This is a genomic window from Streptomyces smyrnaeus, assembly GCF_017676345.1.
Classification (GTDB): Bacteria; Actinomycetota; Actinomycetes; order Streptomycetales; family Streptomycetaceae; genus Streptomyces; species Streptomyces smyrnaeus.
On sequence record NZ_JAFFZM010000007.1, the window covers coordinates 170065 to 347805 of the forward strand.

At 70.3% G+C, this 177741-nt stretch carries 142 protein-coding genes, 7 pseudogenes and 1 riboswitch (1 of these 150 only partly in view); of the genes and pseudogenes, 85 read left to right on the forward strand and 64 right to left on the reverse strand.

All coding sequences use genetic code 11. The annotated features are described in order from the left end of the window. The 7 genes from JW613_RS13800 to JW613_RS13830 all read right to left on the reverse strand — a co-directional run. A protein-coding gene (locus tag JW613_RS13800) for a GTP-binding protein (RefSeq protein WP_209211096.1) crosses the window boundary here: on the reverse strand, positions 1-272 show its beginning. The gene continues 319 nt to the left of window position 1, outside the view; the window shows 272 of its 591 coding nt (coding positions 1-272); it begins with the start codon at positions 270-272; the stop codon falls past the left edge of the window. After that, complete coding sequence (locus tag JW613_RS13805) at positions 259-630, reverse strand: DUF742 domain-containing protein (protein WP_209211097.1); 372 nt, start codon at positions 628-630, stop codon at positions 259-261. The genes JW613_RS13800 and JW613_RS13805 overlap by 14 nt, the downstream gene beginning before the upstream one ends. After that, the gene (locus JW613_RS13810) at positions 630-1031 is read right to left on the reverse strand and encodes a roadblock/LC7 domain-containing protein (protein WP_209211098.1); all 402 of its coding nucleotides are present in this window, start codon (positions 1029-1031) and stop codon (positions 630-632) included. Before JW613_RS13810 ends, JW613_RS13805 begins: the two co-directional genes overlap by 1 nt. Continuing rightward, positions 1028-3271, reverse strand: coding sequence for a sensor histidine kinase (locus JW613_RS13815; protein ID WP_245225584.1), 2244 nt, complete (start codon positions 3269-3271; stop codon positions 1028-1030). Before JW613_RS13815 ends, JW613_RS13810 begins: the two co-directional genes overlap by 4 nt. A 782-nt stretch (positions 3272-4053) precedes the next feature. Next, on the reverse strand, positions 4054-4998 hold the full coding sequence (locus tag JW613_RS13820; protein WP_209211100.1) for an MIP/aquaporin family protein: 945 nt from the start codon (positions 4996-4998) through the stop codon (positions 4054-4056). A gap of 307 nt (positions 4999-5305) precedes the next feature. Continuing rightward, a complete protein-coding gene (locus JW613_RS13825; protein ID WP_209211101.1) occupies positions 5306-5662 on the reverse strand; it encodes a FluC/FEX family fluoride channel in 357 nt (118 codons plus the stop codon). A gap of 515 nt (positions 5663-6177) precedes the next feature. Then, positions 6178-7461, reverse strand: a complete 1284-nt coding sequence (locus tag JW613_RS13830; RefSeq protein WP_209211102.1) for an MFS transporter — start codon at positions 7459-7461, stop codon at positions 6178-6180. Positions 7462-7919: 458 nt separating this feature from the next. On the opposite strand from JW613_RS13830, the gene JW613_RS36580 reads away from it, so the two are divergent. Beyond that, the gene (locus JW613_RS36580; RefSeq protein ID WP_307865887.1) at positions 7920-8360 is read left to right on the forward strand and encodes a helix-turn-helix transcriptional regulator; all 441 of its coding nucleotides are present in this window, start codon (positions 7920-7922) and stop codon (positions 8358-8360) included. Here the strand turns inward: JW613_RS36580 and JW613_RS13840 are convergent. Next, entirely contained in the window at positions 8333-9121 is a 789-nt protein-coding gene (locus JW613_RS13840) for a metallophosphoesterase family protein (protein ID WP_209211104.1), read from the reverse strand. The genes JW613_RS36580 and JW613_RS13840 overlap by 28 nt on opposite strands. Positions 9122-9477: 356 nt before the next feature. Here JW613_RS13840 and JW613_RS13845 point away from each other — a divergent pair, with 356 nt between their 5' ends. The 9 genes from JW613_RS13845 (at position 9478) to JW613_RS13885 (ending at position 19371) form a co-directional block, all read left to right on the forward strand. Next, a complete protein-coding gene (locus tag JW613_RS13845; RefSeq protein ID WP_209211105.1) occupies positions 9478-9810 on the forward strand; it encodes a trypco2 family protein in 333 nt (110 codons plus the stop codon). A 7-nt stretch (positions 9811-9817) separates the two neighbouring features. After that, complete coding sequence (locus JW613_RS13850; RefSeq protein WP_209211106.1) at positions 9818-10402, forward strand: trypsin-like peptidase domain-containing protein; 585 nt, start codon at positions 9818-9820, stop codon at positions 10400-10402. 46 nt (positions 10403-10448) lie between these two features. Beyond that, positions 10449-13733, forward strand: a complete 3285-nt coding sequence (locus JW613_RS13855) for a P-loop domain-containing protein (RefSeq protein WP_209211107.1) — start codon at positions 10449-10451, stop codon at positions 13731-13733. A 139-nt stretch (positions 13734-13872) separates the two neighbouring features. Beyond that, positions 13873-14406 carry a type II toxin-antitoxin system prevent-host-death family antitoxin gene (locus JW613_RS13860; RefSeq protein ID WP_209211108.1) on the forward strand — a complete coding sequence of 178 codons (534 nt, stop codon included), beginning with the start codon at positions 13873-13875 and terminating at the stop codon, positions 14404-14406. A gap of 150 nt (positions 14407-14556) precedes the next feature. Then, the gene (locus tag JW613_RS13865; RefSeq protein ID WP_245225585.1) at positions 14557-15609 is read left to right on the forward strand and encodes a hypothetical protein; all 1053 of its coding nucleotides are present in this window, start codon (positions 14557-14559) and stop codon (positions 15607-15609) included. A 150-nt stretch (positions 15610-15759) separates the two neighbouring features. Continuing rightward, the gene (locus JW613_RS13870; protein WP_209211109.1) at positions 15760-16668 is read left to right on the forward strand and encodes a zinc-binding dehydrogenase; all 909 of its coding nucleotides are present in this window, start codon (positions 15760-15762) and stop codon (positions 16666-16668) included. 31 nt (positions 16669-16699) lie between these two features. Continuing rightward, positions 16700-17677, forward strand: coding sequence for an AraC family transcriptional regulator (locus JW613_RS13875; protein ID WP_209211110.1), 978 nt, complete (start codon positions 16700-16702; stop codon positions 17675-17677). A gap of 123 nt (positions 17678-17800) precedes the next feature. Next, entirely contained in the window at positions 17801-18535 is a 735-nt protein-coding gene (locus tag JW613_RS13880) for a MerR family transcriptional regulator (RefSeq protein ID WP_209211111.1), read from the forward strand. Next, positions 18532-19371 (forward strand): hypothetical protein, encoded by an 840-nt coding sequence (locus tag JW613_RS13885; protein WP_209211112.1) that lies wholly within the window; start codon positions 18532-18534, stop codon positions 19369-19371. Before JW613_RS13880 ends, JW613_RS13885 begins: the two co-directional genes overlap by 4 nt. A gap of 231 nt (positions 19372-19602) precedes the next feature. Here JW613_RS13885 and JW613_RS13890 read toward each other — a convergent pair whose 3' ends face one another. Then, positions 19603-20481: a polysaccharide deacetylase family protein gene (locus JW613_RS13890; RefSeq protein ID WP_209211113.1), complete on the reverse strand. Its 879-nt coding sequence runs from the start codon at positions 20479-20481 to the stop codon at positions 19603-19605. A 70-nt stretch (positions 20482-20551) separates the two neighbouring features. Here JW613_RS13890 and JW613_RS13895 point away from each other — a divergent pair, with 70 nt between their 5' ends. Then, positions 20552-20917 carry a MerR family transcriptional regulator gene (locus JW613_RS13895; RefSeq protein WP_209211239.1) on the forward strand — a complete coding sequence of 122 codons (366 nt, stop codon included), beginning with the start codon at positions 20552-20554 and terminating at the stop codon, positions 20915-20917. A 214-nt stretch (positions 20918-21131) separates the two neighbouring features. Further along, on the forward strand, positions 21132-21527 hold the full coding sequence (locus tag JW613_RS13900) for a GNAT family N-acetyltransferase (RefSeq protein ID WP_209211114.1): 396 nt from the start codon (positions 21132-21134) through the stop codon (positions 21525-21527). Between the two features lie 92 nt (positions 21528-21619). On the opposite strand, the gene JW613_RS13905 is transcribed toward JW613_RS13900, so the two are convergent. Then, positions 21620-22069, reverse strand: coding sequence for a carboxymuconolactone decarboxylase family protein (locus tag JW613_RS13905; protein WP_209211115.1), 450 nt, complete (start codon positions 22067-22069; stop codon positions 21620-21622). 83 nt (positions 22070-22152) lie between these two features. Here JW613_RS13905 and JW613_RS13910 point away from each other — a divergent pair. The 4 genes and pseudogenes from JW613_RS13910 (at position 22153) to JW613_RS13925 (ending at position 25945) form a co-directional block, all read left to right on the forward strand. After that, a pseudogene (locus JW613_RS13910) lies at positions 22153-23034 on the forward strand (sigma-70 family RNA polymerase sigma factor). 348 nt (positions 23035-23382) lie between these two features. Further along, the gene (locus tag JW613_RS13915) at positions 23383-23661 is read left to right on the forward strand and encodes a polyprenyl synthetase (protein ID WP_209211116.1); all 279 of its coding nucleotides are present in this window, start codon (positions 23383-23385) and stop codon (positions 23659-23661) included. Then, the gene (locus JW613_RS13920) at positions 23654-24706 is read left to right on the forward strand and encodes a polyprenyl synthetase family protein (RefSeq protein WP_209211117.1); all 1053 of its coding nucleotides are present in this window, start codon (positions 23654-23656) and stop codon (positions 24704-24706) included. Before JW613_RS13915 ends, JW613_RS13920 begins: the two co-directional genes overlap by 8 nt. Before the next feature lie 78 nt (positions 24707-24784). Then, positions 24785-25945: an oxygenase MpaB family protein gene (locus JW613_RS13925; protein WP_209211118.1), complete on the forward strand. Its 1161-nt coding sequence runs from the start codon at positions 24785-24787 to the stop codon at positions 25943-25945. A 193-nt stretch (positions 25946-26138) separates the two neighbouring features. Here JW613_RS13925 and JW613_RS13930 read toward each other — a convergent pair whose 3' ends face one another. Further along, positions 26139-26741, reverse strand: coding sequence for a TetR/AcrR family transcriptional regulator (locus tag JW613_RS13930; protein WP_209211119.1), 603 nt, complete (start codon positions 26739-26741; stop codon positions 26139-26141). 108 nt (positions 26742-26849) lie between these two features. Between JW613_RS13930 and JW613_RS13935 the strand changes: the two genes are divergently transcribed. The 5 genes and pseudogenes from JW613_RS13935 (at position 26850) to JW613_RS13950 (ending at position 29142) form a co-directional block, all read left to right on the forward strand. Further along, positions 26850-27194, forward strand: a complete 345-nt coding sequence (locus tag JW613_RS13935) for a hypothetical protein (protein ID WP_209211120.1) — start codon at positions 26850-26852, stop codon at positions 27192-27194. Beyond that, complete coding sequence (locus JW613_RS13940) at positions 27191-27514, forward strand: hypothetical protein (RefSeq protein ID WP_209211121.1); 324 nt, start codon at positions 27191-27193, stop codon at positions 27512-27514. The genes JW613_RS13935 and JW613_RS13940 overlap by 4 nt, the downstream gene beginning before the upstream one ends. 202 nt (positions 27515-27716) lie before the next feature. Beyond that, positions 27717-28049, forward strand: coding sequence for a glyoxalase superfamily protein (locus JW613_RS13945; protein WP_209211122.1), 333 nt, complete (start codon positions 27717-27719; stop codon positions 28047-28049). 36 nt (positions 28050-28085) lie between these two features. Then, positions 28086-28430, forward strand: a pseudogene (locus JW613_RS35765) (hypothetical protein); the annotation flags it as partial. 313 nt (positions 28431-28743) lie between these two features. Further along, positions 28744-29142 (forward strand): hypothetical protein, encoded by a 399-nt coding sequence (locus tag JW613_RS13950; protein ID WP_209211123.1) that lies wholly within the window; start codon positions 28744-28746, stop codon positions 29140-29142. Here JW613_RS13950 and JW613_RS37110 read toward each other — a convergent pair. Beyond that, positions 29139-29888, reverse strand: a complete 750-nt coding sequence (locus tag JW613_RS37110; RefSeq protein WP_504739756.1) for a hypothetical protein — start codon at positions 29886-29888, stop codon at positions 29139-29141. The genes JW613_RS13950 and JW613_RS37110 overlap by 4 nt on opposite strands. 69 nt (positions 29889-29957) lie before the next feature. Beyond that, on the reverse strand, positions 29958-30356 hold the full coding sequence (locus JW613_RS13955) for a winged helix-turn-helix transcriptional regulator (protein ID WP_209211124.1): 399 nt from the start codon (positions 30354-30356) through the stop codon (positions 29958-29960). Positions 30357-30538: 182 nt separating this feature from the next. Between JW613_RS13955 and JW613_RS13960 the strand changes: the two genes are divergently transcribed. Next, entirely contained in the window at positions 30539-31264 is a 726-nt protein-coding gene (locus JW613_RS13960) for an alpha/beta fold hydrolase (protein WP_209211125.1), read from the forward strand. A 261-nt stretch (positions 31265-31525) separates the two neighbouring features. Here JW613_RS13960 and JW613_RS13965 read toward each other — a convergent pair whose 3' ends face one another. Next, a complete protein-coding gene (locus tag JW613_RS13965; protein WP_307865888.1) occupies positions 31526-32518 on the reverse strand; it encodes a phosphotransferase family protein in 993 nt (330 codons plus the stop codon). Positions 32519-32780: 262 nt separating this feature from the next. On the opposite strand from JW613_RS13965, the gene JW613_RS13970 reads away from it, so the two are divergent. After that, positions 32781-33854: a hypothetical protein gene (locus JW613_RS13970; RefSeq protein ID WP_209211126.1), complete on the forward strand. Its 1074-nt coding sequence runs from the start codon at positions 32781-32783 to the stop codon at positions 33852-33854. Positions 33855-34150: 296 nt separating this feature from the next. Then, entirely contained in the window at positions 34151-34714 is a 564-nt protein-coding gene (locus JW613_RS13975) for a hypothetical protein (RefSeq protein ID WP_209211127.1), read from the forward strand. A gap of 632 nt (positions 34715-35346) precedes the next feature. Here the strand turns inward: JW613_RS13975 and JW613_RS13980 are convergent. Continuing rightward, complete coding sequence (locus JW613_RS13980) at positions 35347-35922, reverse strand: CGNR zinc finger domain-containing protein (protein WP_209211128.1); 576 nt, start codon at positions 35920-35922, stop codon at positions 35347-35349. Between the two features lie 104 nt (positions 35923-36026). Here JW613_RS13980 and JW613_RS13985 point away from each other — a divergent pair, with 104 nt between their 5' ends. The 9 genes from JW613_RS13985 to JW613_RS14025 all read left to right on the forward strand — a co-directional run bounded on the left by JW613_RS13985 (position 36027) and on the right by JW613_RS14025 (position 45695). Then, on the forward strand, positions 36027-37199 hold the full coding sequence (locus JW613_RS13985; protein WP_209211129.1) for an epoxide hydrolase family protein: 1173 nt from the start codon (positions 36027-36029) through the stop codon (positions 37197-37199). A gap of 365 nt (positions 37200-37564) precedes the next feature. Continuing rightward, positions 37565-37729 carry a winged helix-turn-helix domain-containing protein gene (locus tag JW613_RS36585; RefSeq protein WP_307865889.1) on the forward strand — a complete coding sequence of 55 codons (165 nt, stop codon included), beginning with the start codon at positions 37565-37567 and terminating at the stop codon, positions 37727-37729. Positions 37730-37965: 236 nt separating this feature from the next. After that, positions 37966-39261 (forward strand): flavin-containing monooxygenase, encoded by a 1296-nt coding sequence (locus JW613_RS13995; RefSeq protein WP_209211130.1) that lies wholly within the window; start codon positions 37966-37968, stop codon positions 39259-39261. A gap of 10 nt (positions 39262-39271) precedes the next feature. Continuing rightward, complete coding sequence (locus tag JW613_RS14000) at positions 39272-39742, forward strand: RidA family protein (protein WP_209211131.1); 471 nt, start codon at positions 39272-39274, stop codon at positions 39740-39742. Next, complete coding sequence (locus JW613_RS14005) at positions 39739-40413, forward strand: DUF1028 domain-containing protein (protein ID WP_209211132.1); 675 nt, start codon at positions 39739-39741, stop codon at positions 40411-40413. The genes JW613_RS14000 and JW613_RS14005 overlap by 4 nt, the downstream gene beginning before the upstream one ends. Then, positions 40413-41558, forward strand: coding sequence for a M20 family metallopeptidase (locus JW613_RS14010; RefSeq protein WP_209211133.1), 1146 nt, complete (start codon positions 40413-40415; stop codon positions 41556-41558). The genes JW613_RS14005 and JW613_RS14010 overlap by 1 nt, the downstream gene beginning before the upstream one ends. A gap of 311 nt (positions 41559-41869) precedes the next feature. Continuing rightward, positions 41870-43312: an aspartate ammonia-lyase gene (locus JW613_RS14015; RefSeq protein ID WP_209211134.1), complete on the forward strand. Its 1443-nt coding sequence runs from the start codon at positions 41870-41872 to the stop codon at positions 43310-43312. 62 nt (positions 43313-43374) lie between these two features. Further along, the gene (locus JW613_RS14020) at positions 43375-44742 is read left to right on the forward strand and encodes an MFS transporter (protein ID WP_209211135.1); all 1368 of its coding nucleotides are present in this window, start codon (positions 43375-43377) and stop codon (positions 44740-44742) included. Positions 44743-44780: 38 nt separating this feature from the next. After that, positions 44781-45695, forward strand: a complete 915-nt coding sequence (locus JW613_RS14025; RefSeq protein WP_209211136.1) for a LysR family transcriptional regulator — start codon at positions 44781-44783, stop codon at positions 45693-45695. 139 nt (positions 45696-45834) lie between these two features. On the opposite strand, the gene JW613_RS14030 is transcribed toward JW613_RS14025, so the two are convergent. Continuing rightward, the gene (locus JW613_RS14030; RefSeq protein ID WP_209211137.1) at positions 45835-46437 is read right to left on the reverse strand and encodes a TetR/AcrR family transcriptional regulator; all 603 of its coding nucleotides are present in this window, start codon (positions 46435-46437) and stop codon (positions 45835-45837) included. Positions 46438-46705: 268 nt separating this feature from the next. Between JW613_RS14030 and JW613_RS14035 the strand changes: the two genes are divergently transcribed. Genes JW613_RS14035 through JW613_RS14055 form a run of 5 tightly spaced genes read left to right on the forward strand, consistent with a single transcriptional unit; the run spans position 46706 to position 53988 of the window. After that, positions 46706-48142 (forward strand): purine-cytosine permease family protein, encoded by a 1437-nt coding sequence (locus JW613_RS14035; protein WP_209211138.1) that lies wholly within the window; start codon positions 46706-46708, stop codon positions 48140-48142. Further along, on the forward strand, positions 48139-49644 hold the full coding sequence (locus JW613_RS14040; RefSeq protein WP_209211139.1) for an aldehyde dehydrogenase: 1506 nt from the start codon (positions 48139-48141) through the stop codon (positions 49642-49644). The genes JW613_RS14035 and JW613_RS14040 overlap by 4 nt, the downstream gene beginning before the upstream one ends. A 53-nt stretch (positions 49645-49697) precedes the next feature. After that, entirely contained in the window at positions 49698-51065 is a 1368-nt protein-coding gene (locus JW613_RS14045; protein WP_209211140.1) for a M20 family metallopeptidase, read from the forward strand. After that, positions 51062-52444 (forward strand): aminotransferase family protein, encoded by a 1383-nt coding sequence (locus JW613_RS14050; RefSeq protein WP_209211141.1) that lies wholly within the window; start codon positions 51062-51064, stop codon positions 52442-52444. Before JW613_RS14045 ends, JW613_RS14050 begins: the two co-directional genes overlap by 4 nt. Next, on the forward strand, positions 52441-53988 hold the full coding sequence (locus tag JW613_RS14055; protein WP_307865890.1) for an APC family permease: 1548 nt from the start codon (positions 52441-52443) through the stop codon (positions 53986-53988). The genes JW613_RS14050 and JW613_RS14055 overlap by 4 nt, the downstream gene beginning before the upstream one ends. A gap of 362 nt (positions 53989-54350) precedes the next feature. Here JW613_RS14055 and JW613_RS14060 read toward each other — a convergent pair whose 3' ends face one another. Then, positions 54351-56045: a tetratricopeptide repeat protein gene (locus JW613_RS14060; protein WP_209211142.1), complete on the reverse strand. Its 1695-nt coding sequence runs from the start codon at positions 56043-56045 to the stop codon at positions 54351-54353. A gap of 567 nt (positions 56046-56612) precedes the next feature. On the opposite strand from JW613_RS14060, the gene JW613_RS14065 reads away from it, so the two are divergent. Further along, a complete protein-coding gene (locus tag JW613_RS14065) occupies positions 56613-57215 on the forward strand; it encodes a hypothetical protein (protein WP_209211143.1) in 603 nt (200 codons plus the stop codon). A 571-nt stretch (positions 57216-57786) separates the two neighbouring features. Here the strand turns inward: JW613_RS14065 and JW613_RS14070 are convergent. After that, the gene (locus JW613_RS14070; RefSeq protein WP_209211144.1) at positions 57787-58482 is read right to left on the reverse strand and encodes a GntR family transcriptional regulator; all 696 of its coding nucleotides are present in this window, start codon (positions 58480-58482) and stop codon (positions 57787-57789) included. Between the two features lie 161 nt (positions 58483-58643). Between JW613_RS14070 and JW613_RS14075 the strand changes: the two genes are divergently transcribed. The 3 genes from JW613_RS14075 to JW613_RS14085 all read left to right on the forward strand — a co-directional run bounded on the left by JW613_RS14075 (position 58644) and on the right by JW613_RS14085 (position 60685). Further along, positions 58644-59177, forward strand: a complete 534-nt coding sequence (locus tag JW613_RS14075) for a YbhB/YbcL family Raf kinase inhibitor-like protein (protein WP_209211145.1) — start codon at positions 58644-58646, stop codon at positions 59175-59177. Continuing rightward, positions 59174-59878 carry an iron-dependent transcriptional repressor DtxR gene (locus JW613_RS14080; protein WP_209211146.1) on the forward strand — a complete coding sequence of 235 codons (705 nt, stop codon included), beginning with the start codon at positions 59174-59176 and terminating at the stop codon, positions 59876-59878. Before JW613_RS14075 ends, JW613_RS14080 begins: the two co-directional genes overlap by 4 nt. Positions 59879-60286: 408 nt before the next feature. Further along, on the forward strand, positions 60287-60685 hold the full coding sequence (locus JW613_RS14085; protein WP_209211147.1) for an SSI family serine proteinase inhibitor: 399 nt from the start codon (positions 60287-60289) through the stop codon (positions 60683-60685). A 114-nt stretch (positions 60686-60799) separates the two neighbouring features. Here JW613_RS14085 and JW613_RS14090 read toward each other — a convergent pair whose 3' ends face one another. After that, entirely contained in the window at positions 60800-61177 is a 378-nt protein-coding gene (locus JW613_RS14090; RefSeq protein ID WP_209211148.1) for a winged helix-turn-helix transcriptional regulator, read from the reverse strand. A 119-nt stretch (positions 61178-61296) separates the two neighbouring features. On the opposite strand from JW613_RS14090, the gene JW613_RS14095 reads away from it, so the two are divergent. Then, a complete protein-coding gene (locus JW613_RS14095) occupies positions 61297-62172 on the forward strand; it encodes an NAD(P)-dependent oxidoreductase (RefSeq protein ID WP_209211149.1) in 876 nt (291 codons plus the stop codon). Between the two features lie 84 nt (positions 62173-62256). Beyond that, on the forward strand, positions 62257-62535 hold the full coding sequence (locus JW613_RS14100) for a hypothetical protein (RefSeq protein ID WP_245225592.1): 279 nt from the start codon (positions 62257-62259) through the stop codon (positions 62533-62535). 148 nt (positions 62536-62683) lie between these two features. On the opposite strand, the gene uriT is transcribed toward JW613_RS14100, so the two are convergent. Next, positions 62684-64126 carry a uridine transporter UriT gene (uriT, locus tag JW613_RS14105; RefSeq protein ID WP_209211150.1) on the reverse strand — a complete coding sequence of 481 codons (1443 nt, stop codon included), beginning with the start codon at positions 64124-64126 and terminating at the stop codon, positions 62684-62686. Continuing rightward, positions 64123-65193 carry a uridine-preferring nucleoside hydrolase UriH gene (gene uriH, locus JW613_RS14110; protein ID WP_307865891.1) on the reverse strand — a complete coding sequence of 357 codons (1071 nt, stop codon included), beginning with the start codon at positions 65191-65193 and terminating at the stop codon, positions 64123-64125. Before uriH ends, uriT begins: the two co-directional genes overlap by 4 nt. 318 nt (positions 65194-65511) lie before the next feature. On the opposite strand from uriH, the gene JW613_RS14115 reads away from it, so the two are divergent. Both JW613_RS14115 and rbsK read left to right on the forward strand, forming a co-directional pair. Then, positions 65512-66843, forward strand: coding sequence for a LacI family DNA-binding transcriptional regulator (locus JW613_RS14115; protein ID WP_307865892.1), 1332 nt, complete (start codon positions 65512-65514; stop codon positions 66841-66843). Further along, a complete protein-coding gene (gene rbsK, locus JW613_RS14120) occupies positions 66840-67778 on the forward strand; it encodes a ribokinase (protein WP_209211152.1) in 939 nt (312 codons plus the stop codon). Before JW613_RS14115 ends, rbsK begins: the two co-directional genes overlap by 4 nt. Positions 67779-67889: 111 nt before the next feature. Here rbsK and JW613_RS14125 read toward each other — a convergent pair whose 3' ends face one another. Together JW613_RS14125 and JW613_RS14130 are read right to left on the reverse strand one after the other, a co-directional pair. Then, entirely contained in the window at positions 67890-68273 is a 384-nt protein-coding gene (locus tag JW613_RS14125; RefSeq protein WP_209211153.1) for a hypothetical protein, read from the reverse strand. Between the two features lie 310 nt (positions 68274-68583). After that, a pseudogene (locus JW613_RS14130) lies at positions 68584-68976 on the reverse strand (SDR family NAD(P)-dependent oxidoreductase); the annotation flags it as partial. A gap of 196 nt (positions 68977-69172) precedes the next feature. Here JW613_RS14130 and JW613_RS14135 point away from each other — a divergent pair. Beyond that, on the forward strand, positions 69173-69895 hold the full coding sequence (locus JW613_RS14135) for a hypothetical protein (RefSeq protein ID WP_245225594.1): 723 nt from the start codon (positions 69173-69175) through the stop codon (positions 69893-69895). A 144-nt stretch (positions 69896-70039) separates the two neighbouring features. Here JW613_RS14135 and JW613_RS14140 read toward each other — a convergent pair whose 3' ends face one another. After that, entirely contained in the window at positions 70040-70588 is a 549-nt protein-coding gene (locus JW613_RS14140) for a GNAT family N-acetyltransferase (protein WP_209211155.1), read from the reverse strand. Positions 70589-70723: 135 nt separating this feature from the next. Continuing rightward, positions 70724-71040, reverse strand: a pseudogene (locus JW613_RS14145) (YciI family protein); the annotation flags it as partial. A 53-nt stretch (positions 71041-71093) separates the two neighbouring features. Here JW613_RS14145 and JW613_RS14150 point away from each other — a divergent pair. Together JW613_RS14150 and JW613_RS14155 are read left to right on the forward strand one after the other, a co-directional pair. Next, positions 71094-71840: a VOC family protein gene (locus tag JW613_RS14150; protein WP_209211156.1), complete on the forward strand. Its 747-nt coding sequence runs from the start codon at positions 71094-71096 to the stop codon at positions 71838-71840. 125 nt (positions 71841-71965) lie between these two features. Next, positions 71966-72799: an alpha/beta fold hydrolase gene (locus tag JW613_RS14155; protein ID WP_307865893.1), complete on the forward strand. Its 834-nt coding sequence runs from the start codon at positions 71966-71968 to the stop codon at positions 72797-72799. A gap of 111 nt (positions 72800-72910) precedes the next feature. Here JW613_RS14155 and JW613_RS14160 read toward each other — a convergent pair whose 3' ends face one another. Continuing rightward, positions 72911-73837, reverse strand: coding sequence for a LysR family transcriptional regulator (locus JW613_RS14160; protein ID WP_209211158.1), 927 nt, complete (start codon positions 73835-73837; stop codon positions 72911-72913). A gap of 101 nt (positions 73838-73938) precedes the next feature. Here JW613_RS14160 and JW613_RS14165 point away from each other — a divergent pair, with 101 nt between their 5' ends. After that, positions 73939-75288 carry an MFS transporter gene (locus JW613_RS14165; RefSeq protein ID WP_245225595.1) on the forward strand — a complete coding sequence of 450 codons (1350 nt, stop codon included), beginning with the start codon at positions 73939-73941 and terminating at the stop codon, positions 75286-75288. Positions 75289-75311: 23 nt separating this feature from the next. Further along, positions 75312-76280, forward strand: a complete 969-nt coding sequence (locus JW613_RS14170; RefSeq protein ID WP_209211159.1) for an LLM class flavin-dependent oxidoreductase — start codon at positions 75312-75314, stop codon at positions 76278-76280. A gap of 196 nt (positions 76281-76476) precedes the next feature. On the opposite strand, the gene JW613_RS14175 is transcribed toward JW613_RS14170, so the two are convergent. The 5 genes from JW613_RS14175 to JW613_RS14195 all read right to left on the reverse strand — a co-directional run bounded on the left by JW613_RS14175 (position 76477) and on the right by JW613_RS14195 (position 82011). Continuing rightward, on the reverse strand, positions 76477-77292 hold the full coding sequence (locus JW613_RS14175) for a DeoR/GlpR family DNA-binding transcription regulator (protein ID WP_245225597.1): 816 nt from the start codon (positions 77290-77292) through the stop codon (positions 76477-76479). A gap of 83 nt (positions 77293-77375) precedes the next feature. Further along, a complete protein-coding gene (locus JW613_RS14180; protein ID WP_209211161.1) occupies positions 77376-78431 on the reverse strand; it encodes an NAD(P)-dependent alcohol dehydrogenase in 1056 nt (351 codons plus the stop codon). Between the two features lie 1207 nt (positions 78432-79638). Further along, the gene (locus JW613_RS14185; RefSeq protein ID WP_209211162.1) at positions 79639-80448 is read right to left on the reverse strand and encodes a class I SAM-dependent methyltransferase; all 810 of its coding nucleotides are present in this window, start codon (positions 80446-80448) and stop codon (positions 79639-79641) included. 336 nt (positions 80449-80784) lie between these two features. Next, positions 80785-81000, reverse strand: a complete 216-nt coding sequence (locus JW613_RS14190; protein ID WP_209211163.1) for a hypothetical protein — start codon at positions 80998-81000, stop codon at positions 80785-80787. A 327-nt stretch (positions 81001-81327) separates the two neighbouring features. After that, complete coding sequence (locus tag JW613_RS14195) at positions 81328-82011, reverse strand: ribonuclease H family protein (protein ID WP_209211244.1); 684 nt, start codon at positions 82009-82011, stop codon at positions 81328-81330. Positions 82012-82260: 249 nt separating this feature from the next. On the opposite strand from JW613_RS14195, the gene JW613_RS14200 reads away from it, so the two are divergent. Further along, positions 82261-82839 carry a GNAT family N-acetyltransferase gene (locus JW613_RS14200; protein ID WP_307865894.1) on the forward strand — a complete coding sequence of 193 codons (579 nt, stop codon included), beginning with the start codon at positions 82261-82263 and terminating at the stop codon, positions 82837-82839. A 15-nt stretch (positions 82840-82854) separates the two neighbouring features. On the opposite strand, the gene JW613_RS36785 is transcribed toward JW613_RS14200, so the two are convergent. Both JW613_RS36785 and JW613_RS36790 read right to left on the reverse strand, forming a co-directional pair. After that, complete coding sequence (locus JW613_RS36785) at positions 82855-83082, reverse strand: DUF6192 family protein (protein ID WP_372447944.1); 228 nt, start codon at positions 83080-83082, stop codon at positions 82855-82857. An 18-nt stretch (positions 83083-83100) separates the two neighbouring features. Beyond that, positions 83101-83232 (reverse strand): annotated as a pseudogene (locus tag JW613_RS36790) (Lrp/AsnC family transcriptional regulator); the annotation flags it as partial. A gap of 115 nt (positions 83233-83347) precedes the next feature. Here JW613_RS36790 and JW613_RS14210 point away from each other — a divergent pair. Continuing rightward, a pseudogene (locus tag JW613_RS14210) lies at positions 83348-83617 on the forward strand (rhodanese-like domain-containing protein); the annotation flags it as partial. 130 nt (positions 83618-83747) lie between these two features. On the opposite strand, the gene JW613_RS14215 reads toward JW613_RS14210, so the two are convergent. The 4 genes from JW613_RS14215 to JW613_RS14230 form a co-directional block, all read right to left on the reverse strand. Then, on the reverse strand, positions 83748-84131 hold the full coding sequence (locus JW613_RS14215; protein WP_209211166.1) for a VOC family protein: 384 nt from the start codon (positions 84129-84131) through the stop codon (positions 83748-83750). Further along, positions 84128-84451, reverse strand: a complete 324-nt coding sequence (locus tag JW613_RS14220; RefSeq protein WP_307865895.1) for an ArsR/SmtB family transcription factor — start codon at positions 84449-84451, stop codon at positions 84128-84130. The genes JW613_RS14215 and JW613_RS14220 overlap by 4 nt, the downstream gene beginning before the upstream one ends. 22 nt (positions 84452-84473) lie before the next feature. Then, a complete protein-coding gene (locus tag JW613_RS14225) occupies positions 84474-84908 on the reverse strand; it encodes an SRPBCC domain-containing protein (protein WP_245225599.1) in 435 nt (144 codons plus the stop codon). A gap of 266 nt (positions 84909-85174) precedes the next feature. Then, positions 85175-85450 carry a transposase gene (locus JW613_RS14230; protein WP_209211169.1) on the reverse strand — a complete coding sequence of 92 codons (276 nt, stop codon included), beginning with the start codon at positions 85448-85450 and terminating at the stop codon, positions 85175-85177. 125 nt (positions 85451-85575) lie between these two features. On the opposite strand from JW613_RS14230, the gene JW613_RS14235 reads away from it, so the two are divergent. After that, a complete protein-coding gene (locus tag JW613_RS14235; protein WP_209211170.1) occupies positions 85576-85977 on the forward strand; it encodes a hypothetical protein in 402 nt (133 codons plus the stop codon). A 238-nt stretch (positions 85978-86215) separates the two neighbouring features. Here the strand turns inward: JW613_RS14235 and JW613_RS14240 are convergent, their stop codons facing one another. Continuing rightward, on the reverse strand, positions 86216-86776 hold the full coding sequence (locus tag JW613_RS14240) for a DinB family protein (RefSeq protein WP_209211171.1): 561 nt from the start codon (positions 86774-86776) through the stop codon (positions 86216-86218). A 342-nt stretch (positions 86777-87118) separates the two neighbouring features. Here JW613_RS14240 and JW613_RS14245 point away from each other — a divergent pair, with 342 nt between their 5' ends. Further along, a complete protein-coding gene (locus JW613_RS14245) occupies positions 87119-88342 on the forward strand; it encodes a hypothetical protein (RefSeq protein ID WP_209211172.1) in 1224 nt (407 codons plus the stop codon). A 217-nt stretch (positions 88343-88559) separates the two neighbouring features. Here the strand turns inward: JW613_RS14245 and JW613_RS14250 are convergent, their stop codons facing one another. Together JW613_RS14250 and JW613_RS14255 are read right to left on the reverse strand one after the other, a co-directional pair. Then, positions 88560-89396: an MBL fold metallo-hydrolase gene (locus tag JW613_RS14250; RefSeq protein ID WP_209211173.1), complete on the reverse strand. Its 837-nt coding sequence runs from the start codon at positions 89394-89396 to the stop codon at positions 88560-88562. Between the two features lie 596 nt (positions 89397-89992). After that, positions 89993-90796 carry an SDR family NAD(P)-dependent oxidoreductase gene (locus JW613_RS14255; RefSeq protein ID WP_209211245.1) on the reverse strand — a complete coding sequence of 268 codons (804 nt, stop codon included), beginning with the start codon at positions 90794-90796 and terminating at the stop codon, positions 89993-89995. An 82-nt stretch (positions 90797-90878) separates the two neighbouring features. On the opposite strand from JW613_RS14255, the gene JW613_RS14260 reads away from it, so the two are divergent. After that, positions 90879-91466 carry a TetR/AcrR family transcriptional regulator gene (locus JW613_RS14260; protein ID WP_209211174.1) on the forward strand — a complete coding sequence of 196 codons (588 nt, stop codon included), beginning with the start codon at positions 90879-90881 and terminating at the stop codon, positions 91464-91466. 225 nt (positions 91467-91691) lie between these two features. Here JW613_RS14260 and JW613_RS14265 read toward each other — a convergent pair whose 3' ends face one another. Next, positions 91692-92468 carry an SDR family NAD(P)-dependent oxidoreductase gene (locus tag JW613_RS14265; RefSeq protein WP_209211175.1) on the reverse strand — a complete coding sequence of 259 codons (777 nt, stop codon included), beginning with the start codon at positions 92466-92468 and terminating at the stop codon, positions 91692-91694. Between the two features lies 1 nt (position 92469). Further along, the gene (locus tag JW613_RS14270; protein ID WP_307865896.1) at positions 92470-93369 is read right to left on the reverse strand and encodes an SDR family oxidoreductase; all 900 of its coding nucleotides are present in this window, start codon (positions 93367-93369) and stop codon (positions 92470-92472) included. A 69-nt stretch (positions 93370-93438) separates the two neighbouring features. On the opposite strand from JW613_RS14270, the gene JW613_RS14275 reads away from it, so the two are divergent. Continuing rightward, positions 93439-94014 carry a TetR/AcrR family transcriptional regulator gene (locus tag JW613_RS14275; protein WP_307865897.1) on the forward strand — a complete coding sequence of 192 codons (576 nt, stop codon included), beginning with the start codon at positions 93439-93441 and terminating at the stop codon, positions 94012-94014. An 858-nt stretch (positions 94015-94872) separates the two neighbouring features. Here JW613_RS14275 and JW613_RS14280 read toward each other — a convergent pair. Next, positions 94873-95211, reverse strand: coding sequence for a transposase family protein (locus tag JW613_RS14280; RefSeq protein ID WP_245225601.1), 339 nt, complete (start codon positions 95209-95211; stop codon positions 94873-94875). Positions 95212-95760: 549 nt separating this feature from the next. Further along, positions 95761-95883: a hypothetical protein gene (locus JW613_RS36370; RefSeq protein ID WP_280635159.1), complete on the reverse strand. Its 123-nt coding sequence runs from the start codon at positions 95881-95883 to the stop codon at positions 95761-95763. Positions 95884-96173: 290 nt separating this feature from the next. Between JW613_RS36370 and JW613_RS14290 the strand changes: the two genes are divergently transcribed. Next, positions 96174-96695, forward strand: a complete 522-nt coding sequence (locus tag JW613_RS14290) for a hypothetical protein (protein ID WP_307865898.1) — start codon at positions 96174-96176, stop codon at positions 96693-96695. Between the two features lie 171 nt (positions 96696-96866). Here the strand turns inward: JW613_RS14290 and JW613_RS14295 are convergent, their stop codons facing one another. Next, entirely contained in the window at positions 96867-97559 is a 693-nt protein-coding gene (locus tag JW613_RS14295; RefSeq protein WP_209211178.1) for a haloacid dehalogenase type II, read from the reverse strand. Positions 97560-97639: 80 nt separating this feature from the next. Between JW613_RS14295 and JW613_RS36590 the strand changes: the two genes are divergently transcribed. The 3 genes from JW613_RS36590 (at position 97640) to JW613_RS14310 (ending at position 99507) form a co-directional block, all read left to right on the forward strand. Continuing rightward, positions 97640-98212 carry a CGNR zinc finger domain-containing protein gene (locus JW613_RS36590; RefSeq protein WP_209211179.1) on the forward strand — a complete coding sequence of 191 codons (573 nt, stop codon included), beginning with the start codon at positions 97640-97642 and terminating at the stop codon, positions 98210-98212. A gap of 67 nt (positions 98213-98279) precedes the next feature. Continuing rightward, a riboswitch (guanidine-III (ykkC-III) riboswitch) is annotated at positions 98280-98341 on the forward strand. 11 nt (positions 98342-98352) lie between these two features. After that, on the forward strand, positions 98353-98667 hold the full coding sequence (locus tag JW613_RS14305; protein WP_209211181.1) for a DMT family transporter: 315 nt from the start codon (positions 98353-98355) through the stop codon (positions 98665-98667). 75 nt (positions 98668-98742) lie between these two features. After that, the gene (locus JW613_RS14310) at positions 98743-99507 is read left to right on the forward strand and encodes an aminoglycoside adenylyltransferase family protein (RefSeq protein ID WP_209211182.1); all 765 of its coding nucleotides are present in this window, start codon (positions 98743-98745) and stop codon (positions 99505-99507) included. Between the two features lie 99 nt (positions 99508-99606). On the opposite strand, the gene JW613_RS14315 is transcribed toward JW613_RS14310, so the two are convergent. The 6 genes from JW613_RS14315 to JW613_RS35775 all read right to left on the reverse strand — a co-directional run bounded on the left by JW613_RS14315 (position 99607) and on the right by JW613_RS35775 (position 107526). Next, positions 99607-100251 (reverse strand): response regulator, encoded by a 645-nt coding sequence (locus JW613_RS14315; protein ID WP_209211183.1) that lies wholly within the window; start codon positions 100249-100251, stop codon positions 99607-99609. Positions 100252-100255: 4 nt separating this feature from the next. Beyond that, complete coding sequence (locus JW613_RS14320; RefSeq protein ID WP_245225603.1) at positions 100256-101641, reverse strand: histidine kinase; 1386 nt, start codon at positions 101639-101641, stop codon at positions 100256-100258. 69 nt (positions 101642-101710) lie between these two features. Continuing rightward, on the reverse strand, positions 101711-102940 hold the full coding sequence (locus JW613_RS14325) for a Clp protease N-terminal domain-containing protein (protein WP_209211184.1): 1230 nt from the start codon (positions 102938-102940) through the stop codon (positions 101711-101713). A 277-nt stretch (positions 102941-103217) separates the two neighbouring features. Beyond that, a complete protein-coding gene (gene madM / locus JW613_RS14330; protein ID WP_209211185.1) occupies positions 103218-103982 on the reverse strand; it encodes a malonate transporter subunit MadM in 765 nt (254 codons plus the stop codon). 1 nt (position 103983) lies between these two features. Beyond that, complete coding sequence (madL, locus tag JW613_RS14335) at positions 103984-104385, reverse strand: malonate transporter subunit MadL (RefSeq protein ID WP_209211186.1); 402 nt, start codon at positions 104383-104385, stop codon at positions 103984-103986. Positions 104386-104541: 156 nt separating this feature from the next. Beyond that, entirely contained in the window at positions 104542-107526 is a 2985-nt protein-coding gene (locus JW613_RS35775; RefSeq protein ID WP_245225605.1) for an AMP-binding protein, read from the reverse strand. Positions 107527-107671: 145 nt separating this feature from the next. Between JW613_RS35775 and JW613_RS14350 the strand changes: the two genes are divergently transcribed. The 3 genes from JW613_RS14350 to JW613_RS14360 all read left to right on the forward strand — a co-directional run bounded on the left by JW613_RS14350 (position 107672) and on the right by JW613_RS14360 (position 110517). Beyond that, on the forward strand, positions 107672-108349 hold the full coding sequence (locus tag JW613_RS14350; RefSeq protein ID WP_209211187.1) for a GntR family transcriptional regulator: 678 nt from the start codon (positions 107672-107674) through the stop codon (positions 108347-108349). Positions 108350-108486: 137 nt separating this feature from the next. Further along, entirely contained in the window at positions 108487-109131 is a 645-nt protein-coding gene (locus tag JW613_RS14355; RefSeq protein WP_209211188.1) for a dihydrofolate reductase family protein, read from the forward strand. A gap of 84 nt (positions 109132-109215) precedes the next feature. Then, on the forward strand, positions 109216-110517 hold the full coding sequence (locus JW613_RS14360) for a TerD family protein (protein ID WP_209211189.1): 1302 nt from the start codon (positions 109216-109218) through the stop codon (positions 110515-110517). 21 nt (positions 110518-110538) lie between these two features. Here the strand turns inward: JW613_RS14360 and JW613_RS14365 are convergent, their stop codons facing one another. From JW613_RS14365 to JW613_RS14380, 4 genes are all read right to left on the reverse strand, one after another. Then, positions 110539-111078: a hypothetical protein gene (locus tag JW613_RS14365; protein WP_209211190.1), complete on the reverse strand. Its 540-nt coding sequence runs from the start codon at positions 111076-111078 to the stop codon at positions 110539-110541. A gap of 197 nt (positions 111079-111275) precedes the next feature. Beyond that, on the reverse strand, positions 111276-112871 hold the full coding sequence (locus JW613_RS14370) for an ABC transporter permease (protein WP_209211191.1): 1596 nt from the start codon (positions 112869-112871) through the stop codon (positions 111276-111278). Then, positions 112868-113812 carry an ABC transporter ATP-binding protein gene (locus JW613_RS14375; protein WP_209211192.1) on the reverse strand — a complete coding sequence of 315 codons (945 nt, stop codon included), beginning with the start codon at positions 113810-113812 and terminating at the stop codon, positions 112868-112870. The genes JW613_RS14370 and JW613_RS14375 overlap by 4 nt, the downstream gene beginning before the upstream one ends. Next, positions 113805-114500: a TetR/AcrR family transcriptional regulator gene (locus JW613_RS14380; protein WP_209211193.1), complete on the reverse strand. Its 696-nt coding sequence runs from the start codon at positions 114498-114500 to the stop codon at positions 113805-113807. The genes JW613_RS14375 and JW613_RS14380 overlap by 8 nt, the downstream gene beginning before the upstream one ends. 279 nt (positions 114501-114779) lie before the next feature. Between JW613_RS14380 and JW613_RS14385 the strand changes: the two genes are divergently transcribed. From JW613_RS14385 to JW613_RS14400, 4 genes are all read left to right on the forward strand, one after another. Further along, positions 114780-115655, forward strand: coding sequence for an SAM-dependent methyltransferase (locus JW613_RS14385; protein WP_209211194.1), 876 nt, complete (start codon positions 114780-114782; stop codon positions 115653-115655). Positions 115656-115749: 94 nt separating this feature from the next. Then, a complete protein-coding gene (gene rfbA / locus JW613_RS14390; RefSeq protein ID WP_209211195.1) occupies positions 115750-116658 on the forward strand; it encodes a glucose-1-phosphate thymidylyltransferase RfbA in 909 nt (302 codons plus the stop codon). Next, complete coding sequence (gene rfbB / locus JW613_RS14395; RefSeq protein WP_209211196.1) at positions 116655-117635, forward strand: dTDP-glucose 4,6-dehydratase; 981 nt, start codon at positions 116655-116657, stop codon at positions 117633-117635. The genes rfbA and rfbB overlap by 4 nt, the downstream gene beginning before the upstream one ends. Before the next feature lie 77 nt (positions 117636-117712). Beyond that, positions 117713-118720, forward strand: coding sequence for a Gfo/Idh/MocA family protein (locus tag JW613_RS14400; protein ID WP_209211197.1), 1008 nt, complete (start codon positions 117713-117715; stop codon positions 118718-118720). 24 nt (positions 118721-118744) lie between these two features. Here JW613_RS14400 and JW613_RS14405 read toward each other — a convergent pair whose 3' ends face one another. Genes JW613_RS14405 through JW613_RS14420 form a run of 4 tightly spaced genes read right to left on the reverse strand, consistent with a single transcriptional unit; the run spans position 118745 to position 123406 of the window. Further along, positions 118745-120172 (reverse strand): NDP-hexose 2,3-dehydratase family protein, encoded by a 1428-nt coding sequence (locus JW613_RS14405; protein ID WP_209211198.1) that lies wholly within the window; start codon positions 120170-120172, stop codon positions 118745-118747. Further along, positions 120169-121473 (reverse strand): lipopolysaccharide biosynthesis protein RfbH, encoded by a 1305-nt coding sequence (rfbH, locus tag JW613_RS14410; RefSeq protein WP_209211199.1) that lies wholly within the window; start codon positions 121471-121473, stop codon positions 120169-120171. The genes JW613_RS14405 and rfbH overlap by 4 nt, the downstream gene beginning before the upstream one ends. Continuing rightward, positions 121470-122420, reverse strand: a complete 951-nt coding sequence (locus JW613_RS14415; RefSeq protein WP_209211200.1) for an NAD-dependent epimerase/dehydratase family protein — start codon at positions 122418-122420, stop codon at positions 121470-121472. The genes rfbH and JW613_RS14415 overlap by 4 nt, the downstream gene beginning before the upstream one ends. Then, positions 122417-123406, reverse strand: coding sequence for a putative sugar O-methyltransferase (locus JW613_RS14420; protein WP_209211201.1), 990 nt, complete (start codon positions 123404-123406; stop codon positions 122417-122419). The genes JW613_RS14415 and JW613_RS14420 overlap by 4 nt, the downstream gene beginning before the upstream one ends. Before the next feature lie 224 nt (positions 123407-123630). Between JW613_RS14420 and JW613_RS14425 the strand changes: the two genes are divergently transcribed. The 10 genes and pseudogenes from JW613_RS14425 (at position 123631) to JW613_RS14470 (ending at position 157704) form a co-directional block, all read left to right on the forward strand. Further along, on the forward strand, positions 123631-138072 hold the full coding sequence (locus tag JW613_RS14425) for a type I polyketide synthase (RefSeq protein WP_209211202.1): 14442 nt from the start codon (positions 123631-123633) through the stop codon (positions 138070-138072). Between the two features lie 53 nt (positions 138073-138125). Beyond that, positions 138126-144320, forward strand: a pseudogene (locus JW613_RS14430) (type I polyketide synthase); the annotation flags it as partial. Between the two features lie 5 nt (positions 144321-144325). Then, a complete protein-coding gene (locus JW613_RS37025) occupies positions 144326-148834 on the forward strand; it encodes a type I polyketide synthase (protein WP_209211204.1) in 4509 nt (1502 codons plus the stop codon). Positions 148835-148897: 63 nt separating this feature from the next. Next, entirely contained in the window at positions 148898-150394 is a 1497-nt protein-coding gene (locus JW613_RS14440; protein ID WP_209211205.1) for an NAD(P)/FAD-dependent oxidoreductase, read from the forward strand. After that, positions 150391-151488 (forward strand): MupA/Atu3671 family FMN-dependent luciferase-like monooxygenase, encoded by a 1098-nt coding sequence (locus JW613_RS14445; RefSeq protein WP_209211206.1) that lies wholly within the window; start codon positions 150391-150393, stop codon positions 151486-151488. The genes JW613_RS14440 and JW613_RS14445 overlap by 4 nt, the downstream gene beginning before the upstream one ends. Beyond that, positions 151481-151918, forward strand: coding sequence for a nuclear transport factor 2 family protein (locus tag JW613_RS36390; protein ID WP_209211207.1), 438 nt, complete (start codon positions 151481-151483; stop codon positions 151916-151918). Before JW613_RS14445 ends, JW613_RS36390 begins: the two co-directional genes overlap by 8 nt. Before the next feature lie 30 nt (positions 151919-151948). Next, positions 151949-152419: a nuclear transport factor 2 family protein gene (locus tag JW613_RS14455; RefSeq protein ID WP_185016029.1), complete on the forward strand. Its 471-nt coding sequence runs from the start codon at positions 151949-151951 to the stop codon at positions 152417-152419. A 46-nt stretch (positions 152420-152465) separates the two neighbouring features. Further along, on the forward strand, positions 152466-153902 hold the full coding sequence (locus tag JW613_RS14460) for an NAD(P)/FAD-dependent oxidoreductase (RefSeq protein ID WP_307865899.1): 1437 nt from the start codon (positions 152466-152468) through the stop codon (positions 153900-153902). 17 nt (positions 153903-153919) lie between these two features. After that, positions 153920-156445, forward strand: coding sequence for a type I polyketide synthase (locus tag JW613_RS14465; RefSeq protein ID WP_209211209.1), 2526 nt, complete (start codon positions 153920-153922; stop codon positions 156443-156445). Beyond that, a complete protein-coding gene (locus tag JW613_RS14470; protein WP_209211210.1) occupies positions 156442-157704 on the forward strand; it encodes a cytochrome P450 family protein in 1263 nt (420 codons plus the stop codon). The genes JW613_RS14465 and JW613_RS14470 overlap by 4 nt, the downstream gene beginning before the upstream one ends. Before the next feature lie 161 nt (positions 157705-157865). Here the strand turns inward: JW613_RS14470 and JW613_RS14475 are convergent, their stop codons facing one another. Beyond that, the gene (locus JW613_RS14475) at positions 157866-158714 is read right to left on the reverse strand and encodes an SAM-dependent methyltransferase (protein WP_209211211.1); all 849 of its coding nucleotides are present in this window, start codon (positions 158712-158714) and stop codon (positions 157866-157868) included. Between the two features lie 188 nt (positions 158715-158902). Between JW613_RS14475 and JW613_RS14480 the strand changes: the two genes are divergently transcribed. From JW613_RS14480 to JW613_RS14490, 3 genes are all read left to right on the forward strand, one after another. Then, positions 158903-159238, forward strand: a complete 336-nt coding sequence (locus tag JW613_RS14480; RefSeq protein ID WP_245225608.1) for an acyl carrier protein — start codon at positions 158903-158905, stop codon at positions 159236-159238. 95 nt (positions 159239-159333) lie between these two features. Continuing rightward, on the forward strand, positions 159334-160548 hold the full coding sequence (locus JW613_RS14485) for a cytochrome P450 family protein (protein WP_209211213.1): 1215 nt from the start codon (positions 159334-159336) through the stop codon (positions 160546-160548). 40 nt (positions 160549-160588) lie between these two features. Beyond that, on the forward strand, positions 160589-161278 hold the full coding sequence (locus tag JW613_RS14490) for a hypothetical protein (protein ID WP_209211214.1): 690 nt from the start codon (positions 160589-160591) through the stop codon (positions 161276-161278). Between the two features lie 81 nt (positions 161279-161359). Here the strand turns inward: JW613_RS14490 and JW613_RS14495 are convergent, their stop codons facing one another. Together JW613_RS14495 and JW613_RS14500 are read right to left on the reverse strand one after the other, a co-directional pair. Beyond that, complete coding sequence (locus tag JW613_RS14495) at positions 161360-162664, reverse strand: activator-dependent family glycosyltransferase (RefSeq protein ID WP_307865901.1); 1305 nt, start codon at positions 162662-162664, stop codon at positions 161360-161362. 51 nt (positions 162665-162715) lie between these two features. Beyond that, positions 162716-163558: an SAM-dependent methyltransferase gene (locus tag JW613_RS14500; protein WP_209211216.1), complete on the reverse strand. Its 843-nt coding sequence runs from the start codon at positions 163556-163558 to the stop codon at positions 162716-162718. A gap of 324 nt (positions 163559-163882) precedes the next feature. On the opposite strand from JW613_RS14500, the gene JW613_RS14505 reads away from it, so the two are divergent. Genes JW613_RS14505 through JW613_RS14520 form a run of 4 tightly spaced genes read left to right on the forward strand, consistent with a single transcriptional unit; the run spans position 163883 to position 167669 of the window. Continuing rightward, entirely contained in the window at positions 163883-165136 is a 1254-nt protein-coding gene (locus JW613_RS14505; protein ID WP_209211217.1) for a cytochrome P450 family protein, read from the forward strand. Between the two features lie 10 nt (positions 165137-165146). Further along, a complete protein-coding gene (locus tag JW613_RS14510; RefSeq protein ID WP_209211218.1) occupies positions 165147-166097 on the forward strand; it encodes an SAM-dependent methyltransferase in 951 nt (316 codons plus the stop codon). Positions 166098-166140: 43 nt separating this feature from the next. Further along, positions 166141-167088: an alpha/beta fold hydrolase gene (locus JW613_RS14515; RefSeq protein ID WP_209211219.1), complete on the forward strand. Its 948-nt coding sequence runs from the start codon at positions 166141-166143 to the stop codon at positions 167086-167088. Positions 167089-167138: 50 nt separating this feature from the next. Beyond that, positions 167139-167669 (forward strand): flavin reductase family protein, encoded by a 531-nt coding sequence (locus tag JW613_RS14520; protein WP_209211220.1) that lies wholly within the window; start codon positions 167139-167141, stop codon positions 167667-167669. Between the two features lie 74 nt (positions 167670-167743). On the opposite strand, the gene JW613_RS36395 is transcribed toward JW613_RS14520, so the two are convergent. Then, positions 167744-172759, reverse strand: a complete 5016-nt coding sequence (locus JW613_RS36395; protein ID WP_372447941.1) for a type I polyketide synthase — start codon at positions 172757-172759, stop codon at positions 167744-167746. A 20-nt stretch (positions 172760-172779) separates the two neighbouring features. Continuing rightward, the coding region (locus tag JW613_RS14530; RefSeq protein ID WP_209211222.1) for an SDR family NAD(P)-dependent oxidoreductase at positions 172780-177741 on the reverse strand (4962 nt) is incomplete at its 5' end.

A 177741-nucleotide genomic window follows, 5' to 3' on the forward strand; every position in this document is an offset into this window, starting at 1 on the left:
TCCTGGCCCGGTGTGCCGAACAGGTAGAGGACGACCTGTGCGTCGGGGAGGGTGATGCGGCCGAAGTCCATCGCGACGGTGGTGACCGCCTTGGACTCGATGCCGTCGAGGTCGTCGATGCCGACGCCCGCGCTCGTCAGCCGCTCCTCGGTGCGCAGCGGCTCGATCTCGGAGACCGTCTCGACCAGGGTCGTCTTGCCGACTCCGAATCCCCCGGCGATGAGGATCTTGACGGGGTTGGCTTCCTGGGCAGGGGCGTCATATCCGGGCAAGGTTGTCCCTGATTCTCATGAGCAGGTGGACATTGCTGGTCTCGGTTGCCTCCAGGGGCGACCGGTGTTCGATCAGCCCCCGGTCCGCGAGCTCACCGAGAAGAAGCGTCGTCGGAGTGAGACGCATATGCATGCGCGCCGCGATCTCGGCGACTGCCAGGCCGCCCGGCGGCGGACACATGGCGAGGACGGCCTGCCACTCGGTGGGCAGACCGGCGTGACCGTCCGCGACGGGCACCGCCGTGACGGTGGTCTCCATGGTGAGGACGGTGTGGGTAGCCGCCGTACGTCCATCGGTCAGCGCGTACAACCGCGTCCGGCGGCGGCCACCCTGTCGCGGCTCGAGCTCGTCCGCCATTACGACGGCTGCGTCCCGCTGCGCTCAGGCGTGCTCAGCCACTCACCGAGCGCCTGGGCAGTCCGCACGGCTTCACCGCCCAGCTCCCCGAGCCGCGCCTTGCGGGAGGTCACCACGATGAGTGTGCTGCCCTCCCCGCACCCGACGATGCAGAGATAGCTGTCATCCATCTCGACCAGCTGGCGAATCACCCGGCCGCCGTCGACCTCTCTGGACAGCGCCTTCATGGTGGCCGCGATACCGGAGGCGGCGGCGGCTACGCGCTCCGCCCGGTCCCGTTCCATCTCGTACGAGCTGAGCCTGATCCCGTCGTTGGACAGGAGTACGGCTCCCTGGACGCCGGCAATCCTGCTCAGGTTGTTGTCCAGGACGCTGTAGATCATGTCATTCGTTGTCGTCATGGCTGATCCTGTCGGAGCTCTTGTTCCACCATCTGGGTGCCGTGTTCGTAATCCGCCCAGGCGTCGGCCACCTCTTCGGGCGTCGCCGCGTCCTGACGGGCGTCGGTCTCTGCTGCACTCGGCGTGCGGAGCTGCTCGGCGATGTGGGCCTGCGGGACCCGCTCGGGGAGGGCGGGCTTCTTCGTGTCTCCGTCCCGTGTCACGGGCAGGGCCGGAGGCTCGCTCTCCACCGGCCGGTCGGGCGAGCGCGCCGGCGTCCCACGGCTGGGCAGTCCGGTCTCGGTGTGCAGGACCAACCCGGACTTGCGCTCGTCCTTGCGCTCGTCGGGAAGGACCGGTGCCGGAGCGGACGGCGCCGACGCGCGCCGCTCTTCTGTGCCCGCCCGGGCTTCTGCCCCGACCGATTCGGTCGGCACCAGCAGTCGCTCGGGAAGGACCACCACGGCCGACGTCCCCCCGTACACCGAGCGGCGCAGCGTCACCGTGGCGCCGAGCTGTTCGGCGAGATGGCCGACCACGAAGAGTCCGAGCCGGTGCGCGTTCTCCGCCAGGACGGAGTACGGCGGAGCCGAGTGCAGACGCCCGTTCATTTCCTCGTAGGTCGCGGCGGTCACCCGGGGTCCGCGGTCCTCGATCTCCACCGACAGACCGTCCGTCACCAGTTCGGCACGTACGACCACCTTCGACCTGGGCGGGGAGAACCGGGTGGCGTTGTCCAGGAGTTCCGCCAGGAGGTGGCTGATCTCGCTGATCACCCGCGGTGTCACGCTGATCTCGTCCAGGGACTGGCGCTCGATCCGCCGGAAGTCCTCGACTTCCGCGGCGGCCTCACGCAGCAGGTCGGCGACGCGCATGGGCTCGGTGTGCGGGTCGGGGATCTCGCCGCCCGCCAGGATGAGCAGGTTCTCGATCTGCCGCCGCATACCCACCGTCAACTGGTCGGATCGCATCAACCGGGCGAGCAGCTCCTCGTCATGGCCGAAGGTGTCCTGCAGTTCGTCGGTGAGGGCCAGCTGGCGGCTGACCAGGTTTCCGGTCCGCGAGGCGATGCCCGCGGCGAACATACCGAAGCCCCGCCGCTCGGCCGCGAGTTGTGCGTGTCCGTCCACGGATACGGAGACGACCCGGGCGAACGCGTCGCTGATACGTCCCACCTCGTCCTGGTCTCCACTCACCGCGGGCAGCGCGTCGTCGTCGACGGGCTGTCCGCGCTGAAGCCGGGCCACGACACCCGGCAGCGTGTCCTCGGCGATGGCCACCGTACGCCGGTGCAGAGCGCGCAGACGGTGGAGCACGGAGCGGGTGGTGAGCACGATGACGGCCACCACGGCGAGCACGGCTCCGCCGTTTCCGACGATCAGCCAGATGGCCTCGTTCTCCAGGTCCGCAGCCTTCGCGTCGGCGCGTGCGATCACGGCGCGCGCCTGCTTCACATTGAGCGCGTCAAGGCGCCCCACGAACTGTTCGTGCGCGGCCTGCCAGTCGTCGATCTCCCTGGGCAGCTTGATGCCGGACGCGACGTTCCGGTGGTCGGAGATGACCGCGTTCTCGATGCGGACCTTCGTCTTCCAGGCGTCCGAGCCGAGGATCTGGTTGTAGTCCGCTCTGTCCTCGGCCGTCAGATACGGCTCGACCCACTCGGAGTACTGGTACCGCTGGGAGCCGACCGAGTCGACGAATTCGGTGAACGCGGAGGGGCTTATCTGCCTGGACGGCCCGGCCAACAAGAGGACGGCGGTCTCGCGCGACACCATCTCGGACACCGAGAACATCGTGACGACCAGGCCGCTCTCCTGGATGAACTCGGCATCCTGCGCGTGGCTGAAATCGTCCTGATACAGGTGAATGATGTGGTCGATCAGGCCGGAATAGTAGCCGATCGTCCGTTCCGCGCCTCCGCTGCGGGCGTCCGCGCGCTCGCGGTACGCGGCCAGGTTCGCGAGATCGCGTTTCAGCTTCGCGAGGAGACTCTGGTCCTCGCGCCGCTCGGCCGGGACCCCGTCCGCCGATCGGATCAGTTCGTCCACGGCCCGGTCCGTGGCCGCGCGTTGGTCGCGCAGCTCGTCCTTGGAAACGGAGCCGCCCGCCCACCGTGCGGCGGTCGCGGTCCGCTCGGCCTGCACTTCGACCATCAGCCTGGACAGGGGTACGCCGACCCGCTCACCGACCGCCACGTCGGTGCGCAGATGGTCCGACTCCTCCAGCAACGGCTGTGCGGTCAGGAAGACTTGGGCGCTCATGGCCAGGATGGGGACGATTGCCAGCCAAATGAGCAGTGTGCGCAGGCGCACGGTACGGCGCCGACGAGTCGTCGACTGCCCTCGCGGGCCTTCGGGTTCTATGGGAGCCATCAGTCCTCGGGAGCGGTGAAACAGCGGGTACGGCTCAACGGCCGAGACCGGACGCGGTCCTGGGGTGCGGACCGGGGGAAGTCCGGTTTCGGCTTCGGCACGGCGTGGGGGATGACGATGATAACCAGCCATCCCGAAGAAACGGAGAGATGACTTCCGTCGACAGCATGTGGTACGGCGACGGAGAAGTTGCACGCCGGAGCCCGATTCGAAACCCAACCGAGATGTCCAGCCATCCCGGCCGCCCCGCACGGCGAGACCCCCCTGTTCTGCCGTGGCCATCCCATTGACCCACGGCTCGAACCAGCCCGCCTCCGCAGTAAAGCAGCTGCGCAGGCAGCGCGCCGCCAGCAGCGCCACGCCCTCGCTCGGCGGGTGGCTCCAGAAGAGGCTCGGCGGTAACTCCAGCCGTGCGGTGCGTGGGGGGGGGTGTCGTGCAACGGCACCACGTCGGTGCAGTCCGGCACCCGCGTGCAGGAGCACAGCAGCAGTGCCGAGGCAATCGTGCGGCAGGCGCTACAGTCCGCCGGCTGCTCCGGCAGACCTTCGGCCTCGGCGAAACGCCGGCCGTGACCGCTACCGAGGTCACCCTGCTCGAAATGTCTTTCGATCAGCAGCGCCACTGCCCCGCTCATCACCCCCGGCGAACCATGCCGGTCACAGCACCAGGGCTACCCTTCGTCGGAGGTGGTGGGGCGTGTCCGGCCGGGCTCGGGCGGCTCGGCCCGTTGGGCGCGAAGGTGCAAGACGTCCCCGATGAGCAGGTCGTACACCAGTACCCCGATTACTCCTCCGACCAGCGGCCCGACGATCGGAATCCACCAGTAGCCGCTGAACGAACCGGGCATGCTGCCCGGAAATGCCAGGTCCTTCCAACCCGCCATCCAGGTGAACAAGCGCGGGCCGAAGTCGCGGGCCGGGTTGATGGCGTATCCCGCGTTGGCCCCGAAGGACATGCCGATGGCAGCCACCACGAACCCGATCATCAGCGGGCCGAGATTCGCCTTCACGGCCGTGTTGCGCAGGTCGATGATCGCCACCACCAACATGACCAGGAAGGCGGTGCCGACGACCTGGTCGACCAGAGGCCCCCAGATCCCGCCATGGAAGTACGGCGCCGGGAACGTGCCGAAGATGGAGAACGACGCGAGTGTGTGCCCGCCCGTCTTGGGGCCCTTCATGGCGGCATCGAAGGTGTCGATGGCGTCGTGGTACACCGCGTAGACCAGCGCCGCCCCGGCCAAGGCACCGAGCACCTGCGACGCCCAGTAGGGGACGACCTTCGCCCAGGGGAATTTACGCCGAACAGCGAAACCCAGCGTCACTGCCGGGTTGATGTGGGCCCCGCTGACGCCGCCGGCCACGTAGATACCCAGCGCCACGGCCATTCCCCAGCCCCACGTGATCAGCAGCCAGTCCCCGGCGCCGAGAAAGAACGTCGTGGGCCCTGAAGTGCGCCCTGATCCCGGCAGCGCCGCGACCGCCATCGCCACCACGCCGCAGCCGAAGGAGACGAGGACAAACGTTCCCAGGAACTCCGCCAGACATTCACCCCACAGGCCTCCGCGGCGCTTCAGCCGAGAGGACTTCAGCAGGGGCTGGATTTCGACGGCCATGTGATCCTCCCACACTCGTCCGGTCGCGTCCTGGCACAGCTGCCCGCGCCGTGATGCGGCGGATACGGGAGGCACGGGCCTGCTTTCCCGCCACCCTTCTCGCGTCAACCGCGTCGCCACAGTAAATCCGCGCCGCGGCGACCGCGACTCGACATGTGCGGGCAGAAACAGCGCAACAGCCCGCGTGAGGCTGCCGGTCAGGAGTCCGGCGATGGCGGGCGCAATCCGTGGCGGCGGGTCTTTCCCGGACTCGCCGCAGGCCGGTGCTGCTCCAGAAGGCTCCGCAAGCTGATCGGGCAGGGGCGGCCTAAGCTCCGTGCATTCCCACGAACACCCCCACGACGGCTGCCCCTGCACCGACCACCCAGCCGGTGAACACTCGCAGCCCGGTCCCGTACAGCCCGCCCTGCGTCAATTTCAGGAGCTCGTGCCCGAAGATGCTGAACGTTGTAATGGCTCCACCCAAGAGCACCAACATCGGACTGGGCAGGTCGTTGGCGACCACCTTCCCCAGAAAGACGCCCAGCGCGATACAGCCGCTGAAATTGACCGCAAAGGCGGCCCACGGAACAGGTTCGCCGGGCCACACCTTGAAGAGCCCCTTTTCGAGGCCGAAACGCAATGCGGCTCCGCCCACCGCCCCCAAGAGCATCATCAGTGGCATCACGGGGCGCATTCCTCTCAGCATGGTTCCGGAGGGGGTGGGGAAATCTGCGGAACGGGCGGCCTACCGACATGGAGTGTGGCCGACTGATGGGCTCCGGGCGGAGCTGCGATGGCGATCGGATCGAACATTCACCTGAAAGGTCGACCGCCAGGGAAGCCGAGTCGGGTGGCGCCGGTCTTGTTGCGCAGCCGGCCGGTCTCCTCGCTGTTCAGCGTGAAGTGGTGGAAGACCTTGCCCAGGCCCCAGATCCCGCGCCCTCCCAGCGGCCTCCTGCATGGACCTCAACCCGTCGCCGGGGCCTTTCGCGTTCACTCGTTCAGCTCAACGACCGCGTAAGCCACGGCCACGGCCGGGTCCGGGTGGCACCGGCCAGGGGACGGACCGTGCCTGCTCCGCGGATGAGCACCACGCGAGAAGAAGCACGAGGCGCTGCTCGACACCTGCGATGTCAAGCCTCGGCTGCACGACCACGTTGCGCTGGAACCCCAGGACAGGTGGATCAGGGATGAGCGTCACGAGTCTTCGTTGCTGGTAGCGGCTCGGTCTGTGGGCAGGGAGCAGTCGGTGGGCACGGGGCGAGGGAGGGCTCTTGCCGTTCGATGTCCCCCAGCGCCGCGTTGTTCCCCAGGGCTGCGTTCGCTGCTCGCCCGGGCTGCTCCGGGAGTTTCGGGTTCAGGGAGGCCTCGAAGGGCCAGCCATGCCAACAGCGGCATCGCGGCGAGCGGCAGAAGTGCCGTGTGCAGCGTTGTGTGGTCGGCGAGCAGGCCCAGCAGCGGTGTGAAGACGCCACCGACGGATATGGCGAGTCCGAGGGTGACGCCGCTGGCCGTACCGGCGTTCCTGGGCAGATAGTCCTGAGCCAGAGTGACCTGCAGGGAGAACGGGACGTAGAGCCCGACGGCGGTCAGCACGATGAAGGGGTAGATCAGCCCACCGGGAGCCAGGAGGAGCAGGCCGACCGACGCTGCGGCACCGATGTAGGACCATCTGCTCACAACGATGCGGTCCCAGCGTCCGGCAAGCCTCCCTCCGAGGAGGGTCCCGACCGCGCCACCGGCGTAGAGCGCGAAGACGGCCGCCGAACCGGCAACACTTCCGGTGACCTTCTGCTGCGCGTAGAGGGCGACGAACGTGCTCAGACCGACGAAGACGATGGAGCGGCAGGCCACCGCCACCGTCAGTCGTCCGAAGGAGCGCCAGTCCTGGCGGCGCGTGCGGGGTGCTGTCTCGCTCCGGGAAGCCGGCCGAGAAGTCCGGCCGAGGTGGCGGATCACGGGCACGCATGTCAGCACGCCGATGGCTGCCGGTGCGAGCAGCAGGGGTGTGAACCGTAGCCCGCCCGACGCCGCCACTGCTGCGACCATCAGTGGGGCCGCCGCGAAGCCCAGGTTCCCGCCCAGCGAGAACCAGCTCATCGCACGGTGGCTTCCAGCACTCGCCGTCCGGGCCAACTGCGTGGAGACGGGGTGGTAGGCGGCGATCGCGATCCCGGCGAGAGCGATGAAGACCAGGGTCGGACCGTACTCGCCCACGATCCCGCTGACGGCGATCCCGACCCCGCTGATCGCGGTGCTCACCGGCAGCAGCCACGGCATCCGCCTCCGATCGCTCAGCGCGCCGAAGGCCGGCTGAGTCACTGAGGACAGGAGCGAGGCGGCGGTGACGATGCCTGACGCGGCCGCGTATTCGTAGTGCCGCTCGGCGATGAACAGGGGAACCAGGGCCGCAACTGAGCCCTGGTAGACGTCGACGCAGGCGTGCCCGATGCACAGCAGGATGATGATGTTCCGTTGCATGCGGATCATCCTTGAGGCTGTCACCTCGCGGCGGGTATCGATAATCTGCCGGGTAATGCCTCCAACCGGCCACTCCTGGTCGAGTCGGTCCGGACCCCCGGGCAGTGGTCCGGGGCGGAGGTCCGGACCGAGCAGCGCGGCGGTGTCTCATGACAGCGGTGATTCATCAACGAGTTGCACCCACCAGGTCACAAGTCCTGAGCCCAGGGTCGTGCATCGCTGCACATCGGCATGAGGAAGACCAGGTGGTCTACTCGAGCCGAGGCATCCTGGCGATCCGAACCCCGTCGGGCTCGTGGATCGCTCCCCCGGATCGTGCGATCTGGGTGCCTGCCGGAGTTGCACACGAGCACACTGCTTACGGGTCGGTCGAACTCCGTCTGGTCGGGATGCGCGGGACGCGTATCTGCACCGGTGCGCTCGGTACGGGTCGGCCGGAAGTCCTTCGAGTGACACCTTTGCTGCGGGAACTGATCAAGGAATGCGCCGGTGACGAGAACGCCGAGCAGCCGGAGCGCCGAAGGATGCGTGCGGTCCTGCGGGACCAGCTGGCCGTCGCGGAGCCGTTGCCCGGTTTCCTGCCCGCGCCAACGGCACCGGTACTCCGCGACGTCGCCGGCCTCTTCCTCGCCGACCCGGCGGAGCCCCGCACACTCGCGGAGTTGGGCCGGGCCGTAGGGGCGAGTGAACGCACGCTCTCGCGTCTGTTCAAGGCCGATGTCGGGATGAGCTTTTCGCAGTGGCGAGTGCGACTGCGCTTGCACCACGCGCTGACGTTGCTGGCTGACGGGCTTCCCGTCACAACGGTTGCGCACCGGTGTGGCTGGTCGTCGGCCAGCGCGTTCATCACTGCGTTCAAGACTGCGTTCGGCTACACGCCGGGGAGCCGTGTCCGTTGAGCCGGAGGCCGGCCATCGCGCGGTCCGAACGTCATCAGTGCCTCGACGTCGTCGGCCGGCGTCCCGACGTAATCGTCGAGCCACTGCTCGACTCCGGGCAGGGCGGAGCGCCGTGCCGTCTCCCAGATCAGCTTCTCCCTGTCCAGCGAAGTGTGGCGCAGTGTGATGGCGCCGTCGTGCAGCAGAGCCCAGTGGGCGCCCGCCCGACCGTACGGGAGGCCGACGCTGCCCGGGTTGACGACGGTCCGTCCGGCCGCCAGCCGCATGAACGGCATATGGGTGTGGCCGCAGACGACGGTGGAGACGTACGGTGGAACGTCCTCGAAGACCTCCTTCCACCGCTCGATGCGGCTGTCGACGAGCACGACCTCCTGGTCGTCGCGGGGCGTCGCGTGACAGAACAGGACGGGACCGAAGCCGTCGATCTCCATGGTCACCTGCTCCGGCATGGCGTCCAGGAGCTGCTGGTGGTGGGGCCGCAGCTGCTCTGCTCCCCAGACCGACACGGGGTCGTCGTCCAGGCCCACGTCGACACCACGTGACATCTGCAGCAGCTCGCGGTCGGCGTTGCCACGTAGGAGGACCGCTCGGTCGCCGAGGCTCACCAGCCGGTCCAACACCTCGGCAGGCTCCGGCCCCCAGACGTGGTCCCCTGTCACGGCGATCAGATCCGCGGAGACCACCGCAGGCTCTGCGAGCACCTGATCGAGCGGTTCGAGCATCCCATGGATGTCGGACAGGACTGCCACCGTTCTCACCATTTCCGGAATCCTTCCGCGCGTAGCGCCACAGCAGACGTCACCTGCTGACAGTAGGGAAGCAGATCAGTAAGCACGGGCCCGATCGCAGAATCCGGGTTCCGAGCCCCCCAATGCCGCTCTGTTCTTGCAGGGGTTCGATGCGGCTCACTCGACCGCGTCTCCACCGAGTTCACCGGCCCTTCGAAGGCGGGCGCGCGAGGTGACCCTGGGAGCGACAACAACGGCGACCATGAGGGCCATGCCGGTCGGTGCTCCAGGAGTACGCGCACTCGGCGATCCGCTGTCGGCCAGGCCTGCAACACTGGTCGCTGCAGCACTGGTTCAGGATCACACTGAATGCCGAGTGGAGGGCTTGGATGGGCGGCGACGACCAAGAGGTGCCGGGAATCGGACTCAGCGAGGCCGTCCAGACGCTACGCGCCGAACTGCTCGCCGCTCAGCGCGACCCGAGTCACCAGGACATCCAGTTCCCGATCCAGAACATCACCATCGAGCTGCAGGTGGCCGCCACACGCTCGGCGGACGGCAAGGCGGGTTTCAAGGTCCCGTTCGTCAACGCCGAGTTGGGCGCGGGCACCGGCTGGCAGAAGGAGCACCTGCAGACGGTCACCGTGGTGTTCGACGCGCCCGTCGACCATGCCGGCAACCCGGTCAGAGTGGTCTCGGCCGGGGATGAGCTGAAGGGTTAGCCGCGTCGTGGTGGCCTTGGCGGACCGGGTGGTCGAAGTTGTCAGCGACTTCGGCCCGAGCGCCTCGCCGAGATACCGGTACGGCTCCGGCTGCGTCATGTCCGGGCGGACCGTGCTCACTGCGGCGCACGCGGTGGCGGGCGCCGACTCGGTGTGGGTACGGGGCCGCGACAAACGGCGGCTGGAAGCCCGCGTTGATCCCGCGTTCGTCGGCGATCCGGAAACCGTCGACCTCGCGCTGGTCGAGCTCGACGAGGACACGGCATTCCCGGCGCTGCCGGCTGCCGTCGTGGACCGTTGCAGTGCCGTACCCGAGGTCATCGATCGCTGCCATATCGTCGGTTACCCGGCTTTCAAGGAGCGTACGGCGCACGGGGTGACGGTCAGGGACACCGTGGGCGTCGGCGGGCACATCTCTGTGCTGGCGAACCTGGTCAGCGAACTGCTCACGCTGCACGTCACCGCGTCCCCTCGTCCGTTGCCGCAGCACGGGCAGTCGTTGGCCCGAACGGAGTGGTCCGGCAAAGTCGGGCGCCCCTGTCTGGGCCGGCGAGTACCTCGTCGGCGTCGTCACCGAGCACTCGCCTCGTGAGGGGGCGTCGGCGCTCACCGTCACGCCGCTCGCACACCTCGAACGGTTGAGCAACGCGGAGCTGTGGTGGCAGAGGCTCGGCGTGGAGAGCGCGGCCGGGCTGGTACGCCTGCCCGTGCCCGGCGGCGAGCGGCAGCGCCCTGCCTACACCGCGACCCTGCGCGAGATCCACGCGCGTACTCCCCTGCTGCTGAACCGGGAGCGTGAGCTCGCCGACATCGCGGCGTTCGCCGTCAGCGACCAGAGCTACCGCTGGCTGGTCGGTGGTGCCTGGGCCGGGAAGACCTCGCTGGCAGCAGAGGTCGTGCTGGGCGCGATGCCGCCGCAGGTCCGCGTGGTCGCGTACTTCCTGTCCCGGCGGGAAGCCGACGCCGACAGCAACCACTTCCTCGCCGCGGTCGTTCCGCAGCTCGCGTATCTGCTCGACGAGGACCCGCCGGACCCCGACCTGCATGTGTTCCGGGCGCTCTGGGAACGGGCGACGGCGTGGGCCGCCCGACACGACCGCCATCTCCTGCTGGTCGTCGATGCGCTCGATGAGGACCAGCAGCCGCAAGGGTCGCCGAGTGTGGCCGCTCTTCTGCCCTCGCTCGCGGGCGGAGCCGCGCATGTGCTGGTGACCAGCCGCCCGCACCCCGATCTGCCGACCGATCTCCCGGTCGACCATCCGCTGCGAGGCGTCACCCCGGTGCCCGTCCGGCAGAGCGCTGAGGCACGGGCGGTGGAGCAGCGGGCCAGGCAGGAGATCGAAGAGCTCCTCCGCGGCACCGATCCGCAGGTCGACCTGGCTGTCGAGGTCCTCGGCCTGCTGGCCGCCGCGTCCGGGCCGCTGGCCATCGACGATCTGACTGCTCTGACCGGCGAACGTCCGCGCACCGTCCGGCGCTTCGTCACGGAACGCGCGGCACGCAGCCTGCAGCCGGTGGGCGCGGAAGGGCAGCGACGGTACCAGTTCGCGCACGCTGCCCTGCTCGACTACTGCGCGAACAGCGAGGACACCAGTGAGCCGGAGTTCTGGGCCCGCATTCACCGTTGGGCGCGGGAGTGGCAGGCCAAGGGCTGGCCGGTCGACACGACCCCTCGCTATCTCCTGGACTCCTACCCCACCGTGCTGGCCCCCCTCGACCGGGACGAGTTCCGCCTCCTCGTCACGGACATCCGCTGGCAGGACACAGCCGTTCGCAGCATCGGCGTCGACGCTGTGCTCCCTCATATGCGCAAGGCCCGGCTCGTCACGCAGGCGGGGAGCTCGATCTCGGAGAAGCTGATCGTGGCGCAAGCACACAATCTCCGTCCTCCGCTTCCTGTCGAGCGACCCGGCTACGTCGTCGGACAGTTGATCCTGCAGGCCCAGCTCGACCACGACTCGCCGACCGAACGGCACGGCCGGGAACGCCTCAAGGAGCTCGATCGCGAGGTTCCGTTCCCGCTGTGGGCACGACGCACCAACCCCGCACTGGCGTACGAGCTCGGTATCCATCCGGGCGGGGTCTCCGCCCTGACCGTGTTGGCGGACGGCCGGATCGTGACGGCGGGCGGTGCCCGCGGCAGCCTGTTGCTGTGGGATCCGACGCTGCCCGGCTCCCGGCCACGCGAGATGGGCGAGCACGGCCTGGGCGTCACCGCGATGACCAGTACGCCGGAGGACGCGATCGTCGCCGCCACGGCTTCCGGCCGGATGTTCCTCTGGAGCCGGACCTCCAAGGGTGCTCCGGACTTCGAGTTCTCCGCACGCGCGGGCTCGGTGGCGCACCTGGTGGTGCTCCCGGACGGCCGGTTGGTGAGCGCGACCCGGGAGGCCGGGCCGTTGCTGGTGTGGGACCTCACCGCACCGGCGCAGGGCCCGATGCCGCTACGCCGCTACAACGACGCTGTGGACGCGGTCCTCGGGCTGCCTGACGGCAGGGTGCTGACGGCATCCGGACCCGAAGGCCGGCTGGATCTCTGGGAGCCGCACGCCGGGCAGCCGGAGCAGCGGCCACTGCGCGTCGGCGCGCACGGCGAGCGGATCACCGGCATGGCCCTGTTGTGCGACGGGCTCCTCGCGACCGTCGGCAAAGGTGAGGGACGGGTACTGCTGTGGGAGTCGACCGAGCCCGGTACGACGCCGTTCGAGCTGGGCAGGCACGGCGACCACCCAGACCAGGGGCACCCGGACTCCGTGCACGCAGTGGGCACGATCACTCCGAGCGAACTGGTGACGGCATCCGGCCCCGAAGGCCGGCTGCTCGTCTGGTGGCTCCGTGCGACGGGATACTCCCTGGGGCCTCGTGGACGGAAGATCAATTGGGATTCGATGCGGCTCAACCGCGAGCCGGTCCCGTTCGGTTTCCACGGTGAGGCCGTCCGCCAGTTGTCGGCGGTGTCCCACGACCGGCTGATCAGCGCCGGCCGTGACAGCGGCCGACTGCTGGGGTGGGACGCGACCTTCCTGTACAGCTACCGCTCCGCCTACCACGAACCCGTCCACGCGCTCGCCGCCCTGCCCGACGGGCGGCTGGTCAGCGCCTCCCGCTGGAAAGGCGACCTGCTGATCTGGGACCCGGCCGATGGCGGCCGGCAACCGACCACGTTGGGCAGCGCGGGCGCCCACGTCGACGCCCTCGCGGTGCTGCCGGACGGACACGTCGTCACCCAGTCCGCGGCCCGCACCGGAGCGCCGGCGGAGTTGCTGATCTGGGACCCCGCGAGATCGCAGGAGCCTCCGCGGTCCCTCGGGTTCGTGGGGACACACGCCGTTCCGCTCGTCGTGCTTCCGACCGGGTACGTCGTCACCGCGGGCGGGCGGCTCGGGCTGGCGGTCTGGGACCACACGCTTCCGGGCTCGGACCCCGCGGTCGTCGCCGGGCTCGTCGAGCCGGTCGATCACCTGCTCGCAGTCTCCGCACGTCACGTCATCACCGCGTCCGGCGACCACGGCCAACTGCTGCTGTGGGACCTCACAACGGCGGACGGACCGTTCGAACTCGGCCGACTCGGACGGAAGGTCAAGACCATGCTGGCGCTGACCGAGACCACCCTGCTCACAGTGGGCGCCGGCCCAGGCGATCTCTACCTGTGGGATCTGACCGAACCGTTCCCGCACCCGAGGAAGATCGGCCACCACGGCCGGGATCTGGCAGCCGCCGCCCTCACCGACGGGCGCTTTGTCACCGCGGGCGACTCCGATCACGTACGGATCTGGCAGCACGACGGCAGGTCCACCGTGCTGTGCGCAACAAGCTCGATCCGAGCGCTGGCCACCGCACCGGCCACGGGCGGCCGGCATGTCTTTCTCGCCAGCGAACTCGGCGGGCTCTCGGCGTGGTGGGTACCGGCTCTCTGGTTCTAGGGGCCGTCCTCCGCGGGACCGGCAGCTGCCGTCGGGATCGATAGCGCGCACCGCAGCTGCAGCACACGGCTTCGGTTCGTCGGCATGAGGTTGTGCGAGAGTCCTGGTGCGGGCGGGGCTGCCGGTAGTGTGCGGACGTATGGACAGCGTTGAACTGTGCGAGTTCGTAACGGTCTTCGGGCACGCGATCGGCCGTGTCGAGGAGACTGGCGAGCGGGTGTCCGTCACCGACGGCGGCGAGCCAGTGGGCGTGCTCCTCCCGGCGGCCGAGCTGGCGGAGTTGGAGCACTTTGCGCAACGGGTCCACGGCGGTCCGAGACCGCGACCACGGGTGATACGGGAGCGCCCGGTCGGCCCGGAGCAGCGGGGCCCCTACATCAGATATGTGCACGCCGACGGCCTGCGGATGACGTTCGCACGGGACCGGGTGGTCGTGGCCGAGCTGCGCTCCGTGGACGAGCTCATCTGGTACACGCCGGGCGAGACACCATTCGCTCCGAACGCGCCGCTGGCTTTCCTCAACCCGCACATCCGCCGCGCGGAAGAAGAAACCGACTGGGCGGACGGCATTCCGCTGTTCTTCGCCGGGCTGGAACGAGCCTTCGGCCTGTCCCTGCCCCGGGACGCGCTCGCATCGGGGCAGGTGCGCTGCGCCCGCCCCGCCCGCCGCTGAGCAGACCACGTACAGCCCGTCTCAGCGCAGCTCGCGATGCGAGCACCTTCACCAGCCCAACGGCAACGAAGAGTTCGGCCGCTCACGCCCCGCGCTGCGTCTTGGCCGCTGTCGCTCGCCCATGGAACCGCACGGAAGTCAGGCCCAGTCATGGCAGACCAGGAGAACCAGTCGACCGATCAGGCGGCCGACGACGTCGGTGACAATCCCGCTGAGCAGTCGAGCGGCGGCATCGCCGGTGCTCTCGACGTCCTCCGGCGCCACCGCCGCACGCTGTACGGCTTCACGCTCGGCGTGTCCGCCCTGACCGCCGTGCTCGGCTGCGCGATCGTCGCCGGGGGATTCGCAGCGACCTGGGACACCTTCGAGGGCGTGCGGGACTACGCGGACTTCAACATCGCCAACGAGGATTCCTATGTGGCTTACGCCGACGGCAGTATGCCGCCGTTGCTACGGGCCGGTGCGGTGGTGTCGTTCCTGCTGCTCGTCCTCGCACTTCTTGTCGTCTCCGTCCTGCACGCCGCGTACGCCGTCGCCGACTCCCACGCCAGGCGCGGCGGCGGCCCGCTCGCCGTCCGCGAGTTGTGGCGCCGCATCCGCCGACGCCTGCCCGCCGCCCTCATGGTCAACGCGTTGGCCGGGCTGGTTGTGGGCGCCATGGCGATGGCAGGCCTGGTGCTGTGGGACCTCGTCGACAGGGGCAGGGTGCCCGGTGTCGAGCCCACGCCACTGCACGGAACCGCGACCCCGCAGTACACGCTGGTGGGATGGATGCTGCCGATCGCCGTCTGCTGTCTCGGCCCGCTGATGTACTTCCGCCTCTCGGGGGCGACCGCCGAGACGGTGGTCGAGCGCCGTTCTCCCTTCGTGGCGCTGTACCGCTCCTGGGTGCTGACCCGCCGCGCGCGGTGGCGCACCCTCGGTATGGGTACGGCGGTCACTGCGGCCGCTGTGCTCGTCTTCTGGGTGGGCCGGTACGCGGCGGCCCCGCTCGCGCACTTCGCCGGACTCGGCATGCTGTGGCTCAGCGACGACAACGTGTGGATCACCGGCGTGCTGGTGGAGATCCTGCCGACCGCCGTGGCCCTTCTCCTGCTGCCTCCGGTGATCATGCCTGTGGTGTGCGCGGTGTTCGCCCGTCTCCACGGGGATCTGCGCGCACGCGAGGAGGCGACGCCCCCTGGGGGTGCTGTTGACCACTGATACAGATCGTCAACTGATCGGCTCTCACGGGACTGGTCGCTGTGCTGTTCCTGCGTAGGGTTTCAGGAAGACGGCAGTGCGGCATTCGCGCACTCCGTCCACTGCCGCGCCGAGTGTTCAGGCGCATCCGCGAGAGAAGGAAACACACCCATGCGCGCCCTTGTGGTCGATCACGGCGAGGCCGGACCCGTCCGGTTCGCCGATGTCGATGAGCCCGTACCGTCCAGCGACGAGGCGCTGGTCGAGATACGGCACATCGGTCTCAACTTCGGAGAGCTGAATTACGTGCACCAGTGGCCGGCCGGCGTTGTGCACGGTCACGACGCGGCCGGCGTCGTGGTGCGCGCCGCATCCGACGGCTCAGGGCCATCCGAAGGTACGCGCGTCGCGCTGGGGATGTCATCCCATGCGTGGGCGGAGCGGGTGGCAGTCAGCCCCGCCTCGCTCGGCACCGTCCCCGAGGGCGTGGAGCTGGCCGACGGTGCCGCGCTGGGGATCGCGGGAGTCACCGCTCTGCGGGTACTGCGCAAGCGTTCCCTGCTGGCGCGCGACGTGCTGGTCACCGGCGCCAGCGGGGGCGTGGGGCACTTCGCCGTCCAGTTGGCGGCGCTGGCGGGTGCCCGGGTGACGGCGCTCGTGGGTACGCCGGACCGGGCCGCCGGACTCCGCGAACTCGGGGCCGACAAGGTCCTGACCGACCTGGCCGGGACCGAGGACCGGTTCGACCTCGTCCTGGACACGGTCGGTGGGCCGCTGATCGCCCAGGCGTGGAGTTCCCTCGCCGAAGGCGGCACCATCCACCTGGTCGGTTACTCCTCGGGGCAGGACACCACATTCCCGTCAGGGACCTTGTTCGGCTTCGGCGAACCCCGCAGCATCGCCACCTACGGCGACATGACGCCGACCAGCGGGGAGCTGACGGACCTGCTGGGCCTCATGGCCGCCGGGAGGCTCTCGGCACCGGTCGGACTGCGAGGCGACTGGCACGACGTGGACAAGGCCGCCCAGGCACTGTTCGCGCGGAAGGTGCACGGGAAGATCGTTCTTGACGTGGTCTGACGTAGGTCGTCCGTCGACGAGAATGGAAAAAATGGACGTACTCGCGGAAGCCTTGCGTGTATCGGGTGCGCGAGGGGCGCTCGGGGTCGTACTGAAGGCCGGAGGAACCTGGGGCCTGTGGCTGGACTCCTACCCGGGAGCGGCACTGCACGTGGTGTCCCGTGGCACGATGTGGCTCCACGTCCCGGGCGGGAGGCCCCTGCAGGTGCAGGCAGGAGACGCCGTCCTGTTGTCGCCGGGCACCGCCCACGGGATAGCCGGCGGGTCCGGTATGACGATGGGTCCCTGTGACCGGAAGGCGACGGACCAGGCCCTCACCGACGGCAGCGCCCTGCACCTGGGCTCGACGCCGGCGCAGACGGAAGTGCTCGTCCTGCGCTACGAGCAGGACCCGGAGGTGAGCACGCCGGTGCTCACCTCCCTCGTCCGGCCGATGCACGTCACGAGCCGGGAGAACCCACAGCTCAGAAAGACCGTCGAGCTTCTCACGGCGGAGCTCGCGCAACCGCAGATCGGCACCACCGCCGCCGTCAACAGCATCGTCGACCTGCTGCTCATCCAGTTCGTACGCGTCTGGCTGGCCCGCCACCCGGAGGAGCAGTCCGGCTCATGGCTGGGCGCGATGCGTGATCCGGTCGTGCGCGACGCCCTGGAATGTGTCCACGCCCGGCCGGAACGCCCCTGGACCACCGAGTCCCTGGCGGCCGCGACGGCGGTGTCCCGGACGACGCTGTCCAGGCACTTCCGGTCCGCGCTCGGACAGACGCCGGGCGCATACGTGACGCAGTGGCGCATGGATCTGGCGTCCGTCCGGCTCCGCGACACCGACGAGCCGGTCGAGTCGATCTCCGGCGCGGTCGGCTACGCCTCGCCACACGCGTTCAGCCGTGCCTTCCGACGTGCCCGAGGCATGCCCCCGGGCGAGTACCGCTCTCGGCTTCGCAAGGGGGCCGCAGGCAGGCGATCACCGGTGCCCCTTGAGCACAGTGCGGTCCGGGCGGGTGGGTAGGAGCGACGCACCTCATCCGGCCTCGGCTGGTGGGCTCGCATGTGGCCGCAGGCGAAGTGCCTTGCGCCCGACGACAGTTTCAGCGCTTGACCTTGACGCGACGGCAGGGTTTCTACTGGCGGCATGCGAATCGGAGAGATCGCCGCGCTCGTGGGGCTCACCACCAGGGCGATCCGGCACTACCACCATGTCGGGCTGCTTCCGGAGCCGGAGCGGCGCCCCAACGGCTACCGCGCCTACAGCATCCGCGACGCCGTACTGCTCGCCCGGGTTCGCCGGCTCACCGAACTCGGCCTCAGCCTCGATGAAGTGCGCGACGTCCTCGCCGAGGATGCCGGGCGCGAACCGGCCGAGGTGCTGGAGGAACTCGACGCCGATCTGGCCCGCCAGGAAGCCGACATCCGGGAGCGGCGCTGTCGGCTCAGCGCCCTGCTCTCCGAGCCGCCCGACGCGACCGGCCCCGTCTCACCCGCCCTCGCCGCACTGCTGGCACAGGCCCCCAGGACGGACTCGCCGAGCGCGGCCAAGGACCGCGACCACCTCACGCTGATGGACGCCACCAACTCCGGCAGCCAAGAGATTTTCACGCTGCTCGGAACACTGGTCGCCGATCCCGCGGTCGTCGAACTGTATGAGCGCCTCGACGCGCTCGCCGAAGCCCCCGTCGACGATCCGCGGATCGCACCCCTGGCAGCGGACCTGATGGCAGCCGTCCCCGAGGAGCTGTTCGCCGCGATCCCCGAGGACGGGGTGGTCGTGACCGGATTCAAGGAAGCGCTGCTCGCCGAGTACGCCCCTGCGCAGGCGGAAGTCGTGGGCCGGCTTATGGACGCGTTCATGGAGAGGGGCAGGGGATGAGCGGCCGGCCAAGGGGCGTACGGGCGGCGCGGATCGCGGTCGCCGCCGTACTGCCGGGGGAACTGGCCCTGGCGACCTGCCTGGTGACCGGGGTCCGGCCGCCCGGGTGGGCGCTGATGGGCGCCGAGGCGCTGGCGGGCGCGGTGCTGCTGCTGGAAGCATGGGTGCTGCGCTCGCTGTATGTCGCCGCGCGCGCCCGCGGCGCGGACCGCCGGGCGGCACGGCGAGCTGCCGTACAGGAGGCGGTGCCAGTAACTGTCCGCCGCCTGCTCCTCCACGAGCTGCGCGCCCTCGCCTCCCTGGGGCGGTGGGCCCGGCGCGGCACCCACGGGGTGCGCCCCGGGGACCTCGCTGCCGCGTACACCGGGCCCCAGACCGCGATGATGTACGGACTGCTCTTCGTCATGGTCGTCGAAACGGTGGGCCTGGCCTTCCTCATCCCATGGCCTGCGGTCCACCGGGTGATCCTGATACTCGACCTGTACGGCGTCGTCCTCGTGCTGGCCCTGCACGCCGCCTGCGTCACCCGACCGCACGTCGTACGCCCTGACGGCTCTCTGCGGATCCGCTACGGAGCCCTCTTCGACCTCGACGTACCGCCGGACGCGGTCGCCTCGGTCCGGATCGACCGGCGATACCCCGGGGGCGGCCTGATCACCCTCTCCGAGGGCGGGGTGCTCGACCTCGTCGTGGGCGGCCAGACCTCCGTGACCCTGGAACTGAGTCGGCCCCTCCCCTTCACCCGCCCGCTCGGTGCGACGGAAGAGGCCCACACCATCCGCTTCCACGCCGACGACCCGCGCGCACTGGTCAGTGCACTCCGTCAGCCCGCCTGAGCACACAGATCGGCTCCGACTCCCCGCCGACCGCCTCCCGGCGGGGTGTGGAAGCAGGGCCTCGCGCTCGCCGCCGTTCCCGCGCCCCGCCCTGAGCAGGCGTTCGTGGCGCCTTCGCGCGCTGGGAAGCACCCCGCATCGCGGGCCTACGAGGGATGCGGGAGGTGAGCGAGCCGCGCCCGGACACGGACGTGCCCCCGGTCTGCTCGGCCTCCACCGGGATAAGAGGCCTTATGCGCTGTCGCTGACTGTGCGCTGGTAGTGCTCTGCGATCTCGTCACTGGTCGTCAGCCAGATATCGGGTTGGGTGGCGAGATATTCCAGCGCCTCGTCGAGGTACTTGTGTCGGAACGGCTGGCCGATGACGAACGGGTGCAGGGCCAGCGCCATGACCCGGCCACTGTGTGCGGAGTCGGCGTGCAGCTGCTCGTACTGGTCCTTGACGATCTGTACGAACTCCGGCCCGGTGACGCCCTTGCCGAACAGCAGCAGATCGTTGAGCTCGACCGAGTACGGAACGCTGAGCATGCCGGGAACATTCAGCCGGTACGGCTGATCGTCGTTGGTCCAGTCGAGCAGGTAGCTCAGGCCCAACTCGGCCAGCAGGCTCGGGGTGTGGAATGTCTCGGTCAGCCCCGGCCCCATCCAGCCGCGCGGTCGCTGACCGGTGGCGGCGGCGATGGTCTCGACGATCTCCGTAAGAAAGCGGCGTTCCTCGTCGCGGCCCATACCGGTCTGCAGGATCGAGTTGGTACGCCCATGGGCGAGCCAGGCCCAGTTGCGGACCCGCCCGGCCTCGATGATCTGGGGATAGTGGTCGGCGACGGCGGAGTTCAGCAATGCGCTGGCCCGGATGCCGTGCCGGTCCAAGCTCTCGATCGTGCGCCAGATGCCGACGCGGACACCGTAGTCGCGCCAGCCGTAGTTGAGCGCGTCGGGGACCAGGTCCGCCGTGCCGGGCCAGAGGCTGGTGGAGGGGCGGTCGAGCAGGAAGTGCTCGATGTTGAGCCCGATGTAGGCGGCGACTCTGGCACCGCCGGGCCAACTGATCCGCGGGCGCTCGGTGATGGGGCTGTAGTCGAAGAGCTCGTTCTCCGTGGTGTTCGTCATGCCGACACGGTAGAAGTTAACATCAATGTCAGGTTCAACTACCGGGTCGGCAGCCGAGAGCGAGGTCGAGATGCGCATTGGTGAGCTTGCGCGGCGCACGGGAGTCAGCGAGCGATCCCTGCGGTACTACGAACAACAGGGCCTGCTCTCGCCCGACCGCACCCCCGGTGGACACCGTGACTACCCGGAGCAGAGTGTGGACCGGGTCATTCGTGTCCAGGAACTCTTCGCTGCCGGACTGCACAGCAAGAAGATCGCGCGGCTGCTTCCGTGCATGCGAGACGCGGACGGCGGCCCCTCGGAAGAGGCCACACCCGAGCTGATCGCCGAACTTACCGCCGAACGGGACCGCATCGACCGCGTGATCACCGAGCTGACCACCTCCCGCGGGGTGCTGGACGACGTGATCCACACGGCGTCGGAACACGACCGGTAGCGCGGGGCGCGGGTGTCGCGTGCGCTGCAGGGCCTTGACAGGCCGCACCACGTGGGACGACGTCGAAAAGCGCCACCTCGATCAACGCGGGCAACCGGTCGACCCGTGCCACCTCCGGCGCGCCCCTCGCCGCCTCTCGTAGCCCCTCGCCGCCTTTCGTATCCCTGGAACTCGACCGTGAGGCCTGGTCCGGCACGGACATTACGATCGATGAGTGACGATCAGATATGAGTGGCGGAGCGACTTCGACAACACCGCCCTCAACGCGCTGCACGCCGACGGTTTCGGGCACCCGATCGCACAGACCGACTGGCGGGAACAAGTTGAGAACCACAGTCTCGGCTGGGTTTGCGCCTGGGAGGAAGACTCGCTGATCGGCTTCGTCAACGTCGCCTGGGACGGCGGAGTGCACGCCTTCCTCCTGGACACGGTGGTCTCCCGACATTACCGCTCAAGAGGTGTAGGTGCCGCCCTGGTGGCCACCGCGGCGCACGAGGCCCGCGCCGCGAAGTGCGAATGGCTCCACGTCGACTTCGAGGAGCACCTGCGTTCGTTCTATTTCAACGCATGCGGCTTCAAAGAGACGACGGCCGGTCTGATCGCCTTGTAGCGCCACGGGCCCCGGAGCTGCGGCCCGGGGAAAGGGCGTCATCCCCTGACGTCAGGAAGCGGCGCTTCCAGGGGGATGACGCCCCGCCCGGCTCACCAGGTCTTGCCGGCCTGCTCGCGGACCGTGCGGTTGATTCTGTTGAAGAAGTTGGTCATCGCGATCTCCAAGATGATCGCGCTCAGTTGCTCCTCGCTGAAGTGGTCGGCTGCGGCGTCCCAGATCTCGTCGGTCACGCCCGGTGCGCCGTCCTGGAGCCGGGTGGCGGCCTCGGTCAGGGCGAGGGCAGCCCGCTCCTCATCGGTGTAGAAGGGCGTCTCGCGCCACGCGACCACGTTGTGCAGCCGCTCAGCTGTCTCACCAGCCTTGTGCGCCGACTCGATCGAGGCGAAAACGCACGGGCTGCAGCCGTTGATCTGGCTGGTACGCAGATGGACCAGCGACAGCAGGCGCCCATCGACGCCCCCGGCGTGAATCGCCTTGTAGAGGTGCTGGATCGCTGTGGTCACGTCGGGATTCGCCTGGCCGTTCATACGTGCTTCCATCGATGTTGCTCCTTCATCGGTTACCTGAGCCCCTTCGGGTCCGTCATCACCCATGACGGAGCAGAGCCGAGGAAGGTAACAACATGTCCGACACCAGTCCGGCCGACCCGACGGCCAAGGAGTTCGAGGCCCACCGCGACCGGCTGCGTGCGGTCGCCCACCGCATGCTCGGATCGCACGCCGACGCCGAGGACGTGGTCCAGGAGGCCTGGCTGCGCCTCTCCCGCCAGGACACGGCGACCATCCACAATCTCGGCGGCTGGCTGACCACGGTGGTCGGCCGGATCAGCCTCGATCTCCTGTGAGCGCGCCAGGCCCGCCCGGAGGCGTCCTACGACGACCGCGACGGGGCCGAGATCGTCGTGACGCTCGACGACGGTCCTGTTCCCGAGGACGACGCAGTGCTCGCCGACTCGGTCGGACTCGCACTGCTGGTGGTCCTGGAGTCGCTCGGGCCGAGCGAACGGCTGGCGTTCGTGCTGCACGATCTGTTCGCGGTGCCGTTCGAGGAAATAGGGCAGATCCTGGGCAAGTCCACCGCCGCTGCCAAGATGCTCGCCAGCCGTGCCCGCAGGAAGGTGCAGGCGACCGAGCGACCGGCCGATGTCGGACGGGAGCAGCGAGAGGTGGTCCAGGCCTTCCTTGCGGCGGCTCGCGGCGGCGACTTCGAGGGGTTGCTGCGAGTGCTCGACCCCGAGGTGAAGCTGACCGTCGACACGCCGTCCGGCGTCGTCGTCACCCTCGGCGCCACCAAGGTCGCAGCCGGCGCGCAACTGTCCGCCGGCGCAGCCGCGCATGGGCGGGCGGCGCTCGTCAACGGCCTACCGGGGATCGTTTCCTGGCGCGCTGACGGCACTCCTCTCTCGGTCGTCGCGTTCACCGTCGCCAACGGACGGATCGCCGACATCCTGATCGTGGTCGACCCTGCCAAGCTCGCGCTGATGGGACTGCCGGACCCTGCGTGAGGTGCTTCCCGGGCAGGTTGCCGGGGCTCCGGGGCGTTCGATGATCCGGTGTGCACGGGCGCGTATGGCGCGTATGGGTGCGTACGCAGCAGGCACGGCAGTTTCACCAGCACTTGAAGCCGAAGGGCGAGCGCCCGCCAGCACCCCGTCAGGGCACCGGTAGGGCACCGGTAGGGCACCGGCAGGACTCCGGCACGGCCCGAGGCAGGGAGCGTCGAACGGGAGGCCGAGAAGTCACTCGATCGTGAGTTCCGCCCGTTCGGATCACGGGATGACCCGATTCTGTGCAGGACGGGACGGCATGTGAGCGGTGCCGCCGGGAGGCGTGGGAGCGGTGAGGGGAACGGCATGACGCGGAGTGCGGGGCGGCCCGGCGGCCTGGACGAGCAGGCGGTGCTGCTGGTGGCCGGGCTGGCCGATCTGGCGGTGAGCACCCTGGGGTCGGCCCTGGGAACGGTACGGGGGCTGCTGCGCCGCTCGGACGCCGCGGAGCTTGCCGCGGAGGCCGAGCGGGACCTGGCGGCGCGCGGGCGCCTGGCGCTGGACCGGTACGCGGCCGTTCCTCCGGCCCACCTGGAGATCCTTGCCCAGCACGCCCGGTCACGGCGGGCCGCGGGCGATGCCTGAGCGGTGGAGGCCCGGCCCGTTCAAGGATCGCGTCGACGAAGTGCTGAGCGACTTCGTCGCCCGGGAAGCCGACCAGTTGGTGGCGATCGACCCTGCCTTAGGGCCGGTGGCCGAGCAGCTGGCGGCGGTGGTCGCGGACGGCAAGCGGCTGCGGGCAGCGTTCTGTTACTGGGGCTGGCGGGCGGCGGGACAACCGGACAGTGAAGCGCTGGTGCGGGCGGCCGCCTCGATGGAACTGGTGCACGCTGCTGCCGTCGTGCACGACGACCTCATCGACGACAGCCCGCTGCGGCACGGCCGACACACCGCGCATGTAGCGCTGCGCGCGGCCGTACGTCGTCGCCCGCGTGCCGCCTCCGCCGCCCGGTCGTTGGCAATGCTCGTGGGGGACCTGCTGATGTCGCTGGCCGGGCAGCTGTTCGTCACCAGCGGGCTGCCCGCGGCGTACCTGGCACGGGCGCGTCCCTCGTGGGCGGTGTTGGCGCGGGAACTGATCGCCGGTGAGTGTCTGGAGATTCTGCGCACCGGGGCCGAGCCGGACACCGCGGCGTCGCTGAAGGTCGTCCGGTACAAGACGGCCAAGTACACCGTCGAGCAGCCCTTGCTGATCGGTGGCGCGCTGGCCGGGGCCGACGGGCGGCTGCGTGAGGGCTACTCCGCCTACGGGCTGCCGCTGGGAGAGGCGTTCCAACTGCGGGACGACCTGCTCGGCCTGTTCGGTGATCCGCAACGCACCGGCAAGGCCAACGCCGACGATGTGAGCGGCTACCGGCCCACTGCCCTGCTGGCGGAGACCTGGCGTCTCGCCGGTGAAGCCGAGCGGGAGCAGCTGCGCGCGCTGCTCGGCCGACGTGGCCTGAGCGCCGACGGTCTCGACGCCGTCCGCGAGGTGATGCGCCGGCTGGAGACGCCCGGTCGCATCGAAGACATGATCACCGCGCGGGTCGAGACGGCTCTTGACGCTCTGCACGAGTTGGACACTCCCGCTCACGCCGCCGCGGCCCTGACCGCACTGGCGCACTCCGCGGCGGTCCGCCTGTCCTGACCTGCAAGGGGCAGTCCGTGCTCTCGGGCGGCCGACGCCCCGCCTCGCGAACATCCCTTTCGCACAAGGAGTTCTGCCATGACCCTCACCGACGCATCGATGGACGCCCTGCGACAGGCCGGTGACGAGCTCGCCGACGCCACTGTCGCCACCCTGTTCGAGCGCGGCGAAGTGGGCAAGTTCAACACCCTGATGCGCTACGTCTCCACGGTCAACGCGCCGCTGCCCAACGGGCTGCCCAAGGTGGCCCGCGAGTACCTGCAGGCGACCAGCGCCCCGCCGACATGGGTGGACTGGGATGAGATGGAGAAGGCCAGGCTGTTCTTCATCGACAACAACGTGCACGTCTCCACCGCGCTGTCCTTCACCTCCATGCCCGCCTGTTTTCTCGTGCCGCATGTGGCGAAGCTGCTGTCGACCACCCACGGGTTGAACTACCCGTCCAAAAGGATGGCGGAGACCGGACAGTTCACCGTCCACCTGATGCAGCCCGACGCCTTCGAGGCGAACAGCCGCTTCATCCCCGCCGCCCAAAAAGTCCGCCTCCTGCACGCAGCCATCCGCCACCACCTCGAACGGGAGAACCGCTGGGACACCGAAGCCCTGGGCGTGCCGATCTGCCAGGAGGACATGATCGGCGGGCAGCTGTTCTTCTCCCTGCTCGTCCTGGACAGCCTGCACCGGCTCGGTATCCACATGAGCGTCGAGGGGGCCGAGGCGTACTTCTACGCCTGGCGTGTGGTCGGCGCCATGCTCGGCGTCGACCAGGACGCCGTTCCCAAGACGCTGGATGAGGCCCGGGCCTTCCTCGATCTGTACATGCTCCGGCACATGGGCCCCTCCGAAGAAGGCGCCCACCTGACCCGGCAGCTCATCGACCTCTACGAGGAGGTTGTGCCCGGCACCTTCTTCGACCCCATCGTCTCCGCCCTGATCCGTCACCTGGTCGGCGACACCTGCGCCGACTGGCTCCAGGTTCCCCGCACCCCATGGGACACCGTCGTCAAGGCCGTGCCCCATCTGCTCGGCGTACTGGAGACCATCGAGGACCGCTCCCCCGTCGGCGCCTGGGCGCTGGACCGCCTCGGCCATCTCACCAGTATTTTCGAGCTGTCCTCCCTGACCCGCGGACGTGTCATGCACTACGCCATCCCCGAGCAGCTCAAGAAGGACTACGGCATCTCGGGCACCGTGCCCCGCACCCACCGATGGACGCCGCCCGCCGCCACCATCTCCTGATCAGCCAGGCCGAGCACCCACTCCCGGTAGGGCCAAGGGACGGTGATTCGGTTGTGGGCCCTTCGAGGATGCGGGGGCCCAGATCCCGTCGAGCTGCCGGCGCCGGAAGACCGAGTACACGGTCTCCCCCGGCCCGTACCGAGATCGCGCCATTGGCAGGCTCAACGTCCCTGAGGATTCCCGCCGGGGGATCTCACTCCGTCGGCTCGGGGAACATGACCGTCATGACCCCGGCGGCGAGGGCCGCCACATCTGTGGCGGGGTCCATCGCCGCCCGCAGACTGAGGCTGCCGCCCAGTGCGCCCAGCACCACGACTACCTGCTCCAGCGGTATGGCCGGCTGGATCTGCAGGCGTCGGCAAGCGCCTTCCAGCAAGGCGACGATCTGCTCCTCATGGCGGCGCTGAGCGGCTACCGAGGCGGCCGCGGCCTCGGGGTGACGCGTGACCGCGGCCATGAACTCCATGGCCGCGGTGCTCCACCGTGCCGCGTCCTGGTCATCGGTGAAGGCACTGGGGATCAGTGCGGCGATCAGCTCCCCCCGGCTGGAGACCCGGTCCAGGGTTTCGCCGAGCAGCTGCAGATGCGCCTCCGTATGGGCATCGACGACCGCCTGCCACAGGCCCTCCTTGCCTCCGAAGTGCTTGTACACGGCGCCTCGCGTGTAGCCGGCCTCTTCGGCGATCTCGTCGACCGTCGCCGCCAGGAACCCCCGGCGCTGCAGCACGTTGCGGCCTGCCTCCAGCAGCCGCTCGTGCGTGACCTGCTGCTGCTCGGCCCGTGTCAACCTGCCCACCCGATTCACCTGACCCACGTCCATTCAGTAACAGCATGTTTCCAGAAACACTTCGTTACTATAGTGAGGGCGCTCGGCGCATCGGACAGGGCAGGAGTCGGCTTCGCAATGATCGAGACAGTGGCCATCGCCGCGGGAGCCGTCGGCGCGCTGACAGTGCTGTGCTGGGTGGCGGACCGTGCACTGCTGTGGCTGGAGGCCCGGGGCTGGGTGTACTGGCGAAAGAGCAAAGGGCTGAAAGCCATGGGAGTGGATCTGATGCTGGAAGGTTCCCCCGCGGCGAAAGCCCTCGAGCGGGCGATGCAGGACGAGCGGACACGTAAGAACGTACGGCCTGCCGAAGAGCCGCCCCTCGACGTCGACCTGGACGCCGGCACGATACGGATCCGAGATGACATGAAGGGCGGCGGGGACAAGACCATGGGCGCAGACGGCAAGGCGACGACGCAATGAGTGCAGTCGTCCCCTACCTGGTGGTGTCCGGCTGCCTGATCGCGGTGATGGTGTCCTTCACCTGGCTGAAGCGCCTGATGCTCCGCCGCGGACTGGCCGGGTCCGCTCTGCGCGGCGCGCTGGCCTCCTACGAGGAGGCCATGCGCATCACCTCCCACGAGTCCCACATCGAGATCCGCGCCCAGGCCGACCGCCGGACACCGGTCGTCTCCGACGACCCTGGGTGGACCGGCCACCCCGCAGCGGGCACGAGCACGGCCCGGACGCGGCGATCCCGCCGACCAGGCAGGCGCCGCCTGCGCCGATGGTCGGGCCGCTGACCATCCGAGCGGCAACTGCGCCGATGTGCTCCTGCTCGGAGGTCACCGAAGCCATAGGTGCACAACCCAGGCCGGGGCAGCTTGCCCAGACGACAGAGGCCACCCCGACCGTGTGGTTGGTGTGCTCGGTGGCTACTTCTCAGACGCTGCCTAGCGCCGCATCGTGCAACATTCGCCCTGGGCGGTCTGCGACGATGACTCCATGGACGAGGAAGTCATTCCCATTCTTCGCGTCGAGGACGCTGCGGGGGCGGTCGCCTGGTACGAGCGGCTGGGCTTCGCGAAGCAGTGGGAACACCGCTTCGAACCGGGATTTCCCGCGTTCGTCGAGGTCGCCCGGGGCGAGGTGCGGTTGTTCTTGTCGGAGCACAAGGGCGATGCCCGCCCCGACACGTTGGTCTACCTCCGCGTTCGTGATGTCGAGGCCATCGCCTCCGAGTTCGGTGTGCAGACGAAGGACGCCCCGTGGGCGCGTGAGATCGAGCTGCGTGACCCTGACGGCAATCGGCTGCGAATCGGCACGCCGACGGAATGACCATCGCCGGCAGCGCACGGCAGGGAAGCTGTGCTGGTGGCCGAGCGAATACGCGTCCGCGAACTCGATGACGACGAGGGGCAGCGCCCGCTGCGGATCATCCGTCGGGGCGGCAGCGGGTCGGTGGTCGCCTGGCGACGGGCGCAGATGGTGCTGCTGCGGTCGGCCAAGGCGTTCACCCCGCCCCCCGAGCGCCGGGAGATCAAGAAGATCGCAAGTCCACCCCGGCCGACAGTGGGCCGAGCGCGGCGGACGGCACAAGGACCCGACCGGGAGCCCAGGCCCCGATGGCGGACGACCTACACCCACCCGCACGGGGTCCGGCACCTCTTTGCTGCCTACGCTCTGGTCAAGGACAAGCTCTACGGCCATATCAAGCCGAACGGGACACGACCTAGCTCCCGGCAAGTACCGGCCCACCGCGGAACGGCGGCGCGGCGCGGCCGTGCAGAGGGCGGGCGGGGCGCAGCGCGGAGGCCCGTCGCCTGCCCGCAGGGTGCCCGGACGCGGACGCGTCCGGGCACTTCGCATGCGTGCCTCTGCGAACTCACCTATTCGACATACCGCACACAGTGCGTCGGCAAAGAAGTGCCCATGCAACTCTGGCAAATCGCGCTTGTCCGGGGCATGATCCTCTTGACCACCCGACGGGTTCGCCGTTCGGGGAGCTGTAAGTGAGGAGAGTGGGGGGCGTATGTCCCGTATCAAGCGTGTTCTGACCGTGGCGGTCGGCGCCGCCGCCTGTGTCGCCCTGGCGCAGGCCCCGGCGAACGCTGTCGGGTCCTGGCACATCGCGGATGCGGCTAACGGTCGCGGAACCGGTGCGTTCAACAGCGGCGACAACAACAAGTTCCGGATCGCGGACACCAAGAAGGACGGCTACAGCATGGTGCTCCGCATCAAGCTCCCCGGCCGCTCCGAGATCACGTCGTGCGACGACCGGAACGGTGCGAACAACGGATTCGAGTACTGCCGGATCAGCAACATCCCGCGCAACACCGAGGTCCAGTTCAAGGCCTGCGCGAAGGACTTCAGCGGCGACCTGCCGGGGTGGATCGACTGCTCTTACTGGATCAAGGACTACACCAGCTAAGAGGCGGACGGGAGGGTGGCGGTATCGAACGCGAGGATTCCGCCACCCTCCCGCGGAATGCCCAGGACATGCGGACCGTTGAGCGGTGCGGCGCCCTCATCGGCGAGTGATCCACGCAAGATCGGAAGGCCGACACCTTCGGCCGGACGCGCCCAGTGACCGTTGGGCTGCCCCAGCGCACTGGAGGCACAGCAAGGCAGCGTGGAGGCCGCCTGCGCCGTCTTCTTGGGACGGCGGTGGGCTGGTGGGGATGGAGCCCGAGCCGTCGCAGCGCGTCGGTGTGGACGCGGATGTCGAACCAACCGTGCCAGCAGCCATCCGGGCCGATGCCACAGCCCAGAACCCCCCATTGCATCTCGTCCCGCTCGAAGGGTATCCAGTCGATGCCGCGCTCTCGCAGTCAAGCGCGGGTGGCCGCCATGGGCCGGAGGTGCCCCGGCGGGTTTTCGTAGGCCGCGATAGTGATCCAGTCGTTTCATAGCGGACGTCGAGTTTGTCGTAGCGCAGCTCGCTGTCGGGCACTCGTGTCGTGAGCTCTCGCGACAGGCCTCGACTTCCCGGTCGTCACCAAGTTCGCGGCGCAGAGCGGCCGTGCGGCTTTTGCCTGCTGCCTGGAAAAGAGCCATTGCTCCTCGGGCCCACGGCGACGGACCCGGTGGGTACTCCCAGTCGATGGACGACTCGTACCACTCGCACAGTCTTGCCAGTTGCTCCCGCGTGGCCGTGTTGATAGGCAGCCGTTCCAGCTCGCAAGGGGAACCATGCCGTGCCTTCGAGCCGGGTTGCCGGGTGACACTCGCCCCGCCCGCCGTCCGTTACGAGGCCGCTGACGGGCCCGTGCGAGCGTCGTAGGCGGCGCGGGCCTCGTCGATCCGGGCGAGGTGCGCGACGCTCCATTCGAGCAGGGGCGCGGTGGCCTCGCGCAGGGTGATGCCCATCTCGGTGAGCTCGTAGCTGACGTGCGGCGGCATCACGCCGTGAACGGTGCGGGTCAGGATTCCGTCACGCTCCAGGCTGCGCAGTGTCACGGTGAGCATGCGCTGGCTGATTCCGTCGATGGCCTTCTTGAGCTCGGTGAAGCGGCGCGGTCCCTCCCGGAGATGACGTACGACCAGCAGCGACCACTTGTCCCCGACGATGTCGAGCACCACTCGGGTCCGGCACGCATCGTCCGACTGCGTCGCGGGCCGTGGCTCGCTTTGTGCCGCGTCCATGGTTACCTCCAGAGAACCGGGGCACCGAAAAGTGCCTTATTGCCTGCGGTGCATCGCGTGCACCAGCATGCTCTCAGTACTCAAACAGTACCGAGGCACAAAAGGTAACCGCCAGAGCCGCGAACCGACGGCATGCGCGTGACCGTGCTCTTCTGCTTCTACGAAGGAGGATTGATTCACTCATGACCACATTCCTGCTGGTACACGGCGCATGGCACAGCGGACAGGGCTGGGACCGGGTGGTGCCGCTACTGGAGGCTGCCGGGCACCGGGTGTTCGCGCCGTCCCTGACCGGCTATGGCGACAAAGTGCACCTGCTCGGTCCGGAGGTGGGGCTCGACACCCACGTCGACGACGTGGTCGGGCTGATCGCCGAGGAGAACCTCAGCGACGTCGTACTCGTCGGCCACAGCTACGCGGGACTGGTGATCTCCTCGGCGGCCAACCGGATTCCGGACCGCATCGCGCACTTGGTCTACCTCGACGCGATGGTTCCGGAGGACGGCGAGTCCGCGGTCGACGTCCAACCGGTGACACGGCAACTGATCGAGCTCGCCGAGAAGTCCGGGGACGGCTGGCGCGTGCCGCCGATGCCCGAGCAGCCCGCGCCCTTCGGCCTGTTCGGCGTCACGGATCCGGCGGACGTCGCCTGGTTGCGCGGAATGCTCTCGGACCAGCCGGTGCGCTGTCTGCAGCAGCCGGTGCGACTGGACAATCCAGCCGTCAACGCGATCCCGCGCACGCACATCCACAATGTGGGCGCTGCGCCGGCAGGCATCACCCGTCGCCCTGTCCCCCCGATTCAACCCAATGGCACTGCCGCACAGGTCTGGGAGCTGCCGACCGGCCACGACTGCATGATCACCATGCCGAGCGAACTCAGCGAACTACTCCTCAAGCTCTCCTAAACGCTGTCCCGTAAAGGTCACCCGACAGAACACACCCACTTCGAAGACACGGCCCAGGTCGCGTCCGGCGGATCATGTACGGAGCCGGAGCTGACTTGCCGCACCGGAGACGCTTACGCATGTCGGCCTGATCCCCGCGCATCCGTCGATCCTCCGGAGCACTCCAGAAACTGCTCCCGTTCGGCTGCCGACAGCGGGGCCAGGAGGTCGTCGTTGGCCTGCTGCCCCGCCTTGGTGCAGTCCTCCAAGCGCCACTCGCCCTCAGCGGTGAGGTTCACCGCATTCTCGCGGCGGTCGGCCGGGGTCCATCAGGGCGGTGACATAGGCGTCCAGCCGTTCCTCCACGAGCCGCGTAGTCAGCTCTGTCCTCCCTGCCTCCCGCCATGTCTGCGCCACCTGCTGCACTTCCTCCGAGCACGCCAGTCCGTCGCGCACCTGCCAGTACAGCCGCTCACTCGCTTCCGCAGCCAGCGCCCCGCCTGCCTGCTCATACGCCTCGGGGAAGCGCAGACCCCACGCCGGGCCGTGCAGAAGGGCGAGGATGGCCGAGCAGTGCGCCACATCGAGATCCGCCGGGCCCCAAGAGGTCGCTGCCCAGTCGACGACGCCGGTGATCCGGGCGCCTGCCGGCCCGGAGGACGGCACATCGAACAGCACGTTGCCGGGCTGGAAGTCCCGGTGCAGGAATCGCCCTTCGTAGGGCGGCGCGGGCTTGCGGATCACGTCGATCGCCGCGTCCCATACCGCCGCGTCGGCGCCCTTCGGAGTCACGGCAGTGTCGGCGGTCGTCAACGACACGTACTCCCGGGGCCGCTCGGCGGGCCGCAACGCGTGGATCGCCACGAGTTGGCGGGCCAGCAGGTGAATGCGCGCCTCCAACCCCTCATCTTCGAGGACCGCCCGGCCCGCCAGACGGGTCATCAGGAGCGACGGGTATTCGCAGTGCACGGCGGTCGGATCAACCGCGACCAGCTCAGGAGCCGCAACGCCGGTCCCCGCGAGCACGGACAGGGCGCCGGCCTCCCTGTGCAGCGACTCCTCGGCGTGCTCCAGGTAGAACGGCTCGACGAAGCTCCGCAGCACCAGGTCACGGGTGCCTCCGTCCCGCCTGCCGACGGTCAGTCGCCGCATCTCGGCAGTGATGCCGCCACGCAGCGCCTCGGTTCGGACGACCCGTTCGCCGACCTCCAGGTGCCGGGTCACCCAAGCCAGCGTCAGCGGTCGGACAACCGCCACCTCACCGGAGTTGGTCACCGTGCCACCTCATCATCCGGCGGCGGCAGGCGCAAAGGCTTTCATTCAGCGGGGCCTGGCGCCGAGCCGGCCATAATGAGGTCGTCTCATGCGGTGTGATGTTCGTGTGGTGAGCCGAAGCACGACAGGTGTCGCACAGGCGGGCTTGCTGTCACCGTGGCCCAGTCTGCGTGCGTTGGACTTGACCAGCTGAACACCGAAGCCAGCGACGTCGATTGAGGGGGCACGGGGACTGTCGGTGGCTGGTGGCAGGATCTCCGGCATGGTCTTTGTACGTACGACCCCGCCGCGGCCTGTAGAGGTGTCCGAGGTCTTCCCTGAGCTGGCTTCTTGGGCGCGTCCTGCGATTCGGCTGCATCCCCGCCCGGGGTCGCCTTCGGTCAGGGAGAGCTCGGTCGGGGGGCCGTTGCTGTGGCCGGCCGAGGAGCCGTGGCCGCACTGCGAAAGCTCGCACCTGCACCGTGACAGTGGGTTCCGCCAGTCGCCGGTCATAGTGCGGCTTGAGAGACGCATGCAGGCCCGATGGCACCCTGATTCCGGTGATGTCGGGCTGACGCCCGAGGAGGCGGCGCTCAAGGAACGGAGCGCCGCGCGGCTCGCGGAGCGACTCGACGCCGGCCCTCCGTGGCCTGCGGACTGCCCGGTCCCCATGCTGCCCGTGGCTCAGCTGTATCTGCGCGACATACCCCTGTTGCGACCGCCCGGCCAGGCCGATCTACTCCAGATTCTCTGGTGCCCCTACGATCACGAACCGGATTACAAGCCGTCGACCGCGCTGTTCTGGCGGTCCGCCACCGCGGTCGTCGACATCCTCGCCGCACCGCCGGAACCGTACGAGGTGAACTATCGGGGCTATGTGCCGGAACCGTGCGTGCTGGCACCAGAAGCGATCACCGAGTACCCCGTCAGCCTCGATCTGAGCCCGGAGATCAGGCTGATGGTGGAGGACCGGAGCAGATGGCAGGCAGCCGGCGTCGAGGTGGACAGCGCCTACGGGGACTGCCCGCGGGACTTCTACGACTGCGAACTGGCTGACGCTCCCGGTTGGAAGGTCGGCGGCTGGCCCCCGTGGGGCCGCACCGACCCGTATCGCCGACACTGCGCTGTCTGCGATGTGCAGATGGTCCCGCTGCTGACCATCGCTTCCTTCGAATGGGACGGTGGTGAGGGACGCAGCTGGGCGCCGTGCGAAGACCAGGCCGCCGCCTACGCCGCCCACTACGCCGGCCAAGACCCCTCGCAACCGACTGCGGTCGAAGTGGGCAGCACCGACAACATGCAGCTCTACGTCTGTCCGGCCTCCCCCGAGCATCCGCACACCGACCTGATCCAATGAGCCATCGGGCCTGTCACACACCCTCCGTAGCCGGTGACATGAATGCTGCCGCATGAGGGACTGACAGGCGATGCGCCTCGCATGTGCCGACCAGACAGCTTCGATCGCTTCACGGTATGGACCGAGGTCGGCTCGTGGCGGCGGCTGCACCGGGCGGTGCTGGACGAACTCGGGGCCAGGGGCGAGGGGGATTGAACCTCGGCGACCGTTGACGCAGCCTCTGTCCGCGCGAAAAGGGGGTCCCCACCTGCACGTGCTTCCACTCGGTCCCTGACCAGCCCCTAGCATCGCCTGTCATGGCTACAGTGATCGTGACCGTCGGGCTGGCGTTCATCGGCTACCTCGCGACCTACCTGAACGGCTTGCGGCTTGCGCAGAGACAGGCCCGGCTCACCCGCGTCAATGAGCAGCTGAGCGACTTCTACGGACCGCTGTTCGCCCTGATGGAAGCCAACGGCCGTACCTATGACGCCTTCTCGGAGAAGTACGCCCGCCCTGACGGTCGTGATCCTTTCCGCCACGAGACGCCTCCCACCGATCAGGAGCTTGCGGAGTGGCGCACTTGGGCCACAACCGTCTTCATTCCCAACATCCAGTCCATGCGCGACGTGGTGGTCACCAAAGCGGACCTCCTCATCGAGGAGGAGATGCCCCATGTCCTGCTCCAACTGTGCGCACACGTTGCGGGCTACGAGATCACCGCTGCACGCTGGGCCCAAGGCAACTACGAGGAGCACCTGTCACTCATATCCTTCCCCGGCCGGGAGCTCAGGGAGTACATCCGCGACCGGTTCACCCGACTCAAGAACGAGCAGGCGCGATTGCTGGGGCACAACCGAATCGCCGGCCGGAACCGGTGACGGTTTTCGTTGCGCGACGGGCCCCGCTGAGTGGTGATGCGGACCCCGCAAGCCATTGATGAGACGGCTTCTTGGCACCCGGGGTCTTATCCGTGAAGGCGGTTGTGATGCGGTCGGCCTGCAGTTCGGCAGGCATCGCCAAACACTGGCCTTCGAGAGATTCTTGCCCGGGAGAACAACGACGACAGCGCCCATACGCAAAGTGGCCCGTGGAATGACAGGCCTCTGTGAAGGCATCCGTTACATCGGCTTGCCCTTGGCCTTGTCCGGCTCCCGGTAGGCAGCGACGGTCCAGCCCTGGAAGATCTTCGCCTGCGGGGTGGTGCCCGCACGGTCATGCGTCGGCCACCTGCCGCATGACTGTTGGCGCGCCCCCGCCCTCCGCCCCTTACGTCCGGCACCACGGATCCGGTTCGGGGAGCTCGACACTCGCTCACCGCCTGATCCGGCTCAAGGCCTTGCCCGATGACTGCGAAGAGCCTATGAACGTCGCCGATCAGTAAGCGTAGGCGCATTGATCGAGAACGCTGTTCCAAGGCAACGGGTGGCTCCTAGTGGTGCCGCCGGCGCGCACTCAACGCGACAGATGTGTCGCAAGCGTGGGGCACACTTGGATTCACCCAGGGTAACGATCACTTCGCCGACCTGGGATCCTTGCGCTGTTTGGCATTGAAGCGTGCCTTCTTCTGACGATTCCCGCACGTGTTCATGTCGCACCATTTGCGAGTGCGGCTCTGGCTGGTGTCGAAGAAGGCAGCTCGACAGGTTGGCGATGCGCACAGGGCCAATTGCCCGTCCCGTTCGCCTGCGATGATGCTGATCGCGTCGGCGGCGATCACGCTGAGGGCATCTTCCACGCAGGCGGCCGAGCTGAGCCGCCATTGACGATCACCCTCGGGCGTCAGGACGGCCGCGGCACGACCCCGAGCGCTGAAGTCATTGATGACTTGAACAGCAGACGCAGGGAGAGGGTCCTGGATCGCGGCAGCTGTCGCGGCGGCGTGAATCGACTCCCTCAGTTCCCGAGCGAGGTCGAGCTGGTCAGCGGTGCAGGAGTCCACGGCGAGGCCGTACACCGCCAGCCAGTCGACGAGGCGCTGCGGCGTGGGAATGCGCTCCACAGCATCGCCATGACGCTCCGACAGGGTCCCCGTGAAGCTGGTCGCCAGCACGCTGCCGAGGCGGAAGTCAGGGAACCCAGTACGCATGGAACCACCTTAGGCGGTTGCGGTGCGACTCGGCAACCTGCTAGAACCGTCTTAGCCGGTTCGCAACAGGTTGTAGCCGGTACCGCGACGACCGGGAGGTCCTCATGCCCCGTCCGACCACCGACGTGCAAGCGTTTGAAGCCCACGCAGCTGACGCCGACCTCGACGATCTGCGCGCGCGACTGGCCGCGGCGCGGCTTCCGGAGGCCGAGACGGTCCGTCGCGCCGCGCCCGATCCCCGCCGCTGGGAACAGGGCGTTCCGCTCGCCGACCTCGTCGATGTCGTGAACTACTGGCGCACCGGGTACAACTGGCGGTCCTTCGAAGAGCGCCTCAACCGGATCGGCCAGTTCCGCACGACCATTGATGATCTGGGAATCCACTTCCTGCACCGCCGATCCCCGCGCGCCGACGCCACTCCTCTGCTCTTGACGCACGGCTGGCCGGACAGCATTGTTCGCTTCATCGACGTAGTGGACGAGCTGGCAGATCCGAAAGATGCGAACACGCCGGCGTTCCACGTCGTGGTTCCATCGCTGCCAGGCTTTGGTTACAGCGACAAGCCGACCACCACCGGGTGGGGAACCGAAAAGATCGCGGCCGCATGGGTGGAGCTCATGGAAAGGCTCGGGTACAGCAAGTTCGTAGCCCACGGCGGCGACTGGGGAGGCAACATCACCACGGTTCTCGGCGGCCGATTTCCGTCACACGTTCTCGGCATCCACACGACGTTCGCGGAGGCACCCCCCGGATTGACAATGGACGGGCTGACGGCAGTCGAGCGCAAATGGGTCGAGGAAACCCGCGATTTCTGGCGCTACCGCGCGGCATACGCGAAGCAGCAGGCGACCCGACCGCAGACCATCGGCTACTCGCTCGTCGACTCTCCGGTCGGGCTGCTTGCCTGGATCCTCGACAAGTTCGCCGAGTGGACGGACACCGAAGACAGCCCGTTCGAGACGATTTCCATAGACAGCCTTCTCGACGACGTCACCCTGTACTGGCTGACGCGAACCGGCGCATCGGCGGCCCGCATCTACTACGAAAGCCACAACTCGCTCGACCCCGAACTTCGGGTCGACGTCCCGTCAGCACTCACCATGTATCCCCGCGACGTCGAGAAGTGCCCGCGCCCCTGGGCGCGGGAGCGGTACCGGCAGATCGTCCGATGGGGGTTGCCCGAAGCCGGGGGGCATTTCCCGTCGCTGGAGGTTCCCGAGTACTTCGTCAAGGACCTGCAAGACGGCCTCGCGGCAGTGCTGGCCGCTCATCGGTGAACGAGGCCGGGCGCCGGCGCCCGATCACCGCCTGATCCGACTCAAGGTGTTGCCCGACGGCTCCCGGACCGGGCTCACCGAGACGGCAGGAGCCCGATACCATACATTTTGTCTGGTACTTCACGGTCGGCCTGCAGGGCGTGGCGGGGGTTGGCGCCCTCACCGCAGCGATACTGGGCGGCGCAGTCGGCTACTGCGGCAGCCGGCTGCGCGCACGCCGGGCAGCGCGCCGCGCCGCCCCTCCACTCGGTGCTGCGCCGCACCAAGGCGGAGCCCCGCGCCGGGCTGGTGGTCGGTGACCTGGAACTGGACTCCGAGGCCCACCATGTCACTAGGACTCCGACCTCGGAGGCGACCGCAGAATCGTGGACACCCACATCAGCTACCTGCGGCGCAAGGCCGACACCAGCGAGCCCAAGCTCATCCGCACCGTGCGTGGCATCGGATACGTCATCCGCGAGCCCCGCGTACTGCTCCCCCTGCCGGACGAGGCGCCGGACGTGCCCTCGACCGGAAATGCCTCCACGTAGGGCCCGTGGACTGAGCTCAGCGCACGCCGATCACCCGCCGTTCGGCCCGACGGTCGTGCCGCGTGCCGGGCCGGTCGGTGCACGCTACGCGCCCCGCCGAGATCTCAAATCTGAAAAACAGATCACCTAAGGCGGAAACCTCTGTTGGACAGCTGTCCGAGTCATCTCAAGGATGTCCCGTGTGGCGGCCCGGTCGACGCGGCACCGGGATGGACTGCCGCAAGAGGGAGGCTGAAATGCCGAGTGAACAGACCGAAGTGGTCGTCGTCGGGGCGGGCCAGGCAGGCGTGGCTATGAGCGAGCACCTGGGCGCCCACGGTGTACCGCACGTCGTCCTGGAGCGGCACCGCATCGCCGAGCGGTGGCGCTCGGAGCGGTGGGATTCCCTGGTCGCCAACGGGCCCGCGTGGCACGACCGGTTCCCGGGGCTGGAGTTCTCCGATGTTCCCCCCGACGCCTTCGCCTCGAAGGAGCAGATCGCGGACTACTTCATCGCGTATGCCGAGAAGGTCGGCGCGCCGATCCGGTGCGGTGTCGAGGTGACGTCGGTGCGCAGGCACACCGGCCGGCCCGGCTTCCGGGTCGAGACGTCGGAGGGTTCCATCGACGCGCGCTTCGTCGTAGCGGCCACCGGGCCGTTCCAGCGGCCCGTCATCCCACCCATCGTCCCGGACAGTGCCGTCCCCGTGCAGCTCCACTCCAGCGGCTACCGTAACCCGGAGCAACTGCCGGAGGGCGCTGTCCTGGTGGTCGGGGCCGGTTCCTCGGGGGTCCAGATAGCCGACGAGTTGCGTCGCTCCGGCCGCCGGGTCCTCCTCTCGGTCGGTCCGCACGACCGCCCTCCCCGCCGGTACCGCGGACGTGACTTCTGCTGGTGGCTCGGTGTGCTCGGGCTCTGGGACGCCGAGACGCCTCCCCAGGGCGCCGAACATGTCACGATCGCGGTCAGCGGTGCCCGCGGCGGCCACACGGTGGACTTCCGTGCCATGGCTGCCGATGGCATCGAACTCGTCGGTATGACCGCGTCCTTCGACGGCGGCGTGCTGCGCTTCGCACCGGATCTCGCGAGGAACATCGCGCTCGGCGACACCAAGTACCTCGCGCTCCTCCGGGCAGCCGACGAGTACGTCGAACGCAATGGGCTCGACCTTCCCGAGGAGCCGGAGGCCCATGTCCTCGGGCCGGATCCGGAATGCGTGACCGACCCCCGGCTGGAGCTCGATCCGGCCGAGGCCGGTGTCGCCTCGATCGTCTGGGCGACGGGCTTCGCCACCGACTACGGCTGGCTCGATGTCGACGCGTTCGACGAGAGCGGCCGGCCGGACCATCGGCGAGGAGTGTCCCGCGAGCCCGGCGTCTACTTCATGGGCCTTCCCTGGCTCTCGCGCCGCGGGTCGAGCTTCATCTGGGGTGTCTGGCACGACGCCCGGTACGTCGCCGACCACATAGCGACCCGGCGGACCTACCTCGCATACGGCACCACCGAGACCACCGGCCGGCCCGGCGCCACGCAGGCGCCCCGGAAGAACTGAGGAGCAGATGATGACCTCCACCAGCGGGGGCCGCCCAGCGAAGGCCCCGATCGTCGCGGGCGGGCACGCCCGCATCCGTCCGTTCAACACGCGCGACACCTACCCCGAACAGAACCTCGACAACGACCTGTGCCAGGCCGTCGTCGCCGGCGACACGGTGTACGTCCGTGGCCAGATCGGTCAGGACCTCGACACCAGCGAGTCGGTGGGTATCGGTGACGCCGAGGCGCAGGCCGAGCAGGCCATGGCGAACATCAAGTTGCTGCTCGAAGAGGCGGGCAGCCGGATGGAGCATCTGGTCAAGCTGACCATCTATCTGGTCGACCCGCGTTACCGGGAGGCGGTTTACCGCACTGTGGGCCGCTGGACGAGGGGCGTTCACCCGATCTCCACCGGACTGGTGGTATCGGCCCTGGCCCGCCCGGAGTGGCTGTGCGAGATCGACGCCGTCGCCGTGCTCCCCGAGGAGGACCGGGCATGACGTTCTCCCTGGTGGTCCGGGACGGTGAACGGTTCGGCATCGCGGCCAGTTCGTCGAGTCCGGCGGTCGCAGCGCGGGTCGCCCATCTGCGGCCCGGGGTCGGAGCGGCGACATCGCAGAACATCACCGACCCCACGCTCGGCACGGAGCTGCTGGAGGCGCTGGCGGACCACGGCGATGTGGAACGCGCCCTGGCCGAGGTCACCGGCGCGGCGCGGAACGCGAAGACCATCGCCTACCGTCAGCTGACCGTGCTGGGCCGCTCCGGGCCCGGGTGCGCCTACAGTGGCTCGCTGACACTGGGCAGCCACGCCTCGGCCACCGCGGAGGGCGCGGTGGCGGCCGGCAACATGCTCTCCGGCGAGCACATCCCCGGCGTCCTCCTCGACGCGTACTCCACCGCCACAGGGGAGCTCGAAGAGCGGCTGATCACAGCCATGAAGGCGGCCGTCGCGGCCGGCGGCGAGGAGGGGCCGGTGTACTCCGCGGGCCTGGCGGTCGTCGCGGACGTGGGCTGGCGGGTGACCGATCTGCGGGTGGACTGGGCCGAGGATCCTGTGGACCGGCTCGGCGAGCTCCTCGACGTCTGGTTGCCACAGCGGGACGACTACGTGCGGCGTGGACTCGACCCCGCCACCTCCCCCTCGTACGGCGTCCCGGGAGACCTGTGATGAGCGCCCTGAAGGAAGCGGCGCGGCAGGCTGTCGAGCGTCATACCGAGGAATTGATCGGACTGTCCGAGAGGCTGCACGCCGACCCGGAGACCGCCTGGGAGGAACACCGGGCCGCCGCCGCCGTACCGGAGCTGCTGGACCGCGCCGGGTTCGCGGTCACCTCGTCCTACCTGGGCCTGGACACCGCCTTCCTCGCCCGGTCGGGCAGCGGACCCGTCCGGATCGCGTTGTGCGCCGAGTACGACGCGCTGCCCGGCCTCGGCCACGCCTGCGGGCACAACCTCATCGCGGCCAGTTCGGTCGGTGCCGCACTCGGTCTGGCTGCCGTGGCCGACGACGCCGGCCTCACCCTGGAGGTCTACGGCACTCCGGCCGAGGAGGGCGGCGGCGGCAAGATCGAGATGCTGGACCGCGGAGCCTTCGCCGGAGCCGACCTCGCGATGATGGTGCACCCGGCGCCGGTCGATGTCGCAGAGGCCCGCCCGTTCGCGGTCAGCCACTCCAAGATCTCCTACACCGGAAAGTCGGCGCACGCCGCGGCATATCCGGAGGCCGGGGTCAACGCGGCCGACGCCTTCACCGTGGCCCAGGTCGCCATCGGGCTGCTGCGCCAGCAGCTGCCGGCCTCGGCCAGGGTGCACGGCGTGGTGACCCACGCGGGGGACGCCCCGAACGCCATCCCGGAACAGTCGACCGGACGGTGGTATGTGCGGGCGGAGACGCTGGCCGAGCTGGCCGAACTGGAGCCCCGGGTCATGCGGGCCTTCGAGGCAGGTGCCCTGGCGACCGGCTGCGACCTGGAGATCGAGCCGGAGAGCAAACCGTACGCGGAGTTCCGCACGGACGAGACCGCCCTTGGCCACTACCGGGCGAACGCCCTTGCGCTGGGCCGGAAATTCGCGCCACCGGGCCAGGCCGCACGGATGAACCGCGCCTCCACCGACATGGGCAACGTCTCGCAGGTGGTCCCGGCCATCCACCCCTACATCGGCATCGGTTCCCTTCCCGCCACCAACCACCAGCACGAGTTCGCCGCGTACTGCGTGGGCGGGACGGCACAGCGGGCCCTGCTCGACGGGGCGATCGCCCTGGCCTGGACGGGCGTGGACCGAAGCATGTCGGGCCAGGGAACAGCGATGTGACCGGGTCATCCGGGCGACCCCCAGCAGCGAATGGGCGCGCCGGGGTGCGCGCCGCCCGGCCGCCCGGGCGCCCTTACCCGTGACGGCCGACCACAGGCGCGGACAGCTTGCTGTCCGACGTACCCGACGCCCGACGCCCGGCTCCGGGTGGCCCGGTGCCGCCGATGACGCGGTGACGGCCGGCGTGCTCGGGCCGGAGGGACGAACCCGAATCCGACGGCCACGCGTCCGGTGCGCATGCGCACGGCTGCCGGAACCCCGTCTCAGCGTGTCGTTCATCAGCCCCCATCCCGACGACCCGGAGGACACCGATGCCCCCGACCCCAGGCCCTCAGTGCACCGTCCCGGCAGAGGTCCGGCGGCGGACGGAGCATGACATGCTCGGCGACATCGACGTGCCGTCGGACGCCTACTACGGGGCGCACACCGCCAGGGCGGTGGCCAACTTCCCCCTCACCGGAGAGACACTCACCACCCGGCCGCACCTGATCGGCGCCTTGGTGGCGGTGAAGCAGGCCGCCGCGAGCGCGAACGCCGACGTCGGCACGCTGGACGGCACCCTGGCCGCGGTGATCGTGGAGGCCTGCGCCGAGATCCGGGGCGGAGCGCTGCACGAGCAGTTCGTGGTCGACCTCATCCAGGGCGGTGCCGGCACGTCGACCAACATGAACGCCAATGAGGTGATCGCCAACCGAGCGCTGGAACTGCTCGGCCGGCAGCGGGGGGAGTACGCGGTCCTGCACCCCCTCGACCACGTCAACCTCGGACAGAGCACCAACGATGTCTATCCGACCGCCGTGAAGCTGGCGTTGGACGCACACCTCGCCGGGCTGCTCACCGCCCTGGCCGGTCTGCGGGAAGCCTTCACCGTCAAGTCCGCTGAGTTCGCCGACGTACTGAAGATGGGCCGCACCCAGCTACAGGATGCCGTACCCATGACGCTGGGCCAGGAGTTCGCGGCGTTCGCCGCCACCCTCGCCGAGGACGAGCAGCGCCTCGCCGAGGTCCGACCCCTGCTCCACGAGGTGAATCTCGGCGGCACCGCGATCGGCACCGGCCTCAACGCCCGCCCGGGCTATCGGGAGCACGCGGTCGAGCACCTGCGCCGGGTGACGGGGATCCCCACGCTGGTGTCCCCTCCCGACCTGATCGAGGCGACGCAGGACGCGGGAGTCTTCGTCCAGCTTTCCGGCGTGCTCAAGCGGGTCGCTGTGAAACTTTCCAAGATCTGCAACGACCTGCGCCTGCTGTCCTCGGGACCGCAGACCGGATTCGGTGACATCACCCTCCCCGCACGCCAGGCCGGTTCCTCCATCATGCCCGGCAAGGTCAACCCGGTGATCGCCGAAGCGGTCAACCAGATCGCGTTCGAAGTCATCGGCCACGATATGACCGTCACTCTCGCCGCCGAAGGCGGTCAGCTCCAACTCAACCCCTTCGAGCCGATCATCTACCGGAGCCTGAGCGCCGGCCTGGACCACCTCGCCGCCGGTGTCGCTGTCCTCACCCAGCACTGCGTGCGCGGTATCACCGCCAACCGCCACCGGCTCGCCCAGACCGTCGCCGCCTCCACCGGGCTGGTCACCGCGCTCAGCCCCGCAATCGGCTACGAGACCGCCTGTGCCATCGCGCTGGAGGCGCACCACAGCGGCAAGCCCGCGCTCGACCTGATCCGCGAGCGCGGGCTGCTGACCGACGCCGAACTCCGCGAGCTCACCAGCCCCGCCGCCCTGACCGGCCGACCCACCCTCTGAGGACCGCGCCCGGGGTCCCGCTCGGCTCCGGCTTCTCCAACCACCTTCACAAGGAGGCGCGCATGCGCACTTGTAACAGCGGCGCCAGGACGACCGAGGTCGAGGTGGCCACCCATGTGATGTCACTGCGCAGGAGCGTTGCCGCGGGCGCCGTGGGCGTGTTCGTGCACTGGTTCGACTGGGCCGCCTATGCCTACCTCGCCGGTACGGTCGCTACCGTGTTCTTCCCGGCCGAGGACAGCACCACGGGGCTGCTCGCCGTCTTCGGTGTCTTCGCCGTGTCATTCGGCATCCGGCCGATCGGTGCCCTGGTGTTCGGCTCGCTCGGCGACCGGATCGGCCGCAAGCGCACCCTGTCGCTGGTCATCTTCATGATGTCCGGCGCGACCCTCACCATCGGTCTTCTCCCCGGTTACGCGTCGATCGGTGTGGCCGCCCCGATACTCCTGGTGATCCTGCGCCTGCTCCAAGGCTTCGCCGCCGGCGGCGAGTTCGGCAGCGCGGCCAGCTTCCTCGCCGAGAGCGCACCCCGACGCCGTCGCGGATTCGGCGTCAGCTGGCTGGAGGTCGGCTCCCTGCTGGGCTTCCTCGCAGGGTCGTTCGTCTTCTTCCTGCTGTCGACGACGCTGGACGACACCCGGCTCACCTCCTGGGGCTGGCGCCTCCCCTTCCTCATCGCTGCGCCGCTCGGCGTCATCGGCTTCATCATCCGCAACAAGATCGAGGACACCCCGGAGTACCGGGCCATGGAGGCGAACGACACCGTCCCACGCAGTCCTGTGCGGGAACTGCTGCGCTCCCACAAACGACACCTGCTCCAGGCGTCGGGCTTGATGGCGGCCATGCACGTGCCCTTCTATGCCGTTCTGACCTACCTCGTCACCTACGAGACCGACCATTTGGGCCACTCAGCGGGCAGTGCCGCCCTGCTGTCCACGGTGATATCGCTGCTGGGACTGGCGCTGGTGCCATTGTTCGGTCTGCTGTCCGACCGCGTGGGACGCAAGCCCGTGTTCGTCGGCGCGACAGCCGCTCTGCTCGTCGTCTCCACCCCGGCCTTCCTCCTGATGCGCACCGGACCGGCAGGAACCTGGGCGGCCGGCCTGCTGCTGGGCGCGATCCTGGCGGCGATCCTCGGCACCTACGCAGTCTGGTCGGCAGAGGTCTTCCCTACCCGCACACGTCAGAGCGGGCTGTCCATCTCCTACAACCTCACCGCCGCCCTGTTCGCGGGCACAGTGCCGTACCTGATGACCGTCCTCATCTCCGCCACCGGCAGCACCCTGGTGCCCGGCCCGTACCTGATGGTGTTCGCCGCCGGTGGCCTCATCGCCGCCCTGTCCCTGCGGGAGACCGTCGGCTCCACCTTGCTGCGCCCCGAGGACATTTCTGACCTGCCCTCCAGGGCGCCGTCGAGCGACGCCGCCTAGAGTCGGGGCGGACCGGACCACCAGCGCAAGGGCCATGAATGACGTCACCAGTGGGTTTCACTCTCGTTCAGCTCCGTTACTTTCTCATCGCGGCTGAACGCGGTTCGATGACGGAGGCGTCGGCGGAGCTGCACATTGCGCAGTCTGCTGTGTCAGCGGCCATCTACAACCTGGAGCGGGACTTGCGGGTGCAGCTGTTCATCCGTCGACGGGGGCGAGGCCTGACCCTCACACCCGCCGGGGAGCGGCTCCAGCAACAGGCGCGGGATCTGCTGGTCCGCGCCCGTGAACTCGAACGGGAGGCCCGGGGAGACGGTGAGACCATCTCCGGGCCGGTGGCCGTCGGTTGTTTCGTGACCCTGGCCCCCTCCTACCTGCCGACCCTTTTCACCGAGTGCACCGAACGCTATCCGGGAATCGAGATCGATGTGGTGGAGGCGGAGACGGACCAGCTCGTCCATGCTCTGGCCGCGGGACGCATCGATTTCGCCCTCACCTACGGCCTCGGCCTGGCAGCCGAGCCGGCCTTGAGCAGCGAGACGATTGCCCGCGCCCCCGCCTATGTCATCGTTTCGGCCGATCACCCGCTGGCCGGCCAGGAGAGCGTGAGGCTGGCAGAGCTGTCCACGGAGCCCCTCGTTCTGCTGGACCTTCCCCACAGCCGTGACTACTTCCGCTCACTGGTGGCCGCCACCGGCACTGCTCCCGATGTCCGCTACCGCACCCGGAGCTATGAGACCGTGCGTTCCCTGGTGGCCCGAGGGCTCGGTTTCTCCGTGCTGAACCAGCGGCCGGCAACCAGCCAGACCTACGGCGGCGGCGAGATCGCGGAACTGGAGCTGCGGGACGGCAGCCCTGCGCTCGAAGTCAAGCTCGCCTCCATGGCAGGCATGACACAAAGCGCCCGCGCCCTGGCGGTGATGGGACTGCTGCGGGAGATCGCCGCGCGCTAGGTGGAGACCGCGGCGATCTACCTGGCCGGTCTCCACTTGGCGGGCGTCTTTCATGCGGTGCCCAGGTCTTGGCACGGAATGGCCGGTGCGAGCTGCGGAGGCGGATGCTGGCTGAGCCGGAGGGGCCGCTTCGCGTCCGCTACAACCGCACGCACCCTGTCGCCAGCCGTGCGTACCCCAGCACCAATGCGCGAGCCGCCGACGGGGTGAGCTCCTTGTTGCGGCTGACGATGTGCAGGCCGTAACCGTCCTCCAGGGCGACGATCGTGCGGGCCAGGTCGACAGCCGGGGCGGCGAGGGTGAAGTCGCCCGTGGCGGCCCCGACTTCGAGGATCGTCGCGTAGAGGGCGGTCTCGCGGGCGAAGAGCGAGGCCATCAGTGCCGCGTGCCCCGCGCTGCGGTCGGCTCGACTGTGCAGCTCGTACAACAGTGCGTGGGTCGCGTCGTCACCACGGTCCGGGAGGCCTGTCTCCACGGCCTCCCTGAGGCGGGTGACAGGATCGCGCACCCCGTCCGTGCGGGCGAGCCGGCCCGTGAGATAGCGCTCGACGGCACCCCGGTGCACCTCCAGGACCAGCTCGTCCAGCTCCGGGTAGTAGTAGAGCACCGAGCCCGCCGACACGCCGGCCTCGGCGGCGATGTCCTTGATGCGCAGACTCGCCAGCCCACGCGCGGTGATGGCCCGGCCCGCCGCGTCGATGAGCGCCTCCCGGCGTGCTTCCTGCTTCTTCGGTCTCCCCATGAGATTGATTCTCTGTTATCGGCATCAAGAATCGCAAGATTCGAATCGTGCAAGCCTTGACGGCGGGTTGGGTCGTTGTTTGAATCCAGCATCAAAGAACCGAGGGCAAGTGATCTCGCCCGAAGGTCCCTCCTGCGTCGTCCCCGAACCGCACCGCGATTCCCGTCCCCGAGAGGGGTGTGCGATGGACCGGCAAGGCCCTCACAGTGAACCCGGACCCGCCACTGCGTCCGCAGTCTTCGAACGGCGCACCATTGACGTCGTCCCGGTGAACGAGCGGCACGGGCGCACCCGTGACCTGTTCACCATCTGGTTCTCCGCGAACCTGGGGCCGCTGACCCTGGTGACCGGAGCGCTGGCCCCGACCGCCTTCGGGCTCTCCTTCTGGTGGAGCCTGGTTGCGCTGCTGGCCGGACACCTCGGCGGCGGCTTCCTGATGGCGCTGCACTCGGCCCAGGGGCCGCAGCTCGGAGTGCCGCAGATGATCCAGAGTCGGGGGCAGTTCGGCACAGTGGGCGCGCTCGTCGTCGTCCTCGCGGTCCTGGTGATGTATCAGGGGTTCTTCGCCTCCAATCTGGTGGTCGGCGCCCAGTCGCTGCGGGAGGTCCTGCCCGGAGTGCCGCTGGATGCGGGCATCATGGGCGGTGCCGTCGTCAGTCTCGTCGTGGCAGTGGTCGGCTACCGGCTGATGCACCGCATCGGGGCTCTGTCGAGCTGGGTTTTCGGGGCTGTGCAGATCGCGGGTGCAGCGTGGCTGCTGTGCGGCGGGCTGCCCGGGGACTTCCTGTCCCGGGGCGAGTTCAGCCTCGGTGGATTCCTCGGCATGGTGTCGGTCGGCGCACTGTGGCAGGTCGCCTATGCGCCTTACGTCTCCGACTACTCCCGCTACATGCCCGCCTCCACCGCCGGAGTGCGCTCGACTCTGTGGTGCACGTACTGGGGCACGGTCCTCGGGAGCCTGCTGCCGATGACCGTAGGCGCCGCTGTAGGGCTGGCCGTGCCCGGCTCCGACCCGGTGGCCGCACAGACGGGGCTGCTGGGCACACCGCTGGCACAGCTCACCCTGTGGTGCTTCGCCCTGGTCACCATGCTGACCAACTCCATGAACCTGTACGGCGCCGTGCTCTGCGTCGTCACCGCCGTGCAGACCTTCGCTGTCCGCTGGCTGCCGCGCGCCGCCGGCCGGGCTCTGCTCGGTGCGGCCCTGTGCGCTTTGTCCGCCGTACTCGCGCTCGCCTTCGCCGGCAGCTTCATGGACCGCTACCTGAACTTCCTCTACGTACTGCAATACCTGTTGATCCCGTGGACCGCGATCAACCTCGTGGACTTCTACCTGGTGCGGCGCGGGCACTACGACGTCGCCGCGTTCTTCGCCCGGGACGGCGGCGCATACGGACGGATCAATCGGCCCGCCCTGAGCGTGTACCTGCTGGGCATCGCCGTCGAGTTCCCGTTCATGGCGCAGGAGATGTACACCGGCCCCGTCGCCGCCACACTCGGCGACACCGATCTCGGCTGGCTCGCCGGGCTTCTGTTCACGCTGCCCGCCTATCTGCTCGCCACCCGCCGCACCCGGGCGGCGCGGGACGCCGGATCGCCGCACACCGTCCCTCCCGGCACCCCTGAGCCCCTCCTCACTCCCGAAGGTCCGGCCAGCCACGACAACCCCACCAGCCCTGACAGCCCCACCGGAGCCGCCCGATGAGCCACACGCCCGCCGACGAGACCCCCACCACCACCGAGGGCTGGCACGCGCGCGCCCACGCGCTGCGGCCCCCCACCCTCCCCTTCATCGACGGCGCCGAGCACAAGCCCGCGACCGACCGCACCTTCGCCACGGTCAACCCGGCCACGGGCGAGACGATCACCGAGGTCGCCGCCTGTACGGAGGCCGAGGTCGACCTGGCAGTGCGCGCGGCCCGCACCTCCTTCGAGGACGGGCGCTGGTCGCGGCGGGCACCCGAGGAGCGCAAGCGCGTGTTGTTGCGCCTGGCCGCGCTGATCGAAGAACACGGCCCCGAACTCGCGCTGTACGACACGCTGGAGATGGGTAAGCCCATCTCCGACACCCTCGGCGGCGACGTGCCCGGCGCCGCCGGCTGCTTCAGCTGGCACGCCGAGGCCGCCGACAAGCTGTACGGCGAGACCGCGCCCCTGCCACCTGGCGAAGTCGCCCTGGTTCGCCGCGTACCGCTGGGCGTGATCGGCGCTGTCGTCCCGTGGAACTTCCCGCTCGACATGGCCGCCTGGAAGCTCGCACCCGCGCTGGCGGTGGGCAACAGCGTGGTGCTCAAGCCCGCCGAACAGTCCCCGCTCTCCGCGCTGCGACTGGCGGCGCTGGCGAGTGAGGCGGGACTCCCGGACGGGGTGCTCAACGTCGTACCGGGCCGGGGAGAGGAAGCCGGAAGGGCTCTCGGGCTGCACCCGGACGTGGACGCGCTCGCCTTCACCGGGTCCACCGCCGTAGGCAAACTCTTCCTCGGATACGCCGCCGCCTCCAACCTCAAGCAGGTATGGCCCGAGTGCGGCGGCAAGAGCCCGAACCTGATCTTCCCCGACGCCGACCTGGAGGCCGCCGCCGAGCGCGCCGCCTGGGGCTTCACCTGCAACGGCGGGCAGATCTGCTCCGCCAACACCCGGCTGCTCGTGCACACCGACATCGCCGAGGAATTCACCGCGCGTGTCGTCGCACACGCTGCGGCCCTCGCCCCCGGCGACCCGCTCGATCCACGTACCGCCTACGGTCCGCTCGTCGACGAGACGCAGGTCGCTCGGCTCGCCGGGGAGCTGGCCGGGGCCCGGGAGCGTGGCGGCACCGTGCACGGCGGAACCCGCCCCGGGATGACCGGGGCCTATCTGGAACCCGCAGTGGTCACCGGGCTCGGCCCGGAGGACCGGCTCGCACGCGAGGAGCTGTTCGGACCGGTGCTGACCGTGCTGCCGTTCGCAGACGAGGACGAAGCGGTCAGGACCGCCAACGACTCCCCGTACGGCCTCGCCGCCTCCGTCTGGACGCGCGATCTGTCCCGCGCACACCGCGTCGCGGACGCACTCTGCGCCGGCACCGTCTCCGTCAACACCGTCGACGCACTGGACCCGCGCACCCCGTTCGGCGGCTTCAAGCAGTCCGGCTACGGGCGCGACCTGTCCGCGCACTCCTTCGCCAAGTACACCGGCCTCAAGACGACCTGGATCAGCTACCGATGACCCCCGCACAGTCCCATGAAGAGACCCCCACACGATTCCCGGAAGAAGCGGACGTGGCCGCGCGCATCGGCGCGCACCTCGACGCCCGCTCCGGCGACCTGGTCCGCCTCGCGAGCGACCTGATCGCCTTCGACACCACCGTGCGCGGCGCCCCCGGCGAGCCGGCCCGTGACGAGGCCGACTGCCAGGAGTACCTGGCAGAGCGGCTACGCGCAGCCGGCTTCACCGTGGACGTGTTCACGCCGCGCCCCGGCGACCTGCCCCGCACCCCGCAGACTCCGGAGGGCCTCGGATTCGCCGGACGGCCGCAGCTCGCTGCCCGGCGGCCCGGTACAGGGAACGGCCCCAGCCTGCTGTTCAACGGACACATCGACGTCGTGTCCGCCGAGCCGCGCAACGGCTGGCGCAGCGACCCGTTCCGAGCGGAGGTACGGGACGGACGGCTGTACGGACGGGGAAGCTGCGACATGAAGGGCGGCATCGCCGCCGCCGTGCTCGCCGTCGAGACGCTGACCGCTCTCGGTCTCACCCCCGCCGGTGATCTGCTGTTCAACACCGTCACCGACGAGGAGTGGAACGGCGCGGGCACCCTCGCCTCGGTCGGGTACGGGATCTGCGCCGACGCCGCCGTGGTGCCCGAGCCCACCGACCTGGACACCGTGATCGCCCAGCGCGGCATCCTCGGCGGCACCGTGACCGTGCAGGGCCGCCCCGGACACGCCGAATACCCGCCAGGGGACTGGCGGCACGGCGGCGCGGTCAACGCCATCGAGAAGACCGTGCCGGTGCTGGCGGCGCTGGCCGCGCTGCGGGAGGCGTGGGCCGCCGAACCCGACTCCGCACACCCGCTGCTGCCCCCACCCTCGCTCGTACCGACCACGATCCGGGGCGGCGAATGGTGGGTGACCTACCCGGCTTCCTGCTCCATGGACCTGGACGTCACCTATCTACCCGCGCACGCCGACGCGGACGGCTTCGCTTCCCGGATACGGGAGCGGATCGAGAGGGAGGTGCGGGCCGCCGTCGCCGACGACGGCTGGCTCGCAGCACACCCGCCGGTCTTCACCTGGGAGACCGAACTCCCGCCCGCCGAGCTCCCCGCCGATCACCCACTGGTCGGCCGGCTGGTCCGGGCCGCCGCCTCGTACGGCCGCGCCTCGGAACCCGTGGGCGAGCCCTCCTGGACGGACGCGGCCACCCTCACCCGGCTCGGCGGCACCCCCGCCGTCTGCCTCGGGCCGACCGCCACCCGGCCGGACGGCTCGGCCACCCTGCACACCGTCGACGAGTACGCCGAGCTCGCCGACCTGCTCGATACGGCCAAGGCCCTGGCACTGGCCGCCGTCGCCCTCACCACACCTCAAGGGGCCGGTACGTCGCCGGCCTCCGCCCGCACCGCACCCGAAGGAGCCCGCTCATGACCTTCACCCCCGCCACCTCCACCCCCGACGCGCTCGTCGCCGCCGACCGCGCCCGGATCATCCACCCCTATCTCCCGGCATCCGCCGAGGAACGGGTCGTGATGACCGAGGGCTCCGGCTGCCGGGTCACGGACGTGCACGGACGCAGCTACCTGGACGCCACCGGCGGACTCTGGCTCGCCCAGATCGGGCACGGCCGCGCCGAGATGGCCCGGGCGGCGCAGGAGCAGATGAGCAGGCTGGAGTACTTCACGAGCTTCTGGGAGTTCTCCAACGATCGCGCCGTCGAACTGGCCTGCCGCCTGACCGAGTTGGGGCCGGATGGCCTGGGCCACGTCTACTTCACCTCGGGCGGCTCCGAGGGCAACGAGGCCGCCCTGAAGATGGCCCGCTACTACCACCACCGCCGTGGCGAGCCCGAGCGCACCTGGATCCTGGCCCGGCACAAGGCGTACCACGGCGTCGGCTACGGCGGCAGCTCCGCCAACGGCTTCCCCCTCTACCACGAGGGCTTCGCGCCGATGGTGCCGCACGTCAGCCACCTCACCCCGCCGTGGCCGTACCGCAGCGAGCTGTACGGCGGCCAGGACCCGGCCGACTTCCTGATCCGCGAACTGGAGGAACGGATCGCCGAGATAGGCCCGGGCCGGATCGCCGCGATGCTCGCCGAGCCGATCATGGGCGTGGGCGGGATGCTGGTGCCGCCGGACGACTACTGGCCCCGGGTGCGCGAGGTGCTGGACCGGCACGGCATCCTGTTGATCTTCGATGAGGTCGTCACCGCCTACGGACGCACCGGATCGTGGTTCGCCGCCCAGCACTTCGGCGTCACTCCCGACATCATCGTCACCGCCAAGGGGCTGACCTCCGGCTACATCCCGCTGGGCGCGCTGCTGGTCGGCGACCACGTCGCCGACCAGCTGACCGCGGGGGACGGCTTCCCCATGGGCTACACCTACAACGGTCATCCGGTCGCCGCCGCCGTGGCGCTGGAAAACCTCCGCATCATCGAACGCGAAGGGCTGCTGGCCCGCGCGGTCGAGGCCGGGGCCGGGCTGCACGCCGGACTGGAGGCGGCCCTGGGCGACCTGCCGGTGGTGGGCGAGATCCGCTCGGTGGGCATGATGCTGGCCGTGGAACTGGTCACCGACAAGGAGAGCCGCACCCCCCTGCCGGTGCGGCCGGAGCGGATGCCGCACGACGTGATCCGCCGGGAGACCGGCGTCATCGTCCGGGACGCCGCCCACAGTCTCGTGCTCTCCCCACCGCTGATACTCGATCCTGCCGAGGCCAAGGAGATCGCGGCCGGCATGCGCACCGTACTGGAGCGCACCCGCGCGGACGGCGAGATCGTTGAGGCCGCTGCGAGCACAGCGTGAACGAGGCCACCGACGCCACCGACAAAACCACCGAGGCCCGCCCCGGCCCGGGCGCCCGCCCCGGTCCCAACGGGCTGGGCGAGCCGTCGCCCCCTGCCGTCGGCGCTGTTCCGCACCTGCGGCGCTCCTTGCGCCGATTCGACATCGTCGCGATGGGCGTCGCCGCGGTCATCTCGTTCGACGTCCTCGGGCAGCTCGCCACCGGTGGCGGTGAAGCCGTCACATGGATCGCCGCCATCGTGCTGTTCTTCCTGCTGCCCTATGCGCTGCTGTTCGCCGAGACCGGCGCCGCCTTCCCACAGGAAGGTGGGCCCTACGTCTGGGTCAAGCTGGCCTTCGGCAGGGGCGCCGCCGCGCTGACGACCCTCTTCTACTGGGTCACCAACCCGGTGTGGCTGGGCGGATCTCTGGTGTTCCTGGCCGCCGAGACCTGGGACGACTTTCTCACCCCGCTCGGTCACGGCACCCCGGCCGACTGGACCTTCAAGCTGACCTTCATCTGGTGCTCGATCCTCACCGCCGTCGTCTCGCTGCGGAGAGGCAAGTGGATCACCACGGCCGGCGCGGTGGTCAAGGTCGGCGCCATGGCCCTGTTCACAGTCACGGCCCTGGTGTACGGCCTCCAGCACGGGTTTCCCGGGCTCGGCACCTCCGGTTCCGGATTCGCGCCGTCGGCGGCCGGGTTCCTGGCGCTCGTCCCGGTGCTGCTGTTCGCGTTCGTCGGATTCGAGGCGCCGAGCGCGGCAGGAGAAGAGATGCACAACCCGCAGCGGGACGTCCCCGTCTCGGTCGGCGTCTCGGCCGCGGTCGCCGCGTGCTGCTACCTGCTGCCGGTGCTGGCGATCCTGGCGGTGACCCCGGCCCGGGAGATCACGGGGATCGGCGGGTTCATGGAGGCGGCCCGGCTGGTGTTCGACATCTACGGAAGCTGGAGCGAACCGCTGCTGACGACGGTCGCGTTGATGTTCGTCTTCGCGCTGCTCACCCAGGGCAGCGCCTGGATGATCGTCAGCGACCGGATGCAGGCGATGGTTGCCGCCGAGGGCGACTTCTTCAGCCGTGCCCTGGGCGCTTTCCACCCCCGGCTGGGCACACCGGTGCGGATGAACCTGCTCTCCGGTGTCACCGCGACAGCCTTCATGGGCGCTGCCATGGCGCTGGCCCACCAGGGCGACGCCGACGCCGTCTTCGCCGTCGTCCTCACCGTCGCCGTCACCACCCTGCTGCTCTCCTACCTGGTGATCGTCCCGGCCCTGGTCACGCTGCGCCGCAAACGGCCCGAGGTGCCACGCCCCTACCGGGTCCCCGGCGGCGGACTGGGCTTCCGTCTCAGCGCTTCCCTGGTCTATCTGTGGATCGTGCTCGGCTCCTGGTGTGCCCTCTTTCCCGGCACTCTGGAACCGCTGCTGGGAGTGTCCTACGACTTCCACGGCACCTGGGGCGTCTCCCGCATTACTTTCGAGATCTTCACCCTGGGCACCGTGACCGTCCTACTGCTGTTCGGCGCGCTGGGCCGAGTCCGGAAACGTGGGAGGCCGGGCTGAGACGTCGGCCGTAGGTGGGCCAGGCGGCCACGGGGGTGCCCCCTCGCGTGCGAGTCACGGGCCCGCGGCACTCGGCCGCGGGCCCGCCCCACGACGGGCCGCCGAGGCTGAAGGAAGCAAGGGCGGCTGCCGCCCGGCCATCGCCCTCGCAAAGACCGATGCCCTCCACACGGTGTTCTGGACGGCCGGTCCACCGACGGCTACCGCTGATCTCCGCTCGGACTCCCCGAGTGGCCAAGCATGCAGCGCAGGTTTTCGCGGCTACCGAGAAAGCGCGTCATCGGCCACACCCGTACCGGAAGCGCGCTACCTCCTACGAAGCAGCGGTTTCTCTCATTCTTCATTCCGCGCAGCGCGGCCTGTCAGTGGCAGTGTCCGGCGGACCCGGTGCCGGAGGGGGATTGTCCGACAACCGACAGTCGGCAGAAACAGGAGGCATGGATCGATACGTCGGCCCTGGCCCGGGCGAAGCGCAGCTGCTGCTCGACGAGGGAGGCCTCTCCGCTGTGCCCCTGCCGGACCAGACACTCGTGGAGACCGTGCAGGCTCCAGACGTTGCCCGGGTGCTGTTGGGAGCGTGGGACGGTGCCGTCCAGGCCCAAGTCGGCCCGATACACCGCTGCGGCCTCCTCGACACGGCCCTGCTCCAACAGCAGCGCCCCGTAGGCATGCCGGGTCGGCTGCATCCACCCCCAGGGTTCGTCGTAGGGGAGGTTGTCATCGAGTTCGATCGACCGCCGCAGCACGGCGAAGGCCTCGTCGACGTTTCCCTTGCGGTACTCCACCTCGCCCTCCAACATCGCGGCTGCCACCGCGAGGATGTCCCGACAAGTGTTGTTGAACAGCGTGCGCGACTCCGGGACCCGCGCCACGGCGTCCTCGAAGAGCGCCCGCTGTGCCTGAGCCGTCTCCACCCGGCCGGAGGCGGCGTGGGCGACGGCCTTCGCGTAGTGCATCATCGCCGTTGTGACGCAGTAGAGCTCCGGGTCTCTCGGCAGGGGCGCCTCGATGATCTCCCGCCACATGCCGAAACGGATCAGCACGTGCATGCGCATGGAGAGGAGGCCCTCGAGCCAGTCCGCCATCGGTGGCACCCGGACGCGGAGGAGCTCCTCAGGAACCGCCGCCTCGAGTTCGCTGCACGTGTGCAGCGCGGCTGCACGCTGCCCGAGGAACATCGAGCCGTAGATCTTGAAGTGGAAGTTGTGGCAGCGGTAGAGCGTGTAGAAGTTCATCGGGCCGGAACGCGTCACGAACTTCTCATCCGCCTCGATCGCCCGCGTGTTCGAGGACACCACCTTGGAGTAGTCACCGCACAGGACGTCCAGGTGGGTGGGCATGTGCTGGAGGTGGCCGGCATCGGGGACGAGATCGCGCAGGCGGTCAGCCATCGGCAGGGCCTGCTCCGGCACGGACGACATCTCCATCAGGTGGATGTACATGTGCAGCACGCCCGGGTGGTCCGGACCGCCGGGCAGTCCCAGTGCGTGATCAAGTACGGCACGCGCCTCCACGGCGAAGGAACCCGGAGACGGTTCACCGGTCCACTGGTCCCACAGCTGCCACGGGGTGAGGTTCATCAGCGCGTCGGCGAACAGCGCGATCACGTCGAGATCGTCGGGATGCTCGGCATACACCAGGCGCATCGCCTCGGCATATCGGTGGTTCCACACCGAGAGGTCCGGCGCCGCCTCCGGCTGCGGATATCGATGCCGCAGCGCGCCGATGAGCGCCCGCTCGACGGGCATGGTCCGGTGCGCGAGACGTTCCGCCCGGGCGGACGCCTCGAACGCCCGGGAGATGCTCGATTCGAGATCGGCAGGGTCGAAGCGTTCCCAGGGCTTGTTGTAATTGGGGCCCAGGGCGTAGGCGATGCCCCAGGAGGCCATGGCACATTCCGGGTCGAGCTCACGGGCGCGCTCGAAGCAGTCGATGGCTTCCTCGTGGTTGAAGGCATAGCTCCACACCAGCCCGCGGTCGAACCAGGTCTGCGCCTCCCCCACCCCGGTCGACACCTGTCGAGAGCAGCGGCCGAGATCGTAGTAGTAGTCGGTCATCGAGCCTCCTTCGAAACGCCCGGCGTCGCGTCAGGTCACCTCTGGCCGGGTCCAGTCAGCGGGTCCTGTTCGATGACAGGCTCGACCGATGCCGGGGGCAGCGTCGGGCGCGCAGCCCTTCGGCCGCGTCGATGAGCTTGGGGGCCAGGTCCGGTGTGCATCGGTGGCGCGGGTGCACAGGCTGCTGCGGCCAGGAGCGCCGCCTCGGCGATCTGCTCCTTGGCCACAGCCGCCATCTTCGCAGCAGGTGCTGTGGTCCTCGGCGCAACACACGCGCTGGGTGAGGGACACACCTGCGACGCGCTCAGCTCACGGGCCTTGTGCGCAATGCGATCGATCCTGTGTTCGGTCGACGGAAGTGGCTCGCCTGCCCGTTGCCGCCTCCACTCGCTCGGCGTGCGCGTCCCGGCCGACTGCGTGGGCGGAGTCCCACCGCCAGTGGCAATCGGTGATCGGCAGGTGTATGGGTGTTCGTGAGGAATAATGGGGCTGTCGGCCCCTGCCGGGGCCGTGTGGGTGACGGGGGAACCGGTGGGTGGACGGCACGTGCGGAAAATGCTGCGGCAGATGGCGAGCGGGGAGCCCGTCGAGGTAGCCCCCGCCCTGGGATCGATGAAGAAGCTCTCCCGCCTCGCCTTCATCGCCCAGCAGTTCGGGTACGAATACGCAGACGTACGGCAGGGGGGCGGGCCGCAGGGCAACGGGTATGTGATGTTGCTCGTGCCCGACCCCAGCCCGCAGGCCCGCGAGCGGGCGGCGCAGAACTGGGCGCGGTACCCGAACGCCGTCGACGGGGGCGCGCTGCCGCCCCTCGCCCCTGCGGAGGTCGAGCTCCTGAAGGCCCGCATCACATTCGACATCACCACCATGTACACCAGTAAGCAGCTGGTTGTACTCGCGGGTGTGGGCGCTGTTCCGCTGGCCGTGCCCATCGGTTTCCTGGTCAGCGCGGGCGCCACTGCCGTGGTTGTCGCCGGGGCCGCCTGGGCCGCGCTGATGGCGCTCGTCCCCGTCGGGTTCGCCGTCAACCGGCGCCACAGGGACAAGCACGCCGCTCTTCTGGAGGGCGCCGGGTTCACACAGGTGACCGACCAGGAAGGGCGGATGCGGTACGTACCACCGAGCGGGCAGCTTCCTGGGCACGGCAACCCGTTCGCCGTAGGGACATGAGAGCCCTCGGCGCCGGGCCCGCCCGCCGCCGAGCAGAATCGGCAGGGTGCAGGCTGTCGCCGGTGACCGGCTGGCGGGGATCCGGCCAGGCCCGGGTCTCACTCGGCGCCGCCGTCGTCCGCGAAAGTTGTCCCGTCCACCTCCCACATTCGTCGTAGGAGACCGCAGCAGTACCACCGGGCGCACCCGCGGGCGGGACAGCGGGGCCAGGGGCAGCGGGCGATACCGGCTCCCCCGTGGTCCGCTGCTGCGGAAGACCGATCCTTCCCAGGAAGGCCTGCACACCCTTCCAGGCGAAGGAAGCCGCACCGATCCAGCCGCCGTGGTTGCCGTGTTGGAGGAGGCGTTGACCAGGTACTACGGCGGTCACGCGCCAGGTCACGCCGCCAACGCTGACCGACGGGGTTTCAGCCGTGGTGGGTTGCGCCCCTCTCACTCGATGCAGCCAGCAGTCAAACATCGACGGGCCCCGAACAGACAGCTGCCGCCCCGAGTGAGCAACATATGGTCACAAGCTGAGCAGAGCCGGAACACGACGCGGCCACTGTGACAAGACCCGCGGGAGGGCCGACTACCCGTCTTCGGGGTGGGCACCGCCGATCAGTCCGGCCGCGGTCAGCGTGAGGTGCTGGGCCAGCAGCGCGGCGGCGGTGTCGGCGTCGCGGGCCAGCGCCGCCTCCTCCAGCCCGCGGTGCTCGGCGGCACCGTCCCGGGCGGGGTCGCGGTGCGCCGACCAGCGGCGGGCCAGTTCGCTCGCGGTCCACATCCGGTCGAAGGTCTCCAACAGGACGGGGTTGCCGCACCCCTCCAGCAGGGTGCGGTGGAAAACCCGGTGGGCTTCGGACCACGCGCCGCTGTAGTACGCACCCTCCTCCGGCACATACGCAGGGGTGCGGGCCAGGCGGTGGTGGGCGGCTCGCACGCGGGCCTCCCAGTCGAGGTCGCCGCGCTCGATGGACATGCGCAACATGACCGGTTCGACGGCCCGGCGGGCTTCCGCGATCTCCTGCCAGCGGCGGTCGGAGAAGGCCGGGACGGCGAAGCCACGGTTGGGCAGCCGGTCGGCGAGGCCGTCACCGGCGAGCCGCACGAGTGCTTCGCGCACGACGGCCAGGCTCACGCCCTGTTCCTTGGCGAGGTCCTGCGGTTTGAGCGCGTCGCCGGGGACGTGGTCCCCGCGCATGATCGCGTCCCGCAGTTGTGCGTGGACCTGCTCGGAGAGCATCTGCTTGCCCGACGAGGTCGAGCGCTGGCCGGTCTGAGTCATACACCCACCATAGACGATCCGGCGAATAATCGATTATTGGTGCTACAGTCGATTGACGACGAGGGACAGCGGCGACAGCGGTGTCCTTGCACGACGCTGCTGCCCTCCCTCCGTTCGCCCGCACCACCACCCCAGAGCACGACCTGAAAGGAACGACGCCGTTGAGTGCCAACGACCCCTTCGCCCGTCTCCCCGAGGCGGTCTCCTTCACCGTCACCAGCACCACCGTCACCGACGGCGCCGCTTGGCCGCCCGAGCAGTTCTCCTCCGGTGTCCCCGGCGGGAAGGACATCTCTCCGCAGCTGTCATGGAGCGGCGCCCCGGACGGCACCAAGAGCTACGCCGTCACCGTCTACGACCCCGACGCCCCCACCGGGTCCGGTTTCTGGCACTGGGCGGTCGCCGACATCCCCGCCACCGTCACCGAACTGCCCGAAGGAGCCGGCGACGACATCGGCTCGGGCCTGCCCGACGGCGCCTTCCAACTGCCCAACGACGCCCGCGCGGCCCGCTTCATCGGTGCCGCTCCACCGGCCGGGCACGGCCCGCACCGCTACTTCACCGTGGTGCACGCCCTCGACGTCGCCTCCATCGGCGTTCCGACCGACGCCACCCCGGCCGTCCTCGGCTTCACGATGGCCGGTCACATCCTCGGCCGCGCCGTCCTGACCACCACCGCCGAGACTCCCGCATGACGCACAGCGCAACCCACCTCATCGACACCACGGAGATGTATCTGCGCACCATCCTGGAGCTCGAGGAGGAGCACGTGGTCCCTCTTCGCGCCCGCATCGCCGAGCGCCTGCACCAAAGCGGTCCCACCGTCAGCCAGACCGTCGCCCGCATGGAGCGCAACGGCCTGCTGCATGTGGCCGACGACCGGCACCTGGAGCTGACGCAGGAGGGCCGCCGGATCGCCACCCGCGTGATGCGCAAGCACCGGCTCGCAGAGTGCCTGCTCGTCGATGTGATCGGGCTGGCGTGGGAGCAGGTCCACACCGAAGCCTGCCGGTGGGAGCACGTGATGAGCGAAGCCGTCGAACGCCGCGTCGTGGAACTGCTGCGCCACCCGACACAGTCGCCCTACGGCAACCCGATCCCGGGCCTGGCGGAACTCGGCGAGAAGAGCACCACCGAGCCGCTCCTCGACGAGAGCATGGTCAGCCTCAGCGACCTGGAGCCCGGGCCGCACGGCGCGAGCGCGGTCGTACGGCGCATCGGGGAACCGGCGCAGACCGACTCCCGACTGCTGTACGCACTACGGCACGCCGGGGTCCGGCCCGGCGCGCTCGTGAGCGTGACCTCGACGCCCGGCGGCGTGCTGGTCGGCAGCGGCACGAAGAACGCCGAACTCCCCGCACAGACCGCCGCGCACATCTTCGTCGCCGAGCACTGAGCCCTGTTCGTCGCCGAGCACTGGGCCCAGCCGGCCCCTGGGGCCGGCCGGCCATCGGTCCGTTGCCGTAACCCACGCAGCCACCAGGGTGGCCCCCGACCACGCTCACGGTCGAGGGCCACCGCTCGCTGCCCCGGTGTTCCCCGCCCGGTGTCCCCCGACTGCGGGGTCGCGATACCCGTGCCGGGACGACGGGGGTACTGGGAAGGCATCGCACGAGAGCGCACGTTCGGGACGGACACCTGGCCCTCTGCTGTACCCCACGGCCCGCTCGGCCACCTCGCCGGGTACCCGAAAGAGTGGACATCGCGGGGTGTCGGGACCCGGCGGCGCCCACCGCGGATACCTTGCGACTGCGGCTCAATGCGCTAGGGGGTCCCCGAAATGATCCGCTCATGGATGCGAGTGATGGCCATCTGCGTCGCCTTGGGGGGAGCATTCGCATCAGCCCCTGCCGCAGCGCATTCCTTCAGCGAGCAGGGCTCCTACACCCTCACCCTGTACGCGGTGAAGGGGACCCCTTACGACTCCGACGCGCCCTTCCACAGGATCGCGAGCGGCACCCTGCGATGTGGTCCGGATGGTGGCTCGCACCGGGCGCCCCGCGCGGCATGCGACGATCTGCGTGCCGCCAACGGTTTCATCGATCTCGTCCCCGAGGCCTCTGGTCCCTGCTCGTCGGAGAATGCCCCCGTCTACGCAGTGGCTGAAGGACGATGGAAGGGCGAGCCCCGCCTGTTCGGCAAGGTCTTCAGCAATCGATGTATTGCGGTGCGCTCGACGGGAGGGGCAGTCTTCCGGATCTGAGAGCCGGCCGGTGGGCTGCTTGACTCTCCGCACACCAGCGGTCTGCTGCGGTCACGAATCGCGATGCTCCGTGTTCGCCGGAAGACCTGTGCCCAATGTCCAGGCCCACCGCCGCTATCGGCGAGCTGTCGTGTCCGAGTCGGCGACGATCTTTTCCGCTCCGATCCGCCGCATGCGTTCGCTGCCCCATTCTCCCAGGGAGGCCAGGGCGGCGTTGAGTGAGACGCCGTGCTCCGTCAGGGAGTACTCGACCTTCGGTGGCACCTCGCGGTACACCTCACGATGCACGAGCCCGTCTTCTTCCATCTCCCGCAGATGCTGGATCATCATCTTCTCGCTGACGCCCGGCAGTCCGCGTCGCAGTTCGGCGAACCGACGGGTCCCGTGGTGGTGCAGTTCCCAGAGGATGAGCGACTTCCATTTGCCGGCGACCACGTCCATCGCCGCGTCGATGCCGCAGAAATAGGGACCACGCCGCGCTGCGGTTGCCATTCGGCCTCCAAGAGGTACTTACTCGCGGGTGAGTACCCGACTAATTAGTCCGTACTGGTCAACTCTACTGGCTGCGGCCAGGATCGGACCGAAGGACGAACAGAAGGGGAAGCACCGAAATGACAAGTGACAACAGCGTCCAGGTGAGTGTTCTCGGGCTGGGGGCGATGGGCAGCGCTCTCGCGGACGCCCTGGTGAAGGCCGGCTACGAGATCACCTGCTGGAACCGCTCACCGGGGAAGGCGGACGATCTCGTTGCGCGGGGCGCCAAAGCTGCCGACACGGCCGGCGACGCGGTCCGGGCCGGCCAATTGGTGATCGCATGCCTGCTGGATCACGCATCGGTCCACGAGGTGCTCGATCCGCTCTCCGATCAGCTGGCCGGACGAACCCTGGTCAATGTGACGACGACGTCTCCTGCGCAGTCACGGGAGTTGGCCGATTGGGCCGCCCGAGCCGGAGTCACCTATCTGGACGGCGGCATCATGGCCGTACCGTCCATGATCGGCCGGCCCGGGGCATCGATCCTCTGCAGCGGATCGGCCGACGCCTTCCATCAGCACAAGCCACTGCTCGACCTGTGGGGAACCGCCACCTACTTCGGTGAGGATGCCGGGCTGGCGTCCCTGTACGACCTCGCCCTGCTCGCGGGCATGTACGTCATGTTCGCCGGGTTCATGCACGGCGCCGCCATGGTCGCGCCGGCCGGTGTGACGGCGGGCGAGTTCGCGTCCATGGCCACACCTTGGCTGACCGCCATGACCGGCGCCTTCGAAGAGTTCGCCACAGTCATCGACGGCGGGGACTACACCGTCGAGGGGCAACAGAGTCTGCAGTTCGCCGACCTGGGTGACCTCCTGGCGGCCAGCTCCGCCCAGGGCATCAGCACCGAGGTGGTCGCCATGGTCCAGCGACTCGTCCAACGCCAGATCGACGCGGGCCACGGAGAGGAAGGCTTCGCCCGCATCATCGAGAGCATCAAGCAACCGGGCTGAGACCCCGCGCGGACGGGCGTGGTCCGCGCGGACGGGCGGTGGGTGCGTCGTCCGCCTGTGCGCGCGAGCTCTACAGTGCTGTTCATGGACTTGGGGGCGGTGCTGATCGCAATAGCCGGCGTCGCGGGAACACTCGGGGGCGCGCTGCTCACCCAGCGCGGCGCGGACCGGGCCAAGCAGCGGGAGCTGGAGTTGAGCCGCGCCATCGAGGAAGCGCGAGAGGATCGCGCACTCCGCCGCAGCAGCTACACCGAACTGCACCGGGACGCACGCCAGTTCGCTACGGCTCTCAGTCGGCATCTGTACGTCCTGCTCTTCGCAGACGAACGGCGGGGGCGAAGGCCTCAAGCAGAACACTTCTGAGCGGACTCGGCTCCTGCTGACCGCGCACGAAGCGGGAAGCCCTCTGGGCGTCTCCCGAGGGAGTCCAGAGCCCCCCGGGTGCGACCGGCCGACATCAGTGGCACGCAATGTGCCGACGGCAGCTCAGCACCAGGGAGGCTCTTGGGACTCACTCCGACTCGGCCGCCACCGGCTTGGGGATGAGGAGCGAGGTGCCGAACGCGACGGCGAGCAGCACCACACCGGCGATCATGCCTGCCGCGTACCCGGTGGACGAAGAGGCGTCCTCGGGCAGGGCCGCGGTCTGCACGGCGTAGATCACCGCGAAGCTGAGCCCCGAGCCGAGGTTGAACGCGCCCGCGTTGAGCCCCGGCAGGAAGCCGGGGTTTTCGCGCGGCGAGTGCACGATGCCCAATCCGTTGAGCACGATGTTGGCCACGCCCGCGTACGCCACACCGACCAGGATCGAGGCCGCGAGCAGCAGCCAGCGTGAGTGCGCGTCCAGCGTGAGCAGCATCAGCACGACCGTCGCGGCGGCGCCGACGAGTCCGGCACGCAGGATGCGGCCGTAGCCGTGGGTGGCGGCGAGCCGGCCGGCGAGCGGTCCCATGGCCAGGCCGGCCAGCGCGTAGGGCGTGAGGGTCCACCAGGCGGACTGCTCGGCCGACATGCCCAGTCCGGCCTCGGCGTCCTGTGCGAAAGCGGGCAGCAGGCCGTTCATGATGGCGAAGACGCCGGTCATGGTGAGCACCGTGGTCAGCAGCGTCGCCCAGGTGGCCCGCCGCCGCAGATGACGGGTGGCCACCAGCGGGTGCGTGCCGCGGTCCTGGACGCGCCAGAACAGTGCGAAGGCCAGCGCCGAGACCGCGACGAGCCCGCCGGCGAAGGGCCAGTTCGCGGCGCCCAGCTTGCCCGCCTCGTTCAACGCGATGAGCATCGCGCCCACGGAGACCACGAGCAGGGCGACGCCCGGCCAGTCCATCCGGGTACCGGAGGCGGCACGCGACTCGGGTGCCAGCGTCGCCACCAGAACGGTGCCGAGGGCGGCGACCAGGGCCATCGTCCAGAAGACGGCCGCGAAGCCATGGTGGTCGGCCAGGTAGCCGCCGGCGAGCGAGTCGATGCCCGCGATACCGCCGTTGACCGCGGTGACGACACCCAGCAGGGTGCCGTACTTCTTCGGCTCGGTGACCTCGACCCGCAGCATGATCAGGCACAGCGGAACCGTCGGCCCGGAAACGCCCTGGATGACGCGGCCGGCGAACAGCATCGGCACACTGTTCGCCAGCGCGGCGACGACACAGCCGACGGCCATCAGCGCGAGCATGCCTGTCAGCACCTTGCGGCGGCCGATGAGGTCGCCGAGGCGCGGGAGGAAGAGGGAGAAGAGCGCGGCCGAGGTGAAGAACGCCGTTTGCGTCATCCCGACCTCGGCGGAACTGGCGTGCAGGGAGCGCTCGATGCTGCTGAGCGCCGGGCTGAGCATGCTCGCGTTGAGCTGGAAGGCGAAGCAGGCCATCAGCAGCGCCGTCATCAGCACGCCGACCCGCACGGGCCGGCCTTGGCGCAGGTGCCCCTCGGGGGCCGGGGCGGTGGTGGAGACGTCGGTCATGCCCGTCCCACCCGTTCGTCGGATGCGGTGGCCGGTGCGCCGGTCGTCTCCTGCGCGGTCGCCTCGGCCGCGGCGCCGACCGTGCCCGAGGAGTCCTCGGCCGCCGACCGCGTCCCCTCGGCGCCGCCGCCCTCGCCGATCCGCTCCAGGGCGTCGATCACCAGGTCCCAGAACCGGGCGTGGTCCAGGTCGACGGCGACCTGGGTACGGCAGTCGGCCGGCGCCGGCGCGCGGAAGTCGGTGACCGTCATGCCCAGGGTCAGTCCGCCGCGCAGCTCGATGTCGACGGGTGCCTTTCGCACCGTCATCACGTCCGGGTCGATGACGTAGGCGACGGCGCACGGGTCGTGCACGGGCGGGTGTGCGAAGCCCTGACTCTCCAGGTAGGTGGCGCCGAAGAAGTCCAGCAGCTCTCGGACGAAGGTCGCCGGGCGGGTGCCCAGTTGTGCGATCCGCTCGGTGACCTCCGGAGTGGCGAGCGCCTGGTGGGTGAGATCGAGGCCGACCATGGTGACGGGCCAGCGCTCGTTGAAGACGATGTGCGCGGCCTCCGGGTCGATGACGATGTTGAACTCGGCCACCGGGCTCCAGTTGCCCTGGTGGTAGCCGCCGCCCATCAGGACGACCTCGCGCACCCGCTCCGCGATCCGCGGCTCCTTGCGCACGGCCAGTGCGATGTTGGTGAGGCCGGCCGTGGGCACCAGGGTGATCTCGCCGGGTTCGTGGGCCATCACCGTGTCGATGATCAGGTCCACGGCGTGCCGCTCGTCCACGTCGAACGCGGGCTCGGGCAGCTCGGGGCCGTCCAGACCGGACTCGCCGTGGATGTCCGCCGCCGTCTCGACCGTGCGCACCAGCGGCCTGGGGCAGCCGGCCGCGAAGGGGACGCCGGTGATGCCTGCGATCCGGGCCACGGCGAGCGCGTTGTACGTCACCTTCTCCAGCGTCTGATTGCCGACGACGGTGGTGACGGCGACCAGCTCGACATCCGGATTGCCGTGCGCGAGCAACATCGCGATCGCGTCGTCGTGCCCCGGGTCACAGTCGAGGATGATCTTTCTGGCCACGAAGAGCCCCTTTGCTCAGCCCTCCCTCGCCCCACCCGCCGCCCCCTGGCGGCAGCGCGACGGGAGGGCAGGGATGCGTGTTGCAGGAGCGACGGGATTGGTGGGAAAACGTTCTCCCAAGACTTTGCGTAGCGGGCTACCGGATGTCAATGGAGGACTGCGTCACACCCCTTTCACCTGGGGCTGAACCGGATGGAACTCGCCCTGATAACGTTTGCCGACCTTCGACCTGGCATGCGCGATAGGATCCGCCCGCCGGACTCCGACGAAGAAGTGGTGGCCGCCGTGAACCCTGGCTCAGACGTCACACTGCGCGACGTGGCACGCGCTTCAGGCTGCTCCGTATCCACCGTCTCCCGGGTGTTGGCCAACTCCCGGCCCGTCGGCGCCGGCACCGCTCGCCGGGTCCGCGAGGCCGCCGAACGCCTCGGCTACCGGCCCAACCAGGTCGCGCGCGCCCTGCGCAGCAGAAGCACCGCCACCGTCGGACTCGTCCTCCCCCAGATCACCAACCCCTTCTACCCGACACTGGTCCGGGAGCTGACACACGTACTGGACGAGCGCGGCCGAGCCGTACTGCTCGCCGACTGCGACGACGATCCGGCCAAGGAGGCCGCACGCATCGAGTCCCTGCTCGCCCGGCAGGTCGACGCACTGCTCGTGGTGCCCGTCGACGAACACCGCAGCCGCCCTGCCGTCACCGCGGCCGCCGCGCGCGTCCCGCTGGTGCTGCTCGACCGCAGCTGCGGGCCCGGCGTCGCCGACCTCGTTGCCGTCGACAACGCCGCGGGAATGGCGCTGGTACTCGACCACCTCGCCGCGCAGGGCCGCCGCCGGCCCTGCTACATCGGCGCTGACGGCACCGCCTCGGCCGCCGCGGAACGCCGCGCCGCCTACGAGACGGGCGTCGAGTCCCTCACCCCCGGCGAGCCGCCGCTGCTCGCTCTCGGCGACTTCTCCGCCGCTTGGGGCCGGGAGGCCGTCGACCGGCTGTGGAACGAACGGCGACGCGGGGACGGTCCGGCCTTCGATGCCGTGGTGTGCGGCAACGACCTCATCGCGCTCGGTGCCATCCAGCGGCTACGGCAGCTCGGCGCGGACGTGCCCGGCCAGGTCGCCGTGACCGGCTTCGACGACGTCCCACCCGCCGATCTCGCCGATCCGGCCGTCACCACCGTGCGGCAGCCGGTGCGGGACATCGCCGTCGAAGCGGTGCGGCTGCTGGAACGACACCTCGCCTCCGGGCACGACGCCGGCCAACCGACCGACGGCGAACGGGCTGACGCCGGATCGTTCGGTGGCGACTCGGCCGATGGTGAATCGGTCGACAACGCACCCGTCGACGGCGGACCAGCCGACAGCGCCCGCCCCGGAGCCTCTGTGGCCGTGTCGCCGAGCGGAGCGAGGACGCGGCACGCCGTACGGCTCGCCCCGCAACTGGTCGTCCGGGCCTCGACGGCGCCCGCCCCGCCACCAGCCACCGGAGCCTTCGGGCCCTTCGGAGCCAGAGGCGACACCGGCAACGGCCCGGCCGCCTCCGGCGCCCCTGGTGGGAGCCCTGCCGGGGATCCGGTACGCCACGCCACCACCCCCGCCCCGCGGTCCACCGATTCCCCCTCCGCCCCTCTCTCCTCGAAGGCAGCCCCGTGATCGCAGTCGTCGGCAGTCTCAACCTCGACCTCGTCACCTCGGTACCGCATCACCCGGTACCGGGCGAGACGGTGCTGGGCGGGGACATCGTCCGCCACCCCGGTGGCAAAGGAGCCAATCAAGCCGTGGCCGCGGCACGGCTCGGCGGCGAGGTCTCGTTCGTCGGCCGGGTCGGTGACGACGACGATGCCGAGGTGATGCTGAGCGCCGCCCGCGATCAGGGCGTGGACGTCGGCCACATCCGGCGGACCTCCGGCACGCCGACCGGCCGCGCCCTCATCGCCGTCAGCCCGCAGGGCGAGAACACCATCATCGTCAGCCCCGGTGCCAACTCCCGACTGAGCGCCGCCGACTGCGCCGCCGCGGCCGACACTCTCGGCCGGGCGCGGGTCACCGTACTCCAGCAGGAGGTACCGGACGAGGCCAACCACGAGGCAGCGCGGCTGTCCGGCGGCACCGTGCTGTACAACCCCGCGCCCGCCGTCACCGGAGCCGAACTCCCCTCCCGAGTCGACCTGCTGGTGCCCAACCGCACCGAGCTCGCCGCGCTCGCCGGGCTCTCCTCGACGCCGGAGACACTCGACGATGTCTCGGCGGCGGCGCGACAACTGCGTCGCCTGGGAGTCGGCGCCGTCGTCGTCACCCTCGGCGGAGACGGCGTCCTGCTGTGCGAAGGAAACGCCGGCCTGCACATTCCGGCCTTCCCCGTGACAGCCGTCGACACCACGGCGGCAGGCGACTCGTTCTGCGGCGCCCTGGCCGTGGGGCTGGCCGAAGGACGGTCGCTGGAGCAGGCCGCTCGATGGGCGGCAGCGGCAGCGGCCATCAGCACCACACGCGCCGGGGCGCAGCCGTCGCTGGCCCGACGCGAGGAGACCGAAGCCCTGCTCGCCCAAGGGGCGCTCGGCGAGTCGCTGCCCGGGGCACTCGACTGAGACCTCGCCTTCCGCCCGCACCACCGTTGCCGCCCCGATCCACTGTTGCCTCCCCGATCCGGCGACGGCTGAGGCTCCGACTCGGAGCCTCAGCCGTGTGCAGCGGAGCTGTCAGCAGTGGTTCAGGGAGCCGCCCTCGTAGGTGACGTTGTCCCCGGACGTCCAGCCTCGGGTGTCGGTCCCGGCCTTCCTCCCGTACACCCAGACGTTGCCGTAGTAGTTGTACGTGTAGCACCACACGTAGAACTTGGTGCCGCTGCTGATGCGTGCGACGTTGCCGCACTCCGCCGCGGGACGCGTCTTGAGGTTGTAGGTGCCGTTGAAGTACCCCCACGCCGACGAGTTGTTCCTGTACGACTGGTAGTCGCAAGGACTGGCCGCCGCGCTCGGCCCTTCACTGTCAGCTGCGCCGGCAGTTGAAGCACCTGTGATGGTGCCTCCCACCAGACAAGCCGTCGCCCCCAACAAGGCAACGACGTTCCGCCTGACACGCATGAAGCCCCCTCCTGTCGGTCAGATGTTCCGCACAGCACACTATTTCGCCACCAAATCTCCGCAAGACCGCCTTATGAGACATACGAAACGCCACAAGAGCTCGTAGCCCGCTCCCAGGTCCACGCTGTACGGGACCCCGCAGTACGACGGCACCGAACGGAACCCCCTTCTTCAGCGCCCGCACCAAGACCTGTCTCCACTTGCGACATTGACGCTCACATGAAGACATGCGGGCGTGCCGGTTCGAGGGATGGGCACCGCGGTTGACTGCTGAACGGCCTCCTAGGTCGCGGCTCTGCGACTACCGGAGGCCGAGGTGGTTGGTGCCGAACATCAGGTCGTGGCCGTCCCCGGTCTCGCGGCGCGGCGGGTCGTCGAGCGCGACTTCTGCGTTATGGATCACCGCGTCGAGATGATCGAGGCCCAGCCTGTCGACAGCGGCCGTCAGGGACGACAGGTCGGCGAGGTCCAGCTGAAGCTGTCGCACGTGTGCGTCGGGGACGCGCGAGCGGATCGCGGCCATGGCGGCGTCGGCCTTCGCCGCGTCCCGGCTGCCGAGCACGACGACGGCGCCGGTGGCGGCAAGCTGCTCCGCGACGAAGTAGCCGATCCCGGCGTTGCCCCCGGTGACCAGGAAGATCCTGCCCTCGGCGGACGGTAGCCGGTGAACGTCCCACAGTCGGCTCTGGGACGCGAAGGACACGATGACAGGCTCCTGGCGTTCGGGGCAGCGTGCTCATGCGGAACACCAACCCGTCCAAGGTCGCAACCTCCACCGACATACCGCCGGCAGATCACGGCCACCGCCGACAGTCTTCCGACACCTCTCCGGAGAGCTGCAAAGGGCGGCAAGGCCGCTGCACCAGGCACCGGGCCTGGGCGGCATGATGTCCTCCGTGATGAACAGCGCTGACCTGCGTCCTGCTGCCTGGATACCGGGGTACGAAGGTGGTCCCCTCACATACCAGGCCGGGCTCCTGGACGAGCCCCTGTTCTGGCTCGGGCACCTCTGCTCCCGTGCCCAGAGCGAGGAGACTGAGGAACTGTTGTTCGGCGCGGACTACGACGCGGCCGGCGACTACCGGCAGCGCCTGTTGGACCGGGGCGATTGGCCGACGTTCACTGTCCCGCTCGCCGAGAATCACCGTCTCCACGTTGTCCACCGCACTGTCGGGGACGACACCGGCACCGACTACTTCCTCCACCACCCCGACTGGGACCAGGCCGAGCTCCTCGCCCGGGACGACGGGCACTTCATGGGGCCGGGCCTGTCCTGGCCCGAGCTGGTGACAGCCGCGGACAACGAGCTGCCCGGCGGCAGCACCACCGATCCCGACGCCCGCCTGCTGCTCCTGCTACCCGCGTTCGGTGACGCCGAGGTACCCGACGATGCTGTTGTCCGACTGACGGTCGCACTCGGCGCGCGTACGAGCGTGGAAGCCCCCGAGACCCTGGCCTCTGCTCTCCTGGCGGACCAAGGAGCTCCCGGCCCGGCGCGCTGGACGACAGCCGGGCACGGTTTCTCCGTCAACGACGGCGAGTACTCGTTCCGTAATCCCGCCAACCGCTTCGCGCTGTCAGCCGATCGGCTGTCCCGGGTGGCTACCGCGCTCGCACCGTGACCGGGGCACGCCACCTCGAAACCCGGCTGGACATTCGGTTGACCGGACGGACGACCGATGCGAGCGACGCCCCGCCGGCTCCTGGTACAGATGATTGCCGAGACCCACCGGCACGCAGGCACCACGCCGACATGGTCCGTGAGCTCATCGACGGGGCTGTCGGTCTGCGTACTGCTCCGACAACAACTCGAACACCCGTACTCGCCGACCGCAGGTGGGATTGACCGTCTCACGGACCGGATGCATGCCCAGTTTGGTCATGATCCGCTCGGAGGCGTCGTTACCCACTTGGGCGATGCTGACGATCCGCTCCAGCCCTCGTTCTTCGAACCCGAACCGTACTGCGGCCGCAGCGGCCTCGGTGGCCAGGCCCTGCCCCCAGTGGGAACGTCCCAGCCGCCAGCCGACCTCGACCGCCGGCAGCACCTCCGGCAAGAAGTCGGGCACCGAAAGGCCGGTGAACCCGGCCAGCTCGCCAGTGGACCGGATCTCCACGGCGAACAGGCCGAAGCCCCGTGATTCCCACTCGCTCTCCCACGCCTGGATCCCACCACGAGTCTGCTGCTCGTCACGGACGCTGCCATCACGGATCCACCGCATGACCTCGGGGTCGGCATTGACGGCAGCCATGGGCGCAACGTCTTCCTCACGCCAGCGACGCAGGATCAAACGGGGGGTCTCAAGCGTGACCATCCCATCATTCTGGATCAGGAAATGGGCGCTTCGCCATCCTCACCAGGTACTTACGTGCTCGGCCTGACGGCCCAGCCCCAGTTGTTGCTGTGACTGCAGCAACAGGCTTCGGGGATGTTCTTGCGGCTCAGTTCATCAGCGTCTTCCGCCGAATTGCCAGGTGTGGACCTCGATATGGTCGTAATGGTCGGAAGGCAGGGTGACGCGTGCGGTGTTCGGGTCCGGCGCCCGGACCAGCACCGCAGTGCCCGGCCAGCTGGTGCCGTCGTCGGAGAGCAGCGGCCCGTAGACGATCAGCTCGTCGCAGTCGGTGGGCAAGGGAGGTCGACGGTCTGCCCGGTGCCGAGGCCGAGCACCAGGTACCGGTTGCCACCGGCCCGGCCGCCGGCGAAGTCCCACATCGTGCGTCCCAGCACGTTGTGCCAGCGGCACAGCAGCACGTCCTGGTACACGCGTCGGCAGCGGTGCATACGTCGTTGCAGAGCGGGTGCATAGGATCGCCGACATGGCGCTGCGACCTGTTCAGGTGAACATAAAGGCTCTTGATGTCACTGCCGTCGGCCGGTTCTGGGCGGAGGCGCTCGGCTGGAGCATGTATGGCACGGGGTCCGGGGTGACCACCTACGTCGGACCCGTCGGCGGCCTCGTCTGGCCGGACCCGGTAGCCGTCGGCATCGACGTCGTGACCGTCCCGGAAGCCAGGACGACGACAAAGAACCGCGTACACCTCGATCTCGCCACCACCTCTGCGGCCCATCAGGCGGAATTGGTCGCGCACCTTCAGACTCTCGGTGCCACGCCCGCCCACGTTGGTCAGGGAAGGGTGCCGTGGACGGTCCTCGCCGACCCGGAGGGCAACGAGTTCTGCGTGCTGGAGCCCCGGGAGGTCTACCGGGACACCGGGCCGATCGCCGCGGTGGTGGTCGACTGTGCGGACCCACGGGCCATGGCCCGGTTCTGGGGCGAGGCGATGGACTGGGCCCTGCACAAGGTGACTGACGAACTTGCGGTAATGCGCTCCGCCAAGGGTGTCGGCCCGTATCTCGAGTTCCTCCGCACGCCCGGCGCGAAGGCCGTGCCGGACCGAGTCCACCTTGACCTGCTGCCGTACCCCGGTGACGACAAAGCGGCGGAGGTGGCCCGGCTGCGGGCCCTCGGTGCCACCGACCTCGACCTCGGCCAGGGCGACGTCCCGTGGACAGTCCTCGCCGATCCGGAAGGCCACGAGTTCTGCGTCCTCGCCCCGTCCTGACGCGGACCCTGGACGGGCACCCCGTCATGTCCGAGCTGGGTACTGTGCAGGATTCAACGGTGCGGTGCTGCGTCCGCAAGGGCGACGACAGTGCCGACTCGGGCGAGAGCAGGGAGCGTGGAAGCGTGACAACGAACTGGCAGCTCGGCGAAGAGTTCGAAACGCCCGAGGGGACCATCCGATGGTCGGTCTTCGGCAGCGGAAAGCCGATGGTGCTTGTGCACGGCACCCCGTACTCGTCGTTCCTCTGGCGGGAGATCGCACCGGCGCTTGCTCTCCGCCGACAGGTCTTCGTCTTTGACCACCTCGGGTTCGGTCAGTCGGACCAACGTGAGGGGCAGGACCTGAGCCTCGCGGTTCATGCGCGGAACTTCGCCCACCTCCTCCAGCACTGGGAACTGTCCGGCCCCAGCGTCGTCGCCCATGACATCGGCGGAGCCGTGGCACTGCGCGCGCTGCTACTGGAAGAAGCGAGCTACTCGGACCTCACGCTCTTCGACGCCGTCAGTGGTGGTGAATGGGAGAGGGGACTCTTCCGACTGATCCTTCAGCACTCGGACGTCTTTCATCAACTCCCGGGCTACGCTCACGAGGCCCTGGTGGTCAGCCATCTGCGTAATGCCACGCACATCGGCTTTCGCCCCGGTGTCCTGGAGGCGTTCCTCGCTCCCTGGCAGGGCGCGGAAGGGCAGGCCGCGTTCTACCGTCAGTACAGCCAGATCAAGCAGGCCGATACGGTCGGTTACGAGCCCCTGCTGGGTGAGATCTCCATTCCCGTGCGTCTGATCTGGGGCCGTGAGGACCGCATTCTTCCGCCCCAGTACGCCGAGTGGCTACATGAGCGAATTCCCCATGCAGAGCTCCATTGGGTCGACGGCGCGGGCCACCTGCTCCAGGAAGACGCGCCGGCCCGGCTGATGGCCCACCTCACCGCCGACGTTCCGGCAGGCAGGTCGTAGGCCATATCAGCGTCGAATCGTAGGCGCGTCAGCGCCGACTCGTCGCCGACCGTCTCCAACTCGGCACCAGGTCGGCGCAGCAGCGAGGGTCTTGTCGGCGGCGAGGCAGTTTCAGGCCGCCGAGATCCGAGGGCCCAGCTCGCGCGCCAGTGCCAGCGTCAGCGCGCGGAAGACCGCGACCTCTGGGTGCGGGGGACGGGAGCCGGGCTCGACCGCTCGCACCGCGAGGTAGCTGCTCTCCCACCGTGCGTCCAGCACCGGCACGAAGACCGCGCCCGGCCAGGCGTAGTACCGCGCGAAGGACTTCAGCCCCGAGCCGGCTGCACGGCCCGCGACCACCCCTGTCAGGACCTCCTGCGGTGTCAGCGCGAACTCGGTGCTGCGGCGCGGGGATTCGTCACCGAAGTACAGGTACTCCGTGAAGGGGCGCGGCGTGTGCGGCGGTACGCGGAAGAAGGGCAGATCCATCACATCCGCGACGCGCACACCCTCGTCCCGCGCCGCCGCGTGCGGCGAGGATTCCGGTACGACGATGATGCGCTGCTCCGTCGTCAGGACGTCGGCGGTCACCCGCTCGTCGTCCGGCGCCGGACGCACGAACGCGACGTCCACCCGGTCCTCCAGCAGCGCCGAGGAGTGTTCCGTGAAGTCCAGCTGTCGGATCTCCACCGGGACCTCCGGGCGAGCTCTGCGGAAGGCGTTGACCGCCGCCGGAGTCAGCTCCGCCGAGCCGTGGCCCATGATCCCGACCCGCAGCGGGGCGGGCGTCGCCCTCCGTCCGGAGACCAGTCCGGCGAGGTCCTCGCGGGCCGCGTCGGCGGCCGTGAGCAGCGTCCGCGCATGCCCGGTCAGGCGCTCGCCCGCCTGGGTGGGGCGGACCGGCGGCCCTCGGTGCAGCAGCCGCGTGCCCAGCTCACTCTCCAGCCGCGCCACGTGCTGGGTGACGGCCGCCGGGGAGAGGAAAAGTCGCTCGGCCGCCCTGCGGAAGTGACCTTCCTCCACCACCGCCAGGAAGGACGACAGCAGACGGAGATCCATCCCGCCAGCGTACGACGTCGCGCGGAAGCGCCCCCACGGGCGTTCACGAGTCTTGAACGCGGGCGGCGCCGGGCCCCGGGCAGCTCGTAGAACAGGCGTTCATGAGCACCACCCCGACCCTCGCCTCGCCCCCACGGCGCCACGGGCTGCGCGCCGCCTGGATCATGACGGCCTCCGGCTGGAGCGCCAACCAGTTCTCCGCGCTCCTCGGCTCCTACCGCACCGGGGCCGGACTGTCCGAGTCCACCGTCACCGGCCTCTTCGCCCTCTACGTCCTCGGTCTCGTGCCCGGGCTGCTGGTGTGCGGCCCGCTTGCCGACCGGCACGGACGCCGCCCGCTCGCCCTGGCCGCGCTCGCCGTCAACCTCTTGTCCACCATCCTGCTCATGGCCGGCTCGGCAGCGTCCGGCTGGCTCTTCCCCGGCCGGTTCCTGACCGGCGTGAGTGCCGGCGCGCTGCTCGCGGCGGGCAGTGCGTGGGTCAAGGAGCTGTCGGGCCCACCGCACGAGAACCCCTCCGGGCCCGGAACCGCCGCCAAGCGCTCCGGACTCTTCGTCTCGGCCGGGTTCGCCTCGGGCGGGCTCGTCGCCTCGCTGATCGCCCAGTGGGCGCCCTGCCCGAGGGTCACCGCGTATATGCCGCATCTGCTGCTCGGCGCCGCCGCATGGGTCGCCACGCGCGGCGCCCCGGAGACCCGGCCCGGCACGGTGGCCGCCGAGGAGGGCCGGACGGCCATCCCGGTCGACTGGCGGCGGTTCCGTCGCGCCCTCCTCCCGCTCGCACCGTGGATCTTCGCGGCGCCCACCCTCGGCTTCGTCACCCTGCCCGGGCTGGTCGGCGGCGACCTCGACGGCTGGGAGACCGTCTACGCGGGAGTCGCCACCGCCGTCGTGCCCGGTGCCGGGATGGCCGTCCATCCGCTGGCCCGGCACCTGGCGAGGCGGCACCGCATCGCCACCGGAGCGACCGGGCTCTTGGTGATCGCCCTCGGGCTGCTGCTCGCCGTGCCCGCCGTCTCGGCCGAACGCCCGGCCCTCGCCCTGTTCGCGGCGGCCGTCCTCGGCGCGGGCTACGGGCTGACGCTCACCTACGCGCTCACCGAGGCGGCGACGGTGGCCCCGCCCGAGCGGCTGGCCAGGGTCGGCTCGCTGGTGTGGACGCTGGCCTATCTCGGTATGTTCGCGCCGTACGTCGTCACCCTGCTGTCCGGCACTTTCGCCGCGCCGTCGCTGCTGGGTGCGGGGGCCGTCCTGGCGGTGCTGTGCTGCGCCGTGCTGGCTGCCGTGAACCGGCGTGACCAGGACTCGTCCGGGCGGTTCCGACAGGACGACCGCCGCGCCGACCCAGAGGGCCACTCCCCACCGCCGCGGACGGCCGGCGGCATCACCTTGCAACCGGGCCGCCGCAGTTCGGCAGGGCGGCGGCGCCGATCCCCGGCGTCGGGCCCATGAGGTGTGATCACTATGCTGACGACATGGCGGACATACCTCTTTCGGCGCTGGAAGTCGCGGTGGTCCAGGCCGACACCCGAGCCGTGGACACCCTGCGGGACACCGCTGCCTTCGCACAGGAGTTGGAGCGACTGGGCTACGGCCGTATCTGGTACGCCGAGCACCACCACTCGCCCGCGATCGGCGCGTTCCCACCGGTGGTGCTGGCCGCACACGCTGCCGCTTCGACCTCGGTGATCCGGCTGGGTTCGGGCGGAGTGCTGGCTCCCAACCACGCGCCGCTCATGCTGGCTGAGCAGTTCGGAACGCTGGCCGCCTTGCACGAGAACCGTATAGACCTCGGAATCGGCCGCGGTCCCGGCACCTTCGACGAGGCCACCGCGCGGGCTCTTCGCCGCGGAGCCGGACCGACGACGGACGCCGAGTACCGGGACGACATAGCCGCGATCCTGTCCTACCTGGTCGACGAAGTCGCACTCGGACCGCTGCCGGAGCCGTGGCTGCTGGCCTCCAGCACCTCGGGCGCCACGCTCGCCGCGGAACTCGGACTGCCGGTCGCCCTCGCGCACCACATCCGGCCCGACAACACCCATGCCGCCCTGGACCGTTACCGGGCGGCGTTCACCCCGTCCCGCTGGAGCGAGCGCCCCCGGGTGCTGGTGTGCGTGGAGACCATATGCGCCGAGACGGAGGAAGAAGCCGCGCGGCTGGCCGGACCGATGGATGTCGTCAAAGCCGGGCTCCTCAAGGGAGCGAGTGAGATCCCCTTCCCCACCCCCGCACAGGCAGCAGCCCATACCTTCACGACGCAGGAACAACAGGCGCTGACCGGCTTCCGCGCCCAGCAGGCCACCGGGACGCCCGAGACCGTCGTGCGCCGACTGACGCAACTCGCCGATGAGACCGGAGCAGACGAGCTGATGCTCACCACGCCCGTCTACGACTTCCGAGACCGTGTCCGTTCCTATGAACTGGTGATGAAGAACTCCTAGTCCGAGGCCGGAGCAGAGGCTGATACAGCTCCCCGGGACCTTGGAGCGGGCCACTGCTGCGGCCCGGACCACCAGCGGTGGCCCCGGGGGACCGGAGACCTCGGGGGCGCGGGGCCTCGGGGTCCGGGGACGGGATGTCCGGGGCATCCGGGACCGCCGCGGGGTGTGAGAGGACTGCGTTGTCCGCGTTGTGCCCTTACCGGGCGATGTCCCCGGCGTCGTCGGGCTCCACTGTCTCCACAGCGGCTCCGAGGGAGCGCAGGGCCGCGACCTCCTCGGCAGGTGTGCCCGTGTCGGTGACGACCTGCTGGTAGAGGGCGGCGGTGCCATAGGCGTGGGTGGCGGTCTTGCCGAACTTGGAGTGGTCGGCCAGGAGCAGGGCCGTGCTCGCGGAGTCCAGCATCGCCTCCTTGACCTCCGCGTACTCGCGCAGCGGGTGGAAGAGCCGGCCTTCCCGCACGGCGGTGGCGGACGTCAGGGCCAGGTCGGCGTGGAGGCGGGCGAGCGCCCGGGTCACGTCGGGACCGGTGCAGGAGTTGAACTCGCTGTGGTAGTGGCCGCCGAGCAGGGTGACGGCCACGCCGGGTACGGAGCCGACGCGCTGGGCGAGACCGACGGAATTGGTGACCACGGTGAGCTGGTCGATGTCGGCGAGCATTCCGGCCAGCGGGAAGAGCGTGGTGGAATCGTCGATCAGCAGCGTGCTTCCGGGCGTGATCCGGGTGGCCGCCGCGGCGCACAGGGCCGTCTTGACGGCGAGGTTGGTGCCCTCCCGGAAGCGGGTGGCGGTCTCCATGGTCAGGGCGGGGAAGGCCACGGCCCGCCCGCGCACCTTCTGCAGCAGATGGCGGGCGGCCAGATCGTCGAGGTCCCGGTGCATGGTCATGAGGCTGACGTCGAATCGTGCGGCGAGGTCGTCGATACGTGTCTCACCGTGCTCGGCGACGTGTTTGAGCACGTCCTGTCGGCGCTGCTCGACGGCGGCCTGGGACAGCCGTGGCTTGGTCGGCAACGTGGTGCTCCTTCCCCTTCGCCGACCGCTGGCGGCCGATGGCGGCCCGGGGCGGCCAGGGCGACCGGCCCCGGGCCCGGTGGTCATCCCGTGGTCGGACGGACCAGGGGTTTGACCGTCGTGCTGTCCCGATCGGCGGCGGTGAGGGCGTTCTCCGCCGCCTCCAGGGGGTATCGGTGGGAGATCAGCCGGTCCAACTCCACTTCGCCGGAGGCGGCCAGCGCGATGGCGGTCGGCCAGGTGTTGGCGTAGCGAAAGGTGCCGGTGACCTCGATCTCGAAGTTTTGCACATGGGCGAGCGGCAACGGGACGGTGTCCCCGCCCATGCCCACCAGTACGGCCCGGCCGGCCCGCCCCACGGTGCGGAGCGCCTCGTCGACGACGGCGGGGACGCCCGAGCACTCCAGCAGCACATCGGGGGCGAAGCCGGTGTCGGAGAGGCCGGTCGAGCGTACGTCCACAGTCGTGGTGGCCCCCGACTGGCGGGCCAGTTCGAGGCGATGAGGGGCGACGTCGGTGACGACGACCTCGGTGGCACCGAAAGCGCGGGCGGTCTGCGCGGCCACCAGCCCGATGGGGCCCGCCCCGGTGACCAGAACCCGGGAACCGGGCCCGACGCCGCCCTTGCTGCAGGCCCATACGCCCACCGACAGCGGCTCCAGCAGCGCCGCCGTCTCGGCGGTGAGCGGAGCGGGGACCGGGTGGGCGAAGTCCTCGTCGACGGCGACGTACTCGCACAGGGCGCCGTCGACGGGTGGCGTGGCGTAGAACGAGACGTCGGGGCACAGGTTGTAGCGGCCCCGGCGGCACTGGGCGCACCGGGAGCACGGCACGCCCGGCTCCAGGGAGACGAGCTGCCCCACCTGGTGGCGAGAGGTGTCGGGGCCGAGGGCAACGACCGTTCCGCCGGGTTCGTGGCCCAGCACCATCGGGGCACGGACGACGAAGTCGCCGATCCTGCCGTGCCGGTAGTAGTGGACGTCGGAACCGCAGATGCCGACCGCTTCGACGCGGACGAGTACCTGGCCGGGGCCGGGTACGGGCACCGGGCGCTCCTGGATCTCCAGTTCCTCCGGGGCGCGGAGCACTGCGGCACGCATGGTGGAGGGGATGTGTGAGGGCAGGGTGTGAGGCGTCATTCTCCGGTCACGGCTCCCATGGTCGGGCCGGTGACCAGCCACCGGCGTTCGGCGAGGCCGACTCGCGCAGCACTGACCGACGGCTCAGCTGCGGCGGCGACCGACGGCGACGGGCGTTCGGGTGGCCGGAGAAGTGGCATGGCGATGCGTCCCTTGACCGGTTCGACGGACATGAACATCAGCGAGCACCATTCTTAGCAGATGAGCGATGCATTGTTAACATATTTTGCGTGAAGTTCGGAGGTGAGACCCATCGGGCTGCACTTCGACCTTGAGCTGTACGACGACGGCGACCTGCGCCGAACGGTCACCGGTGGATGTTCGTCCGCCTGCACGCCCACGTCCACGCCCAGCGCCGGGCGCCAGGCACCAGGCGCCCGGCGAAGTCACGGTTCTCAGCAGTTGCGGGCAGCGAGGTCACTCTGGCCACGGTTACTGCTCTTCCGTTTGGCCTATGGCGGACGTCCTACCGTCGCGAAAGGCTGAATGCGTGAGGTACGCGTTGATTCATCGATGCAGGTGGAAACCGTCCGCGAAGGCCGTGCAGACAGTTCGCGACAACTGCCGACAGGCCCGTCGGCTGCCGCCCTGCACGAGGCGGCAGGACGAGCGGCAGGACGAGGCATCGGCCGGTTCACCGACGGCGAGGCCGTCCTCGCAGGGCAGGAAGCAGGCGAGGAAGCCAGTGCCGGAGCTCCTGCATCACCCGCAGGGCTTGCCGACGACGGGCCGGAACCCGCGACCACACCGCAGGAGCGATAACGATGCCGAACAACAACAGGGCGATGAGGAGCCAACACCCCAAGACAGCAGCAAACAGGTAGTGAAGCATGCGGAGCCTCCGAGGCCATGACAGTGCCATGGGGCTCTCTCCCGCCGACGAAAGTCGGCCTGCATCGCCGGGCGGCCTTTGGGCGCCGCCGGGCTGACGACGATGCAGCGCAGGGATACTCCGCTCCGGCAACTGGCCTTCCCCTCCCGCAAGATCTCTACGCGCCAAGACCGAAGTGCCGGTCGGCGGAAACCAACTCACGACCGTGCTGGGAGTCGGTCCCCGTTGGAGGCTCGCCACGGAGTCGAAGCCGAAGGCGGACGCGGACGCGGAGGCGAAGACGGACGAGAAGGCGGAGGCGAAGGCTGAATCGCGGCCAAGGCCGGCTGCTCGCGCGCCACCGACCAGCTCAGATCAGCCACTCGGCCAACAAGGTCAGAGGTCGTCCTCCAAGGGGCGGCGGCCCCAGGAGGAGATCATCGGCGAGGTGGCGAGATCAAGGCGTCCTGACGCGACGTTGGCGAGGTGCCGCTCGATCTCCTCGTCCGTGGCGAGGTCCGCGGCGGTGAGTTTGTCACGCACCTGATGGACGGTGGCCGCCTCAAGTACATCGCACGCGGGCGACGTGATCGGGAAGTAGGCGTCGGCCTCGACATCGGCGAGGCCGACCTCGCGCAGCAGCCGTGGCAGCTTGCGGCCGTAGGAGAGGTCGGCACCGCGCTGTTGCAGCAGCTGACGGAAGCCGCGGCGCAGCCGGTTGGCCAGCTCCTGCTCAGGGCCGTACTCGTCGGGGCAGATCAACGGCTGCAGGGCGGGGTCCGCGTCCTCGATCAGCAGCCACCCGCCGGGGCGCAGCGCCCGGACCATGGAGCGGAGCGCGGCGTCGCGGTCGGCGACGTGGACGAGAACGAGGCGGGCATGGACCAGGTCGAAGGGCCCGACCGGGGGTTCATCGAGGGCCACGTCGTGACGGAGCACCTCGACCCCCTCGGCGGTGGCGGTCTCGGTCCAGGACACGTCGATGTCGGTGGCGAGCACACGCCCGCGAGGCCCGACGCGCTCGGCGAGCCACCCGGGAACGGTCGGCCCACCGGCCCCTACCTCCCAGCACCGCCAGCCCTTGTCGACTCCGACGGTCTCGAAGTGCCGGAACGTCGAGGCGTCGAAGAGGGCCGACAGCGCGTCGAACCGTGCACCCGCCTCGACCTGCGCGTTGTCCAGAAGGTACCCGTTGTCCTGCCCCATGTGCCGATCATGCCACGGGTCGAACCGTTGAGCGATTGCCTCCGTGCCCGACTGGTCGCGGTCGAGCTTCGGGCGACTCTTCGCAGGCCGCTTATCCGACTATCTCTTCGCCCTGTGGACAACCCACCGCACGCCTTCTGAGACCCGCCTACGGTCGTCAACGAGGAGGTAGCCATGGACCGAGAACGCCAAGGACGTGCACCAAGGGTGCCCGGCAGCACTGACCGCCATCGCGCTGCTGCCGGACGACGTCGCAGAAACCTCGCGACGCGTTGCAGAAGCCTCGCGCGGCGTTGCAAAGGCCTGGCAAGGCGTTGCAGGAGGCTGGTGAGGAGATCAGGGCTTGCTCGGCCCCCACTCCCACGCCCCGCCGCCCTTCCAGTCGATGAGGTCGGCGTCGTCCAAGTGGATGTGCTCACGTTCCATGCCTGCCTCTTCCAGCAGGTCGAGCAGTTCCATGGCGTTGTACGCCACGCCGAGTATCCGACCGTGAGCAAGGACGCGCCGACCACCTTGGCTGTCGGGGGCGTGGACGACCACGGGTGCAGCCATGGCTCCAGAGTGCGCCAGGGCGGGTCGGCCCGCATCCTGGGCCGTACGGGCGCTGTCGCTTCCGGTCTGTGGTGTGCCTGCCCCCTCACCCTGGCGACGCACCACCGCAACTTCGTCCACTGTCCGCCTCCTGCCCCCGGGCTACTCGGCCTACGTCCCCGTCCGGCGCTCGGGCACTCGCTCGTCGCACCTTCCCACAGCGGTGAGCATCCATCTGCCGAGACAGCTGGAGGGCTCAGGGCTATGCGTCCGTGGTCAAGGCAAGCTGGTAGCTGGGGCCGCCGCATCCCTCTCGCAGGACACCGTCACGGCCGCAGAGAGCACTGTTCATGCCTGCGCCACGAGGCAGGACCGGTGGCCCCAACCCGATGCGACCTTGGTGATCTCCTCGCCCTTCTCGTAACGGGACGCGCAGTGACCGCAGCGGCCGGGGAACTTCGCTTTGATCACCGGTCCCCCACCGCCACCCGACCGAGGGCGCGAGCGCGCCTTGCCGGAGCGGGTCGCGCGCGGCTTGTCCTCGGTCTCAGGGCTCGGCTGGGGGAAGCCGGCGGCGCCGTGAGCGGTGCCGGAAGGAGCCTGCTCGGTGGCCGCCGTGCTGGCCGCGGCGTCGGCGATGGCGTTGAGCGGGTCGCCGTTCACCTGGTGGGCGAGGACGTGTTGGAAGGTCACGTCGCGACCTTCCAGCAGGCTGTCGATGCGAACGACCAAATCCTTGTTGGCCACAGGCTTCTTGGACGTGGTCTGCCAGCCGTTGCGCTTCCACCCGGCGATCCACTTGGTGACCGCGTTCATCGCGTACTGCGAGTCCATCCGGATCTCCAACGGCACGGCCGGATCGGTGGCCTCCAGCAGCTCCGCGAGCGCGGTCAGCTCGGCCACGTTGTTCGTCGTGCGGCCGAGCGGGCCCGACTCCCAACGCTGCGGGCTCCCCGAAGGGTCAGCAAGCACCCAGGCCCAGCCGGCAGGCCCGGGATTGACCTTGGCGGCACCGTCACAGGCCGCGACCATACGTTCTGGCATCCCTCGATCATGCCAGACCCCACAACGCCACTGATCTCCGCCGGGAGCGTGACCGTCAGCGACCAGTTGGTGACCGACGTCCGTCGCCCGTGCGTCGAACCGTCCCGGACTTCCGGCCTTCCGCCCCTGCGCCGACCTTTGGCAGCCTGGGCACTCCCCCGGCGACCGCTTCACGGTGGTTCGGAAATCCGCCGAGTCTCGGTGTCTGCAGGGTGTCAGTTCGTGAACCGAAGGTCGGTGAACGACCGCATCTGGCAAGATCAGCTTGTGTCTCGCCCCTCGGTGACCTTGGCCAGAATCGAGCTCGCCGACTGGCGAGCTGTCCATTCCTGGGCCTCCCTCCCCCAGGTCTGTCGCTTCCAGGCGTGGGGACCGAACACCGAAGAGGAAACGCGCGCGTTCGTGGCGACTGCGGTCGAGGCCTGGGCACACTCGCCGCAACAGCGGTTCGCTTACACGGCCCGGGTCAAGGGCGACGTGGTCGGCATGGGCGAGCTCCACGTCCGGAGTCGAGTGCAACGTCAAGGCGAGATCACCTATGCCGTGCATCCTCGGGCCTGGGGTCAAGGCGTAGGAACGGCGATCGGCAAGGGATTACTTGCGCGGGGGTTCGAGGATCTTGAACTCCACCGCATCTATGCCACCTGTGATCCGCGGAATCTCGGGTCGGCACAGGTTCTCGGCAAGCTCGGCATGCGTTGGGAAGGACGTCATCGTCACACTGCGCTGATCCGCGACGGTTGGCGGGACTCCGACATGTTCAGCATCCTCGAAGAGGAGTGGTGCGAGAAGGAGGGTCCGGATGTCCACGAGTAGCCAGACGGCCTGTGCCTACTGCTCGGGCCGGATGGCCTCGTCCGGTGTCCACCGCGCCTTGCCGGGCGGCGGACCGGCGGTGGCCGGGAAGCGCTCCTCCTCACCCGAGCTGCCCGTCAGAATCTTGTGAACGATGAAGGGCAGCGCTTCATTCGTCCTGCGCTCGGCCGACCGATGGAAAGCCCTCCACCGCGCGCCTGCACCGACCGGCAGGCCAGGCCGGTGTCCGGCAAATACCGGCAGCGAGGTCCGTCTGACGGGTCAGTCGCCGGACGCGCCGGGGGGTTCCTGGGACGCGGCAGAGGTTACTGAGCGGTTTGGAAGCGGGCTGGAGTAGACGACGCTCGTGGTGACTGAGCCCAGGGCGGCGATACGGCCCGTGGTGCGTTCCAGGTCGCGGTAGCGGAGGCGGACGGAAGCAAGAACCTCGAGCCCCAGGGCCTCGGGGCTCACGACGGCGGAGTAGCCGGAGACGACTCCGTGCTCCTCCAGCCGTCGGACTCGTGATGTGTCCGACGTCCATGTCTCGCTGGAGTCCGGCAACCCGGGCTTCGTACTCGTCGACTCGCGGGGAGATGCCGCGTGGGCGCAGGCGCATGTGCCGCGTGCGGTGCACCTGCCCAACGCTGAGATTCCGGAGCGCGCCGCGAGCCTGTTGGATCCGGCGGTTCCGGTCATCACGTACTGCTGGGGGCCCGGCTGTGACGGCGCGACCCGTGCTGCGCTCGCCCTTGCCCAGCTCGGCTACCGCGTCAAGGAGATGATCGGCGGGATCGAGTAGTGGATCCGCGAAGGGCTACCCGTCCAAGGGGCGGACGGCGTCGGACCTGGAGCAGCCGTCGGCGGCCACACGACGTCGATCGGGGAGGGGCGCGGACATCCTTCGAGCTTGGTCGGTCCGTTTCGTGTCAGGTGGTTTCGGCGAGCAGATGAATGACACCGGCTGGGTTCTTGATCCAGTGGGTTCTGGTCTCGGGGTCTTCCAAAGGTTCGACCTCGTCACATGGCCGGATGCCGATGCGGGCGAGTTCGTCGGTGGCGGCGTCGAGATCATCGGTGTGGAGCTGGAGCCACAAGTCGGGCTGGCTGTAGTTGTCGACGCAGTCCAGCCACAGGGTGTTGGGGCCGAACCGCACCGAGTGGGTTCTGGAAACGGTCGGCGCGTAGGAGACGTCGTCTTCGTTGACATCGAAGCCCAGGGTGTCTCGGTAGAACGCCACAGTGGCGTCGTACTGTGCCTTGGGAATCTTCATGGCGATGTTCAGACCGGCGGTGAATCTCGGCTCGTTCATCGAGTGTCTCCATCGTTGGGGTCGGTGGCGTCAAGTGCATGTTCCAGCGCGGCCAGTCGCTCGTCCCACCGATTGGCGAGGGTGGCCAGCCACACCTGGGCGGTGCGGATGGCGGCCGGTTCCAGCCGGTAAGGGTGACGGCGGCCGGTTGGTTCGCCGAGGCTGATCAAGCCCGCTTCGGTGAGCTGGCCGAGGTGCTTGGCCACCGCCTGCCGACTGACGGGCAGCCGCCGCGCCAACTCGGTCACCGTGGCCGGCCCAGCACGAGCCAGCTCGTCCAGCAGCGCTCTCCGGATCGGCTCGGTCAGCGCTGCGAACACTGCAATGGCCTGCCGGTCCGGGTCAGGTGGCCGCATCGAGGTAGGCCTCAAGGTCAGCGAGTTCGGCGTCCCATCCCTGGCTGTTGGTCTTGTGTGCGGATCGAGCCATGTCGACGGCGACTTGGGCGAACCCGCTCTCCACCAGGCGTAGCCGCGTGCCCTCGGCCACAGGCTTCAGGGTGAACTCCACCAACGTCTGGGGCGCGCTGTCTTGCGGCAAGCCCTCCATGGCCCATCTGAAGGCGAAGCGGTAGGGCGGGTCAACGACTGTGATCGTGGCGGTCGATTCATCGCCCAGGTCGTCCCACCGGAAGAACGCCCGCCCACCGGGGCGCAGATCAATCTCAGCCACCGAGCCGAACCATCCTGACAGCCCTTCGGCGGTGGTCAGCGTGGCCCACACCCGCTCGATGGGGTGCCGCAGCACCACCACCCGCTCGATCGTGTCCGAAACCATTGCCACCTTCCTATCGCAACCTGTAGGTTGCCATCGATGGCAACCTACAGGTTGCAATCACTTCTCGCAAGCTCGGCGAGTTTGTCGGCCAGCGCGTCCAGTTCGGCACGGCGCGCGGTGATCCTCTCCAACGCTCCGGGCTTCTCCCCGATCGCCGTGACGTGATGTTCTTGCTACCGGTCGTAGGAAGTTGGTGGGCCGAGCCGCAGGCGAAGCCGGGAACTGTCCGTAAAATGATCAGCAAGGCCAGTGGTCGCCGACCACCCTCACCGGTCAGATGGAGCTCCGCCGTCGGGCCGCCTCGGGATCACCCCAGAGCTCACCCGTGCGGTGCCAGGCCGGGCGGTTCGCTTGCCGGGGCTCATGCAGGTTCCGTCCGCCGACCACCTGCGATGGCGGCCATACGCCGTCTGCCACTTGCCGAACCGGGTCGGTTGTTCTCGCCACGAACCGTTCGAAGTCGTCCGCCACGCAGCCAGGGAAAGTCCACTTCCTCCATGGTGATCGTGTCGATCAGTACGTCCTGGCGCATGAGCCGCCACATGTCACTCTGCTGCGCGATCCTGCGGTCACGGCCATGGCTCCACCAAACCCGGCCGCTACCGGGAGACCGAAGGGGCGGAGAGATACTTGACTTTAAGTTTGGTTGAACTATCAGGATTGCGCCATGACCACACAGAACAGCGCGATCCTCCTCTTCCGCAACACCATGCGCATCAACGACGGCCACCTGGACGGCTTCCGCGACGCCATCGCCCGAGCCGTGGACTTCGCGCAGCAGCACGGGCCGCAGTTGATGGTGGAGACCTTCGTGGACGAGGAGCAGATGCTCGCGCACAGCTTCCAGCTCTACCGGGACTCCGACGCGGTCCGCCTGCACTGGCAGCTCGCGGACCCGTACATCAAGGAGGTGATGGAGCACTGCCGAGTGGAGCGCTTCGAGGTGTTCGGTGAGCCGGACGCCGACGTGGTGGAGAGCGTGCGTTCGGCGCTGGGCGATCAGTGCCCGCTCACTTTCTCCCCCCGTGTCGCCGGCTTCGTCCGCTTCGCACAATCGCCGGAGACATAACCAGCATGCCTGTGCGGGCCGGGGCAGAGCACTGTCCCGGCCCACGAGATGTCCAGCGCGGCAAGTCGTCCCCGCAGCGGCCCAGTTCCTGCGCGCAACTGAGCCGCCGCCGACCGACCGCCACCCCCTATCCGTTCCGGTCCCGATCAGCGGCAATATCGGGCGTCACGAGGGCGGGGCGCTCTGTTGGCCCGGTGGAGGTCGGTGGACGGTCGGTGGATGCAATACCCGGCCTCCGTCACTGCCCCACCCGTCCGTCTATGCACTCGCGCAACAGGTCGGCATGCCCGCAGTGACGGGCGTACTCCTCGACCCTGTGCACCATCAGCTCCCGAACTGCGATCCGGTCCTTCCCCAGACGCTCACTCGGGTCCGGGTGCTCGGCCAGCGCGGCATCGGTCGCGGCCTGCTCGCGGGCCAGCGCGGCATACGCAGCGTCGACCTCGGCCTGCTCGGCGACCGCTCCGTCGAAGTCCCCGTCGTTCTCGCCGTACAGCTTCGGCAACGGCTCACCGTCGCTGATCCAGTTGAGCCAGTCGCGTTCCGTCTCGGCGAGGTGTCGAAGCAGACCCAGCAGCGACATCGTCGACGGCGGGACCGATCGACGGGCCAGCTGCTCCGCGTCCAGACCTTCGCACTTCATCCGCAGGGTCATGCGGTAGTTCGTCAGGGCGTCCTCCAGCGACTCCAGCTCACCCTCCGGGCTGGGCCCGTCGTTGTTGCGGGGGTCGTCGTCCGGGTCGGTCCACATGTCGGGGTAGATGGTCGCCCGACTCCATCTCGCGGGTTCGTCACTCATGCGTTGCATATTCATCCGTGACGACCCCTGCCCGCCAGGGTCTGGCGCCAATGTGGTCTTGGCTCGTGGATCGCGGCCGGGCGATGCGTCGGGAGCCGGGCACTGGTCGTCGTCCTCCGACAGGTTCCCGCGGCGGCTTCTTCCCTGGTACAGGGCAGGGCGCACAACGGTGTTGGTGGGGCGCGTCGCCGGTCTGTCGGTCACATCGGTGCGCCCTGACAGCCACTCGATAGTGGTCGGGAGCGCGCGCCAGGGGTGGGCAAGGGACGGAAGTGGGCCGTGCGTCTCGGCCCGCCCGGGGACAGTAGTTCCTGGGGAGATTCTTCGAGACGGAGCAACGACATGACCTCCACCGCCTCCTCCCTGCACCGCTCCTTGGCCATGGCCGTAGAGGCCACGAGCGCTCCCATGCCCTCTTCCGCTCTGCTGCCGCAGGAGGGTGAAACGACTGAACAGCGGGCCGCACGCAAGCACCACTTGTTGCCCGAGAGGCTGGCCGCCAACCGCGACATCAACCATCTGACCCCGATCATGCTCAACGCCTGCCGCAAGGCCGAAGCGGGAAATCCCCTCACCGATCTGGAAAGTGACCTGCTCGACCTGGCACGTCTGGCCGCTCCGACCCGCAGCGATCTGTTCGGGTACGGGACGGCGTACACGGAACTGGGTGAGGGAGGTCGCGCGGCTCTGTTCCCCGACCGCATTGCTGAGCTGACGATCGAGGACTCGTGCACCTACGAGCAGGTCTCCCAGGAAGTGGCGGACTATTGGCCGGTCATCAGCCAGTTGCCCAATGTGGCGTTCCATGAGCCGGGTATGCGTCCGCAGGACATGCCGTCGGGTGAGGTGGTGCAGCGCTACGGGTGGAGTCGGATCATCCCGCCCCGCCCCCTGCCGGAGGCCGGTCGCGGGAAAGGGCAAGCGGCCTCGGGCCCGGTCGGTGCTGCCGATGCCTCGCGTGACCCGATGTGCGCGACAGTGCACGTCGTGCGGGCGAAGTGCCATGAGCACACCTGGGGCGAGCCGGGCACGGACGAGGTCTATTTCACTCTCCAGGTCACCGACGGCGATCCCGACTACACCTTTGACCGGACCACCAAGACAGTCGAAGGCTTCAAGAAGGGCGTCACCAAGGATTACAACCAGCCTGTCGTGGCGTGGATGCACGACGACGAGGTGGACGAACTTCCCGTCACCAACGTCTGGATCGCCATCCAAGGGTGGGAGGAGGACCACGGTAAAAGTGACTTGGTGAAGAAGATCGGAGAGAAAGCCCGAGACATCAGCGAGAAGCTGATCAAGGGCGTCAAGGACCCGACCAAGAAGGGTGATATGGCCAAGGGGATCGGCGGCATCATCCTGGCCATCGTCAGTCTTCTCACCCAATGGTGGCACGACGACTACATCGGGCAGAACTTCCTCGGCCCCTGGGGCCCCGATATCAGGGACGAACGGAGCTTCAACGTCCTGGTGGTCCAGTACACCCCTGACGGCCACGAGGCGAAGGGCAGCGGAAAGTACGAGGTGACCCTCAAGGCCACCCATGAGTGCTACGGGGAGCGCTGACCCCGGAATGCACCGCTGAGGCAGCGCACCTGGCCTGGGTATCAGGGAAAGTGGGCGTGACACCTTGACGGCGGCGCCAGATCCCCCTCCGACGTGCCCTTCGCAACGGGGAGTCCCCTTGCGGGAGGGCGGAGGCCTCGCACCGTTACTGGTTGACCTGTGCCGTGTCGCGGGACCGGCCGCCCATTGCCCGCGGGTCGCTTTGCCCGCGGGTCGCTCAGGCGGCGACTTCCGAGCCGACCGTGACCCGCTCGCCCGGGGAGCACCGCAGGATACGCGCATCGTGCCCACGGCGCCCGGCCTCGGCGAGGAAGTCCGAGAGCGGTGAGCGGAAGACGGTGTAGTCCTCGTGATGGACAGGAAGCGCTCGACGCGGGCGGATCAGGTCGAGCAGGTCGGCGCCCTGTTCGGCGTCCATGGTGACCACCATCCCGCCGGGCAGGGTGGTACCGCCCAGGTGCATGACTGCCAGGTGGATGTCGGGATGGCGGCGGGCGATCTCGCGCAGACCGTCGTACATCAGGGTGTCGCCGGTGAGGTACACAACGAGACGGATCTCGCCGGAACGGTCGCCGAACTCCAGCAGACTGCCCATCACCGGCGGCAGCAGGGCGCGCGCCGGGGCCGGCGCGTGGCGTCCGGGGAGCGAAGTGATTCGTACCAGGGAATCGCCCCGCAGCAGGGTGTGACTCTGCCATGTCTTCAGACCCACTGCACGATGGAACCCGAACAAGCCCTGCAGAAGGCGTGAGGCGTGTGGGGTGGACACGAAGGGCAGGCCGCGGTCCAGGCCGCGCCGGGCCACGCGGTCGAAATGGTCGCCGTGCAGATGGGACAGTACGACCGCGTCCAGGTCCTCGTGGGGCAGCTCGGAGATGTCGACGGCCGGTTCCGTGAGCCGACGTGAGACGAGACCGTAGCCGAGGTGGGCGAGCTGCCCGCGGTGGAGGAAGTTCGGGTCGGTCAGCAGCGCGAGCTTCCCGTAACGGATCAGCAGCGTGGCGTTACCGATGAACAGGATCTCCGCAGTGCCTTCGGGCGGTCTGTGCTGCACGGCGCACTCCCTACGTCACTCCTGTGCCGGGTCACCCCCTGAGTGACCCGGCACTGTGCATCTACACCCGACGGCGCCAGTGATAGCTCTGCAAGTCCTTGGCTACGCACTCCCCCGCCCCTGGCTCTCTGGCGTCGCCACTGCGGGTCGGCGTGGCGCTGCAGTGCACTGCGCTGCACTGCACTGCACTGCACTGTGCCTACGCCAACTTGAAACCGCAGTTCAGAAGGCTGGTGTGACCGGTTCTCGGAGTGCTCACGCTGGTCGGGGGCGGCTGTCTGCGGAGTAGATCATCCGTCAGGCTGTGTTTTCGGCGGCACTCGGAGCGGGTTTACTTACAGCGGCAGGTGAGCCTCGTCCGCCCGGCCGAAGATGTCTCTGCGCGTCAGGGCGGCACCGACTCGCGGGCGTCGAGGATGGTCAGCGTATGACGCACTTCCGTGCCCAGCCGAAAGAGCTGAAGACTGATCTGGCCGCCCTTACTGACAGTGAGAATGTGGCTGGTAGTCCTACTGGTGAGCCTGACTCACTTACTGACTGACTTCATCGACTGCCCTGTCTGGGATTTGTCGGCTCGTCGGCAGGGCCGCCCATCGTCATGCCCCGTTGGCGGTGAGTCGGCCGATGGCCCGGATGACCTGGCGCCGGGTGGCCAGGCGTCGGGCGAGGAAGGCCATCACCCGGTTCGTGCGGCCGGCGATGACGCTGGGCGGCGGGTTCCTGCGGTCCAGGGCGGCCAGCGCGGTGCGGACGACGTCGGCGGGCGAGGCGAGCCTGGTCCCTCCGGCGGCCTGTTGGGTGCCCACGACGTCGAAGAACTCGGTCCGGGTCGCGCCGGGGGACAGGGCCAGCACCCGCAGACCGGTGCCGCGCGACTCTTCCCACAGAGCCTCGGTGAGGCTGAGCACGAACGCCTTGGTCGCCCCGTAGAGCGCCATGCGCGGGTTGGGCTGGTAGGCGGCCATGCTCGCCACGTTGACCAGTACCCCGCGGCCCGCGGTACGCAGTTGGCCGATGAAGGCACGGCTGATGTCGGCGACCGCGGTCACATCGACCGCGATCTCCCGGCGCAGCCGGTCCGGGTCCGCCTGGTGGAAAGGGCCGAAGGTGGCGAACCCGGCGTTGTTGATCAGGCTCGTGACGTGCAGGCCGAGCTCGGCCACCTGCGCGGCCAGCGCCTGCCCGGGGTGTTCCGTGGCCAGGTCCATCTCCACCACGTGCGCCTGGATCCGATGCTGTTCGCGCAGTTCGGTGGCCAGCTTCTCCAGGCGGTCCCTGCGGCGGGCGACCAGCACCAGGTCGGAGCCGCGGGCGGCGAGCTGGCGGGCGAACTCGGCGCCGAGGCCCGCACTGGCCCCGGTGATGAGGGTGGTGTGTCCGTGGTAGTCGACGGTCGACATGGTCATCCTTCTTTCAGTAGCTGCCTTGTTGGCAGTTAATGCCAAGTAGGCGGTCGCTGTCCAGAGGGGTATCCTGACGTCCATGACGACCTTGTGGGAGCGCTCGCGGCAGGTCGCCGTCCAGGCGATCCTGGATACGGCGGTACGCCTGTTCGCCGAGCAGGGCTACGAGCAGACGACGATCGCCCAGATCGCGCGGGAGGCGGGGATCTCGCAGCGCTCCCTCTTCCGCTACTTCGGAACCAAGGAGGACCTGGTCTGCGGCGACCAGGAGGCGCTGGGCGAGCTGCTGAAAAGGACGGTCGAGCAGCAACCGGCCGGGATGTCCGCCTGGGATGCCCTACGCGCCGGATTCGAGGTCATTCTGACCGCCAACCACCCCCCTGAGCGCGCGCTGGAACTGTCCCGCCTCATCTTCGACACGCCCTCGCTGCGTGCCCGCTACGTCGAGAAGCGACTGCGCTGGCAGGCCGAACTCGTCCCCGTCATCCGGGCGCGACTGGGCAACGGCTCCGGTCGGCTGGCTCCCGACGCGCAGGCCAAGGCGATCGTCGCGGCGGTCTTCGCCTGTATCGACACGGCAACCGAACTCTGGGCCGAACATGACGGACGGATCGACCTGGCAGACCTCTACGACCAGTGCCTCGCTGCGGTGCGGGACCACGGCTGAGGCACGTACCCCGGCACGCCTTCGCGCAGAACCCGACGTCACCGCGCGGTCGACCGCAGCCGCCAGAAACACGTGGCAAGGGGCAAGTGGTGGTCCATGCGCTGGAAGGCTCCACTGAACGCGTTCCAGGTCGCCTCCGGGGGCGCCTGCCCCCGAACAACAACTGAACACTCAACAAATAGGACCAGCCGTCAGATTGACGCAGCCTCAGGAACCTTGCGGAAGTCAGCGGATGGTGAGCCCGCCGTCGACGGCGAGGATGGTGCCGGTGGTCCACTGGGCCGAGGCCAGATAGGCGGCCGCGGTGGCGACGTCTTGGGCAGTGCCGAGACGTCCCAGGGGGTAGGAGTGCTCGATCTGCTCGTCGTGTGCAGTGCGTTCCTCTGCGGTCATGGGGGCGATATAGGAGCGTTCGTACTTGGGAGTGCGGACGGCGCCGGGAGCGATGGCATTGACACGGACTCCTTGGGGGCCGAGTTCACTGGCCAGCGCCCGGGTCATGGAGTTGAGCGCTCCGCGGGTGGCGGAGTAGGCGGCCGAAGGACGGCCTGCGACCATTTTGCGGGCCCAGTAGCTGCTGATGTTGATGATGCTTCCCCGAGCGTTCACGAGGGCGGGCAGGAGTTGCTGGCTCAGCAGCAGCGGCACTTGGACGTTGAGGTGCCACATGGTGTTCATCTGGTCGACCGTGGTGTCGGCAAGGGAGGCGAAGTGGGCGGTGCCGACGTTGTTGACGAGGGTGTCGACCCGGTCGGTCAGGTTTCCGATGCGCGCGGCGATCTGGGCGGGGGCCTCGGGCGCGGAGAGGTCCGCGGACACCGTGTGCACGATGGTGCCGTGACGGCCAAGTTCCTTGGCGGCGGTCTCGAGTTTGTCGCGGTTGCGGGCGGCAAGGATCAGGTTCGCGCCGTCGTGGGCGAGGGCATCGGCGATGGCCAGGCCAAGGCCCTCGCTGCCACCTGTGACGACGGCGAAACGACTGGTGGTGCGGTGCTCGGTCATGTCAGATCGCCGTTGTGTGGTCGGTGGAAGCACTCAGGGTCGCGAATCGGCGTAGCTCTTGGAGTTGGTCGCTGCGGGCGTTTTCGATGCCGGCGAGGGCGTCGCTGCCGAGAGGAAGGCGCAGCGGGGGGCTCGGCATATCGGTGAGGGCGACGAGGGCCTGGGCCATGCGGGCGGGGTCGCCGATCTGGCCTCCCGCAGTGGCGGCGGAGCGCGCCAGCGCTTCGTGCACGGGAAGGTAATCGGGGAGGGCGGCGCCGCTGGGCAGCCGGCTCGCCCAGTTGGCGCGGAAGTCGGTGCGGATTGCTCCGGGCTCCACGATCGTTGTCCGGATGCCCAGCGGGGTGAGTTCGGCGGCCAGTGAAACGCTCAGACCTTCGAGGGCGTGCTTGCCGGCCGTGTAGGCGCTCATCCCTAGGACACCGGTCTGCCCTGCCAGGGAGCTTATCTGCAGCACACGGCCGGCTTTCGCCGCGCGCAGGTGGGGCAGAGCGGCGCGCAGGACATTGGCGGCGGCGAAGAAGTTCACTTCGAACTGGGCGCGCAACTCCATGTCGTCCAGTTCCTCGAAGGGGCCCGCCAGCGCGTAGCCGGCGTTGTTGACGACGACGTCGAGGCGGCCGAACCTGGTGATCGCGTCATCCAGGACCGGACGCCGCGTACCGGCGTCGGTGATGTCCACGCTCACGGTGCGCAGCCGCCCGGGAAAGGCGGCGGTCAGCGGTTGCAGCGGCCCGTCGCCACGCGTGACCGCGATCACTCGCTCACCTGAACTCAGAACCTCACTGACCAGGGCCTGGCCCAACCCGCCGGACGCGCCGGTGACCAGCCACACGCGGGATTCCATGCTTCGCACCTCTCGCACGAGCCAAAAAAACGGACCGATCTTGTCCGCTTCCACGATAGTAGAGGAGGCGGACAGAAGCTGTCCACTTATGGATAAGATGGGGTGATGAACACGGAGCGACCTGTGGCGACCCAAAGGACGGCGATGCCCGTGCGCGCCGACGCCCAGCGCAATGCCGCGCGGGTACTCGCGGCCGCGCGTCGTGCCGTCGCCTCCACCGGGCTGGACGTGAGCTACCACGAGATCGCGCGGGAGGCCGGCGTCGGCGTGGGCACCGTCTACCGGCGCTACCCCGAACGCGACCACCTCATGGCGGCGGTGCTGAGCGACATCCTCACCGAACTGATCGACACCGCACACCAGGCCCTGGACTGCGATGACGCCTGGGAGGGCTTCTCGTTGCTGTTCACCGGCCTGGCCCTGCGCACCGCACAGAACGCGGGACTGTCCGGCTCCCTGGACCAGCACGGCGGACCCACTGTCGCCCAGCAGCGCCACGAACTCCTCGACCTCACCCGGAGGGTCATCGAACGCGCCCAGGACCAGGGACGTCTTCGCCGGGATCTGGCCTGGCAGGAAGTCCTGCGGCTGACCGGCGCCCCAGCGGTACAGGGATGTGTGCTGGGACTCGAGCCTGACCCTGCACAGGGTCACCACTTGGTGCTGACCGTTCTTCTCGACGGTCTACAAACCGGCTGACACCGGCGACGTGCCGAAGCTCCCAGGAGCGGATGACATCGTCCGGGAGTGGACGACACCGCCGGGACGATCCGTGCGCCCACTCGGTGCGTTCCATGAATTCAAGTCTCCCGACACCGGGTGTACCGGCCCTTTGCCAGTGACCCGGTGAGCTGACCCCGGACGGTCCCCTCGTACCGGTTCACGCCAGGGGCTGAATGGTCTCCAAGCCCTCAAGAAGGGGGCCTGGCCCCAGACGACTTCGCTTTACACACAGGCGGAGCCGTATCCGTCCGTAAATGCCGCACATTCCCCAGGCGAGTGACGGTCCCGCACGAACGAGGTGGTACGAGGCGCCGACAGTACGACATCACCTCGGGAACTTCCCCACGGTTCACCCCGACGAGCAGAGGTCAGTACCGGCGTACAAGCGGAAAACCTTGACTGCAACGTTGTCGCGGTCGTCAGCGAAGGTGTCTGGGAGGCCAGCGAGTAGTTCCAAGTCTTGCTTGCCGGTCGCCGCGTCGGCCACGACACTGAGGGGCAGGGTCTCGAACTCTGAAGCGGACAAGGAAGCGTCCACCGCGACAGCGTGAGCGGCCAAGGACGCCAAGACCTCCATGAGCCGTTCCCCAACCGCCACGTCAATGCCCCGGGAGTGCAGCCGCTCTCGGCGGCGATTCTGACGCCATGGCTCCTGGTCCAGCAGTGGCAGCAGGACGGCGACCCAGGTACACGCAGCGACTCCACAGCATGTCGCGGTCCGAGGTCCTGATCGATCCTTTCTGCAGCAGTTGGAGGGCTTGCCGCACGAGCGGCGCAGGCCCTCCAACCTCCCAATACACGCAGGCTGGGTACAGGACGGGGCCGGACATTGTCTCAGCGGTTGACTTCGAGGTTCGTCAGGACGAGCAGGGCGCGCAGGAGGTGGGTAGCGCGGGCGGGGTCGGTGCGGAGCTTGGTCAGGATCCGCCAGTTCTTGAGGTGGGCGAAGCCGTGCTCGACCGGTGCGCGTCCGACGGCGAGGACGTGATCGTGGCGGGCGGCGGTGTTGTCGTGGGTGCGGCCGGGCCGGGCGGCGGATATCCAGATCAGCCGGCCCCGCTCGTCGGTCAGGGCGAGGAAGGGCAGGCCGTGCCGGTGGTGTTTGCCTGAGTAGTTGCGCCGGTCGGCCTTCCCGGTGCGGCGCTGGGTGGCAATGAGGGTACCGTCGATCAAGACCACCTCCCCGCCCCTGCCTGGCGATCGTCTTCAGAGCGCGGTCCAGGCGCGGTGCCTGCGCGGCGAGCAAGGTGATCAGCTCGTCGCGCCAGCGGCGGACGGTGGACCCGGACACGTTGTTGCCGCCGGCCATGTCGGCCAGGCGCTGGTCGTGGCGCAGCACGGCATGCCCCGTGGTTACGCCCGCGCCGCGCGGTCGCAGGTGGCGGGGCAGGTCACAAACGGGTGGTGAAGCGGCCGTCGGGCAGTTTACGCAGCAAGCCGCGGTCGACGAGTCTGACCAGCTTCCCGCGCAGCGGCTCCAACTTGGACCGCACGCTGACATCGATCCCCAGGGCGTCGCCGACCTGCCGGGCCGTGAACCGGTCCGGCCGCCTGCCGCACGGTGGCCAGGATGCGCTGGTAGTCCGGCGGGAGCACGGTCTCCTCCATGCCTGGTGTTCGGTGCGGGATCAGCATCACCGCTCGTCCTCCCACCTGCCCGGGCGCCGGCGCGGCCGAGGCGCGTTCGTTGGCGAGCTGTTCGCTCACCCGCTCAAGAACCCGCTACGCGACAGCGAACTCGTCCCGCTCGGCCCGCATCTCCGCCAACTCCCTGGCGAGCAGTTCCTCACGTTCGTCCAGCTTCACACGCCGCACGGTGATCCGCTTCAGCAGCTCGGGATCCATGCCTCGGAAGGTAGAAGGCCGCCTGACTCCAGCGAGTAGGAATCAGCGAACCCCTCCAGCTCTGGCAAACGATCTACCGCGCAAACTGCCGCCGACGACCAGCACGAACACCCCGAGAGCCGGTCACACCAGCCCTGTGACCTGTGATTCCAAGTTGGCGGAGGCTCACTGCAGCGCACTGCGATGCGCGATCACGGTTGTCACGGGCATTCACGGATTGTCCGGAATTGCGATTCCGGCTCGGCTCGCGTGGGCCGACCATGACGGCTGCGACAGCATATTGTCGCGTGGTGGACAACGCGTTCTGGATCGCTGCCCTGACCGGCGGCACGGCTGTCCTCGCCAGCTGGGTGACGAACCAAGGCAATGCCAAGGCGGCCCGGATACAGGCGGACTCCGCAGCAGAGACACAACGAATGCATCAACTACGTGAGAGCCGACGTGCGGCATACATCGACCTGATCGAGCACACCCATCGGATGGCGGAACTGTACTGGGAGGTATCGACCACCCGGCAGATCAGCGACGCCGGCGAACGCCTCGCCGCCCGTACCGAGCTGCGTGACCGCGAACGCGATGAATACGCCAAGCTTCGACGCTGCGTACGCGTGATCGATCTCGAGGGGCCTCCAGACGTGGTCGCGGCAGCGGAGGCGTTGAAGGATGAGGTCAGCAACTTCTACGCGGCCTTCAAGGCTCTGCTGGCCGACGAGGCAGGCGCCGAGAGAGACTTCGACAACCGGTACAGACCGTTCTGGGCGGCCCTCACCCGGTTCACCGAAGCCGCCAGGCAGACCCTGCACGCCGAGTAGAGACCGTTGTCCCACCGGACTTGAGGACGGGTGTCGAGTGAGCGTGGGCTCAAGTGCGTGACACCGACGCGGTCGCCGATATCCCGGAGCAACCCGAAAGCACCGAACGCCCCGAACGCCCCGAAAGCCCCCGACTGACGTCACCGGACGCGGCGGGGCCGATCGGATCGGCTAGGTCTCCGTCAACGCGGTGACCAGTTCATCGAGTCCGTCGAACCGCCAGTCGAAGACATCGGTGCTCGTCGGCGGGTCCCCGACCGGCCGCTGGACGTAGGCGGTCCGCATACCTTGCGCCTGAGCTCCGCGCAGATCCCAGGCGTGGGCGGCCACCTTGAGCACGCGCTCCGGTGGACAACCGGCGGTGTCGAGGGCGAGCTGGTAGACCTCCGGCGCCGGCTTGTAGGCCTGGACGGCTTCGGCGGACAAGGCCTGGTGCCACCGCAACCCGGCATCCGCGTTCAGCCGGAGCAGAACGGTCCGGGCGGCGTTGGAGAGTCCCACCACGGGAAACCGCCGCGCCAGCCGCTCCAGACCGGCGACAGAGTCTCCCCAAGGGGGCAACCGCCGGCTCGCTGTTGCCAGCCGGGCAACGGTCGCCGGATCGGCGATACCGGCACGGTCGGCCACCCGATGAGCAGCCTCTCGGTCGATGATCTCGCTGCTGACGTACGCGCGACTCCCTTGCTCGATGCGTTGCTGTTCGAGCTCGACATGCTGCTGCCACACGGTGAGCAGCTCGTCGACGGCCGCGTCGTCGGCCGTCGGCACCGCGTCGCGGATGCCCGCTCGGAGGCCGCCGGGTTCATCGACAAGTGTTCCGAGGATGTCGAAGACGACGACCTCGATGTCGCAGATCTCGACCATGCGTGCTCCTTCGCTCTGGCGTCACCGGTTCAACAGGTGACGATATTGCCGCCAGGCTCGTCACCGGTCAAGATGGTGATGTGAATTTCGCGTACGTGAGCGGCAACGCAGCCCTCGACCTGGCCGGCACCGTGGGGTCTCGTCGGGACGAGCCCGACGACACCCTTGCCACTCCTGCTGACCTCGAACGCTGGGTGGCCGCATGTGACGAGCTTCCCGACCGGGTCACCGCCGACTTCCCGACCTTCGAATTCGCGCTGTCGCTGCGGGAGGCGCTCTACCAGCTCGCTCTCGACCGCGTGCTCGATCGGCGCTTCGACCCGGCCGGCCTCCGGATCGTCAACGACGCGGCCGCCGGACCGGTGCCCAAGATGGAGCTGAGCGACGCGGGGCTGCGTATGTCGGGAGACCTGCGCGCAGTGCTCTCGCACATAGCCAGAAGCGGTATCTCCGTGCTGGCCGACCCCCAGGCCTGCCTCAAGGAGTGCGGTCGCCCCGGCTGCACCCGCATCTATCTCGACCGCTCGCGGGGCGCCCGGCGCACCTGGTGCGGTATGGACGCGTGCGGCAACCGCGTCAAGGCCGCCGCCTATCGAGCCCGCAGACGGGCAGCCACCACTGCCGAGGACGACGGACCCAGCAGAACCACCTGACGTTCGAGGGTGACAGCGATCACCACGCTGGTTGCCACAGGCACGAGTGGATGTGCGATCGTGGACGGCAGAGCCCGACAGGCTCCTGGACGAGGTGCGCCGTACCCAGTCATGACAAGACGACGCGAAGGGTGTCTGTCATGGCATGGCTGGTTCTTGTGGTGTCCGGAGTGCTGGAAGCAGTGTGGGCAACGGCGCTGGGCAAATCGGAAGGCTTCACCCGTCCCCTGCCGAGCATTGTTTTCGGCCTCGGGCTGGTGCTGAGCATGGCCGGACTGGCCTTTGCGCTGCGGACGGTGCCCGTGGGCACCGGCTACGCGGTCTGGGTGGGCATCGGAGCGGTGCTCACCGCGACCTACGCCATGCTCTTCGACGGTGAATCAGCCGGCCCGGTGAAGCTGCTGCTGCTGGTCGGCATCGTCGGCTGCGTTGCCGGTCTGAAACTGACGCACTGACCACGTCTCGAAGCCCGCAGCGGCACCCGACGTAAGTGCGTGCGGCTGCATGCGCCGGGGCGGCATCCTGGGGCGATGGAGCAACTGCAGAAGATCGCGGGCCTTCTCGGCGGTGCGCTGGGGCGCGAGGCCATCGGGACGTACCTGCACGGATCATGGGTGCTCGGCGGCCTTCGACCGGCCAGTGATGTGGACGTCCTCGTCGTCTCACGGCGCCGTATGAACGACCGGGAACGGCAGGCACTTCTCGATGGGCTGCTGCGCATTTCCGGTTCCGGTTCGCCCGGCAGCCTCCGCCCGGTCGAGCTGACTGTCGTCGTCCAGTCCGAGGTCCGCCCGTGGCGGTACCCTCCGACCTGCGACTTCCAGTACGGCGAGTGGCTGCGCGCCGAGTTCGAGGCAGGGATGCTCCCCCAGCCGGAGCCGATGCCGGATCTGGCCCTGCTCATCACGATGGCGCTGTCCGGTGACCACACGCTCAGTGGCCCGCCGCCGGCGCAGGTGCTGGAGCGCGTTCCGCACGAGGACCTGGTGCGGGCGGGCGTGTCGGGTATTCCGGCGCTGCTCGACGAGTTGGACAGCGACACCCGCAACGTCGTGCTGACCCTGGCCCGCATCTGGACCACGCTCGCCACCGGGGAGAGCAGGCCGAAGGACTCCGCCGCCGACTGGGCCCTGGCGCGACTTCCACCGGAACACCGCCCTGTACTGGAACATGCTCGACAGCTGTATCTCACCTCCCGCTACTCCGAAGAGAGGTGGAGCCGCGAGTTGAAGGCGCAGGTGCGTCCGTACGCGGACGCCGTGCTCACCGAAATCGACCGGCTGGCGCCACGTTGACAGCTGGGCCCGCGTTGACAGCTGGGTCTCGTCGTTCGGATCACCCGATTGATCCCGCTGGACGAATGACATCGAGGTCCCCGGCCAGGTGGCCGGGCGTCACACGAGCAGCCCCGCCTCGTGCGCCAGCACCGCCGCCTGGACCCGGTTGGTGCAGTCGGTGCGGGTCAGGATGCTGCTGATGTGGGCCTTGACCGTGCCGGGGCTCAGGTGGAGCTGTGCGGCGATCTCGGCGTTGGAGAGACCGGTGCCCAGCAGCCGCAGGACGTCCCGCTCGGCCGGTGTCAGATCGGCGATCCGACGTGAGGCGGCTTCGCTGCCGTGGCCCAGTCGGGTCCGGAAGTCGACGAGTTGGCGGGTGATCTGCGGGGCGAGGACGGGCTCTCCGGCGGCGGCGCGGCGTACGGCGTCGATGAGGTCGCGGGGGCCGGTGTCCTTGAGGAGGTAGCCGTGGGCTCCGGCGCGCAGAGCGCCGGCGACGGTCGATTCCTCGCCGAAGGCCGTGAGCATCACCGCTCGGGTGCGGGACGACTGCCGGGTGATCTCGGTGACAGCGGTGATGCCGTCCCCGGGCATCCGGATGTCGAGGAGGGCGACGTCGACGGGGTGGGTGCGGCAGGCTTCTACGGCCTCATGGGCGTCCTGCGCCTCGGCCACGACACGGATCTCGTCGTCGTTCTCCAGGATCAGGCGGACCCCGGTGCGCATCAGCGCCTCGTCGTCGGCGATCAGGACTCGGATCATCGGCTCAGTCTAGAACTGCCATGATCAGCAGGGCGATGGTGGCGCTGACCGTCGGCAGCAGCACCAGCAGCGCCGCGCAACCGCCTCCCAGGAGGCGGGGCCATGTGAGGACCTCCGTGGACAGCGGGGGCCGGGAGCCCGCCCCGTCGGAGACCGGCCCGGGAGAAGTGGCGTACACAGGCGGCACATCGGGCCGGACGGGTATACGGGCGGAGAGGACGAAGCCGCCCTCCGGGCGCGGTCCGGCGTGGAGAGCGCCCCCGAGCAGGTTGATCCTTTCCTGGAGGCCGACGAGTCCGCTGCGGTTCCCGTCCCCGGGCGGACGCGGGACCGGCGGCGCCTCGTTGACGACGGCGACCACCACCGTGTCTCCCTCGTCCTGGAACGTCACACGGACTGGTGCGCCAGGCGCGTGCTTCAGCGCGTTGGTGAGTCCTTCGCGGGTGACACGGTGGACGGCCTGCCGGGTGCGGGCGTCCGCATCCGTCGCCCCGGTCGCGTTCCAGTGCAGTTCTGCGTCGGCCCCCGCGTTCCGGGAATCCGCGACCAGGGCCGAGAGGGACTCGCGTGTCCCCCGCTCGCCGATGTCCTCGCCGGACTGGTGCCGGAGGACGCCGAGAATGCCGCGCAGCTCGTCCATGGCCGTTCCGGCGGTGGTGCGCAGAAGTTCGGCCTGGGGGGCCAGCGGGGGCGCCTGTCGTTCGGCGGCGAGCTGGAGGGCTCCGGCGTGCACCGAGATGAGGCCGATGCGGTGGCCGAGCAGATCGTGCATCTCGGCGGCGATGCGCGCCCGTTCCTCCATGCGGGCCGCCTCGTCGGTGAGCAAGCGGGTCTGTTCGAGGTAGGCATTGCGCTCCCGCAGCAGCCCCTTCAGCGGGCGGCGATGCCCCAGCACCATGCCGGACAGCGCGGGCAGCAGGATGAACAGCGCAGCCACGCCGGCACCGGCGAGCAGGTACGGCAACGTCGGGAGCCCGCTGAGGGATTGGACGGCTATCGACAGGAGCACGGCGCCGACAGCGCTCGCCCCGACCACTGCCCAAGCACGCCGTGCGGGAGTGATGCGGCGTACGGCGGACCACACGACGCACGGCACCACCACCGTCGACCACACGTTCTCCCCCGCGATCACCGGCATGCAGCCCAACACCGTGAGGGCTGGGTACCTTCGCCGCGCGGGCACGAGCAGCGCCGTCCACACGCCCATGACGGCAACCCCCACCGGGTGGGCCGACGGTATCAGCGGAAGCGGCACCAGCGAACACAGCAGGACCAGGCCGGCGAGTACGGACTCGATGACGACCGTCCGCCGGGGCGCGGTGCGCATCGCGTTCCGGACCGCGGTGGTCTCGCGGCGCATCCGCTTCCACAGTCGCGCTGCCGGGCTCAAGGTCTCCTCCGTGCGGGTTCCGCTCTCAACGGCTGCTCCGGTCGTACGTGTCGGCGAACCACTGCGGACTCAGGCAGCACGTGCCGCTCCCGCCGGGAGCCGGAGCTCCGGCTCCGCCCGCAGTCCGGCGATGTCCGCACCGCTCTCGGTCAGCACACGCTCGATCTCCGCCGCGGTCTCCGCGTTCGTCCCGGCCTTGTCCAGCAGCGCGGCCAGCAGGTGGGTGGTGCCGACCGTGGGCGAGTTACGAGCGGCGGCAGTGAACTCTGTGACATGCAGGAGGCGTCGTTCGAAGTCGGCGGAGCCGCGGATCTCCGGGGGCTCTTCCTCCGCGTCCCCGGTGGTGGGAAGCAGCACTCGGGCGAGAGCATCCTGCCGTACGCCGTGTCGGTGCAGGAGCGCCGCCCCCTGGTTCGCTCCCGTCAGCTCTTCGGGCAGCTCACGTTCCGCGACGGTCAACGACCGGTCCAGCGCCAGGATTCCCAGCAGCACATCGACGGCTTCCATCTCCGACGCCCCGCGCCGCACCGCCACTCGTGGTGCCTCCGCGCGCACCGCGCTCACGAGAGCGGAGCCGAACCCGGCGCCGCCCCCGAAGATCCAGGCGGTGAACTTCCGGGTCAGCGGATTACCGCTCCTACCGAACGTCCCCGCCTTGCGCAGCATCAACACCGAGCCGGGTTCCGGCGCCTCGTCGCTCCCCCGCAACGCGTCGAGCGCAGTCGAGGCAGCCGCAACATCCAGCTTCTGCAGCACCATGGCCTCGCGGGCACGTGTGTCGGGCAGTTCGACCAGTGCGCGTGCCACATGGCGGACGCGCACGGAGACGGTTCCCTCCTCCCGTGCGATCTCCAGCGCCTTGCGCAGGCAGGTCCGCAACGCGCCGGTGAGCGGCGGGAGTTCGACGCCTCCCTGCTGCTTCTCCTCCTCCTTCTTCTTCCGGTTCTTCCAGCGCAGTCTCTTGGCCTCCTCGTGCCGGACCTCCCGCCAGAAGGCGTCGATCTCCCGCTCGTCGTCCGGGCTTCCCGCTGCGCCGTCGCCCGCGTCGTCACTGACCCACACGGACGTCCCCCGGCATCCGATCGAGCCGCCGAGCGAACCAGAGGCCTTCATACCGGGGGCGATCGCGGAACCCGCGGCCGAGTCGCCCGAGACGAGCGCGTAGAGCACGCTTTCCGTACCGACGTCCTCGCGTTCCTGCTTGGCCACCGCGCGCATCGCCTCCAGCAACAGCTTGACGACGTCCCTTTCGAACTCGGTGGTCACGCCGGCGTTGCTGTCGGACGTTCGCTGATCCATCGGGCGCCTTCCCCTCCGTGGTGCTACCTGTTGAGAAGGACGCTAGCCCGCACTCTCCGGCTCGGCCTCGGCTGACCGGCCATGCTTTCTGGCCGATCGGCCAGGTTCTTCCGTCCGACAGGGCGCAACGCATCCGCCTTCAGGCAACGCACCCGCCTTCGAGGCGCTGGCCTGCGCCGACGCGGTCTTCGGGCGGTGACCCCATCCCCGTAGGGCCGATGCGGCCGCCGCCGAGCGGTGCATCGCCCGCCTCCGGACAGTGAGGAGGCCGCCTGGCTCATCCACCGACGAGCGCCCGCAGCGTCACATACAGCAGTGACGGGCCGAGCAGGCAGCCGACGCCCGTGTAGAAGGTCGCCGTCATCGCTCCATAGGGCACAAGGCGCTTGTCGGTGGCCGCCAGCCCGCCGGCCACGCCGGAGGTCGTACCCATCAGCCCGCCGAACGCCATGGCGGCCTTCGGGTTGTTCAGACCGATCAGCGGGGCGATCAGTGGTGTTCCCACCATCACCACGACCGACTTGACCAGACCGGCCGCCACGGACAACGCGATGACCTCCGAACTCGCGCCCACCGCGGTGCCGGTCACCGGCCCGACGATGTAGGTGGCCGCACCGGCGCCGATCGTCGCCATCGAGGCGGCGTCCGTGTAGCCGAAGGCCGCGGCGATGACCGACCCGGCCGCGAACGAGACCAGTACCCCCAGGAGGATGGAGAGCGCGCCGGCCGGCCCGGCCCGCTTGATCTCCCGCAGGTCCACGCCGTACGCGGTGGAGACGATCGCGAAGTCCCGTAGCATCGCACCGCCCATCAGGCTCAGGCCGGAGAGGGCGGCGAAGTCGGCCAGTCCGTCTTCGCCACCGGTCACCGCACCGCCCCAGTAGGCCAGGATCAGGCCGAGCAGAATGGCGATGGCGGAGCCCTGCAGCCGGCCGCGGGTCAGCGTCTTGGACAGCCACCCGGAGAACAGCATCAGTGCACCGATCAGCGCGAACGCCACCAGCAGGCCGTTGTCCTCGAAGACGGAGGCGAACACGTCCATCTCAGGCCTCCTGCTTCTCTTCGGCGGTCAGCGGCGCCAGCGGCTGCGCCGGTTTCCCGATCCGCGTGAGCACGGGGACCAGGGCGCCTCCCGCGACGAGCGCGGCGAGGCCGGCCAAGATGGCCATCGGTCCTCCGGTGACCGCCTTGACCACGTTCTGGGTGGAGGCCATGGCGATGACGATCGGTATGTACATCGCGCTCCAGAAGAGCACGCCCTGCTCGCTGGCTGCCGGGAACTTGCCTTTGCTGCGGAGCCAGCTGGTGACCAGCACCAGCATGATCATGGCGAATCCGACTCCGCCGACATTGGCGTCGACACCGACGGCGACGCCGAGCAGTTCACCGACGAGCGTGCCCACGAGCATGCACAGCGCCAGTGCTGCCACTCCATAGATGACCATCGTCTTCTCCACACTGAGAGACTCAAAAAACGGGGGACGGGGGACGGGGGAAGCGGGGACGGGGAAGGAAGTGGGGCCGGGAAATGGGGGGGGACTGAAGGGGTGGGCCGGCCGGCCCGTACGTCAGTGCCGTGGCCCGGCCCGTGGAGGGCCGGGTCAGGTGTGCGCGCCCACGAACAGGTCGCTGTAGCGCTTGCGCAGTTCGGCTTTCTGCACCTTGCCCATGACGTTGCGCGGCAGCGCTTCGACGGTGCGCACGGCGCGGGGGTGCTTGAAACGGGCGAGATCTCCGGCGATGAAGTCGAGCAGTTCCTCGGCCCGGGGCTGCTTGCCGGGTGCCGGGACGACGACGGCCACCACCGTCTCCCCGAAGTCCGGGTGGGGGACGCCGATCACGGCGGACTCCAGCACCTCGGGGTGGGCGTCGAGCAGTTCCTCGATCTCCTTGGGGTAGATGTTGTACCCCCCGGAGATCACGAGGTCCTTGTCCCGGCCGACGATGCACAAGTAGCCGTCCTCGTCGACGCGGCCCAGGTCGCCGGTGATGAAGAAGCCGTCCGCACGGAACTCGGCAGCGGTCTTCTCGGGCAGCTGCCAGTAGCCGGTGAAGACGTTGGGGCCGCGGACCTCGATGCTTCCGATCTCGCCGTCGGGCAGTTCCCGGCCGGTCTCGCCGTCCACCACACGGATCTCGGTGCCGGGGAGCGGTTTGCCGACGGTTCCGGGCTTGCGCGGTCCGCCGTCGTAGGGGTTGGTGGTGTTCATACCGGTCTCCGTCATCCCGTAGCGCTCCAGGATGGCGTGGCCGGTACGGGCCTCGAAGGCCTCATGGTCGCTTGCGAGCAGTGGGGCCGAGCCGGAGACGAACAGCCTCATCGAGGCGCAGGCCTCCCGGGTGAACCGCTCGTTCCGCAGCAGTCGGGTGTAGAACGTGGGCACCCCCATGAGCACCGTGGCCCTCGGCAGCAGATCGATGATCGCCCCGGCGTCGAACTTGGGCAGATAGTGCATGGAAGCACCTGCCGCAAGGGTCATGTTCGCCGCGACGAAGAGCCCGTGGATGTGGAAGATCGGCAGCGCATGGATCAGCCGGTCCTCGGCGGTGAACTCCCAGGCTTCCAACAGTGCCCGGCAGTTGGAGGCGAGGTTGCCGTGGGAGAGCACCGCGCCCTTGGAGCGCCCGGTGGTGCCTGAGGTGTAGAGGATCGCCGCCGGGTCGTCGGCCGAGACGTCGTGGACCTGTTCGAGGCGGCCGTCGCCTTCGAGGAGGGTGCCGTCGCCGGCTGTGCCGAGGGTTTCGACGACGAGTTCGGTTCCTGCCCGGTGGGCGTGGTCGGCCAGGCGCTCCGGGGAGCAGACGAGTACGCGAGGCCGGGCATCCCGGAGGAAGTAATCCATCTCCGCGCCGGTGTAGGCGGTGTTGAGCGGCAGAAAGACACCGCCGATCTGCAGGGTGGCCAGGTACAGCGCGATGGCCTCCGGGGACTTCTCCACCTGCATGGCGACCCTGTCACCTGGGGTGACGCCGTCGGCGGTGAGGCGGGCGGCGATCCGTTGCACGGTCCGTACGGTCTCGCGGTAGGTGATACCCCGCCCGTCGGGCAGCTCGAAGAGCGCCTTGTCCGGCTGCCGCTCCGCCTGCTCCGCGAAAGAGTGGTAGATGGTCGGGAAGGGCGTCGTGCGGGGTCCCATCGGGGGTGTTCCTTTCGTTCCCGGAGAGGTCTGGTGGTTCGAGGCCGTGGACGTGCCTCGGGCGCGGGGCGGCGCGACCGCAGCCTCCGGAAAGGCGTCGCGCAGCGGCCCGCCGAGCACCACGGTGCGGCGGCGGACGAAGTCCTCGTGCCGGCGCTCCAACTGTGCTGGCTCGTAGCGGTAGTTGATCATCGCGCCGTAGGACTGCCGCCAGGCCTCGGCGGAGTTGTTCGCCGGCCAGTTCAGCTGCCAGGCGGCGGCTCCGTTGCCCAGGTGGAAGCGGGCGACCGGGTCGAGCGGGCGACCGTCGTCGTTCCGCTCGACGGCGATGTACCGGGCGAGGGCGGGGAAGAGCCGGGCACGTATCCGCTCGGCGTCGGCCGCCGCGAGGTCCGCGGGGTTCGCGGGGTTCGCGGGATTCGTGGGGGCGGATTTCGCCACGGCGGCCAGTTCTTCGACGAGGATCCGCAGCTCGGCCTCCTGCCCGGCCTGCTGCTCGAGCCAGCGCCGGAACCCGGGGATGGGTGAGAGCGTGGCGAACTGCGTCAGGTGCGGCAGCTGCTCCCCCACGTGCTCGATGACCTGCTTGATGAGGAAGCTGCCGAACGAGACGCCGGCCAGCCCGTCCAGGGCGTTGTTGATCGAGTACAGCGCGGCGGTGTCCGCCTGGGCGGGGCTGAGCACCGGGCCCGGTTCCAGCAGCGGGGCGATGCTGTCCGGCAGACCGCGCACCAGGGCGACCTCCACGAAGATCAGCGGGACGTCCCCGGTTGCCGGGTGGAAGAAGGCGTACACACGGCGGTCCTCCGGCTCCAGACGGCGGCGTAGCTCGCCGCTGTCCGCCATCGGGTGGACCTTCTCGCCCCGCAGCAGCTGCCGGCGCAGTTCCTCCGGTGCGTCCCAGGTGACCTCCGTCATGCGGAGAAACCCGCGGTTGAACCAGGAGGTGAGCAGATGGTGGAAGTCGTGGTCGAGGGGGCGCAGCCGCGGGTCACGGCGCATCAGCCGCCGCAGGTCGGCGCGCATGCCGACCAGGGAGAGTGTGGCGTCCGGCGCGTGATTCATCCGGCGGAGCAGTTGCTGACGGGCCGGTTCGACCACATCGAAGAGGCGGACCAGCTCCTCCTCGCCCTGGGACCCGCCGTCCCTGGCCGCCTCCCAGCGCCGGAAGGCCTCGCGGACCTGATCGGCGTCGACATCGTAGGTCCTGGTGATGTGGGTGAAGAAGGCCAGCTTGCCGGTGTCGCCGAGCTCGCCGTAGGCGGCGAGGGCCCGTGCGGCGACCGCTCGCATCGAGGCCTCGCCCACGTCGCTCATCAGGACCTCGCAGGCGACGAGCAGTTGCTCCAACGGAGAGTGCCGAGGCTCCCCGGCCCCGGGCTCGTCGGCCTGCTGCCGGCCGAGCGCCCTGAACAGATCGGTCAGCAGCCAGCCGTCATGGTGTTCCATCCCCGCTCCTCCTCACGCCTCCGCCTGCCATATGCATCATGGGGCGTGATGTATATAACAGCCGCACCGTAGGTCACAGGAGTGCGGCGGTCTACCCCCTGGAACGGAACGAACAACCGGCTAGCCTGAGCGTTCGGAGGTGCGCATGGCCCGAATCCCCGAATCCCGGCGCGTACGGGACGCGCTCGAGAACGCCGTCGTCGACGGCCGCTACCGCCCCGGCGAGCGACTGGACCCTGCCCAGCTGGAGAGGGAGTTCGGCTGCTCGCGTACACCGGTCCGCGAAGCCCTCCAGGCGCTGGAGCGCTCAGGGCTCGTGCAGATCCGCGCCAAGCAGGGCACCTACGTCACCGAGTTGAGCGTCTCCGAGCTGGCCGAGCGCTTCGAAGTCATGGCCGAGCTCGAAGGGATGGCGGCACGGCTGTCCGCCCGCCGTATCGAGCAGGAACCGCTGGACGAGCTCCAACGCGCGCTGAAGGAGTGCGAGAAGCACGCGTTGGCCGGCGACGCCGATCGCTACTACTACGCCAACGCCTGCTTCCACGGCATCGTCTACGACTCCTGCGGCAACGAGTATCTGCGGCAGCAGGCGCATGCGCTCAAACGGGTCCTGCAGCCGTACCGGCGGCTGCAGCTGCGCGTGCCGGACCGCATGCGACGCTCACTGACCGAACACGGAGACATCGCCGCCGCCATCGCGAGAGGCGACGCCGAAACCGCGGAGAACGCCGCTCGCGAGCACGTTCTGGTGCAGGTGAAGGAGTTCAGCCAGCTGGTGCGGACCTGGAGGCACCTGACTCAGCCGGCAGGCAACGCCGGCTGAGCGCGCCCCGGCACGACCGGATGGCGCCCCCCGCCTGCCACCGGGTGACCGGCCATTCTCGGCAGCGGCGATGAGTTCGGCCCGCCTGGGTGGTCCAACCCCCAGACCACGTTTGTCGGCCAGGTATGAGGAGCCACATGAATCAGCTGCTGAGGGTCCAGAACTTCAACGTCTCCAGCGATGGATACGGTGCCGGTGAGCACCAGAGCCTGGAGAGACCGTTCGGCCACGCCGACCCCGGTGACATGTTCGCCTGGGCCGGCGCCACGGCGAGCTGGCCCATGCGCAGCGAACCCGGTGGGAGCCGCGGTCTCGACGACTACTTCACCCGGGATTTCACCCGCAACATCGGTGCCGAGATCATGGGCCGCAACAAGTTCGGGCCCCAGCACGGGCCCTGGCAGGACCACGAGTGGCAGGGGTGGTGGGGCGAGGAGCCCCCGTTCCGCACCCCGGTGTTCGTCATGACCCACCACGAGCGCCCGTCGTTCACGCTCTCCGACACCACGTTCCACTTCGTCGACGGCGATCCGGCCTCGGTCCTGGAACAGGCGCGGGATGCCGCGCAGGGCAAGGACGTCCGACTCGGCGGCGGGGCCACCACCATCCGGCAGTTCCTGGAAGCCGACCTCGTCGACACCATGCATGTGGCGGTCTCGCAGGTGAAGCTCGGCTCCGGGGTACGGCTGTGGGAGTCCCCCGACGAGCTGCTCGACCGGTTCCACCAGGATGTCGTGCCCAGCCCGAGCGGTGTGACGCACCACCTGTTCTGGCGGCGGTGAGACCACCGGGACCACCGGCCGGTGCGGCGGGTGTGCTGTAGCCCTAAGCTGCAGGCTGGAAGGTCATGAAGGGGGAAGACCTAGATGTCGTTGCAAAAGGGCGCCAATGTGCCGGTGCCGGCCACCAGGATCCAGGTGGAGTTGGGGTGGCGGACAGGGCCCGAGGTGCCTGATGTGGACGTGTCCGCCTTGTTGCTGACAGCGGTCGGCAAGGTGCGGTCGGACGACGACTTCGTGTTCTACAACCAGCCGGCGCACCGCAGTGGTGCGGTGCGCCACGAGGGCGGGCGCCCGGACGGCACAGGGACGATCGAGACGATCCTGGTGGAGCTGTCTGCGGTGGAGCAGGAGATCGCCACCGTGGTGATCGCGGCTTCCACGGACGGCACGTTCGGTCAGGTCCCCGGCCTGTTCGTGCGCGTACTGGATGCCGGGAGCGGCACCGAGACGGCACGGTTCGACGCCTCGGACGCCACGTCGGAGACGGCGTTCGTGCTCGGGGAGCTGTATCGGCGCAACGACGCGTGGAAGTTCCGTGCCGTGGGCCAGGGGTATTCCTCCGGTCTGGAAGGGCTCGCCACCGACTTCGGTATCACTGTCGAGGAGCCGACCTCACCCCCGCCGACGCAGCAGGCCGCACCACCCCCGGCCGCCGCCCCCGCACCCCCGCCCGTGCCGCCTGTACCGGCACAACAGGCCGTACCGCCGTCTCCCTCCGCCCCTGTCCCTCCCGCTCCCCCCGCACAGCCGGTGCGGCTGTCGAAAGTCACGTTGACGAAGGCGGCGCCCGCGGTGTCGCTGACCAAGCAGGGCGCCACCTCAGGGGCCATGCGGGTCCATCTGGCGTGGAGCGCGCGCAAGCCGTCGCGTGGCTGGTTGAAGAAGGGGAAGGGTGCTGTTCGGCTGGAGGACGTCGATCTGGACCTCTCCTGTCTGTGGGAGCTCCAGAACGGGGCGAAGGGGATCGTCCATCCCATCGAGAACCAGTTCGGTTCGTTCGAGCAGCCGCCCTACATCCGGCTGGACCAGGACGACCGGACCGGCTCGGGCGCGGGTGAGAATCTTGTGGTCAACCTCGACCACGCGGCCGAGATCAAGCGCCTCCTGGTGTTCGTGGTCATCTACGCCGGGGCGTCGAGCTTCGCGGGCCTGGACGGGGTCGCCACGCTGTACCCGCCGGCCGGCCCGCCGGTCGAGATGCATCTGGACGAGTGCACCGTTCCTTCGCAGGTCGCCGCGATCGCGCTGATCGAGAACGTGGACGGGGAACTGGTCGTCCGGCGGGAGGCGAAGTACATCGTCCGGCCGCCCGGCATCCTCAAGCAGCAGGCCGCGGACATGGAGTACGGCTGGGGGATGACGTGGCACGCGGCCGGTAAGCAGTAGGCGTTCGTTCTTTCTGCGGCCCTACTGTTCCCGCTCGAAGAGCAACTCGTAGGGCAGGCAGTCGTCCGCCGTCGCTCGCGGGACGAAATCCGGGGAGGTGCGCGCAGCGGTGGCCCGTAGCCGGGCCACCGCTTCCGCGGCGGTCAGGGGCTCCAGATCCAGGGCCTTCAGCAATCGGTCCCGGCGCTCCGGGAAGTCCGGGTGGTCGTCGCGCAGTTGCTCCTCCAGCTCGTGCTGGGGGAAGCCGGCACCGAGGTCCCTCCAGTACGGGCAGTGAGCGATCAGCCTGACGGCCTCGGCGAGGTCTTCGGCCATGAGCGTGGCCTGGCCCTCGGAGTCCGCGTACAGCACGGGACGCTGCCGGGCTCCTGGCTCGCCGCACAGGAAATAGGTGCCTCCCGCCCCACATCCCGCTATCGGGTGCAGCGGGCTACCGGTCGGCAGCCGAAGGTCTTCCACGGGATCGCGGCGTTCGATGTCGAAGTCGCCGGGCCACACCAGCAGTTCCGCGACGGCGGGGTCGGTCTCGATCCGATGCAGGAGGTCTTCCGAGGTGCTCATGTCGGGAAGGTAGCAGCGGGCTCCGACAGCGGCGCTCCAGCACCGGCGGGAGTGTGCGGGAGTTCACCGGGGCGCTGGAGACACCGCTGACCGGTCAGCGCCACGGGGACGGGGGATCCCGAAAGCGCTGACCGGCCGCAGCCTGACAGTCGACCGGGGAGACGACTGTCAAGTCCTGGGGTGCCGTTGTGCTTGTGCTACGCGGCGCCCATGTCGCGCCGACGGCTGGTGGCCAGCCCGGCGAAGGCGAGCACGGCCGCCACAGCCAGCAGCCAGACGAACGGCTCCGCGGTGAAGTCACCTCCCGGCACCTGGGGGATGTGGGTGAACGGCGAGACGTCCAGCACACTCTGGTCGAAGTCGAGCGCCCTGCCGAACTGTCCCAGCGTGAAGCAGAGTGCCAGGCCTCCCCACGCGGCGGCCGTCACCCGGGGCAGCAGACCGAAGAGCGCGAGTGTCAGCGCCGAGAGCACCCAGACCGCCGGGAGTTGCACCATGGCGGCGCCCAGGATGCCCGGCAGTTCGCCTCCGACGTCTCCCATGTTGGCGCCGTGCACGAGGCCAGCGACCAGACCGCCGACGGCCAGCGCGACCACGGGCCCCAGCAGGGCGAACGTCAGGTGGCCGCCGATCCACCGCAGTCGGCTGACTCCGGTGGCCAAGAGGTACTCGGCGCGGGAGTTCTCCTCCTCGGCTCGCATGCGAAGGGCCGCCTGGATGCTGTAGGCGGCCGCCACCAGTCCCATCAGGCTCATCATCGACGCGATGTAGGAGTCGATGAGGCCTTCCTGGCCGCCGATCCTGGAGAACACGTTCTGAAGGTCCTTGTTGTCCTTCATCATGTCGCCGACGCCCTCGGCGATACCGCCGAACACCCCGCCGAGCACGGTGAACGCGATCAGCCAGCCCATCAGCAGCCCGCGGTGAAGCCGCCAGGCCAGGGCCAGCGGGCCGCCCAGCGCGGGCGAGGCCTCGGCAGGGCCGAGCCGGGCCGGGAGCAGCCCGGCGCCGATGTCCCGGCGGGACGAGACCGCGAACGCCAAGGTGGTGGCGAGCAGCGTGAGGGCGACGGCCAGCAGCAGCACCCACCACTGCTCGTCGGCGAAGGGCCGCAGTTCGGTCACCCAGCCGAGAGGTGAGAGCCAGTGGAGCCAGGACAGGTCGTTGCCCGGGCCTCCGGTGTCGGCGGCCAGCCGGATCAGCAGGAAGGCTCCGAGCGAGCCGATGGCGATGCCCCGGGCGCCGCCCGCGTTCTCGGTCAGTTGTGCCGCCACACCGCCGAGTGCGGCGAACATCCACCCTGCTGCCGCGAATCCGAGGCCCACTGCCAGGGCGCCGGAGCCCGGCAGGTTCTGGCTCAGTCCGGAGGCGACGAGAAGTCCGAGCAGCAGGTTGCCCAGGAACGCCACGCTCAGTACGGCGGTCAGTCCGGCGTGCCGTCCGCACACGGTGCCGCTCAGCAGCTCGCGTCGTCCGGCCTGTTCCTCGGTGCGTGTGTGCCGGATGACGAAGAGCAGGCTGATCAGTCCGATGAACAGCGGGATGGCACCGACCCGCTGGGCGACGATGCCGCCGGCGGTTTCGCTGTGCAGCGGGCCGTACAGTGCGAGGAAGGTCGGGTTGGAGCCGCTGGTCCGCGCGTACTCGGCACGCTCGGCGGCGGTCTGGCTCTGGTAGGTGTCGGCGAGGCCGACCGGGGCGGCGGCCAGCCACAGCACGACGACCAGCAGCAGCCACCGGTCCCTGCGCAGGATGAGCCGGATCAGCTTGCCCGTTCCCTTGAGCGACGTCACCGGCCCGCTCCCGCGTTCGCCCCGGAGTCTGCTGCCGCGTCCGCCCCTGAGCGGCGGCCGTCGGCCTCGTAATGCCGCAGGAACAGATCCTCCAGGGTGGGCGGCTGACTGATCAGGTTGCGTACTCCGAGGGCGACGAAATGCCGCAGCGCGTCATCGAGGCGGTCGGGGTCGACCTCGCAACGCACCCGTGTGTCCTCCACCCGCACATCGTGGAGGCCGGGAAGCGCGTCGAGCCCCGAGGGCTCCTGCTCCAAGGTGACGTCGATCGAGGTGCGCGTCAGGTGACGCATCTCGTCCAGCGTCCCGGATTCCACCCGCCGTCCCTCGCGGATGATGCTCACCCGGTCGCAGAGCGCCTCCACCTCGGACAGGATGTGGCTGGACAGCAGCACGGTGCGGCCGGACCTGCGCTCCTCCTGGACGGCCTGCCGGAACATCTCCTCCATCAACGGGTCGAGTCCGGAGGTCGGCTCGTCGAGCACGAGCAGTTCCACATCGGACGCGAGGGCCGCGACGAGGGCGACCTTCTGCCGGTTTCCCTTGGAGTAGGTGCGGGCCTTCTTCTTGGGGTCGAGCTGGAAGCGCTGCAGCAGATCGTTCTTGCGCTGCTTGTCGAGCCCGCCGCGCATCCTCCCGAGCAGGTCGATCACCTCTCCCCCGGACAGGCCGGGCCAGAGGTTGACGTCGCCGGGGACATAGGCGAGGCGGCGGTGGAGTTCGGTGGCCTCCGCCCATGGATCGCCACCCAGCAGCGTCACCTCGCCCTTGTCCGCGCGGAGCATACCGAGCAGCACCCGGATGGTGGTGGACTTGCCCGCACCGTTCGGCCCCAGGAATCCATGCACCTCGCCGGTGGCCACGCTCAGGTCGAGGCCGTCGAGTGCGCGCGTGGGGCCGAAGTCCTTCACTAAGCCGCGCACCGAGATGGCGTCAGTCATCGGAGTGCCTTTCCATCGTGTCGTCGTTACTCGTCTCGCTCGCCGGGGCCGTCTGGGCCATGCCCTCGCGGGCCGAGGCCGCGTACTCGGGGCTGATGAGGTTGTGGGAGTAGATGTCGAGCATCGCCAGGGCCACCTTCTGGTCGCCTTCGTCGGAGAGCACGTCCATTCCGATCACCCGGGAGACGTGCTTGTGGAAGGCGGCGATGCCCATCGTCTGTGCCACCATCAGGGCCGCCCGGGTGGTGCGGTCGACCATGGGCGGATCGGCGCGGCTCTCGTCGGCCTTCACCAGCCACCGGTCGATCATCTTGACCATCTCGTCGAAGAGCGGGGCCGCCACTTCCGACTCCTCGATCAAAGTGCTGACCAGGTAGCGCTGGAAGGGGTCGAGTGCGCGTTTGTCGTCGGCGGTCAGTGGGCTGTCACCTGGTGCCTCCTCCTGCAGGACCCGGTCGTTGAACTGGTGCAGCGCTTCCAGCACATAGGTGTCGCACACGCGGCGCAGCCCCTCCTTGGAGCCGAAGTGGTGCCGGACAAGGCCCGGCGACACTCCGGCCGTTTTGGCGATTTCCCGGATCGTCGCCCCTGAGAAGCCCGATTCGGCGAAGTGCTTCAGCGCGGCGTCCCGAATGCGGGCACGCGCTGTGAGGTCCTTCGCCGCCGGTCGACCGCCGAAGCTGATCATTCACTGTCCTCTTCCCGTCGTGTCCGCGAGCAGGAGCGAGCTCTGCCGCGGGCCGACGTTACTGCCCAGGCGCACAGCCCACTGTACGCACGTATAGCCAACTGTTCGCAAGGGTAGCCCGCGTCAAGAACGCGAAAGAGTTACTGAGCCCACCGGGACCCATCCACAGCCACCCCTGCGACCTCGGACTTTAGCCGGGCGTTGCCGGGGCTTCGGCCCGCACTGACTGGGTCTAGGCACGGCATGCCGAGCAGTACCGTCAGCCCCGGGGAGGACTGCATGACGTTCCCATCAGCTCCGCCGCCCACGTCTCCGACGGGCGAACAGATCACCGACTACTACAGCGCGCTGGGCCCGCTGCTGCGCATGGCATGGGGCGACAACCTGCACTTCGGCTACTGGGAGGGCCCCACGGACCGCAGCTCCCCGGAGGAGGCCACCGACCGGTTCACCGACCTGCTCGCAGCCCGGTTGCGGGTGCGCCCCGGCGAGCGGGTACTGGACGCCGGGTGCGGAGTGGGCAGGCCGGCGCTGCGCGTGGCCTCCGCGACGGGTGCGCAGGTGCTGGGCGTGACCATCAGCCAGGAGCAGGTCACCCGGGCGAGGGAACTGGCTCGCGAGGCGGGGCAGGAGGAGAGCGTACGGTTCGAGTACGGGGACGTGATGCGCCTGCCGCACCCGGCGGGCTCGTTCGACGCGGTGCTCGCCTTCGAGTCGATCGTGCACATGGACCGGCTCACGGCACTGCGGGAGATGACGCGGGTGCTGCGCCCCGGCGGGCGGATCGTACTGACCGACACCTTCGCCCTGGGTGACGGCCCCGGGAATCCGCCCTCCACCCCCGGCACGCAGGCCACGGCGGACGCGGGCGAAGTCGCGTCGATCGGGCGGCTGGAGGCGTACCCCGAACTGGTGAAGGGCGCGGGTCTGGAACTGGTCGAGCTGACCGATGTCACCGAGCACACCAAGTACACGTTCATGCGGGTGATCGACGGGATCCTGCGCTGCCGCCGGGAGTTCGAGCGGGAACACGGCGTCAGCGTCGAGGAGATCCTCGACTCGCTGAAGCCGGCACACCCGGACGTGGCCACCCAGGGCGGGGCCGAGGCCGTCGGCTGCCTGGTCGCGGTCGCGCGGAAGCCCCTCGGCGCATGAGGGCACACGCCGCCGTTCCGCCACGCGTCAGGCGGGCTTTGGGCCGGTCCCCGACGATGCCGGAGGACGAGCGGGAAGGGAGCGGTCGGAGGGGATGAAGGGCATCATTCTCGCTGGTGGGAACGGGACGCGACTGCAGCCGCTCACCTTCGTGGGCTCCAAGCAGCTCGCCCCGGTCTACGACAAGCCCATGATCTACTATCCGCTCTCGGTGCTGATGCTGGCGGGCATCCAGGACATCCTCATCATCACCCGCCCGGCCGAGCTGCCCGTCTTCCGCTCCCTGTTCGGCGACGGGCGGCAACTGGGCCTGAACATCGACTACGCCGGACAGGACGAACCGCGTGGCATCGCGGACGCCTTCCGGGTGGGCGCCGACCACATCCGCGGCGAGGAGTGCGCGCTGATACTCGGCGACAACCTCTTCCACGGCGCGAACCTGCCCTCCCTGTTGCGCCGGAGCGCACGGAAGCTGCGCGGCTGCGTGCTGTTCGGGCATCAGGTCGCGGACCCCCAGCGGTTCGGCGTCGCGGAGATCGACGCCCGGGGCAGGCTGGTCTCCATCGAGGAGAAGCCGGAGCGGCCCCGCTCCAACCTCGCGATTCCCGGACTGTACTTCTTCGACGGCGGGGTCGTGGACGTCACCAAGGGCCTCACGCCCTCCGCGCGTGGCGAGCTGGAGATCACCGACGTACTGCGCGCCTATCTGGAGGAGGGCACGGCCGAGCTGGTGTGGCTGGGCAGGGGCGTCACCTGGCTGGACACCGGCACCCACGAGACGCTGCTGGACGCCGCGCGGTTCGTACGGGACGTGCAGCACCGGCAGGGCACCCGGCTGGGCTGCATCGAGGAAATCGCCATGTACATGGGCTTCATCCAGCCGGAGGACTGCCACGCGCTCGGCGCCGGGATGGGCAATTCGCCCTACGGCCAGTACGTCATGGAGCGCGCCCGCGACTTCAGCCTGGGGCTGCCGCCCGTCGAGTTCATGGAGGAGATATGAATCTCCTGGTCACCGGGGCCGCCGGGTTCATCGGCTCCGCGTATGCGCGGATGCTGCTGGCGCCCGGCGCCGCCGAGGCGTCCGGGGCCGCCCGGATCACGGTGCTGGACAAGCTGACCTACGCCGGCAGCCTCGACAACCTCGACCTCACCCACCCCGGGCTGACGTTCGTGCGGGGCGACATCTGCGACACCGAGCTGGTCGACAGACTGATGGCGCGGGCGTCCCAGGTGGTGCACTTCGCGGCGGAGTCGCATGTGGACCGTTCGATCGCGGCCGCAGGTGAGTTCGTCCGTACGAACGTGACGGGCACCCAGACTCTGCTGGACGCGGCACTGCGGCACGGCGTCGAGCGCTTTGTGCACGTCTCCACGGACGAGGTCTACGGCTCGGTGGAGAGCGGCTCCAGCGTGGAGGAGGACCCGCTCTCCCCCAACTCGCCCTACGCGGCGTCCAAGGCCGCCTCGGACCTGATCGCGCTCTCGTACCACCGCACGCACGGGCTGGATGTACGCGTCACGCGGTGCTGCAACAACTACGGGCCGCGCCAGTTCCCCGAGAAGATCGTCCCGCTGTTCATCACCAGCCTGCTCGACGGCGGTGACGTCCCGCTCTACGGCGACGGGCTCAACCGGCGCGACTGGCTGCACGTCGAGGACCACTGCAGGGCCGTCGAGCTGGTCCGCACACAGGGCACCCCCGGCGCCGTCTACAACATCAGTGGCGGAACCGAGCTGAGCAACGAGGAACTGACCAGGCGGCTGCTGGCGGCCTGCGGCGCCGATTGGAGCCGGGTACGCCACGTACCGGACCGCAGGGGGCACGACAGGCGCTACTCGATCGAGGACGCGAAGGCCCGCAGGGAGCTGGGGTACCGGCCGCGCCACGACTTCGCCTCGGGGCTCGCCGCGACAGTCGCCTGGTACCGCGACAACCGCTCCTGGTGGGAGCCGCTCAAGAGCCGGATGACCGCGTGACCGGGAGATGACCGCCTCGCACCGCGCCGTCAGGGGGGGGACGTGACGAGCTCCCCCGGAAGGGACCCAGGGATCTCATGGGAGCTCCGACACCACCGGACAGGCCACTGCGGTGCGGGATACTCGGCTGCGCGGACATCGCCAGGCGCCGGATGCTGCCGACACTCGCCGCCGTCCCGGATGTCGAGCCGGTGGCCGTCGCCAGCCGCAGTGCGGCGAAGGCGGCCGAGTTCGCCGCAGCGTTCGGCTGCGAGGCGGTGACGGGCTACGACGAGCTGCTGGCCTCCCCCTGCGTCGACGCCGTGTATGTGCCGCTGCCTCCGCTGCTGCATGCCGCATGGATCGAGAAAGCGCTCCGCGCGGGCAAGCACGTACTGGCCGAGAAGCCCCTCACCGCGGACCCGGACAGCACCGAGCGGCTGCTGCGGCTGGCGGCCGAGCGGGGGCTGGTGCTGCTGGAGAACGTCGCCTTCCCGCACCACGAGCAGCATGCGACCGTACGGAAGCTGCTCGCCGACGGCGCCATCGGTCAGGTCCGCGACTTCGCCGGCTCCTTCACCATCCCGCCGCTGCCCGCGGAGAACATGCGCTACCGGTCCGACGTGGGCGGAGGTGCCCTGCTGGACATGGGCGTCTACCCGATCCGCGCCGCGCTGCACCACCTCGGGCCCGATGTCGGTGTCCTGCACGCCGTACTGCGCCTCGACGCGAGCAAAGGTGTGGTGGTGGCAGGTCGGATCCTGGCGTGCACGGCCGGCGGGGTGACGGCCGATCTCGCCTTCGGCATGGAGCACTCCTACCGGACCAGCCTGGAATTCGCCGGCAGCAACGGGCGGCTGACGCTGGACCGGGCCTTCACGCCGCCGCCCGCCCACCAGCCGGTCCTGCGGGTCGAGCGGCAGGACCACCGCGAGGAGATCACACTGCGCGCCGACGACCAGTTCGCCAACGTGGTGCGCTACTTCGCGCAGGCCGTCCGTACGCCGCGTTCCGGCAAGGGGCCGGACGACGACGCCCGGGCGAGCCTGCGGCAGGCGCGGCTGGTCGCGGAGGTCGAGCGCAAGGCCGTGCGGATCACGCGGTGACGGCGCACGGCTGCGCGCGGACCGTCACCGTACCGCGGCCCATCCGTTCGGCCCTCCGTTCGCCCCCTCGTCGGAGGGCGTCGCGTGCAGACAGGTCAGCAGGGTACGGGCCTGGACGTTGACGTAGTGGCTGTGCTGGGCGAGCGCGGCCAGCTGGCCGTACGACATCCAGCGGAAGCCGGGCGGCTCGTGCGCGTCCTCCGCTTCGACGACGAGATAGCGGCTGACCGAGTCCAGGAACCGGCCGCCCTCCTCGGAGTGCAGTGCCGAGTAGCGGATCCGGGAGGGGTCGGCCGTCTGCACCGTGTCGAGGAACGGCGGTCGCTGTCCGGCCGGCAGCTGCGCATAGTTGCCGGGGGTGCACTGGACGGTGGGACCCAGCTCGGCGGTGTCGAGCAGACCGCCCTCCGCGCGGGCGCTGACGAGCACGTGCGGGACACCGCCGAAGTCACGGCGCAGAAAGGCGACGAGGCCCTGGCCGTGCGGTTCGAGGAGCGGTTGCGTCCACGCGGCAACCTCGCGGCTGCTCGCGCGCACCGAGACGGCCACGATCCGGAAGTAGCGGTGGTCCTCGTGGTCGATCGAGTGCGGTGCGCGCAGCCAGCCGGGCACCTCGGCGAGGGGGAAGCGCTCGGCCGATGCCTGGATCGCGGCGCGCTGTTCCACCAGCCAGGAGAGCAGCTCGGTGTCGGAGTACGCGGCGCGCGGCGCGGCCTGCACCGGCACTCCGGCGAGCACGGACCGCGCGTCCATGTTGACCACCAGGTCGTGGCGCAGCAGCTCGGCGATCTGGCCGAGGGTCAGCCAGCGGAAGTCCTCGTGCGGCGGGATGTCGTCGGTCACCTCGACGATCATGTTGCGGTTGCGCTTGCGGTGGAACCACGAGCCGTGCTCGGACTGGAGCACGTCGGAGAGCACACTGCCCCGGGCCGGGGCCGTGAAGTGGTCGAGATAGCGCACGGACGCGCCCCTGTGGACCTTGGTGTAGTTGCTGCGGGTGGCCTGGACGGTCGGCGAGAGCTGGAGGAGGTTGGGGTTGCCGGGCTCCATCTTGGCCTGCAGCAAGAAGTGCAGCACGCCGTCGAACTCCTTGGCGAGGATCCCGAGGATGCCGACCTCCGGCTGGCAGATGATCGGCTGGCACCACTGCCGGTCGTCGACCGCGGCCCGCAGCCCCTCGACCGTGAAGAACTTGCCGCTGCGGTGCACCAGGTTGCCGGTGTCGGGGTCGAACGACCAGCCGTCCAACTCGGCGAACGGTATACGGTCCACGGCGAACGGGACGGCCCGGCGCCGGCTCTCCAGCCATCCGAGGATCTCGTCCAGGTCAGCCGCCGGGCCCGCTGCCGTGGCAGCCGAGCGTGCGACACGAGCCGCCAGGCCGGTGTCCTGGCGGGCCCGGAGCGGGGTACGCGTGTTCGCCGCGGCGGGTACGCGCGTCGGGGCGCTCACCCGTGGCTCCTGACGAACTCCGCGATGGAGGCGACGACATAGTCGATCATCTCTTCGGTGAGGGCCGGGTAGACACCGATCCAGAAGGTCTGCTCTGTGATGGTGTCGCTGTTGGTCAGCTCGCCCGACACCCGGTGCGGCTGGTCGATGTAGGCCGGGTGACGGGTGAGGTTCCCGGCGAACAACCTGCGGGTGCCGATCCTGCGCGACTCCAGGAAGTCGACCAGCGCCGCACGGCTGAACGGAGCCTCGGGGTCGACGGTCAGCGCGAACCCGAACCAGCTCGGATCGCTGCGCGGTGTCGCCTCGGGCAGCACCAGCCACGGCAGTCCGTCCAGGCCCTCGCGCAGCAGCCGCCAGTTGCGGCGCCGCACCGAGCAGAAGTGGTCTAGCTTGTCCAACTGGCTGAGCCCCAAAGCGCCCTGCAGATCGGTGGCCTTCAGGTTGTAGCCCACGTGGGAGAAGATGTACTTGTGGTCGTAGCCGGCCGGCAGGGTCCCCATCTGGTAGCCGAACCGCTTGTGACATGTGTCGTTCTCCCCCGGCTCGCACCAGCAGTCGCGGCCCCAGTCCCGCAGCGACTCCACGATCCGGGCCAGCACCAGGTTCGAGGTGAGCACGCAGCCGCCCTCCCCCGTGGTCAGATGGTGGGCCGGGTAGAAGCTGACGGTGGCCAGATCGCCGAACGTGCCGGCCGGCCGTCCGTCGTAGGTCGACCCCACCGCGTCGCAGGTGTCCTCGATCAGCAGCAGGTCGTGGTCCTCGGCGAGCCGGGCCACCTCCGCCGCCTCGAAGGGGTTGCCGAGGGTGTGCGCCATGATGATGGCCCGGGTGCGCGGCCCGATGGCCCGTTCGAGCCGCTCGACGGTGGTGTTGTACGTCCGCAGCTCGACGTCGACGAAGACCGGCACCAGGCCGTTCTGCAGGATCGGGTTGACGGTGGTGGGGAAGCCCGCCGCGACCGTCAGCACCTCGTCGCCGGGCCTGAGCCTGCGGTCGCCGAGCAGCGGGGAGGTCAGCGAGGAGACCGCGAGGAGGTTCGCCGAGGAGCCGGAGTTGGTCAGATGGGCCTTGCGCCGCTTCATCCTGCGGGCGAAGGCCGACTCGAACCTGCGCGAGCTGCGTCCGGCGGCGATCCGCATGTCCAAGGCCGCCTCGACCAGTGCCGCCCTGTCCTCCTCGTCCAGCACGGCGCCGGACGGCCAGATCTCGGTGACGCCCGGGACGAAGCCGCCCCCGTCCTGGACGTCCTGGTGGTACTTGCGGACCTCGTCGAGGATGTGTGCGGCCCGTTCGTTCATCGTTCGTCCCTCCCTTGGCCGCCCGCGTCCGCGAGCAGATCCCTCAGTGAGTCCTCCAGGCTGCGGCGCGGGGTCCAGCCCAGCAGCCGCCGCGCGCGTGAGACGTCGAGCAGCAGCCAGGGCAGGTCGGAGCGTGACTCCGCCGCCGTCCGCTCCTCCACGACCCGCAGCGGGCGGCCGCTGTAGCCGATCAGCAGATCGACGAGCCGGCGCACGGGAACGGCCGCTCCCCGCCCGATGTTGACGACCTGGCCGACGACGGTGCGCGCGGGTGCCCGCGCGGTCGCGAGCACGGCCTGGGCGACATCGCGTACGTCGACCAGGTCGCGGTAGGCACGCAGCGGCGCGAGGCGCAGCTCCTCCTTGCCCGCGGCCAGCTCCGCGGCCACCAGACCGGGCAGGCCGGCGCGGGGCGCACCCGGCCCGCAGGCCACCGAGACCCGCAGCACCACTCCGTCGAGGCCCCGCTCGGCCGCGGCCCGCAGCACCGTCTGCGAGCCGCGCAGCTTCGTGCGCCCGTACGCGGTGGCCGGGTCCAGCGGCCAGTTCTCGTCGATCGCCTGCCCGTGCCGGGCCGGTCCGTACTCGTAGGCGCTGCCGAGCTGGATGAGACGCGGCGGGCTGGGCAGCCCGGCGACCGCGTCGGCCAGCCGGTCGACGAGGTCGGCGTTGAGCGCGGCCATCTCCTCCTCGGTGCCGCCCCAGACCGCGCCGGAGGCGTTGACCAGCACCCGGGCCCCGGTGTCGGCGCACAGTCGGGCCAACTCGGCCGTGTCGGCGGCCGCCAGATCCAGCCGCACGGTGCTGAGGCCCGCCGTGCCGGGCCCGTCCTGCGATGCGGGGCGGGACACCCTTACGACGGTGGCACCGACCGAGGTGAACGCCGTGCAGATGTGCCGTCCCAGATAGCCGGAGCCACCCAGTACGAGGACCGGCCCACCGGTCACTGGCCGGCGCTGCCGTTCGTGCCGCCCTCACCGTTGCCGCCGCCCGCACCATTCGGGCCGCCCTCGCCGTTGGTGCCACCGGCGTTCTTCGCGTAGACGGCCTGCCAGAAATAGCTCCACGGAATACCGCGGCCCTCCCTGACGCAGGTCCACGCGTCACCGGGCCGATAGGCGTCGAGGAAGGCGGGCACGGCCGCCTTGACGGCCTCGGTGTCGTGAATGTCGAGCAGCTGCCGAAGAGGCCCGTTCTCCAGCGCCATCTGCACGGCTTCATCGCCCTTCCGGTAACCGTCCATGCTCTTGTCGAGATACTTCCCGACGGGGTTCTTCACGAAGAACCCCGTACAGACACGGTCGATGATCCTCAGATACTCCGTCACCGTTTCCGGAGCCATCTCCGTGAACGAGTGCACATTGACGCACAGATCGAAGCGGGACGACTCCAGCGCGGCTGCCACGTCGTCGTCCACAGGGATGAACCGCACCTTCGCGAACTGCTTGTCGTCCAGCACCTCGCGCAGATAGCGGCGGCTCAGTCCCAGTGTGTTCTTCAGGTCGACGATGCAGTACTCGGCCAGGTCGTAGTTGGAGAGCATCGCGTGGCACACCCGCCCGTACCCGGCACCGATCTCCAGGACGCGGGCGCCGCGCAACTCGACGGCCTTCTCGATGAATCCCAGCTCCTGCGAGGCCTGCAGGTAGTCCAGGCACACGGACTTTCCGTCGATACGGACCGCGATCGGGTTCCCCACCTCGCGGTTGCGCACCTTCTCGATCCTCGCCCATTCCTCCGGGGTCAGCCGGGTGGCCAGCTCGTACAGCAGCGCCTTGAGATACCGCACTCCGTTCGTCGTCGGGTCCCAGAGTGCGAGATGGAAATTCCTCGGGTCCGACTTGAAGTCGGTCAGATCGGCGGACGCCTCTTCGGTGACCCACAGCTCGCTGATGCGCTGCCACTGCCGACTCGCCTGCAAACCCTGTGCCATCCCACTCTCCCGCCCTCGCCGCTCGGCTGCCTGCCGCCCAGCGTCACCGCCGCTCCTAAAGCCCGTCTAACCCCCGGATTCCGCCGGAAGCCACCGGCCACGACGGCGCAGCCCGGCACCGGCGGGCCAAAGCACCGGGTTAGCCGCCCTTTAGAACCGCACCGAGAGTGGTGGTCCCACAACACCAGCACCCGACCATCAGCGGAGTGGCGACAAGGCGGGCCATGGCGAACAACGAAGAGAAGCTCCTCGACTACCTCAAGCGCGCCACCACGGATCTGCGCACCGCACAGCGCCGGTTGAAGGAGGTCGAGGCAGCCGGCCGCGAGCCCATCGCGATCGTCGGCATGGCCTGCCGGTTCCCCGGCGGCGTACGCTCGCCCGAGGAGCTGTGGGACCTGGTGGCACGGGGCGGGGACGCCATCGGCGGGTTGCCGGAGGACCGCAACTGGGACCTGGAAGCCCTCTACGACCCCGACCCGCAGCACCCCGGCACCAGCAACACCACCCAGGGCGGCTTCCTGGACGACGTCGCCGGATTCGACGCCGCGTTCTTCGGGATATCGCCACGCGAGGCCATCGGCATGGCACCGCAGCAGCGGCTGGCCCTGGAGGCCTGCTGGGAGGCCATCGAGCACGCGGGCATCGACCCGCAGTCGCTGCGCGGCAGCCGCACCGGCACCTTCATCGGCTGCGACCACCTGGACTACTACTCCGACCCGTCCCAGGTACCGGACGGCTCCGCCGGCTACTTCACCATCGGAAACACCGCCAGCGTGGTGTCCGGCCGGGTGGCCTACCTCCTCGGCCTGCAGGGCGCAGCGGTCACGGTGGACACCGCCTGCTCCTCCGCCTCCGTCACCCTCCACCTGGCGTCCCGCTCGCTGCGGCAGTCGGAATGCTCCCTCGCACTTGCGGGCGGGGTCGCGGTGATGTCCTCGTCCGCCCCCTTCGTCGGCTTCGCCGACCTCGGTGTGCTCGCACCCGACGGCAGGTCCAAGGCGTTCTCCGCGCACGCGGACGGTATGACCATGTCCGAGGGCGTCGGCATCCTGCTGTTGGAGCGGCTGTCGGACGCACGGCGCAACGGGCACCAGGTGCTGGCCGTCATACGCGGCTCCGCGATCAACCAGGACGGCACCAGCAACGGCCTCACCGCCCCCAACGGGCCTGCCCAGCAGCGGGTCATCACCGAAGCACTCGCCGACGCGCGGCTGACGGCGGCCGACGTCGACACCGTGGAGGCCCACGGCACGGGCACCACCCTCGGCGACCCGATCGAGGCCCAGGCACTGCTCGCCACCTACGGCCGGGAGCGGCCGGAAGGACGCCCGCTCTGGCTCGGTTCGGTGAAGTCCAACATCGGCCATACCCAGATGGCCGCCGGGGCAGCAGGTGTCATCAAGATGGTGCTGGCCATGCGGCACGGGACGCTGCCCGCCTCCCTGCACCTGAGCGAGCCCACCCCCGAGGTGGACTGGAGCTCGGGGGCTGTCGAACTGCTGACGGAGCCACGCGACTGGCCACGCGGGGAGGGCCCGCGCCGCGCCGGCGTCTCGTCGTTCGGCATCTCCGGCACGAACGCCCATCTGATCCTGGAGGAGGCCGACGAGGAAGAACCCTCGTCACCCGCCCACCTCGGATCGCCACCGTCCGGCCATGCGTCCGAGCGGGCCGCGGAAGTGATGCCGTGGGTCCTGTCGGGGCGTACGGCGGACGCACTGCGGGGCCAGGCTCGGCGCCTGGCCGACTGGCTGGCCACCGACCCGGCCCCCGGTCCGGCCCCCGGTCCGGACGCACAGGACGTCGGCTGGTCGCTCGCCACCACCCGCTCGGTCTTCGAGCAGCGGGCGGTGGTGCTGGGGCAGGGTGGGGAGGAGCTGCTTGCGGGCGTGCGGGCGCTGGCCGCTGGTGAGCCGCACCCGGATGTGATCGGCCCGGGCGAGCGGGTGGGCGACGGTGGGCTCGTGTGGCTGTTCAGCGGACAGGGCAGCCAGCGCGTCGGCATGGGCGCCGAGCTGTATGCCCGCTTCCCCGTGTTCGCTGAGGCTTTCGACCAGGTCTGTGGACTGCTGGACCCGCACCTGGGCGTTTCGTTGCGGGAGGTGGTGTTCGAGGGCAGTGCGGAGCGGTTGGAGCACACGACGTGTGCGCAGGCGGGGTTGTTTGCGCTGCAGGTGGGGCTGGCGCGGTTGTTGGGTTCGTTCGGGGTGCGTCCGGATGCGGTGGTGGGCCACTCCATCGGCGAAGTGACGGCGGCCTATGTGGCCGGGGTGTTCTCGCTGGAGGACGCCTGCGCCCTGGTGGCGGCCCGGGCGACGTTGATGGGGGCGCTGCCCGAGGGCGGAGCGATGGTCGCCGTCGAAGCCGGCGCCGACGAACTCGACCTGCCCGAGGGCGTGGCGGTTGCCGCGCTGAACACGCCCACCAGCACCGTCATCTCCGGCCCGGAGGAACCGGTGCTGGAGCTGGCGGCGGAGTGGAAGTCCCGAGGCCGAAAGACCAAACGGCTGGCGGTCAGCCACGCCTTCCACTCCCCGTTGATGGAACCGATGCTGGAGGACTTCCGACGGGCCATCGAGGGCCTGGACTACCAGCCACCCTCCCTCCCACTGATCAGCAACCTGACCGGGCAGCCCGCCGACGAGCGCATCACCACCCCCGACTACTGGTGCGAGCACATCCGCCAGCCGGTCCACTTCGCCCCGGCCATCGCTCGGACCGCCCACGACGCGGGCACCTATCTGGAGCTGGGCCCCGATCCGGTACTGGCCACTGCCACCCAGCACACGCTCCGGCACCACCGTGTCGCCGACAGCCGGGACGACGGGCTGGAGCCGTCGGTCGTGCCGACCCTGTCCCGGAGGCGGCCCGAGGTGACCGGACTCCTGCACGCCCTGGCCCGGCTGCACGCCTCCGGGTCGGACGTGGACTGGGCGACCGTCGTGGACGGCCACGGCGGGGAGCGGCGTCCGCGTGCCGTCGCACTGCCGACATACGCGTTCCAGCACCAGCGGTTCTGGTTGGCGCCGCCCAGCGTGCACGCCCCGCGGGGCAGCGAACTGGAAGCGGAGGAGGCACAGCTCTGGCAGGCCGTCGAGAAGCTGGACGTCGAGGCACTGGCGAGCGGCCTGCGGCTCGGTGACGACAGCGAGGCCGTAGACACGCTCCGCCCCGCGCTGCCGATTCTGGCCGACTGGCGGCGTCGGCGACGGGAAGAAGCACGGCTGGACTCGTGGCGGTACCGGGTCGTCTGGTCGCCGCTGCCTGCCGGAGACCGGAAGGAGTCGACCGGCCCGCGCGGTACCTGGCTGGTGTTCGTCCCCACCGGGAGCGAGGAGGACCCGGCCGTACGGATGTCCGTGCAGGCGCTGCGGAAGCACGGCGCGGAGCCGCGTGTCCACCAGGTGGATGTCGCGACGGCCGACCGTGCCGTGCTGGCCGCCCAGGTGGCCGAGCTGAGGAGCGCGCGGACCGAAGCGACCGGGACGACCGAGGCCGCCACCGAGGCAACCGAAGCGACCGGCGACGACTCACCGGCGGGTGTGCTGTGCCTGCTGCCCTTGGACGGCGGTGCGTTCCTCCCGGAGCACCCGGCGGTCCCGGCCGGACTCGCGGCGACGACGGCACTGTTCCAGGCTCTCGGCGACGCGGGGGTCGAAGCTCCCATGTGGTGCGTGACGCAGGGCGCGGTATCCGTCTCGCCTGCTGAGCCGCTCCCCCACCCGGCCCAGGCGCCGGTCTGGGGCCTGGGCCGGGTGGCCGCACTCGAACATCCCCAGCGCTGGGGCGGTCTGGTCGACCTGCCGACGGAACTCGACTCCCGAGCCGCCGACCGACTGGCCGCACTGCTTGCCGAAGACCGTGCCGAGGAACCGTCCGAGGACCAGGTGGCCCTTCGGGGATCCGGCAGCTACGTGCGACGCCTGCGACGGGCACCCGCCTCGCAGGGCCTCGACGCCACGTGGCGGCCCGAGGGGACCACACTCGTCACCGGCGGCACCGGCGGACTCGGGGCCCACCTGGCCCGCCGGCTCGCGGAGCACGGCGCGCCGCACCTCCTTCTCGTCTCCCGCGGCGGGCCCGACGCACCCGGCACCACCGAACTGGTCCAAGAGCTACGCGCCTTGGGCACCCAGGTCACCGTCGAGGCATGTGACGTGTCCGACCGTGAGGCCGTGCGACGGCTGCTCGACGGCGTGCCCGAGTCGTATCCGCTCACCGCCGTCTTCCACGCCGCCGGTACGGCCGAGATCGGGCCCGTGGCCGAACTGGACGCGGAGGCCCTGCACCGCCAGTTGAGCTCGAAGGCCCTGGCGGCGGCGCATCTGCACGAGTTGACGCGGAACCTGGACCTGAGTGCCTTCGTGCTGTTCTCGTCCAACGCCGCGACCTGGGGCAGCGGCAGACAGGGCGCGTACGCCGCTGCCAACACCTACCTCGACGCCCTCGCCGAACACCGCCGCGGCCTCGGACTGCCCGCCACCAGTGTGGCCTGGGGCCCCTGGGGCGAGATCGGCATGGCCGCGGATCAGGAAACACTCGCCTACCTCAGCAAACGCGGTCTCGCGCCGCTCGACCCCGGTCTCGCCACCACATGTCTGCACCAAGCGCTCAGCAGCGGTGACACCACTCTGACTGTCGCCGACGTCGACTGGGAGAAGTTCTCCGCGGCCTTTGCCGCGCAGCGCCCCAGCCCGCTGCTCAGCGGTCTGACCACGACCACCGGCACGACCACCGGCACCGGCACGGAGCAGTACTCCGAGGCCCTCGGGAACTCCGGTAATGCCTCGCCCGACGGTCCGCTGCACCGGGAACTCGCAGACAGCACACCCGCGCAGCAGCTCCGGATCCTCCTGCAGCACGTCCAGGCCCGTGCCGCCACGGTCCTGGGCCACCCGGACCCGACGGCGCTCCCACCCTCCCGGCCGTTCCAGGAACTGGGCTTCGACTCACTCACCGCCGTCGAGCTCCGCAACCAGCTCACCGCGCTGACCGGCGAGAACCTTCCGCCCACCGCTGTTTTCGACCACCCCACGCCCCAGGCACTCGCCGGATACCTGCGCACACGGCTGTGCGGTACGACGACAGATGCCGGCGCCGCGGCCGCTCAGGGACGGCGGGGCTCGGCAGCCGACGCGGCACCGAGCGACGAGCCGATCGCCATTGTGAGCATGGCGTGCCGCTTCCCCGGAGGCGTCCGTACACCGGACGAACTGTGGGACCTCGTCGCGCAGGGCAGGGATGCCATATCCGGGCTGCCCACCGATCGCGGTTGGGACCTGGACGCGGTCTACGACCCCGACCCCGACCACCGTGGCACCAGCTACGTACGCGAGGGCGGCTTCCTCCACGACGCGGCCAGGTTCGACGCGGCGTTCTTCGGCATCAGCCCGCGTGAGGCGCTGGCCATGGACCCGCAGCAGCGACTGCTGCTGGAGACCGCCTGGGAGACCTTCGAAAACGCCGGCCTCGACCGCGCCTCGCTCCAGGGCAGCAACACCGGGATCTTCACGGGCGGCACCTTCCAGGGATACGGCTCCGGCGGCAGTGCGGCCGCCCCCGATGTCGAGGGCTTCCTGCTCGCGGGCGGCACACCGAGCGTCATGTCCGGCCGGCTCGCCTACTCCTTCGGCCTGGAGGGGCCCGCGATGACGGTGGACACGGCGTGTTCGTCGTCGTTGGTCGCGATGCATCTGGCGGCCCAGGCGCTGCGCCAGGGCGAGTGCGAACTGGCGTTGGCCGGTGGCGTCGCGGTGATGGCCACGCCTGCGACATTCGTCGAGTTCTCGCGCCAGCGCGGCCTCGCACGGGACGGCCGCTGCAAACCGTACGCCGCCGGGGCGGACGGCACGGGCTGGGGCGAGGGCGTCGGGCTGGTCCTGCTGGAACGACTGTCCGACGCCCAGCGCAACGGCCACCGCGTACTGGCCGTATTGCGGGGCTCGGCCGTGAACCAGGACGGCACCAGCAATGGTTTGACGGCGCCGAACGGTCCGTCGCAGGAGCGGGTGATCCGGCAGGCGTTGGCGGGTGCCCGGTTGTCGGCTGCTGATGTGGATGTGGTCGAGGGGCATGGGACGGGGACGACGCTGGGTGACCCGATCGAGGCGCAGGCGTTGTTGTCGACGTATGGCCAGGAGCGGGCGGCGGAGCGGCCGTTGTGGCTGGGGTCGGTCAAGTCCAACATCGGGCACACCCAGGCTGCTGCCGGTGTCGCCGGTGTCATCAAGATGGTGCAGGCGATGCGGCACGGTGTGCTGCCCGCGTCGTTGCACATCGATGAGCCCTCGCCGCACGTGGACTGGGAGTCGGGAGCAGTACGGCTACTGACCGAGCAAGTGGAGTGGCCGGGAGGAGAGCGTCCGCGCCGGGCGGGTGTCTCCTCGTTCGGTATCTCGGGCACGAACGCACATCTGATCCTGGAAGAGCCACCTGTCGCGGAACCCGCACAGGTGGGGGCCGATGTCACCGGGGTGGTGCCGTGGGTCATCTCGGCGCGGGGTGCGGAGGCGCTGCGGGGGCAGGCGGCAGCCTTGGCCCAGGTGTCGGGTGCGGTGGGTGCGGTGGGTCGTTCGCTGGTGACCTCGCGGTCGTTGTTCGAGCAGCGGGCGGTGGTGCTGGGGCAGGGTGGGGAGGAGTTGCTTGCGGGTGTGCGGGCGCTGGCTGCTGGTGAGCCGCACCCGGATGTGGTCGGCCCGGGCGAGCGGGTGGGCGACGGTGGGCTGGTGTGGCTGTTCAGCGGCCAGGGCAGCCAGCGCGTCGGCATGGGCGCGGAGTTGTATGCGCGCTTTCCCGTGTTCGCTGAGGCTTTCGAGCAGGTGTGTGGGTTGCTGGACCCGCAGTTGGGTGTTTCGTTGCGGGAGGTGGTGTTCGAGGGCAGTGCGGAGCGGTTGGAGCACACGACGTGTGCGCAGGCGGGGTTGTTTGCGCTGCAGGTGGGGCTGGCGCGGTTGTTGGGTTCGTTCGGGGTGCGTCCGGATGCGGTGGTGGGCCACTCCATCGGCGAGGTGACGGCAGCCTATGTGGCCGGGGTGTTCTCGCTGGAGGACGCGTGCACGCTGGTGGCCGCCCGCGCCACGCTGATGGGAGCCCTGCCCGAGGGCGGAGCGATGGTGGCGGTGGAGGCGGGTGCCGATGAGTTGGAGCTGCCCGAGGGTGTGGCGGTTGCCGCGCTGAACACGCCCACCAGCACCGTCATCTCCGGTCCGGAGGAACCGGTGCTGGAGCTGGCGGCGGAGTGGAAGTCCCGGGGGCGTAAGACCAAGCGGCTGGCGGTCAGCCACGCCTTCCACTCCCCGTCGATGGAGCCGATGCTGGAGGACTTCCGCCAGGCCATCGAAGGGCTGCAGTTCCACCAGCCCACGCTTCCGCTGATCAGCAACCTGACCGGGCGGCCCGCCGACGAGCGCATCACCACCCCCGACTACTGGTGCGAGCACATCCGCCAGCCGGTCCACTTCGCCCCGGCCCTCACCCACCTGGGCACCCACACCTACCTCGAACTCGGCCCCGACCCCGTCCTGACCACCGCCACCCAACACACCCTCGAAGACAACCCCCTCACCCTCTGCACCCTCACCGCCAAACAACCCGAGACACGCGCCCTCGCCCACACCCTCGCCCAGCTCCACACCCACGGCCACGACATCGACTGGACCCCCTGGTTCCCACCCGGCCCCACCATCGACCTGCCCACCTACGCCTTCCAACGCCAGCACTACTGGCTCGCACCCGGACACCCCGCCGAAGACATCGAGGCAGCCGGGCCGGGGGACGACTCGCCGCTCTGGGATGCCGTCGAGCGTGGGGATCTCGAAGCTCTGACGCACACGCTCGGCTCGTCCGAGGAGCAGCAGCCGATGCTGAGCGAGTTGCTGCCCGTGCTGGCGGAATGGCGGCAGCGGCGGCGCGAGCGTGCCGTGCTGGACGAGTGGCGCTACCGGGTCGACTGGAAGCAGCTGCCGGAGGAGAACGCGCCTGTGCTGAGCGGCACATGGTGGGTGTTCACTTCCGCCGCGCAGGAAGAGGCTGCCCGGACGGTTGTCCGTGCCCTCGGTGAGTACGGTGCCGAGGCGCGCGTCTGTGAGGTGGATGTCGCGGCAGCCGATCGTGACCTGCTGGTCGACAAGGCGGCGACGCTGGCGGCGGAGGACACTCCGGCGGGAGTGCTCTGCCTGTTCGGGCTCGACCGGTCCCGGCTCCCGGGGCATCCGGAGCTGTCCGCCGGCCTGGCGGCGGCGACGGCGCTGGTCCAGGCGCTCGGGGACGCGGGGATCGAGGCGCCGTTGTGGTGTCTGACCCGGGGCGCGGTCTCCGCGTTGCCCGGTGAACCGCTGCCGCACCCGGATCAGGCGCAACTGTGGGGGCTGGGCCGGGTCGCCGCGCTCGAACATCCCGAGCGCTGGGGCGGGCTCGTCGATCTTCCGGTGGCCGTCGACGACCGTACGCATACGCGGCTGGCAGGAGTGCTGACGCGTGGTCAGCCCGAGGACCAGGTGGCCATCCGTTCCTGTGGGATCCTCGCGCGCCGTCTGCAGCACGCGCCGGTTTCCCGGGGCGACGGCGACAGCGGCGTCTGGGGTGCCGAGGGCACCACGCTCATCACGGGCGGCACCGGGGCGCTGGGCATGCTGCTCGCGCGCCGGCTCGCGGAGTTCGGTGCGCCGCATGTACTTCTGGCCTCCCGCAGCGGTCCGGATGCTCCGGGCGCTGCTGAACTCGTCGACGAGTTGCGTGCGCTGGGTACCGAGGTCACCGTCCGGGCCTGTGACGTCTCCGACCCGGAGGCGGTGCGACAGCTTCTCACCGCCGTTCCGGACGCCTGTCCGCTGAAGGCCGTGTTCCACGCGGCGGGTGTGGCGGACATCGCGCCGCTGGCCGAGCTGCGGCCCGCTCAGCTCGCGGAGGCGCTCCGGGGGAAGGCGCACGCGGCGGCCCTGCTGCACGAGCTCACCCGTGATCTGGGCCTGGACCTGAGCGCCTTCGTGCTGTTCTCCTCCGGGGCCGCTGTCTGGGGCAGTGCCCGGCAGGGCGCGTACGCCGCCGCCAACGCCTATCTGGACGCCCTCGCCGAGCACCGCCGTGGTCTCGGGCTGCCCGCCACCAGTGTGGCGTGGGGCCCTTGGGGTGACACGGGGATGGCGGCCGACGAGGCGGCGGTCACCTATTTCGAGCATCTGGGTCTCGCCCCGTTGGCCCCCGATCGGGCGGTGGCGGCGTTGCGGCTCGCGGTCGAGCACGGCGACACCGCCGTCACGGTCGCGGACATCGACTGGCGCAAGTTCCCCGCCGCCTTCGCCACGCAGCGGCCCAGTCCGCTGCTGGCCGATCTCTCCCTGCCCGGCGAGGGCGACGGGAGTCAGGACACCGCTGGAGCGGTCCACGACGGCGGCTCTCACCCGCTCCAGCGGCAGCTTGCCGACAGTTCGCCCGCTCAGCAGCAGCATCTGGTGCTGCGCCTGGTGCGGGCGCAGGCCGCCGCCGTGCTCGGGCACTCGGGCCCGGACGCCGTACCGTCCGGGCAGCCGTTCCAGGAGTTGGGCTTCGACTCGCTCACGGCCGTCGAGCTGCGCAACCGGTTGAGCGCTGCCAGTGGGCTCGAGCTGCCGGCGTCGCTGGTGTTCGACCACCCCACGCCGCAGGCGGTGGCCGCGTATCTCCGGGAGGAACTGACCGGCGGGCGTACGGAGGTGGCCCGAACAGCGGCGGATGTCGGCACGGTCGCGCAGGACGAGCCGATCGCGATCGTGGGCATGGCCTGCCGGTTCCCCGGTTCCGCGCACTCCCCCGAGGAGCTGTGGGAGCTGGTCGTGGAGGGACGCGACGCCATCGGACCGATGCCGTCCGACCGCAACTGGGATCTGGGGCAGATCTACGACCCCGACCCGGACCACCCCGGCACCAGCTATGTGCGGGAGGGCGGTTTCCTCCAGGACGCCGCCGGGTTCGATGCGGCCTTCTTCGGCATCTCGCCGCGCGAGGCCCTGGCCATGGATCCGCAGCAGCGCATTCTCATGGAGACCGCGTGGGAGGCGCTGGAGAGCGCGGGCATCGACCGTGAGGCGCTGCGCGGCAGCGGAACGGGCGTGTTCACGGGTGTCACCTCGCAGGACTATCTGTCGCTCACGAACATCACCAGCAGCGATGTGGAGGGTTACGTCGCCACCGGCAACATCGGCAGTGTGGTGTCGGGCCGGGTGGCCTACACCTTCGGGCTGGAGGGCCCGGCCGTGACGGTGGACACGGCGTGCTCGTCCTCGCTGGTCGCCACCCATCTGGCCAGTCAGGCGCTGCGTCAGGGCGAGTGCGAACTGGCGCTCGCGGGCGGGGTGACGGTGATGGCGACGCCGGGTGCCTTCGTCGAGTTCTCACGGCAGCGCGGGATGGCGTTCGACGCGCGCTGCAAGGCGTTCGCGGCAGGAGCCGACGGGCTGGTGTGGGGCGAGGGCGCGGGGCTGCTGCTGCTGGAGCGGCTGTCGGACGCGCAGCGCAACGGGCACGAGGTGCTGGCCGTGATCCGGGGCTCGGCGGTCAACCAGGACGGTGCCAGCAACGGCCTCACCGCCCCCAACGGGCCTGCCCAGCAGCGGGTCATCGCCCAGGCGCTGGCCAACGCCCGGTTGACGCCGTCCGAGGTGGACGCCGTCGAGGCGCACGGCACGGGCACGGCGCTCGGAGACCCGATCGAGGCCCAGGCGCTGCTGGCGACGTACGGCCAGGACCGGCCGGCGGGCCGGCCGCTGCTGCTGGGCTCGGTCAAGTCCAACATCGGGCACACCCAGGCCGCGGCGGGAGTGGCGGGGGTCATCAAGACGGTGCTGGCCATGCGGCACGGTGTGCTGCCCGCCTCGCTGCACATCGACGAGCCCACCCCGAAGGTCGAGTGGGAGTCGGGTGCCGTACGGCTGGTGACCGAGCGGGCCGAGTGGCCGGACAGCGGCCGTCCGCGCCGGGCGGGCGTCTCGGCCTTCGGTATCAGCGGCACCAACGCCCATCTGCTGTTGGAGCAGGCGCCGCAGCTGCCGGAGGACGAGGAGGCGGCAGAGCCGGTGCCCGCCGAATCGGCCGGAGCGGGCGGGCCGGGCCTGGTCCCGTGGCCCGTCTCGGCGCGCGGCGTCGAGGCGCTGCGCGGGCAGGCTGCCGCGCTGGCAGCGCGGGTGGCCGCCGAGCCGGACCTGTCCCCCGTCGACGTGGGCTGGACGCTGGCGGCCGGCAGGTCGGCGTTCGAGCACCGCGCCGTGGTCGTCGGCGAGGACCGCGCGGAGTTGACCGCCGGTCTGCGGGCGTTGGCGGCCGGTCTGCCCCATCCGGCCGTGCTCGATCCGGGCGCCCCAGCGGTGTCCTCGGACGCGGGCGGGCCGGTGCTGGTCTTCCCGGGGCAGGGCTCGCAGTGGGTCGGCATGGCGGCCGAACTGCTGGCGTCGTCATCGACGTTCGCCGATCGCATGGCCGAGTGCGAGTGGGCGCTGTCGCCGTACGTCGACTGGTCACTGACCGAGGTGCTGACGGGTTGCGACGGCGGAACCGGTCTGGAGCGCGTGGAGGTGGTGCAGCCCGCGCTGTGGGCGACGATGGTGTCGCTGGCCGCCGTCTGGGCGGACCACGGGGTGACCCCGGCGGCGGTCGTCGGGCACAGCCAGGGCGAGATCGCCGCCGCCTGCGTCGCCGGGGCGCTGCCGCTGGAGGACGGTGCGCGGATCGTCGCGCTGCGCAGCCAGGCCCTGCGGGAGTTGGCGGGCAGCGGCGCGATGGCGTCGCTGGGCGTGGGCGAAGAGCGTGCGGCGGAGCTGATCGACGCGTACGGGCACACCGGCGCGGTGGGTGTCGCGGCCGTGAACGGGCCGTCGTCCACGGTGATCTCGGGGCCGCCGGAGGCGGTCGCCGACGTGGTGGCACGGGCCGACGGCGAGGGGGTGCGCGCCCGGCTCATCGATGTGGACTACGCCTCGCACAGCGCGCAGGTCGACCGGATCGGCGACGAGTTGACGGCGACGCTCTCGGGGATCCTGCCCGCGGCCGACGCCGATGTCGCCTTCTACTCCACGGTGACGGCGGGACCGCTGGCCCCCGTCGAACTGGACGCCGACTACTGGGTGACGAATCTGCGCGAGCGCGTGCGGTTCGCCGACACCATCCGCGCCCTGCTCGACGACGGGCACCGCCTCTTCATCGAGGTCAGCACCCATCCCGTGCTGACCATGGGGATGCAGGAGTGCTTCGAGGAGGCGGGGGTGGCAGCGGCGGCCGTGCCCACGCTCCACCGCGACCGGGGCGATCCGGCCCAGGTGGTACGCGCGGTGGCGGGCGCCTTCGCCGCCGGGGCCCGGGTCGACTGGCGGGCCGTCTTCCCCGCCGAACCGGGTCCGCGCTTCGTGCCGTTGCCGACGTACGCGTTCCAGCGGCGCCGGTTCTGGGTGGCGCCGCCGGCCGGGGGATTCGGCGCCGACGGGCATGGTGCCGCGGACGGGCTGCGCGACGCGGCGGAGTCCCGGCTGTGGCACGCGATCGAGGAGCAGGACGCCGAGACCGTCGCCTCCACCCTCCGGCTCGACGGCGACGGGGAGGCACTGGCCAGTCTGCTGCCAGCCCTCCCCATCCTGTCCGACTGGCGACGCCACCACCGCGAACAGGCCCGGCTCGACTCCTGGCGCTACCGCGCCACCTGGGTGCCGGTACCGGCCTTGGACGATGCCGCCACCGGGCCACGCCCGGACGCCGGCTGGTTGCTGCTGGTACCCGCCGGGTTCGACGCGCACCCGGCCGTACGGACCGTCGGCGAGGCGCTGCGGCGGTGCGGGGCGGCGGCCGAGGCTTGGTCGGTCGACACCCGCACCGGGGCCTGCCGTGAGGAGCTGGCCGAGCGGTTGTCGGAAGCCGCCGGCAGCCGGCCGCCGGACAGGATCCTCAGCCTCCTGGCGCTGGACGAGGACCCCCACCCGGAGCACCCGGAGGTACCTGCGGGACTGGCCGCGACCACGGCCCTGGTCCAGGCGCTCGGTGACATCGAGGTCGAGGCGGTCGTGTGGTGTGTGACGCAGGGTGCGGTGGCCGTCTCGGCGGACGATCCGCTCCCCCACCCCGTGCAGGCGCAGGCGTGGGGGCTCGGCCGGGTGGCGGCGCTGGAGGAGCCGCAGCGGTGGGGCGGCCTGGTCGACCTGCCGGCCGAGGCCGACGAGGATGTCCTCGACCGGCTGGCGGCGCTGTTCGCCGAGGGCACTGGCGAGGATCAGCTGGCCATCCGGCCCACCGGCACCTACTGCCGCCGCCTGCACCGTGCCCCGGCTGCCGGACCGGAGGGAGCCGCCGCCTGGCAGCCGTCCGGCACGACGCTCGTCACCGGCGGCACAGGCGCGCTCGGCGCGCATCTGGCCCGCTGGCTCGCCAGGAACGGCGCGCCGCATCTGCTGCTGGTCGGCCGCAGGGGCCCGGACGCCCCCGGGGCCCGGGAACTCGCCGCCGAGCTGCGCGGGGCGGGCACCGAGGTCACCCTCGCCGCCTGCGACGTCGCCGACCGTGCGGCAGTGCAGCGGCTCCTCGACGGCATACCGGATGACCGTCCCCTCACCGCCGTCTTCCATGCCGCCGGGCTCCCGGAGAACATGCCGTTCCCGGACCTCGATCCGGCGCACATGGCCGGGATCCTGCGGCCCAAGGCGCAGGCGGCGGCTCTGCTCGACGAGCTGACGCGGGAGAAGGAGCTGAGCGCCTTCGTGCTGTTCTCCTCGGGCGCCGCCGCGTGGGGCAGCGGGCTGCAGGGGTCGTACGCCGCAGCCAACACCTACCTCGACGCCCTCGCCGAGCACCGCCGCGCCCTCGGGCTGCCCGCGACCAGCGTTGCGTGGGGTCCTTGGGGTGACACCGGGATGGCGGCCGACGACACCGCCGTCACCTATTTCGGGCGCCGGGGTCTGGCCCCGCTCGCCCCGGAAGACGCGCTGGCCGCGCTGGGGCAGGCACTGGACAACCGGGAAACGGCCCTGGCCGTGGCCGACATCGACTGGGAGCGGTTCGCCGCCGCGCTGACCACGCGCCGCCCCAGTCCGCTGCTCGCGGACCTGGCTCGGCCGAGCCCTGCCGGGGGCGAGCCCGGCGCCGGGGCGCAGGACGGGCAGGGCGGGCAGGAACCCGCAGATCTGCCGCTGCGCCGCCAACTCGCCGACAGCGGCTCGCCCGAGCAGCAGCGGTATCTGCTGCTGCGGCACGTCCAGACGCATGTGGCGGCCGTGCTCGGTTACGGAGGCCCGGACGAGGTGTCGCCGGCCAGGCCGTTCAAGGAGCTGGGCTTCGACTCGCTGACCGCCGTCCAACTGCGCAACCAGCTCAACGCCACGACCGGTCTGGCCCTCCCGCCGACGCTCGTCTTCGACCATCCGTCGCCCAGCGCGCTGGCCGACCTGCTCCGCGAGCATCTGGTCGACGACGAGGCCGCGTCCGAGGGCCATCTGCTGTCCGGGCTCGACCGGTGGGACGCGGCGTGCGCCCCCGAGACGCTGGACGGCGCCGCCAGACGCCGCGTGGCGCAGCGGCTGGAACTGCTGCTGGCGAAGTGGGGCGACACCCACAACGGCTCCGCCGCCGAGCACTCCGACGCACACGGCGACCTGCGGACGGCGACGGCCGAAGACATCTTCGACCTCATCTCCGACGAGTTCGGCAAGTCCTGAGGAGCGTGGATTCCGTGCCGAAAGAGGAAGAGCTTCTCGAACACCTGCGGTGGGTGACCGCCGAGTTGCGCCGGACGCGTCAGCAGTTGCGGGAGGCGTCGGCGGCCGAGCCCGAGCCGGTCGCGATCGTCGGCATGGCCTGCCGCTACCCCGGCGGCGTCCGGTCCCCCGAGGACCTGTGGCGGCTGGTGGCCGACGGCGGCGACGCCATCGGCGGCTTCCCCGCCGAACGCGGCTGGGACGCCGAGGCGCTGCACGACCCCGACCCCGACCACCACGGCACGACGTACGTCACCGAGGGCGGGTTCTGCGCGGACGCCGTCGACTTCGACGCCGGGTTCTTCGACATCGGTCCGCGTGAGGCGGTGGCGATGGACCCGCAGCAGCGGCTGCTGCTGGAGACCGCGTGGGAGGCGTTCGAACGGGCGGGGCTGCCCCGCGAGGCGCTGCGCGGCAGCGAGACAGGGGTTTTCGCGGGGGTCAGCTCGCACGACTACCTGTCGTTCATCGGTGACCTGACGAGCGATGTCGAGGGGTACGTCGGCACCGGCAACCTCGGCAGCGTGGTGTCCGGTCGCATCGCCTACACGCTCGGTCTGGAGGGGCCGGCGGTGACGGTGGACACGGCCTGCTCCTCGTCGCTGACCGCGATGCACCTGGCCTGCCAGTCACTGCGCCAGGGCGAGTGCACCCTCGCACTGGCGGGCGGGGTGTCGGTGATGGCGACGGCCGGAGCCTTCATCGAGTTCTCGCGGCAGCGGGGGCTGGCTCCCGACGGGCGGTGCAAGTCCTTCGCGGCGGCGGCCGACGGGACCGGCTGGTCGGAGGGGGCCGGACTGGTGGTGCTGGAGCGGCTGTCGGACGCGCGCCGCAACGGTCACCGGGTGCTCGCGGTGCTCCGCGGGTCCGCCGTCAACCAGGACGGCGCGAGCAACGGCCTCACCGCGCCCAACGGACCCTCGCAGGAGCGGGTGATCCGGCAGGCTCTGGCCAACGCCCGGTTGACCGCCTCCGACGTGGACGTGGTCGAGGGACACGGTACGGGTACCACCCTGGGCGACCCGATCGAGGCGCGGGCACTGCTCGCGACGTACGGCCAGGGCCGACCGGCGGACAGGCCGCTGCGGCTCGGCTCGGTCAAGTCCAACCTCGGACACACCCAGGCGGCTGCGGGAGCCGCAGGCGTGATCAAGATGGTGATGGCGCTGCGGCACGGGGTGCTGCCCGCCACGGTCCACCTCGACGCGCCCTCCCCGCACGTGGACTGGGACGCGGGCGCCGTACAGCTGCTGACCGAACGCACCGACTGGCCCCGTCAGGAGAGGCCCCGGCGGGCCGGCGTCTCGGCCTTCGGCATCAGCGGCACGAACGCCCATGTGATCGTCGAGGAGGCGCCGCAGGACGGGCCGGTACCGGAGGACCGGGACGCGCCGCCCCAGCCCGCGCGGACGACCGGGCCCGTCCCGTGGGTCCTCTCGGCCCGTACCCCTGAGGGGTTGCGCGGCCAGGCGGCGGCCCTGGTCGAACGGCTGCGGACCGAGCCCGAGCTCACCCCCGCGGAGGTGAGCTGGTCGCTGGCCACGACGCGCTCGGTCTTCGAACACCGCGCCGTGGTCGTCGGCCGCGACCGTGCCGAACTCCTGGCCGGAACCCGGGCGCTTGCCTCCGGAGAACCGCACCCCGCTCTCGTCCACCCCGGCACCCCGGCCCTGACGACCGGGACCGGTCCGGTGCTGGTGTTTCCGGGGCAGGGTTCGCAGTGGGTGGGGATGGGTGTCGAGCTGCTGGATTCCTCGCCCGCGTTCGCGGCGCGGATCGCGGAGTGCGAGCGGGCGTTGAAGCCGCATGTGGACTGGTCGTTGGAGGACGTACTGCGGAGTGACGGCACCGAGCTGGCGCGGGTGGATGTGGTGCAGCCGGTGCTGTGGGCGGTAATGGTGTCGCTGGCCGCGGTGTGGGCCGAGCACGGTGTCATCCCGACAGCGGTGGTGGGTCACAGCCAGGGCGAGATCGCCGCCGCCTGTGTGGCGGGGGCGCTCTCGCTGGAAGACGGAGCGCGGATCGTGGCGCTGCGCAGCCAGGCGCTGCGCCAGCTCGCCGGGGGCGGGGCGATGGCCTCGCTCGGGGTGAGCAGCGACGAAGCCCGGCGGCTGATCGACCAGGCGGGGCCGGGCGCCGGGGTCGCGGCCGTCAACGGCCCCTCCGCCACCGTGGTATCCGGACCGCCCGACGAGGTGGCGGCCCTCGTGGCGCGCGCCGAGGCGGACGGGCTGCGGGCCCGATTGATCGACGTGGACTACGCCTCGCACGGCCCGCAGGTCGATGAGATCACCGACGAACTGCACAAGGTACTGGCAGGCATCGAGCCCCGGACGGCGTCGGTCGCCTTCTACTCCACCGTGACCGCCGCCCGAGTCGACACCGCGTCGCTGGACACCGGCTACTGGGTGACGAACCTGCGCGAGCCCGTAAGGTTCGCCGAGACCGTCGAGGCGCTGGTACGCGACGGGCACCGCGTCTTCATCGAGGCCGCCCCGCACCCGGTCCTCTCCCTCGGTATGGAGGAGACGCTTCAGGCGTGCGGCGCGGAGGCAGTCACCGTGCCCACACTGCGCCATGACGAGGGGGGCCCGGAGCAGCTGGCGCGCGCCCTCGCTTCGGGCTTCACCCACGGGGTCGCCCTCGACTGGGCCCGCTGGTTCCCCACCGGACGCACACCACGCGTGGTCGACCTGCCCACCTATGCCTTCCAGCGCCGCCGCTACTGGCTGGACGAGCGCGACAGCACGCCCCAGGACGCCGCGAGCCTCGGTCTGGCGTCCGCCGGGCATCCGCTGCTGGGCGCCGCCGCGCACCTCGCCGAGCAGAACACCCATCTGTTCACCGGCCGCCTGTCGGCGCACACCCGGCCGTGGCTCTCCGAACACCGGGTGCTGGGCACCGTACTGGTGCCGGGTACGGCGATCGCCGAGTTGGCGCTGCACGCGGCGCACCGGACGGGCTGCGCCGAGGTGGCGGAGCTGATCCTGCACGACCCGCTGACCGTGCCGGACGAGGGCGCTGTCGAGGTGCAGCTCGCCGTCGCCGCCCCGGACGAGGACGGCCACCGTGCCCTCACCGTGCACTCCCGCCCGGTGCCGGGCGACGACTGCACGGAGGAAGCACCACCCTGGACGCGGCACGCCTCCGGCGTTCTGGCCACCATGAGCAGCACGGAGCCGGCGGGGGGTACCGCACCGGCCGGGAGTTGGCCGCCCCCGGGGGCCGAGCCGCTGCCGACGGAGAATCTGTACCAGGACCTCGCCGACCGCGGCTCCAGCTACGGCGCGGCCTTCCAGGGGCTCACCGCCGCCTGGCGGCTGGACGGCTCGGTCTACGCCGAGGTGGAGCTGCCCCAGGACGCGCGGGCGGAGGCGGACGCCTACGGGGTGCACCCCGTACTGCTCGACGCCGCGCTCCAGGCCCACGCTCTGGCAGCGGCACTCACGGACGCCGAGGGGGACGGCGGAAGGGACGTGGGAGGTGACGCGATCCGGATGCCGTTCTCCTGGAGCGGGCTGCGGCTGTACGCAACGGGCGCGGAGAGCCTGCGGGTACACATCACGCGCAGTCCGGACGCACCCGACCGGCTCGCCCTGACCGCGACCGACCGCACGGGGGCGCCGGTGCTCGCGCTGGCGGACCTGACACTCCGTCCGTTGCGGTCCGAGCAGTTGGCCCAGGCCCGCCTGGCGGCCCGGAACACTCTCTTCCGGCTGGATTGGCACCCGCTCGCCCCGACCCACGCCGCGCCCCCTCAGCGACCGGCCCTCCTGGTCGCCGACCCCGCCGACCCGTCGGCCGCCGCGCTGCGTGCCGCCCTCCCGGGCGCCGCCTGCTACCCCGATCTCTCAGCGCTGCGCGCCGCCGTGGCCGCCGGGGAGCCCGAACCCGACACCGTGCTGGCTCCGCTCGGGCCCTCCCCCGCCGGGCACGATCCGGTGGGGCGGCTGTACCCGAGCGGCCGGGAGGCTCTGTCGCTGCTCCAGGAGTGGCTGGCCGGCCCCGAGAGCGCCGCACGGCTCGTCCTGGTCACCCGCGGCGCCGTGGACGTGGGCGGCCGGGAAGGGGTGGGCGACCTCCCGGGCGCCGCACTGTGGGGGCTGGTGCGCGGTGCCCAGTCGGAGCACCCGGACCGCTTCGTCCTGCTCGACATCGACGGGACGGACACCTCGTCGGCCGCCGTGCCCGGCGCTGCGTCACCGGACGTCGACGAGCCCCAACTCGCCCTGCGCGGCGGCCGTCTGTTCGTCCCGCGCCTCGTCCACGACGAGCCCACCGACCCGTCGGCCCTCCCGGAGACCGGCGCGGACCAGCACGACGTTCCGCCGTCCGCAGGGCAGATACGCGTGGCTCTCCGCGCCGGCACACCGGACGGGCACGGAGCGGGCGTCGTCACCGCCGTCGGCCCCGGGACCCCCGCGTTCGCCCCGGGCGACCGGGTGCTGGGGCTCTTCCCCACCCTCTCCCCCGAGGCCGCGACCGAAGCCCACCTGCTCACCGCACTGCCCGACGGCTGGACCTGCGCCCAGGCCGCCGGCTCCCTCTCCGGCTATCTGACCGCGTGCCGTGCACTCGCCGAGAGCGGCCGGCGCGAGCCGGAGCCGGAGAGCGGGAGCGGCGACCTGGCGGCCGACGAGCTGTCCGAGCACTGGCGTTCCGGCCTGGCCGATCTGTGGGCCAGGGGCGAGGCCGACGCGACGGGCGCGCTCCTCACACTCCTCAGTGAGAAGGCGCTGCGCCCCCTGCCGGTCGTCCCACGGGACATGCGGCACGCCCCCGAGCCGGCACAGGACCTCCCCGGCCCGGGTGGCCCGGTCCCCGTCCTCACCCTCCGCCCTCCGCTCGACCCCGACGGCACCGTGCTCGTCACCGGGGGCACGGGGGCGCTCGCCCGGGTCGTGGCGCGGCATCTGGCCGGGCGGCACGGCATGCGGCGACTGCTGCTGGCCAGCCGGAGCGGGGACAGGGCGCCCGGAGCCGAGGCGCTCGCGGCCGAACTGGCCGAACTCGGCGCCGAGGCGCGGATCGTGGCCTGCGACACGAGCGACCGGGCCGAGCTCGCCGAGCTGTTCGCGTCGGTACCGGCGGAACATCCGCTGACCGCTGTCGTACACACCGCGGCCGTGGTGCGGGACGCCACGGTGCAGTCGGCCGCTGCGGAGCAGTACGACGACGTACTCCGGGCAAAGGCGGCTGCGGCGTGGCAGCTGCACGACCTCACGCGGGAGATGGACCTGTCGGCGCTGGTGCTGTTCTCGTCGGTGACGGGGCTGGCCGGCGGCGCGGGGCAGGCCAGTTACGCGGCCGGGAACGCGTTCCTCGACGCGCTGGCGCAGCACCGGCACGCGCTGGGGCTGCCGGCGACCTCGCTCGCATGGGGGTTCTGGGACCTCCAGGAGGGCATGTCGGGGGCGTTCACCGAAGCCGATCGTGCCCGCAACGCCCGGGCAGGCGATCTGGGGCTGGACCCCGAGCAGGCACTTTCGCTGCTCGACACGGCTCTGGGCAGGGACGACGCGCTGCTGGTGCCCGTACGGCTGGATCTGCCGGGCATGCGGCGCAGGGTCGGCGAGGGGGTTCCCGCCGTCTTCCGGCACCTGGTGCGCGGCTCGGCGCCGCGCGGCGGCAGCGGCGGCGCGGGCGGCGGGCAGGAGTTGGCCCGTACGCTCGCCACGCTGTCCGGCTCCGACCGGCACCGCACCCTGCTGGATCTGGTGCGCGCGCACGCGGCGGCGGCGATCGGGCACGAGTCGGTGGCTTCCGTACCGGCGACACGGAACTTCCGTGAGCTGGGCTTCGATTCGCTGGCCGCCGTCCAGTTGCGCAACCGGCTCACCGCCGCCACCGGACTGCGGCTGCCCGCGACGCTCGTCTTCGACCATCCGACCCCGACGGCGGTGGCCGAGGTGCTGGACGAGCGCCTGGCTGAGGACGACGACCCCGCCGCCTCGGTGCTCGCGGAGCTGGACACGGTCGCCACCGCCGTCACCGCGCTGCCGGACGGCGGACGGGAGCGGGTCGCGGCCCGGCTTCAGGAGCTGCTGCGGAGCCTAGCGGGACCTGCGGATACCGCCGCGCAGTCCGACCAGGATGTGCGGCTGGAGACCGCCACCGACGACGAGCTGTTCGACATGCTCGACAGCGAGCTGAGCGGGCACGGCCACCCGGCTGCCGCCGACCACGACACGCCGTCCGAGCGGGATTGAGGGACATGGCCGACGACGAGAAGCTGCGCCGCTATCTCAAGCACGCCACCGCCGATCTTCGGCAGGCCCGGCGGCGGGTCACCGAACTGGAGGAGCGGGCGCGGGAGCCGATCGCGATCGTCGGTATGGCCTGCCGCCTACCGGGCGGGGTGCACGGCCCCGAGGACCTGTGGCGGCTGGTGGCGGACGGCGTGGACGCCGTCTCGGCCTTCCCGGTCGACCGCGGCTGGCCGCTCGAGACGCTGACCCGGCCGGACGGCCCCGGCAGGAGCGTCACGGACCAGGGCGGGTTCCTCCACGACGCGCCCCTGTTCGACGCCGGTTTCTTCGGGATCAGCCCGCGCGAGGCGGTGGCGATGGACCCGCAGCATCGGCTGCTGCTGGAGACCGCGTGGGAGACCTTCGAGCGCGCGGGCCTGGTCCGGGAGGAGCTGGCGGGCTCCCGTACGGGCGTGTTCGCGGGCGTCGCCTCGCAGGACTACATGACGCTCGCGGGCGAGACCGTCTCCGAGGACGTCGCCGGCCACATCGCCACAGGGAACAGCGGCAGCGCGCTGTCCGGCCGGGTCGCCTACACCTTCGGGCTGGAGGGGCCGACACTGACGGTGGACACCGCGTGCTCCTCGTCCCTGGTGGCCATCCATCTGGCCTGTCAGGCGCTGCGCCAGGACGAGTGCGCGCTGGCGCTCGCCGGCGGGGTGACGGTGATGGCGACGCCGGGCATCTTCGTCGAGTTCACGCGGCAGCGCGGGCTGGCCGCCGACGGCCGCTGCAAGCCGTTCGCCGAGGCCGCGGACGGTACGGGCTTCGCGGACGGCGTCGGCACGGTGCTGCTGGAACGGCTGTCGGAGGCGGAGCGCAACGGCCACCCCGTACTGGCGGTGATCCGCGGCTCCGCGGTCAATCAGGACGGTGCCAGCAACGGCCTCACCGCGCCCAACGGCCCGGCCCAGGAGCGGGTGATACGGCAGGCGCTGGCCAATGCGCGACTGTCGCCGCAGGACGTGGACGCCGTCGAGGCACACGGCACCGGTACCACGCTGGGCGACCCCATCGAGGCCCAGGCGCTGCTCGCGGTGTACGGCCAGGGGCGCTCGGCGGAGCGGCCGTTGCGGCTGGGCGCCCTGAAGTCCAACATCGGCCACACCCAGGCCGCCGCCGGAGTCGCGGGCGTCATCAAGATGGTGATGGCGCTGCGGCACGGCACGCTTCCCGCCTCCCTGCACCTCGACGCGCCCACCTCGCATGTGGACTGGGACAGCGGAGGGATCGGTCTGCTGGACCGGCCGGAGCCGTGGCCCGCGAGGGACGCTCCACGGCGAGCCGGTGTCTCATCGTTCGGGGTTTCGGGCACGAACGCGCATCTGATCCTCCAGGAGGCGACTGAGGCCGGTGGTGCGGAACCGGCCGACGATCCGGCCCACGCCCCGTCCCACGCCCCGGTCCACGCCCCGGCCCGCGTTCCGGCAGTCCCGACGGAACGGTCCAGGACGTCGAACGCGGGCCCGGGAAGCGGGACCGCCGGGCTCCCGCTGCCCTGGGTGCTGTCCGCCCGCAGCGCGGCGGCGGTACGCGGCCAGGCCGCGGCACTCGCCGCACACGCGGACGCCCACCCCGAGCAGTCCCCCACCGACATCGGCTGGTCCCTCGCCACCACCCGCACCGCCTTCGAGCACCGGGCCGTGGTGACGGGACGGGACCGCGATGCGCTCCTCGCGGCCGTCCGCGCGCTGGCGGCGGGCGAAGAGCATCAAGGCGTACTCACCTCGGGTGCGGAGCCCGGTCCGGCCGACCGCAGCGGACGGACGGTGTTCCTGTTCAGCGGTCAAGGAAGCCAGCGGGTCGGCATGGGTGCCGGACTGCACGCGCGGTTCCCGGAGTTCGCCGCGGCTTTCGACGAGGTGTGCGCGTATCTGGCGGACGACCTGGAACACCCGTTGCGGGACGTCGTCTTCTCCGGGCCGCGTGACGTCCTGGACCACACCACCTACGCGCAGGCCGGTCTGTTCGCACTGCAGGTCGGGCTGGTGCGGCTGCTGGAGTCGATGGAAGTACGCCCCGACGCGGTGATCGGGCACTCCATCGGCGAGATCGCCGCAGCGCACACGGCCGGGGTGTTCGATCTTCCCGATGCCTGCCGGTTGGTGGGCGCGCGGGCCCGCCTCATGGGCCGTCTCGCACCCGGGGGCGCCATGGCCGCCGTCCAGGCCGAGGCCGAGGAACTCGCCGAGGACCTGGCGGTCTGCCAAGGCCGCGTCTCGGTCGCCGCACTCAACACCCCGGGCACCACCGTGCTGTCGGGGCCCGCCGAACTGGTCTCCCGGATCGCGGCCGCGTGGGCGGAGCGGGGGCGCAAGACGAAGTCGCTGGCGGTGAGCCACGCGTTCCACTCCCCGCTGATGGAGCCCATGCTGGACGACTTCGCAGCGGCCATCGGCGGTCTGGCCTACCGCACGCCTGCCCTCCCCCTGCTGAGCAACCTCACCGGGGAACCCGCCGACGAGCTCTTGACCACCCCGGACTACTGGGTCCAGCAGATCCGCCGGCCCGTGCTGTTCCACCCCGCCGTGTCACACATCGCCGCACGGACACAGGCGTTCGTGGAGCTAGGCCCCGACCGTACGTTGAGCACGGCGGCCCGGCAGACGCTCCAGCACGGCCCCCCGGCGCGGCAGCGCGGAGGACGCGCTGCGACCTTGCCCACCCTGTCCGCCAAGCAGCCCGAGGAACTGTCCCTGGCACGGGCGCTGGCGGCGCTGTTCGCCGACGGCCACCCTGTCGACTGGGCACCGTTCTTCGCCGGGGCCCGTCCCCGTACCGTGCCGCTGCCGACGTACGCGTTCCAGCGGGAGCGGTACTGGCTCACGCCCGGCCGCCGCACCGGCGAGGTGAGCGGGACCGGGCTGCGGCCCATGGAGCACCCGTCGCTCACGGCCTCCTGGGAACTTCCCGACGGGGGGCTGCTCCTGACCGGCCGTGTCACCGCCGACGGCGCCGGCTGGCTCGACGGGCAGCGGGTGGCGAAGATCGCCTCCGCGCCGGGCGCCGCGCTGGTGGACTGGGCGCTGCGCGCCGCCGACGAGGCCGGTTGTCCGGGCGGAATCGGCCGGCTGACGTTCCGTGAGCCGCTCGTGCTGCCCGCTGCCGGGGCGCTCCTGGTCCAGGTGGCCGTGGGCGCACCCGGAACCGACGGCCACCGCTCCGTACGGGTGGACACGCGCCCCGAGGCGGAAGACCCGAACGGTGCGTCGGCCGGGTGGGCGTGCCATGCGGAAGGCGTACTCACCGCGACGTCACCGCAACACCCCGGTCGGCGGGAGGACCTGGGCGAGGCGTGGCCACCGCCCGACGCGGAGCCGATGGACATCGAAGCGCTGTATACGGCGGCCGCCGAGGCGGGCCACGACTGCGGGCCCGCACTGCAGGGCGTCCGCGCGGCGTGGCGTGACGGGGAGACGCTGCTGGCGGACGTCGCGCTGCCGGAAGCCACCGACACACCGGCCGGGTTCGCCCTCCACCCGGCGCTGCTGGAGGCCGCCCTCCACCCGGCGCTGTTGGCCGGGGCCACCGGCCGGGCTGAGAACGAGACCGGGGAAGGGGCCGGTGAAGAGACCGGGGAAGGGCACCTTCCACGTCTGCCGTCCTCCTGGTCGGAGGTGGTCTTGTGGGCCACCGGGGCCAGGGCCGTACGTGCCCGGCTCGCGCCCCTCCCGGACGGCGCCGAGGGCACCCGGCTGACGCTGGCCGACACCGCCGGGCGGCCGGTGCTGACTGCGGACACCGTACGGTGGCGTCCCGTCGACACCGAAAGGCTGCGCGCGGCGAGCGAGCGGGTGGCGCGGTCCGCGGACGCCCGGGGCAGCGCGCCGCAGGCACGGCACCCCGCGCGGCCCGCCGCGGCGAGCGGCGGCGCGATGGGCGGCCCGGCCGACGGAACCGACGAGGGCGCCGCGGAGTCCGCTGCCTTCGCGGCCCGTGTCACCTCGCTGCCGCCCGAGGAAGGACTGGGGCTGCTGCTCGACCTCGTACGCAGCCACGCCGCCGAAGTGCTGGGTCACGAAGGGCCCGAACTGGTACCGGCCGACCGGGGATTTCTCGACATCGGTTTCGACTCGCTGACCGCGACGGAACTGGCCGAGAAACTGGCCGCCACAACGGGGCTGTTCTTGACGACACCCGCTGTTTTCGACCATCCGAATCCCACGGCGCTCGCCGAATTCCTGCTGACCGAACTCACTCCCCGGCACGCCGTCTCGATCACCTCCGTCTGCGACGAACTCGCCCGCCTGGAGAGCACACTCCCGGGCCTGCTCAAAGACGGTGGCGAAGGGCGGGCCGCGCTGAAGAGACGCCTCAAGGCCCTGCTGGCGCAGGTGGAGGAATCGCGGGCGGCAGCGAGAGGGGACGGCGCCGGCGCGCAACTGGAATCCGCTTCCCTCCAGGAACTTCTCACCTTCGTCGACGAATCCCTCGGCAGAGCAGCTGCCGGTAAGGCCGGCGCTAGGTCCGCTTAAGCGGCGGCGACAACCATGACCGGACGGCGTCGCGCCGCCTCGAAACACGACGAGAGGCAATCCATGACCGAACCCGAACGGGGAATTGTTCTGGGTGGCAGCTGGGCCGGCATGCTCACTGCCCGGATGCTCTCCCGGCACATGCGGCATGTCACGGTGGTGGAACGCGACGTCTTCCCGGCCGAACCCCGCCTCCGCAAGGGGACGCCCCAGGCACGGCACAGCCACATCCTGTGGTCCGGGGGCGCCCGCATCGTCGAGGAGTTCCTGCCCGGCACACTGGACCGGCTCGCCGACGCGGGCGCGCGGCGCATCGTCTTCCAGCGGGACGCGGTGACACTGGGCCCGCACGGCTGGCAGCACCGCTTCCCCTCCCGGCAGTTCGGCATCATGTGCGGTCGTGCGCTGCTGGACTGGGTGGTGCGGGAGGAGACGCTGTCCACCGGCAGCATCGACGTACGGCAGCACACCGAGGCCGTCCAGCTCCTCGGTGAGCCGGAGCGGATCACGGGTGTACGGGTACGGGACACGACGAGCGGGGCGGAGACCACGCTCCGGGCCGATCTGGTCGTGGACGCGACCGGGCGGGGCTCCCGGCTTGCGAACTGGCTCGCCGACCTGGGACTGCCTCCGCTGGAGGAGGACGTCGTCGACGCGGGGATGGCCTACTGCTCGCGTCTGTACCAGGCCCCGCCCGGTGCCACCGACGGCTTTCCGCCGGTGAACATCGCAGCCGATCCGCACAGCGGCGAGCCGGGCCGCTTCGGTGCGGTGTATCCGCAGGAGGGCGGGCGCTGGATCGTCACCCTGGCAGGCACCAGGGGGGCGAAGTTGCCTTCCCGCGAGGCGGACTTCGTGCCCTACGCGCGGACCCTGCGCGACCCGCTCGTCGCCGACCTCATCGAAGGCGCCGAGCCGCTGAGCGACGTCATGGTCTCGCGCTTCGGCGCCAACCGCCGCCTGTACCCGGAACGGCTCGACGCCTGGCCCGAAGGGCTGCTGGTGCTCGGCGACGCGCTGGCCGTCTTCAACCCGATCTACGGGCACGGGATGAGCGCGGCCGCACGCGGGGTCGCCGCGCTCGACGAGCAGCTGGCCAAGCCCGGCCCGCACCCGGCCCGGGAGGCGCAGCGCGCGATCAGCGAGCGCGTCGACGATCCGTGGATCATGGCGGCTTCCAAGGACATCGAGTACGTCGACTGCCATGTGCGAGTCACCGACCCGCGGCTGACGGGCGGAGCGGCCGACCGGCACCAGTTCTCCGCCTTCATCGACACGCGTGCGCTGCGCAGCCCGGCTGTCAGCGCGGTGATGACCGACGTGGCCAGCCTCTCGGTCTCCCCGGCCGAACTGAGCACGAGCCGCTTCCTGGCCCTGATGTCTCGGGACGAGCTACGGCCGGAACTGGCCGCTCCCCCGCTGAGCGCGGAAGAGCTGGCTCTGGTGAACCTGGGGGCCCGCGCTCCCGCTACCACCGCCGCTACCCCGCACGGTCTCGCCGCCACCGCCGATTCCGTCAGCTCCGCACGCCCCGTCAGTGAGGAGGGCCACCCGTCGTGACCGACCGTCCCGATCCCCGTACGGCCGGGGGAGAGCCGTCGTTCAGCCTGTTCTTCTTCTCCGACGACCGCGAGCGCAGCAAGGAAGCCGGCTACCACCTCGTGCTGGAGGCGGCGAAGTTCGCCGACGCCGAAGGCTTCGACAGCATCTGGGTGCCCGAGCGGCACTTCAACAAGTTCGGCGCGCCCTACCCCAACCCCGCGGTGCTCGCCGCGGGCATCGCCACGGTCACCGAGCGCGTCGGTATCCGCGCCGGAAGCGTCGTCGTGCCGCTCCACCACCCGGTGCGCATCGCTGAGGAATGGGCGATGGTCGACAACCTGTCGCGGGGGCGGGTAGGTATCGCCGCCGCCTCCGGCTGGTCGCCGGGCGACTTCTTCCTCTCCGACGCGGACTACGGCCGACGGCGCGAGGAGACCTTCGAGCGCATCGACACGGTGCGCGCGCTCTGGCGCGGCGGACCGGTCGACGTCCGCACGCCGGGTGCCCGGGAAGGCGCCGGTGAGCAGCTGCTGCGCACGACCTATCCGCGGCCCGTGCAGCCGGAGCTGCCGACGTGGATCGCCACCGTCGGCACGCGCGAGACCTGGGTGCGGGCGGGCGAGTGCGGCTACCACGTGCTCACGGCGCTGGTCGCCACCACCCTCGACGACATCGCGGGCCATGTGCGTGCCTACCGCGAGGCCCGCGCCAGGAGCGGTCACGCGCCGGAGGCCGGACGGGTCACCATGATGATCCACACCTTTCTCGGCCCGTCGGAGACCGAGGTCCGCGCCACCGTCCACGAGCCGCTGGTCCAGTACATCGAGACGCACATCAGTCAGGCGAGCGGGCATCCGAACGCACCCGACGCGGCCGGCAAGCGGAGCCTGGCGGAGTTCGCCTTCGAGCGCTACTACACGCACAACGGCCTGTTCGGCACTCCTGAGACGGCGCTTCCCGTCGTCGACCGGCTGCTGGCGGCGGGCGTGGACGAGATCGCCTGCCTCATCGACTTCGGCGTCGAGGACGAGGCGGTGCTGCAAGGGCTGCCGTACATCGGGATGCTGCGCAAGTCCGCCCTCGAACGGCACGGTGAGGGCAGCGGTGATTGACGAGATCGCGCGGAAGAAGATCGTCGTGGAGCACAGCCGGCGGCTCAGCGCCGGTGATCTCGACGGTCTCATGGAGATGTACACCGAGGACGTCACCTTCGAGGACCCCGTCGGCGCGGGCAGGCAGCGGGGACGGGAGACGCTGCGGCAGCACTTCGCGCAGTGCGTGGAGGCCGGGATCAGCGAGACCGTCGGAGAGCCGGTCGCGGGCCAGGACGGCCTGCACGCACTGGTGCCGGTTCTCGCCGTCATGGACTACCTCCCCAAGGGCCCCGCGTTCGCCGAGCGCGGCTGGCTCGTTCCACCGCCCGATGCGGAGGGCAGGCGGCTCGCCTGCGCGTACGTCCTCGTGCTGCGCACCGGAGTGGGTGGCCTCATCGAGGACCTGCGGGCGTTCTGGGGGCGGTCCGACCTCGAACTCACCAGGTGACATCACCGATCGGTCCGCGCGGGAGGCGGCATGCCAGACGAAGCGAGCAGAAAACACATGGTCCACGAGTACGCCCGGCGCATCAACGAGGGGGATGTGGAAGGGCTGCTCGAACTGTTCACGGAGGACGTGGTGTTCGAGGACCCGGTCGGTGCCCGCCCGCTGCGGGGCAGGGCCGAGCTGCGCGAGCGGATCGCCGAGGCGGTCGCGGGCGGGGTGCACGAGACACCGGGCCGGGTGGTCACGTCCATGGACGAACGATGGGTGGTGGTGCCGTCCACCATCACCGTCGAGGAGCCGACCCGGATGACCTTCAAGGTCATCGGAATCATGGAGGTCGGCGAGGACGGTCTGAGCAGGCATGTGCAGGCGTTCTGGGGCATGACCGACGCCCATGTCGGTGACGGCCCCGGGGCCGCGGGTGTCGGGAGTTACGCGGAAGTCGCCCAGCAGCTCACGGAGATGGGGCGGGCGGCCAGGGAGCGGGCCAGGCCCGCCTAGGGCGCGTGGCCGGCCGTCGGGCGCAGCGACGCGAAGGAAGGGAATCGTGACACGACCCGGACATGGAATCGTAGTGGGCGGCAGCTGGGCAGGCATGCTGGCCGCCCACGTGCTGGCCCGCCATCTGGACAGCGTCACCGTGGTGGAGCGCGACGCCCTGCCGGACGAGCCCAGGCACCGCAAGGGGACGCCGCAGGCGCGCCACGGCCACATCCTGTGGTCGGAGGGCGCCGGCATCGTCGAGAATCTGCTGCCCGGCACGTCGGAGGAGCTGCTGGCGGCCGGGGCGCGCAAGCTGCGCTTCCAGACGGACCTGGTGACGCTGACCTCGCACGGCTGGCAGCACCGCTTCCCGCCGCGCCAGTTCGGACTGATGTGCACCCGCCCGCTGCTGGACTGGACGGTGCGCCGCCGGATCCTGGCCGGCGGGCGGATCACACTGCGGGAGCGGACCGAGGTCCTGGAGCTGGCCGGTGACGGACGACGCGTCACCGGGGTGGGGCTACGGGACATCGACAGCGGCGTCCGCGAGACGCTGGAGGCGGATCTCGTGGTGGACGCCTCGGGGCGCGGCTCCCGGGTGCGGCGCTGGCTCACGGGTCTGGGCCTGCCCGCCGTGGAGGAGGACGTGGTCGATGTCGGCATGGCCTACGCCAGCAGGATGTACCGGGCGCCGGAGGGCGCGACGGAGCTGTTCCCCGCGGTCAACGTCGCCGCGGACCACCGTGAGCGGAAGCCGGGCCGGTTCGGTGTGGTGTATCCGCAGGAGGACGGTCAGTGGATGGTCACCCTCTCGTGCACCCGGGGCGGTCAGCTGCCCACGCGCGAAGAGGACTTCCTCGCCTACACGGACACACTGCGCGATCCACTGGTCAAGGACCTCATCAGCCAGGTGGAGCCGCTGACCCCGGTGTCCGCCTCGCGGCTCGGTATCAACCGGCGGCTGTATCCGGAGCGCCTGGCACACTGGCCGGACGGCCTGGTCGTGCTCGGCGACTCGCTCGCCGTCTTCAACCCGATCTACGGGCACGGGATGAGCGCGGCGGCGCGGGGCGCCGCCGCGCTGGACGAGCAGCTGTCCCGGCCGTTCGGTCCGGGTGCGGCGCACCGCGCGCAGCGGGCGATCAGCGCGGCCGTGGACGATCCGTGGATCATGGCCGCTTCCAAGGACATCGCGTTCGTCAACTGCCGCAACAACGCCACCGATCCCCGGTTGACCGGTGGTGCCACGGCACGGCAGACGTTCGCCGATCTGGTCGCGGGCCGGTCGATCCGCTCCCCCGAGGTGTCCGACGTGGTGACGGACGTGATGAGCATGACGTCTCCCCAGTCCACGCTGGGCTCCAGCGACTTCATGGCGCTGCTGCACTCGGACGGGATGCGTCCCGACCTGGCGGAGCCACCGCTGAGCCAGGAGGAGATGGATCTCGTGGGCCTGCGCCCGCGCAGTGCCGTCGGCGCGCGCGGCGCCGTGGCGCGGTGACGGACGGAAGTCCGGGCATGACGGACACGAGCACAGTCGTCGAGTACTTGCGATGGACGGCGGCCGAACTGCACCGTACGCAGCAGCTGCTGCGCGAGGCGGAATCGGGCGCCGAAGAACCCGTCGCGATCGTCGGGATGGCCTGCCGGTTCCCCGGTGACGTCAGCACCCCGGAGCAGTTGTGGGAGCTGCTGGCCGACGGGCGGGAGGCGCTCGGCGACCTCCCCTCGGACCGGGACTGGGACCTTCGGTGGCTGTCCGGGGCCGGGATACGGGCCAGGGGCGGCTTCCTCGACGGAGCGGCCGACTTCGACGCCGAGTTCTTCGACATGAGCCCGGAGGACGCGCTGGCGACGGAGCCGCAGCAGCGGCTGCTGCTGGAGGTCGCCTGGGAGGCGGTGGAGAGCGCGGGCATCGATCCGCGTACGCTGCGCGGCAGTTCCACCGGGGTGTACGCGGGCGTGTCGTACCACGACTACGCCTCCCGGCTGCGCTCGCTGCCTCCCGAGCTGATGGGGCACCTGGGCAACGGGAACGCCGCGAGCGTCGCCTCCGGCCGCGTGGCGTACGCCCTGGGGCTCGTCGGCGCCGCGGTGTCGGTGGACACCGCCTGCTCGTCGTCGTTGACCGCGATGCATCTCGCCTGCCAGTCGCTCCGCCGGGGGGAGTGCGAGCTGGCGCTCGCCGGCGGCGCCGCCGTCATGTACACCCCGCACACTCTCCTCCTCTCCGCCCACCAGGGCCAGCTGGCGCCGGACGGCCGGTGCAAACCGTTCGCTGCGGCCTCGGACGGCATGGTGTGGGGCGAGGGCGCCGGCCTGGTGCTGCTGGAGCGGCTGTCGGCGGCGCGTCGCAACGGACGGCGCATTCTCGGCGTCATCCGGGGCTCGGCCGTCAACCAGGACGGGGCGAGCACCGGCATGGCGGCGCCCAACGGGCCGGGCCGCCAGCAGCTGTTCCGCCAGGCTCTGGACGACGCCGGGCTGGGGGCGGGCGCCGTCGACGCGGTCGAAGGGCACGGCACCGGCACCGCCATCGGCGATGCGATCGAGGCCCAGGCGGTCCTGACCGTCTACGGCCAGGACCGCCCGGACGGGGAGCCGGTGTGGCTCGGTTCCAGCAAGCCGAACGTCGGGCACTGCCAGGCGGCCGCCGGGGTGGCCGGCGTGGTGAAGATGGTGCTGGCCATGCGGCACGGGGTGCTGCCCCCGACGCTGGGTGTGGACCGGCCGACGCCGCTGGTCCGCTGGCGGTCCGGGGCCGTACGGGTGGCCGGTGAGCCGGTGGAGTGGCCGCGTCGGGACGGACCGCGCCGGGCCGGCGTATCGGCGTTCAGCATCTCCGGCACCAACGCCCATCTGATCCTGGAGGAGCCCCCCGAGGCTCCGGACGCGGATCCCGGGGACGACCGCTCGGCCGGTGCCGTGCCGTGGGTGCTGTCGGCCCGCAGCCCCTCCGCGCTGCGGGCACAGGCGGCTCGGCTGGCCGGGCATGTGGCCGCTGATCCCGGGCTGACGCCGCTGGACGTCGGTTGGTCACTGGCCACGGGCCGATCGGTGTTCGAGCACCGCGCCGTCGTACTCGGCGAGGACCGCGGTGAACTGCTGGCGGGGCTGGAAGCGCTCTCCGTCGGCACGGCCCATCCGCAGGTGGTGGTCGGTGAAGGTTCCGCGGGCGGTCCGCAGGGCGCGGGCACCCGCAAGGCGGGCCTGGTGTTCGGCGAGGGGACCGGTCCGCACCCCGGTACGGGGGCCGGGCTGTACGCGCGCTTCCCGGTGTTCGCCTCCGCCTTCGACAAGGTGTGCGCACAGTTCGACGCGGAGCTCGCACGCCCGGTGCGGGAGGCGCTGTTCACGGGCGGCCGCGAACTGCGGGAGCAGCCGGTGTATGCGGCGTCCGCGGTGTTCGCGCTGCATGTCGCCCTGGCGCGGCTGCTGGGAGCCGCCGGGATCGGTACCGGCCCGTTCGTGGGTCATGGCGTGGGCGAGATCGCCGCCGCACATCTCGCCGGTGTCTTCGGGCTGCACGACGCCGGCAAGCTGGTCGCGGCCCGCGCCGCGCTGCACGGCCCGCAGGGCACGCCGCAGGACGCGGACGTACAGGCCCGGCTGCGCGAGCTGCTGGGCACGGTGACGTTCGACAAGCCGGCCGTTCCGCTCGTCTGCGACCCGACGGGGCAACCGGTGGGTGAACGGGCCGCCGCCCCGGAGTACTGGCTGGAACAGCTGACGCGGCCCGCGCCGCCCTGCCCGGTCCTGCCGGTACAGGCCGCGGAGGGACCGCTGCTGCACCTCGGCCCGGTGCCCGGGGCCCCCGCGCCGGGACTGCTGTACACCTGCGCCCGTCCGGACGCCGGGGAGAGCGAGGAGCGCGCCCTGCTCAACGCCCTGGCGCGGGCCCATGTGCAGGGGGTGGCGGTCGACTGGGCAGCGCTGTTCGAGGGAGCCGGCCGCCCGCGCACCGTCCCCCTTCCCACCTACGCCTTCCAGCGGCAGCGCTATTGGCTGGCGGAGAGCGTGCCCGTCGACGAGGAGGGCTCATGACCACGAAACACCTGTCACACGGATATCTGCTGACGGCCCACGAGCTGCTGCACGACCCCTACGGGGGGTTCAACCGGCTGCGCGAGGAGAACCCGATCGCCCAGGGGAATCTCAACGGCAGCACGGTGTGGATCATCACCCGGCACGACGATGTGAGCGCGGTGCTCAACGACCGGCGCTTCGTGACCAACTCGGGCTCGGTACCGGGGCGGACGGACGAGTACGCCGAGGTGCTGGAGAAAATGGGCATCGAGCCGGATCTCATTCCGTACCTGGCCGGCGAGCTGGTGCGTACCGATCCGCCGGAACACACCCGGCTGCGGAAGCTGGTCACCCGGGCGTTCTCGGCACGCCGCGTCAGGGAGCTGCGTCCGCGTGTCGAGGCCCTGACCGACCAGCTGCTGACCGGGCTGCCGGACCACGCCGCCGAGGACGGCTCGGTCGACTTCATCGCGCACTTCGCCCACCCCTTGCCCATCATGGTCATCTGCGAGCTGCTGGGCGTCCCGCGCACGGACGTGGCGCGGTGGCAGGGCTGGGGCAGCGACTACATGAGCATGGAACCGCGGCGGTTGAACACCATGCTCACCGAGGTGGCCGCCTACATCGGGGAGTTGGCCGACCGGCGCCGTGCCGAGCCGACCGACGATCTGCTCACCGGACTCGTCCAGGCACGCGACGGGGACGGCAGGCTCTCGGACACCGAACTGGTCACCATGGTGCTCGCGCTGATGATCGCCGGGTATCCCACCACCTCCCAGCTGCTGGGCAACGGCCTGGTGGCACTGCTGACCCACCCGGACCAGTTGGCGCTGCTGCGCGAGGATCCCGGTCTGATGCCCGGCGCGGTGCAGGAGCTGTTGCGCTGGTGCGGCCCCGCCGTCGTGAGCAAACTGCGGTACGCGGCCGAGGACATCACCCTGGGAGGCACCCTGATCCGGCAGGGTGACTGCGTCCAGGTGGTGCTGGGCTCGGCCAACCACGACCCGGGACGGTACACCGATCCCGGCCGCCTGGACGTGACCCGCGGCGCCGATGCCTCGGGGCCGCACCACTTCGGATATTCACAGGGTATCCACTACTGCCTCGGCGCCATGCTGGCCAACCAGGAGGCGGAGGTCGCGCTCGCCGGGCTGCTGGGCCGGTACCCCGACCTCGCGCTCGGCGTGCCGGAGGACCGTCTGGAGTGGAAGGCCCAGCCGCTCACCAGGGTCCTGGTCCGGCTCCCGCTGTCGCTGGGTACCGCCAGGGCCGCCTGAGCGACCGCCGGGCCGCCGGGGGCCCAGCCGGGCTTCGGGACAGGGCGGCCGTGGGGCCGGTGAGCCGGTCGGCAGTCGGCACGGGACGGTTGGCGGTGGTGTGCGGCGGGGCCCGTCGCACAGGAGGGGTCCGCCGCCGCACCTCGGTAGTCTCTCCGCGCTCAGGGTTTGTGCGCGGCCATCACCAGGCAGCCGGCGGCCACCGGGTTGGCCTGCCGCGTGTGATCGAGCACCTGCTCCACGCTGACGCCGTGCCGCCGCTCGAACTCCCGGCGCCGGTCGATGAAGCCGTCGAGCATCCGGGGGAAGGTGTTCTGGACGTTCTCGGTGATGTCGGTCAACTCGTCCAGCCGCAGCCCGGCCGCGGAGACCAGGTCCGGCCAGTCCTCGAACCGTGCCAGAGAGGCCATCCCGGGGTCCTGCTCGCTGACCGGCGCGTCGCCGAAGAGGGTGCCGAACGCCTGGGGGTTGTCGCTCGCCTCCTCCGCGAGCGGGAACACGTCGGTCAGCACCAGCCGCCCGCCGGGAGCCAGTACCCGGGCCATCTCACGCAGCGCGGTGGGCCGTTCCATATGCATGATCGACTCAAGTGCGAGCACGGCGTCGAAGGAACCGGACTCGAACGGCATGTCCATCCCGTCCGCCTGCTGGAACGTCACCCGGTCGGCCATGCCCTGCTCGCGGGCGCGCTCCGCGGCCTGCTCCACGTGCTCGGGGGTCGTGGTGATGCCGAGCACGCCGGCACCCGTGGTGGCCGCCACCCGCAGCGCGGGGCTTCCGATGCCGCAGCCCACGTCGAGGACACGGGAGTCCGGGCCGACCCGCAGTCGTGCGGCGAGCACATCGGTGAGCCGGTCGGTGGCCTCCTGGACCGAACTCGTGTCGTCGGGCCCTTCCCAGTACCCGAGGTGGAAATTGTCCCCCCAGGCCATCTGAAGCAGTTCTCCCAGCAACCTGTAATAGTCGGCCATGAGGTCGGACGCGGGGGGCCCGGCCGGTGGAGAGTTCATGGAACTCCTCCCGATCTCTCGACGATCCTGCGGGGGCGGGAAGACACAATCTCACCGGAAATGCTCCCCGCCTCGATTGCGTCGCGCTAAAGCCGCACACGCCGTCGTTTGGCGTGCCTTTAGAACCGTGACCCACGATGAACGGCAGTGCGCCAGACAACTCATCCGGAGAGACAGGACTCGACGCCATGACGCCAGAAGCGACCGGTACGGACCAGGCCGTTCAGGAGAAGAACTCGCTGCGGGAGAAAATCAGCGCGGCCGGGCCCGAGGAACGTGAGCGCATCCTGCAGGACACCGTTCGGAAGGAGGCCGCCGACGTCCTCGACCAGAGTGCCCTGAATGCGGACAGCAACTTCCTGGAGCAGGGGCTCACCTCGCTCAAGGCGCTGGAGTTGACCCGGAATCTCATGGCGCTCACCGATGTCGAAATCCCGCTCGTCGCCATCATCGAGCACCCCACGCCCACCCAGCTCGCCCGGTTCATCGCCACCACTCTCGACGAGGGCGACGGTTCCGCCTAGGGACAGGCCAGGGCCGGCGGCATGGGGACGGGCGCCGTGCCGCGCCCGCCGGGGCTGCCGCGGCCGATTCCGACCAGGGTCCAAGGAGGCCGCCGTTGACTCTCGAGTACACGGCTCATACGTATCCGCCGGGCGATCCCGAGCTGGTCGAGGACCCCTACGGCGGCAGCCCCGTCTGGCTCGTCACACGCCACGACGATGTGAGCGAGGTGCTGTCCGATCCCCGCCTCGCCATGGGGCCCGCTCCCCCACCGGGCGGGATGGATGTCCACACCGAGATGCTGGTGAAGCTGGGCGTCGCGGAACACCTCGCCCCTTATCTGGCCGGCAATCTGGTGCACACCGACCCGCCGGACCACACCCGGCTGCGGAAACTGGTCACCCGGGCCTTCTCGGCGCGCCGGATCGCGGCGCTGCGGCCCCGCGTCGAGACGGTCACCGAGGAGCTGCTGCGGACGCTGCCCGAGGCCGTGGACGCCGGTGGCGCGGTCGACATGGTCGAGCACTTCGCGTTCCCCCTGCCGATCACGGTCATCTGCGAACTGCTGGGCGTACCCGCCCAGGACCGCCCCCTGTGGCGGCGGTGGAGCGTGGACTGCGGCAGCATGGACCCCCGGCGGATGAACCCGATGCTCACCGACATCAGTTCCTACATCCTGGAGCTGGCCGAGCAGCGCCGTGCCGAGCCCGCCGACGATCTGCTCACCGCGCTCGTCCAGGCCCGGGACGAGGAGAGCGGCAGGCTCTCGGACACCGAGCTGATCGCCATGGTGCTCAACCTGGTGATCGCGGGGCACGAGACGACGGCGCACCTGATCAGCAACGGTCTCGCCGCGCTGCTGACCCATCCGGAGCAGCTGGCTCTGCTGCGGGACGACCCGGCCCTGGTGCCGGGTGCCGTGCAGGAGCTCATCCGCTGGTGCGGCCCGGCCGTCACCGCCATGCTCCGCTACGCCCGCGAGGACACCACGGTCGGTGGTGCCCGCATTCGGCGGGGCGAGCGGGTGCAGGCGGTGCTGGGCACCGCGAACCGCGACCCGGCGCGCTTCGCCGACCCCGACACGCTGGACATCAGGCGCACAGCCGGCGAGGGCCGTGCCCCTCAGCACGTCGGCTACTCCCACGGAATGCACTACTGCCTCGGCGCTTCGCTGGCCAACCAGGAGGCCGAGGTCGCCTTCACGGCTCTCCTCGCCCGCTGTCCCGGGCTGGCCCTGGCCGTATCGCCACAGGAACTGAAGTGGAAGCCGCTCCCCTTCACCCGGGTGCTGACCCGACTGCCCGTCAGGCTCGGGGCGCCCCGGCCATGACGGCCGACCGCTCGCACCAGAACACCGACTGGAGTTGACTATGAGCACACGCACCGCTGGTCAGCGGCGGCGCGGTACATCCTTGCGCACGGTCGGCGCCGCCGGCCTGGCACTGGGGATGACCGCGCTGCTGGCAGGCCCTTCGTCGGCCGGCACCCGGGACGGGAACGGCGGCCCGGACGCCGCGTCCGCGTCGAAGACCGCCGCGCACAAGTCGAGTACCGCCGCGCACAAGAAGCCCCGCGGCAAGCTGCCGCCCCCGCCGCAGATGCGGGAGATGCAGCGTCTGCTGGGTTCGTGGAAGTGCGTCGAGGTCTCCCCGCCGCCGCCCAACGGGATCGAGAAGACGGTGTCGTACGTCAAGGTCAAGAAGGCCATGGGCGGACACTTCTCCTACAGCACCATCTCGATCGAGCCCGGCACCATCAGGGCACGGGACGTCACGGGCTGGAACCCGGTGGATCGTGTGTACTTCCGGCAATACCATGACAACTGGGGCACCACCAGCATCACGACCTCCCCGGGCTGGAAGGACGGGCACCTGGTCTTCACCGGCGAGTTCATCGGCGTGTCCGAGCCCGACCCCGACGGTGAGGCGGAGGGCGCACACATGAAGCTCACGGACGACTACAAGTGGATCGGGCCGGGGCGCTTCGACGTCACCTCGACGGTCTCCCTGCCGGGCGGGGGCGACTACCCGCACACGGCCGAGTGCCACAGCATCGACTGACCTCCCACCGCCTGCGCACCCACAGGTGCCCGGTCCCGAAGCGAACTCGGGTCCGGGCACCTGTGGGTGCGTGTGGAGCGGTCACGGACGCGGACGCGACTCCCGGTCTCCGGCCACCAGCCGTTCCAGCTCCTGGACCAGCGCGCCGGGGGTGGGCTGGTCCAGGGCCTCCCGCTGCAGTCGCTGCGCTCCCGCGCGGAACGCCCCGTCGCCCAGCAGTTGCTCCAGCATTTCCCTGACCCGGGGCCCGGTGGCCTCGTCCGGTGAGACGGAGAGCCCGGCCCGCGTCTTCTCGAGCACGATGCGCTTGGCCGGCGCGTCGACGGCACTGTCCACCAGGAGCTGCGGAACTCCGTGCAGCAGCGTGCCGTTGAAGTTGCCCGCACCGCCGTGGTGGATCACGGCGGAGCAGGTGGGAGCGACGACGTTGAACGGGACGAAGTCCGCGATCCGGGTGTTGTCCGGAACACTGTCCAGCTGCTGTCGTGCCTCTTCGGGGAGTGTGAGGACCAGTTCGATGTCCAGGTCCGCCAGCGCGTCCAGGATGCCTTGCACCTGTTCGACAGACATGACCTGGAGCTCGGCCAGCTGCCTGGCCGAGATACCGAACGTCATGAGGACCCGCGGCGCCCGCGGCGGCTCGTAAAGCCAGGGCGGCACGACGGAGCGTCCGTTGTACGGGACGTAGCGCATGGACAGGGTGTGCGCGTGGGGCTCCAAGCGGTACGGCTCGGGCAGTACGTTGATCGCGAACTGCCCTGTGACCAGCTCCTCGGAGAAGTCGCTCCCGTACTTCTGCGCCCAGCCCGCGTACCAGTCGCGCAGCGCGTCGGGACGAGCGGCGAGCGGCTGCTGCTCCTTGGCGCGCAGGAAATCGCGGCGCATCCTGAGGCTGAGATCGAGCCAGAACAGCAGCCGCCCGTGCGCGGCCCCGACGACATCGGCGGCCACCGCGCCGGCGTTGGTCACCACGTCGCACAGCACGAGGTCGGGCTGCCAGGAGCGGCTGAACGCCACCAGATCGTCGACCATGCCGTCGTTGAGCAACCGTGTCCGGGGCACCACGACGTTGTCGAACAGCCAGGTGATGTCCTCCCAGGGCAGCCCTTCCCGGTACCCGTCCCCGATCTCGTACAGGGAGTCGGTCGAGAAGGGGGGAACGATCGGCCCCTTCGGGAGATCGCCCTCTTCCTGGGTGCGCCGGATGCGCTGTTCCAGGGTCTCCTCGGGGCCGACGGAGACGGCCGTGAGTCCGGCTTCCGTCACGGTGTCGAGGAGTTCCGGTTCACTGGCCACCCGCACCTCGTGCCCGGCTGCCTGCAGTGCCCAGGCGAGCGGCACCATCGGATAGAAGTGCGTTTTCCAGGCAAACGTCACGAAGAGCACACGCAAGCGGCCCACCTCCTGTCGGGTGACCTGGGCTGGATCGACGGGCTGTTACGGCTTGTGGGCGGTGACGACCACGCAGCCCGGGCCCTTTCCGGGGTCCTCCACGGTGGACGAGCCGAGCACCTCCTCGGCCGTGATCCCGTGCTTGCGCTCGAACTCCCTGCGGTGTTTGATCACACCGTCGAGCAGCAGGTTGAAGGTCCGCTTGGTGTTCTCCGTGACGTCCAGCAACTCGTCGAGCTGGAGCCCGGCGTCCGTCATCAACCCGGGGTAGTCACCGGGCTCGACGACGCTCGCGATGTGCGCTTCGTTCTTCGCCGGCTGCTTGCGCGGGAACCCCTCGAAGAACTCGATGTTCCCGGGGTCCTCCTGCACGACGGTCACATCCGTGAGGGCCACCCGGCCACCGGGCTTGAGCACCCGGGCGAACTCGCGCAGCGCGGCGGGGCGGTCCATGTGGATGATCGACTCGAAGGCGAGCACCGCGTCGAAGGACTCGGACTCGAAGGGCATGTCCATCGCGTTGACATGCTGGAAGGACACCCGGTCGGTCATTCCCTCGCGCTCGGCCCGCTCACCGGCCTGCTCGACCTGGTGCGGGCTGATGGAGATGCCCAGCACCTCGGCACCGGTCGTGCGAGCCACCTGGATCGCCGGCTTCCCGATACCGCAGCCCGCGTCCAGGACCCGGTCGCCGGGCCCCACCCTGAGCCGCGCGGCCAGCATGTCGGTGAAGCGGTTGGTGGCCTCCTCGATCGAGCTCTCGTCCTCGGGCCCGTCCCAGTACCCGAAGTGCAGATTGTCGTTCCAGGCGACTTGCAGCAGCGCCCCCATCCCGTCGTAGTAGTCGGTCATCTGATCGGGAGTCGGCCTGAGCGATGAGGACGTCATAACACTCCTTCTGAGTGCTCGGAGATCGGACAGGTCGTGAAAGCTTGCCCGGAGTACACCAGCGCAGCGACCATACGAGCCCCGATAACGCCCCTCTAAAGCGGCTGGACGGAAGCCGGTCCGCGGCAATTCCGGGGCACCGCGGAAGGAGCCAGGCCACAGATTAGGTCGGCTTTAGAGGCGGGCGCGAGGCTGCAATCCGGCGGAATACACCCGACCGGAGAGAAGGGAATCCACCCGCCTTCTTCGAACTCGACCGGCGAGCGGCCGGGGACGAGCGTCCGCCGATACCGGCCGCCGCTCAGTGCGACAAGGACGCCCTTGATGGAAACCACGCACATCTATTCCCTGAGCGACCCCGGACTGATCGACGACCCATACGGCGGCTTCGGGGTCATCCGGGAGGAGGCGCCCGTCGCACGAGGTGACCTCGGTGGCCGACCCGTCTGGATCGTCACGCGTCATGACGACGTGAGCACGGTGCTCGGCGACCGGCGCTTCGTCAACAACTCCCTCTCCCTCCCGGGCAGCACCGTCGACGCCCGTGCGGAGACGCTCGTGGGCATGGGAGTCTCCCGCGACCGCGTCCCCTATCTGGCCGGCAACCTGGTGCACACCGATCCACCGGACCACACCCGGCTGCGGAAGCTGGTCACACGGGCGTTCTCGGCCCGGCGGGTCAAAGAGCTCCGCCCACGGGTGCGCGTCCTCACCGACGAACTGCTCACCACACTGCCCGGCCATGCCGGCCCGGACGGAACCGTCGACTTCATCGAGCACTTCGCCTATCCGCTGCCGATCACCGTGATCTGCGAACTGCTCGGCGTGCCCGCGTCCGACCGGCCCCGGTGGCGGTCCTGGAGCGAGGACTACACCAGCGCCGACATCGGCCGCATGGACACGATGCTCGCCGCCATGAGCACGTACTTGCGCGAACTGGCCGAGCAGCGGCGGGCCGAGCCCACGGACGATCTGTTCACCGCCCTCCTCCAGGCGCACGACGAGGATAACGGCCGGCTGTCGGACACCGAGCTGATCACCATGGTGCTGACGCTGATGATCGCGGGTCATGAGACGACGGCGCATCTCCTCGGCAACGGCCTGGTCGCGCTGCTGACCCACCCCGACCAGCTCGCGCTGCTCCGCGGGAGTCCGGAACTGATGCCCGGGGCCGTGCAGGAGCTGCTGCGCTGGTGCAGCCCCATCGTCGTGGGCATGCTGCGGTACGCGGCCGAGGACGTGACGGTCGGGGACACACTCATCAGGCAGGGCGAGTGCGTGCAGGTCGTCCTCGGCTCGGCCAACCACGATCCGCGGCGCTACCCCGACCCGGACCGCCTCGACATCACCCGTCCCGCCGGCGCCGCCGGCGCGCACCATCTCGCCTACTCCCACGGCCCCCACTACTGCCTGGGCGCCTCACTGGCCAACCAGGAGGCCGAGGTCGCCTTCACGGCCCTCCTCGGCACCTACCCCCACCTGGCGCTCGCCGTACCCCGAGAACAACTCGACTGGAAGCCGCTCCCACTCATCCGGCAGCTCGCTCACCTGCCCGTGACGCTGGGGACACCTTCGTAGAAGGGCGAAGATGAGCAATCAACCGATCACTGGTGAACGTAGCCGCACCTCCCAGGGCAAGCTGGCGAAGGTCCGGCGGATGTTCCGCTCCTCCGAGACGCCCGACGACCGGGTGCGCTCGTTCTACGAGGTCCTCGACCGGATGCGCGACGACGGCTTCTACCGCGACATCCTCGGCAACGACAGCCTCTATATGAACTACGGCTACTGGGCTCCCGGGTGCACGGACCACGACGACGCGTGCCAGGCCCTGGCCGAGGAGCTGGGTGAGGCGGCCGGCATCGGAGCGGGCGACCGGGTGCTGGACGTCGGATTCGGCTTCGCCGAACAGGACTTCCACTGGCTGCGCACCCGCAAGCCCCGGGAGATCGTCGGCATCAATGTGACACCGAGCCAGGTGGCGGCGGCACAGCAGCGCGCTGAGGAACTGGGCTTCGCCGACCGGCTCGACCTGCGGGTGGGCTCCGCCACCTCGCTGCCGTTCGAGGACGGCTCGTTCGACGCAGTGGTGGCGTTGGAGGCATCGGCCCACTTCCACACCCGCGACCGATTCTTCGCCGAGGCCTTCCGGGTGCTGCGGCCCGGCGGCATCCTCGCCACGACCGACCCGCTGCCCGCGCCCGCGGGAACCGGCGGGAAGAGCCTGCTGGGGCGGCTGGACGAGTGGCGCCGCAAGCGCGTCATCCCGGACGAGAACTGGTACTCGCGGCAGGTGTACGCGGAGCGGCTCACCAGCGCCGGATTCGCCCCGGTGACGGTCCGGGACGTCACCGACCGGGTGCTGGTGCCGAACGCGGAGTACGTGCGTGAGCGGTGCGCCAAGCTGCTCCGGGACCCGCGCTACCGCTCCTCCAAGCAGAAGAACAGCATCACCTGGCACGTCAAGCTCACCGATCTGCGCGCGACGACGAGGGAGTACGTCCTCGCCTCCGCCGAGAAACCCCGGGACCCGCGCGGCTGAGGCGGACAGCCCGGGCACCGCGGTCACGTCCGGAGAAGGAGCCATGGCAGAGCACACCGCAGAGCAGGCCGGGACGACCGACTCCGACCGCGCGCCGACGGACCTCCGCGTCCGCTTGGACGAGGAGGTGACGCTGCGCGTACGCCACCGTCCCGGAGCGGCGGACCCTGCTTTCCTCCTCGTACACGGGCTGGCGTCGAACGCCAGGCTGTGGGACGAGGTCGCAGCCCGGCTGTGCGCCGCCGGTCACGCCGTCTACGCGGTCGATCTGCGCGGTCACGGCGAGACCGAGGCACCCGAGGACGACACGTACGGCACCGCTGCCGCGGCGGCGGACGTGCTGGCGGCCGGCGTACAGCTCGGGCTGACCCGTGCGATCGTCGGCGGCCACTCCTGGGGCGCCGATGTGGCGCTGACCCTCGCCACCGAGCACCCCTCCTTCGTCGCCGGGCTCGCTCTGGTGGAGGGCGGCTACACCGACGCGACCGTCTTCTACGGGACCTGGGAGCGGTTCGTCTCCATGATGTCGATGGCCGGGCCCGCTTTGGAGGGGGTCACCCTGGAGGACATGCGCGGCTATCTGCGCGCCATGCACCCGGACTGGTCGGACAGCGCGATCGAGGCGTCGTTGTCCTCCCTCCGGACCGGCGCCGACGGCTCGCTGTCCCCTCGGCTGTCCCCGCGCCAGCGGACGGCGATCCTGCGCAGCGTGTGGAGCTGCCCACCGAGCCGCTTGTACGCCGGGATCACCCAGCCGGTCACTCTGCTGCCCGCCACCCCGGTACCGGACAACGGGCGGATAGCGCCGGATGTGCTGGCGCTCTTCGAGCAGCTGCGTGCCTCCCTGGTCCGCGCCACGGAGGGGCTGCCGCACGCGACCGTCCACGAGTACCAGGGCGCCGACCACGATCTCCACGCCCAGCACCCCGACCGGGTCGCGACCCACCTGCTGGAACTGGCGGAGTCGGTGGGCCGAAGCGAAGTGATGTGAGGGGCAGAGCGGGAAGACCGCCGCGCACGTCCACCGGAGGGAAGGCCGGGATGACGCCGCACACGATCCGAACTCCGGGCACACCGACCGCGCCGGAACAGGCCGCGTTCCGCGAGGTGATGGGCCGCTTCGCGACCGGAGTGGTCGCGGTCACCGGACTGGCGGAGGGCTCGCCCGCCGGACTCGCGGTCAACTCGTTCACCTCCGTCTCGCTGGTCCCGCCCCTGGTCTCCTTCTGCGTCGCCCGCACCAGCCGGACCTGGCCCCGCATCCGGGGCACCGGGCTGGTCTGCGTCAACATCCTGCGCGAGGACCAGCGGGACGTCTCGCGCCGGATGGCCGCCGCCGGGAGCGACAAGTTCCGGGGGCTGGCGTGGTCGGCCTCGCCTTCGGGGCTGCCCCTCATCGACGGGGCGATCGGGTGGCTGGAGTGCGCCCTCGACGACGAGCACCCCGCCGGTGACCACACCATCGTCGTGACGCGCGTCCGGCACCTGGGGGCCCGTGAGGCGGACCGTCCGCTGCTCTTCTACCGGGGCGGCTACGGCCGCCTCGCGACGCTGCCGTACGGGGACAGCTGACGCGCTCAGGGCACGGAGGGCACGAGTGAGGGAACCGGTGGCGGCCGGGTCGGGCGACCCGGCCGCCACCGGTGTCAGGCGCCCAGTTCCCGGTCCAGGAGCGCGAACATGTCGTCGGCCGTGGCCGCGGCGAGATCGTCCCCGACGTCGGCCGTGGCGTCCACCGTCCCCTCGTCCGCTCCGCCCTCGCCCTCCGCCGACTCGTGGCGCCACAGGAGTGCCCGCAGCCTGTTCACCAGGCCGGTGCGGCGGGGATCGGTCTGCGGCAGCGCGGTGAGCACCGCTTCCAGCTCTCGGAGGTGGTCCGCCGCTCCGTCGGCGTGGACCGCGCCGTCCTCGGGGAACAGGCCGCTCAGCAGGCAGTCGGCGAGGGCGGCCGGGGTGGGGTGGTCGAAGGCCGCCGTGGCGGGAAGGCCGACGCCCGTGGCGGCGCGCAGCCGGTTGCGCAGCTCGACCGCCGCGATGGAGTCGAAGCCCAGCTCCTTGAACGGACGGTCGGGGCCCACCTGATCCGCCGACCGGTAGCGCAGAACAGCGGCCACGTGCGTCCGGACGAGGGCGAGCAGCCGTGCGCCGCGTTCGGCGGCGGGGAGGGCCGCGATCTCCCGCCGGAGCGCCGACTGCTGGTCGACGGCCGCCCCTTCGTCCGCGCCGGCCGCCACCGTGCCGGCAGCTTCGGTGTGCCGCCGTGCGCGCCGCGCCTCTGGCACCTCGTCGAACAGCGTGCTCGGCCGGGCCAGGGTGAACAGCGGCAGAAAGGTGTCCCAGGCGACGTCGGCGACGACCGTCCGCGCGACGTCCTGCTCCAGGAGGCGGCCGAGCGCGGTCACCGCCAGCCGGGGATCGAGGGGCGGAAGACCCTGCCGTCGGGCTGCCGTGCCGCGTTCCCCGGTGCTCTCCGGCAGATCCCACAGCCCCCAGGCGACCGAGACTGCGCGGCCGCCGTCGGCGCGGCGGCGCTGGGCCAGCGCCTCCATGTACGCGTGCGCCGCCGCGTACGCTCCATGGTCGCGGCTGCCCCAGACGGCGGCGACGGAGGTGAAGTAGACGACGGTGCCGTCCGGATGCGCACCGCACAGGTCGTCCAGATAGGGGGCCGCGCCGGCCTGTCCCGCGTGCACCGCGTCGGCGAGCCGCTCGGGCGTAAGCTCCGCCAACGGGGCCAGCTCGCCGGAGGCCGAGGTGTGGAAGACCGTGCCGACGGGCGCACCCTCTGCCGCCAGCCGTTCGGCGAGGGCCGTCACATCCGCGTGGTCGGCGGGGTCGCAGTCGTCGACATCCAGGACGGCGCCCAGTTCGGCCAGTTCCTCGGCGAGGATCTTGGCGCCCGGCGCCGCGTCCGCCTCGCTGTCCAACAGCACCACGCGTTCGGCGCCGCCCTCGGCGAGCCAGCGGGCCAGATGCGGCGTCAGCCCCCCGACGCCGCCGGTGACCAGGACCGTACCGCGGGGGGTCCACCCGGTGGTGCCGTCGCTCGCGCCGTCGCCGGCACCGTGCGGGGCGGGCACGAGGCGGCGCGCGTGGATACCGGAGGGCCGCAACGCCACCTGGTCGTCGGGGCCGCTGAGCGCGGCACGCAGCGCAGCCGCCTCCAGTCCTCGCGGCCCCGGCGGCAGATCGATCAGTCCGCCCCACTCCTCGGGGTGCTCCAGCGCCGCCACCCTGCCCAGACCCCACAGTTGCGCCTGCTCGGGCGAGTCCAGCCGTTCACCGTCGTCGACGGCGACCGCTCCCCTGCTCGCACACCACACAGGCGCCCCGATGCCGGAGTCGACCAGCGCCTGGAGGAGGGTGAGGGTCTCACCGAGACCGCGCGCCACGCCGGGCAGCGGCCCCCGTTCGTCCAGTGCCAGCAGCGAGAGCACTCCTGTCAGCGGCGTGTCACGGTCGTACTCCCTCAGGAGAGCGGCAAGTTCGTCCCGGCCCGTCTCGGCGTCGACCTCGATCGTGCGGACGTCCCCCAGCGCTTCGGTGCACACGCTCAGCCAGTCCTCGGCGCCACCCGTCGGCCGTACGAGGAGCCAGTGCCCGCCCAGGTCCTCGGTGGTCGCCTCCGGCAGCGGCGCCCACCGGACGCGGTACCGCCAGGAGTCCACGGCGGACCGTTCCCGGAGCCGCCGGCGCCAGCCGGTGAACGCGGGGAGCAGCGTTCCGAGCGAGTCGCGCGCACCGGCGTCGTCGGCGAGCCGCAGTTCGCCGGTGAGCGTGTCGAGATCGCCCCCCTCGACCGCGCTCCAGAACCGGGTCTCCTCCTCGGTGACCGCCGGCACGTCCTCGTCGCCCTCGGACCCGTCGAACGCCGCTACGTCGGGCAGCCAGTAGCGCTCACGCTGGAAGGGGTAGGTCGGCAGGTCGACCAGCGGCCGCTCGCCCAGCCATGCCGTCCAGTCCACCGGCGCGCCCGCGCAGAAAGCCTGCGCGAGGGCATACACCAGCTGATTACACCCGCCCTGGTCCCGGCGCAGCGTGGGAACCACAGCCGCCTCCACCCCGACCCCGTCACGAGTCTCCTCCATACCCAGAGCCAACACCGGATGCGCACTCGCCTCGATGAACAGCCGGTGGCCCTCTGCCAGCAGGGTCTCGACAGTGTCGGCGAACCGCACCGGGCGACGTAGATTGGTGATCCAGTACTCGGTATCCAAAGTCGTGGTCTCGATACGGGCCCCCGTCACCGTCGAGAAGAAAGCGACGGGCGCGGAACGCGGCTCGATACCCGCCAGCACCTCGCGCAGCTCCTCGGCGATCTCATCGACCTGCGGACCGTGCGAGGCGTAGTCCACGTCCACCAGCCGCGCTTGCGCTCCCCCCTCCCGCGCGGCTGCCACCACGGCCGAAACAGCCGCCGGCGGGCCCGAGACAACTGTCGAGGAGGGGCCGTTGACGGCCGCGACCCCGGCGCCCGGCCCCGCCTGGTCGATCAGCCGCCGGGCTTCGTCGCTGCTCACCCCGAGCGAGGCCATCGCTCCGCCCCCGGCAAGCTGCCGCAGCGCCCGGCTGCGCAACGCCACAACCCGCGCACCGTCCTCCAGCGACAACGCCCCCGCCACACAGGCGGCGGCGATCTCACCCTGGCTGTGACCGACCACGGCCGCGGGCCGCACCCCGTACTCCGCCCACACCGCAGCCAGCGACACCATCACCGCCCACAACACCGGCTGCACCACATCCACCCGCGCCAGCTCGGTGCCGTCACTCCGCAGTACGTCCTCCAACGACCAGTCCACATGCGGCTTCAACGCCCGCTCGCACTCCGCGATCCGCGCCGCGAACGCGGGCGAGGAATCCAGCAGCTCGACACCCATCCCCACCCACTGCGAACCCTGCCCCGGAAACACCAGCACCGGACCGGCATCCGCCCCCGGCACCGCCCTCTCTCCGCACACCAGCCCCGGATGCGGCTCACCCGACGCCAACGCCACCAGGCCCGCCGTCAGCTCTTCCCGCTCCTCCCCCAGCACCACAGCCCGCTGCTCGAACACCGACCGCGACGCCACCAGCGACCAACCCACCTCGGCAGGCGAACCAGAAACTCCGCTCAGCCGTCCGGCCGCCTCCCGCAGCGCGCCCTCGTTCCGCGCCGAGAGCACCCACGGCACGATGCCCTGGTCCGCGTCCACGTCCGTGGCGGGGGCGGGCGCCGCCGTCGGCTCCGGTGCGGGCGCCTCCTCGACGATCAGATGGGCGTTGGTCCCGGAGATCCCGAACGACGAGACACCCGCGCGGCGCGGACGCTCCCCCACCGGCCACTCCGTGGCGGCGGTGAGCAGGCGCAGGGCACCGGCCGACCAGTCCACGTGGGGCGAGGGCTCGTCCAGGTGGAGGGAGGCTGGCAGCACACCGTGCCGCATCGCCTGCACCATCTTGATGACCCCGGCGACTCCGGCAGCAGCCTGGGTGTGCCCGATGTTGGACTTGACCGACCCCAGCCACAACGGCCGCTCCGCCGCGCGCTCCTGCCCGTACGTCGCCAGCAGTGCCTGCGCCTCGATCGGATCGCCCAGGGTGGTGCCGGTGCCGTGTCCCTCCACGGCGTCCACCTGGTCCGGGGTCAGGCGCGCATGGGCGAGCGCCTGCTGGATGACGCGTTCCTGTGCGGCATCGTTGGGCGCGGTGAGCCCGTTGCTGGCGCCGTCCTGGTTGACGGCGGAGCCCCGGACGACCGCGAGCACCCGGTGACCGTTGCGGCGCGCATCCGACAGCCGCTCCAGCAGCACCAGACCCACACCCTCCGAGAAGCCCGTCCCGTCCGCCGAGGCCGCATAGGACTTGCAGCGGCCGTCGGGGGCGAGGCCGCGCTGCCGGGAGAACTCGGCGAAAGCCGTGGGGGTGGTGAGCGCGGTGACACCGCCCGCGAGGGCGAGTGCGCACTCCCCCTGGCGCAGGGCCTGCGCCGCCAGGTGGATGGCGACCAACGACGACGAGCACGCCGTGTCCACCGTCACGGCCGGGCCCTCCAAACCGTAGGTGTACGCCACGCGGCCGGAGACGACACTGGTCAGGGTCCCGGTGGTGGCGTAGCCCTCGAAGCCCTCGGGAACGTGGGGCATCCGGGTCATGTAGTCGCGGCTGGAGACTCCCGCGTAGACGCCGGTGCGGGTGCCGCGCAGCGCGCCCGGATCGATGCCCGCGCGCTCCAGCAGCTCCCAGGAGACCTCCAGCAGCAGTCGCTGCTGCGGGTCCATCGCCAACGCCTCACGTGGAGAGATCCCGAAGAAATCGGCGTCGAAGCGGTCGGCATCGTGCAGGAAGCCGCCGTCGCGCACATAGCTGGTGCCGGGGTGGTCGGGGTCGGGGTGGAAGAGTCCGTCCAGGTCCCAGCCGCGGTCCTCGGGGAACGGGGTGATGGCGTCCCTGCCCTCGGCGACCAGGTCCCACAGCTCCTCGGGGGAGCGGACGCCGCCCGGGTAGCGGCAGGCCATGCCGACGATGGCCACCGGCTGGCGGTTGCGCTCCTCGGCGTCGCGCAGCCGCTCACGCGTACGGGTGAGGTCCGCGGTGGCCTTCCGCAGATACTGGCGGAGCTTGTCCTCGGTCCCCGGCAGATCGTTCCTCGGTGCTTCGGTCCCCGGCACTTCGGTCCCCGGCATCGTTCGGTCCTCGCTCCCCATCAGGACGGCACTTCCCTGTCGATCAGTTCGAACAGCTCGTCGTCGGAGGCGGTCTCCAGTGCGGCATCGTCCGCCACCTCTCCGTTCCCGCTCGCGCCGCCGGGGTCGGTGCGGTCGTCGCCGAGCCGCCAGACCAGGGCCTCCAGCCGGCGCAGCAGCCGTTCGCGGGCGTCGTCGCCCGGTGCGTGCTGTGCCATGGCCCGCTCCAGCCGCTCCAGCTCGGCGAACACCGGATGCGCACGCGCGGACGCCGCGCCGCCGCTGCTCCCTTCTCCCGCGGTGCGGGGGCCGAGCTCGTCATACAGATACGTGGCCACCGCCGTGGGCGTCGGGTGGCGGAAGACGAACGTGGCAGGAAGCCGCAGACCGCTCGCCGCGGCCAGCCTGTTGCGGAGTTCGACGGCGGTCAGCGAGTCGAACCCGACGTCCTTGAACGCGGTTTCCGCACCGATCGCCTCGGCCCCGGCATGGCCGAGGACCGCCGCCGCGTGCGACCGCACCACGTCGAGCAGCACGCGGCGCCGCTCGTCCTCCGGCACAGCCGCCAGCCTGCTGCCCAGATCGGCGACGGCGGGCCCGCCGGCTCCGGCCGCTGTCCGACGCGCCGCGCCTCCCGGCTCGGTGACGAGCGCGCGGAAGAGCGGCGGTGGGCCGTCGGCGGACCGGGCGGCCGACGTACGGACGTCGAGGCGCAGCGCGAGGAGGTGCGGGGCACCGTGCCCGTGCCCCGCGTCGAACAGGCGCAGGCCCTGCTCGGTGGTGAGCGTGCCGAGCCCCGTACGGGCCATGCGGGCCAGGTCGGTGTCGGTGAGCTGCCCCGTCATGCCGCTGGCCTCCGCCCACAGGCCCCAGCCCAGGGCCACACCGGGCAACCCGGCGGCCTGCCGACGCACGGCAAGGGCCTCGCAGTAGGCGTTGGCGGCGGCGTAGTTGGCCTGCCCGGGGCTGCCGAGCGTCGCCGCGCTGGAGGAGAACAGCACGAACATGCCGAGCGGCAGATGCGCGGTCGCGGTGTGCAGATGGTGGGCGGCGGCGGCCTTGACCGCCCACACCCTCGCGAGCCGTTCCGGGGTCAGCGCCGCAACCACCCCGTCGTCCAGCGCACCGGCGGCGTGGACCACCCCGGTGAGCGGGTGTTCGGGGCCGGTCGACGCGACGAGCCGCTCCACCGCCTCCCGCTCCGTGATGTCGGCCGCGACGATGCGTGCCTCGGCGCCCAGGTCGGCGAGTCTTGCCGCGAGTTCTCGTGCGCCGGGTGCTTCGGGCCCCTGACGGCTGACCAGCAGCAGATGCCGCACGCCCCAGACCTCGGCGAGGTGCTCGGCGACACGGCTGCCCAAGGTGCCGGTACCGCCGGTGACGAGGACGGTGCCGTCGGGGTCCAGGCTCTGGGGCACGTCCAGCACGACCTTGCCGATGTGCCGGGCGCGGCCCAGCCAGCGCAGCGCCTCGTGGGCGCGCGCCACCGGCCAGGCCCGCACGGGAGCGGGCCGCAGCGTACCGGCGGCGAACAGCTCCGCCAGCTCGGCCAGCATCTCCCCGATACGGTCGGGACCTGCGTCCGGTATGAGGTCGAACGCCCGGTAGCGGACGCCCGGGTGCGCGGCCGTGATCTCCTCCGCGTCACGGATGTCGTTCTTGCCCATCTCCAGGAACCTGCCGCCCTCGCGCAGCAGCCGCAGGGAGGCGTCGACGAACTCGCCTGTGAGGCTGTTGAGGACGGCATCGACCTGGGGGAAGGCCGAGGCGAAGTGCAGGTCCCGGGAAGAGGCGCGGTGTTCGGCGTCGATCCCCATGTGCTCCAGCACGCTCTGCTTGCCGGGGCCGGCCGTGGCATACACCTCGGCGCCCAGGTGGCGGGCGATCTGCACCGCCGCGGTGCCCACCCCGCCGGTGGCCGCGTGGATCAGCACCGACTCGCCGGGCCGCAGCCGCGCCAGGTCCACGAGTGCGAACCAGGCCGTCGCGAAGACGACGGGGACCGCGGCGGCCTCCCGCCAACCCCAGCCTTCCGGCACCCTGGTCAGCATCCGTGCGTCCGCCACCGCGAGGGGTCCGAAGGCCCCCTCGAACAGCCCCATCACCCGGTCCCCGACCGCGAGCCCTGAGACTCCGGGCCCGACCTCGGTCACCGTGCCGGCTCCCTCGCTGCCGAGCCCGGTCTGGCCGGGCGCCATGCCCAGGCTCACCAGTGCGTCGCGGAAGTTGACGCCGGCCGCACGTACCGCGATCCGCACCTGGCCGCGAGCCGGCGGTTCCGCCACCTCGGGACAGGCGACCGGAACCACGGCCTCCAGGGTGGAACCGGCGCCGGAACCAGCGCCCGTACCCGCGTCCAGTCGCCAGGGACCATGCAGGGGTGGCCGCTTCCGGGCCCCGGCACGCGTCAGACGCGGTACGAGGACCCGTTCGTCGCGCGCGGCGACCTGGGGCTCACCGGCGGCCAGGGCCCGTACGACCGCCTCGGTGGCGGCGGTACCGGTCACCTCGTGCTCGGGGCCGAGGTCGAGGAGGAGCAGACGGTCCGGCTCCTCGGACTGCGCGCTGCGGACCAGCCCCCAGACCGCGGCCGCCGCCGGGTCCAGTTCCGCTCCGTCGTCGGCGTCGTCCGCCACGACCGCTCCCCTGGTCACCACCACCAGTCGGCATGCGGCCAACCGCGGCTCGGCCAGCCAGCCCTGGACCAGGGCGAGCACGTCGGCGCCGGCACGCAGGCCGCCGTCCGGTGCCTCCCAACCGGCGCCCCGCCCGCCCCGCCCGTCCGCCGTGGCGAGGTCGGCGAGGTCGGCGAATACGACGGGGGGTACGGCAGCCCCTGCGTCGAGCGCTGCCGTCAGCTCGGCGAGGTTCCCGTAAGAAGCCTGCCCCGCGCCCAGTACGGCCCAATCGCCGTCGCCCATCAACCGCTCCCGAGCGGCCTCGGGCGGTGCGGACAGCGGGGTCCAGTCCGTACGGAAGAGGCCGTCGACCTCGTCCTGGCGAGCTGCCCTGAGCTGTTCGGGGTCGGCGGCGCGCAGCACCACGGACTCGACGGTCAGCACCGGCGCGCCGACCGCGTCGGCCACGGTGACCCGCACGGCCCGCTCGCCCTGACCGTCCGCGCTCCCGGCGCCCGGTGTGACCCGTACGCGCACGGTCGTCGCCCCTGTCGCCCACAGCGAGACGCCGCTCCAGGCGAACGGCAACCACACCCGGTCCTCGTCCTCCTCCTTCGCCCCGCCGTCCAGCAACGCGGACTGGAGAGCGGCGTCCAGGAGGGCGGGGTGCACCCCGAAGCCCTCGGCATGTCCTGCCGCCTCCGGCAGCTCGACCTCGGCCAACAGTTCGTCGCCGTCCCGCCAGGCGGCGCGCAGGCCCTGGAAGGCCGGGCCGTAGGTGTATCCGCCTGCTGCGGCCGTGTCGTAGAAGTCCGTCAGATCGAGCGGTTCGGCGCCCGCCGGTGGCCAGACGCCTTCCACGTCCTCCACGTCCTCGTCGGCGGCCGCAGGCGCTGGACCGAGCACACCGCGTGCATGGCACTCCCACGAGCGTTCGTCGGCGGACGACGTGTCGCCGTCCTCGGTGCGCGCGTACACGGCCACCTCACAACGGCCGTCGTCACCGACGGCCCCGACCGCGACCTGGATCCGTACGCCACCGGTGTCCGGAACGTGCAGCGGCGCTGCCAGCGTCAGCTCGTCGACGCGGCCGCACCCTGCCTCGTCGGCCGCCCGCAACGCCCACTCCAGCAGCGCCGCACCCGGCACCAGCACACTGTCGAGCACCCGGTGGTCGGCCAGCCACGGCTGGGACCGCTGCGCGAGCCTGCCGGTGAGCAGCCGGGCCCCGGTGTCCGCGAGCTGCGTGGTGGCGCCGAGCACCGGATGCCCGGCGGGTACGAGACCGAGTCCGGCCGGGTCCTGGGAGGTGCCGGAGCGGCCGTCCAGCCAGTAGCGCTCGTGCTGGAAGGGGTAGGTCGGCAGGTCGACCAGCGGCCGCTCGCCCAGCCATGCCGTCCAGTCCACCGGCGCTCCGGCGCAGAACGCCTGCGCGAGGGCATACGCCAGCTGATTACACCCGCCCTGGTCCCGGCGCAGCGTGGGAACCACAGCCGCCTCCACCCCGACCCCGTCACGAGTCTCCTCCATACCGAGGGCCAACACCGGGTGCGGGCTGGCCTCGATGAACAGCCGGTGGCCCTCTGCCAGCAGGGTCTCGACGGTGTCGGCGAACCGCACCGGGCGACGTAGATTGGTCACCCAGTACTCGGTATCCAAAGTCGTGGTGTCGATGCGCGCCCCCGTCACCGTCGAGAAGAAAGCGACAGACGCAGAACGCGGCTCGATACCCGCCAGCACCTCGCGCAGCTCCTCGGCGATCTCATCGACCTGCGGACCGTGCGAGGCATAGTCCACGTCCACCAGCCGCGCCCGCTCCCCCACCGCCTCACACGCCGACACCACCGCCGCCACCGGCTCCGGCGGCCCGGACACCACCGTGGAGGAAGGGCCGTTGACGGCCGCGATCCCGACACCCGGGGCATCGACCACCAGCCGCTCGGCCTGCTCCCGTCCGACGCCCAGGGAGGCCATCGCTCCGCCCCCGGCGAGCTGCCGCAGCGCCCGGCTGCGCAACGCCACAACCCGTGCACCGTCCTCCAACGACAGCGCCCCCGCCACACAGGCGGCGGCGATCTCGCCCTGGCTGTGACCCACCACCGCTGTCGGGATGACACCGTGCTCGGCCCACACCGCAGCCAGCGACACCATCACCGCCCACAACACCGGCTGCACCACATCCACCCGATCCAACGCGGACCCGTCCCCCCGCAACACCTGCGCCAAGGACCAGTCCACATGCGGCTTCAACGCCCGCTCACACTCCGCGATCCGCGCCGCGAACGCGGGCGAGGAATCCAACAGTTCAACGCCCATCCCCGCCCACTGCGAACCCTGCCCCGGAAACACCAGCACCGGACCGGC

What these genes read in the sequence shown, in the direction of transcription:
- JW613_RS14005 (WP_209211132.1), top strand. Translation starts at nt 39,739, where the DNA reads ATGACGTTCTCCCTGGTGGTCCGGGACGGTGAACGGTTCGGCATCGCG.
- uriT (WP_209211150.1), bottom strand. Translation starts at nt 64,126, where the DNA reads ATGACCGACGTCTCCACCACCGCCCCGGCCCCCGAGGGGCACCTGCGC.
- JW613_RS14150 (WP_209211156.1), top strand. Translation starts at nt 71,094, where the DNA reads ATGGCGCTGCGACCTGTTCAGGTGAACATAAAGGCTCTTGATGTCACT.
- JW613_RS14125 (WP_209211153.1), bottom strand. Translation starts at nt 68,273, where the DNA reads ATGCGTGTCAGGCGGAACGTCGTTGCCTTGTTGGGGGCGACGGCTTGT.
- JW613_RS14365 (WP_209211190.1), bottom strand. Translation starts at nt 111,078, where the DNA reads ATGAGCACCTCGGAAGACCTCCTGCATCGGATCGAGACCGACCCCGCC.
- rfbA (WP_209211195.1), top strand. Translation starts at nt 115,750, where the DNA reads ATGAAGGGCATCATTCTCGCTGGTGGGAACGGGACGCGACTGCAGCCG.
- JW613_RS14135 (WP_245225594.1), top strand. Translation starts at nt 69,173, where the DNA reads ATGAACAGCGCTGACCTGCGTCCTGCTGCCTGGATACCGGGGTACGAA.
- JW613_RS14500 (WP_209211216.1), bottom strand. Translation starts at nt 163,558, where the DNA reads ATGACGTCCTCATCGCTCAGGCCGACTCCCGATCAGATGACCGACTAC.
- JW613_RS13975 (WP_209211127.1), top strand. Translation starts at nt 34,151, where the DNA reads ATGGCTACAGTGATCGTGACCGTCGGGCTGGCGTTCATCGGCTACCTC.
- JW613_RS13945 (WP_209211122.1), top strand. Translation starts at nt 27,717, where the DNA reads ATGGACGAGGAAGTCATTCCCATTCTTCGCGTCGAGGACGCTGCGGGG.
- JW613_RS14470 (WP_209211210.1), top strand. Translation starts at nt 156,442, where the DNA reads ATGACCACGAAACACCTGTCACACGGATATCTGCTGACGGCCCACGAG.
- JW613_RS13905 (WP_209211115.1), bottom strand. Translation starts at nt 22,069, where the DNA reads ATGGAAGCACGTATGAACGGCCAGGCGAATCCCGACGTGACCACAGCG.
- JW613_RS14375 (WP_209211192.1), bottom strand. Translation starts at nt 113,812, where the DNA reads ATGACTGACGCCATCTCGGTGCGCGGCTTAGTGAAGGACTTCGGCCCC.
- JW613_RS13805 (WP_209211097.1), bottom strand. Translation starts at nt 630, where the DNA reads ATGGCGGACGAGCTCGAGCCGCGACAGGGTGGCCGCCGCCGGACGCGG.
- JW613_RS13875 (WP_209211110.1), top strand. Translation starts at nt 16,700, where the DNA reads ATGGACGTACTCGCGGAAGCCTTGCGTGTATCGGGTGCGCGAGGGGCG.
- JW613_RS14255 (WP_209211245.1), bottom strand. Translation starts at nt 90,796, where the DNA reads ATGTCGACCGTCGACTACCACGGACACACCACCCTCATCACCGGGGCC.
- JW613_RS13960 (WP_209211125.1), top strand. Translation starts at nt 30,539, where the DNA reads ATGACCACATTCCTGCTGGTACACGGCGCATGGCACAGCGGACAGGGC.
- JW613_RS14030 (WP_209211137.1), bottom strand. Translation starts at nt 46,437, where the DNA reads ATGGGGAGACCGAAGAAGCAGGAAGCACGCCGGGAGGCGCTCATCGAC.
- JW613_RS14100 (WP_245225592.1), top strand. Translation starts at nt 62,257, where the DNA reads ATGGACTTGGGGGCGGTGCTGATCGCAATAGCCGGCGTCGCGGGAACA.
- JW613_RS14000 (WP_209211131.1), top strand. Translation starts at nt 39,272, where the DNA reads ATGACCTCCACCAGCGGGGGCCGCCCAGCGAAGGCCCCGATCGTCGCG.
- JW613_RS14060 (WP_209211142.1), bottom strand. Translation starts at nt 56,045, where the DNA reads ATGACCGACTACTACTACGATCTCGGCCGCTGCTCTCGACAGGTGTCG.
- JW613_RS14520 (WP_209211220.1), top strand. Translation starts at nt 167,139, where the DNA reads ATGACGCCGCACACGATCCGAACTCCGGGCACACCGACCGCGCCGGAA.
- JW613_RS14065 (WP_209211143.1), top strand. Translation starts at nt 56,613, where the DNA reads ATGGCGAGCGGGGAGCCCGTCGAGGTAGCCCCCGCCCTGGGATCGATG.
- JW613_RS13950 (WP_209211123.1), top strand. Translation starts at nt 28,744, where the DNA reads ATGTCCCGTATCAAGCGTGTTCTGACCGTGGCGGTCGGCGCCGCCGCC.
- JW613_RS36370 (WP_280635159.1), bottom strand. Translation starts at nt 95,883, where the DNA reads ATGGATCCCGAGCTGCTGAAGCGGATCACCGTGCGGCGTGTGAAGCTG.
- JW613_RS14515 (WP_209211219.1), top strand. Translation starts at nt 166,141, where the DNA reads ATGGCAGAGCACACCGCAGAGCAGGCCGGGACGACCGACTCCGACCGC.
- JW613_RS14380 (WP_209211193.1), bottom strand. Translation starts at nt 114,500, where the DNA reads ATGATCAGCTTCGGCGGTCGACCGGCGGCGAAGGACCTCACAGCGCGT.
- JW613_RS14315 (WP_209211183.1), bottom strand. Translation starts at nt 100,251, where the DNA reads ATGATCCGAGTCCTGATCGCCGACGACGAGGCGCTGATGCGCACCGGG.
- JW613_RS13980 (WP_209211128.1), bottom strand. Translation starts at nt 35,922, where the DNA reads ATGCGTACTGGGTTCCCTGACTTCCGCCTCGGCAGCGTGCTGGCGACC.
- JW613_RS14160 (WP_209211158.1), bottom strand. Translation starts at nt 73,837, where the DNA reads ATGGATCTCCGTCTGCTGTCGTCCTTCCTGGCGGTGGTGGAGGAAGGT.
- JW613_RS14440 (WP_209211205.1), top strand. Translation starts at nt 148,898, where the DNA reads ATGACCGAACCCGAACGGGGAATTGTTCTGGGTGGCAGCTGGGCCGGC.
- JW613_RS14510 (WP_209211218.1), top strand. Translation starts at nt 165,147, where the DNA reads ATGAGCAATCAACCGATCACTGGTGAACGTAGCCGCACCTCCCAGGGC.
- JW613_RS14190 (WP_209211163.1), bottom strand. Translation starts at nt 81,000, where the DNA reads ATGGCTGCACCCGTGGTCGTCCACGCCCCCGACAGCCAAGGTGGTCGG.
- JW613_RS14245 (WP_209211172.1), top strand. Translation starts at nt 87,119, where the DNA reads ATGACCTCCACCGCCTCCTCCCTGCACCGCTCCTTGGCCATGGCCGTA.
- JW613_RS14425 (WP_209211202.1), top strand. Translation starts at nt 123,631, where the DNA reads ATGGCGAACAACGAAGAGAAGCTCCTCGACTACCTCAAGCGCGCCACC.
- JW613_RS13870 (WP_209211109.1), top strand. Translation starts at nt 15,760, where the DNA reads ATGCGCGCCCTTGTGGTCGATCACGGCGAGGCCGGACCCGTCCGGTTC.
- JW613_RS14475 (WP_209211211.1), bottom strand. Translation starts at nt 158,714, where the DNA reads ATGAACTCTCCACCGGCCGGGCCCCCCGCGTCCGACCTCATGGCCGAC.
- JW613_RS14400 (WP_209211197.1), top strand. Translation starts at nt 117,713, where the DNA reads ATGGGAGCTCCGACACCACCGGACAGGCCACTGCGGTGCGGGATACTC.
- JW613_RS14490 (WP_209211214.1), top strand. Translation starts at nt 160,589, where the DNA reads ATGAGCACACGCACCGCTGGTCAGCGGCGGCGCGGTACATCCTTGCGC.
- JW613_RS13820 (WP_209211100.1), bottom strand. Translation starts at nt 4,998, where the DNA reads ATGGCCGTCGAAATCCAGCCCCTGCTGAAGTCCTCTCGGCTGAAGCGC.
- JW613_RS14025 (WP_209211136.1), top strand. Translation starts at nt 44,781, where the DNA reads ATGACGTCACCAGTGGGTTTCACTCTCGTTCAGCTCCGTTACTTTCTC.
- JW613_RS37025 (WP_209211204.1), top strand. Translation starts at nt 144,326, where the DNA reads ATGGCCGACGACGAGAAGCTGCGCCGCTATCTCAAGCACGCCACCGCC.
- JW613_RS13895 (WP_209211239.1), top strand. Translation starts at nt 20,552, where the DNA reads ATGCGCATTGGTGAGCTTGCGCGGCGCACGGGAGTCAGCGAGCGATCC.
- JW613_RS14170 (WP_209211159.1), top strand. Translation starts at nt 75,312, where the DNA reads ATGGCGGACATACCTCTTTCGGCGCTGGAAGTCGCGGTGGTCCAGGCC.
- JW613_RS13825 (WP_209211101.1), bottom strand. Translation starts at nt 5,662, where the DNA reads ATGCCACTGATGATGCTCTTGGGGGCGGTGGGCGGAGCCGCATTGCGT.
- JW613_RS14095 (WP_209211149.1), top strand. Translation starts at nt 61,297, where the DNA reads ATGACAAGTGACAACAGCGTCCAGGTGAGTGTTCTCGGGCTGGGGGCG.
- JW613_RS14465 (WP_209211209.1), top strand. Translation starts at nt 153,920, where the DNA reads ATGACGGACACGAGCACAGTCGTCGAGTACTTGCGATGGACGGCGGCC.
- JW613_RS13940 (WP_209211121.1), top strand. Translation starts at nt 27,191, where the DNA reads ATGAGTGCAGTCGTCCCCTACCTGGTGGTGTCCGGCTGCCTGATCGCG.
- JW613_RS14385 (WP_209211194.1), top strand. Translation starts at nt 114,780, where the DNA reads ATGACGTTCCCATCAGCTCCGCCGCCCACGTCTCCGACGGGCGAACAG.
- JW613_RS13810 (WP_209211098.1), bottom strand. Translation starts at nt 1,031, where the DNA reads ATGACGACAACGAATGACATGATCTACAGCGTCCTGGACAACAACCTG.
- JW613_RS14040 (WP_209211139.1), top strand. Translation starts at nt 48,139, where the DNA reads ATGAGCCACACGCCCGCCGACGAGACCCCCACCACCACCGAGGGCTGG.
- JW613_RS36395 (WP_372447941.1), bottom strand. Translation starts at nt 172,759, where the DNA reads ATGCCGGGGACCGAAGTGCCGGGGACCGAAGCACCGAGGAACGATCTG.
- JW613_RS14235 (WP_209211170.1), top strand. Translation starts at nt 85,576, where the DNA reads ATGACCACACAGAACAGCGCGATCCTCCTCTTCCGCAACACCATGCGC.
- JW613_RS13995 (WP_209211130.1), top strand. Translation starts at nt 37,966, where the DNA reads ATGCCGAGTGAACAGACCGAAGTGGTCGTCGTCGGGGCGGGCCAGGCA.
- JW613_RS14420 (WP_209211201.1), bottom strand. Translation starts at nt 123,406, where the DNA reads ATGGCACAGGGTTTGCAGGCGAGTCGGCAGTGGCAGCGCATCAGCGAG.
- JW613_RS13915 (WP_209211116.1), top strand. Translation starts at nt 23,383, where the DNA reads ATGACGCGGAGTGCGGGGCGGCCCGGCGGCCTGGACGAGCAGGCGGTG.
- JW613_RS14180 (WP_209211161.1), bottom strand. Translation starts at nt 78,431, where the DNA reads ATGACGCCTCACACCCTGCCCTCACACATCCCCTCCACCATGCGTGCC.
- JW613_RS14165 (WP_245225595.1), top strand. Translation starts at nt 73,939, where the DNA reads ATGAGCACCACCCCGACCCTCGCCTCGCCCCCACGGCGCCACGGGCTG.
- JW613_RS14295 (WP_209211178.1), bottom strand. Translation starts at nt 97,559, where the DNA reads ATGGTCGAGATCTGCGACATCGAGGTCGTCGTCTTCGACATCCTCGGA.
- JW613_RS13845 (WP_209211105.1), top strand. Translation starts at nt 9,478, where the DNA reads ATGGGCGGCGACGACCAAGAGGTGCCGGGAATCGGACTCAGCGAGGCC.
- JW613_RS14015 (WP_209211134.1), top strand. Translation starts at nt 41,870, where the DNA reads ATGCCCCCGACCCCAGGCCCTCAGTGCACCGTCCCGGCAGAGGTCCGG.
- JW613_RS13935 (WP_209211120.1), top strand. Translation starts at nt 26,850, where the DNA reads ATGATCGAGACAGTGGCCATCGCCGCGGGAGCCGTCGGCGCGCTGACA.
- JW613_RS14090 (WP_209211148.1), bottom strand. Translation starts at nt 61,177, where the DNA reads ATGGCAACCGCAGCGCGGCGTGGTCCCTATTTCTGCGGCATCGACGCG.
- JW613_RS14085 (WP_209211147.1), top strand. Translation starts at nt 60,287, where the DNA reads ATGGCCATCTGCGTCGCCTTGGGGGGAGCATTCGCATCAGCCCCTGCC.
- JW613_RS13920 (WP_209211117.1), top strand. Translation starts at nt 23,654, where the DNA reads ATGCCTGAGCGGTGGAGGCCCGGCCCGTTCAAGGATCGCGTCGACGAA.
- JW613_RS13860 (WP_209211108.1), top strand. Translation starts at nt 13,873, where the DNA reads ATGGACAGCGTTGAACTGTGCGAGTTCGTAACGGTCTTCGGGCACGCG.
- JW613_RS13925 (WP_209211118.1), top strand. Translation starts at nt 24,785, where the DNA reads ATGACCCTCACCGACGCATCGATGGACGCCCTGCGACAGGCCGGTGAC.
- JW613_RS13840 (WP_209211104.1), bottom strand. Translation starts at nt 9,121, where the DNA reads ATGGTGAGAACGGTGGCAGTCCTGTCCGACATCCATGGGATGCTCGAA.
- madL (WP_209211186.1), bottom strand. Translation starts at nt 104,385, where the DNA reads ATGGTCATCTATGGAGTGGCAGCACTGGCGCTGTGCATGCTCGTGGGC.
- JW613_RS13865 (WP_245225585.1), top strand. Translation starts at nt 14,557, where the DNA reads ATGGCAGACCAGGAGAACCAGTCGACCGATCAGGCGGCCGACGACGTC.
- JW613_RS14480 (WP_245225608.1), top strand. Translation starts at nt 158,903, where the DNA reads ATGACGCCAGAAGCGACCGGTACGGACCAGGCCGTTCAGGAGAAGAAC.
- JW613_RS14240 (WP_209211171.1), bottom strand. Translation starts at nt 86,776, where the DNA reads ATGAGTGACGAACCCGCGAGATGGAGTCGGGCGACCATCTACCCCGAC.
- JW613_RS14070 (WP_209211144.1), bottom strand. Translation starts at nt 58,482, where the DNA reads ATGACTCAGACCGGCCAGCGCTCGACCTCGTCGGGCAAGCAGATGCTC.
- JW613_RS14225 (WP_245225599.1), bottom strand. Translation starts at nt 84,908, where the DNA reads ATGGTTTCGGACACGATCGAGCGGGTGGTGGTGCTGCGGCACCCCATC.
- JW613_RS14020 (WP_209211135.1), top strand. Translation starts at nt 43,375, where the DNA reads ATGCGCACTTGTAACAGCGGCGCCAGGACGACCGAGGTCGAGGTGGCC.
- JW613_RS13970 (WP_209211126.1), top strand. Translation starts at nt 32,781, where the DNA reads ATGGTCTTTGTACGTACGACCCCGCCGCGGCCTGTAGAGGTGTCCGAG.
- rfbB (WP_209211196.1), top strand. Translation starts at nt 116,655, where the DNA reads ATGAATCTCCTGGTCACCGGGGCCGCCGGGTTCATCGGCTCCGCGTAT.
- JW613_RS35775 (WP_245225605.1), bottom strand. Translation starts at nt 107,526, where the DNA reads ATGGAACACCATGACGGCTGGCTGCTGACCGATCTGTTCAGGGCGCTC.
- JW613_RS14080 (WP_209211146.1), top strand. Translation starts at nt 59,174, where the DNA reads ATGACGCACAGCGCAACCCACCTCATCGACACCACGGAGATGTATCTG.
- JW613_RS13815 (WP_245225584.1), bottom strand. Translation starts at nt 3,271, where the DNA reads ATGAGCGCCCAAGTCTTCCTGACCGCACAGCCGTTGCTGGAGGAGTCG.
- rfbH (WP_209211199.1), bottom strand. Translation starts at nt 121,473, where the DNA reads ATGAACGAACGGGCCGCACACATCCTCGACGAGGTCCGCAAGTACCAC.
- JW613_RS14505 (WP_209211217.1), top strand. Translation starts at nt 163,883, where the DNA reads ATGGAAACCACGCACATCTATTCCCTGAGCGACCCCGGACTGATCGAC.
- JW613_RS14355 (WP_209211188.1), top strand. Translation starts at nt 108,487, where the DNA reads ATGAATCAGCTGCTGAGGGTCCAGAACTTCAACGTCTCCAGCGATGGA.
- madM (WP_209211185.1), bottom strand. Translation starts at nt 103,982, where the DNA reads ATGGACGTGTTCGCCTCCGTCTTCGAGGACAACGGCCTGCTGGTGGCG.
- JW613_RS14360 (WP_209211189.1), top strand. Translation starts at nt 109,216, where the DNA reads ATGTCGTTGCAAAAGGGCGCCAATGTGCCGGTGCCGGCCACCAGGATC.
- JW613_RS14010 (WP_209211133.1), top strand. Translation starts at nt 40,413, where the DNA reads ATGAGCGCCCTGAAGGAAGCGGCGCGGCAGGCTGTCGAGCGTCATACC.
- JW613_RS14305 (WP_209211181.1), top strand. Translation starts at nt 98,353, where the DNA reads ATGGCATGGCTGGTTCTTGTGGTGTCCGGAGTGCTGGAAGCAGTGTGG.
- JW613_RS13890 (WP_209211113.1), bottom strand. Translation starts at nt 20,481, where the DNA reads ATGACGAACACCACGGAGAACGAGCTCTTCGACTACAGCCCCATCACC.
- JW613_RS13880 (WP_209211111.1), top strand. Translation starts at nt 17,801, where the DNA reads ATGCGAATCGGAGAGATCGCCGCGCTCGTGGGGCTCACCACCAGGGCG.
- JW613_RS14350 (WP_209211187.1), top strand. Translation starts at nt 107,672, where the DNA reads ATGGCCCGAATCCCCGAATCCCGGCGCGTACGGGACGCGCTCGAGAAC.
- JW613_RS14050 (WP_209211141.1), top strand. Translation starts at nt 51,062, where the DNA reads ATGACCTTCACCCCCGCCACCTCCACCCCCGACGCGCTCGTCGCCGCC.
- JW613_RS13885 (WP_209211112.1), top strand. Translation starts at nt 18,532, where the DNA reads ATGAGCGGCCGGCCAAGGGGCGTACGGGCGGCGCGGATCGCGGTCGCC.
- JW613_RS14185 (WP_209211162.1), bottom strand. Translation starts at nt 80,448, where the DNA reads ATGGGGCAGGACAACGGGTACCTTCTGGACAACGCGCAGGTCGAGGCG.
- JW613_RS13985 (WP_209211129.1), top strand. Translation starts at nt 36,027, where the DNA reads ATGCCCCGTCCGACCACCGACGTGCAAGCGTTTGAAGCCCACGCAGCT.
- JW613_RS13955 (WP_209211124.1), bottom strand. Translation starts at nt 30,356, where the DNA reads ATGGACGCGGCACAAAGCGAGCCACGGCCCGCGACGCAGTCGGACGAT.
- JW613_RS14325 (WP_209211184.1), bottom strand. Translation starts at nt 102,940, where the DNA reads ATGGATCAGCGAACGTCCGACAGCAACGCCGGCGTGACCACCGAGTTC.
- JW613_RS13830 (WP_209211102.1), bottom strand. Translation starts at nt 7,461, where the DNA reads ATGCAACGGAACATCATCATCCTGCTGTGCATCGGGCACGCCTGCGTC.
- JW613_RS14265 (WP_209211175.1), bottom strand. Translation starts at nt 92,468, where the DNA reads ATGACCGAGCACCGCACCACCAGTCGTTTCGCCGTCGTCACAGGTGGC.
- JW613_RS14310 (WP_209211182.1), top strand. Translation starts at nt 98,743, where the DNA reads ATGGAGCAACTGCAGAAGATCGCGGGCCTTCTCGGCGGTGCGCTGGGG.
- JW613_RS14140 (WP_209211155.1), bottom strand. Translation starts at nt 70,588, where the DNA reads ATGGTCACGCTTGAGACCCCCCGTTTGATCCTGCGTCGCTGGCGTGAG.
- JW613_RS14260 (WP_209211174.1), top strand. Translation starts at nt 90,879, where the DNA reads ATGACGACCTTGTGGGAGCGCTCGCGGCAGGTCGCCGTCCAGGCGATC.
- JW613_RS14215 (WP_209211166.1), bottom strand. Translation starts at nt 84,131, where the DNA reads ATGAACGAGCCGAGATTCACCGCCGGTCTGAACATCGCCATGAAGATT.
- JW613_RS14195 (WP_209211244.1), bottom strand. Translation starts at nt 82,011, where the DNA reads ATGGTCGCGGCCTGTGACGGTGCCGCCAAGGTCAATCCCGGGCCTGCC.
- JW613_RS14455 (WP_185016029.1), top strand. Translation starts at nt 151,949, where the DNA reads ATGCCAGACGAAGCGAGCAGAAAACACATGGTCCACGAGTACGCCCGG.